191 protein-coding genes, 3 tRNA genes and 2 pseudogenes (1 of these 196 only partly in view) are annotated in these 210731 nt (G+C 72.8%); 76 read left to right on the top strand and 120 right to left on the bottom strand.

What is annotated here, in order from left to right; translation table 11 throughout:
* The first annotated feature begins 847 nt into the window (after positions 1-847).
* A complete protein-coding gene (locus ACGFIR_RS21240; RefSeq protein ID WP_392999354.1) occupies positions 848-1072 on the top strand; it encodes a hypothetical protein in 225 nt (74 codons plus the stop codon).
* A 6-nt stretch (positions 1073-1078) separates the two neighbouring features.
* Here ACGFIR_RS21240 and ACGFIR_RS21235 read toward each other — a convergent pair whose 3' ends face one another.
* The 6 genes from ACGFIR_RS21235 to ACGFIR_RS21210 all read right to left on the bottom strand — a co-directional run bounded on the left by ACGFIR_RS21235 (position 1079) and on the right by ACGFIR_RS21210 (position 6578).
* Positions 1079-1876: a carbon-nitrogen hydrolase family protein gene (locus tag ACGFIR_RS21235; protein ID WP_393146584.1), complete on the bottom strand. Its 798-nt coding sequence runs from the start codon at positions 1874-1876 to the stop codon at positions 1079-1081.
* 142 nt (positions 1877-2018) lie between these two features.
* Positions 2019-3314: an ATP-dependent Clp protease ATP-binding subunit ClpX gene (clpX, locus tag ACGFIR_RS21230; RefSeq protein WP_393146582.1), complete on the bottom strand. Its 1296-nt coding sequence runs from the start codon at positions 3312-3314 to the stop codon at positions 2019-2021.
* Between the two features lie 217 nt (positions 3315-3531).
* Positions 3532-4194: an ATP-dependent Clp protease proteolytic subunit gene (locus tag ACGFIR_RS21225; RefSeq protein ID WP_392999350.1), complete on the bottom strand. Its 663-nt coding sequence runs from the start codon at positions 4192-4194 to the stop codon at positions 3532-3534.
* A gap of 10 nt (positions 4195-4204) precedes the next feature.
* Entirely contained in the window at positions 4205-4846 is a 642-nt protein-coding gene (locus ACGFIR_RS21220) for an ATP-dependent Clp protease proteolytic subunit (protein WP_091628855.1), read from the bottom strand.
* A 169-nt stretch (positions 4847-5015) separates the two neighbouring features.
* Entirely contained in the window at positions 5016-6368 is a 1353-nt protein-coding gene (gene tig, locus ACGFIR_RS21215) for a trigger factor (RefSeq protein ID WP_392999348.1), read from the bottom strand.
* Positions 6369-6504: 136 nt separating this feature from the next.
* Positions 6505-6578: transfer RNA gene (locus ACGFIR_RS21210), tRNA-Pro, on the bottom strand.
* A 191-nt stretch (positions 6579-6769) separates the two neighbouring features.
* Between ACGFIR_RS21210 and ACGFIR_RS21205 the strand changes: the two genes are divergently transcribed.
* From ACGFIR_RS21205 to ACGFIR_RS21190, 4 genes are all read left to right on the top strand, one after another.
* A tRNA-Gly gene (locus tag ACGFIR_RS21205) sits at positions 6770-6843 on the top strand.
* Between the two features lie 370 nt (positions 6844-7213).
* On the top strand, positions 7214-7546 hold the full coding sequence (locus tag ACGFIR_RS21200; RefSeq protein ID WP_392999330.1) for a PadR family transcriptional regulator: 333 nt from the start codon (positions 7214-7216) through the stop codon (positions 7544-7546).
* Positions 7543-8073 carry a hypothetical protein gene (locus ACGFIR_RS21195; RefSeq protein WP_393146580.1) on the top strand — a complete coding sequence of 177 codons (531 nt, stop codon included), beginning with the start codon at positions 7543-7545 and terminating at the stop codon, positions 8071-8073. The genes ACGFIR_RS21200 and ACGFIR_RS21195 overlap by 4 nt, the downstream gene beginning before the upstream one ends.
* Positions 8074-8208: 135 nt before the next feature.
* On the top strand, positions 8209-8709 hold the full coding sequence (locus tag ACGFIR_RS21190) for a hypothetical protein (protein WP_393146578.1): 501 nt from the start codon (positions 8209-8211) through the stop codon (positions 8707-8709).
* Positions 8710-8752: 43 nt separating this feature from the next.
* On the opposite strand, the gene ACGFIR_RS21185 is transcribed toward ACGFIR_RS21190, so the two are convergent.
* Positions 8753-9166 (bottom strand): contact-dependent growth inhibition system immunity protein, encoded by a 414-nt coding sequence (locus tag ACGFIR_RS21185; RefSeq protein ID WP_392999325.1) that lies wholly within the window; start codon positions 9164-9166, stop codon positions 8753-8755.
* Positions 9167-9360: 194 nt separating this feature from the next.
* Here ACGFIR_RS21185 and ACGFIR_RS21180 point away from each other — a divergent pair, with 194 nt between their 5' ends.
* Both ACGFIR_RS21180 and ACGFIR_RS21175 read left to right on the top strand, forming a co-directional pair.
* Positions 9361-9900, top strand: a complete 540-nt coding sequence (locus tag ACGFIR_RS21180; protein ID WP_393146576.1) for an RNA polymerase sigma factor — start codon at positions 9361-9363, stop codon at positions 9898-9900.
* 320 nt (positions 9901-10220) lie between these two features.
* Positions 10221-10736, top strand: coding sequence for a hypothetical protein (locus ACGFIR_RS21175; protein WP_393146574.1), 516 nt, complete (start codon positions 10221-10223; stop codon positions 10734-10736).
* Between the two features lie 93 nt (positions 10737-10829).
* On the opposite strand, the gene ACGFIR_RS21170 is transcribed toward ACGFIR_RS21175, so the two are convergent.
* Positions 10830-11210, bottom strand: coding sequence for a hypothetical protein (locus ACGFIR_RS21170; RefSeq protein ID WP_392999319.1), 381 nt, complete (start codon positions 11208-11210; stop codon positions 10830-10832).
* A 48-nt stretch (positions 11211-11258) separates the two neighbouring features.
* Positions 11259-12539, bottom strand: a complete 1281-nt coding sequence (locus ACGFIR_RS21165; protein ID WP_393146572.1) for a TolB family protein — start codon at positions 12537-12539, stop codon at positions 11259-11261.
* A gap of 96 nt (positions 12540-12635) precedes the next feature.
* Between ACGFIR_RS21165 and ACGFIR_RS21160 the strand changes: the two genes are divergently transcribed.
* The 4 genes from ACGFIR_RS21160 to ACGFIR_RS21145 all read left to right on the top strand — a co-directional run bounded on the left by ACGFIR_RS21160 (position 12636) and on the right by ACGFIR_RS21145 (position 18846).
* Entirely contained in the window at positions 12636-13055 is a 420-nt protein-coding gene (locus ACGFIR_RS21160) for an ASCH domain-containing protein (RefSeq protein WP_393146570.1), read from the top strand.
* A gap of 89 nt (positions 13056-13144) precedes the next feature.
* A complete protein-coding gene (locus tag ACGFIR_RS21155; protein ID WP_393146568.1) occupies positions 13145-16261 on the top strand; it encodes an Hsp70 family protein in 3117 nt (1038 codons plus the stop codon).
* A 118-nt stretch (positions 16262-16379) separates the two neighbouring features.
* Entirely contained in the window at positions 16380-17603 is a 1224-nt protein-coding gene (locus tag ACGFIR_RS21150) for a S8 family peptidase (protein ID WP_393146566.1), read from the top strand.
* A 145-nt stretch (positions 17604-17748) separates the two neighbouring features.
* Positions 17749-18846: an NAD(P)/FAD-dependent oxidoreductase gene (locus tag ACGFIR_RS21145; RefSeq protein ID WP_392999311.1), complete on the top strand. Its 1098-nt coding sequence runs from the start codon at positions 17749-17751 to the stop codon at positions 18844-18846.
* Between the two features lie 257 nt (positions 18847-19103).
* Here ACGFIR_RS21145 and ACGFIR_RS21140 read toward each other — a convergent pair whose 3' ends face one another.
* From ACGFIR_RS21140 to ACGFIR_RS21115, 6 genes are all read right to left on the bottom strand, one after another.
* Positions 19104-20273, bottom strand: a complete 1170-nt coding sequence (locus ACGFIR_RS21140; protein WP_393146564.1) for an MFS transporter — start codon at positions 20271-20273, stop codon at positions 19104-19106.
* A 12-nt stretch (positions 20274-20285) separates the two neighbouring features.
* Complete coding sequence (locus ACGFIR_RS21135; RefSeq protein WP_393146562.1) at positions 20286-21143, bottom strand: family 3 encapsulin nanocompartment shell protein; 858 nt, start codon at positions 21141-21143, stop codon at positions 20286-20288.
* Positions 21140-21877, bottom strand: coding sequence for a hypothetical protein (locus tag ACGFIR_RS21130; RefSeq protein WP_393146560.1), 738 nt, complete (start codon positions 21875-21877; stop codon positions 21140-21142). The genes ACGFIR_RS21135 and ACGFIR_RS21130 overlap by 4 nt, the downstream gene beginning before the upstream one ends.
* Before the next feature lie 58 nt (positions 21878-21935).
* A complete protein-coding gene (locus tag ACGFIR_RS21125; RefSeq protein WP_392999303.1) occupies positions 21936-22925 on the bottom strand; it encodes an aldo/keto reductase in 990 nt (329 codons plus the stop codon).
* Between the two features lie 39 nt (positions 22926-22964).
* A complete protein-coding gene (locus ACGFIR_RS21120) occupies positions 22965-26093 on the bottom strand; it encodes an amino acid adenylation domain-containing protein (protein ID WP_393146558.1) in 3129 nt (1042 codons plus the stop codon).
* A 455-nt stretch (positions 26094-26548) separates the two neighbouring features.
* Entirely contained in the window at positions 26549-27346 is a 798-nt protein-coding gene (locus tag ACGFIR_RS21115; protein WP_392999299.1) for a S1 family peptidase, read from the bottom strand.
* Positions 27347-27525: 179 nt separating this feature from the next.
* Here ACGFIR_RS21115 and ACGFIR_RS21110 point away from each other — a divergent pair, with 179 nt between their 5' ends.
* Positions 27526-27789, top strand: coding sequence for a hypothetical protein (locus tag ACGFIR_RS21110; RefSeq protein WP_393146556.1), 264 nt, complete (start codon positions 27526-27528; stop codon positions 27787-27789).
* A 145-nt stretch (positions 27790-27934) separates the two neighbouring features.
* Here ACGFIR_RS21110 and ACGFIR_RS21105 read toward each other — a convergent pair whose 3' ends face one another.
* On the bottom strand, positions 27935-28480 hold the full coding sequence (locus ACGFIR_RS21105; RefSeq protein WP_392999295.1) for a hypothetical protein: 546 nt from the start codon (positions 28478-28480) through the stop codon (positions 27935-27937).
* 246 nt (positions 28481-28726) lie between these two features.
* On the opposite strand from ACGFIR_RS21105, the gene ACGFIR_RS21100 reads away from it, so the two are divergent.
* Positions 28727-29086 carry a hypothetical protein gene (locus ACGFIR_RS21100; protein WP_392999293.1) on the top strand — a complete coding sequence of 120 codons (360 nt, stop codon included), beginning with the start codon at positions 28727-28729 and terminating at the stop codon, positions 29084-29086.
* A gap of 39 nt (positions 29087-29125) precedes the next feature.
* On the opposite strand, the gene ACGFIR_RS21095 is transcribed toward ACGFIR_RS21100, so the two are convergent.
* From ACGFIR_RS21095 to ACGFIR_RS21080, 4 genes are all read right to left on the bottom strand, one after another.
* Positions 29126-29593, bottom strand: coding sequence for a ribose-5-phosphate isomerase (locus ACGFIR_RS21095; RefSeq protein WP_392999291.1), 468 nt, complete (start codon positions 29591-29593; stop codon positions 29126-29128).
* A 72-nt stretch (positions 29594-29665) separates the two neighbouring features.
* The gene (locus ACGFIR_RS21090) at positions 29666-30865 is read right to left on the bottom strand and encodes a DUF1015 family protein (protein WP_392999289.1); all 1200 of its coding nucleotides are present in this window, start codon (positions 30863-30865) and stop codon (positions 29666-29668) included.
* A 90-nt stretch (positions 30866-30955) separates the two neighbouring features.
* Entirely contained in the window at positions 30956-31405 is a 450-nt protein-coding gene (locus ACGFIR_RS21085) for a hypothetical protein (RefSeq protein ID WP_392999287.1), read from the bottom strand.
* A 333-nt stretch (positions 31406-31738) separates the two neighbouring features.
* Complete coding sequence (locus ACGFIR_RS21080; RefSeq protein WP_392999285.1) at positions 31739-32362, bottom strand: disulfide bond formation protein DsbA; 624 nt, start codon at positions 32360-32362, stop codon at positions 31739-31741.
* A gap of 210 nt (positions 32363-32572) precedes the next feature.
* Between ACGFIR_RS21080 and pepN the strand changes: the two genes are divergently transcribed.
* Entirely contained in the window at positions 32573-35122 is a 2550-nt protein-coding gene (pepN, locus tag ACGFIR_RS21075; protein WP_392999283.1) for an aminopeptidase N, read from the top strand.
* 81 nt (positions 35123-35203) lie between these two features.
* On the opposite strand, the gene ACGFIR_RS21070 is transcribed toward pepN, so the two are convergent.
* The 14 genes from ACGFIR_RS21070 to ACGFIR_RS21005 all read right to left on the bottom strand — a co-directional run bounded on the left by ACGFIR_RS21070 (position 35204) and on the right by ACGFIR_RS21005 (position 48392).
* The gene (locus ACGFIR_RS21070) at positions 35204-35611 is read right to left on the bottom strand and encodes a DUF5130 family protein (protein WP_392999281.1); all 408 of its coding nucleotides are present in this window, start codon (positions 35609-35611) and stop codon (positions 35204-35206) included.
* Complete coding sequence (locus ACGFIR_RS21065) at positions 35598-35885, bottom strand: hypothetical protein (RefSeq protein ID WP_392999476.1); 288 nt, start codon at positions 35883-35885, stop codon at positions 35598-35600. The genes ACGFIR_RS21070 and ACGFIR_RS21065 overlap by 14 nt, the downstream gene beginning before the upstream one ends.
* A gap of 73 nt (positions 35886-35958) precedes the next feature.
* The gene (locus tag ACGFIR_RS21060; RefSeq protein WP_392999279.1) at positions 35959-37422 is read right to left on the bottom strand and encodes an amidase; all 1464 of its coding nucleotides are present in this window, start codon (positions 37420-37422) and stop codon (positions 35959-35961) included.
* Positions 37423-37612: 190 nt separating this feature from the next.
* On the bottom strand, positions 37613-38647 hold the full coding sequence (locus tag ACGFIR_RS21055; RefSeq protein ID WP_392999277.1) for an amidohydrolase family protein: 1035 nt from the start codon (positions 38645-38647) through the stop codon (positions 37613-37615).
* On the bottom strand, positions 38647-39171 hold the full coding sequence (locus ACGFIR_RS21050) for a 3-hydroxyanthranilate 3,4-dioxygenase (protein ID WP_392999275.1): 525 nt from the start codon (positions 39169-39171) through the stop codon (positions 38647-38649). The genes ACGFIR_RS21055 and ACGFIR_RS21050 overlap by 1 nt, the downstream gene beginning before the upstream one ends.
* Positions 39168-39668: a RidA family protein gene (locus ACGFIR_RS21045; protein ID WP_392999273.1), complete on the bottom strand. Its 501-nt coding sequence runs from the start codon at positions 39666-39668 to the stop codon at positions 39168-39170. Before ACGFIR_RS21045 ends, ACGFIR_RS21050 begins: the two co-directional genes overlap by 4 nt.
* Positions 39665-40438 (bottom strand): 2-keto-4-pentenoate hydratase, encoded by a 774-nt coding sequence (locus tag ACGFIR_RS21040; protein WP_392999271.1) that lies wholly within the window; start codon positions 40436-40438, stop codon positions 39665-39667. The genes ACGFIR_RS21045 and ACGFIR_RS21040 overlap by 4 nt, the downstream gene beginning before the upstream one ends.
* Before the next feature lie 55 nt (positions 40439-40493).
* Positions 40494-41570: a 4-hydroxy-2-oxovalerate aldolase gene (gene dmpG, locus ACGFIR_RS21035; RefSeq protein WP_392999269.1), complete on the bottom strand. Its 1077-nt coding sequence runs from the start codon at positions 41568-41570 to the stop codon at positions 40494-40496.
* Positions 41567-42508, bottom strand: coding sequence for an acetaldehyde dehydrogenase (acetylating) (locus ACGFIR_RS21030; protein ID WP_392999267.1), 942 nt, complete (start codon positions 42506-42508; stop codon positions 41567-41569). Before ACGFIR_RS21030 ends, dmpG begins: the two co-directional genes overlap by 4 nt.
* Positions 42505-43299, bottom strand: coding sequence for a 2-keto-4-pentenoate hydratase (locus ACGFIR_RS21025; RefSeq protein WP_392999474.1), 795 nt, complete (start codon positions 43297-43299; stop codon positions 42505-42507). Before ACGFIR_RS21025 ends, ACGFIR_RS21030 begins: the two co-directional genes overlap by 4 nt.
* Positions 43300-43322: 23 nt before the next feature.
* Complete coding sequence (locus ACGFIR_RS21020; RefSeq protein WP_392999472.1) at positions 43323-44804, bottom strand: 2-hydroxymuconic semialdehyde dehydrogenase; 1482 nt, start codon at positions 44802-44804, stop codon at positions 43323-43325.
* 23 nt (positions 44805-44827) lie between these two features.
* Complete coding sequence (locus tag ACGFIR_RS21015; protein ID WP_392999265.1) at positions 44828-46165, bottom strand: FAD-dependent oxidoreductase; 1338 nt, start codon at positions 46163-46165, stop codon at positions 44828-44830.
* Positions 46162-47472 carry a kynureninase gene (gene kynU, locus ACGFIR_RS21010; protein ID WP_392999263.1) on the bottom strand — a complete coding sequence of 437 codons (1311 nt, stop codon included), beginning with the start codon at positions 47470-47472 and terminating at the stop codon, positions 46162-46164. Before kynU ends, ACGFIR_RS21015 begins: the two co-directional genes overlap by 4 nt.
* A 20-nt stretch (positions 47473-47492) precedes the next feature.
* Positions 47493-48392 carry a tryptophan 2,3-dioxygenase gene (locus tag ACGFIR_RS21005; RefSeq protein ID WP_392999261.1) on the bottom strand — a complete coding sequence of 300 codons (900 nt, stop codon included), beginning with the start codon at positions 48390-48392 and terminating at the stop codon, positions 47493-47495.
* Positions 48393-48573: 181 nt separating this feature from the next.
* Between ACGFIR_RS21005 and ACGFIR_RS21000 the strand changes: the two genes are divergently transcribed.
* The 3 genes from ACGFIR_RS21000 to ACGFIR_RS20990 all read left to right on the top strand — a co-directional run bounded on the left by ACGFIR_RS21000 (position 48574) and on the right by ACGFIR_RS20990 (position 50530).
* Complete coding sequence (locus ACGFIR_RS21000) at positions 48574-49029, top strand: Lrp/AsnC family transcriptional regulator (RefSeq protein ID WP_363899516.1); 456 nt, start codon at positions 48574-48576, stop codon at positions 49027-49029.
* Positions 49030-49144: 115 nt separating this feature from the next.
* The gene (locus tag ACGFIR_RS20995) at positions 49145-49666 is read left to right on the top strand and encodes a hypothetical protein (RefSeq protein WP_392999259.1); all 522 of its coding nucleotides are present in this window, start codon (positions 49145-49147) and stop codon (positions 49664-49666) included.
* A gap of 12 nt (positions 49667-49678) precedes the next feature.
* Positions 49679-50530 carry a class F sortase gene (locus tag ACGFIR_RS20990; RefSeq protein ID WP_392999257.1) on the top strand — a complete coding sequence of 284 codons (852 nt, stop codon included), beginning with the start codon at positions 49679-49681 and terminating at the stop codon, positions 50528-50530.
* Between the two features lie 68 nt (positions 50531-50598).
* Here the strand turns inward: ACGFIR_RS20990 and ACGFIR_RS20985 are convergent, their stop codons facing one another.
* Positions 50599-51132: an HNH endonuclease gene (locus ACGFIR_RS20985; RefSeq protein ID WP_334609954.1), complete on the bottom strand. Its 534-nt coding sequence runs from the start codon at positions 51130-51132 to the stop codon at positions 50599-50601.
* A gap of 296 nt (positions 51133-51428) precedes the next feature.
* On the opposite strand from ACGFIR_RS20985, the gene ACGFIR_RS20980 reads away from it, so the two are divergent.
* The 3 genes from ACGFIR_RS20980 to ACGFIR_RS20970 all read left to right on the top strand — a co-directional run bounded on the left by ACGFIR_RS20980 (position 51429) and on the right by ACGFIR_RS20970 (position 54607).
* On the top strand, positions 51429-52478 hold the full coding sequence (locus ACGFIR_RS20980; RefSeq protein ID WP_392999255.1) for a mechanosensitive ion channel family protein: 1050 nt from the start codon (positions 51429-51431) through the stop codon (positions 52476-52478).
* A 229-nt stretch (positions 52479-52707) separates the two neighbouring features.
* Positions 52708-54120 (top strand): MFS transporter, encoded by a 1413-nt coding sequence (locus ACGFIR_RS20975; protein WP_392999254.1) that lies wholly within the window; start codon positions 52708-52710, stop codon positions 54118-54120.
* Between the two features lie 97 nt (positions 54121-54217).
* A complete protein-coding gene (locus tag ACGFIR_RS20970) occupies positions 54218-54607 on the top strand; it encodes a globin (protein WP_392999470.1) in 390 nt (129 codons plus the stop codon).
* A gap of 153 nt (positions 54608-54760) precedes the next feature.
* Here ACGFIR_RS20970 and ACGFIR_RS20965 read toward each other — a convergent pair whose 3' ends face one another.
* The 4 genes from ACGFIR_RS20965 to ettA form a co-directional block, all read right to left on the bottom strand.
* Positions 54761-55348, bottom strand: coding sequence for a YbjN domain-containing protein (locus ACGFIR_RS20965; protein WP_392999252.1), 588 nt, complete (start codon positions 55346-55348; stop codon positions 54761-54763).
* Between the two features lie 149 nt (positions 55349-55497).
* Positions 55498-56202, bottom strand: coding sequence for a hypothetical protein (locus ACGFIR_RS20960; RefSeq protein WP_392999250.1), 705 nt, complete (start codon positions 56200-56202; stop codon positions 55498-55500).
* Positions 56199-56645: an acyl-CoA thioesterase gene (locus ACGFIR_RS20955; RefSeq protein ID WP_392999248.1), complete on the bottom strand. Its 447-nt coding sequence runs from the start codon at positions 56643-56645 to the stop codon at positions 56199-56201. The genes ACGFIR_RS20960 and ACGFIR_RS20955 overlap by 4 nt, the downstream gene beginning before the upstream one ends.
* Before the next feature lie 19 nt (positions 56646-56664).
* Entirely contained in the window at positions 56665-58341 is a 1677-nt protein-coding gene (gene ettA / locus ACGFIR_RS20950) for an energy-dependent translational throttle protein EttA (protein WP_392999246.1), read from the bottom strand.
* A gap of 329 nt (positions 58342-58670) precedes the next feature.
* Between ettA and ACGFIR_RS20945 the strand changes: the two genes are divergently transcribed.
* The gene (locus tag ACGFIR_RS20945; protein WP_392999244.1) at positions 58671-60071 is read left to right on the top strand and encodes a trehalose-6-phosphate synthase; all 1401 of its coding nucleotides are present in this window, start codon (positions 58671-58673) and stop codon (positions 60069-60071) included.
* Between the two features lie 38 nt (positions 60072-60109).
* Positions 60110-62671, top strand: a complete 2562-nt coding sequence (otsB, locus tag ACGFIR_RS20940) for a trehalose-phosphatase (RefSeq protein ID WP_393146638.1) — start codon at positions 60110-60112, stop codon at positions 62669-62671.
* A 149-nt stretch (positions 62672-62820) separates the two neighbouring features.
* On the opposite strand, the gene cobA is transcribed toward otsB, so the two are convergent.
* From cobA to cobC, 3 genes are all read right to left on the bottom strand, one after another.
* On the bottom strand, positions 62821-64095 hold the full coding sequence (cobA, locus tag ACGFIR_RS20935; RefSeq protein WP_393146554.1) for a uroporphyrinogen-III C-methyltransferase: 1275 nt from the start codon (positions 64093-64095) through the stop codon (positions 62821-62823).
* 70 nt (positions 64096-64165) lie between these two features.
* Entirely contained in the window at positions 64166-65281 is a 1116-nt protein-coding gene (gene cobT / locus ACGFIR_RS20930) for a nicotinate-nucleotide--dimethylbenzimidazole phosphoribosyltransferase (RefSeq protein WP_393146636.1), read from the bottom strand.
* Positions 65281-66468, bottom strand: coding sequence for an Rv2231c family pyridoxal phosphate-dependent protein CobC (cobC, locus tag ACGFIR_RS20925; protein ID WP_392999240.1), 1188 nt, complete (start codon positions 66466-66468; stop codon positions 65281-65283). Before cobC ends, cobT begins: the two co-directional genes overlap by 1 nt.
* 121 nt (positions 66469-66589) lie before the next feature.
* Between cobC and ACGFIR_RS20920 the strand changes: the two genes are divergently transcribed.
* Positions 66590-68722: a transglycosylase domain-containing protein gene (locus tag ACGFIR_RS20920; RefSeq protein ID WP_392999238.1), complete on the top strand. Its 2133-nt coding sequence runs from the start codon at positions 66590-66592 to the stop codon at positions 68720-68722.
* Positions 68723-68792: 70 nt separating this feature from the next.
* On the opposite strand, the gene ACGFIR_RS20915 is transcribed toward ACGFIR_RS20920, so the two are convergent.
* Positions 68793-69362: a GNAT family N-acetyltransferase gene (locus tag ACGFIR_RS20915; RefSeq protein ID WP_392999236.1), complete on the bottom strand. Its 570-nt coding sequence runs from the start codon at positions 69360-69362 to the stop codon at positions 68793-68795.
* Entirely contained in the window at positions 69359-70741 is a 1383-nt protein-coding gene (locus ACGFIR_RS20910; RefSeq protein ID WP_392999234.1) for a cobyrinate a,c-diamide synthase, read from the bottom strand. Before ACGFIR_RS20910 ends, ACGFIR_RS20915 begins: the two co-directional genes overlap by 4 nt.
* A 249-nt stretch (positions 70742-70990) precedes the next feature.
* On the opposite strand from ACGFIR_RS20910, the gene ACGFIR_RS20905 reads away from it, so the two are divergent.
* Positions 70991-71812: an SURF1 family protein gene (locus ACGFIR_RS20905; protein ID WP_392999232.1), complete on the top strand. Its 822-nt coding sequence runs from the start codon at positions 70991-70993 to the stop codon at positions 71810-71812.
* 40 nt (positions 71813-71852) lie between these two features.
* Here the strand turns inward: ACGFIR_RS20905 and ACGFIR_RS20900 are convergent, their stop codons facing one another.
* The 4 genes and pseudogenes from ACGFIR_RS20900 to ACGFIR_RS20885 form a co-directional block, all read right to left on the bottom strand.
* The gene (locus ACGFIR_RS20900) at positions 71853-73418 is read right to left on the bottom strand and encodes an ATP-dependent DNA ligase (protein ID WP_392999230.1); all 1566 of its coding nucleotides are present in this window, start codon (positions 73416-73418) and stop codon (positions 71853-71855) included.
* Between the two features lie 79 nt (positions 73419-73497).
* Positions 73498-73704 (bottom strand): hypothetical protein, encoded by a 207-nt coding sequence (locus ACGFIR_RS20895; RefSeq protein ID WP_392999228.1) that lies wholly within the window; start codon positions 73702-73704, stop codon positions 73498-73500.
* 73 nt (positions 73705-73777) lie between these two features.
* Positions 73778-75133: a dipeptidase gene (locus tag ACGFIR_RS20890; protein ID WP_393146634.1), complete on the bottom strand. Its 1356-nt coding sequence runs from the start codon at positions 75131-75133 to the stop codon at positions 73778-73780.
* A pseudogene (locus tag ACGFIR_RS20885) lies at positions 75123-75840 on the bottom strand (uridine kinase); the annotation flags it as partial. The gene ACGFIR_RS20890 and the pseudogene ACGFIR_RS20885, both read right to left, overlap by 11 nt.
* Positions 75841-76009: 169 nt before the next feature.
* Here ACGFIR_RS20885 and ACGFIR_RS20880 point away from each other — a divergent pair.
* A complete protein-coding gene (locus ACGFIR_RS20880; RefSeq protein ID WP_392999462.1) occupies positions 76010-76411 on the top strand; it encodes a rhodanese-like domain-containing protein in 402 nt (133 codons plus the stop codon).
* 101 nt (positions 76412-76512) lie between these two features.
* Here the strand turns inward: ACGFIR_RS20880 and ACGFIR_RS20875 are convergent, their stop codons facing one another.
* The 3 genes from ACGFIR_RS20875 to ACGFIR_RS20865 form a co-directional block, all read right to left on the bottom strand.
* Positions 76513-78057: a cobyric acid synthase gene (locus ACGFIR_RS20875; RefSeq protein ID WP_393146552.1), complete on the bottom strand. Its 1545-nt coding sequence runs from the start codon at positions 78055-78057 to the stop codon at positions 76513-76515.
* Positions 78054-79133 (bottom strand): cobalamin biosynthesis protein, encoded by a 1080-nt coding sequence (locus ACGFIR_RS20870; protein WP_393146550.1) that lies wholly within the window; start codon positions 79131-79133, stop codon positions 78054-78056. Before ACGFIR_RS20870 ends, ACGFIR_RS20875 begins: the two co-directional genes overlap by 4 nt.
* Positions 79134-79308: 175 nt before the next feature.
* Complete coding sequence (locus tag ACGFIR_RS20865; RefSeq protein ID WP_393146548.1) at positions 79309-80112, bottom strand: single-stranded DNA-binding protein; 804 nt, start codon at positions 80110-80112, stop codon at positions 79309-79311.
* A 446-nt stretch (positions 80113-80558) separates the two neighbouring features.
* Here ACGFIR_RS20865 and ACGFIR_RS20860 point away from each other — a divergent pair, with 446 nt between their 5' ends.
* Positions 80559-80975, top strand: coding sequence for an HPF/RaiA family ribosome-associated protein (locus ACGFIR_RS20860; protein WP_393146545.1), 417 nt, complete (start codon positions 80559-80561; stop codon positions 80973-80975).
* 95 nt (positions 80976-81070) lie between these two features.
* Positions 81071-82108 (top strand): alpha/beta hydrolase, encoded by a 1038-nt coding sequence (locus ACGFIR_RS20855; protein ID WP_393146543.1) that lies wholly within the window; start codon positions 81071-81073, stop codon positions 82106-82108.
* A gap of 154 nt (positions 82109-82262) precedes the next feature.
* Here ACGFIR_RS20855 and ACGFIR_RS20850 read toward each other — a convergent pair whose 3' ends face one another.
* A complete protein-coding gene (locus tag ACGFIR_RS20850; protein ID WP_393146541.1) occupies positions 82263-82964 on the bottom strand; it encodes a hypothetical protein in 702 nt (233 codons plus the stop codon).
* 163 nt (positions 82965-83127) lie between these two features.
* Between ACGFIR_RS20850 and ACGFIR_RS20845 the strand changes: the two genes are divergently transcribed.
* The 3 genes from ACGFIR_RS20845 (at position 83128) to ACGFIR_RS20835 (ending at position 85485) form a co-directional block, all read left to right on the top strand.
* Positions 83128-83203 (top strand) — tRNA-Arg (locus ACGFIR_RS20845).
* A 180-nt stretch (positions 83204-83383) separates the two neighbouring features.
* The gene (locus tag ACGFIR_RS20840; RefSeq protein WP_393146539.1) at positions 83384-84178 is read left to right on the top strand and encodes a maleylpyruvate isomerase N-terminal domain-containing protein; all 795 of its coding nucleotides are present in this window, start codon (positions 83384-83386) and stop codon (positions 84176-84178) included.
* A 272-nt stretch (positions 84179-84450) separates the two neighbouring features.
* Entirely contained in the window at positions 84451-85485 is a 1035-nt protein-coding gene (locus ACGFIR_RS20835; protein WP_393146632.1) for an NAD-dependent epimerase/dehydratase family protein, read from the top strand.
* A gap of 74 nt (positions 85486-85559) precedes the next feature.
* Here ACGFIR_RS20835 and ACGFIR_RS20830 read toward each other — a convergent pair whose 3' ends face one another.
* The 3 genes from ACGFIR_RS20830 to ACGFIR_RS20820 all read right to left on the bottom strand — a co-directional run bounded on the left by ACGFIR_RS20830 (position 85560) and on the right by ACGFIR_RS20820 (position 88407).
* A complete protein-coding gene (locus ACGFIR_RS20830; RefSeq protein WP_393146537.1) occupies positions 85560-85730 on the bottom strand; it encodes a hypothetical protein in 171 nt (56 codons plus the stop codon).
* A 30-nt stretch (positions 85731-85760) separates the two neighbouring features.
* Positions 85761-87254, bottom strand: coding sequence for a gamma-glutamylcyclotransferase family protein (locus ACGFIR_RS20825; protein WP_393146535.1), 1494 nt, complete (start codon positions 87252-87254; stop codon positions 85761-85763).
* Between the two features lie 571 nt (positions 87255-87825).
* A complete protein-coding gene (locus ACGFIR_RS20820) occupies positions 87826-88407 on the bottom strand; it encodes a hypothetical protein (RefSeq protein WP_393146532.1) in 582 nt (193 codons plus the stop codon).
* 148 nt (positions 88408-88555) lie between these two features.
* Here ACGFIR_RS20820 and ACGFIR_RS20815 point away from each other — a divergent pair, with 148 nt between their 5' ends.
* From ACGFIR_RS20815 to ACGFIR_RS20795, 5 genes are all read left to right on the top strand, one after another.
* Positions 88556-89449 (top strand): septum formation family protein, encoded by an 894-nt coding sequence (locus ACGFIR_RS20815; RefSeq protein WP_393146530.1) that lies wholly within the window; start codon positions 88556-88558, stop codon positions 89447-89449.
* A 198-nt stretch (positions 89450-89647) separates the two neighbouring features.
* Complete coding sequence (locus tag ACGFIR_RS20810; RefSeq protein WP_393146528.1) at positions 89648-90826, top strand: sensor histidine kinase; 1179 nt, start codon at positions 89648-89650, stop codon at positions 90824-90826.
* Positions 90827-90875: 49 nt separating this feature from the next.
* Complete coding sequence (locus ACGFIR_RS20805) at positions 90876-91991, top strand: hypothetical protein (protein ID WP_393146630.1); 1116 nt, start codon at positions 90876-90878, stop codon at positions 91989-91991.
* Positions 91964-92677 (top strand): response regulator, encoded by a 714-nt coding sequence (locus ACGFIR_RS20800; RefSeq protein WP_392999201.1) that lies wholly within the window; start codon positions 91964-91966, stop codon positions 92675-92677. The genes ACGFIR_RS20805 and ACGFIR_RS20800 overlap by 28 nt, the downstream gene beginning before the upstream one ends.
* A 73-nt stretch (positions 92678-92750) precedes the next feature.
* Entirely contained in the window at positions 92751-93470 is a 720-nt protein-coding gene (locus ACGFIR_RS20795) for a hypothetical protein (RefSeq protein WP_393146628.1), read from the top strand.
* 142 nt (positions 93471-93612) lie between these two features.
* On the opposite strand, the gene ACGFIR_RS20790 is transcribed toward ACGFIR_RS20795, so the two are convergent.
* The 8 genes from ACGFIR_RS20790 to ACGFIR_RS20755 all read right to left on the bottom strand — a co-directional run bounded on the left by ACGFIR_RS20790 (position 93613) and on the right by ACGFIR_RS20755 (position 102146).
* On the bottom strand, positions 93613-94371 hold the full coding sequence (locus ACGFIR_RS20790) for a lysophospholipid acyltransferase family protein (RefSeq protein WP_393146526.1): 759 nt from the start codon (positions 94369-94371) through the stop codon (positions 93613-93615).
* A 165-nt stretch (positions 94372-94536) separates the two neighbouring features.
* On the bottom strand, positions 94537-96597 hold the full coding sequence (locus tag ACGFIR_RS20785; protein WP_393146524.1) for a glycogen debranching N-terminal domain-containing protein: 2061 nt from the start codon (positions 96595-96597) through the stop codon (positions 94537-94539).
* Positions 96597-96983, bottom strand: coding sequence for an SCP2 sterol-binding domain-containing protein (locus ACGFIR_RS20780; protein WP_393146522.1), 387 nt, complete (start codon positions 96981-96983; stop codon positions 96597-96599). Before ACGFIR_RS20780 ends, ACGFIR_RS20785 begins: the two co-directional genes overlap by 1 nt.
* Before the next feature lie 161 nt (positions 96984-97144).
* The gene (locus tag ACGFIR_RS20775; protein ID WP_392999191.1) at positions 97145-97561 is read right to left on the bottom strand and encodes a CBS domain-containing protein; all 417 of its coding nucleotides are present in this window, start codon (positions 97559-97561) and stop codon (positions 97145-97147) included.
* 97 nt (positions 97562-97658) lie between these two features.
* The gene (locus ACGFIR_RS20770; protein WP_393146520.1) at positions 97659-98099 is read right to left on the bottom strand and encodes a PPOX class F420-dependent oxidoreductase; all 441 of its coding nucleotides are present in this window, start codon (positions 98097-98099) and stop codon (positions 97659-97661) included.
* Between the two features lie 123 nt (positions 98100-98222).
* Positions 98223-99248 (bottom strand): aspartate-semialdehyde dehydrogenase, encoded by a 1026-nt coding sequence (locus ACGFIR_RS20765; protein ID WP_392999187.1) that lies wholly within the window; start codon positions 99246-99248, stop codon positions 98223-98225.
* Positions 99249-99507: 259 nt separating this feature from the next.
* Positions 99508-100854 carry a M16 family metallopeptidase gene (locus ACGFIR_RS20760; protein ID WP_392999185.1) on the bottom strand — a complete coding sequence of 449 codons (1347 nt, stop codon included), beginning with the start codon at positions 100852-100854 and terminating at the stop codon, positions 99508-99510.
* Positions 100854-102146: a M16 family metallopeptidase gene (locus ACGFIR_RS20755; RefSeq protein WP_393146518.1), complete on the bottom strand. Its 1293-nt coding sequence runs from the start codon at positions 102144-102146 to the stop codon at positions 100854-100856. Before ACGFIR_RS20755 ends, ACGFIR_RS20760 begins: the two co-directional genes overlap by 1 nt.
* A 90-nt stretch (positions 102147-102236) precedes the next feature.
* Between ACGFIR_RS20755 and ACGFIR_RS20750 the strand changes: the two genes are divergently transcribed.
* Positions 102237-102977 carry a phosphodiesterase gene (locus ACGFIR_RS20750; protein WP_393146516.1) on the top strand — a complete coding sequence of 247 codons (741 nt, stop codon included), beginning with the start codon at positions 102237-102239 and terminating at the stop codon, positions 102975-102977.
* Here the strand turns inward: ACGFIR_RS20750 and ACGFIR_RS20745 are convergent.
* Positions 102944-103159 carry a hypothetical protein gene (locus ACGFIR_RS20745; RefSeq protein WP_393146514.1) on the bottom strand — a complete coding sequence of 72 codons (216 nt, stop codon included), beginning with the start codon at positions 103157-103159 and terminating at the stop codon, positions 102944-102946. The genes ACGFIR_RS20750 and ACGFIR_RS20745 overlap by 34 nt on opposite strands.
* A gap of 318 nt (positions 103160-103477) precedes the next feature.
* Between ACGFIR_RS20745 and ACGFIR_RS20740 the strand changes: the two genes are divergently transcribed.
* From ACGFIR_RS20740 to ACGFIR_RS20730, 3 genes are all read left to right on the top strand, one after another.
* Complete coding sequence (locus tag ACGFIR_RS20740; protein WP_393146626.1) at positions 103478-104575, top strand: 3-deoxy-7-phosphoheptulonate synthase; 1098 nt, start codon at positions 103478-103480, stop codon at positions 104573-104575.
* 377 nt (positions 104576-104952) lie between these two features.
* Positions 104953-105201: a hypothetical protein gene (locus tag ACGFIR_RS20735; protein ID WP_392999456.1), complete on the top strand. Its 249-nt coding sequence runs from the start codon at positions 104953-104955 to the stop codon at positions 105199-105201.
* A 59-nt stretch (positions 105202-105260) separates the two neighbouring features.
* Positions 105261-105470, top strand: coding sequence for a hypothetical protein (locus ACGFIR_RS20730; protein WP_392999177.1), 210 nt, complete (start codon positions 105261-105263; stop codon positions 105468-105470).
* Positions 105471-105620: 150 nt separating this feature from the next.
* On the opposite strand, the gene ACGFIR_RS20725 is transcribed toward ACGFIR_RS20730, so the two are convergent.
* The 3 genes from ACGFIR_RS20725 to ACGFIR_RS20715 are packed head-to-tail and all read right to left on the bottom strand — an operon-like array spanning position 105621 to position 106839.
* Entirely contained in the window at positions 105621-106157 is a 537-nt protein-coding gene (locus ACGFIR_RS20725) for a DUF1360 domain-containing protein (protein ID WP_392999175.1), read from the bottom strand.
* A gap of 35 nt (positions 106158-106192) precedes the next feature.
* Positions 106193-106513: a hypothetical protein gene (locus ACGFIR_RS20720; RefSeq protein WP_392999173.1), complete on the bottom strand. Its 321-nt coding sequence runs from the start codon at positions 106511-106513 to the stop codon at positions 106193-106195.
* Positions 106513-106839 carry a DUF6158 family protein gene (locus ACGFIR_RS20715; protein WP_392999454.1) on the bottom strand — a complete coding sequence of 109 codons (327 nt, stop codon included), beginning with the start codon at positions 106837-106839 and terminating at the stop codon, positions 106513-106515. Before ACGFIR_RS20715 ends, ACGFIR_RS20720 begins: the two co-directional genes overlap by 1 nt.
* A 120-nt stretch (positions 106840-106959) precedes the next feature.
* Here ACGFIR_RS20715 and ACGFIR_RS20710 point away from each other — a divergent pair, with 120 nt between their 5' ends.
* The gene (locus ACGFIR_RS20710; protein ID WP_393146512.1) at positions 106960-107370 is read left to right on the top strand and encodes a hypothetical protein; all 411 of its coding nucleotides are present in this window, start codon (positions 106960-106962) and stop codon (positions 107368-107370) included.
* A 26-nt stretch (positions 107371-107396) separates the two neighbouring features.
* The gene (locus tag ACGFIR_RS20705; protein ID WP_392999169.1) at positions 107397-107726 is read left to right on the top strand and encodes a DUF3817 domain-containing protein; all 330 of its coding nucleotides are present in this window, start codon (positions 107397-107399) and stop codon (positions 107724-107726) included.
* On the opposite strand, the gene ACGFIR_RS20700 is transcribed toward ACGFIR_RS20705, so the two are convergent.
* Complete coding sequence (locus ACGFIR_RS20700) at positions 107723-108238, bottom strand: DUF6232 family protein (RefSeq protein ID WP_392999167.1); 516 nt, start codon at positions 108236-108238, stop codon at positions 107723-107725. The genes ACGFIR_RS20705 and ACGFIR_RS20700 overlap by 4 nt on opposite strands.
* 500 nt (positions 108239-108738) lie before the next feature.
* Here ACGFIR_RS20700 and ACGFIR_RS20695 point away from each other — a divergent pair, with 500 nt between their 5' ends.
* Positions 108739-109713, top strand: coding sequence for an NlpC/P60 family protein (locus ACGFIR_RS20695; RefSeq protein WP_392999166.1), 975 nt, complete (start codon positions 108739-108741; stop codon positions 109711-109713).
* A 72-nt stretch (positions 109714-109785) separates the two neighbouring features.
* Here the strand turns inward: ACGFIR_RS20695 and ACGFIR_RS20690 are convergent, their stop codons facing one another.
* The 4 genes from ACGFIR_RS20690 to ACGFIR_RS20675 all read right to left on the bottom strand — a co-directional run bounded on the left by ACGFIR_RS20690 (position 109786) and on the right by ACGFIR_RS20675 (position 114064).
* On the bottom strand, positions 109786-110775 hold the full coding sequence (locus tag ACGFIR_RS20690) for an RNA polymerase sigma factor RpoD/SigA (RefSeq protein WP_392999164.1): 990 nt from the start codon (positions 110773-110775) through the stop codon (positions 109786-109788).
* A 441-nt stretch (positions 110776-111216) separates the two neighbouring features.
* Positions 111217-112173 carry an N-acetylmuramic acid 6-phosphate etherase gene (gene murQ / locus ACGFIR_RS20685; protein ID WP_392999162.1) on the bottom strand — a complete coding sequence of 319 codons (957 nt, stop codon included), beginning with the start codon at positions 112171-112173 and terminating at the stop codon, positions 111217-111219.
* Positions 112170-113084 carry a MurR/RpiR family transcriptional regulator gene (locus ACGFIR_RS20680; protein WP_392999160.1) on the bottom strand — a complete coding sequence of 305 codons (915 nt, stop codon included), beginning with the start codon at positions 113082-113084 and terminating at the stop codon, positions 112170-112172. Before ACGFIR_RS20680 ends, murQ begins: the two co-directional genes overlap by 4 nt.
* 239 nt (positions 113085-113323) lie before the next feature.
* The gene (locus ACGFIR_RS20675) at positions 113324-114064 is read right to left on the bottom strand and encodes a dTMP kinase (RefSeq protein ID WP_392999158.1); all 741 of its coding nucleotides are present in this window, start codon (positions 114062-114064) and stop codon (positions 113324-113326) included.
* A 102-nt stretch (positions 114065-114166) separates the two neighbouring features.
* Here ACGFIR_RS20675 and ACGFIR_RS20670 point away from each other — a divergent pair, with 102 nt between their 5' ends.
* The 5 genes from ACGFIR_RS20670 (at position 114167) to ACGFIR_RS20650 (ending at position 116642) form a co-directional block, all read left to right on the top strand.
* On the top strand, positions 114167-114805 hold the full coding sequence (locus ACGFIR_RS20670; RefSeq protein WP_392999156.1) for a nucleotidyltransferase: 639 nt from the start codon (positions 114167-114169) through the stop codon (positions 114803-114805).
* A complete protein-coding gene (locus tag ACGFIR_RS20665) occupies positions 114802-115077 on the top strand; it encodes a hypothetical protein (RefSeq protein WP_392999154.1) in 276 nt (91 codons plus the stop codon). The genes ACGFIR_RS20670 and ACGFIR_RS20665 overlap by 4 nt, the downstream gene beginning before the upstream one ends.
* Before the next feature lie 9 nt (positions 115078-115086).
* On the top strand, positions 115087-115863 hold the full coding sequence (locus tag ACGFIR_RS20660) for a metallophosphoesterase (RefSeq protein WP_392999152.1): 777 nt from the start codon (positions 115087-115089) through the stop codon (positions 115861-115863).
* Positions 115854-115997 carry a GPGG-motif small membrane protein gene (locus tag ACGFIR_RS20655; RefSeq protein ID WP_007464364.1) on the top strand — a complete coding sequence of 48 codons (144 nt, stop codon included), beginning with the start codon at positions 115854-115856 and terminating at the stop codon, positions 115995-115997. The genes ACGFIR_RS20660 and ACGFIR_RS20655 overlap by 10 nt, the downstream gene beginning before the upstream one ends.
* 150 nt (positions 115998-116147) lie before the next feature.
* Positions 116148-116642, top strand: a complete 495-nt coding sequence (locus ACGFIR_RS20650) for a TspO/MBR family protein (RefSeq protein WP_392999150.1) — start codon at positions 116148-116150, stop codon at positions 116640-116642.
* A 236-nt stretch (positions 116643-116878) separates the two neighbouring features.
* Here the strand turns inward: ACGFIR_RS20650 and ACGFIR_RS20645 are convergent, their stop codons facing one another.
* Positions 116879-117655: a peptidoglycan DD-metalloendopeptidase family protein gene (locus tag ACGFIR_RS20645; protein ID WP_393146510.1), complete on the bottom strand. Its 777-nt coding sequence runs from the start codon at positions 117653-117655 to the stop codon at positions 116879-116881.
* A gap of 246 nt (positions 117656-117901) precedes the next feature.
* Here ACGFIR_RS20645 and ACGFIR_RS20640 point away from each other — a divergent pair, with 246 nt between their 5' ends.
* The 5 genes from ACGFIR_RS20640 to ACGFIR_RS20620 all read left to right on the top strand — a co-directional run bounded on the left by ACGFIR_RS20640 (position 117902) and on the right by ACGFIR_RS20620 (position 124169).
* Positions 117902-119242 (top strand): ABC transporter substrate-binding protein, encoded by a 1341-nt coding sequence (locus tag ACGFIR_RS20640; RefSeq protein WP_392999146.1) that lies wholly within the window; start codon positions 117902-117904, stop codon positions 119240-119242.
* 68 nt (positions 119243-119310) lie between these two features.
* A complete protein-coding gene (locus tag ACGFIR_RS20635; protein ID WP_392999144.1) occupies positions 119311-120360 on the top strand; it encodes a carbohydrate ABC transporter permease in 1050 nt (349 codons plus the stop codon).
* A gap of 1 nt (position 120361) precedes the next feature.
* Positions 120362-121330, top strand: coding sequence for a carbohydrate ABC transporter permease (locus ACGFIR_RS20630; protein ID WP_392999142.1), 969 nt, complete (start codon positions 120362-120364; stop codon positions 121328-121330).
* A gap of 59 nt (positions 121331-121389) precedes the next feature.
* Complete coding sequence (locus ACGFIR_RS20625; RefSeq protein WP_392999141.1) at positions 121390-122436, top strand: LacI family DNA-binding transcriptional regulator; 1047 nt, start codon at positions 121390-121392, stop codon at positions 122434-122436.
* A 59-nt stretch (positions 122437-122495) separates the two neighbouring features.
* Positions 122496-124169, top strand: a complete 1674-nt coding sequence (locus ACGFIR_RS20620; RefSeq protein ID WP_393146624.1) for an alpha-amylase family glycosyl hydrolase — start codon at positions 122496-122498, stop codon at positions 124167-124169.
* 348 nt (positions 124170-124517) lie between these two features.
* Here ACGFIR_RS20620 and ACGFIR_RS20615 read toward each other — a convergent pair whose 3' ends face one another.
* From ACGFIR_RS20615 to xylA, 5 genes are all read right to left on the bottom strand, one after another.
* Positions 124518-124838 (bottom strand): peptidase inhibitor family I36 protein, encoded by a 321-nt coding sequence (locus ACGFIR_RS20615; protein ID WP_393146622.1) that lies wholly within the window; start codon positions 124836-124838, stop codon positions 124518-124520.
* Between the two features lie 255 nt (positions 124839-125093).
* Entirely contained in the window at positions 125094-126524 is a 1431-nt protein-coding gene (locus tag ACGFIR_RS20610; protein WP_393146508.1) for an MFS transporter, read from the bottom strand.
* A gap of 62 nt (positions 126525-126586) precedes the next feature.
* On the bottom strand, positions 126587-127690 hold the full coding sequence (locus ACGFIR_RS20605) for a DUF5925 domain-containing protein (protein ID WP_392999135.1): 1104 nt from the start codon (positions 127688-127690) through the stop codon (positions 126587-126589).
* Positions 127691-127730: 40 nt separating this feature from the next.
* Complete coding sequence (gene xylB, locus ACGFIR_RS20600) at positions 127731-129182, bottom strand: xylulokinase (protein ID WP_393146506.1); 1452 nt, start codon at positions 129180-129182, stop codon at positions 127731-127733.
* A gap of 12 nt (positions 129183-129194) precedes the next feature.
* Positions 129195-130382 carry a xylose isomerase gene (gene xylA, locus ACGFIR_RS20595; protein ID WP_393146504.1) on the bottom strand — a complete coding sequence of 396 codons (1188 nt, stop codon included), beginning with the start codon at positions 130380-130382 and terminating at the stop codon, positions 129195-129197.
* 74 nt (positions 130383-130456) lie between these two features.
* Here xylA and ACGFIR_RS20590 point away from each other — a divergent pair, with 74 nt between their 5' ends.
* Complete coding sequence (locus tag ACGFIR_RS20590) at positions 130457-131692, top strand: ROK family protein (RefSeq protein ID WP_393146502.1); 1236 nt, start codon at positions 130457-130459, stop codon at positions 131690-131692.
* 127 nt (positions 131693-131819) lie between these two features.
* Positions 131820-133475, top strand: coding sequence for a SpoIIE family protein phosphatase (locus tag ACGFIR_RS20585; RefSeq protein ID WP_393146500.1), 1656 nt, complete (start codon positions 131820-131822; stop codon positions 133473-133475).
* A gap of 6 nt (positions 133476-133481) precedes the next feature.
* Here the strand turns inward: ACGFIR_RS20585 and ACGFIR_RS20580 are convergent, their stop codons facing one another.
* Entirely contained in the window at positions 133482-134054 is a 573-nt protein-coding gene (locus ACGFIR_RS20580) for a MarR family winged helix-turn-helix transcriptional regulator (RefSeq protein WP_393146498.1), read from the bottom strand.
* A 57-nt stretch (positions 134055-134111) separates the two neighbouring features.
* Between ACGFIR_RS20580 and ACGFIR_RS20575 the strand changes: the two genes are divergently transcribed.
* Complete coding sequence (locus ACGFIR_RS20575) at positions 134112-135242, top strand: PP2C family protein-serine/threonine phosphatase (RefSeq protein ID WP_393146496.1); 1131 nt, start codon at positions 134112-134114, stop codon at positions 135240-135242.
* A 3-nt stretch (positions 135243-135245) separates the two neighbouring features.
* On the opposite strand, the gene ACGFIR_RS20570 is transcribed toward ACGFIR_RS20575, so the two are convergent.
* The 7 genes from ACGFIR_RS20570 to ACGFIR_RS20540 form a co-directional block, all read right to left on the bottom strand.
* The gene (locus ACGFIR_RS20570) at positions 135246-136727 is read right to left on the bottom strand and encodes a sugar transferase (RefSeq protein WP_393146494.1); all 1482 of its coding nucleotides are present in this window, start codon (positions 136725-136727) and stop codon (positions 135246-135248) included.
* 213 nt (positions 136728-136940) lie between these two features.
* Positions 136941-138701 carry a substrate-binding domain-containing protein gene (locus tag ACGFIR_RS20565; protein WP_392999119.1) on the bottom strand — a complete coding sequence of 587 codons (1761 nt, stop codon included), beginning with the start codon at positions 138699-138701 and terminating at the stop codon, positions 136941-136943.
* 143 nt (positions 138702-138844) lie between these two features.
* Positions 138845-139864, bottom strand: coding sequence for a lactonase family protein (locus ACGFIR_RS20560; RefSeq protein WP_392999450.1), 1020 nt, complete (start codon positions 139862-139864; stop codon positions 138845-138847).
* Between the two features lie 151 nt (positions 139865-140015).
* Complete coding sequence (locus tag ACGFIR_RS20555; protein WP_392999117.1) at positions 140016-140618, bottom strand: ATP/GTP-binding protein; 603 nt, start codon at positions 140616-140618, stop codon at positions 140016-140018.
* Positions 140599-140988 carry a DUF742 domain-containing protein gene (locus ACGFIR_RS20550; RefSeq protein WP_392999115.1) on the bottom strand — a complete coding sequence of 130 codons (390 nt, stop codon included), beginning with the start codon at positions 140986-140988 and terminating at the stop codon, positions 140599-140601. The genes ACGFIR_RS20555 and ACGFIR_RS20550 overlap by 20 nt, the downstream gene beginning before the upstream one ends.
* Positions 140978-141397: a roadblock/LC7 domain-containing protein gene (locus ACGFIR_RS20545; RefSeq protein WP_392999113.1), complete on the bottom strand. Its 420-nt coding sequence runs from the start codon at positions 141395-141397 to the stop codon at positions 140978-140980. The genes ACGFIR_RS20550 and ACGFIR_RS20545 overlap by 11 nt, the downstream gene beginning before the upstream one ends.
* Positions 141397-144018, bottom strand: coding sequence for a nitrate- and nitrite sensing domain-containing protein (locus ACGFIR_RS20540; RefSeq protein ID WP_393146492.1), 2622 nt, complete (start codon positions 144016-144018; stop codon positions 141397-141399). Before ACGFIR_RS20540 ends, ACGFIR_RS20545 begins: the two co-directional genes overlap by 1 nt.
* 454 nt (positions 144019-144472) lie before the next feature.
* Here ACGFIR_RS20540 and ACGFIR_RS20535 point away from each other — a divergent pair, with 454 nt between their 5' ends.
* The 3 genes from ACGFIR_RS20535 (at position 144473) to ACGFIR_RS20525 (ending at position 146752) form a co-directional block, all read left to right on the top strand.
* A complete protein-coding gene (locus ACGFIR_RS20535; protein WP_392999109.1) occupies positions 144473-145069 on the top strand; it encodes a hypothetical protein in 597 nt (198 codons plus the stop codon).
* A 10-nt stretch (positions 145070-145079) separates the two neighbouring features.
* Complete coding sequence (locus ACGFIR_RS20530; RefSeq protein ID WP_393146490.1) at positions 145080-146087, top strand: hypothetical protein; 1008 nt, start codon at positions 145080-145082, stop codon at positions 146085-146087.
* Positions 146088-146392: 305 nt separating this feature from the next.
* Positions 146393-146752 carry a hypothetical protein gene (locus tag ACGFIR_RS20525; protein ID WP_392999105.1) on the top strand — a complete coding sequence of 120 codons (360 nt, stop codon included), beginning with the start codon at positions 146393-146395 and terminating at the stop codon, positions 146750-146752.
* Between the two features lie 112 nt (positions 146753-146864).
* On the opposite strand, the gene ACGFIR_RS20520 is transcribed toward ACGFIR_RS20525, so the two are convergent.
* Entirely contained in the window at positions 146865-148658 is a 1794-nt protein-coding gene (locus tag ACGFIR_RS20520; protein WP_393146488.1) for a glycoside hydrolase family 6 protein, read from the bottom strand.
* A 563-nt stretch (positions 148659-149221) separates the two neighbouring features.
* On the opposite strand from ACGFIR_RS20520, the gene ACGFIR_RS20515 reads away from it, so the two are divergent.
* Positions 149222-150238, top strand: coding sequence for a hypothetical protein (locus ACGFIR_RS20515; RefSeq protein WP_393146486.1), 1017 nt, complete (start codon positions 149222-149224; stop codon positions 150236-150238).
* Between the two features lies 1 nt (position 150239).
* Positions 150240-150917 carry a class F sortase gene (locus ACGFIR_RS20510; RefSeq protein ID WP_392999448.1) on the top strand — a complete coding sequence of 226 codons (678 nt, stop codon included), beginning with the start codon at positions 150240-150242 and terminating at the stop codon, positions 150915-150917.
* Positions 150918-151003: 86 nt separating this feature from the next.
* On the opposite strand, the gene ACGFIR_RS20505 is transcribed toward ACGFIR_RS20510, so the two are convergent.
* Positions 151004-156073, bottom strand: coding sequence for an NAD-glutamate dehydrogenase (locus ACGFIR_RS20505; protein ID WP_393146484.1), 5070 nt, complete (start codon positions 156071-156073; stop codon positions 151004-151006).
* Between the two features lie 288 nt (positions 156074-156361).
* On the opposite strand from ACGFIR_RS20505, the gene ACGFIR_RS20500 reads away from it, so the two are divergent.
* Complete coding sequence (locus ACGFIR_RS20500; protein WP_393146482.1) at positions 156362-158323, top strand: penicillin-binding transpeptidase domain-containing protein; 1962 nt, start codon at positions 156362-156364, stop codon at positions 158321-158323.
* Positions 158324-159185: 862 nt separating this feature from the next.
* On the opposite strand, the pseudogene ACGFIR_RS20495 reads toward ACGFIR_RS20500, so the two are convergent.
* The 5 genes and pseudogenes from ACGFIR_RS20495 to ACGFIR_RS20475 all read right to left on the bottom strand — a co-directional run.
* Positions 159186-160382: pseudogene (locus tag ACGFIR_RS20495) on the bottom strand (arginase family protein); the annotation flags it as partial.
* A gap of 128 nt (positions 160383-160510) precedes the next feature.
* Positions 160511-161428: a tetratricopeptide repeat protein gene (locus ACGFIR_RS20490; protein WP_392999095.1), complete on the bottom strand. Its 918-nt coding sequence runs from the start codon at positions 161426-161428 to the stop codon at positions 160511-160513.
* 210 nt (positions 161429-161638) lie between these two features.
* On the bottom strand, positions 161639-163327 hold the full coding sequence (locus tag ACGFIR_RS20485; RefSeq protein WP_392999093.1) for a methylmalonyl-CoA mutase: 1689 nt from the start codon (positions 163325-163327) through the stop codon (positions 161639-161641).
* 107 nt (positions 163328-163434) lie between these two features.
* Positions 163435-163848 (bottom strand): Asp23/Gls24 family envelope stress response protein, encoded by a 414-nt coding sequence (locus tag ACGFIR_RS20480; protein WP_392999091.1) that lies wholly within the window; start codon positions 163846-163848, stop codon positions 163435-163437.
* 132 nt (positions 163849-163980) lie between these two features.
* Positions 163981-166110 (bottom strand): ABC transporter permease, encoded by a 2130-nt coding sequence (locus ACGFIR_RS20475; protein ID WP_393146480.1) that lies wholly within the window; start codon positions 166108-166110, stop codon positions 163981-163983.
* A 154-nt stretch (positions 166111-166264) separates the two neighbouring features.
* Between ACGFIR_RS20475 and ACGFIR_RS20470 the strand changes: the two genes are divergently transcribed.
* On the top strand, positions 166265-166909 hold the full coding sequence (locus ACGFIR_RS20470) for a TetR/AcrR family transcriptional regulator (protein ID WP_392999087.1): 645 nt from the start codon (positions 166265-166267) through the stop codon (positions 166907-166909).
* Between the two features lie 13 nt (positions 166910-166922).
* On the opposite strand, the gene meaB is transcribed toward ACGFIR_RS20470, so the two are convergent.
* Together meaB and ACGFIR_RS20460 are read right to left on the bottom strand one after the other, a co-directional pair.
* The gene (gene meaB, locus ACGFIR_RS20465; protein WP_392999446.1) at positions 166923-167858 is read right to left on the bottom strand and encodes a methylmalonyl Co-A mutase-associated GTPase MeaB; all 936 of its coding nucleotides are present in this window, start codon (positions 167856-167858) and stop codon (positions 166923-166925) included.
* 101 nt (positions 167859-167959) lie between these two features.
* Positions 167960-169159, bottom strand: a complete 1200-nt coding sequence (locus ACGFIR_RS20460; RefSeq protein ID WP_392999085.1) for an acetyl-CoA C-acetyltransferase — start codon at positions 169157-169159, stop codon at positions 167960-167962.
* Positions 169160-169220: 61 nt separating this feature from the next.
* Here ACGFIR_RS20460 and mce point away from each other — a divergent pair, with 61 nt between their 5' ends.
* The 5 genes from mce (at position 169221) to ACGFIR_RS20435 (ending at position 176985) form a co-directional block, all read left to right on the top strand.
* Complete coding sequence (gene mce, locus ACGFIR_RS20455; protein WP_392999083.1) at positions 169221-169694, top strand: methylmalonyl-CoA epimerase; 474 nt, start codon at positions 169221-169223, stop codon at positions 169692-169694.
* A gap of 283 nt (positions 169695-169977) precedes the next feature.
* Positions 169978-171333 carry a crotonyl-CoA carboxylase/reductase gene (gene ccrA, locus ACGFIR_RS20450; RefSeq protein WP_393146620.1) on the top strand — a complete coding sequence of 452 codons (1356 nt, stop codon included), beginning with the start codon at positions 169978-169980 and terminating at the stop codon, positions 171331-171333.
* A gap of 312 nt (positions 171334-171645) precedes the next feature.
* The gene (locus tag ACGFIR_RS20445; protein WP_392999081.1) at positions 171646-172896 is read left to right on the top strand and encodes a cell division protein DivIVA; all 1251 of its coding nucleotides are present in this window, start codon (positions 171646-171648) and stop codon (positions 172894-172896) included.
* 175 nt (positions 172897-173071) lie between these two features.
* Positions 173072-175291, top strand: coding sequence for a hypothetical protein (locus ACGFIR_RS20440; protein ID WP_393146478.1), 2220 nt, complete (start codon positions 173072-173074; stop codon positions 175289-175291).
* 398 nt (positions 175292-175689) lie between these two features.
* The gene (locus ACGFIR_RS20435) at positions 175690-176985 is read left to right on the top strand and encodes an AI-2E family transporter (protein ID WP_393146476.1); all 1296 of its coding nucleotides are present in this window, start codon (positions 175690-175692) and stop codon (positions 176983-176985) included.
* Positions 176986-177067: 82 nt separating this feature from the next.
* On the opposite strand, the gene ACGFIR_RS20430 is transcribed toward ACGFIR_RS20435, so the two are convergent.
* The 7 genes from ACGFIR_RS20430 to ACGFIR_RS20400 all read right to left on the bottom strand — a co-directional run bounded on the left by ACGFIR_RS20430 (position 177068) and on the right by ACGFIR_RS20400 (position 183441).
* Positions 177068-177877 (bottom strand): alpha/beta hydrolase, encoded by an 810-nt coding sequence (locus tag ACGFIR_RS20430; RefSeq protein WP_393146474.1) that lies wholly within the window; start codon positions 177875-177877, stop codon positions 177068-177070.
* Between the two features lie 66 nt (positions 177878-177943).
* Positions 177944-178270 (bottom strand): hypothetical protein, encoded by a 327-nt coding sequence (locus ACGFIR_RS20425; RefSeq protein WP_357723595.1) that lies wholly within the window; start codon positions 178268-178270, stop codon positions 177944-177946.
* Positions 178271-178332: 62 nt separating this feature from the next.
* Positions 178333-179382 (bottom strand): hypothetical protein, encoded by a 1050-nt coding sequence (locus ACGFIR_RS20420; protein WP_392999073.1) that lies wholly within the window; start codon positions 179380-179382, stop codon positions 178333-178335.
* The gene (locus tag ACGFIR_RS20415; protein ID WP_392999071.1) at positions 179379-179873 is read right to left on the bottom strand and encodes a SigE family RNA polymerase sigma factor; all 495 of its coding nucleotides are present in this window, start codon (positions 179871-179873) and stop codon (positions 179379-179381) included. Before ACGFIR_RS20415 ends, ACGFIR_RS20420 begins: the two co-directional genes overlap by 4 nt.
* Before the next feature lie 40 nt (positions 179874-179913).
* Positions 179914-181701: a 3-hydroxyacyl-CoA dehydrogenase family protein gene (locus ACGFIR_RS20410; RefSeq protein WP_393146472.1), complete on the bottom strand. Its 1788-nt coding sequence runs from the start codon at positions 181699-181701 to the stop codon at positions 179914-179916.
* A gap of 102 nt (positions 181702-181803) precedes the next feature.
* Positions 181804-182865 (bottom strand): alpha/beta fold hydrolase, encoded by a 1062-nt coding sequence (locus ACGFIR_RS20405; protein ID WP_392999067.1) that lies wholly within the window; start codon positions 182863-182865, stop codon positions 181804-181806.
* A gap of 123 nt (positions 182866-182988) precedes the next feature.
* Complete coding sequence (locus ACGFIR_RS20400; protein WP_392999442.1) at positions 182989-183441, bottom strand: FHA domain-containing protein; 453 nt, start codon at positions 183439-183441, stop codon at positions 182989-182991.
* Between the two features lie 321 nt (positions 183442-183762).
* On the opposite strand from ACGFIR_RS20400, the gene ACGFIR_RS20395 reads away from it, so the two are divergent.
* The gene (locus ACGFIR_RS20395) at positions 183763-185259 is read left to right on the top strand and encodes an aldehyde dehydrogenase family protein (RefSeq protein WP_393146470.1); all 1497 of its coding nucleotides are present in this window, start codon (positions 183763-183765) and stop codon (positions 185257-185259) included.
* A gap of 66 nt (positions 185260-185325) precedes the next feature.
* Here the strand turns inward: ACGFIR_RS20395 and nucS are convergent, their stop codons facing one another.
* Positions 185326-185985, bottom strand: a complete 660-nt coding sequence (gene nucS, locus ACGFIR_RS20390; RefSeq protein WP_392999063.1) for an endonuclease NucS — start codon at positions 185983-185985, stop codon at positions 185326-185328.
* Positions 185986-186056: 71 nt separating this feature from the next.
* Here nucS and ACGFIR_RS20385 point away from each other — a divergent pair, with 71 nt between their 5' ends.
* The 3 genes from ACGFIR_RS20385 (at position 186057) to ACGFIR_RS20375 (ending at position 188351) form a co-directional block, all read left to right on the top strand.
* Positions 186057-186674 (top strand): DUF4126 domain-containing protein, encoded by a 618-nt coding sequence (locus ACGFIR_RS20385; protein WP_393146468.1) that lies wholly within the window; start codon positions 186057-186059, stop codon positions 186672-186674.
* A gap of 416 nt (positions 186675-187090) precedes the next feature.
* Complete coding sequence (locus ACGFIR_RS20380) at positions 187091-187987, top strand: polysaccharide deacetylase family protein (protein ID WP_393146466.1); 897 nt, start codon at positions 187091-187093, stop codon at positions 187985-187987.
* A 61-nt stretch (positions 187988-188048) separates the two neighbouring features.
* Positions 188049-188351, top strand: coding sequence for a DUF1540 domain-containing protein (locus ACGFIR_RS20375; RefSeq protein WP_392999057.1), 303 nt, complete (start codon positions 188049-188051; stop codon positions 188349-188351).
* Between the two features lie 50 nt (positions 188352-188401).
* On the opposite strand, the gene ACGFIR_RS20370 is transcribed toward ACGFIR_RS20375, so the two are convergent.
* Positions 188402-190408 (bottom strand): protein meaA, encoded by a 2007-nt coding sequence (locus ACGFIR_RS20370; protein ID WP_393146464.1) that lies wholly within the window; start codon positions 190406-190408, stop codon positions 188402-188404.
* A gap of 150 nt (positions 190409-190558) precedes the next feature.
* On the opposite strand from ACGFIR_RS20370, the gene ACGFIR_RS20365 reads away from it, so the two are divergent.
* Together ACGFIR_RS20365 and ACGFIR_RS20360 are read left to right on the top strand one after the other, a co-directional pair.
* Positions 190559-191407 (top strand): ABC transporter ATP-binding protein, encoded by an 849-nt coding sequence (locus ACGFIR_RS20365; protein WP_393146462.1) that lies wholly within the window; start codon positions 190559-190561, stop codon positions 191405-191407.
* Entirely contained in the window at positions 191404-192249 is an 846-nt protein-coding gene (locus tag ACGFIR_RS20360; RefSeq protein WP_393146460.1) for an ABC transporter permease, read from the top strand. The genes ACGFIR_RS20365 and ACGFIR_RS20360 overlap by 4 nt, the downstream gene beginning before the upstream one ends.
* 12 nt (positions 192250-192261) lie before the next feature.
* Here ACGFIR_RS20360 and ACGFIR_RS20355 read toward each other — a convergent pair whose 3' ends face one another.
* The 7 genes from ACGFIR_RS20355 to ACGFIR_RS20325 all read right to left on the bottom strand — a co-directional run bounded on the left by ACGFIR_RS20355 (position 192262) and on the right by ACGFIR_RS20325 (position 198244).
* Positions 192262-192777, bottom strand: a complete 516-nt coding sequence (locus ACGFIR_RS20355; RefSeq protein WP_393146458.1) for a flavin reductase family protein — start codon at positions 192775-192777, stop codon at positions 192262-192264.
* 59 nt (positions 192778-192836) lie between these two features.
* Positions 192837-193268, bottom strand: coding sequence for an OsmC family protein (locus tag ACGFIR_RS20350; protein ID WP_393146456.1), 432 nt, complete (start codon positions 193266-193268; stop codon positions 192837-192839).
* Complete coding sequence (locus ACGFIR_RS20345) at positions 193265-194641, bottom strand: NtaA/DmoA family FMN-dependent monooxygenase (protein WP_393146454.1); 1377 nt, start codon at positions 194639-194641, stop codon at positions 193265-193267. Before ACGFIR_RS20345 ends, ACGFIR_RS20350 begins: the two co-directional genes overlap by 4 nt.
* A gap of 11 nt (positions 194642-194652) precedes the next feature.
* Entirely contained in the window at positions 194653-195498 is an 846-nt protein-coding gene (locus ACGFIR_RS20340) for an ABC transporter ATP-binding protein (RefSeq protein WP_393146452.1), read from the bottom strand.
* Positions 195488-196522, bottom strand: a complete 1035-nt coding sequence (locus ACGFIR_RS20335) for an NrtA/SsuA/CpmA family ABC transporter substrate-binding protein (RefSeq protein ID WP_393146450.1) — start codon at positions 196520-196522, stop codon at positions 195488-195490. The genes ACGFIR_RS20340 and ACGFIR_RS20335 overlap by 11 nt, the downstream gene beginning before the upstream one ends.
* A 53-nt stretch (positions 196523-196575) precedes the next feature.
* The gene (locus ACGFIR_RS20330) at positions 196576-197376 is read right to left on the bottom strand and encodes an ABC transporter permease subunit (RefSeq protein ID WP_392999039.1); all 801 of its coding nucleotides are present in this window, start codon (positions 197374-197376) and stop codon (positions 196576-196578) included.
* 289 nt (positions 197377-197665) lie between these two features.
* Entirely contained in the window at positions 197666-198244 is a 579-nt protein-coding gene (locus ACGFIR_RS20325; protein WP_392999037.1) for a TetR/AcrR family transcriptional regulator, read from the bottom strand.
* A 93-nt stretch (positions 198245-198337) separates the two neighbouring features.
* Here ACGFIR_RS20325 and ACGFIR_RS20320 point away from each other — a divergent pair, with 93 nt between their 5' ends.
* Entirely contained in the window at positions 198338-199270 is a 933-nt protein-coding gene (locus ACGFIR_RS20320; RefSeq protein WP_393146448.1) for an SDR family oxidoreductase, read from the top strand.
* A 71-nt stretch (positions 199271-199341) separates the two neighbouring features.
* On the opposite strand, the gene ACGFIR_RS20315 is transcribed toward ACGFIR_RS20320, so the two are convergent.
* On the bottom strand, positions 199342-200295 hold the full coding sequence (locus tag ACGFIR_RS20315; protein WP_393146446.1) for a helix-turn-helix domain-containing protein: 954 nt from the start codon (positions 200293-200295) through the stop codon (positions 199342-199344).
* A 57-nt stretch (positions 200296-200352) separates the two neighbouring features.
* On the opposite strand from ACGFIR_RS20315, the gene ACGFIR_RS20310 reads away from it, so the two are divergent.
* Positions 200353-201537, top strand: a complete 1185-nt coding sequence (locus ACGFIR_RS20310; RefSeq protein WP_393146444.1) for an MFS transporter — start codon at positions 200353-200355, stop codon at positions 201535-201537.
* A 54-nt stretch (positions 201538-201591) separates the two neighbouring features.
* On the opposite strand, the gene ACGFIR_RS20305 is transcribed toward ACGFIR_RS20310, so the two are convergent.
* Together ACGFIR_RS20305 and murA are read right to left on the bottom strand one after the other, a co-directional pair.
* The gene (locus tag ACGFIR_RS20305; protein WP_392999029.1) at positions 201592-202440 is read right to left on the bottom strand and encodes a 3-hydroxyacyl-CoA dehydrogenase family protein; all 849 of its coding nucleotides are present in this window, start codon (positions 202438-202440) and stop codon (positions 201592-201594) included.
* Between the two features lie 151 nt (positions 202441-202591).
* Positions 202592-204034 carry a UDP-N-acetylglucosamine 1-carboxyvinyltransferase gene (gene murA, locus ACGFIR_RS20300; protein ID WP_392999027.1) on the bottom strand — a complete coding sequence of 481 codons (1443 nt, stop codon included), beginning with the start codon at positions 204032-204034 and terminating at the stop codon, positions 202592-202594.
* On the opposite strand from murA, the gene ACGFIR_RS20295 reads away from it, so the two are divergent.
* Positions 204033-204605 carry a cob(I)yrinic acid a,c-diamide adenosyltransferase gene (locus tag ACGFIR_RS20295; protein ID WP_392999025.1) on the top strand — a complete coding sequence of 191 codons (573 nt, stop codon included), beginning with the start codon at positions 204033-204035 and terminating at the stop codon, positions 204603-204605. The two genes, murA and ACGFIR_RS20295, sit on opposite strands and share 2 nt — an antisense overlap.
* Before the next feature lie 248 nt (positions 204606-204853).
* On the opposite strand, the gene ACGFIR_RS20290 is transcribed toward ACGFIR_RS20295, so the two are convergent.
* The 6 genes from ACGFIR_RS20290 to atpA all read right to left on the bottom strand — a co-directional run.
* A complete protein-coding gene (locus tag ACGFIR_RS20290; protein WP_392999023.1) occupies positions 204854-205309 on the bottom strand; it encodes a DUF2550 domain-containing protein in 456 nt (151 codons plus the stop codon).
* 12 nt (positions 205310-205321) lie between these two features.
* Complete coding sequence (locus ACGFIR_RS20285; RefSeq protein WP_392999021.1) at positions 205322-205606, bottom strand: F0F1 ATP synthase subunit epsilon; 285 nt, start codon at positions 205604-205606, stop codon at positions 205322-205324.
* Positions 205607-205695: 89 nt separating this feature from the next.
* Complete coding sequence (locus tag ACGFIR_RS20280; RefSeq protein ID WP_392999019.1) at positions 205696-206838, bottom strand: LCP family protein; 1143 nt, start codon at positions 206836-206838, stop codon at positions 205696-205698.
* A gap of 210 nt (positions 206839-207048) precedes the next feature.
* Positions 207049-208485 (bottom strand): F0F1 ATP synthase subunit beta, encoded by a 1437-nt coding sequence (atpD, locus tag ACGFIR_RS20275; RefSeq protein ID WP_392999017.1) that lies wholly within the window; start codon positions 208483-208485, stop codon positions 207049-207051.
* A complete protein-coding gene (locus ACGFIR_RS20270; RefSeq protein ID WP_392999015.1) occupies positions 208485-209414 on the bottom strand; it encodes a F0F1 ATP synthase subunit gamma in 930 nt (309 codons plus the stop codon). Before ACGFIR_RS20270 ends, atpD begins: the two co-directional genes overlap by 1 nt.
* A 10-nt stretch (positions 209415-209424) precedes the next feature.
* On the bottom strand, positions 209425-210731 hold the 3' portion of the coding sequence (gene atpA / locus ACGFIR_RS20265; protein WP_392999013.1) for a F0F1 ATP synthase subunit alpha. 349 nt of this gene lie beyond the right edge of the window; only the last 1307 of its 1656 coding nucleotides appear in the window; its start codon lies beyond the right edge, outside the window; the stop codon is at positions 209425-209427.

The following is a 210731-nucleotide window of genomic DNA, read 5'->3' as shown; positions in this document are numbered from 1 at the left end:
CCAGCGTTCGTCCTGAGCCAGGATCAAACTCTCCAACAAAAACTTGTCGAACAGTCATCCCGGCAACAAAAAGTGTTGCCAAAGGAATCCAAGACTGACAAACCTGTAAAGGTTCACCAGTCCGGGGTATAAACAATTTGGCACTGGCTTATCAAGCACCCTGTTGAGTTCTCAAAGAACAACCACACACCACTCGGGCGTCCCGCAATCTGGGAACCCGCTTGGGGCAACTCCTCGACCCTACTCGGCTCACTCCCCGTCGTCAACCCACGTTCGAGGTGATCAACGAATTGCGTTCCGATTCCACGATTACGCACGCCGAATCACGGCGGTCGTTGCTGTCGTGGGAAACCGCAGACCGGCCGATCGCCACTCTGTGGCCATCCGCCCGGCTCCTGCCGGCTTCGAAACTCTACCCGGTCGGCCTCGCGATCGCAACCCCATCTTGGGGCGTCCTCGCACCATCCGGATCCTCAGCCTCGCTCGGCGTCTCCGCCACGAGCCTGATGCCCTTGTCAGCCGGTTTGTCCGGCCTTCCGCGTGCAGAGAGAAAGTTACGCGGCCCGCTCCCAGAAGGCAAATCGGCGTTCGTCGCTGTCCGGAGTGGAACTGCCGCCGTCGTCGTGAGACCCCGCCGACGCCCCGTCCGCGCCGCAGCCCCGCTCCCCCAGTCCGCGGCCGGCAGGCTGCCGGGGACCTTGCGCGGCCGCCGTCGCTACGGCGTGACGGCGGCCGCAGAACTGCCGGTCACGCTCACCCTGCGCACCCGCCCCAAGCCCGAGCGGTCGCCCATTCGTGATGAGAACGTGGGGCCCGAAGGCGGCCCAGGCATGCCAGAGTGTCTGTCATGGCTGACCTCCCGCGTACCGAGGTGACCGTGCTCGCCGAGGACGCGCTGACGGGACTCCTGCTGCCGTTCTGGCAGCTGGTCATCGGCGCCTTCGTGGTCTTCGTCGTCCTGGTCTCGGTGACCCGGCTGGCCAAACGGGGGCGGTCCCGGATGACGACGGCGCTGCTGGTCACAGCCGCCGCAATCGCCGGCCTCGCCGTGGTGGGCGTACTGCTGCAGTAGTGCGCGTCAGAGGCGACGGTTCGCCAGGCTGGGCAGCTCGGTGCGGATGGTGCGCAGCCGGTCGAGATCGAGGTCGGCGACGGCCAGCCCCGGGCCGTCGGGCACCTGGGTGAGCACGGTGCCCCACGGGTCGACCACCATGCTGCGCCCGTAGCAGGTCCGGTTCGGCTCGTGGTCGCCGGTCTGCCCCGCCGCGGCGACGAAGCACTGGTTCTCGATCGCCCGCGCGCGCAACAGCACCTCCCAGTGATCCCGCCCGGTGTGGACCATGAAGGCGGCCGGCACCACGAGCAGCTGGGCGCCGCCGTCGACGACGAGCTGCCGGTACAGCTCCGGGAACCGGAGGTCGTAGCAGATCGACAGGCCGACGCGGAGGCCCTCGACGTCGACGACCACCAGCTGGTCGCCCGGGGCCACGGTGGCCGACTCGAGGTAGGAGACCCGGCCGGGGATCTCCACGTCGTACAGGTGGATCTTGCGGTAGCTGGCGGCGAGCGTGCCGGAGCGGTCGAAGACCAGGGAGGTGTTCCAGGTGCGTTCCGGATCTGGCCCGCGCTCGTGGATCGACCCGGCGATCAACCAGATGCCCAGCCGCCGGGCGATGCCGGCGAAGAACTGACCCACCTCGCCGTCGACCGGCTCCGGCTCGGGCAGCCCCGCCGCGGGGCCGAGGTAGTCGACGAACTCCGGCAGGAGCGCCAGGTCCGCGCCGGCTGCCGCCGCGCGTTCCAGCAGGGCTTCCGCAGCCGCGAGGTTCGCCTTCCGGTCTTCGCGGGAGTTGAGCTGGCAGACGGCGACGCGCATGGAGACAGCGTACGGCCGGAGGGGCGGGTGGCGACAGCGCCGAAGTGCGCTCTCGGGATCGCCGGATCCGCCAGCGCCCTCGCCGGCGGGGGCGGACACGACGCCGCGCCCGACCTGAGCGGACGGGCGCGGCGACGGTGGATCAGGCCGACTTCTCCTCGCGGTCCCGCCGGGCGCGGCGACCGGTGAACTCGCGGGGCACGATCGTCGGGTTGACGTTCTCCAGCACCACCTCGCGGGTGATCAGCACCCGGGCGGCGTCGGGGTTGCTCGGCACCTCGTACATCACGGAGAGCAGGACCTCCTCCATGATCGCGCGCAGGCCGCGGGCGCCGGTGCCCCGCAGCATCGCCTGGTCGGCGATCGCCTCCAGTGCCGGCGACTCGAACTCCAGCTCGACGCCGTCGAGCTCGAAGAGGCGCTGGTATTGCCGGACCAGGGCGTTGCGCGGCTCGGTGAGGATGCGCACCAGGGCGGTGCGGTCGAGGCTGCGCACGTTGGTGATCACCGGAAGCCGGCCGATGAACTCGGGGATCAGCCCGAACTTCAGCATGTCCTCCGGCATGACCTGGCTGAAGATGTCGTCGGTCGACCGCTCGGAGACCGACCGGAGCCGGGCGCCGAAGCCGGTGCCGCCGTGACCGGTGCGGGCCTCGATGATCTGATCGAGCCCGGCGAAGGCACCACCGCAGATGAACAGCACGTTGGTGGTGTCGATCTGGATGAACTCCTGGTGGGGGTGCTTACGCCCGCCCTGCGGCGGCACGTTGGCCACCGTGCCTTCCAGCATCTTGAGCAGCGCCTGCTGGACGCCCTCGCCCGAGACGTCCCGCGTGATCGACGGGTTCTCGGACTTGCGGGCGATCTTGTCGACCTCGTCGATGTAGATGATGCCGGTCTCGGCGCGCTTGATGTCGTAGTCGGCGGCCTGGATCAGCTTGAGGAGGATGTTCTCCACGTCCTCGCCGACGTAGCCGGCCTCCGTGAGCGCGGTGGCGTCGGCGATGGCGAACGGAACGTTCAACATCCGGGCCAGGGTCTGCGCCAGGTGGGTCTTGCCGCACCCCGTCGGGCCGAGCAGCAGGATGTTGGACTTGGCCAGCTCGACGGCGTCACTGCCGGAGCCCGGCGCGCCGGCCGCCTCGGCCTGGATCCGCTTGTAGTGGTTGTAGACCGCGACGGCGAGCGCCTTCTTGGCCTGGTCCTGCCCGACGACGTAGGTGTCGAGGAACTGGCAGATCTCCATCGGCTTGGGAAGCTCTTCCCACTTTACCTCGCCGGACTCGGCCAGTTCCTCCTCGATGATCTCGTTGCAGAGATCGATGCACTCGTCGCAGATGTAGACGCCGGGGCCCGCGATGAGCTTCTTGACCTGCTTCTGCGACTTCCCGCAGAACGAGCATTTCAGTAGGTCGCCGCCGTCACCGATCCGTGCCACCTACGTTCTCCCTGCACTCGTCGGCCGGAGACCCGGCCCTCGCCTGCGGACGTGGAAGCGCCCGCCTCGTTTCACCCGCTCGTGCACCCCGCCGGCGTACCGGTGGAGCGGCACAGACCCGACGTTACCCGCTGGCGGAGGTTTCTCCGACCCCCAAATCGGGTGTGTCAGACGGTCGGCCGGGAGCGGACTCCCGGCCGACCGTGACCCGAGCTTTTCAGCTGGCGGCGTTGGCCGCCAGCAGGCCCTTCTTGCGGCTGGTGAGGATGGTGTCCACCAGCCCGTACTCCTTGGACTCCTCGGCCGTCATGATCTTGTCGCGGTCGATGTCCTTGCGGACCTTCTCGACCGGCTGGTTGCAGTGCCGGGAGAGCATCTCCTCGAGCTGCGTCCGCATCCGCAGGATCTCCCGGGCCTGGATCTCGATGTCCGAGCCCTGCCCGTAGCCGCCCTCGGTGGCCGGCTGGTGGATGATGATCCGCGAGTTCGGCAGCGCCATCCGCTTGCCGGGGGTGCCGGCGGCCAGCAGCACGGCGGCGGCGCTCGCCGCCTGGCCCAGGCAGACCGTCTGGATGTCCGGCCGGACGTACTGCATGGTGTCGTAGATCGCCGTCATGGCGGTGAACGAGCCGCCGGGCGAGTTGATGTACATGATGATGTCGCGGTCCGGGTCGGTGCCCTCGAGCGTCAGCAGCTGCGCCATCACGTCGTTGGCCGACGCGTCGTCGACCTGGACGCCGAGGAAGATGATCCGGTCCTCGAAGAGCTTGTTGTAGGGGTTGGACTCCTTCACCCCGTACGACGTGCGCTCGACGAACGACGGCAGGACGTAGCGGTTGTGCACGGCCGCGAACTGGGGCGGCAGGCTCAGGTCGGTCATCGTCAGCTCCTCAGCTCAGGGTCCCGGCGCCATCCGGAACCTGGGCGGCCCCGATGATCACCTTGTCGATGAAGCCGTAGTCCAGGGCCTCCTGGGCGGTGAACCAGCGGTCGCGGTCGGAATCCGCCTCGATCTGCGCCTGGCTCTGGCCGGTGTGGTGCGCGACCCGCTCCTGGAACATCCGCTTGGTGTAGAGCATCTGCTCCGCCTGGATGGCGATGTCGGACGCGGTGCCGCCGAGACCGCCGGAGGGCTGGTGCATCATGATCCGCGCGTGCGGCAGGGCGTAGCGCTTGCCCTTGGTGCCGGCGCACAGCAGCAGCTGACCCATGGACGCCGCCATGCCCATCGCCACGGTCGAGACGTCGTTGTCGATGAACTGCATGGTGTCGTAGATCGCCATGCCGGAGTAGACCGACCCGCCCGGCGAGTTGATCCAGAGGTTGATGTCGCGGTCCGGGTCCTCCGCGGCGAGCAGCAGGAGCTGCGCGCAGATGCGGTTGGCGACCTGGTCGGTCACCTCGCTGCCCAGGAAGATGATGCGCTCCTTGAGCAACCGGTTGTAGACCGAGTCGTCGAGGTTGCCAATGGTGTCGCCACCGCGGGCATCGATCGCCCGGAGCGGCTTCGCTTGGATGTGCATGTCGGTCATGGCAGCCCTTCGCTCTCCGTACCGTCCTACCCGACACTAACCGCTCAGCCAGATCGCAGAGCGTCGGTCCGGGCAGTGTTCGCTATCAGCGCAGCACCGCCGAGGCGTACCCGAAAAGGGAATCGGCCGCCGTCCACCGCAGGCGGCGGACGGCGGCCTCACCCGACGATCAGTGCTCGTGGTCGTGCGCGTGCTCGGCCTCGCTCTCGGCACGCAGCGCGTCGAGGGTGACCTCGTTGCCCGCCGAGTCCTTGATCTTGATGCGCTCCATGACCGAGGCCAGGGCCTTGCCCCGCCGTACGTCACCGAAGACCGCACCGGCCGCGCCCGAGCGGACCAGCTGGTCGTAGTACTGCTGCGGAGCCATCCCGGCGCGCTGGGCCCGGTGCACGATCTCGTGGCCGAACTCGTCGTCGGAGACCTGCACGTCCTCGGCGTCGGCGAGCGTGTCCAGCAGCAGCTGGACCTTGACGCCCTCGGTCGCCGCCTCGGTCAGCTCGGCGTCGATCTGCTCCTCGGTCTTCTCCTCGGCCGCCAGGTATTCCTCCAGGGAGGCGCCGATCCGCTCCAGCTGGTCGACCATGGCCTGCTTGCGGCTCTCGACCTCCTCGCGGACGATGCCCTCCGGCGCCGGCACCTCGGCGGCGGCCACCATCTGCTCCAGCGCCTTGTCGCGGGCGGCGTAGATCTGCTCGACCCGCTTGCCCCGGGTGACCCGCTCGCGCAGGTCGCCGCGCAGCTCCTCGATGGTGTCGAACTCGCTCGCCATCTGGGCGAACTCGTCGTTGAGCTCCGGCAGCTCCTTCTCCTTGACCGTGCGGACGGTCACCGCCACCTCGGCGTCGCGGCCGGCGAAGTCGCCGCCGACGAGCTGGGTGGTGAAGCTGGTGCTCTCGCCGGCGGCCAGGCCGACGACGGCCTCGTCCAGGCCCGGGAGGAGCTGCTTGCTGCCGACCTCGTGGGAGATGTTGCTGGCGGAGCCGCCCGGCACGTCCTCGCCGTCGACGGTCGCGTTCAGGTCGATCTGGACGTAGTCGCCCTCCTGGGCGGCCCGCTCGACGGTCTTCAGGGTGGCGAACCGCTCACGCAGGTTCTTCACCTGCTCGTCGATCTCGCTGTCGTCGATCTGGAGCTCGTCGACGGTCACCTCGATGGTGGCCGGGTCCGGCAGGGTGATCTCCGGGCGGACGTCGACCTCGGCGGTGAAGTTCAGCGAGTCACCGTCGTTGAACTCGGTGATCTCGACCTCGGGGCGGCCGAGCGTCTTCAGGTCGTGCTCGCGCACGGCGGCGAGGATGTTCTGCGGGATGGCCTCCTGCACCGCCTCGTTGAGGACGGTGCCCCGGCCGACCCGCTGGTCGATCACGGCCGCCGGAACCTTGCCCTTGCGGAAGCCGGGCACCTGGACCTGCTGTCCGATCTCCCGGTACGCCTTCCTGAGGCTCGGCTCGAGCTCGACGAACGGCACCTCGATGGCGAGCCGCACGCGCGTCGGGCTCAGAGTCTCGACGGTGCTCTTCACAGGCGTACTCCTTGACGGATCTCGGTTTTAGTCTGGGCGTGATAAGCCCATCGAGTGTAGGTGAGCCGGCCGGACGCACCGGCAGCGGCCGGGCACCGCACGAGGGGCGACCCCGGCGACCGGCCGCGGACGACAGTCGGGGTGGCGGGATTTGAACCCACGGCCCCTCGCTCCCAAAGCGAGTGCGCTACCAAGCTGCGCCACACCCCGTGGCGACGAGCAGTCTATGCGGTCCCTGCCCGCCGGAGGTGCCGGGGCGTCGCCCAACGCGCCGAAGAGGGACCAATCGGACATATGACACCCCGGGAAACCGCTCGCCGCTCCCCCGGGCGGGATACGGCCGCGCGGGGCCGGCGGGTCATTGGGTACGCTGTCGTCGCGCCCACAGCATCAGGGCGCACGCGGGCGTAGCTCAATGGCAGAGCTTCAGTCTTCCAAACTGACGGTGCGAGTTCGATTCTCGTCGCCCGCTCCAGCAACATCCACAGGTCAAGGCCGGCGCCAGCCGGCGGCCGCATCAGCGGCAGTCGATCAAACCGGCCCGGCAACCGGGCTTCCTTCCGGCCGCCTCCTGGAGCGCGCCACTGCGAACCCGCACAAGGTGGCGGTGGCATCGGAGAGCACCTACTGCCAGATGGCGACGGCTACCGGGGCGTCCGGCCGCCATCTCGACCTGCCACGCGTGCTGCTGCAGCGGAGATGGGCGGGCGGTTGCACGCCGCGCCGCCCCCACCAAGGGGCCGCGACGTAACGCTCGACCGGGCCCGCGAGCCGATCGCCAGCCTGCCAGCCGGACCAGGCGTCCCATGTGGACACGGCTTATTTCACCTACTATCGTTAAGGGCGTGCCAGACGGACCCGTACGGGTGACCGGACCCCTTCTTGCCGTCCTGAACGCCCTGCTCGCCGCAGACGACTACGAGCTGCACGGTTGGGCGATCATGAAGGCAACGGGGAAGTCCGGACCCACCATCTACAAGATCCTGGAGCGGCTCGCCGAGTCAGAGTGGGTGACCTCTCGCTGGGACGAGCACACCGAGCCCGGCAAGCCGCGCCGCCGCTACTACCAGCTCACCGGTCACGGCATCGCCAGCGCCCGGCAGCTGATCGCCCAGCGTGAGGCCAAGGCCGCCCCCGCCGCCCAGACCCGCCTCGCCTTCGGGTGGTGCCAGACTTGAGCAAGTGGGAGATGACCCTCGGCATCGTGTTCGGGCTACTTGTCAACGAGATCACTGACGTCTCGCCCTGGCTCGCGAAGAAGCTGGTCCGGTGGTCGGCCTACCGCTGGACCACCGACCCCGAGGCAGCCGAGACGTACTCCGAGGAGTGGGCGGCGATCATCGAGGAGCGGCCGGGGAAGCTGCTCAAGCTTCTGACCGCCTCGAAGTTCGCTCTCGGGGCAGCCGGCCGGGCGGTACCGAGAGCCGTGAGATCCAACTACGTCAAGGCCAGAAACGCGCTTACCCGCTTCACATCAAAGAAGATCCGGAGAAGGCGCGATCCCAGCAGGGACGCCACCGGACGCAGACACGGCGATCTCCACTCGTTCAATGTCATCCTTCCAGGCGGCAGCACCACGACCAGCACCACTACTCACACCGGATTACTGAGGAGCTTTACACTCGTCGATGTATCCGGATATTTGAAGGATGTCGGTCTACTCGAATATCCAGAAGATGAGGAGCGACCCGGACCGCTAGCGTGAAGCTGACAAGACCGCTTGTTCTTCGTACCCTCGGCCGCCCTGCGCTGGCTTCCATGCGGTCCTGCTTGGTCTCCCCGGGTCTGCTGAGCCAACAAGCCGCGCCGGGGAAGACGGTCGTCGCTCTAGGGTTGCGTCGTGACCTACGACATCCACCTCGTACGGCGCAGGGCCGGCCGGACTCTGTCCGAAACGCTCGATGACATCTCGGCGACGTACGACCCGCAGGAGCCGTCGCTCATGGAGCTCGGGGTGAACGAGCGGACCGCGTGGGAGCGGGTGACACGTAGGGCGGCCACAGAGTTGGGGCCGATCACCGTCGAGGAGTACCCGACCACGCTGACCCTGTGGCGCGACGGACCGTCGACCTTCTACCAACTCGACTACGACGGAACGTCAGCAAGCATCGAGATCCCCTACCGGTATCCGGGAGCAGCGGCGTTGCCTGTCGCCGAGGAGGCGTACCGCCTCGCGCGGATCGTCGAGGAGGAGACCGGGTTGGAGGGCTTCGATGCCGAGGTCGGCCAGGACATTCGACAGGGAGATCCGCAGACCGCCGCGATGAAACTGGGTGGGATCTCCCGGTGGGCAGCGGAGAACCTCTCCGCGAACGCCCCGACTGGACCCGAGCATCCGTGACGGAAGGCGCAGTTCCGACGTCCTGAGGGGCCGATAACGGCGGTCATCGGCTGAGGAACCGCGCCATGGCGTCGCGCAGCTGCCGGTTCGGGTCACGCGGCCTGAGATCAGGGGTGGAGAACGGGGCGTTGGCCATGAGCTGGGTCAAAGTCGCTGCCAGGCGTTTTCGTTCGGCTCGGAGATTCGACCACGCGGCGTCGGGCAGCCGCAGCACGTTGATGAGCAGGTCGCCCGGGTAGTAGTCGCCCTCGGCCAGGGGATCCCGCAGCAGGACCTCTACCGCGAGGGGCAGCAGGGCCGACACCCCGATCTGCTGACCGAGCATGATGCGCAGGTCTTCGACCGTGAACTCCCCCACCGGTTTGCGTCGCAGTTCGGTGCAGCGCCGGACGAGCGAGGTGCCGTCCGGGCCGGGGTCCGGCCACACGTCGCGCTCAAGCTGCTCGATGGTCGTCACGGCGGTCAGGGTAGTCAGACCACCCCATCTCGGGGTGACTGCCGCCCATAGCCCAAGATGAACCCACCCCTCTCCCGGGCGGACTTCCACGGCCGTCCGAGATCGTCGGCCATGATCTGCAACAGGCAGGGCCTGGGCGGACATGGTGTGGTGTGACGCAGAGAATGCCGCCGCCGGACGAGGAACTGTGTTCCTTGATCACTGCCGGCGACGAGATGGCCTTCGGCTGGCTCTTCGACCGGCACTCCCGCGCGGTCTACAACCACGCATTCCGCCTGACCGGGTCGTGGACGACGGCTGAGGACGTCACCCAGGCGACCTTCCTGGTCGCGTGGCGCCGCTGCGGTGACGCTCATCTGGTGGACGGCTCGGTGCTGCCATGGCTACTGGTCGTGACCACCAACGGAGCGCGTTCGGAGTGGCGGTCGGCCCGACGATGGCTGGCGTTGTTACGCCGGTTGCCGACAGAACGACAAGCTGACGGTGATCTCGCCGATGACGTCGCCGCACGGCTGGACGATGAGCGGCGCATGCGCGGGGTCCTCGCCGTCGTACGCCGGCTCTCGCCGGCCGAGCGGGAGGCTGTGGCGCTGTGCCTGTGGTCGGGCGTCTCGTACGCCGACGCGGCGGCTGTGCTGGGAATCAGCGAGGTAGCGGTGCGCTCCCGGATCAGTCGTGCCCGTAGCCGCCTGGCCCGTCTGCTGCCCGACGAGATCAAGGAGGGGAAGCGGTGAACGAGATCCCTGAGCTGCCCGCGGAGCGGGACCTGCCCCCGGCTGCGACGCGGAGGATGCGGGCCGACCTCCTCCGTATGGCCCGCCAGCGCCCGGTCCGCCTGCCACGGCTGAGGATCGCCGTGGCCGGAGTCGCCCTGCTGGCCGTAGCCGCAGGCGTGACGGCTGTCTGGCGCGGGTCGGGTGGGCCGGAGGTCCAGGCGCTGGCAATGGGGCCGGGCGAGCTGTCACCGACGCTACGGGACGCGGCCGAGCGATGCCTGACCTGGCACGAGCGGGGACCTGAGCCGGCTGCGGGTAAGGACCCGGTGAGGTTTTCGTTGACCGACCTGGCCGTGGCGACAGAGCGTGGATCCCGCGCACTGGTGCTGTTCATGAACGACGTCGGCTACGCGACGTGTGACGTGCGGGCGGCCGGACCGCGCCGGGAGCCCTCCGGCGGGCTGTCGGCCGATCGCTGGCCGCATGGCGAATGGTTACCCGGCCCCGTGCAGAGACTCCTGCTGACGTCCACCGAGCACGACGGCGGCGACGTCAGCGTCAGCGGCCGGGTCAGCGGACGCGTGAACCGACTGGTGCTCGACCACGGCGACGGCCGTACCACTGCCGCACGTCTCTCCGGCGGGGCGTTCGGCCTGATGACGACGGGTGCCCGGCTGCGGGCCGACGACCGTCCCGAGCTGATCAGCTACGACGACCGGGGAGCAGTGCTCGACAGACGCCCGCTGTTTCAGGCCGAGAACCAGCTCGACCGCTGCTACACCACGCCGTCCGGGGCCCTGATCTACGGCAGATCGGCCACGAACTGCCTGCCAGCCGAAGCGTGGCGGCGGTAGGTGTGGCGACGACGACGAACGCGTCAGGCCGAGATGCGGCCTGACGCGATCTCGGTACGCCGGTGGGGTGCTACCCGGATGCGGTCGGCTCTCTCAGCCGCAGGGAACCGCTTGGCGCAGGGCCACGGCCTGGCTGACCGCGAACGCTCCGACCTCGACGGCCACCGCGGCGACGAGCAGGGTGAAGGCACCGTCCCACGGCGGGACCGCGGCGAACGCGGCGAGCAGCGTGGCCGCGACGACGTTGGCGATGAGCACCACCATCAGCCACGGGCGGAGCCTGGGACGCCGGGCGACGCGGTGGAGCAGGAACGCCCACACGCCGACACCGACCGCGATCGCGATGGTCACCGCCGGGGGTACGGACAGCCGCTCGGACAGCGGATTCACGAAGAGGATCAGCGACAGCGCGGCCACCGCGCAGTAGATCGAGTCGAGCTGCAACGAGAGCCGTCCCGCAGGCCTTGTCCGCATGGCCGAGACGGTACCGCAGCCGTCGCGCGCCGGAGCTGTTCACCTCCGTCACCGTGGTCGGGCATCCGGCGGGTCTGCCGAACCGCCGTGATCACATCCGGCGCGGACTCCCGACGGGTTCCGCCGACGCGCCAGTGCCAGGACGACGAGCAGTGGCGGTACGGCGAGCGCGGCGTACCACCACGGCGGTGCGGCGAACGGGGACGGACGCGGCTCCGGGCCACCGTACGCGGCCCGGGCCAGCAGGTCGCCGGGCACCTCGACGTCGCTGACGCCGCCCGGGGCGGTCAGCAGCACCTGCTCACCGCCGTGGGCGGAGACCGCCGCGAGAACGGTGTGCCGCTTCGCGTGGTCCGCCTCCTGCGACTGGCGCTCCACCACCGGTTCGCCGTTGCGCCAGGCGACCAGCTCCACGGCCGAGCCGCGAACCGGGGTGACGCCGTCGACCGGGCGGCCGGTGGCCGCGTCGAGGTACTCGATCCGCCACGAGCGCCGGAGCAGCTCGGCGGTGTCGACGCACCGGGCGCAGCCGTCGTACGTCAGCAGGGCGATCCGGCGTCCGTCGGGGCTCCAGGCGCCCCGGCCCGCCAGCTGCCGCTGCTCGCCCAGCTCGACCTGCCAACGCACCCCGCCCCCGACGGGGTCGATCACCACCAACCGTTGCCGCTCGGAGGCCTCAGCGGTCGGGTCGGCCCGGCCCGTCACGGCGAGCAGCGACCCGTCGGGGGACCAGGCCGCCCTGCTGTGGCTGGCGAACGTGCCGACCGGGATCACCCGCTCCGCCCCGCTCCAGGGATCGACGGTGAGCAGGTCGTCAGGCTTCGACGGGTCGTCGAGCTGCTGGTTGTCCGGCCCGTACGCGATCACGGTGTCGTCGTTGTCCCTGGTGAACAGGACCTGCCCGCCGTGCGGGGACCAGGCCAACGGGCGCAGGCCCGGCCGGTGCGCGGGCCGTTCGTCGCCCGTCCGCAGGTCGACGAGGCTGCCGGTACCGGGGCGCAGGTACCACCTGCCGTCCGACGAGAGCAGCCCGTGCTGCTCGCCCACGCTGATCGGCAACAGCCGGTAGCCGCCGGCCCGGCCGACCACGACCCCGGTGGACTCGAAGTAACGGGTGTGCGCGGTGAAAAAGAGCACCGAGGCCGGGCCGACCGGGTGCTGCCCCACGGTCGCCTGCCACAGCCACGGATCCCGTACGCGGCTCGGGACGGCCTCGGCGGGAGCCGCGTCGGCCCGCGCGGCGAGCCAGCCGGGCGTCTGCCCGGCGACGATGACGACGGCCGCCGCGGCGATGACGGTTGCGACGGCCGATGCTCGGCGCTTGGGCATGGCTCCATTAGACCGGAGCCGAGCGGGACCGGGGGACGCCGAGGCCGTCGACAAATCCGAGAGCTTCCGAGCGGCTTGTGCGCGTACCCTGCCGGGGTGGAAATTGACGGTCTTCCCACTGCCGAGTTCGCGTTCCCGGGGCCGCTGCGGGACCAACTGGTGAGCGCGATCCTGTCCGGCGCGAAGACCTCCACGTCCGGCCTCGTGCTCAGTTACGAGCGTACGGGCGAGCCGATGCCAGAGGTGGGCGAACGCTCGGCGGTGCTCGACTCGGCGGGCCGGCGGGTCGCGGTGATCGAGGTGACCGAGGTACGCGTGGTCCGGCTCGCCGACGTCGACCTGCGACACGCCCTCGACGAGGGCGAGGGGTACGGGTCGGTGGCGCAGTGGCGGGCCGGGCACGAGACGTTCTGGCACAGCGCGGAGGTACGCGAGGAACTCGGCGATCCGGGCTTCACCGTCGACGACGACACCCCGGTGCTGGTCGAGCGCTTCCGGCTGGTGCACGTCGTCTGATCCGCCGGTCAGGGCGGGATCGGCGCGGATGCGGCTGCTGCGTACGATGCGGGACCGGGCATCCCCTCGTCCCGCGGAGGTAACGGCAGATGGCAGGCCAGCACGAGGGGTACGCCCTCGGCGTCGACCTCGGCACGTCCCACACCGTCGCCGTGCTGCGTCGGCCCGACGGGCACACCCGCCCCCTGCTCGTGGACGGACAGCCGATCATCCCCTCGGGCGTGTACGCCGACGCGGACGGGCTGCTGCACGCCGGCCGGGACGCCCAGCGGCTGGCTCGTACCGACCCGGGCCGGTACGAACCGAACCCGAAGCGGCGCGTCGACGAGCCCACGGTGCTGCTGGGTGATCGCCGGTACCGGCCGGCCGAGCTGCTGGCCGCCACGCTGCACGCGGTGGCCCGGGCGGCCGTAGAGGCGGTCGGGTTCCTGCCCCCGGCGGTGCTCACCTGCCCCGCCACCTGGGACGACGCCCGACGTCAGGTGCTGGCCGACGCGCTCGCGGCGGCCGGCTGGCCGTCGGCGGCCGAACACACGCTCTCCGGTCCCACGCCGCCGGGCACCCGGCTGCTGCGGGAGCCGGTGGCCGCCGCCCGCTACTACACCCAGGTGCTGCGCCGCCCGGTGCCGGTGGGCGGGACGATCGCGGTCTTCGACTTCGGCGCCGGGACGCTGGACGTCGCGGTGCTGCGCAACGAGGGCGCCGATCCGTGGGGCGACTCCGGGTTCACGGTCGTCACGGCGGGCGGCGCCGACGACCTCGGTGGCCTGGACGTGGACGCGGCCCTGCTGGGTCGGCTCGGCGAGCTGGTCGCCGAGGCGCACCCGGCCCGGTGGGCGCGGCTGACCCACCCGGAGTCCGCGACGCAGTGGCGGGAGCGCCACGAACTCTGGGAGAACGTCCGGGGCGCCAAGGAGATGCTGTCGCGGGTCCCCGCCGCCCCGGTGGCCGTACCGGGGGTGGAGGCGGCGGTCACGCTCACCCGGGCCGACCTGGAGCGGGTGGCCGCGCCGCTGCTGGGCCGGGCGGTGGCCGTGACCCGGGAGGTGATCGGCGCGGCCGGTCTCGACCCGCAGCAGCTCTCCGGCCTGTTCCTGGTCGGCGGCGCCACCCGGATGCCGATGGTGGCCCGACTGCTGCACGCCGAGCTGGGCGTCGCCCCGACGGTGCTGGAGCAGCCGGAACTGCCGGTGGCCGAGGGGGCACTGACCGACCTGCCCCTGCCCCGGCGCGCCCGGACCGCCGACGCCTTCGCCGCTCCGGCGCAACACGCCGCCCCGGCGCAACCGGCCGGAGCGGCACCACCCGATCCCGCCGCCCCGACGCAGCCGGCCGGGGCCGCACCACCCGATCCCGCCGCGCCGGCACCGCCCGCCGCGCCGGGCGACGGGGACGGCAACGCGCCGACGGTGCCCGCCGGCCCGACACCCACGCCGACCGCCGTCGCCGGGCCCGAGGGCGTCACGCCGGCCATGCCCGGCGGGCTGACGCCGACCATGGTCGCCGGCCCGCCGACCGCGTCCGCCGCGCCGCCACCGGCCACCCTGTTCGCACCGCCGGGCGCTGTCCCGTCGCAGTCCGCACCGTGGACGCCGGCCGCCGACCCGTCGCCGGGCGCGCCGGCCGGAGGCACCGCGCCCTACGCGCCCCCGGGAGGCACCACGCCGTACGCGTCGCCGTGGGCGCCGGCGGCGGACCCGGCCTCGGGCGTACCGGCCGGAGGCACCGCACCGTACGCGGCGCCGGGCGGGGCCTGGCCCGGCGTACCCGGCTCCGGGATGCCGGTGTCGCCGGCACCCGGCGGCCGGGGCGGACCGGGGCGCCCCCGACGCCGGGCGCTCTGGATCTCGCTGGCCGCCGTCCTCGCGCTCGCCGGCGTGGCGACCGCGGCGGTGCTGTACCTGACCCGGGACCGCTACCCCGCCCTGGAGTTCCGCACCGTCGACCTCGTCGCCCGGGTCCCCGCCGGCACGCAGCGGCCGACGGACATGTTCACGGCGGTCCTCGGCGACCGGGCCTATCTCGGGTATCCGCTCGACGACAGGCGGCTGGAGGTGGTGGCGGTCGACGCCGGCACCGGCGCGGTGAAGTGGCGGAAGCAGACCGGGGTGTCCGCCGAGCGGTGGAAGGGGATCGTCGCGGTCCCCGGCGCGGTCGCGGTCTTCGCCGACGCCATCGGCGACGACAACCCGCGGGACCTCGTGCTGCTCGACGGCGCCTCCGGCGACCAGCGGTGGCGCCGGTCGATCCTGGGCAACGACGACGTGATCTTCGGCGACGGCGTCGCGGTGCAGGTGGACCGCGCCGGGAAGCGGCTGGTCGGGCTGCGCCTCGGCGACGGCGGGGAGGCCTGGACGCTGCCCAGCCCGCGCGACGAGTACGACAACGCCCGGACCCGCGTCCACCGGGTCGGCAACGACAAGGCGCGGGGCGGCCCGGCCTTCCTCGACGGCTCCCCGCGCGATCCCTGGCGCGGGGACGTCAGCCGGATCGTGCAGGTGGGCGCGGACCGGTCCGTGCGGCTGATCGACATGGGCAACGGCCGGGTGCTCCGCAGCCGCGCCGGGGTGGCCGACCACGACGACCTGGTGGTGGCGCACGAGGACCGGCTCTACGTGGCCCGCGACGACGCCGGTTACCAGTTGCTCGCGTACGACCTGACGAGCGACGCCCAGCCGAAGGTGCTGTACACCGCCAGGGACGACAAGCGCCGGCCGGAGGCGCTGGTGCCCTGCGGCGAGCGGCGGGCGTGCCTGCTGGAGGTCGCGGGCGGCGACGACGAGACCGCCGAGGTGGTGGCGGCGACCGAGGAGAAGGTCACCACCTGGAAGGCGCCGGAGGCGGAGGTGCTGGTGCCGCTCGGCGAGCACGTGCTCGCCCGGCGGACGTCCCCGAGGTCGGCCGGCACGCTGTTCGCCCCCGACGGTCGCGCGGTGCTGTCCGACCGGGGCGGGGTGGCGGTCCGGCTCGACGCGGGCAACCTGCTGCTCTTCGCCGACCCGCCCAGCTCGGGCGAGGACGACCGCAGCGTCGCCGGGCTGTCGGTGGGCTCGGGCGAGGTGAGCGAGCTGGGCCAGTTGGAGGACGTCCGCAGCGACACCTGCTCGTGGAACACCAGCGTGGTCGTCTGCGGCGCCGGGAGGGAGCGCGGGGACGCCGGGGCGCAGTCCCCGTACGGCTTCGTGCTCTACCGCTTCGCCGAGTAGCCGACAGACCAGATCCATTTAGATGGATCTATATAGCCGATAGCCTCCTTCCAACGGCCAGGTTGCCCCGCCTCCCGGTCACGAGCCGGCGCGGGGCCGACAGGAGGAGGACCGGCAGATGACACTTCCCCGTACCCGGAGATGGCGGGCCCGCTCGGTGGGCGTACTCGCCGCCGCCGCGCTCGTCGCCGCGATGGGCGTCCCCGCCGCGGCGAGCCCGGCCACCGGCGAGATCCTGCACGCCGGTGCCGCGAACGCCACGACCGACGGATACGTCGTGGTGCTCAAGGCTGAGGCGCTGGGCTCCGCCGGCGACCGGCGGGCCGCCGTCACGACCGCCGCCGGGCGGCTGGCCGACCGCTACGGGGCCACCGTCGACCGCGTCTACGGGCACGCGCTCAACGGATTCGTGGCACACCTGCCCGAGCGCGCGGCCCGCCGGCTCGCCGCCGACCCGGCGGTGGCGTACGTGGAGCGGGACCGCGTGGTCACCCTCGTCGGGCCGGGCGTGCAGCTCAACCCGCCGTCGTGGGGGCTGGACCGGATCGACCAGCGCCACCTGCCGCTCGACGGCCGGTACGCCTACCCGAACACCGCGCACAACGTGCACGCGTACGTCATCGACACGGGCACGCGGAGCACGCACACCGACTTCGGCACCCGGGCCGGCGGCGGCGTCGACCTCGTCGACGGCGGCCCGGCGGACGACTGCAACGGCCACGGCACCCACCTCGCCGGCACCATCGGCGGCACCCGGCACGGGGTGGCCAAGGAGATCCAGCTACGGCCGGTACGGGTGCTCAACTGCGCCGGCAGCGGCACCTTCTCCCAGGTGATCGCGGGCGTCGACTGGGTCACCGCGAACGCGGTGCGCCCGGCGGTGGCGCTGCTGGCCCTCGGCGGCGCCGCCAGCACGGCGCTGGACAACGCGGTTAACCAGTCGATCGCGTCCGGCGTCACCTACGTCGTCACGGCGGGCAGTTCGAACGCCAACGCCTGCAACTACTCCCCCGCGCGGGTGGCGGCGGCGCTGACCGTGGCAGGCACCACCAGCACCGACGCCCGGATGCCGAGCGGGAACTACGGCAGCTGCCTCGACCTGTACGCCCCCGGCGCCACCATCACCTCCACCTGGCACACCGGCGACGCGGCGGTGGCCGTCCTCAGCGGCGGCTCGATGGCCGCCGCGCACGTCGCCGGCTGCGCAGCGCTCGCCCTCTCGACGAATCCGACCTGGAGCCCCGCCCAGGTGGCGGCCTACCTGATCGGCAGGGCGACGACCAGCGTGGTCACCGGGGTGGTCAGCGGCACGGCGAACCGCCTGCTCTACTGCGGCCCCTGACCGCGCAGCCCGACGCCCGACCGCGCGGCCCGACGCACCGGCGGGCCGCGCGGCCCGGCCACGCTCGCGACGCCCCGACGACGACACCGGCATCGGCAGCGGTCGACCCTTGTCCCGGCGGGGCTCGCCGACTACCTTTTGATCGATGATCGACTATCTGGTCATCGGCGGGGGCATCGCGGGCGCCAGTGCCGGACACCACCTCGCCGCGTACGGGACCGTGGTGCTGCTGGAGACGGAACAGGTGCCCGGCCAGCACTCCACCGGCCGGTCGGCCGCCACGTTCTCCGAGTACTACGGCGGACCGGCGGTGCGCGCGCTGACCCGGGCCAGCCGGCGCTTCCTCACCGCGCCGCCGCCCGGATTCAGCGAGCACCCGCTGCTCACCCCGCGCGGCGTACTCACCCTCTGCCCGCCCGGCGGCGAGAAGGCCTTCGAGGCGGCCCTGCACGACGGGGCCGAGGTCGACCCGCCCGCCCGCGAGATCGACGTCGCCGAGCTGCCCCGGCACTGCCCCGTCGTGCGGCCGGAGTGGTGCCTGCGGGCGATGGTGAAACCGGCCGTACGGGACCTCGACGTCGCCGCGCTGCACCAGGGCTACCTGCGGGGCGTCCGGGCGGCCGGGGGGCGGGTCGTGTGCGGCGCCCGGGTCCGCCGGCTGCGGCGCGCCGGCGACGGGTGGCAGGCGACCACGGACGCCGGCGAGTTCACCGCCCGGGTCGTCGTCAACGCGGCCGGCGCCTGGGCCGACGAGGTGGCGACGGCCGCCGGCGTACGACCGATGGGGTTGACGCCGCTGCGGCGCACCGCCTTCCTGGTGGACGCGCCGGCCGGCGTCGCGTCGGCGCACTGGCCGATGGTCGGCGACGTCGACAGCAACTTCTACTTCAAACCGGAGTCGGGACGCCTGCTGGTCTCCCCCTGCGACACCACCCCCGTGCCGCCCGGCGACGCCCGCCCCGACGACCTCGACGTGGCGATCGGCGTCGACCGGGTGCAGGCGGCGACCACGCTGGACATCCGGCGCGTGCACCAGGCCTGGGCCGGGCTGCGGACCGCCGCCCCGGACGACGTGCCCGTGATCGGCCCGGCGCCCGACACGCGGGGCTTCCTCTGGATGGCCGGGCTCGGCGGCTACGGGGTCCAGACCGCGCCCGCGGCGGGCGCCCTGCTCGCCGCGCTGGCGGTCGACGAGACGCCGCCCGTCGACCCCGCGCCCTTCTGCCCCTCCCGCCTCCCCTGACGTCTCGTCGGGCGGTGCCGACCCGGAAGGCCCGGCGGTGCCGACCCGGAAGGCCCGGCGGTGCCGACCCGGAAGGCCCGGGCAACCCGCCCCGGACCGGGAGCGCCGTCCCCCGCCTCGCGGCGCGCCCGACCCCGCCCGGACGGCCCGGGAGCGCCGTCCCCGCCGCCCGGCGTGCCCGATCCCGCCCGGGCGGACCGCCGCCGTGCACGAGGTCGGCGGCGGTCGGAGAGCCGGACGGGATCGGGGGTGGCCGGTCAGCCGGGGTGCTGGTCCACCAGGGAGCGGCGGGGCAGCATCGTCAGCGCCGAGATGGCGGCCGACACCAGCGCCGCCACCAGCATCACCTGGAAGACCGCCGGGTAGCCGGCGACGCTGGCGACCAGGCCGGCCAGCGGAGCCCCGGCGACCAGGCCGATGTCCCAGAACGAGGTGAACGCGCCGAGCGCCGCCCCCTGGTGGGCCGGGTCCGTGCGGTTGATCACCAGCAGGGCCAGCGCCGGGAAGAGCAGCGAGAGCCCGGCGCCGACCACGAGCCCGCCGATGATCGCGACCAGCAGGTTCGGCGCGACCGCGACGAGCAGCAGCCCGACCGCCTCCACCAGGGCCGACCCGACGGCCACCCGGCCGGCGCCGAGCTTGTCTGGCAGCCCGCCCACGAAGAGCCGGACGCCGATATAGGTGAAGCCGAACGCGTTGAACGCGGCGATGCCGTTCTCGACGCCCCGCTCGGCCAGGTGCAGCGCCACGAACGCGGCCAGCGCGGCGTAGCCGAACCCGGCCAGGGAGAGCGCGACGCCCGGCGCCACCGCGCTGCGCGGCAGGATGCCTGCCGGGCCCGCCGCACTCGCCTGCTCCGGCCCGGGCCGGACGGCCACGAGCGCCGCCCCGGCCAGCGCCGCCACGATCGTGAACAGCCACACCGCCGGATAGCCGGAGGTACGCAGCAGCACCGCGCCGAGCAGGGCGCCCAGCGTGATGCCCAGCCACATGTGGATGCCGTACAGGCCGACGACGCGGCCCCGCCGGTCGGCCGGCGCGAGCGCCACCAGCCAGGCCGCGCCGGCGGTGTAGACGGCCGCCTCGCCCACCCCGTGCAGGACCCGGACGCCGACCAGTACGCCGACGTTGCCGGCCACCAGGTAGGCCGCCCCGGCGGCGGCGCACACCACCGCCCCGCCCAGCATCACCGTCCGGTACCCGTGCCGGTCACCGAACCGACCGGCGATGGGCCGGGCGATCACGGCGGAGACCGCGATCGCGGCGATCACCACCCCCACCTCGACCCGGTTGCCGTCCAGCTCGTCGAGCACGTAGAACGGCAGCACGGCCAGGGACGCGCCCACGCCGAGCAGGCACAGGAAGATGGCGGCGAAGAGCGGCACGATGGGCCGGTAGAACGCAAGTTTCCCGCCGGTCGTGGTCATGCGGTGACGCTCCTAGGCCGGTACGACGTGGAAGAAGTGGGTCGGCAGGTGCACGGCCAGGCCCTCGTGGATCTCGGCGCAGACGGCCGGACCGTCCGTGGCGAAGGTGCCCGGCGGCGGGGTGTCGACGCGGATCGCCGAGCGCCCGGCGTCCAGCAGTCGGGCCGCCATCGCGAAGTCGCCCACCACCGCCTCGCCCGGCGCCACCATCCGCGTACGGCTGATCTGGACGCCGTTGCGGGTCAGGTCCGTCAGGAAGGAGCCCTTCCCGAGCAGGTGGGTGTAGTAGTCCCGCGGGTTGACGATCATCGCGTGCGGGGTGGCGCCGGTCTGCTCGATCTCGTCGCAGGCGGCGAGCAGGCCGCTCAGCCAGTCGTGCCGGTACGGCAGCCGCCCGATCTCCGGGTGCCGCAGCAGGCCGCCCTCGCCGATGGTCAGCGCCTGGTTCTCCGCCGTGGCGAGGCGGACCAGCAGCCGGTAGTCGATGAAGACGGCCAGCGCCTCCGGGTCGTCGGCGAGTTCCTCGGGGATGCGTACCCAGGCCCGGATCGGGTGCACGCCGGCCGTGGCGGTGCCGAACCGGAAGGCGGCCTCGCGGCGCAGCCCCGACTCGTGCACCGCGGCGGCCTCCGCCGCCTCGGGCCGGCCCTCGCACCAGAACCGCACCGGGTCCATCCCGACCGACCGCTTGCGGAACAGGTTGCGGACGGTCACCCGGGGCCGTTCCTTGGTCGGCTGGAAGGCGTCCGTGATGGTGTAGTCGAAGCGCACCTCGGCGCCAGCGGGATCATCGGCGTACGCGCGGGCGAACAGCTCGCCGGGCGACAGGGTCGACGACGCGGTCACGGGCGGCGCGGCGGTGGTGGTCATGAGTCCTCTCCGATGCAGATGGCGTGCCGGATCAGCCGCTGGTAGAAGGGCTGGTGGTGGTCGTGGTACGACCGCAGGGTGTCGTTGTTGGCGACGGTCACCTCGAAGGACTTCTCGACCGGAGAGAAGCCCGAGGTGCGTTCGACGTCGAGGTGCCACTTGCGGGTGCGCTGCCACTCGGTGCGCTCCCCCGGCGCCCAGTTCAGCGCCTCCGGCAGGAACGGCAGCCCGACGGCCTCGCACCAGGCCGACACCGTCTCGCCGGGGTTGCGCAGCAGGTCCTCGGCCCGGATCACCACGGGCGGCCGGTGCGCGGTCCGGCGGACCAGGTCGAACAACTCCCACTGGTGCTCGTAGCCGATCTCCGGGCAGGTCACGGTCGGCTTGATCGCGTAGTGCGAGCTGATCGTGCGGGCCGGGTCGCGGACGATGAAGGTGTGCGTGACGTCCGCGATCGCCCCGGGATCGGCGAACAGGTGCTCGTAGCGGTATTCGAGCGTGTCCTTGACGAAGACCGTCCGGTCCCGGCCCAGCTCCCGCAGGTGCGCGACGACCTCGGACGCGTCGGTCACGGTGACGGTGCCGCCGTCGACGGCGGGCAGCTCGACGTGCCCCTCGTCGACGAGGGTGACGAGGGGCTCGTGGACGACGGTGACGTCACCGCGGGCGATCATCATGCGCAGGAACGCGGTGGAGAGCGCCCGGGGATGCGCCCACATGGCGATCACCGGCATGCCGGCCTCCCGTACCGCGTCGTCCGCCGCCCCGGCACGGCCCCGCGGCGGGCCGCGCTCACTGCGACCACGACGTGGGCTTGCGGTCCCACCGGTGGCCGCGCAGCGTCTCCAGCACCCCGGCGTCCAGCGGTACGCCGTCGCTGACGGCCAGGTTGGCGCGGACGTGCTCGACGCGGCGCATGCCGGGGATCACCGTGCTCACCGCCGGGTGGTGCAGGATGAACCGCAGCGCCAGCTCCGGCATGGTCATGCCCGCCGGTACGTCGGCGGCCAGCCGCTCGGCGCGCTCCACGCTGGGCAGCAGGTTCTCCGGCCCGAAGTAGGTGCTGCGCCAGTCCTCCTCCGGCCAGGTGCTGTCAGCGGTCAGCGTGCCGGTCAGCGTCCCCTCGTCGAACGGGACCCGGGCGATGATCGCGATGTCGTCCCGCTGGGCGCGCGGGAACAGCTCGTCCTCCGGCGCCTGGTCGAAGATGTTGTAGATCACCTGCACGACGTCGATCAGGCCGGTGTCGAGGGCGGCGTGGCAGTTCGTCGGCTCCCAGCGGTTGACGCTGATCCCCACCCCGTCGACCACGCCCTCCCGCTTGAGGTCCGCGATCGCCTCCTGCCAGCGGCCGTCGGCGGCCCAGCGGTCCTCCCAGACGTGGAACTGGAGCAGGTCGATCCGGTCCACGCCGAGGTTCTCGAGGCTGCGGTGCGTGTACTCGCGGATGTGCTCGGCCGGGAAGACGTCGTCGAGGGAGTCCTGCGGGCCGGGCGGCCACTCGCGGTTCTTCGGCGGGATCTTCGTGGCCAGGTAGAGCCGGCGGTCCGGGTGCCGGCGCACCAGGCCGCCGAGGAGCTGCTCGCTGACGCCCCGGCCGTAGACCCAGGCGGTGTCGAAGAAGTTGCAGCCCTGTTCCACCGCCTCGTCCAGACAGGCCGGTGCGGTGTCGTAGTCCCAGCCGGTGAAGCCGCCCGGCCCCCCGCCGATGCCCCACATGCCGTACCCGACCTCGCTGACCTGCCAGCCGAGCCGGCCCATCCTGCGGTATCGCAATTCCACTCCCTCATCCGTGCCGGTCACCGCGCCGCGCGCGGCCGGTCACCCTGGTCCCGCCGGCAGCAGCAGCCGGTCGGCGTCCCGGCGCACGTGCTCGCCCAGCCAGGCGCGGTAGGCGCCGACGGACGGCCCGAGCCGGTGGTCGGTGAAGCCCCGCCGCCGTTCCAGCGCGGCGCAGCCGTCGCGCCGGAACAGCCGGGGATTGTCGGTGAGCAGCCTCGCGAAGATCGCGCGCAGCCGCTCCTCGTCGGTGCCCACACCGGGCGGGAAGAGGGCCAGCAGCACGGCGGCGTCGCGGTCGCCCCCGGCCGCCGCGTCGCGCAGCCCCGCCAGGAACCGCGCGCAGCTCACCCGGGGCAGGGCGTCCGCGCCGCCCAGCGGCAGGTCGGTGAAGTCGACGCTCACGGGGTGCAGGACGTTCAGCGTGGCGCCCCACTGGCGCGGGTCGACCACGGTGGCGACGATGCGCCGGGCGGCCCAGTCCACCGGCGTCCAGTCGGAGCGCACGGGCGCGTCGGGGCGCATCCGCAGCCGGTGGCAGGCCGCCAGCAGCAGATGGGTCAGGGCCCGGGGATTGGGGTGCCCGTCGTCGGCCGCGGGCATCACCTCGCCGAGGCGCAGCACCGTGACGGTCGCGCCGCGCCGCCGGGCGTCGTCGAGGTACCGCTCCGCCACCCACTTCGACCGGCTGTAGCCGCTGGTCGGCGGGACGGCGAGGGCCGGGTCGTACGTCTCGGGCAGCGGCTCGGCGTGGCGGGCGGCCTCGCTGTCGAGGACGCCGAGGGTGGAGACGTGGTGCAGCGGCTTCGGTCGGCCCGTCAGGCAGAGCCGGAGCAGCTCGGCGGTGCCGAGGACGTTCGCGGCCCGGTGCGCCCGGTAGTCGAACAAAAAGTTGACCAGCGCCCCGGCGTGCAGCACGAGATCGCAGTCGTGGGCCAGGCGGGCCCAGGCCTCCGGGGTCAGCCCGAGGGCCGGGCTGCCGAGGTCTGCCGCGTACCCGTGCAGGCGCAGGCCGTGGCCGGGCCGCCACAGGCCCCGCTCGGCCAGCGCCCGGACGACGCGGGCGGTGGCCTCGGCGTCGTCGGCCGCGCGGGCCAGGCACAGCACCCGGACGTCGGTGGTGGCGAGCAGTTCGTGGACCAGGCGTGCGCCGACGAAGCCGGTGGCCCCGGTGACCAGGACCGTACGCGGCACGCGGCGCCGACCGACCGGGCGGATGGGCAGGTCGGCCGGGACCACCGCGTCCCGCCGCACTAGGTCGTCCTCGGTCTCGGTGGGGTCGGCCGTGCGCAGTCGCACGGCGAGCGCGCGGGCGAGCCGGGCGGCGTTGCGGTGCGTGAACAGGTCCTGCACGCCGACCCGCAGGCTCTGGTCCGCGCCGAGCGCGGTGACCACGTCGAGGGCCTGGAGCGAGTCGCCCCCGGCGTCGAGGAAGTCGGCGTCCGCGTCGAGGTCGGGCCGGCCGAGGACCGTCCGGAACACCCCCAGCACCCGCTCCGGCAGGGTCCGCGCGTCGGCGGGCACGGCCGGCGGGCGCGACCGCTCGGCGAGCGTACGCTCCAGCCAGCTCTCCAGCGCCCGCCGGTCCACCTTGCCGTTGCCGGTCAGCGGCAGCGCGTCCCGTACGACGACGTGCCGGGGCACGTGGGCGCGGGGCAGCAGCCGGCGCAGGTGCGCGCGCACCTGCGGCTCGGTCACCTCCGCGTCGGCGGCGAGGAAGAGGGCCAGCGACTTGCCCCGTTGCTCGCGGGCCAGCAGGACCTTCGCCTGCCGTACGCCGGGCAGCCGGGTGGCGGCGGCCTCGATCTCACCCGCCTCGATCCGCACGCCGTTGACCTTGAGCTGGTGGTCGCGGCGGCCGGCGAAGTGCAGGCGGCCGTCGGCGGCGATCCGGCCGAGGTCGCCGGTGCGGTAGAGCCGTGGGCCCGGGATGCCGGGCAGCGGGTTGGGCACGAACACCTCGGCCGTCCGGGCCGGGTCGCCGACGTAGCCCTCGCCGAGGCACACGCCGCCGATGACGATCTCGCCGGTCTCGCCGGGCGGCAGGGGCCGCAGCTCGTCGTCCACCACGGCGGCGTGGCAGTTGTCGATGGGCCGGCCGATGGGGATGACGTCGCCGTCGGTACGGGAGACGGTGTGGAAGATCATGCCGATCGACGCCTCGGTCGGGCCGTAGCCGTTGGTGACCGCCACTCCCGGCACCAGCTCGACCAGCCGGTGCACCGCCCACGGGTCGATCTCCTCGCCGCCGACGATCACGTTGCGCAGCGAGGCGACGCCCCGCCGGGCGGCCGGATCCCGGTCCAGGACCGAGACCAGCGCGCCGAGCACGCTCGGCACGAAGTCGGTCATCGTGACGGCCTCGTCGGCGATCGTCCGGACGGTCCGCTCCACGTCGAGGAAGCCGCCCTCGACCGGCACCACCGTGCGACCGCCGGTGGTCAGTGGCCAGAACATCTGCCACACCGAGGAGTCGAAGGTGTGCCGGCTGTTCTGGAGCACCACCTCGGCACCCGTGGCCGCGAAGTGGCGGGTCATGAACACCAGCCGGTTGGCGATCCCGTCGTGCCGGTTCAGCGCGCACTTCGGCGTACCGGTGGTGCCGGAGGTGAAGATGCCGTAGATCAGGTCGGCCGGGCCGAGCGGCACGCCGGGCCGGCGGCGGGTCGGCGTGACGTCGTCGAGGTCCACCGGCAGGCAGGGGACGTCGCCGGTGTCGGGGCGGGGGTCGGCGCCGCGTACCACCGCGAGCCGGGGCCGGATCACCCGCAGCGAGGCGTGCAGCCGGTCCACCGGCCAGCCGGGATCGACGGGTACGAAGGCGGCGCCGAGCTTCATCAGCGCGAGGTCGACGACGGGCAGTTCGAGCCCGTCGGCGAGCAGGACGGGCACCAGGTCGCCCCGGCGGATCCCCCGCGTGGCGAGGGTGGCGGCGACGCCGTTGGCCAGGTCGTCGAGTTCCCGGTAGGTCAGCGAGCGGCCCCGGAACGACACCGCCCGGCGCTGCGGGTGCAGGTCGACGCGCTGTTCGATCATGGCCGGCACCGGCAGGAAGGACCCGTCGTGCTGTGACGCGGCCCCGACGGCCGCCGGAGGCGTGGCGGTGTACCGGTACGTCGTCCCGTCGCAGACGGAAGCCGCCGCCGCGGATCCGGTGTCGCCCGCCGTCATCACGCCTCCTGTCCCCGAGCCCGCCCGGCCAGTGCACCGCAGAAGGGACGAATCCGCACCGACGCACGGCAAGGCAACTTATCGCCCCTGGTCTATGGTCTGGCCGCTGGTGAAGGACACTAGAGGGCTGATCGACGGCAGGGAATATGCAACTTTCTGCTACATCGATTTCCATCGCTCGGGAGTGGCGACCGGGGCCGGCGCCCGCCGGCCACCCGTCGACCATCCGGCGGACAGGCCCCCCACCAGGCGATCCTTCGCGCCCACGGCGGCAGGCGCGCAGATCCGACGCCCGCCACCGGCCGCACGGGCCGGCGGGCGGCGGGGGCGGACGGCCCGACCGCGCCAAGGGGGCGAGCAGGTGCGATGACGGACGGTAGCGGGCGGGGCGACCATGGCGGGCACGCGCGGGGGCCCGGCCGGACGAGCCGGCCGGGCCCCGAGGGTGGTTCGGTTCAGCCGCCGAGGCTCGCCGCCGCGGAGGCGATCGCCGGGGCGAAGGTGCTCACCTGGGTGTAGACGCCGGGGTAGGAGGGGCGGGCGCAGCCGTTGCCCCAGCTCACGATCCCGACCTGGATCCAGGCGTTGCTCGCGTCACGCCGGAACATCGGGCCGCCCGAGTCCCCCTGGCAGGTGTCGATGCCGCCGCTGGCGTAGCCGGCGCAGATCTCCTCGCTCGGGATGATGTCGCCCCCGTAGTACGAGTTGCAGGTGGCGTCGTCGACGAAGGGCACGGTCGCCTTGCGCAGGTAGCGCTGCTGCGCCCCGCCCTCGCGGGTGGCGCCCCAGCCGGCGACCGTGAAGGTGCCGTTGTCGTACGCGGTGCTGGTGGCGATCTTCAGCGTCGGGAGCGTGGTGACCGGCGTGGCCAGCCGGATCAGGGCCCAGTCCTTGCCGTAGCCGTTGTAGCCGGGCGCCCGGTAGACGTAGTTCGAGCGCACCTGGATCCGGCTCGACGACTGGAGGTCCACCACGCCGAGGGTGGCGGTGATGCTGGTGTTCGTACCGGTCGCGCCGACGCAGTGCGCGGCCGTCAGCACCAGGCGCGAACTGTAGAGCGAACCGCCGCAGCCCATCGAGAGCCGGACCATGAAGGGGAACTCGCCCTGCGCGGCCAGCGTCCCGCCCACGACGTACGGGGTGACCTCGGGCGCGGGCCTGGCGGAGGCCGGAACGGCCAGGACGAACGAGCCGGCGGTGACCGCCACCAGCGCGGCGGCCAACCGGCCGACGAGTGTGCGCCAACGGACCATGGGAGCCTCCCGAACCCTCGCGCCGCGCCGAGGCGGCGCACCGGAAACCGATGGCGGGAGCATATGGATAACTGTCGATGAGTGCACATCCCGCGTCGGTCATACCGCCCGACCGGGAGCTGCCGGCGGCACCGGGCGCCGCCCGTTTTGCGCCGGGACGGCCCGGGTACGGCGTGCACATGGACACGAACACGAAGGCACACCTGGTTGGCGGACCCCGCGACGGCAGCACCATCGACACGGGCGGCGACGCCCTCGTGGAGGTGGAACTCGACGGCATGATGCACCGCTACGTCCGCACCACGAAGCAGCACGAGGACGGCACGATCTACAACTACGACGGGATGGTGGCCCCGGACGGCGGGGAGCCCGGCGTCGAGGACCCGCAGGCCCGGGTGGCCTCCCCGAAGGCGGACGCGGAGGGCCACGGCGGGAAGCACTGACCTGCGGATCAGCCCCGGCCGGACACGGATGAACCGCGGCCGGCCGGGTAAGCGGCCGGCGACCTGGTGGAACGACCGAAGGTCGCGAGACCCCGCGACCCGGCGCGCGGGCGGGCGGCGCAGGCCGGCCCGCCCGGGCGTACGGTCAGTTGGTGCTGATCCAGTTCCAGGCCGACATGACCCACTCGGTCTGCTGGAGATAGGCGACCCCGAGACCGGCCAGGAAGACCGCCGTCACCAGGTGCGCGCCCCGCGCGCTGCGCCGGATCCGGCCCAGCTGCCGCTCCAGCACCACCCGGCCGAGCAGCCGGGCCAGCGCGAAGAGACCGGCGGCCACCAGCAGGCTCAGCAGGAAGATCAGGAACGGACCGCCCAGGTTCCCACCGCCCGAGATGGCCCAGATCCCCCAGCAGACGAAGGCGAAGAGCGCGCCGGCCGCACTCCACTCGCCGCCGCGCTTCAACTGCTCGACGTGCCAGCTCAGCGGCCGGCGCGGCGCCGGCCCGTCCGGCCATCCCGTACCCGTCGGCTCGTGCTCGACGACGGGGAACGGCTCCGTGCGCGACGTACGGGACTGGCCGACCGAGGCCACTCCCCGCTGGAACGCGTCGCGCTGCGGCGGCACCCCGACACCGGGCTGCGGCGGCACCTCGACGGTCCGCTCGGCCCACGGCTGCGTCTGGTCGGCCATCTCGTCCCCTCCCCTGGACCGACGGCGACCACCGGCCGCCGTCCGTTCCGAGGGTAGCCAGCCGGCAAACCGGTCGCCGAGGCCGCACCGGGCACGAGCACCGGTCACCAGCCCGAACCGGGCCGGCGGGGCCCGGCGACGGCCGGCGGACGCACTGTCGTGACCGAGGTCACCAGACCCCGGCCAGCCACGCGCCGGCGAGAGCCGCAGCCGGCACCGATCGGCCCGGGGCGGTACGGTCGGCTCATGGGGGACACGGAGCGCCGCCGGCGCCGGCTACGGCACCCGACCGGTGAGACGCGCGGGGCCGAGGGCCCGAACGCGACGACCGCCGGGGTGCACGACGGCCCCGAGCCGCCGCGGGGCCGCCGGAGCGGCCCGGGCGACGAGGGCGACCGCGGCCTGCGTGGTCTCGTCGGCCCCGGCTCCTCCCAGGTGAGCGTGACCGCCGCGATGCGGGCCCGCGACGCCTCCCGCCCCACCGACGAGGACCTGGCCGCGGCCGAGGAACGCGTGGTGCTCATCCGCCGCAACTGGACGCCCCGCGAGGACCTCCCCCGCCGCGCACCGCAGACCCAGGCAGGAAACGGCCCCCCGGGAGCGTGATCCCGCACCGCCCGGCCGCCAGGGCGACCGACAGCGCGGTCAGGGCAGGGCAGGCAGCTGCCGGGTGGCCTCGTAGTCGGCCATCTGGGCGATCCGGCGGGCGTGCCGCTCGTTGCCAGAGAACGGGGTGGTCAGGAACGCCTCGACGATGGCGGTGGCCTCGTCCAGCGTGTGCTGGCGGGCGCCGACCGCGACGACGTTCGCGTCGTTGTGCTCGCGGGCCAGCTGGGCGGTGTCGATGCTCCAGGCGAGGGCCGCCCGGACACCGGCCACCTTGTTCGCGGCGATCTGCTCGCCGTTGCCCGAGCCGCCGATGACCACCCCGAGGCTGCCGGCGTCAGCCACCACCCGGTCACCGGTGTGCAGGCAGAAGGCCGGATAGTCGTCGTCCGGGTCGTAGGCGTGCGGGCCGACGTCGACCACGTCGTGCCCCTCCTTGGTCAGGTGGTTGACCAGGTGCACCTTCAACTCGAAACCGGCGTGGTCGGATCCCAGGTAGACGCGCATACCGCGCAGTCTGTCAGGCGCGCCTCCGGGACGACGCGCGGGCGGCGCCCCGGAGGCGGATTCGTCACACGATCAGCGGGACAGCTCGGCGACCACCAGGCCGCCGCGCGCCTTCGGGGTGAACCACGTGCTCTTGCGCGGCATCTTCTCCCGCGCCAGGTTGACCGCGACGAAGTCGTCCACCGTCACCGGGGCGACGAGCACCGCCAGCTCCGCCCGGCCGGCGTCGACCTCGCCCGTCAGCCAGCTCGCCGGGTAGTCGCCGCCGACATAGGTGATCCGCTTGTCGCCCGGGTCGAGCCCGAGCGCGTCGCGCAGCAGCAGCCGCTCGACCAGGGCGTGGTCCAGGTTCTCCAGCCGGTTGTCGCCGACGTGCGGCAGGGTGACCGCGTACCCCTGCCCGGCGAGACGGAGGTGGACGGTGCCACCGCCCGCCGGGACCTCGACCGGGCCGTCGATCGGGCTGATCTGCGCGCCGGCGGCGCGCAGCCGGGCGAGCAGGTCGTCGGCGCTGGTGGTCAGCTCGCTGACCAGCCGGTTGTAGGGCTGGATCGCCACCGACGCCGGGGTCGTGATCACCGACAGGAAGCGCGGCAGTCCGCCGGTCTGCGCGGCCAGGCTGCGGTGGTTGCCGTCGGCCACGACCAGCTCGCCGCCGCCCGCCAGCGCGGTCAGCTCGTCCTGTTCGGGGCCCGGCCCGAGCAGCCAGATGGCGTGGGTGCGGCCGGCCTGGTCGGTGTCGGTCGCCGCCGGCGCCCCGGCCGCGTCGGTCGCCGCCGCGAGGGCGGCGTGCAGCTCGTCGCCACGCCCGGTCTGCAGCAGGAGTACGGGCGACAGCAGGTGACCCAGCGCCTCGGCGAGGGCGACCCGCTCGCGCACCTTGGCGATGAAGACGTCCTCGTTGCGGATGACCAGACCGGGCTCGTCGGCCCGGGTGGAGATCTGGTTGGTGTCGACCATGGCGAAGAGCCCGTACGCGTGCTCCTCCCCCGGCGCGCTGATCCGGTAGAGGACCACGACCTGCTCAGCCGGGGTGTAGCTGCCGTCGGCCTTCGCCTCGGCCAGGCGGGCCACCGCGTCCGGCAGGGCGTCGAGGAACGACTTCCCCAGGCTCTCCGGCGCCCGGTGCGGCATCTCGATGCCGAGGGCACTGTGCGGGTTCGCCTCGATGATCGCGGTGATCTCCGCGTCGTCGGCGAACTCGTCGTAGTTCTGCGCGCCGGTGCCGCCAGTGGTGATCCAGGCCCGGGCGATCGGATGCACGACCGTCATGTGCGAAGACGCTACCGGCGACGCGGGTCCCGCCGACGCGGGACCCGCGCGGGGTCCACCAGATGAAAGAGCTACCGGGCGGCGCCGGGCTCAGGCGGTGCGGTCGGGCTGTCCCGCCGCCCGGCGGTGCCGACCGCCCGGCGTGGGAGCGCCCGCCGGTCGCCGGCCCGGCGCACCCGGCCCGGCGGGAACGATCCTGCGGGGCCCGGCCGAGGTCGCCGGCACCGGCCGGTGTTCGGCGGGCACCACGGGCCGCTCGGCGGGCACGGGCTGCTCGGCGGGCACGACGGGCCGGTGCTCGGCGGGCACGACGGGCACGACCGGCCGGTGCCCGGCCGGCGGGGTGAGCCGGGAGGTGACCGGCACGCGGGCGACACCGACCACGATCGGCGGGGCGAGCAGGTCCACCATGTGGGCGGGAAGGTCGGGGCGGACCGCCGGCCAGCGGGAGTCGTCGACCGACCAGTACGCCGTGTCCGGGCGCTCGGTCACCCCCTCCCGGGTCGACGGATCGTCACCGGGCACACGGTGCTTGGCCATCGGAACTGCCTCCACGAGCTGCGGGGTGCGGCCCTGCGGGTCGCTGCGGCGGACACCGGGGCCAACGATCCCGCCGCCGTCCCGGTGACGCCCCGCACCCCTCCCCGCCTGGTCCCCGCCCCGCGACGGGCGATGGGTCCACCCGCCGCCGGGCGAGAGGCCCACCGCCGGGCGAGAGGCCCACCGCCGGGCGAGAGGCCCACCGCCGGGCGAAGGGCCACGGCCAGGCAGGGCCACGGCCAGGCAGGGCCGACGGCCGGGCGAGGGCCCACGGCCGGGAAGCCGACGCGGGCCCTCGACCAGAGCGGGGCGGTTCGACCAGAGCGGGGGCGGTCAGTCGAAGATCGGGTCGCGGTCCCGGGAACGCTTCAGCTCGTAGAAGCCCGGGGTCCCGGCGACCAGCAGGACGCCGTCCCAGAGCCGGCCGGCGGCCTCGCCCTTCGGCGCCGGGGTGACCACCGGGCCGAAGAAGGCGACCGTGCCGCCGTCCGGGCCGGGCGCGTGGATCACCGGGGTGCCGACGTCGGTGCCGACCGGACGCATGCCGGCCTCGTGGCTGGCCCGCAGCGCCTTGTCGTGGTCGGTGCCCTCGGCCGCGTCGGCCAGCGCCGGGTCGAGCCCGACCTCGGTCAGCGCGGCCACGAACAGTTCCCGCCCGAGCTTCTCCCGCCCGAGGTGGATCCGGGTGCCCAGCGCGGTGTAGAGCTTGCGTACGGCGTCCTGGCCGTACCGCTCCTCCACCGCGATGCAGACGCGCACCGGGCCCCAGCCGGTCCGCATCAGTTCCTGGTACTGCTCGGGCAGCTCCCGGCCCTCGTTGAGCACCGACAGGCTCATCACGCGGAACCGGACGTCCACGTCCCGAACCCGCTCCACCTCCAGCAGCCAACGGGAGGTGATCCACGCCCACGGGCAGAGAGGGTCGAAGAACATGTCTACGGCGGCACGCTCGCTCACGGCTGGTCCCTTCACGACGGATGCGCCGGCTTCCCGGCGCCTTCTGCGATCCTCACCCCCACGGGCATCGACCGACAGCAGAATGAGAGCGTGACCTCGCCCACCACGGGGTGTTCGTGCATGGAAGACTCGAATCCGGCCGCCACGAACGGCCGATGACGGCGCCAAGAGGCGTGCGGCGAGACGGGATGGAGACGAAAAGTGCCGGGAGTGCGCAACCTGACGCAGGTCGAGGCCACCGAGCGGGCCCGCCTGCTCGACGTGACCGGATACGACATCAGTCTGGACCTCTCGTCCGCCGTACGGGCGGCGGAGGGTCGCACCTTCCGCTCGACCACCGAGGTCCGGTTCCGGTGCGCGCAACCCGGCGCGAGCACCTTCATCGAAGTTGCCGCCGACTCCGTACGGTCCGCGACGCTGAACGGCGCCCCGGTGGACCTGAGCGACTGGTCGGCCGAGAAGGGCCTGACCCTGTCGGGACTGGACAGCGACAACACGCTGGTCGTCGAGGCGGACTTCGCGTACTCGAACAGCGGGCAGGGCCTGCACCGCAGCGTCGACCCGGTCGACGGCGAGACCTACCTCTACAGCCAGTTCGAGACGGCCGACGCCCAGCGGGTCTTCGCCTGCTTCGACCAGCCCGACCTGAAGAGCGTCTACACCTGGCACGCCACCGTCCCGGACCACTGGAAGGTGGTCTCGAACATGCCGGTGGAGCGGGAGGAGGCGGCGGGCGAGGGGCTGAAGACGGTCCACTTCCCCACCTCGGTGCGGATGAGCACCTACATCACCGCTCTCTGCGCGGGGCCGTACCACGAGGTGCGCGACACCCACGACGGCATCGACCTGGGGGCGTTCTGCCGGGCCTCGATGGCGCAGCACCTCGACTCGGACGACCTCTTCCTGGTCACCAAGCAGGGCTTCGACTTCTTCCACGAGCAGTTCGGCGTGCGCTACCCGCTGCCCAAGTACGACCAGCTGTGGGTGCCCGACTTCAACGCCGGCGCGATGGAGAACTTCGGCTGCGTCACGCACGCCGAGGCGCACTACCTCTTCCGCTCCCAGGTGACCGACTACGAGTACGAGCAGCGGGCGAACACGATCCTGCACGAGCTGGCGCACATGTGGTTCGGTGACCTGGTCACCATGCGCTGGTGGAACGACCTGTGGCTGAACGAGTCGTTCGCCGAGTGGGCCAGCCACTGGTGCAACACCCACGCCACCCGCTTCACCGAGGCCTGGACGACCTTCCTGTCGATCCGGAAGAACTGGGGCTACCGTCAGGACCAGCTCTCCTCCACCCACCCGGTCTACTGCGAGATGCCGGACCTGGAGGCCGTCGAGGTCAACTTCGACGGCATCACCTACGCCAAGGGCGCGAGCGTGCTCAAGCAGCTGGTCGCGTACGTGGGTGAGGAGCCGTTCCTGGCCGGGCTGCGGGCCTACTTCGCCAAGCACGCCTGGGGCAACGCCACCTTCGACGACCTGCTCAGCGAGCTGGAGACGGCCTCCGGCCGGGAGCTGCGCAAGTTCGCCGCCCAGTGGCTGGAGACGGCGCAGGTCAACACCCTGCGGCCGGAGCTGACGATCGGCGCGGACGGCAGCTACGAGCAGGTGGTCGTGCTCCAGGAGGCGCCGGCCGGGCACCCGACGCTGCGTACGCACCGGATCGGGGTGGGTCTCTACGACCTGACCGACGGCCGGCTGGTGCGCCGCGAGCGCCACGAGGTCGACGTCACCGGGGAGCGGACCGAGGTGTCCGCGCTGCGCGGCGTGCCCGCCGCCGACGTGCTGCTGCTCAACGACGACGACCTCACCTACACCAAGCTGCGCCTCGACGAGCGGTCGATGGCCACCGTGGTGCAGCACATCGCCGGCTTCGAGTCGTCGCTGGCCCGCGCGCTGTGCTGGACCGCCGCCTGGGACATGACCCGCGACGCGGAGCTGGCCGCCCGCGACTACGTGGCGCTGGTGCTGGCGGGGCTGCCCGCCGAGACCGACATCAACCTGGTCAACGCCGCCCTGCGCCAGACCATCACGACGCTCACCTACTACGCCGACCCGGCGTGGGCGCCGACCGGCTGGGCGCAGCTGGCCCGCACCGCGCGTACGGCGCTGGCGGCGGCGGAGCCGGGCAGCGGATTCCAGCTGACCTGGGCCCGCGCGTACGCCAAGGCGGCCCGCTCGGCCGAGGACCTGGCGACCCTGCGCGGCTGGCTGGCCGGCAACGACGTCCCGGCCGGCCTGTCCATCGACACCGAGCTGCGCTGGGCGCTGCTGGACGCGCTGGTCGCCAACGGCGCGGCCGGGACCGCCGAGATCGAGGCCGAGCTGGCCGGCGACCGGACGTCGAGCGGCGAGCGGGAGGCCGCGTACGCGCACGCGCTGCTGCCGACGGCGGAGAACAAGGCCGCCGTGTGGGCCGAGCTGACGGGCCCGGAGGCGCTGCCGAACTGGCGCAACCGGGCACTGTTGCAGGGCTTCATCCACCCGGCGCAGGACGAGCTGATCGCGCCCTACCGGGAGAAGTACTTCGCCGTGGTGGACCAGGTCTGGGGCAGCCGGGACAGCGAGCCGGCGCAGGAGTTCGTCCAGCTGGCGTACCCGATGTTCCTGGTGGACGACGAGACGGTGGCGGCCACCGACGCGTGGCTGGCCGGCGACGGTCAGCCGGCGTCGCTGCGCCGGCTGGTGGCGGAGGGCCGCGACGGCGTCGTCCGCGCCCTGCGGGCCCGCGAGCGGGACGCCCGCAGCGCCTGACGTAAGCGTCAGCACACGGTGAAGCCCGGTCCGCGTGGCGGACCGGGCTTCACCGTGGTGGTGCGGGTCGTCTCCGGACGGTCAGCCCTTGCCGGCGTGGCTGGCGAGCTGGTCGAGGCCGATGATGATGCCGCCGGTCAGGTCGCCGCCGCCGAACGCCGCCACCATGGAGAGCGCGGCGAGCCGGGCGTAGGTGTCGGGGATGCGCTTGCGGGCGTGCCGCCCGGTGACGATCTCCAGCTGCCGCTGGTTGGGCGACACGGCGATCAGGACCGACTTGTCGGGCTCGGCGAGCTGGCGGTGCAGCCGCTCGGCGTGCTCCCGGATCGGCTCGTCGAGGCCGCCGACGAACACCGAGAAGACCAGGCCGGTGCCCTGGTCGGCCAGGCGCAGGGCCTCGTCGATGCGCAGCAGCTGGCGGGTCGAGAACGGCCCGTCCAGCACCTCGGGCGGGTTACCCGTCCCGGCCTGCTTCTCACCAACGGTCACTTGCGCCTCCGGTTCCACCGGCCGGCGCCTCGATGCCGGCCTGCTCCTGCTTGCGGCTGGTCAGCGCCGGCGCCTGCGCGCCCGCTGCCAGGGCGGTGCCGGCCGAGTCGGCCAGCTGCTCCGGCCGGCCCAGGAACCAGACCGGAGTGAAGTCGAAGGGCCGGCCCGGCCGGTAGCGCCTGGCGCCGCCACCGCCGCCGCCACGGCTACCGGCGTACGCCAGACCGGCGATCACCAGCACCGCGGCCGCCGGGATGCCGACGAAGACCAGCAACGTCTCGGTTACAGACAATCCCAACGCCCCCAGGCGGAAGAAGAGACCTCAAGGATCCGGGTCGGGTGGACGATCATGGCGCCGACCGCCCGACACCGTCGCCATTCACGTTAGCGGAGCCCACGGCCCGCCAGATTGCGGGGTGGCGATCCCATCCGCCACTGGAGTGCTCCAGTTGCGCAGCCGTGGCGATCAACCTCGCGTCGTCGCCGTACCGACCGGTCAGCAGGACCCCCACGGGCAGCCCCTCGGCGGTGACGCCCACCGGCAGGGAGACGGACGGATCACCCGTGACGTTGAACACGGCGCAGTACGGCGAGAAGCGACGTTGCCGGTCGAAGTCCTCGGCCGGGTCGCCGCCTTCGGTGAACCAGCCCAGCGGCGCCTGCGGCGCGGCGAGGGTGGGACAGAGCAGCAGGTCACAGCCGGCGGTACGGCGCACACCGAGGCGTACCTGCGCCTGGAGTTCGCCGAGCGTGGCGGTGAGGGTGCCGGCGGAGATCTCCGCCGCCCGGGCCCGCAGGTGCCGGGTCAGCGGCAGCAGCGCGCTCTCCCGCCCCGGCGGCACGGGCGCGAGCGCCAGCACGTACCAGACGATCTCGAACAGCGGCCACACGGCGGGCCCGAGGGGCGCGGGGACGTCGACCACCTCGTGGCCGGCGGCGGTGAGCAGCGCCGCCGCCCGGTCCACGGCGGCGAGGCAGTCGGGGTGCACCGGCTCGTCGGCGAGCATCGGGGCGGTGAACCGCCCGACGCGCAGCCGCCCCGGGTCGGCCGCCCGGGCCGCGCCGAGCCAGCCGCCGGCGGGCGGGTCGGGCGCCAGGTAGGGCTCGCCGGGCACCGGCCGGGCCAGCACGTCGAGCAGCGCCGCCACGTCGGCGACCGTACGCCCGATCGGGCCGTTGGTGGGCAGGCCGTAGGCGCCGAAGCCGACCGGCCCGCCGGAGACCAGGCCGCGGCTCGGCTTGTAGCCGACCAGGCCGCACAGCGAGGCGGGGATGCGCAGCGAGCCGCCGCCGTCGGAGCCCTGGGCGACCGGCACCAGCCCGGCCGCGACGGCCGCCGCCGCTCCTCCGCTGGAGCCGCCGGCGGTGTACGCCAGGTCCCACGGGTTGCGGGCCGGGGGCGCGACCAGCCCCTCGGAGTAGAGCGAACAGCCCAGCTCCGACGTGGTGGTCTTGCCCAGGCTCACCAGCCCGGCCCGCGCCATGAACCGGACCACGTCGGCGTCCACCGGCGGCACGAAGTCGGCGAACGCCGCCGAGCCGAAGGTGGTGCGCACCCCGGCGGTGAGGGTCAGGTCCTTGATGGCGGTCGGTACGCCGTGCAGGGGGCCGCGCTCGTCGGCGGGTACGGCGTCGGCCGCGCGGGCCGCCACGCGGGCCCGCTCGCTGGTGACCGTGACGAACGCGCCGACGGTGTCGCCGAGCGCGTCGACCCGGGTCAGGTGGTGCTCGACCAGCTCGACGCTGGACAGCTCGCCGCGCGCGATCGCGGCGGCCTGCTCCAGCGCGGTCAGGTCGTGCGGCTCGGCCATCCCCTCATCCTGCCCGCCCGTGTCCCGCTGCGCCGCGCGACACGGCCGGCCGCCGGGCGCGACGCGCCCAGTTCCTCTGCCCGGCCCCCAAGGCTCGACGATCGAGGAGTACCGGGACACCTGCCCGCACTCCTGAGTCCCTCTGCTCCGGAGCCGTCGCGCGCACTGGGGGCCGCGACGGCTCCGGATCTCACCCCTGCCCCGCGGTGCCGAGGAAGCGCAGGGCGTTGCCGCCGAGCAGCAGGTCGCGCTGCTCGGCGCTGAGGAAGTCCGCCTCGCGCACCACCCGGCCGACCGGCCGCTCCCCCAGCGGGTACGGGTAGTCGCTGCCGACGAGCACCCGATCGGCGCCCATCGTGTCGACCAGCAGCCGCAGTGCCGGCGCGGAGAAGACCACCGAGTCCACGCAGAACCGGTCGACGTAGGAGCTGGGCGGGGCGGTGGAGGCACCGCGTACCAGGTCGCCCCGGCGGTGCCAGGCGTTGTCGGCGCGGCCCAGCCAGAACGGGAAGCTGCCGCCGCCGTGCGCGAAGCAGATCCGCAGCGTGTCGGGCACCCGGTCGAAGACGCCGCCGAGGATGAGCGCCAGCACCGACAGGTGCGTCTCGGCGGGCATCCCGGCGAGCCAGCGGGCCATCCACCGGTCCAGCCGGGGGCCGCCCGGCATGTCCCACGGATGCACGAAGACCGGCGCGCCCACCTCGGCGCAGTGCGTCAGGAACTCCACGATGCCGGCGTCGTCCAGGTCGCGGTCGCCGACGTGGTTGCCGATCTCCACCCCGGCGTGCCCGGCCGCGAGGCAGCGGTCCAGTTCGGCGCAGGCCGCCTCCGGGTCCTGCAACGGCACCTGACAGAACGGCACCAGCCGGTCGCCGCCGGCGGCGGTGACTTCCAGGGTCAGGTCGTTGAAGATCCGCGCCACCTTCACCGCCTGGTCGGCGGGACGGTCGTAGCTGAAGAAGACCGGGGTGGGCGAGACGACCTGCACGTCCACGCCGTCGGCGGCCATGTCCCCGAGCCGCGTCGGCGCGTCCCAGCACTCCGCCCCGATCGGGCGGAACTCCGTCTCCCCCACCATGATCATGGCCGCCCGCTCGGAGTCGACGCGCAGCCAGGGCCAACCGGACCCGCCGCACGCCGCGCCGAGGTCCGGCCATCCCTTCGGTACGACGTGCGTGTGCACGTCGACCACCGGAGGCCGCCCCTGCCCGGGCCCGGCAGGCATCAGCCCTTGCCCGGGTGCAGCGCGCCGCAGTTCGCGCAGGTACGCGCGGCCTCGTCGGCGTAGAACGCCGCGAAGACCGGCGGCAGGTCGGCGGCGATGTCCCGGACCTGCAACTCGACCTCGTGCACCTTGTGCCCGCACTCGGTGCAGTACCACTGGAACTTCTCCAGCGTGCCCTCCTCGCGGACCCGCTCCACGACCACGCCGATCGAGCCGGCCTCGGGCCGCTGCGGCGAGTGCGGGGTGTTGCGCGGCAGCATCCACATCTGGCCCTCGCGCACGTGCACCGTACGCGGCCCCTCCGGGAGCATCAGGTTGATGTGCATGTTGCCCTTGACCTGGTAGAAGAACTCCTCGTACGGGTCGACGTGGAAGTCGGTGCGCTGGTTGGGCCCGCCCACCACCATCACGATGAAGTCGTCCCCACCCGGGAACATCTCCTTGTTGCCGACCGGCGGCTTCAGCAGGTGCTGGTTCTCCGCGATCCAGCCGGGGAAGCTGAACGGCTCCGCGATCTCACTCACGACTGACCTCCTGACGGAAGAAGGGCCACGGCCTGGATCTCGATGAGCAGGTGTGGGTGGGGTAGCTGGTGGACGGCGACGGTGGTGCGGGTGGGGCCGGTGGCGTCGAAGTACTCGGCCCAGACCTGGTTGTAGCCGCCGAAGTCGTTCATGTTGACGAGGTAGGTGGTGACCTGGACGAGGTCGGTCAGGTCGGCGCCGACGGTCTTCAGCAGGTCGGCGATGTTGTCGATGACGGCGCGGGTCTGGGCGCGGATGTCGAGGTTGGTGGTGCCGAGCTCGTCGACCTGCACGCCGGCGAAGGTGTTGTCGGGGCGGCGGCTGGAGGTGCCGGAGACGAAGACGAAGCCGCCGGCAACCTTGACGTGGGGAAACGCGCCTCGGGGTACGGCTTTGCCGGCGACGACGTGCGCCTGCGTGCCCGTGCCGTGGCCTGCGCGCGTGTCGGGGCCGGCTGTCGTGCCGTGGTTCGCGGTCGTGTCGTGGTTGGTGGTCATGCTGCTGCTCGCAGGGAAATGGTGCCGAGGTGTTCGACGACGACGCGGACGTGGGCGCCGGGTTTCAGGGGGACGGCGGCGGTGGCGGCACCGGCGAGGAACACCCACCCTTCGCGCAGGCGTACGCCGTGGCGTCCGGCCAGCCGGATGCCCTCGTCCAAGGCGCGGCGGGGGTCGCCGAGGATCGCGGCGGTGGAGCCGACCTGCGCGACCCGTCCGTCGATCTCCAGCAGCACACCCAGGTTGTCCAGGCCGTCGGGCACGGGTGACCAGGCGCCGATGGTGAACGCGGCGGCGGAGGTGTTGTCGGCGATCACATCCGGTAGGGAGAAGCTGAAGTTGGCGTAGCGGGAGTCGATGATCTCGATCGCCGGCGCGACGGCGCGGACGGCGTCGGTGAAGTCCCCGACCGGCTCGCCGGGTTCGGGCAGGCGGTCGAGCAGGAACGCCACCTCCGGCTCGACGCGGGGGTGGATGAACCTGCTCGGGTCGAGGGTGCCGCCGTCGGGAACACGCATGGTGTCGGTGAGGCGGCCCCAGATGACCTCGTCCACGCCGACCTGCGCCATCTTCGCCTTGCTGGTCAGGCCCATCTTCAACCCGACCAGGCGCTCACCCCGGTCGAGGCGACGCTGGATCAACGCGGTCTGCACCGCGTACGCCGCATCCACATCGAGACCGGTCTCGGCGGCCAGTTGTGGGATGGCGGTGGCGGTGTCGGCCGCCACGCCCAACCGCTCGGCGATACCGGCGGTGTCCGGCCCGATCATGGCTTCTCCCTCGTTCGCGACTGCGCGGCTCGCACACCCGGCTCGATCCTCACGCTCACTGTCTCGCGCCCGTCTGCGCGCGACCTTCGGCGAGGTCCAGTGCCACGTCCACGATCATGTCTTCCTGCCCGCCGACCATCCGACGGCGTCCCAACTCGACCAGGATCGACCGCACGTCCACCCCGTACTTGTCCGAGGCGCGTTCGGCATGCCGCAGGAAACTCGAATACACCCCGGCGTAGCCGAGGGACAGGGTTTCCCGGTCGACCTGCACGGGCCGGTCCTGCAACGGGCGCACGATGTCGTCGGCGGCGTCCATCAGGGCGAACACGTCACAACCGTGCTCCCACCCGTGCAACTCCGCCACGGCCACGAACACCTCCAACGGCGCATTCCCGGCCCCGGCGCCCTGCCCGGCCAGCGACGCGTCGACCCGCACGGTGCGCCCATGGCTCGCCTGGTCGCTCACCGCGGCGTCGCCGAGAATCCGGCCGTGCTCGACCGCCACCACGCTGTTGGCGACGCCGAGGGACAGGTTGTGGTGGGCGTGGATACCGATCTGCGTATCCGGTGCCAACACCTGCCGGTACGCGTCCACCCGCTGCGCCACGTCCGACATGAGCAGTCGGCCGCCAGAGTCGGTGACGTAGACACAGTGCGCCCCGTACGACTCCATCAGCTTCGCCTGCCCCGCCAGACCGGCCGGATCGTTCATGTGCGACATCATCAGGAACCCGGACACGTCCATGCCGTTCTCCCGCGCCCACGCGATGTGCTGCGCCGAGATGTCGGCCTCCGTGCAGTGCGTCGCGATCCGCACACTCGTCACGCCCAGGGCCTTCGCCGCCTTCAAGTCGGCGATGGTGCCGATGCCGGGCAGCAGCAGGGTGGTGAGTTTCGCGTTCGTCATCACCTCGGCCGCCGCCGAAATCCAGTCGGCGTCACTGGCCGCACCATGGCCGTAGTTGACACTCGAACCGGCCAGCCCGTCACCGTGGGCGACCTCGATCGCCGCCACCCCGGCCGCATCGAGCGCGGCGGCGATCGTACGGACCTGCTCCACGGTGTACCGGTGAGCCACGGCGTGCATGCCGTCGCGCAACGTCACGTCCTGGATGTACAGATCAGTCACGACAGCACCCCCGAAGCAGCCTCGGAACGCACCGCCACCAGCCGCTCCGCCGTACGCAACGCCGCCGACGTCATGATGTCCAGATTCCCCGCGTACGCCGGCAGGTAATGCCCCGCACCGGAGACCTCCAGGAACACCGACACCTGCAACCCGCTCAGACGCCGCCCCAACGACGGCACATACGCGTCCACGAGGTCGAACTGCACGTCCTGCTTCAGGCGGTAGCCCGGCACGTACTCCTGCACCGCCGCCACCATCTCCGCCACCGACCCGGCGATCGCCGCCCGATCCGCGTCAGCGTCCTCACACAGGCAGTACACCGTGTCGCGCATCAACAACGGCGGATCCGCCGGATTCAACACGATGATCGCCTTACCACGATCAGCGCCACCGACCACCTCGATCGCCCGCGCCGTCGTCTCCGTGAACTCGTCGATGTTCGCCCGCGTCCCCGGCCCCGCCGACCTCGACGCGATCGACGCCACGATCTCCCCGTACACCACCGGCGTAACCCGACCGACGGCCGCGACGATCGGCACCGTCGCCTGCCCACCACACGTCACCATGTTCACGTTCCGCTGATGCAGATGCTCGTCCAGATTCACCGGCGGCACCACATACGGACCGATCGCCGCCGGCGTCAGATCCACCACGAGGCGACCATGCGCCGCCAACACCGCATCGTTACGCCGATGCGCACCCGCCGACGTGGCATCAAACACCAACTCCACCTCGGCGAACTCCGGCATCGCCACGAGACCGTCGACGCCCTCGGCAGTCGTCGCCACACCAAGCCTGCGGGCCCGCGCCAGGCCGTCGGAGGCGGGGTCGATACCCACCATCGCCACCATCCGCAGCGACTCCGACAACCGCAGCACCTTGATCATCAAATCGGTACCGATGTTGCCCGACCCGATCACCGCAACCCCGACGCTCACGACGCCTCCTTCGAGAAGCACGTGCGGACAGAGCCCAGACCGGAGATCCGCGCCTCGTACGCCGCGCCGGGCGTCACCGGCACCATCGGGCCGAGCGCGCCGGACAGCACCACGTCCCCGGCGCGCAGCGGGTCACCCGAGCGGGCCATCGTCTGCGCCAGCCACTGCACCGCGTGCAACGGATTGCCCAGGCACGCCGCCCCTGCGCCGACCGACACAGGCTCCCCGGCCTGTTCGAGGACCATCCCGCACAGCCTCAGGTCCACGTCGGCGAGCCGACGCGGCGTGGTGCCGAGCACGAACAGGCCGCTGGAGGCGTTGTCCGCCACCGTGTCCACGATCGAGATGTCCCACCCCGCCACCCGCGAATCCACGATCTCGATCGCCGGCAACACATGATCCACCGCCCGGATCACATCCGCACTGGTGATCCGCTCATCCGGCAGATCCGCGCCCAACACGAACGCGACCTCCGCCTCCACCCGAGGCTGCAACAGCCGGCCCATCGACACCTCGGCCCCGTCGGGCACCGCCATGTCATCGAGCAGCACACCGAAGTCCGGCTGGAACACGCCGAACGACTCCTGCACCGCCCGCGACGTCAACCCGATCTTCGCGCCCACGCGCCGGTGACCCCGCTGCAACCACTGCCGTGCCTGAAGCTGCTGCACCAGATAGGCCGACGTGACGTCGCCCTCCGGCAACAGCCGCCCCCGCAGCGGCGGACACGGCTTACCGCTCTCCCGCGCCTCGACCAGATCCCTGGCGGCGGCCTCGTAGTCGACGCTCATCTCGGGCTCCTCGCCGCGCTCGCTCATGCCAGGTCCACACAGACGTTGGTCAGTTCCGAATAGAAATCAAGGGAATGCACGCCACCCTCACGCCCGATCCCCGACGCCTTCACCCCACCAAACGGGGTGCGCAGATCACGCAGGAACCACGTGTTCACCCACACGATCCCCGCATCCAACCTCATACCGGCCCGATGCGCCCGACCCACATCCCGCGTCCACACCGCCGCCGCCAACCCGTACTCCGTCCCGTTGGCCAGCGCGAACGCCTCGTCCTCGTCGTCAAAGGGGGCGACGTGCACCACCGGCCCGAAGATCTCCTCACGATTGGTACGCGCATCCGCACCCAACCCCGTCAACACCGTCGGCTGCACATACGCACCACCATCACGCGCATCACCAAACGCAGGCACCCCACCCCCGGCAAGCACCTGCGCCCCCTCACCACGGGCCACGTCGTAGTAGCCGAGGACCTTCTCCCGATGCTGATGCGAAATCAACGGCATGTTCACCGTCGCCTCGTCGGCCGGCCACCCGAACGACAACTCACCAGCCCGCTGCGCCAACCGGGCCGTGAACTCCTCGAACACCGGCCGCTGCACATAAATCCGCTCCGTACAGAGACACACCTGACCACCATTGGTGAAACTCGACCGCACCGAACCCGCCACCGCCGCATCCAGATCCGCATCCGCGAACACCAGACCCGCGTTCTTCCCACCCAACTCGAACGACACCGGCCGCACCCCATCAGCCGCCGCCCGCATGATCGCGCTCCCCGTCGACGACTCACCGGTGAACGTGATCGCGTCGACGTCCGGGTGCCGGGTCAAAAACTCCCCCGCCGAATCCGGACCGAACCCGTGCACCAGATTGAACACACCCTCCGGCACCCCCGCAGCCGCCATCACCTCCGCCAACAACGTCGCCGACGCCGGCGTCTCCTCACTCGGCTTCACCACCACCGCATTACCACAGGCAAGAGCCGGAGCCACCTTCCACGTCAACAGCAGCAACGGCAAATTCCACGGCACAATCACCGCCACCACACCCACCGGCTTACGCACCGCATAATTCAGCGCCCGACCACCCGACGGCGTCACCGTCGTGAACGACTCCGTCGGCGCCGTCGCCACGATCTCCGCAAACGCACGGAAATTCGCCGCACCACGCGGAACATCCAACGTCCGCGCCTGCGAAATCGACTTACCCGTATCCGCCACCTCGGCGGTCACCAGATCATCGAAACGCCGCTCCAACTCATCGGCGACCCGACGCAACACCTCCGCGCGTTCCCGCTCCCCCATCCGACCCCACGGCCCCCGCAACGCGGCCCGCGCCGCCGCGACCGCATCATCCACACAACCCCGATCCGCCTCGACGACCTCGAACACGGGCTCACCCGTCACCGGACTGCGCTTGACGAACCGCCGCCCACCCTCGACGAACTCACCACCGACGAAGTTGCGCAGCAGCGGTGGGCCGTCGGGCGCCGTCCCGGCCATCAGGCGCGGATCCCAGGTCGCGGTCATCGACGCCGCCCTCGGCTGATCGCCAGGCCGACCGCGCCGGCCAGCAGCGCCGCCGCCCCGGCGGCGACCGCCCCGAGCAGGCGGTGCTGCCGGCGGACCCGGCGACGCACCTCGGCGTACGGGGTGGTCGAGAAGGACACCAGCTCGTAGCGGGAGACGTACCGGCCCGGCAGCAGCCGCTCCAGCGTGTGCTCGACCTTGCGGCCGGCCTGGAACAGCGGCGAGGCGACCTTGTCCCGCATCTCCACGAAGTTCGCCAACGCCATCTGCGCGATGGCCTCGGCGTTCTCCTGCCGGCGCTGCTGGAACATCGGCAGCGCCTCCGACCAGTCGTCGGCGCACTCGTCCAGGCAGCGGTCCAGCTCGACCACGTCCTCGAAGGCGCAGTTCGCGCCCTGGCCGTAGAACGGGACGATGGCGTGCGCCGCGTCGCCGAGCAGGCCGACCTTCCCGTACGCCTGCCAGGGCGTGCACCGGACGGTGCCGAGTACGCCCACCGGGTTGTGCTGGTAGTCGTCGACGAGGCCCGGGGCGAGCGGCGGCAGGTCGGGGTAGTGCTCGGCGAAGTGCCGCTCGATCGCCGCCGGGCTGCCCAGCGAGGCGAAGCTGGCGGTGCCGTGGGTGGGCCAGAAGAGCGTGCAGGTGAAGGAGCGGTCCGGGTTCGGCAGCGCGATCATCATCGAGGTGCCGCGCGGCCAGATGTGCAGCGCCTCCGGGTCGAGGGCGAAGTCCCCGCCCAGCGGCGGGATCGTCAGCTCCTTGTAGCCGTAGTCCAGGAAGTCCACGCTCTCGGTCAGCAGCCCGTACGCCAGCAGCTGCCCGCGCACCGCCGAGCCGGCGCCGTCGGTGCCGAGGACGACCGACGCGGTGGCCGCGACCTCGCCCTGCGGGGTCTCGAAGGTCATCTTGCCGCTGGTCGGGTCGAGGCCGACGAGCCGGTGGTCGAAGGCGACCCGCACGCCCGGCAGGCGGGTGGCCGCGTCCAGCAGGGCGTTGTTCAGCGCGCCCCGGCTGATCGAGTTGATCGCCCGGTCGCCGGAGGCGCTGTACGACTGGAACTGCGCCTCCCCGTCCACGGGGTGGATCATCCGGCCGCGCATCGGCAACCCGTCGGCCAGCACCTGCTCGTCGAGGCCGATCCGCCGCAGCGCGTCCAGGCCGCGCTCGGAGAGCGCCAGGTTGATGGACCGTCCCCGCTCCACCCTGCCGGTACGCGGGTCGGGCCGCCGCTCGTAGAGCGCCACCGGGTAGCCGCGCCGGGCCAGGAAGCAGGCCAGCAGGCAGCCGGCCAGGCCCGCGCCGACCACCGCGATCTCGTCTCGTTCCTGCGTCATCGGTTCACCTCCGCCACGGTGGCGGCCAGCGCCTCGGCCACCCGCCAGCAGTCGTGGTACGTGGAATAGAGCGGCACCGGGGCGAACCGGATGATGTCCGGCTCCCGGGCGTCGGCGATCACCCCGTGCTCGTGCCGCAGCCGCTTGGCCAGCCCGGACGCGCTGCCCGCGCCGATGCGCACCGAGAGCTGGCAGCCGCGCCGCTCCGGCTCGCGCGGGGTGACCACGGTCAGCGGCCGGGTCGCGGTGACCTCGTCGAGCAGCCCCGCCAGGTAGCCGGTGAGCCGGATGCTGCGCTCGCGCAGCGCGGGCATCCCGACGGCGTCGAAGAGCTCCAGCGAGGTCCGCACCGGGCCCATCGCGAAGATCGGCGGGTTGGAGATCTGCCAGGCCTCCACGGTGGCCGGCGGCCGGGAGACCGGGGTCATCTCGAAGCGGGTGGCCGCCTCGGTGCTCCACCAGCCCTCGAAGCGGGGCAGGTCGGCGTCGCCGAGGTGCCGCTCGTGCACGAAGACCCCGGCCAGCGCGCCGGGCCCGGAGTTCAGGTACTTGTACGAGCACCAGGCGGCGAAGTCGACGTCCCAGTCGTGCAGCGCGAGCGGGACGTTGCCGGCGGCGTGCGCCAGGTCCCAGCCGACCACGGCCCCCGCCGCCCGGCCGGCGGCGGTGATCGTCGGGATGTCCATCAGTTCGCCGGTGAGGTAGTTGACCCCGCCGAGCAGCAGCAGCGCGACGGTGTGGCCCTCGGCGGCCAGGAAGGCGGTCACGTCCTCGGTGCGCAGGTTGTCCTCGCCCGCCCGCGGTCGTAGCCGGACGACCGTGGCGTCCGGGTCGAGGCCGTGGAAGCGGGCCTGGCTGCGCACGGCGTAGCTGTCGGAGGGGAAGGCGCTGTCCTCGATGACGATCCTGGTGCGTTCCCCGGCCGGCCGGTAGAAGCTGACCATGAGCAGGTGCAGGTTGACCGTCAGGGAGTTCATCACCACGACCTCGGCCGGGGTGGCGCCGACCAGTCGCGCGGCCGGCGCCGTCAGCAGCTCGTGGTACGGCAGCCAGGGGCGCTCGCCCTCCAGGTGGCCCTCGACGGCGAGCCGGCTCCACGACTCGACGTCGGCGAGGAGTTCCTCGCGGGTCGCCCGGGGTTGCAGGCCGAGTGAGTTGCCGGCCAGGTAGGCGGCCTCGGGATACCGGCCGCCGTCGGCCGGCGGCACGTGGAAGAGGTGGCGGTGCCCGGGATCGGCGGCGTCGAGCTGGCGCGCCCCGGTTTCGCCGTCGGCGAGCCCGAACGATTCAGGTGCGGGGGTGTGCATGGGCTTGTCTCGCTCTCGGGTCACATCGCTGTCCGGGCCGACCACAGCTCGGGGAAGACCACCCGGGCCATGCTGCGTTGCAGCCACGCCAGTCCGGCGGAGCCGCCGCTGCCGACCTTGGCGCCCATTGTGCGCTGCACCGCCTTGACGTGGTGCTGCCGCCAGTCGCCGAACTGCTCGGCGACCTCGGTCAACGCCTCGCCCAGCATCCGCAGGTGGTTCTCCGGCCCGGGCTCGGCGTAGATCCGCACCCAGGCCGCCTCCACGGCGGCGTGCGGCTGGTGCTCGGCGGCGAACTCCCGGTCCAGCAGGTCAGCCGGCAGGTCGTGGCCGTGCCGGGCCAGCAGGGCGAGCACGTCGTCCCAGAGGCTCGGGGCCGCCAGGGTGGCGCGCAGCTCGGCGTAGACCTCGGTCTGCCTGCGGAACGGGCGGATCAGCGCCTCGTCGCGGAGGCCGAGCAGGAACTCCAGGTGCCGGTACATGGCCGACTGGAAGCCGGAGCCCTCGCCCAGCAGGTTGCGGAACCGGTTGAAGTCGGCCGGCGTCATCCAGCGCAGCCCCTTCCAGGCCGCGTTCAGCCCCTCCAGGTGCAGCGCGGCGCGGCGCAGCGGGGCCAGCGCGTCCCACACCCGGTCGGCCCGCAGCAGCCGCTGCGCCTCGCGCAGCTCGTGGCAGGTCAGCCCGAAGTACAGCTCCATGATCTGGCTGACCACCAGGAAGGACATCTCGCCGGGGTCGTCGCTCAGTGGCTGCTGCAACCGGTGCAGCGTGCTGGCCTGCACGTACGCGTCGTACGGCACCCGCTCGGTGAACTCCAGCGTCGGTTCACCGCCGTTGCGGGCGGCGCGGGCGGCGCGCTGCCGCGGGGTCGCCGGGCGCACCGCCGCCTTGGCGGGTACCCGCAGCTCCGTCTGCTCCACCGGTGGCCTCCCTCTGTTCTGCGTCACCCGGACGGCCGACGGTCGGCCGTTTTGGGGATGACCGACATGGTCTCTCGGCGGAACCCCCGATTGGAATGCCGGATCAACGGCACACACCCCCTCTGACCTGCGACGCGGAAGGCATGAGTCGGATTCGGGTTTACGGAGGTAAGGTCGCCGCATGGACGACATGGACTGGGCGCTGCTGCGGGAACTGCAGGCCGACGCGCGCCTCTCCTTCAGCGAACTCTCCCGCCGGGTGCACCTGTCGCCGCCGGCCGTGGCCGAGCGGGTACGCCGGCTGGAGGAGTCGGGGGTGATCACCGGCTACCACGCCCACGTCGACCTGACCCGGGCCGGCCGCACCGTGGTCGCGCTGATCCGGATGTCCTGTTACGGGTCGCGGTGCATCCTGCACGACCCGGACGTGGCGGGCTGGCCGGAGATCCTGGAGATCCACCGCATCACCGGCGACGCGTGCAGCATGCTCAAGGTGGCCGCCGGGTCGATCGACGACTTCGAGGCGGTCATCGACCGGCTCGCCCCGTACGGCCAGCCGTCCAGCACGATGGTGCTCTCCACCCCGCTCCAGTGGCAGCCCGTCACCCCGTTGCCCCCGGCCGACCGGCCCCGCTGACGCCCCCGCCGACCGGTCCCGCTGACCGGCCCCCGGGTTTGCCCCCCGGCCAGCGGGAAAGCAGGCCACTGTTGCCCGGGGAGGATTCCGGTGATCGTCACCGGAAGGGGGGATCATGCCGGTACTCACAGCGTTCCAACGTGCCCTGACCAGGGTTCTGACCGTATTGGCGCTGGTCGGGGCGTTCGTCCTGGCGACCGTCGCGCCCGGGTGGGCGGGCGAGAACACCTTCGTCGAGGTGGTGCCCAACAGCGCGCAGGCCGGCACCCGGGTCAGTATCCGGGCCAGTTGCGACAACGCCAACGACCGCCAGGCCGACGTGCACTCCGACGCCTTCGGGCGCGTGATCCTGCGGCCGGACAACGGCTTCCTGACCGGTCAGGTCACCATCCCGGGCAGCAAGGCGCCCGGCGACTACCCGGTGAACCTGCGCTGCGACAACGGCAGGACCGCGACGACCACGCTCACCGTGCTGAACATGGAGCAGCCCAGCAAGGGCCCGGCCACCGGGGGCGGCGGCACCGCCGGCGCGTCGGGCACCGGCTCGATGCTGATGGTCGGGGGCCTCGCGGTGGTGGCGCTGGCCGTGGGCTTCGGCTTCTTCGGCAACCGCCGCCGGACCGGGACCGGTTCCTGACCCGCCGTCGCCATGGCCCGCTTGCGGAGGCGTACCAGGCGAGCTGATCCGGGCCGGGTCCGGGCGGGCACCCGGCGGGCGCTGCGCGCGTCCCGCCGGGCGGCGGCCGCGACCGTCCGCCGGCTGCGACGGGTGGCCGGGGAGGCGGTGTCGGCGAGCGTCGCCACCACGGATCCGGCCGCCGGAACCGTGTCCGCCCGCCCCCGGTACCGCCGGATTCCGGCCGGCCGCCGCCGGCCGTTCTCGGAGCGGGGCCCGGGTCTGCCGGTCCTGGTGATCGGGACGCTGATGGCGCTGATCATCACGATGCTCGGCGTGGAGCGGATCGCCGGTGTGAGCCTGCTGCCGGACCGGTTCCTCGCGGCGCTGCGGCCGGCGCCGAAGGAGTTCCCGGTGCTGCCCGCCAGCCGGCCCGTCGGCATCGCCATCGACCCGATCGACGTCCGGGCGCCCGTGCACGCCGTCGGGATCGCCCCGGACGGCACCATCGGGGTGCCCGACGCCGCCCGCGCCCAGGAGGCCGGCTGGTACGACCAGGGGCCGACCCCGGGTCAGTACGGCCCGTCGGTGATCGTCGGGCACGTCGACACGACCACCGGGCCGGCGGTCTTCCACAAGCTGCGGGACCTGCGCGACGGCGACCGCATCGAGGTCGCCCGGCAGGACCGCTCGGTGGCGGTCTTCGAGGTGGACTCGGTCGAACGGTTCGACAAGGACCAACTGCCGGTCGACGAGGTCTTCGGCGACTTCAGCCGGCCCCGGCTGCGCCTGATCACCTGCGGCGGGCGCTGGGTGGGCGGCGAGACCGGGTACGCCGACAACGTGGTGGTCTTCGCGTCCCTGGTCCGGGCACGCACGGCCTGACCGGCCGCCGGGCGCCGGTGTCGCCGGGCGGCCGTGCCGCCTACCGCGGTCGGCGGGCGGGGCGACGGTCAGGCGGCCTCGGGCTCGCGCAGGTCCAGCCAGTCGGCCCAGCGGGGATCCGGCGCGCGGTGGCCGAGCACCCGCCAGGCGGTGCCCCTCGGGGCCGCCGGCAGCGCGTGCAACCGCCAGCCCAGCTCGGCCGGCGTCTTGTCGCCTTTGGTGTGGTTGCACCGGGCGCAGGCGGCGACGACGTTCTCCCAGGCGTGCCGGCCGCCCCGGCTACGGGGGAAGACGTGGTCGATGGTCTCGGCGGGGCCCCGGCAGTAGGCGCACCGCCAGCCGTCCCGGGCGAAGATGGCGCGACGGGAGAGGCCGACGTGCGTGCGGTAGGGCACCCGTACGAAGCGGGTGAGCCGGACGACCGACGGCACCGGCAGCGCGTCGCGGGCGCTGTGCAGGATGCCGTCGCCGTCGGCGACGCAGACCGCCTTGGCGGAGAGCACGAGAATGGCGGCACGACGCACCGACACGACGCACAGCGGCTCGTAGGTGGCATTGAGGACCAGCGCACCGGAGCCCACCGTGGGTCGTATGTCAGGCATCGCGTTCACCCTCCCGGTTCAGCGGCTCCTACTCACCACCGCCGACCGGGAACGGGCACAGCGACCCACCACGGCCGACGCCGGCCGGATCACCGACGTCCGTGCGCCCATCGTCCCTGATCGGCCCCCGGATTGCACGTACTAATCCGGGGTCCCTCCGGATGCGTTTCCGGCACGTGTCAGGATGGCCGGTTCACCCGCGCCCGCTGGCGCCCCTGTCCGGGAGGGTGCCGGGCCGGGTCACGCCGCGGAGGGTCGGCGCGATCCCGCCCCGCCGGGTGCGGTACGAAGACACCGTGACCGATGTCAGCCTGACGCCCGCCCTGCCCGCCGTCGAGGCGCCGGACCCGGCCCCGTCGCCGACCTGCCTGGACGACGCCCTGTGCAAGAGCGTCTACGACATGACCGGATCGGTGTGGTTCGCCGAGGGCAGCTACTGGATCCTGCTGAAGCCGCTGCGCATCGTGCTGATCCTGCTGCTGGCCGTCGCCGCCCGGTGGCTGGTGCACCGGACGATCCGCCGGCTGGTGCGCACCACCACCGACGCGGGCGTGCCGACCATGCTGCGCCCGCTGCGCGAGCGGATCCCCACCGCCGCCGTCGAGCCCGGCGAGTTCGTCCCCGAGCGACGCAGGCAGCGGGCCGAGGCGATCGGCTCGGTGCTGCGCAGCCTGAGCACCGCGTTCATCTTCGGCATCGCGCTGCTGATGATCCTCAAGGAGTTCAGCTTCGACCTGGCCCCGCTGCTGGCCAGCGCCGGCATCGCGGGGGTGGCCCTCGGCTTCGGCGCGCAGAGCCTGGTCAAGGACCTGATCGCGGGCCTGTTCATGCTGATCGAGGACCAGTACGGCGTGGGCGACACCGTGGACCTCGGCGAGGCGACCGGCGTGGTGGAGGCGGTCGGGCTGCGGGTCACCACCGTCCGCGACGGGCGGGGCGTGCTCTGGTACATCCGCAACGGCGAGATCGTCCGGGTGGGTAACAAGAGCCAGGGCTGGGCCCTGGTGGTGGTCGACCTGCCGATCGGCTTCGCCGGCACCGAGGAGGCCACGGCCGTGCTACGGACCGCCGCCGCCTCGGTGGCGATGGACCCCGAACTCGCTCCGGAGATCGTCGAGGCGCCGGAGGTGCTGGGCGTCGAGCAGATGACGGTCGACGGCGCGGTCATCCGTACGGTGGTCAAGACGACCGCGGACGGGCAGTTCGCCGTCGGCCGGGAACTGCGTCGCCGGCTCGCCGAGGCGTTGGAGAACTCCGGCATCACCGCGAAGATCGCCGCCGCCCGGCTCTACCCCGGCATAGCGATGCACACTCCCGGCGAGACCGGGCAGGGCGGCGCCACCTGAGGCACCCCGACGCCGGGCGGTGGGGGTCGCGAGCCGGGCGGCCCCTCGGGTATCGTCCGTTCGTTCAGTCGGGGATGCGACGATCAACCCCTTCGCCCTAGCCAGTCGTCGGACGATCGGGCAAAATCCGGTGCACGCGCTCCCCCGGAGCGTGATCACGTCCTCGCTGATCCGTAGATCTGACGACGGTTCCCGGGCCGTCCATCACGAGTGGCCCGCCCAGGGAACGATGGAGGCGACGGTGCCTGACGAGCGACCACCCCCGGAAGGGCCCGCAACCTTCCGCGAGGTGTTCGTCAACCGCGAGTACGGCGCCGTATTCACGGCGAGCGCCCTCTCCTGGATCGGCGACTACATCGCCAAGGCGGCGGTCACCCTGCTGGTCTACGAGGAGACCCGGTCCGTCGCGCTCTCCGCCGCCGCCTTCGCGGTGAGCTACCTGCCCTGGCTCGTCGGCGGTCCCCTGCTCGCCACGCTCGCGGAGCGGCACCGCTACCGGCAGGTCATGGTCGTCTGCGACCTCGTCCGGATGCTGCTGATGGTGTGCATCGCCATCCCGGGCATGCCCGTCGCGGCGGTCCTGGCGCTGCTCTTCGCCACCACGCTGGCCAATCCACCGAGCCAGGCCGCCAAGTCGGCGCTGATCCCCCTGATCCTCACCGGGGACCGCCTGGTGGTCGGGCTGTCCATGATCAGCAGCGTCGGCCAGGCCGCCCAGGTCGTCGGCTACCTGGCGGGCGCGGCCATCGCGGCGTTCAACCCGACCACCGCGCTCCTGGTGAACGCGGCGACCTTCGCCCTGTCGGCCGCGCTGGTCCGCTTCGGCGTGGCCGACCGACCGACGGCGATGACCGCCGCGCACCGCAGCCACCTGCTGCGGGAGACCGCGCAGGGGTTCCAGATCGTGTTCGGCACCCCGGTGCTACGGGCCATCGCCGTGCTGGTCTTCGCCGCCATGCTCTTCTCCGTGGTGCCGGAGGGCCTCGCCGCCGCGTGGGCCAGCGAGCACGCCGGCCGGCTGGACGCGGGTGCCGCCCAGGCCATCATCATGGCGGCGAATCCCGTCGGCTTCATCCTCGGCGGCCTGATCGTGAGCCGGGCGTTCGGGCCGGACCGCAGGCTGAGCCTGATGCGGCCGCTGGCGGTGCTCTCCCCGCTGGCCCTGGTGCCGGCCCTGCTCGACCCGCCACCACTGGTGGTGGCGCTGCTCGCCGCCGCCTGCGGGTTCGCCGTCGCCGGCATGCTGCCAGTGGCCAACGGGCTCTTCGTCCGGGCCCTGCCCGACGGCTACCGGGCCCGCGCCTTCGGCGTGATGGCGACCGGCGTCCAGGTCATCCAGGGCCTGGCCGTCCTCATCACCGGGCTGCTGGCCGAGCGATACTCCATCCCGCTCGTGGTGGGGGTGTGGAGCGCCGTCGGGGTGCTGCTGATGACGCTCGCCGCCGTGCGCTGGCCGAACCGGTCGACGATCGACGCGACCATCGACGCCGCGCAGCGGGCGAGCGCGGCCACCCTGCGGCAGTCTGGCGAGGCGGCCGGGACGGGAGACGCGCCGGGGCTGGTCGGGGAGGAGTCCCCGGGCCAGCCGGTGGGCCGCTGGGCGGTCGCCCCGGCGAGGCGGGACAGCAGCGGCACACGGTGACCCGACCCACAGCCGACACCCCCCGATCGCTCCGGGCCGCACCTGGCAGGATGGAACGGTGAATGCCGCAGGTGAGTCCGACCGTCCCGAGGCGTCGATGACCCTCTTCGAAGCGGTCGGCGGCGAGCCCACCTTCCGCAGGCTCGTGGACGAGTTCTACGCCGGTGTCGCCGCCGACCCGCTGCTGCGTCCCATGTATCCGGAGGAGGACCTGGGCCCGGCCGCGGACCGGCTGACCCTGTTCCTCATGCAGTACTGGGGCGGCCCCAACACGTACTCGGCGCAGCGGGGGCACCCCCGGCTGCGGATGCGGCACGCGCCGTACCGGATCGGCGCCGCCGAGCGGGACGCGTGGCTGCTGCACATGCGCCGCGCCGTCGACCGGCTCGACCTGCCGCCGGAGATCGCCACCGCGCTCTGGGACTACCTGGAGCGGGCCGCCTACTTCATGGTCAACGCGATGGAGGATCCGGCGGGACCGGCCTGACCCGGGCACCGGATGCATGGCGGGAGCGGCGGTCCGCTTCGGACGGTGCCGGATGCCGGCCGCGTTGCCGAGATTCACGCTGATGGCACAGCCGGGCGGGAGCCCGGCGGTACGCGTCGGACCGGGTCCGCCGCCCGCCGGGCGTCTGGCGGCTCAGAGCAGGGCGCCCTCGTCGTGCAGCCAGTCCACGAAGCTCGTGGCGACGGCCGCGCCACAGTCGAGCATCTCGACCAGGAGCGCGTCGTGCGCGCCGGCGCTGAACGGCACCTGCAACTCCGCGTAGATCGGCAGCTGGCCGCGCTCGGTCGGGTCGCCGACGTAGGCCTTGCAGAAGCGGCGGGTGTGGTTCCACTCGTTGACCACCCGGTAGGCGCGGTCGGCCCAGTCCGGCGGCACCGTCGCGTGTGGACGGGCGCGCATGACCAGGATCTCGTCCTCCGGCCCCTCCAGGGTGACCAGCACGGCGTGCCGCTCCCACATGGCCAGCAGGTTGCCGTCACCGTCGGCCAGGTAGCGCACGTCGAGCATGTCGAGTGCGTCGCAGACGCGGGGCAGGGTGACCGGCTCGACCGTGGCGGGCATGTCCGCGATCACGGCTCGCTCCGGCGGTGGGCAGTCGTCTCCCGGTTGACGGGGGGTCGGTGGTCCGACCCGGACGGTGCTCTCCACTGTGACCCCGCTCCGACTTTCCGGGTCGCCGCCGCCGTTGGCGGGACCGGGGCGCCATGACCACCACGGCATCGCTCGCGCACCTCACTCCCCAGCGGATCCAGCCGCCTACGGTGCGTTGGATCCGAGGATGGACGGTACCCGGACAGCCGGGTTGAGGCACCCCCCTAACGGCAGCACCAGGACAGAAGAATGACCACGGGTCATCCGAACGGATGAACTCAGACAGGCCGCACGACGAGATTCGTGGCCGTCTGCGACCAGATCGCTCCGTACGGTCCCACCAGACCGACCCATCGGCCCACCGTTCGCACCTGAACGTCGCCCCCGCCGTCCGTCCCGGTGAACCCCTTACCGGACCCCAGGAAGCCCATCCGGACCAACCCCTGAACCATCCGCTGGGTCACCTCCACCGGCTCGCCGGGCGGGTCGTCCGGGGTGACCACCACCGGCACGTGGTCGAGCAGCGCGTCACGCAGCGCCCGCTGCCCGACCGCGCGCCCGCCGACACCGTGGGCGCTGGCGTCGCGCAGGGCTCCCGCCGCCGCCGCCGCGACCCGCCGCAGCTCGCCGGCGGGCAGCGTCTCCACCCGGCGACTGGCCGCGGGCGGCAGCGGCCACCGCCAGCGCTCGTCCCGCCGCGTCGGCAGTGCCGCCCCACCCGTCGACAGCTCGGTCAGCAACTCGGCGCCCGACACCGTGGCGTCGCCCGGGCCGTCGCCGGCCACCGTGCGGACGACCAGCACGCCCCACGGCAGGCGCCCCCAGAGGGCCGTACGGCCCCTCGCGCCGGTCGATCGGAGTCGGACCGGCGCGCCGGGGTCCAGTCGCACGAGGCGGGCCAGGAAGGCCCCCGCGTCGGCCGCGTCGGCTATCCCGTGCCCGCCGGCGGCCCGTGCCGGGGGGACCGGCCCGTCGGTCGTCACGCCGCCGGTCCCTGCGGCGCGTACGTCAGCAGGAACGTCCGCTCCTCCGGGGTGATCCGCCGGGGCCGCTGCCGGGTCAAGTCGAACGGCACCAGCACCGAACGGGCGCGGCTGGCCAGGACGTCGCCGTCGAAGAGTTCGTAGGCGACCGTGAAGGAGGCGCCCCGGATCTCCTCCACCCACAGCTCGATGCGCACCGTGGGAGCGGCCTCCGCCGTGGCCCGGCCGAGGGCGTACTCGACCGGGCGCAGGTAGTCGATCTCGTGCCGGCTGATCACGACCCCGTCGGCGAACGAGCCCACCCCCCACGCCCGGCCGCCGGCGAACATCAACGCCACCCGCGCCTCCTCGTAGAGGGTGAGGAAGCGCGAGTTGTTGACGTGGCCGTACGCGTCCAGGTCGGACCACCGCAGGGTGCAGTGGTAGACGAAACGATCACTCATGATCGGCAGCGTTCCGCTGCTAGTCGCGGGTCAGCTTGCGGTAGGTCACCCGGTGCGGGCGGGCCGCCTCCGCGCCGAGCCGGTCGACCTTGTTCTTCTCGTACGCCTCGAAGTTGCCCTCGAACCAGAACCACTTGGCCGGGTTCTCGTCGTCGCCCTCCCAGGCCAGGATGTGCGTGGCGACCCGGTCCAGGAACATCCGGTCGTGTGAGATGACCACGGCGCAGCCGGGGAACTCCAGCAGCGCGTTCTCCAGGCTGGAGAGCGTCTCCACGTCCAGGTCGTTGGTGGGCTCGTCGAGCAGGATCACGTTGCCGCCGATCTTCAGCGTCAGCGCGAGGTTGAGCCGGTTGCGCTCGCCGCCGGAGAGCACCTTGGTCGGCTTCTGCTGGTCCGGGCCCTTGAACCCGAACGCCGCGATGTACGCCCGCGACGGCATCTCGACCTTGCCGACCATCAGGTGGTCCAGCCCGTCGGAGACGACCTCCCAGACCGTCTTGTCCCCGGCCAGGCCCTGCCGGTTCTGGTCGACGTACGACAGCGAGACGGTCTCGCCGACCTTGACCTCGCCGCTCGTCGGCTGCTCCAGCCCGACGATGGTCTTGAACAGGGTGGTCTTGCCGACGCCGTTCGGGCCGATGATGCCGACGATGCCGTTGCGCGGCAGCGAGAAGGACAGGTTGTCGATCAGCACCCGGTCGCCGAAGCCCTTGGTCAGGTTGTGCGCCTCGATGACCGTGTTGCCCAGGCGCGGGCCCGGCGGGATCTGGATCTCCTCGAAGTCCAGCTTGCGGGTCTTCTCCGCCTCGGTGGCCATCTCCTCGTAGCGGTCGAGGCGGGCCTTGGACTTGGTCTGCCGCGCCTTGGCGTTGGAGCGGACCCACTCCAGTTCCTCGGTGAGGCGCTTCTTCATCTTGGCGTCGCGGCGGCCCTCGACGGCCAGCCGGGCGGCCTTCTTCTCCAGGTAGGTGGAGTAGTTGCCCTCGTAGCCGACGGCCCGGCCGCGGTCCAGCTCCAGGATCCAGCCGGCCACGTTGTCGAGGAAGTACCGGTCGTGGGTGATCGCCATGACGGTGCCGGCGTACTTGGCCAGGTGCTGCTCCAGCCAGGAGACGCTCTCCGCGTCCAGGTGGTTGGTGGGCTCGTCGAGCAGCAGCAGGTCGGGGGCCTCCAGCAGCAGCTTGCACAGCGCCACCCGGCGGCGCTCACCGCCGGAGAGCTGGGTGACGTCGGCGTCCGGCGGCGGGCAGCGCAGCGCGTCCATCGCCAGTTCGAGCTTGGAGTCGATGTCCCACGCGTCGGCGTGGTCCAGCTCCTCCTGGAGCTTGCCCATCTCCTCCATCAGCTCGTCGGAGTAGTCGGTGGCCATCTGCTCGGCGATCTTGTTGAACCGCTCCAGTTTGGCCTTGGTCTCGGCGACCGCCTCCTCGACGTTGCCGAGCACGGTCTTGGCATCGTTGAGCGGCGGCTCCTGGGCGAGCAGGCCGACGGTGTAGCCGGGCATCAGCCGGGCCTCGCCGTTGCTCGGCCGGTCCAGGCCTGCCATGATCTTGAGGAGGCTGGACTTGCCGGCGCCGTTCGGGCCGACCACACCGATCTTGGCCCCCGGCAGGAAGCTCAGCGTCACGTTGTCGAGCACGACCTTGTCGCCGTGCGCCTTGCGCGCCTTTTCCAGGACGTAGATGTACTGGGCCACGGTGCGGGCTACCTCCGTAGGTTGCGGCTGGGTCGGCGGGCGCGGGCGCGGGCTGCGATCTCCGCCCGCCGCCGCCGGCCGGTGGCCGGCCGCACGCACGCCATCCTCAATCCTGACAGGTACGCGGCGCCGCGCCCACATCACCCCGCCCCGACGCACCGGACGCGACCTGCCACCCCTGCTTCCCGACAGGGGTATCGACAAGATCACGTAAGGGGTTGGACCATCGTGGGAAGGGTAGGTGACTCCGGCACGGGGCCCCAGAAGCCGCAGCTACGCTCAGTACGCTCATTCGCGGTTGACCCGTCAGCACCCGGAGGTGGCCGAACGTGACCGTCCGCAGCTCCTTTGTCGTAGTGGCGAACCGGCTACCGGTCGACGAGGTGAGCACCCCCGAGGGACGGCAGTGGCGTCGCAGCCCCGGAGGGCTGGTGACCGCACTGCACCCCGTCCTCGCCGAGCACCAGGGCACCTGGGTCGGCTGGGCCGGCGGCACCGGCGCCGCCCCCGAGCCCTTCGACCTGGAGGGCATCCGGCTGCACCCGGTGCCGTTGAGCGCCGAGGAGCTGGAGCGCTACTACGAGGGCCAGTCCAACGCGACCATCTGGCCGCTCTACCACGACGCGGTGGAGACGCCGGCCTACAAGCGCCGCTGGCGCGAGGCGTACCGCCTGGTCAACGCCCGCTTCGCGGAGGCCGCGGCGGAGGTCGCGGCCGAGGGCGCGACGGTCTGGGTGCAGGACTACCAGCTCCAGCTCGTCCCGGCGATGTTGCGCGAGCTGCGGCCCGACCTGCGGATCGGCTTCTTCCTGCACATCCCGTTCCCGCCCATCGAGCTGTTCATGCAGATGCCGTTCCGCACCGAGATCCTGCGCGGCCTGCTCGGCGCCGACCTGGTCGGGTTCCAGCAGCGGCTCGCCGCGCAGAACTTCGTCCGGCTGGCCCGGCACCTGCTGGGGCTGCGCTACGAGGGGCAGATGATCCAGGTCGACGGCCGCCAGGTGAAGGCCGGCGCGTTCCCGATCTCCATCGACACGAAGGAGATGGAGCGGCTGGCCGCCGATCCGGCGATCCAGGCGCGGGCGAAGGAGATCCGCGAGGAGCTGGGCAACCCGAAGACGATCATCCTGGGCGTCGACCGGCTCGACTACACCAAGGGCATCGAGTTGCGGCTGAAGGCCTTCCGCGAGTTGCTGGCTGACGGAAAGTTGACAGTTCCCGACGCGGTTATGGTGCAGGTCGCCACGCCCAGCCGCGAGCGGGTGGAGCACTACCAGGCGCTTCGCGTCAAGGTGGAGCGGGAAGTTGGTCGGATTAATGGCGAATTCGGCAGGGTCGGCGTGCCGGCGGTGCATTATCTGCATCAGTCGTACAGTCGCACTGAACTCGCCGCGATGTACGCCGCCGCCGACGTGATGATGGTGACCCCGCTGCGAGACGGAATGAACCTGGTAGCAAAGGAGTACGTCGCATCGCGCGCCGACCAGGGCGGTGCGCTCGTGCTCAGCGAGTTCGCCGGCGCCGCCACCGAGCTGCGCCAGGCGTTCCTGTGTAACCCGCACGACCCTGACGCGGTCAAGGACGCCCTGCTGAGGGCCGTGCACGTCGAGAAGCCGGAGGCCCGCCGCAGAATGCGGACAATGCAGCGCCATCTACGCACCCACGACGTGGGGCACTGGGCGAAGTCCTTCCTCACCGAACTCGGTGTGCCTCAAGCGGAGGTCGAGTGAACGCCGCCAGCGAGATCGTCACCCCGGCGGCCGGCACCATGGACCCGGAGCTGCGCGCCGCCATCGGCCGCATCGCCCGGGTACCGCAGCTCCTGATCGCCTGCGACTACGACGGCACCCTGGCGCCGATCGTCGAGGACCCGAGCAAGGCCGTGCCGCTGCCGGAGTCGGTGGCGGCCGTACGCGCCCTGGCCGCCCTGCCCCAGACCACCGTGGCGGTGGTCTCCGGACGGGCCCTGCGCGACCTCGCCGCGCTCTCCCGGCTGCCCAGCGAGGTCCACCTGGTCGGCAGCCACGGCTCCGAGTTCGACATCGGCTTCGTCGAGCGGCTCTCCCCCGAACTGATTGCGGTACGCACCCGGCTGCGCGACACCCTGCGCGAGATCGCCTCGGCCCACCCGGGCATCCGGCTGGAGCGCAAGCCGGCGAGCGTCGCGGTGCACACCCGCGGGGTCGCCCCCGAGGTCGCGGCGGCGGCCGTCGAGGCGGTCCGCAGCGGCCCCGCCACCTGGGACGGCGTCACGGTCACCCAGGGCAAGGAGGTCATCGAGCTGTCGGTCGTCGCCACGCACAAGGGCACGGCCGTCGACCAGCTGCGCACCCAGCTCTCCGCCAGCGCGGTGCTCTTCATCGGCGACGACGTCACCGACGAGAACGCCTTCGGCAACCTGCACGGGCCGGACGTCGGCATCAAGATCGGTCCCGGCGACACCAAGGCCGGCTACCGGGTCGCCGAGCCGATCGAGGCCGCCCGCGCCCTCGGCCTGCTGCTGGAGACCCGCCGGCACTGGCTCTTCGGCGAGCGGGCGGTGCCCATCGAGCGCCACTCGATGCTGGCCAACGGGCGCACGGTCGCCCTGCTCACCCCCGAGGCCAAGGTCACCTGGCTCTGCCACCCCAAGCCCGACTCGGCGGCGATCTTCGCCGACCTGGTCGGCGGCAGCCCGGCCGGGCACTTCAGCGTGGCGCCGGAGCGCGGGGGCATCCCGCTCGGCCAGCGCTACCGCTCCGGCACGATGACCGTCGAGACCCGCTGGTCGGGGCTGACCGTCACCGACTGGCTGGACAAGCCGGCCAAGGAGACCACGCCCGACGGCCCGGCCGTCGTGACCGGCGACTCGACCCTGGTGCGGGTGCTCACCGGCTCGGGCCGGGCCCGGCTGGAGTTCGCGCCCCGGCCCGAGTTCGGCCAGGTGGCCGTGCAGTTGCAGCCCGTCGGCGACGGCCTGCTGGTGCTCGGCTCCAACGAACCGGTCGCGCTCTACTCCCCCGGCGTCGAGTGGCAGGTCACCAACGACGGCGGCTACGAGACGGCCAAGGCGGTCGTCGACCTCTCCGCCGCCGGCGGGCAGGTCGTCCTGGAGCTGCGCTTCAGCACGCACAGCCTGGAACACCACCGGCTGCCGGTGCACGAGCGGCAGGCCCTCGCCGAGCAGCCGTGGAAGGACTGGGTCGCCACCCTGCGGCTGCCCAGCACCGCCCGCGACCTGGTGGTCCGCAGCGCGCTGACCCTGCGCGGCCTCTGCCACGAGGCCACCGGCTCCATCCTGGCCGCCGCGACCACCTCGCTGCCGGAGGAGCTGGGCGGCGTCCGCAACTGGGACTACCGCTACTGCTGGCTGCGGGACGCGGCGATGACCGCGCGGTCGCTGGTCGACCTGGGCTCGATCGAGGAGGCCGAGGCGCTGCTGCGCTGGGTCGACGGGTGCATCGAGCGCACCGGCGGGCACCCGGAGCGGCTGCACCCGCTCTACACGGTGGACGGCTACGAGTTGGGCGCCGAGGCGGTCATCGACACCCTGCCCGGCTACGCCGGCTCCCGGCCCGTCCGGGTCGGCAACCTCGCCAACCACCAGCTCCAGCTCGACGTGTTCGGCCCCATCGCGGACCTGATCGCGGCCGTGGCCGACGCCCGCGGCTCCGTACGCGAGGACGAGTGGCGGGTGCTCGACAACATGGTCGAGGCGGTCCGCCGCCGCTGGCACGAGCCCGACCACGGCATCTGGGAGGCCCGCCTCCCCCCGCGGCACCACATCTTCTCCAAGGTGATGTGCTGGATGACCGTCGACCGGGCGCTGCACGTCGTACGCCAGCACGGCGGCGAGGACCGGCCGGAGTGGGTGGAGCTGCGCGACCGCATCGGCGCCAACGTGCTGGAGTACGGCTGGCACGAGACCGTCGAGGCCTACAGCGTGGCGTACGGGGACGAGGACATGGACGCCTCGTCGCTGTGGATCGGGCTGTCCGGCCTGCTCCCCGGCGACGACCCGCGCTTCCTCTCCACGGTGCTGCGGATCGAGGCGGACCTGCGCAGCGGCCCGGTCGTCTACCGCTACCACTGGGACGACGGCCTGCCCGGGCGCGAGGGCGGCTTCCACATCTGCACGGCGTGGCTCATCGAGGCGTACCTGCGCACCGGGCGGCGTACCGACGCCGAGGAGCTGTTCGCGCAGATGGTGGACACCGCCGGCCCGACCGGCCTGCTGCCCGAGCAGTACGACCCGCTGGCCGAGCGCGGGCTGGGCAACCACCCGCAGGCCTACAGCCACCTGGGTCTGATCCGCTGCGCCCTGCTGCTGGACAACATGCTCAAGCAGTGACCTGACCAGCGAGAGCGGCGGCTGGAGACTCCCCCGAGTCTCCGGCCGCCGTCGTTCATTGCACGAGATCAGACCCCAACCCGGATGAATCCGGGCCCGTCTCACGAGCGACGCCACCGGGATTTCCGGGGAGCCCGCTCGCGGAGGGATCAAGCCTGACCGCCCGGAGCGAGCGGGCTCCCCGGAAATCCCTCAAGCCCAGCCCCGGCAAGCGCGTCGACCACATCCCCCAGCACCACCACCGCGGGCGGGCGCAGCCCGGCGGCGACCACGTCGGCGGCCACCGCGCCGAGCGTGGAGCGCAGCACCCGCTGCGCCCCGGTCGTCGCCTCCTGCACCACGGCGGCCGGCGTCTCCCCCGGCTTGCCGTGCGCGAGCAGCGTCGCGGTGATCGCCGCGAGGTTCTTCAGCCCCATCAGCACGACCAGCGTGCCGCGCAGCCCGGCCAGCGCGTCCCAGCGGACCAGGGAGGCCGGCGAGTCGGGCGCGACGTGCCCGGAGACGACCGTGAACTCGTGGGCCACCCCCCGGTGGGTGACCGGGATGCCCGCCACGGCCGGAGCCGCGATCGAGCTGGTCACGCCGGGCACCACGGTCACCGGCACGCCCGCCGCCGCGCAGGCCAGCAGTTCCTCGCCGCCCCGGCCGAAGACGTACGGGTCGCCGCCCTTGAGCCGGACCACGAACCTCCCCGCCAGGGCCCGGTCCACGAGGATCCGGTTGATCTCCTCCTGCGCGCGGGACGGACCGTACGGGATCTTGGAGGCGTCCACGAGCTCGACGTCGGCGCGCAGCTCGTCGAGGAGCAGGCCGGGCACGAGCCGGTCGGCCACCACCACGTCCGCCTCGGTGAGCAGCCGCCAGCCCTTGACGGTGATCAGTTCCGGGTCGCCCGGCCCGGCCCCCACCAGCGCGACCCGCCCGCCCTTCGGGGAAGGAGGGGTCCCTTCCCCTGCCGCGGGCATGCCCTGCCTGACGTCCAGCAGGGCGCGGACCGCGTCGCGGACGGCCATCGCCCGGCGCGGGTCGCCCCCGCCGAGCACCGCCACGGTCACCGGCCCGTGCCGCGTCACCGCCGGCGTCCAGGCGGTGGCGGCGGCGCGGTCGTCGGCGCGTACGCAGAAGATGCGGCGCTCGGCGGCGGCGGCGCTGATTGACGCGGCGGCGACCGGGTCGTCGACCGCGACCTGGACCAGCCACGCGCCGTCCAGGTCGTCGGGGGCGAACCGGCGCGGCGCCCAGTGCAGCCGACCGGCGTCGGCGTGCGCGCGCAGCGCGGGGGTCAGCTCCGGCGCGACGAGGAGGACCTGCGCGCCGGCGTCGAGCAGGGCCGGTACCCGCCGGGTGGCCACCGCTCCCCCGCCCACCACGACCACCCGTCGGCCGGCGAGCCGCAGGCCGAGCGGGTACGGGTTGCCACTCACGCCGCCACCCCGCGCCGCGTCCCGGCAGCGGTCCGCGCCGCCACGTCACCGGGCCGGCGGGTTGGTCCACTCACTTCTCCGCCACCCCCGCCGAGTCGAAGGTGGCGACCTCGTGCAGCACCCGGACCGCCCCGGTGACCACCGGCAGCGCGAGCAGCGCGCCGGTGCCCTCGCCCAGGCGCAGCCCGAGGTCGATCAGCGGCTCCAGGCCCAGCCGGCGCAGCGCGACGGTGGCGCCCGGCTCGGCGGAGCGGTGCCCGGCCACCATGGCGGCCACGGCGTGCGGCGCGAGGGCCGCCGCGGCGAGCGCCGCGGAGACCGCGATCACCCCGTCCAGCAGCACCGGCGTCCGGCGGGCGGCGGCGCCCAGGACCAGCCCGGCCAGCGCGGCGTGCTCCAGGCCGCCGACGGCCGCCAGCACGCCCAGCGGATCGGCGGGGTCGGGGGCGTGCCGGCGCAGCGCGGCCCGCACGACGGCCACCTTGCGGGCGTACGTCGGGTCGTCGACCCCGGTGCCCCGGCCGGTCGTCTGCGCCGGGTCGATGCCGGTGAACGCGGCGATCAGGGCGGCGGCCGGGGTGGTGTTGCCGATGCCCATGTCGCCGGTGAGCAGGATGCCCGCACCGGCGTCGACCAGTTCGTCGGCCACCCGGATGCCGGTCTCGACGGCCGCGCGGGCCTCGTCGCGGGTCAGCGCGGCGGTCACCGCCAGGTCCCGGGTGCCGGGGCGGACGTTCGCCGCCACCAGCCGGGGCGCCGCCCCGGTGGCCGGGGCGCCGGCGGCCTCCGTGCCCGCCGGTCCGACGGCGGCCGGAGCATCGGCGACCGGGAGCGGGGTGGCCACGCCGACGTCGACCACGGTGACCGAGGCACCGGCCTGCCGGGCGAACGCGTTGACCACCGCGCCGCCGGCCAGGAAGTTGCCGATCATCTGCGCGGTGACCTCCTGCGGCCAGGGCGTCACCCCCTGGGCGTGCACGCCGTGGTCACCGGCGAAGATCGCGACGGCGGCCGGCTCGGGCAGCGGCGGCGGGCAGTGCCCCGCCAGGCCGGCGAGGCGTACGGAGAGTTCCTCCAGGGCACCGAGCGAGCCGGCGGGCTTGGTGAGCCGCCCCTGCAACTCGCGGGCGGCGGCCATCGCCGACTCGTCCGGCGGTCGGATCGCCGCGATCGTGGTCTCCAGCATCATGCCTCCAGGATCTCCGCCAGTACCTCGGTGAACGCGTCGGTGGTGGCCGGGTCACGCACGGCGACGCGCAGCCAGTCCGGGCCGAGACCGGGGAACGTGTCGCCCCGGCGCACCGCCCAGCCGCGCCGCCGCAGGGCGAGCCGCACGTCGGCGGCCCCGGGCAGCCGCACCAGCACGAACGCGCTGGCGGGGCGGCCGGCGACGCGTACGCCGGGCAGGGCGGACAGGCGGGCGACCAGGTGGTCGCGGTCGGCGGCGAGCCGGGCGGCGATGGCGCGCTCGGCCTCGACCGCGACGGGCGTGGCGCAGGCCGACGCGGCGGCCAGGGCCGGGGTCGAGACGGCCCAGAGCGGCTGTGCGGCGGCCAGCCGCTCCAGCAGCGCGGGCTCGCCGAGCAGGTAGCCGATCCGCAGGCCGGCCAGCCCCCAGGTCTTGGTGAGGCTGCGGACCACCAGCAGGCCGGGCAGGTCCCGCCGGGCGGCCAGCGACTCCGGTTCGCCGGTCACGCCGGGGGTCGCGGTGGTGTCGGCGAACGCCTCGTCGACCACCAGCACCCGGCCCGGTCGGGCCAGGGCGGCCAGGTCGGCGGCGGGGTGCAGCACCGACGTCGGGTTGGTCGGGTTGCCGATCATCACGAGGTCGGCGTCGGCGGGCACCCGGGCCGGGTCGAGCCGGAAGTCGTCGTCCGCGTCGAGCAGCACCCGCTCCACCTGGTGCCCGGCGGCCCGCAGCGCCGCCTCGGGCTCGGTGAACTGCGGGTGCACCACCACCGGTCGGCGTACGCCGGTCAGCGCCCGGGCGAGCAGCACGAATCCCTCGGCCGCGCCGGCGGTCAGCAGCACCTCGGCCGGCGGGCGGCCGTGCCGGGCCGCGACGGCGGCCCGCGCCGGCCCCGGATCGGGGTACGCGGCGAGGTCGCCGAGCGCGGCCGTGATCGGATCGGCCAGCCAGTCCGGCATCGGGTCGCGCCGCACGTTGACCGCGAGGTCGACCAGTCCCGGCCCCACCTCGGCGTCACCGTGGTGGCCGAGGTCGGGCCCGAGCCCGGGTCCGGAGTCGGCTCCCGCCTCGGCTTCGGCCGCGGCCTCGGCTTCGGCTTCGGCTACCGCTTCGGATCCGGGGTCGGATCCCGCCTCGGCGTCGGCTTCGGCGTCGGGAAGGGTCTGGGTCGGCTGACCACGCATGTCCGCGATCCTGCCGGGAAGGTCGCGCCCGGGACAGCCGATCCCGGCGTGGGCCGCATCACCACACGGGCGTTTATGAATATTTCTCAGGTACGAATCGGAAATGTCATAACTTGAGCGTGTGAGCAACCGACCCCTTGCTGCCGCTGGTCGTCTCGTTCCTCTCCTCCGCGCCGGACTGATCGCCGGAATCGTGGTCGCCGCCGTGGCGTACCCGGTGGCCGCCGCCACCGGTCTCGGCGCCAAGGTCACGGCGCACGCCATGGAACACAAGACCAAGATCCTCACCACCGCGCTGCCGGCCGAGACGTCGTACGTCTACGCGCCGGACGGCAAGACGGTGCTGACGATGTTCTACGAGGAGTACCGGCAGTACACGAAGCTGGCCGACATCTCGCCGAACATGCAGCAGGCCATCGTCGCCGCCGAGGACAACCGCTTCTACCAGCACCGGGGCGTCGACCCGAAGGGCGTCGCCCGCGCCTTCGTGGCGAACGCCCGCTCCAGCGGCGTCTCCCAGGGCGCCTCGACCCTCACCATGCAGTACGTGCGGATGGCGCTGCGGGACAGCGCGCGGACACCGAAGGAGGTGCAGGAGGCCACCCAGCAGACCAGCCTGCGCAAGGTCAAGGAGATGCGGATGGCGATGGACCTGGAGAAGGAGCTGAGCAAGGACCAGATCCTGGAGCGCTACCTCAACTCCGCGTACTTCGGGCACCGCGCGTACGGCATCTACGCGGCCAGCGAGATCTTCTTCTCCAAGGCCCCCAAGGACCTCAGCCCCGTCGAGGCGGCCACCCTCGCCGGCCTGGTCAAGTCCCCCTCCGAGTACGACCCGGCGAGTTCCGACCAGAAGGACGCCACCGGCCGGCGCAACTACGTGCTGGACCGGATGGCCCAGCTCGGCTACCTCTCGCCGGACGCCGTCGCGCAGGTGAAGACCGAGCCGATCCGGCTGAAGCTGAGCTACCCGCCGAACGACTGCGCCTCGGTGCCGGAGAAGTGGAACAGCTGGGGCTTCGCCTGCGACTACCTGAAGAACTGGTGGAGCGCGCAGCCCGCGTTCGGCGAGAACCGGCTGGAGCGGATGGACAAGCTGCGCCGGGGCGGCTACCGGATCGTGCTGAGCCTGGACCCGAAGATCCAGGAGGCGGCGGAGAGGAACGTCGGCAGCAAGGAGAGCACCGGCAGCCCGTTCGCCAACGGCATCGTGGTCTCCGAGCCGGGCACCGGGCGGGTCAAGGCGATGGCGGTCAACCGGACGTACTCGCTGGACCTGAGCGAGAACGGGCAGAGCTCCAACCCCGAGGCCGGCCCGAACGTCAAGGCGAACTACCCGAACACCGTGGCGCCCCTGCTCGGCGGCGGCGACCTGCCCGGCTACCAGGCCGGCTCGACGTTCAAGATGTTCCCGATGCTGGCCGCCCTGAACGCGGGCCTGCCCCTGTCCACCTCGTTCAACGCCCCGTACCGGTACCGCTCCGAGGTCTACGACGGCTGGTCGCCGTCCAACGCCAGCGGCGCGATGAGCGGCAACCAGACCATGTGGTCCGGCTTCGGCAAGTCCGTGAACACGTACTTCGTGTGGCTGGAGGAGCAGATCGGCGCGGACAAGGCGGTCCGCCTCGCCGAGCAGCTCGGGCTGCGCTGGCGTACCGACGTCGACCGGGAGCACGCCTCCCCGGCGAAGGCGAACAAGTGGGGCGCGTTCACCCTCGGCGTCTCCGACGCCACACCGCTGGAGATGGCCAACGCGTACGCCGCCATCGCCGCGGACGGCCGCTACTGCGAGGCGATCCCGGTGCAGGCGATCTACGACCGGGACGGCAGGCCGACCACCTGGAAGACCGCCTCCGGGATCGAACGCGAGGTCGCCAAGCCCCGCTGCCGACAGGTGGTGAACGCCGACGCCGCCCGCGCCGCCACCGACGCCGCGCGCTGCCCGACCGGCGACACCCCGGCCCGTGGCGGCTGCGGCGGCTGGTCGACCGCGGACAGCGTGCGGGGCACCGTCGGCCGCCCGGTCGCGGGCAAGACGGGCACCACCGACAGCACCCGGTCCGCCTGGTTCGTCGGCTACACCCCGGAGCTGGCGGCGGCGAGCTTCATCTCCGACCCGGACAACCCGTTCAACGCCGTCGGCGACGGCCAGTCACAGATCCCGATCAGCGCGGTGGCGGAGACCCTGCGCGACGCCCTCAAGGGCCAGCCCACCCGCCAGTTCACCCCGCCCTCGGACCGCATCGTCGGCTGACCCCGGCCGTGCCGGGTCGGACGGCAGCCCTCGTCGGCCGCGGGTGGTCAGGGCCGGATGGCGGACGGCGTCAGCGCAGGTCGGCGTGGACGAGGGACCAGACCTCCAGGTCCACCCGGCCGCCCCGGACGAAGCCGGCGTTGCGCAGCAGCCCCTCGTAGCTGAAGCCGGCCTTCTCGGCGACCCGACGGGAGGCCAGGTTGCCGGGGGCGACCCGCAGCTCGACGCGCTGGAAGCCGTGTTCGAGGATCAGCGCGATGGCGAGCGCGTCCACCGCCTCGACCGCCAGGCCGAACCCCCGGGCGTGCGCCGCCATCGCGTACGAGACCTCGGTGCACCGGGCGCCCCAGTCGGTGCGCCGGGTCCACAGGCAGCCCACCACCCGGTCGTCCTCCCGGCGTACCACCGCGTAGTGGTCGCCGTCGCCGCTGTCGCGCCGCTGCCGGGCCAGGTCGGTGCACCAGGCGAGCCCGTCGATCTGACCGGAGCGGTCGGCCAGCGGCAGCCACCGCTGGGTCTGCCGGTCGCCGAAGACCTCGTCGGCCGCCGCCGCGTCGGCCCCGGTCAGCGCGCGTACCTCGGTGCGGGGCGTGGAGACCGTCAGCGCCGGGAAGCGACGGACCGCCACCTGACCGATCATGCGGGCACCCCGTCGGGCCGGACGGTCGCGGGATCGGCCGCCGCCGCGTCCACGAGGCGGGCCGCCAGCTGCGGGTACGCCGCCCAGTGCAGGGTCAGCTGCGAGGCGTGCACGCCCCGCCAGACGAAGCCCTCGGGCGCCCCGCCCTCCCAGCTCCACGCCGGCCGGGCCCCGGCGCGCGGGGTCAGCACGCCGTGGTGCTCCTTGTGCCCGGCCACCACCGTGCCCGCCGGCCCCACGAGGCTGCCCGTGAGCGCGGTCGCCTCCCGGTAGCCCACCACCAGGCCCTCGCGGCGCGTCCCCACCGCGTCGAGGACGCCGCACATCGGCAGCCCGTCCAGCTCCCGGGCCAGCCAGAGCAGCCCCGTCCCCTCGGCGACGACGGGCCGCCCGGTGCGGGCCAGCTCGGCGACCGCGATGCAGAGCCGGCGGTTGGCGGAAAGCTGCCCGGCGTACGACTCGGGCAGTGCGCCGCCGACGACCAGCCCACCGGTGCCGGCGGGCAGCGCCTCGTCGTGCAGCGGGTCGACCGTCACCACCTCCGCGCCGGCCGCCCGGAGCAGCTCGACGGTCTCGGCGTGGCTGTAGCTGCCGCCCGGCGCCCCGGCGACCGCGACGACGGGACGCGGCCCGGTGATCTCCCGCCCGGCCTCCGGCACCCAGGGCGGGGCGGGCAACGGTGGGACGGAACGGGCCAGGCCCAGCAGCCGGTCCAGCTCGACGGTGGCGGCGACCGCCTCGCCGAGCCGGCGGACCGCGCGGGTGGCCTCGTCGGTGCCGGCGAGCGCGGGCACCGCCCCGTACCGGCGCGGGGGCAGCACGGACGGCAGGTCCTGCCGGCGCAGCGCGCCGTAGACCGGCACGCCGATGTCGTCGAGCGCCTCGCGGAGCAGTTCCTCGTGCCGGGCGGACGCCACCCGGTTGAGGATCACGCCGCCGAGCCAGAGCTGCTCGTCGTACGACCGGAAGCCGTGCACCAGGGCGGCCACCGACTGCCCCGTCGCGGCGACGTCGACCACCAGCACGACCGGGCTGCGCAGCCCGATGGCCACGGCGGCCGTCGACTCGCTCTCGGGGCGGCCGGTGAGGCTGTCGTACAGGCCCATGCTGCCCTGCACCACGGCGAGCCCGGCCCCGGCCGCGCCGTGGCCGAACAGCGGGGCGATCCGGTCGGCGCCGACCAGCCGGGGATCGAGGTTCCTGCCGGGGCGACCGGCGGCCAGCCCGAGGTACGCGGTGTCGACGCGGTCGGCTCCGACCTTGAATCCGGCGACGTCGACGCCCCGCCCGGCGAACGCGGCGAGCAGCCCGATCGCCACCGCGTTCTTGCCGTGGCCGGAGGACGGCGCGCTGAGCACCAGGCGCGGCACGACGGTCATCATCGACTCCCTGCGGGGCGGCGGGGGGACCTGCGGCGGGCCGAGCGCGCGGTCCGCCCGCGTGACGATAGCCCAACGGGCCGACGGGTGGCCGCCGCCGAGCGGCCCGAGCGGGCGGTGTCGGGGCCACCAGCCTGCGGCCCGGCCGGCGGACCGGGACACCGCCCGGTGGGCGCGTCGGCACCGCGTCCGGGCGCGGAAGGGGGCTGTCGCAGCGAGTGCCTCCCGTCACAGGGGTAGCCTCGTGGCGTGTACCGGTTCCTGCTGACGCCGCGCTGGCTGGGCATCTTCGCGCTGACCCTGGTCGCCGCGGCGGTGATGGTGATGCTCGGCAACTGGCAGCTGGACCGCTACCACGGCCGCACGGAGATCAACGAGCGGATCGACGCCGGCCTGCGGATGGACCCGGTGCCGCTGCGGGACGTGCTGCCCGCCCCGGGCGGCGGCAGCGGCACGGCGGGCCCCGCCCCCGCCGCCGAGAAGGCCTGGACCAGGGTCACCGTGACCGGCCGCTACGACCCGGCGAACGTGGTCCTGGTCCGGGGACGCTCGGTTGACCGCACGGTCGGCTTCGAGGTGGTCACTCCGCTCGTGCTGGCCGACGGCACGGCCGTGCTGGTGGACCGGGGTTGGATCCCGCCGGCCCGGGGCGGCGACGCGACCGTCCAGCCCGACGTGCCGCCCGCCCCACCCGGCGAGGTCACCGTGACGGGGCGGGTACACCTGAGCGAGAGCGGCTCCGTCGCCGTGACCCGGCGGGACGGCAAGCTGGAGACCCGGCGGATCGGCGTGCCCCGGCTGGCGAGCGAGCTGCCGTATCCGGTGCACGGGGCGTACCTGCTGTTGGACGAGCAGACCCCGGCGGCCGACCCGGTCTTCAAGGACGTGCCGGTCGGATACACCAACAACTGGCAGAACTTCGGCTACGTCGTGCAGTGGTGGATCTTCGCGGCGATGACCCTCTTCGGCTACGGCTGGGTGGCCCGCCGGGAGGCCCGCCGGCTGGCGGGGGTGGGGCCGAAGCAGCCCGTCGACCGGGCCGCCGAGCCCGCGCCACAGGGCGCCGCCTGACCGTCCCGCGAACCGCCGTCGGCAGGCCCCGCCCGACCGCTCAGTCGGCGACGCGGCCGGCGTGGATGGCGCGTACGGCGTCGATGGTGTCGGCCTCCGCCGCCGTCTTGTCGTCGCGGTAGCGCAGCACCCGGGCGAAGCGCAGCGCCATCCCACCCGGATAGCGGGTGCTGGTCTGCACCCCGTCGAACGCGATCTCGACCACCTGCTCGGGGCGCACCCGCACCTCCCAGTCGCCGTGCTCGACGGCGAGGCCGAGGAAGCGCTCGGTCTGCCAGCGCAGCATCTCGTCGGTGAGGCCCTTGAACGTCTTGCCGAGCATGACGAAGTCGCCCGTGCGGGGGTCGCGGGCGCCGAGGTGCAGGTTGGACAGCCAGCCCTGGCGCCGGCCGCTGCCCCACTCCACCGCGATCACCACCAGGTCGAGGGTGTGCCGGGGCTTCACCTTCACCCAGGCGGCGCCCCGCCGGCCGGCGTCGTAGGGGGCGTCGGGCGCCTTCACGACGACCCCCTCCTGGCCCGCGTCGACGGCGGCGGCGAACGCCTCGCCGGCCCGCTCGGGGCTGTCGACCTCCATCCGGCCGACCAGCAGCGAGGCGTCGACGGCGGCGTCGAGCGCGGCCCAGCGCTCCCGGCCGGGCCGGTCGACCAGGTCGTCTCCGTCGAGGTGCAGCAGGTCGAAGAAGTACGGCGTCAGCACCGTCTCACCGGCGGCCGCGGCGGCCCGCCCGGCCGGGGACGCCGTGGCGCGCCGCGCCGCCCGGCTCGACGTCTGCTGGAAGGGCAGGGGCCGGCCCGTCTGGTCGAGCCCGATCGCCTCCCCGTCGAGCACCAGCTCGCGCGCGGGCAGCGCGCGCACGGCGGCGACCACCTCCGGCAGGCGGGCGGTGATGTCGTCTAGGCTGCGGCTGAACACGGCGATGTCGTCGCCGGAGCGGTGGACCTGGATCCGGATGCCGTCGAGCTTCACGTCGACCACGGCGGGGGTGCCGGTGGCGGCGAGGGCCTCGTCGACCGAGGGCGCGCTCTGGGCCAGCATCGGCGCGAGCGGGCGGCCGACCTGGAGGCCGAACGCGGCCAGCGCCGCCGCGCCCCCGTCGAGCGCGGCGACCGCGACCGCGCGCAGGTCGCCCGCAAGCAGCAGCGCCCGGCGTACGGCGGAGACCGGCACCTCAGCGGCCCGCGCCACGGCGTCGGCGAGCAGCCCCGCCTGCGCGCCCTGGCGCAGCTCACCGCTGAACAGGCCGGTCAGTAGCCGCTGCTCCTCGGCCGTGGCGGCGGAGTAGAGGGCGCCCAGCAGCGTCCGGCGGCGGGCCTGCGAACCCGGCCCGTGCACGGCGGCGATCTCGTCGATGGCGGCGTCGACGGCGGCCACGGTCAGGGTCGGCTCTGCGGCGGGCGGCGGCAGGTCACGCAGGCTCGCCCAGCCCACGCCGGTCTGCCGCTGGCGCAGCTCGCCGGCCAGCCAGCCGGCGCCCGCCGGCACCTCGGACGGGTCGAGCGCCCGCAACGCGGTGGCGAGCAGCTCCACCTTGGCCCGCCGGGCCCGGGTGGCGCCGACGGCTGCGGAGGTGGCTGCCAGGTCGAGGAACCGCACGGTCTCCATCCTGCCAGCCACTCCCGACACCACCCCGGACATTGCCGTGCCCGGGCGCCGGAAAACCCTGGTGGTCAGGGCTGGCGGGTCAGGCCGAGACGGGCTCCTCGATGCGCAGCCCGCGGGCGCGGATCTCCTCGGCGACCCGGGAGAGGGCCGTGTCGAGCGCGACCAGCACGGCGGACAGATCGCCGAGCTGCTCCTTGAGCGTGTCCTCGGGCCAGGCGGAGACGTCGACGTCCCCCAGTGCGCTGACGGCGGCCTCGAGCCGACCCATCACCTCATTCGTACGCATGTTCGAAAGGCTATAACAACGCCGCGTCCGACACACCGCAAACTCCCCCATTGACCAGGAAGTTACGGTTCCGTCACCGCACGGCGTCGACGCCCGCCTCGGCGACGTTCCTGAGCAGCAGCGCCTCGGCCAGGCAGACCCGGGCGAACTCCCCGAGGTGCAGGCTCTCGTTCGGGCCGTGCGCCCGGGCGTGCGGGTCCTCCACGCCGGTCACCAGGATCGCCGCACCCGGGAACATCTCCTGGAAGGTGGCGATGAACGGGATCGAACCGCCGATGCCGAGGTCCACCGGCTCGGTGCCGTCCCAGGCGGTCCGGAACGCCGACCTGGCCGCGTCGAACATCGGCCCCGACGCGTCGATGACGCACGGGTCACCGTCGTGTTCGAAGACGACGTTGACCTGCGCGCCCCACGGGGCGTGCTTGTCGAGGTGGGCGCAGAGGGCCGCGTACGCCCGCTTCGGGTCGTCGCCCGGCGCCAGCCGTACGCTCAGCTTGGCCCTGGCCGCCGGCACCAGCGCGTTCGGCGCCACGGCGGTGGCCGGGGCGTCGATGCCGAGCACCGCCAGGGAGGGCTTGGTCCAGAGCCGGTCGGTGATCTGCCCGGTGCCGATCAGGCTGACGCCCTCGGCCACCCCGGCCTCGGCGCGGAACCGCTCCTCCGGGTAGTCGACGCTCGCGCCCTCCCGGGTGAGCAGCCCCTCGACGGCGACGTCCCCGGCCTCGGTGTGCAGGCTGGCCAGCAACCGCGCCAGGGCGGTCAGCGCGTCCGGCACGGGTCCGCCGTACACGCCGCTGTGCACGGGGTGGTCGAGGGTGCGTACCTCGACGAAGCAGTTGACGATGCCGCGCAGGCAGGTCGTCAGCGCCGGTACGCCGATGTCCCAGTTGGTGGAGTCGGCGATCACGATGACGTCCGAGGCGATCTCGTCGCGGTGCTCGGCGAGCAGCCGCTCCAGCGAGTCGGAGCCGTACTCCTCCTCGCCCTCGATGAAGAGCACCACGCCGACCGGCAGCGCGTCACCGTACGCGCGCAGCGCCGCCACGTGCGCCATGATGCCGGCCTTGTCGTCGGCGGCGCCCCGGCCGTAGAGCCGGCCGTCCCGCTCCACCGGCTCGAACGGGTCCGACTCCCACAGCGTCAGGTCGCCGACCGGCTGGACGTCGTGGTGGGCGTAGAGCAGCACCGTCGGCGCACCGGGCGGGGCCGCCCTCTTGCCGATGACCGCCGGCTGGCCACCCGAGCGCACGATCTCGACGTCGAGACCGCAGCCGCGCAGCAGCTCGGCCACGGCCTCGGCGGAGCGCTCCACGTGCGAGTGGTCGAAGCCCTCGAACGCGATGCCGGGGATGCGGACGAGGTGCTCCAGGTCGGCGCGTACCCCGGGCAACTCCCGCTCGACGGCGGCCCGGACCTCGGACTCGGACATGATCGGTGTGGTCATGACCGGCATCGTATGCCGGCCTTACCGACCCCACCGCCCGAGCCCGTCGCCGGCACGCTCGGTGACGCTCAGCGGCGACGCACGTAGTAGCGCTCGGCGTCGTGCGGCAGGCCCGGGGCGCCGTCGACCACCAGGTCCGCCCGCGCCTCGGTGCCGTCGGCGGCGAAGTGCGCCCGCTCCCCGAGGTGCCAGCGGCGCAGCTCCGGCAGGATGCCCGGGCCGTCGCGCTCCAGGGCCCGGGCCAGCCGCAACGGCCCCGGGGCGGTGACGAAGACGGCCAGGCTGAGCTCCGCGGCGACGGCCGCCCGCGCCGCGCTCACCCCCTCCACGACGAGCACGGGCGCGACCGGGACCGGCACCGGGCGCGGCAGGAAGGCCCGCCGGACCCAGCTGTACCGGCGGTACGCCCCCGGCCGCCCGGCGCGCAGCGGCCCGAGCACCCACTCCTCCAGCCGGGGCCAGAAGGTGAGCTGGTCGTCCCAGCCGTCGAGCAGGTCGTCGGTGTGCACCACCGGCACCGGGCCGCCGCCGGGCCGGGCGGCGAGGGCGTCCGCGAGCCGCGCCGCGAACGCGCTCTTGCCCGCGCCGCTCGGCCCGTCCACCGCCACCAGCCGGGTCCGTCCCAACCGCGCCGGCCCGGCGAGCACCCGCCGGGCCAGCCGGTCGTACGCCTCGACCACCGCCACCACCACGGGCCGACGGTAACCAGGCGGCGTCCCCGGCCACCGCCCCGGGCCGGAGTCGGCGGCGGACGTTTCCGATCGGGGGTCGCCCGAACGAGCGGTCGTCGGGTGGGCCCGGGGCGTTCGTCGGGCACGGCCCGGCACCGGACGCGATGATCTGCTGGTGTCCCACAGCGTGATGAGTCCGGGCGTAGACGCCCTCCTGGAACAGGCCCGCGTCGGGGTACGCCGGCTGACGCCGCAGCAGACCGTCGAGGCGGTCCGTACCGGGGCGTTGCTGGTCGACACCCGCACCGACGTGCAGCGACGGGAGCAGGGCGACCTGCCCGGCGCCATCGTGATCGACCGGACCGTGCTGGAGTGGCGGCTCGACCCGGCCAGCGCGTGGCGGATCCCCGAGGCCACGGGGTACGACCAACGGATCGTGGTGGTGTGCCGCCAGGGCTACAGCTCCAGCCTCGCCGTGGCGAGCCTGCGGGCGCTCGGCCTGCACCGTGCGACCGACATGATCGGTGGCGTGCAGGCCTGGCGCGAGGCGGGGCTGCCCATGTCCGACCGCCCCGCCGACGTCCGCCTCTGACCCGTCCCGCTCCCGCCGACCGACCTGCGCTGGCCGCTCCCGGCCCCCGGTCGGGCGTGGTAGCGCGGCGACTCAAGGGTGGGCCGTGGCGGGTGACCGGTTCAGGGATGCTCCGGGGCGCCCGGTGGGATGAACGGAAGGGTGGCCGGCGGGCCGGACTCGACGAGGCGCCAGAGCGCGTCGGTGTCGAGGTGCTCCTCGACCAGGTCGCCGAGCAGGTCCAGGGTGCGCTCGCGGGCCGCGGCGAACGCGGTGTCGGGGGCCACCGTGAAGCCGGTCCGGCCGGCGAGCCGGGCCGCCTCGGTCAGGAACCGGCGGCGGAACTCGTCGGACTCGAAGGCGCCGTGCCAGTGGGTGCCGTGCACGGCACCGGCCACGGCTCCCTCGCCGCTGCCGTCCGCGCAGGTCAGCAACGGGGTCAGCGCCGGGTCGGCGTGGGAGACGTACCCGTGGTGAATCTCGTAGCCGCGGACCGGGACGCCGCCGTCGGCGGCGCCGGTCGACTGGCGGACGGTCTTGCGCGGGTCGAAGGTGACCTCGATCGGCAGCAGGCCCAGCCCCGCCACGCTCCCCTGCCGGCTCTCCACCGGGTCGTGGATCGCCCGGGCCAGCATCTGGAAGCCGCCGCAGATGCCGAGCAGCGGCTTGCCCGCCGAGGCGTGCGCCAGGACGGCGTCGGCCAGGCCGGTCTGCCGCAGCCAGGCCAGGTCGGCCACGGTCGACTTCGAGCCGGGCAGTACGACCAGGTCGGCGGCGGCCAACTCGGCGGGCTCGACGGTCAGCCGGACCCGTACGCCCGGCTCGGTGGCGAGCGCCTCGACGTCGGTGGCGTTGCTGATCCGGGGCAGCCGGACCACGGCCACGTCCAGCCAGTCGGTGCCGCGTGGGGCGGCCGGTCGACCGAGCACCCGGCCGTACGCGAGCGAGTCCTCCGCGTCGAGCCAGAGGTCGAGCGCCCAGGGCAGCACCCCGTACGTCGGGCGGCCGGTGACCTGGCGCAGCATGTCCAGCCCCGGCCGCAGGAGCCCGGGGTCGCCCCGGAACTTGTTGATCACGAAGCCGGCGATCAGCGCCTGGTCGGCCGGGTCGAGCAGGGCGAGCGTGCCGAACATCGAGGCGAAGACCCCGCCCCGGTCGATGTCGCCGACCACGATCGTGGGCAGGTTCGCGTGCCGGGCCAGCCCCATGTTCACGTAGTCGCCGGCCCGCAGGTTGATCTCCGCCGGGCTGCCGGCCCCCTCACAGATCACGACGTCGTACGCGGCCCGCAACTCGGCGAGCGCCGCGTACGCGGTCCCGGCGAGCCGGGGACGCAGCTCGCGGAAGTTGCCCGCCGTGACCGTGTCGACCGCCTCGCCGAGCAGCACCACCTGGCTGGCCAGGTCGCTGCCGGGCTTGAGCAGCACCGGATTGAACCGCAGGTCGGGGGCGAGGCCGCAGGCGGCGGCCTGCATCGCCTGCGCCCGCCCGATCTCGCCGCCCCGGCCGTCGAGGCCGACGACGACGGCGGAGTTGTTGGACATGTTCTGCGCCTTGAACGGCGCCACCTTCACACCCCGGCGGTGCAGCCAGCGGCAGATGCCGGCGGTGAGGACGCTCTTGCCGGCGTCGGAGGTGGTGCCGGCGACCAGCAGGCCACCGCTCACCGGCCGTTTCCCCGCCCCGCCCCGGCCGCGACCGCTGGGTGCACCGCCCGGCGACCGAGGGCGCTCGCCCGCACCGCCCGGCGACCGAAGGCGCTCGCGTTGATCGCCCGGCGGCCGAGGGTGCTCGCCAGCCGGCCGAGGGTCAGCGGGTACGCGGCGGCCAGCCCGAGCGCGGCCAGCCCGACCGCGCCCGAGATGCGGGCGGCCCGCTTCAGGTGCCGTGCCTCGGGTCGGGGACCGTCGCCGAGGAACGGGCGCACCTCGGAGCGCCCGAAGTAGACGTTGCGCCCGCCCAGCCGTACGCCGAGGGCGCCGGCCATGGCCGCCTCGCACTGCCCGGCGTTCGGGCTGGGATGGTCGTTGCGGTCCCGGCGCCACACGTGCAGCGCCCGTTCCCGGTCGCCGTGGGCCACCGGCGCGACCGCGACGGTGAGCAGGCCCGTCAGCCGGGCGGGCACCAGGTTGAGCAGGTCGTCGAGGCGGGCGGCGGGGGTGCCGAACCGGGCGTACCGCGGCGAGCGGTGGCCCACCATCGCGTCGAGGGTGTTCGCCGCGCGGTACCCGAGCAGGCCGGGCAGCCCCGCGACGGCGCCCCACAGCAGCGGGGCGACGACCGCGTCCGAGGTGTTCTCGGCGACCGACTCCACGGTGGCGCGGGCCAACTCGGGCTCGTCGAGCAGGGACGGGTCCCGGCCGCAGAGGTGACCGAGCCGCTGCCGGGCGGCCGGGAGGTCGCCGGCGCGCAGCGCACGCCCCAGCACGTTGGCCTCGTGCCGCAGCGTGCGCCCGCCGAGCACCGTCCAGGTGCCGGCGGCGACCAGGGCCGCCCGGGCCACCGGCCGGCGGCGGGTGGCGAGCGTGGCGGCCACCCCGAGCAGCACCGGCGCGCCGACCGCCAGCGCCGTGAACGCCGCTCCGGCACGCCGGTTCGGGCGGTACGCCCGCCGTTCCAGGGCCCCTACGGCACGGCCGAAGCCGGCCACGGGGTGGTACCGGCGGGGGTCACCGAGGAGCGCGTCGAGGGCGTAGCCCGCGACCAGTCCCGCCACGTTCGCCACCGGCGTCACCTGCCGCACCCGACACCACCTCCGGCCGGCCAGCCTAACCGAGCGTCCACCCGTCCCGGCCGGGTGAGCGCCGCGCGCGGCCAGGACCGAGGCTCGCGCAGCGGCTGCCGCCGGGCGACACGCGGGGTGACGACGGATCCGCCAGCGCCACCCCGCCCCCGTCGTGTCGCCCGGGCGCGGGCGGTCACGCGGGCTGCGGCAACCGCCCCCGGCCACGGCGGCCACGGCCGGTCGGGGACACGCCCGCCTCGGACTCCTCGGAACCCTCGGCCGACGGGCCCGGCTCCCCCGCCGGCACGTCGCGCCGACCGTCCTGGGCGGCCGGCGCGTCCTCGGCCGGGTCGGTCGCCGGCGTCCCGCCGGACCGCGGCTCCGGACCGTCGGGCTCCTCACCGTGGGGCTCGTCCGCCGGGTCGTCGAAGGGGTCGAGCGAGCCGTCGAGGGCGGTGTCGGCCGGCTGGCCGCGTCCGGCGGCGAACGCGCCGAAGTCGGGCTCGAAGTCGTCGTCGAGCGGCCGGCGGTCCGGCAGGACGGGGGCCTCCTCGTCGGGCACCGGCTCGGTCGCCTCACCGTGCACCCGGTGCTCGGCCTCCGCGTCCTCGACGGTGCTGGTCGTCATCGTCGGCCGGTTGCGCTGGAACCGGCTGCGGCCCCGGGACAGGTCGTGGCCGACGGCGACCGCCTCCAACTCGTAGAGGGAGCGGTGGTTGCCGGCGTCGTCGGTCCAGTCGCGGGTGTAGAGCCGGCCGCAGACCACCACCGGGTCGCCGACCATCACCGAGGCGGCCACCCCCTCGGCGAGCTTGCGCCAGCAGTTGACGCGTACGCGCAGGCTGTTGCCGTCGACCCAGCGCCCGCTGTCGCGGTCGAGCCGGCGGGCGGTCGAGGCGACCTTGAAGTTGGCCACCAGGGTGCTGCTCTGGGTGGTACGACGCCACTCCGGCGCGGTCAGCACGTTGCCAACCACGGTGACGTAGGTGTCGAACATCGTCCCTCCAGGGGGAGATCGGGCTTGCCATCGCGAGTCGACTCGGTGCCGAGCCTGTGCCCTCGGGGGCGGGCGCCGCCATCGGTGCGCGCCGGCCTGTGGACAACCGGACCGGCTGTGGACAAGACCCTGATCAAGGTCCCGGTGTGCTAAGGCGTGCGTCGATGTCCCTGGTCGGCCTGCGACAGGGCCAGCTCGACCGAGGACTTCGGCACACGTCTTAGGGCCGGGTGGCCCTGGGGAGCCGGCACGATCGGCTCGACGATGGTGGTGCCGGCGGCGCCCGCGGCGCCGGCGGCGGGCGGGGCCACGGGTCACGTTCCGGACGGGGTACGGCGGGGTATGGATTCGATCAACCGCACCGCCGACAGCACGACGAACGAGAGGTCAGCGATCATGAAGATGACCAGCACCGCAGCCGCCATCGTCTCCGGCGAGGTGCGGCGATGAGCGCCGTCACCAACCCGGCCACCGTGGCGGAGTGCCTGCGGGTCGGCGCGGGGTTCTCGCAGGGTGACCGGAACTGGATCGCGGAGCAGTTCGGCACGCTCGACTCCCGGCTGGCCGGGTTCCACGCCGACGCCACCGAGCTGGAGGTGTCGGTCAAGGACCGGGAGGCCAGGGGCCAGAAGGTCACCCTGGAGTGCTGGATCGCCGGCCGCCAGAAGATCGTGACCACCTCCACCGAGGAGGACCTGCACGCGGCCCTCAACGACGTCCGCGACGACCTGCGGCGGCGGCTCAACGACGCGAAGACCAGGCAGGAGCCGAGGCACAACAAGCACCTGCGCGACGTGCCCGCGCCGGCCGCCGAGGTCGAGCCCGACACCGACTCGGCCCGCGCCGAGTCCGAGACCGTCTGACGCGTACGCCAGGCTCCGTCCGCCGGGTGCGGGCGGGCGGGGCCGGGCGCACCCGGGGCTACCACCGGGTAGCTTCCCGGCGTACCGTCGCTGGGGTGGAACCGGACGTGCTGGGCCCGCCGTACGAGCGGCAGACGATCGACCTGGGCACCGACGACGAGGGACCGGTGGTCGCCACCCTGGTCCGTCGCCGGGCCGACCGCCCGACCAGGCGGGCCGTGCTCTACACGCACGGCTTCACCGACTACTTCTTCCAGGGCCACCTAGGCGACTTCTTCGCCGAGCGGGGATGGGACTTCTACGCCCTCGACCTGCGCAAGTACGGCCGCAGCCTGCTGCCCCACCAGACGCCGAACTTCTGCCGCGACCTGAGCGACTACTTCCCGGAGCTGGACGCCGCCGCGCGGATCATCCGCGAGGACGACGGGCACGACACGCTGCTCGCGATGGGCCACTCCACCGGCGGGCTGATCCTGCCGCTCTGGGCGCACGCCCGCCGCGACGCCGGGATCCTCGACGGCCTCTTCCTGAACAGCCCCTTCTTCGACATCAACGCCCCCTGGCTGGTACGCCGTCCCCTGGCCGCCGCCGTCGGTCGGCTGGGCCGACGCGCGCCGCGCCGGGTCCTGCCGTTCGGGCTCGGCACCGTGTACGGCCAGAGCCTGCACGCGGAACACCGGGGCGAGTGGAACTACGACCTGACCTGGAAGCCGCTCGCCGGGTTCCCCGTCCGGGCCGGCTGGCTGAACGCCATCCGCACCGCCCAGCGGCAGCTCCGCGCCGGCCTGGACATCCAGGTGCCGGTGCTGCTCGCCTGCTCGACGCGCTCGTTCAAGGGCACGAAGTGGCACGACTCGGCGGCCCTCGCCGACGCCGTCCTGGACGTCGAACACATGGTCCGCTGGGCGCCCCGCCTCGGCCGGCACGTCACCCTGGCCCGCTTCGACGGCGGGATGCACGACCTCACGCTCTCCGGTCCCGCCGTACGCGAAAAGGTCTTCCAGGAAGTCGGACGCTGGGCCGACGCGTTCTTCGACGCCGGGCCGACGGTCCGGACCGGGGAGCGGCCGCCGGCGAGCCGGCAGCCGGCGGACGAGGCCGACCCGGCGGAGGCCCCCGCCCACGGCGGCTGAGCGCCGCCCGCCCGCTCTGTTACTGCCGCCGCCTCACCACGGACCGCCGCCCTCACCACGCGTCGACGGCCTCACGATGGGCCGCCGGCCTCGCGAGCGGCCGGGTTCACGGGCAGCCTGGTCCAAGGGCAGTCGGGTTCGCGGGCGGCCGGGCTCACGGCGCGTCGACGGCCTCGCGGATGCGGTCGAAGGTGGCGAGCGGGTGGCCGCCGTCGCGCGCCGGCAGCACCAGGCCCAGGCAGCACAGCCCCGGCTCGCCGTCGCCGCCGGCCTGCACGCCGAAGACCGGCGCGCCGACGTAGCCCGCCGGCAGCTCCGCCATCAGCCGGACGCCGTCGCCCACGCGCGCCACCCGCTCGATCGCCACCTCCAGCGGCCGGGCACCGCCCGCGCCGACGCCGTGGGCGAGCACGATCGCCGAGCCCGGCTCCGCGCCGATCCGGCCGATCGCGTCCCGGTCGGCCGCGATCGCGTCCGGCACCTGCTGGGTACGCCATTGCCAGCCCTCCCCTGCGGCGTGCTCGTGCAGGCCGGCGGTGGGCATGACGGCGAGGCCCAGATCCTCGTGGTGCCGCCACCCCTCGGCGAGGTCGGGCAGGACGATCGCCTCGGCGGCCACCCCGGCCGGCTCGGTCACGCTCGCCCGCAGCCCGATCTCCCCCGCCCCGGTGTGGGTGAGCGCGTCGGCCGTGAGCAGGTGTTCCCGCCCCCGCCCGGTGAAGAGGAACGCGGTGCCCTCACACCGGTCGCCGTCTCCGGCCCCGTCGTCGGTCCGGCGGAGGGGCAGGATCGCACGGCCGAGGAGCTGGCACAGCTCGTAGGCGACGTCGTTCTCGGTGTCCGGGTCCAGCAGCACCACCCGAGGGTACGACCCGCGCGTCCCGGGCCGCGCCGACGGCAGAACCGGGGTGACCAACACCGGGGACGCATGCGACCCTGGTCGGCGACGTGGAACGCGGCACCCGTTCCACCGGTCACCCGGTGGCCGGCGGTACCCTTCTCGCGCGACACGCACGCGCGCGCCCGTAGCTCAGCGGATAGAGCAGGGGACTTCTAATCCCAAGGCCGCAGGTTCGAATCCTGCCGGGCGCACCACTCACACCGCAGGCCAGCGGCTTCCCGCTCCCGGTCGAGACGATCACCACGGTCCCTTCCCCGTACAGCCAAGCCTGCCTGCGAGGGCCTACACTGCCCGACAATCAGTGCCGGTGCGGCTGCCGCGTCGGCTGCGAAAATCGCTGTCCGGTAGTCGAAGCACACTGGTAGACAGCCGGAGTGCAAAAAACTTTGACGTTCACTGATCACCTGCGGCTGATTGACGAACGGTCGACCGCTTTCCGCGCCGCGGTCGCTGCGGCGCCCAGCCTCGACGTGCCGGTGCCGAGCTGCCCGGAGTGGATGCTGTTCGATCTCGTGCAGCACCTGGGCATGGGCCGCCGCAGGGCGGCCGCCATCGTCGCCGCCGGGCCGGCCGACGCTCCCCCGGAGAAGTCCGCTTGGGACGACGGCACGGGTGCGCCTCGGGAACGCGAGGCTCTCCTGGCCTGGTGGACCGAGTCCGTCGAGCGACTGACGAGCGCGCTGCGTGAGGCCGGCCCGGACCGCGGTTGTTGGACGTTCTGGGGTGACTCGCAGTCACCGGAAACCTCCGGTACATGGGCTCGGCGCCAGGTGCCCGAGATCGCGGTGCACACCTACGATGTCCAACTCACCGTGGGGACCCCGGAGCCGCTACCAGTCGAGGCCGCCCTCGACGGTTTCGACGACTGCCAGTTCACCCTCTGCTCAACGGACGTCGCCTGGCCGCACGAACCCGCCGTCGTCGATTACTACGCCACCGAGGGCCACTCTTGGCGCCTTCGGCTGTCCCGCGACGGCGCATGGGCCGCCCGCCTCGGCGCGCCGGCTGCCAGCGAGGACCCGAACCCGGTCACGGTCGACGCCTCCGCCCGGGGCACGGCCAGTGACCTGGTCCTGTTCTTCTACGGCCGCATACCGTTGGATTCGCTGAAGTTCGAAGGTGACCGTCGTATCTTCGATCAGCTCGCAGCCTGGGACCCGTCCGCGTAAACACTTTGGATGAAGTCATTAGCCGCAAGGTCGGCGGCATCTCCGAGGAGGGCCGGGGTTCGGGGCAGAGCCCCGAGGTCTTCCGATCGTGTCGTCCCTCAGCGTGGCCGGCCGGCCCGACCGATGCCGGCCGGAGGTCGCCAGCAGGCCGGGGCCGGGCCGACGCGGCCCGCTTGCGGGCCGCCTTGACTCAATCTCGTGACCGACTCGGCAACTGGCTGCCGACGTCCTCCGCCGATCGGGCGATCACCCCTGCTCGGCATGATGGACGTATGCGTTTGCTAGTGCTCGGCGGAACATGGTTCGTTGGCCACGCGATCGTCACGGCCGCCATCGATGCTGGCTGGGAGGTCACCACGTTCAACCGGGGCACCTCCGACCCCTTCCTAGAGGCTGTACGGCCAATCCGAGGTGATCGAACCCGTCCGGAGGACATCGCTACCCTCGCCGCTGCCGGCCCTTGGGATGCCGTGGTCGACACCTCGGAATACGTGCCGAGGAACACCCTCGACGTGGCTCGCACACTCGCTTCCGTCGCCGGCCGCTACGTCTTCATGTCCACGGTCAGCGTCTACCGGGACTGGCCGCTGAAGCCGCTCAGCGAGCACTCCGAGGTGCTTTACTGCCCGCCGGACGCCGGCCCGGACTACGGCACCGACACAGAGGATGGGCCAACCCAGTACGGCTACCAGAAGTCCGGCTGTGAAGCAGCGGCCCTCGCCGCGTTCGGAGCGAATCGGACCACGCTCCTACGCCCGGGTGTCGTGCTCGGCCCGCGTGAGTACGTCGGCCGCCTGCCGTGGTGGCTGCGCCGGGTGGCTGCGGGTGGAGACGTCCTCGCCCCCGGCTCCCCCGACCGCACCATTCAGCCGGTCGACGTGCGCGACCTGGCCACATTCGCACTCCACACCATCACCGAAGGTTCCTCGGGCGCGTTCAACGTTTGCGCCCCGGTGGGCGGCGTCACCTTCGGCGAGCTACTGGCGGACTGCGCCCACGCAACCCGGGGCGATGCTTCCTTCGACTGGGTGCCCGATGAGGTGTTGGTCAGTCAGGGCGTCCGGCAGTGGTCCGAGCTGCCTCTCTGGCGCACGTTCGACGGCGTGTGGCGCGTCGACACGGCCAGGGCGCAGGCTGCCGGCCTGCGCTGCCGGCCGCTCTCCCTGACCGTCCGCGACACCTGGCGGTGGGTGGTGGAGAGCGGCGAGGTCAGCAGCCACGACCGGGCCGCCGAAATCGGCATCAGCCCGGAGAGGGAAGCGCAGGTGTCGGCCGCCTGGCGGCAGTCAGGCGAGCGGGCACGCTGAGGTTTGCGACAGCGAGACCGAGATGCGCTCTGCGAGCCGGCGCGCGTCCGCGTCGCGGTCCCACGGCGATTGGCTCAGCAGGCGCTCAATCCGCGACAGCCGTCGCCGACATCGTCGCTACCGACCGCGCGATGCTCGACCACGCCGCCACCGGCACCCAATGGGCACCACTGATCCCGCTCGGCGACCGCCGGCACCTCCCCGGAGGCCGCCCGCTCGTGCGCGTTGCGCCACAGATTCGACACTCGCATCGACGATGCTGCTGGGCCCTACGTCTAGCTGGTCAGCGGAGGGTCGCGATCTGCCGTGGTGGATTCCGGAGCTGTCGAGAACGTCAGAGTCTCGATCCGGCCGTAGAACTTCGGAGTTGTTCTCTCGTACAGGTTCCCGCTGTCCGGAAAGAGCGCTGCGAACCCTTCCTTGACCGAGCGGAGGTAGCCGGTCGAAAGCACCGCGGTGTTGTTTGCGCGGGCACGGACAAGCCGCTGCTGAGCTTCCTCGGTGGGAATGTAGGTGAAGACAGTGTCGGTGGGGTTCAACTCAGGGCCGCGCACCAGTCCCGTGACGTTGATGCGCTTGTAGTCTCGCTCGCGATTGTCGACCAGCGCCAGGTCGCGCACAGATATTCGATACAGAGCCCCGGGACATTCCTCACCGTCTTTGGGCACGAGGCCCAGGCTCGCGATCGTGCCCTCGAAGACGTCGCCGCTCTCGCCCCGCCAGACACGTTCGGGCTGATCCTTGGGGTCGGAGCCGGTGTTCCAACTTCGCGCCCAACCGCTGAGGAAGCCCACTGATGGGCCACAAGCTTCAGGCAGCGTCGGGAGAGTCTTCAGCATCGAGTCTCGACTGACCATGGATCCATAGACAAATACCACCAATTCCGCGTTACCTTCGAAGTTGTCCCAACCGAGCCAGTCTTTTGGCGCTTCGCCCTCTACTGCGTCGATCCACTGGGGCTGCCCCGCCAGGACCTCGTCACCCAGGTAGCGCTTGACGCTGACGAAACTCTCACCTGAGTCCAAGACCACGCCCGACACGATGGCGATGATTTCGAGATTCTCTTTGCTCACATCGTGACCGTCAATATCGAAGACGCCGTCGACGACAGATGCTGTGGCAGTGCGCCGGCGGGAGAAGGGAACCCGCACCGAGCACGGAAATCCTGACGCGCTGTACGGTATGCGCGACTCTTCAGCCAACTCGCCGCCGTACCGAACTCTCAATGGGCGGTTCACGATCGATCTCGGGTTGGCGCCCGTCAGAGCGATGCGCGCGTAGACGCGCACGCACAGATCCCCCAACTCGGAACTCGTGCCCGGGTAGAACCGGATCGTCAGCAGCGCACCATAGACGGGGTCGTCCTCCAATGAGGCCTTCTTACGCCACTTGATGGGATCATGGCGAAGGAGCTTGAAGACGAACGAGCCAAGCAGGAGAAGCGGCAGCAGCACTCCGAGAACCGTAATGACACCCGCGACGACGTAATATGCTGCCGGCTGGCCGTCCTCGCGCAGCAACTCCCCCAATCCCCACAAGGCCTCGAACGTCAGCCGCAATCCGCGCGAATACTCCCACCTGGGCCGGTGCAGCAGGGAAAGCGCCACCGCACCAAGCATCGCCGACGCGACCGACAGCGTCACGTACGATCCGACGATGACGAGCAGCGAGGCCTTTCCGAGGCGCAGGGAGAGGGGCGTTCCCAGCCTGGGATGATAGGTCCGCCCGGTGACTCTTCGCGCCAACCGCGTCAGCGTGGGACTCGACATCGCCACACGATCCCCCTGCAATGAAGTCGCTCCGGGACACTGGGCAAACCAGCGCCGGCGTCTCGAAGGTTGACCCAACGGCGGCCTTCGCCGTTTCGACGGCCGAGCCTCCAGTCAATTCCGCGGTAGCTCCAGAAGCGGTACCGCCAACGCGCTCCATACAACCGTGACCACGGCCTACACCTTTGCAGCTGAGCAAGTAACCGTCAACCAAGGCAGCTTGGGGCGGGTATAAGTCAATTTGTCGTCTGACAAGAAGGGGCAAACTGCGATTCACGAGCGACGGTGTGAGGCGGCGTCGCGACCTGGTGGATGAGTCAATTACGCGACTGCCGAACGACCTGGTGTCTGCTTCCGCCAGCCGGATGACTCGCAGGCGCACGTCGAACGGCTCGCCGTTGAAGGTGAAGATCTGCTCGAGATACCGGATCCAGGCTGCGGAGAATCCGACCGGCCCGCCGCCGACGACGCGACGGCGGTCTACTGCCGCTTCCCGGCGCGGACCGATCAACAGTAAAGAGTGCTCCGGTGCCCACGACGCGAGGCGGGCCGGGGCGCCCAGAGGAGAGGATCAGCGGAGTCGGACGTCGAGGGTCGGGAAGTCGTACCAGGCCAGTTCGAAGGACGTGCCGGTCTCCGCGGCCACCGGGAAGACGGCCCAACTATCCACCCGCTGGCCCGGGGCGATGCTGAAGGACTCGCCGGGCCGGGTCGTGGTGCACCAGGTGGACTCGGGACGCACGCTCCGGCCGTCCGACAGGACGATCTCCGAGGAGGTCCGGTCGACCTCGACGGTCGGGCAGCTCACCGGCCACGCCACCGACGTGCCGTTGCGGTACGCGAGGTTCAGCCGCAGCCTGCCGTCGGTGCTCTCCGCGCTGACCAGGGTGACGGTCAGGCCCGACTGGCTGTACATCAACTGATCGAGCCGGTACGTCCGGCCCGCGGGCTGCTCCTTCGTCGGCGACGGGCCGGTCTCCGCGGAGCCCGTCGAAGGGCCGCCGGTAGCGCCCGTGGTGGCGGCGTCCCCGCCCGAGGAGGTGGAGTCGGATGCGCCCCGGTCGGCCAGGTACCAGCCGCCGAGGGTGCCGACGACGGCGAGACACGCCGTCGCCACGACGACGGCAAGCAGGCCCACGTACCTCTTCTGCACGGTTGCTCCCGGCTCGGTGCGGCGGCGATGGCGTGAAGGTAGCACCGCCGTCCAAGGTCGGCTGTGCGGTGCCCGCGTCGCCGGGTGACCGGGCAGGCGCCCGGTGCCTTATGCTGCGCCGGTTGTCACGGGGGACGGGGAGGACCACATGCGACGGTGGTGGGGCGTCACGGCTTCGGCGGCGCTGGTAGCGGCGGCGGTGAGCGGTTGCGGCACGCCGGCCGGCACGGACGGGGACCTGACCGACGACTGGCGGCCGGTGGCCGAGGCCCGCCAGTTCGTGCCGCAGGCCGGCGAGTGCCACGTCATCGCCGAGCCGACCGCCTACCTGACCAGCCACCAGCCGGTGGACTGCGCCAAGGCGCACCTGGTCGAGACGTTCCACGTCGGCACGTTCACCGGCGACCTGGCCGCCCGCCCGATCCCGCCCCGCGTCGGGTCGGCGGCGATGCGGTCCGCGTTCGCCGAATGCGACGCCAAGGCCAAGGAGTTCGTCGGCGGCGAGTGGCGCGACGCCCGGCTGTCGGTGCAGGTGGCACCCACGTCGCCGGCGGGCTGGACGGGCGGCAGCCGGTGGTACCGGTGCGATCTCTTCGAGCTCGACCCGGTAAGCGGCGCCAACGGCGACAACGACTTGGCCGTCAACCGGGCGGGCAGCCTGCGTGGCGTGCTGAAGGCGGCCACCCCGCTGCGGTACGGCTGCGCCGAGGAGGACGAGTGGTCGAACCTGCTGGCGGTCCCGTGCACCAAGGTGCACCGCTTCGAGTACGTGGGCGTCTGGACCGCGCCCGACGTCTCCTACGAGGACGCGACGAAGGACGAGAAGGCCGTCCACGCGAAGTGCCGGCCGGTCATCGCCCGCTACGCGAAGGTGCCGGTCGACGGGATGCTCCGCTACCGCACGGGCAGCACGTACCGGTTCCCGTCGGAGCAGGCGTGGGCGCGCGGCGACCGGGGTGTGCGCTGCTGGTACTGGTCCAGCGGCAAGAAGCTGACCCGGTCGATCGCGGGCGGCGGGACGAAGGTCCTCCCGATCAACTGACCGGGCGCCCGCAGGGGCAGCGCGGGCAGGTCAGCGTGCCGTGAGCGGTCCGGTGCCCGCACCGGGAAGCGCTGACCGACCGACGACACGGCACGCACCGAGGGTGATCGCGGGCGGATGCTCGTGCTATTCTCCGGCGTCGATCCCCCGTTTTGGCCCGGATCGGGTCGTTGTCGCAGAAGGACGCCTCTTTTCCCGATGCCGGCCGTTACCGCCCCGACCACGTCGCCGACCACGCTGGACACTCCGGCCGGTGGCGCGTTCACCCTCATCTTCGCCCGCCTGCCGGCGCTGCTGCGACTGGCCTGCGGCCTGATCGGCGCGGTCGTCGCCCTGTCGGTGCGTACCCCGCCCGTCGAGCCGGCGCTGCTGGTCCCGGCCGTCGCGGCCCTGACCGCCTGGTCGGTCTGGTACGCGTTCCGCGCGCTGCGACACGGCATCGGCCGTCCGATGGTGCTCGGCGACGTGGCGCTGACCGCCGCCGCGTGCCTGGCGATGCCGGTGCTGGTGGCCCCGGAGGTGCTGCCCGGCGAGGTGAGCTGGATCGCGGTGCTCGCCAGCACCACGGTCCTCAACGCGCAGGCCAACGCCCCGGTCCGCTGGTCGTTACCGGCGGGACTGCTGGTGACAGCGGCCTACGCGGCCGGCGCGCACGCCGCCGGTCAGCCCGACGAGGCCACCGCGCACGCGGCGACGCTGCTGGTGCAGACGGCCTGCGGTGCGGTGATCACCGCCATCATGCGGCGGCGGATCGGTCGGGCCGACGACGCCTTCGTCGCGCACCAGCGGCTCACCCGCGAGTCGCTGGTCGCCCGGACCGCGCGGGACGCGGAGCGGCGGCAGAACCGGGATCTGCACGACACGGTGCTGGCCACCCTGACGATGATCGGGCTGGGCGCGGTCGCCGGCCCGTCCGCCGCGCTGCGCGAACGGTGCGCCGCCGACCTGCGTACCCTCACCGCGCTGGCCGACGCGCGGTCCGCCCCCGAGGAGGGGCCGGTGCCCCTGGACGAGCGGCTGCGGGCGGTGCTCGCCCGGCTGCCCGAACTGCCGGTCACCGTCAAGCTGGCGCCGTGCGTCGTGCCGGCGCCGGTCGCGGAGGCGCTCGCCGAGAGCACGTACGCCGCGCTGTCCAACGTGGTCCGGCACGCGCCGGGCGCGTCCGCCACGCTGCGGCTGGCCCGGGTCGCCGACACCGTCGTGGTGGAGCTGGTCGACGACGGTCCGGGTTTCGACCCGGCCGCCGTCCCCGCGCACCGGTACGGACTACGCGAGTCGGTACGCGGCCGGATGTCCACGGTGGGCGGGCGCGCGGAGATCGAATCGTGCCCCGGTGCCGGTACCCGGATCCGGTTGGAGTGGCCCGGTGTCGACTGAGACGACGGCGCCACCCGCCACGGCGGTGCCGGCAGCGCGTACGCCGGAGATGGGCCGGCCCTCGGCGGACCCGGCGGCGGCCGTGGCCGACGCCTCCGACCGCGGCGCCCGCATCGTCGCCGTGGTCATCGCGCTGGCCTGGCACGCGGCGATCGCGCTGCCCGCGGCGCTGGCGGCCCGGGCCGAGTTCGCCGCGCCGGAGGTGGTTCTCGCCGGCTGGCTGCTCGTGGCGGCGGTCGGGGCGCTGGCCGGCTACCGGCTGCTGCGCGGCGCGCCCCTGCCCGCCTGGCCGCTGGCCGCGCTGCTGCTGGTGGTCGACGCGGTGGTGTTCGCGGCGGCCGGTGAGCGGCAGCTCTTCGCCGCCGCGAACTGGGTCTGGGGCACCCTCGGCTGGTTCTTCGTCATGGTGCTCTGGGGGCGGCGGACGTCCGGGCTGATCGCGACGCTGGGCGTGCACGCGCTGATCGCGCTGGCCGGGGTGCTCGGCCACGGCGCGACCGCCCCCGCCGACCTGGCCCGGTACGCCATGTCCGTCTACGCCACGTCGACCCTTCAGGTGGCGGTCTTCGTGGGCGGCACGGCGATCGCGAGGCTGGCCCGGCAGCGGGCCGACGCGGCGGCGGCAGCGCACGCGGCGGAAGCCGAACGGGACGCCGCCGAACGGGCCCGGCAGGAGCGTCGCGCCCGCCTGACGCTGGTCAGCGGTGCCGCCGAGCAGGTGCTCGCGGAGCTGGCCGACGGTCGGGCCGACCCGGCCGACCCGGCCGTGCAGCGGCGGGCCGTGCTGGCCGCCGCCCGGCTGCGCCGGCTCATCGCCGAGTCCGACGACGTGCCCGACCCGCTGCTGCACGAGCTGCGGGCCGCCGCCGACCTGGCGGAACGCAACGGGCTGCCGATCGACCTGGTGACGATCGGCGACCCGCCGCCGCTGCCGGTGCAGGTACGCCGCCGGTTGGCCGACCCGCTCACCGCGCTGTTGGCCGACGCCCGCGGCTGGGCCCGGATGACCGTGGTCGCCCGGGCCGACGAGGTGGTGGTCAGCCTGGTCACGCCCGACCGGGCCGGTCCCGACACCGCCGGGCCGCCAGGCGACGACGGGCGGGTGGAGTACCTCTACGAGCGGGACGGGGAGATCAGATGGGCGCAGACCCGGTGGCGGGCGTGACCGGCGGCCGACCCGTTGGCGTGGCGATCGTCGACGACCATCCGGTCGTCATCGAGGGGGTCCGCGTCTGGCTGGCCGCCGAGCCCCGGCTGCGGGTGCTGGCGACCGGCGACGACCCCGACGCGGTGCTGCGGGCCGCCCCCGACGCCGACGTGGTCCTGCTCGACCTGCGGCTGCACGGACGGATGGCGCTGGACAAGCTCGCCGAGCTGAGTACGGCCGGCCGGCGGGTGGTGGTCTACTCGGAGCACACCGACCCCCCGACGATGCTCGCCGCCCTGGACGCCGGGGCGGTCGCGTTCCTGGCCAAGCACGAGGGGCGGGAGCACTGCGTGGCCACCGTGCTGGCCGCCGCCAGCGACCGCCCGTACGTGCCGCCGGCGCTCGCGGGTGCCATCGCGGGTGACCCCCGCCCGGACCGACCCGCCCTGTCCGACAAGGAACGCGAGGCACTGCTGCTGTGGTTCCAGTCGATGTCGAAGGCGTCGGTGGCCCGCCGGATGCGGATCAGCGAGCACACGGTCAAGCAGTACGTCGACCGGGCGCGCATCAAATACACCCGAGCGGGGCGTCCGGCCGCCACGAAGGCGGCGTTGCTCGCCCGGGCGATCGAGGACGGCCTAGTCCGGCCGGAGGAGATCGGCATCTACCGGTCACAGGCTTCCTACGACCGGCCGACCCCCTAACGGGCGTCATGACACCCGGTCGTGGGTCGGCAACGCTCGTGGTGAGATGGCGTCGGCACCGGAGGTCATGACGATGCACGATGACGCGGCCCCCTTCTTCATCGCCCCGCACCGCTTCGACGCGGACGACGACGTGGCCCCGGCGCTCGACCGGCGGCACGAGTTGATCGTCGAGGGCGGCGAGCGGGTGCTCGCCCGGCACCGGCTGCACGCGTCGGGGCACCTGCTCGGTCCGACCGAGGCGCGGCGGCGGTGGACGCTGCCCGAGCCGGTGGCGGTCACCGTCACCGACCGGCGGATCGCGTACGTCGGCGGCGCGCCCCAGCTCACCCTGGTCGACGGGGCCGGCGGCGCGCGACACCGCCGGGGGGTCCGGCTGCCGGGCCTGGTCAGCGGCCAGATCCGCTGGCAGTGGCCGTCCCGGCTGGAGCTGCTGACGGCGGGGTCCGGGGAGCACGCCCACCTGCTGGTGGTGTGCGACGCGCTGCGCACCATCCAGCAGCCGGCCCTCGGCCTCACCGGTCCCGCCGAGGAGGTCGTCGCGCTGGCCCGGCGGGTGCGCCGCGCGGTGGCCGCGTTCCGGCTGACCCACCCCGAGCTGGTGGACCTGTCACCGCCGGAGCGGGACGTACTGGCGCTGCGGGCCGGGGCCGGACCGGGTGCCGGCGAGAGCCGGATCACCCTGCCCGGGTCGCTGCCGGTCGAGTTCCACTCCCGGGACGACTACTACCGGGGGCACTCCGACCGGGATTGGCGCGGGCCGGCGGCCGGCGCGGCGTCCGGGCACCGGTGAGGCCGCCGACGGTCGTAGGTGGGGCTCCGACCCCGGGCGCCAGTCGGCAGGCCGTGGTGAGGTCGCCGGTGGTCGAGTGCCCTCTGACCGCGCACCTGGCGGACGGCAGGCCGCCGGTGGTCGAGGGGCGCAGGCCGCCGGCTCAGGCGTCCGGGTCCACCGCGGCGGCCCGGCGGCGGACCTCCAGATCGACGGCCTCCTCCAGGGTCGGCGCGGTGCCGCCGAGGTGCCTGGGGAGCCACCAGGTGTCGTCGGGGCCGGCGGGCGCGTCCGGGTACTCCCGCTGGGCCCGGTCCACCAGTGCGCTCAGGCGCGTCTTCAGGTCGGCCGTCATGGCGTTGGCGTCCGGGTAGTCGGCCGGGGCCATCGGCTCGCCGATGAGGATGGTGATCGGGATGTGCCGGCGGGTGAGGGTACGCGGACGGCCCTTGGTCCAGAGCCGCTGCGTGCCCCAGATCGCCACCGGCAGCACCGGCACCCCGGCCTCGGACGCCATCCGGGTGGTGCCGCTCTTCAGTTCCTTGACCGTGAACGACCGGCTGATCGTGGCCTCGGGGAAGACGCCGACCACCTCGCCGCGCTTGAGGGCGCTGACCGCCGTCGCGTACGACCCCGCGCCGGCCCGCCGGTCCACGGGGATGTGCCGCATGCCGCGCATCAGCGGGCCGGACACCTTGTGTGTGAAGACGGACTTCTTGGCCATGAACCGCACCAGCCGCTTCGACCCGTGCGCGCCCAGGCCGCAGAAGATGAAGTCGAGGTAGCTGACGTGGTTGCTGGCCAGAACCGCCCCGCCCGTACGCGGCACGTGGTGGGCACCCTCGATCGTGATCTTCAGGTCGAGGACCCGGAACATCGTCTTGGCAGCGGCGATCACGGGCGGGTACACGAGTTCCGGCATGGCGCGAACTTACCCTGCCCACCTGGGAGTCACGCCATGGCGGCCCCGTGTCCACCTGCCCTTCGACACAACGGCCGGGCGGCGACGGGCGGCGCCGATCGGACCGCGCGGCACGCCGGCTGGTCCGCCGGTGCCGGCCCTGGCGGAGGCCGGCACCGGCGTGGCTCAGTCGCCGAGCCGGTGCAGGTCGAGGCGGCCCCGGGCGAACGCGTCCACGCGCCCCCACCGCCCCGGGATGTCCAGCACCTCGATCCGGCCCATGCCGATCGGCAACCGGGGCTCCACCGCGAGGTGCCCCTCGTGCGGTTCCAGGCCGAGCATCGTCCGCAGCAGCAGCAACGGTGTGCCGGTCGACCAGGCCTGCGGGCTGCACGCCGTCGGGTACTCCACCGGGAACTTGGTCAGCTCACGGGGGTAGCCCCCGAACGCCTCCGGCAGCCGGCCCTCGAAGTAGGTGGCCGCGTCGAGGATGCCGTTGGCGATGACGGCCGCCTCCTCGGCGAAGCCGTACCGGCGCAGGCCCCAGGCGATGAACGAGTTGTCGAACGGCCAGATCGTGCCGTTGTGGTAGCCGATCGGGTTGTAGCGCACCTCGCCCTCGGCCAGCGTGCGTACCCCCCAGCCGGTGAAGAGCCGGGGCCCGACCAGGTGCTCGGCGATCCTCTCGGCCCGGTCGTCGTCGACGATGCCGCTCCAGAGCAGGTGGCCGATGTTGGAGCTCAACACGTCGCACTGGCGGCCGTCCGGGTCGAGGGCCAGGGCGTAGTACTCGCCGTCGGACACCCAGAAGTCCCGGTTGAACCGCTCCTTGAGGGCCGCCGCCTCCCGCTCCAACCGGTCGGCGAACTCCGGGTCGGCCCAGAACTCGCGGGCCAGCCGGGCGGCCCGCAGCTTCGCGTCGTACGCGTACCCCTGCACCTCGCAGGTCGCCCGGGGAAACGGCGGCAGCTTGCCGTCGCGGTAGGAGATGGAGTCCCAGGAGTCCTTCCAGCACTGGTTCTCCAGGCCGGTGTCGGTGTTGCGCCGCTCGTACCAGATGTAGCCGGTGCCGACCAGGTCGGCGTAGTCGTCGATCCACCGCAGCGCGGCCCGGCACTCCCGCTCCAGCTCCCTGACCAGCTCGACGTCGCCGCTCCACCTCTCGTACTCGTCGAGCAGCACCAGGAACAGCGGCGTCGCGTCCACCGACCCGTAGTAGGGCGAGTGCGGCTGTTCCTCGAAGGCGGCGGTCTCGCCGTAGCGCATCTCGTGCAGGATGCGGCCCGGGTCCTCGTCCCGGAAGTCGTCGAAGCGGGTGCCCTGCATCGCGGCCAGGATCCGCAGCGTGGTCTTCGACAGCTCGGGCGTGAACGGCAGCGTCTGCAGGCAGGTCAGGATGCTGTCCCGGCCGAACATGGTCATGAACCAGGGCAGGCCGGCGGCCGGCAACGTCGCCCCACCGAGGGAGAGCGGCGAGAAGCGCAGCGCCGCCAGGTCGACCAGGCTGCGTCGGTACGTCGCGGCCACCCGGTCGTGCTGGCTGTTGACCTTGGGGGCCTTCTTGATCCACTCCTCCAGGTCGTGCTGGAGGGCCTGCCGCTCCGCGCCGTGCGCCCCCACGCCGATCCGCAGGTCCCGGCCACCCGCGCCGAGCGCGAGGGTCTCGACCTTGATCTCGGTTTCCCACTGCTCGTTCGGTTCCAGGTGGATCGAGTACGCGAAGCCCTTGCGGTCGTAGCGCGGCGCCTGGGACGAGGAGATCAGCGTCTCCCGGGTGTAGTTGCCCCGCCGGTAGCCCAGCCGCAGCCGGTCGGGCTCGACCTCCGTGTAGATCTCGCCCTTCTTGTTGAGGATCTCGTCCTTGACCTGGAACAGGTCGGCGAAGTCGGACGCGGCGTCCATCCTGATCTCCAGGTCGACCGGCTTCTCGTCGTGGTTGAGGATGGTGAGCGTCTCGCGGAAGCTGCCCCCCACCGCCCGCTCCCGGATGATCGACAACTTGGCGTCGATGTAGTGCGTCGCCAACCCCGGCACCAGGAAGAACCTTGCCTCGTAGTACTGGAGGTCGTCGTACGAGAGCGGGTTGAGCCGTTCCCCGTTGACCGTCAGCACCCAGGTGGACAGGAACCGGGTGTCGAGTGCGAAGAACCCGGTCGGCTCGCTCGGCGTCGCCTCGATGTCGCCGGTGTCCTCCGACACCACGAAGGTGCTGCCGTCCAGGATCCGGATCGTGTTGCTCTGCCCCATCACTGCACCTCCCGCTCTGCCCGCATGCGCCGGTAGGGGCTGTTTGGGCCACGGGCGTCCGGGTGGCTGGGGAAGAGCCGCTCCACCTGGAGCAGCAACCGGAGGTCCCCCGTCACCGTGACGTCGCCGCGCAGCATCGCCGCCACCCCGCCCTCGCGGCCGGCGGCGATGTCCTCGAAGAGCGCGGGGCTGACGCCGACAACCGTGTCGGCCTCCCGGTCGTCCTGGCTCACCCGCACCCGGCCCCGGTCGATGCGCAACAGCCAGTGCGTCGTCTGGGCCCCCTCGTGCAGGTCCAGGCGCAGGCTTCCGGAGGACTTCGCCAGCAGGGGTTCGTACTCCCGCCGGTCGAGGTCCTCGAGGAACCTCGTCGTCGCGTCCGCCATCGGGTCTTCTCCTCCCCCGTCGGGCAATGTCCCTGGCACGGGGTCCCCGTCCGGTGCCGGGCCAACCTCGCCCGGACCGGGTGAGTCGCCTGCCCGTCGGGATGGCCCTGCGCAGCGGCGCGCCGGCTCCCACCCGGGGAGCCGGCGCGCCGAGGCGTACGTCAGTTGTTCGGTTCGTCGGCGCTGATGTCCGCGAGCACCGACTGCGGCTCCCGCTCCACCGCGAGGTCACCCATCGAGACCAGGCCGACCAGCCGCCCGTCGTCGATGACCGGCAGCCGGCGGACGGCGTACGTGCGCATCAGGTCGGCGGCGGCGACCGCGTCGTCGTACTGGCTCACCGTGATCACGTCCTTGCTGGTGACCGCGTTGAGCGGGGTCGAGTTCGGGTCCATGTTCTCCGCCACGCCCCGCACCGTGATGTCCCGGTCCGTCACGATGCCGATCACATCGTCACCGTTGGTCACCACCACGTCGCCGATGGCGCTGTCGCGCATCTCCCGGGCGGCGGCGATCAGCGTCTCGTTGCCGTCCATCGTCACCAACCGGGTCGTCATGAACTCTCCGACCGTTGTCATGGTGCTCCCCTCTCGGTGTCGGCACCGCCGTCTACCCGCCGACCGGGACGGGGTAACGCGCGGCGCCCCGGGGCCGGAGCCGCGTCGGCGGGGCTGGTCAGGCGCGCGGCGGGACGCCGTAGAGGCGTTCGACGTGCAGCCGGAGCACGAGACGTCCCTCGGCGACCATCGCCCGCCGGTAGTCGGCCCAGTCCGGGTGCTCCCCCTGGATCGCCCGGTAGAGGTCGACCAGCTCCGTCACGGTCGCGTCCTTCGGGTCGGCGGCCACCGGCGTCAGCTCGGCGCGCGCCTCCGCGACCGCGTACGCCCAGCCGTCGCCGCTGCTGACGTGGAAGGAGGCGCGCGGGTCCCGGCGCAGGTTGGCGGTCTTGGCCCGGCCGTCGGTCACCGAGACGCGGATCAGGGCCGAGGCGCTGTCGAAGGCGTAGATCACGGTGGACAGCTGCGGGCGTCCGTCGCGCCGGAGCGTCGCCAGCACCCCCATCCGGTGGCCGGCGATCAGCTCCGTCAACGTCCGCTGGGTCTCGTCGTCCGCCACGGCAAACCTCCCGCTCGACCGGTCACGGCGTACCCATCGAACCACGGCGCACGCCCGGCCGTGCCGTACGCCGAACGCGCCGGGGCCCCGCCGAAGCCGGCGGGGCCCCGCGGAGCACGTCGGTCAGCGGCGCTCGGCGGCGACCAGCTCGGCGAGCTGCACCGCGTTGAGCGCGGCGCCCTTGCGCAGGTTGTCGTTGGAGCAGAACAGGGCGAGGCCGTGCTCGACGGTCTCGTCGGCGCGGATCCGGCCGACGTAGGTCGGGTCCTGGCCGGCGGCCTGCAACGGGGTCGGCACGTCGGCGAGCGCCACGCCGGGGGCGCCGTCGAGCAGCTCGCGGGCCCGCTGCGGGGTGATCGGGCGGGCGAACCGGGCGTTGATCTGGAGCGAGTGGCCGGTGAACACGGGCACCCGGACGCAGGTGCCGGAGACGCGCAGCCCGGGGATCTCCAGGATGCGGCGGCTCTCGTTGCGCAGCTTCTGCTCCTCGTCGGTCTCGAAGCTGCCGTCGTCGACGATCGAGCCGGCGAGCGGGAGCACGTTGAACGCGATCGGCCGGGCGAACGAGCGGGGGGCCGGGAACTCCACGGCCGCACCGTCGAAGGCGAGGCCGGTGGCGTGCTCGGCGACCTTGCGGACCTGCTCGTCGAGTTCGGCGACACCGGCGAGGCCTGCGCCGGAGACCGCCTGGTACGTCGAGACGACCAGGCTGACCAGCTCCGCCTCGGCGTGCAGCGGGCGCAGCACGGGCATCGCGGCCATCGTCGTGCAGTTCGGGTTGGCGATGATCCCCTTGGGGCGTACGGCGGCGGCGTGCGGGTTGACCTCGGCGACGACCAGCGGCACCTCGGGGTCCATGCGGAACGCCGACGAGTTGTCGATGACGACGGCGCCCGCGGCGGCGACCCGGGGCGCGAGCTCCTTCGCGGTGCCCTTGCCGGCGGAGAAGAGCGCGATGTCGAGCCCGGAGTAGTCGGCGGTGGCCGCGTCCTCCACGGTCACCTCGCCGTCGCGCCAGGGCAGGGTGCGCCCGGCCGACCGCGCCGAGGCGAACAACCGCACCTGCTCCGCCGGGAACTCCCGCTCCGCCAGCACCTGCCGCATCACGCCACCGACCTGGCCGGTGGCCCCCACAATGCCGATCCTCATGCCCGCGAGGCTACCCAGCCCGGCGGCCCGACCGGGAACGCTTTCCCACCGACCGGGGCCGGCGGCGGCCCCGCCGGGGCGTCGCGGCGGTCACGGCGGAACGGCCACGGGACGGAACGACACCGTCACGAGGGCCGGTGGCACGAAAGGATCGTCAGCCGGCGGGGCGGACCGCCGCAGCATCCACGCCGACCGTCCCGGTGCGGGACGCGGCGCCGGCCCGGGGCGGCGCGACCCAAGTCACACCGCCCCGGCCCGGTCAGGAGGCGGGTTCGACCAGTTCGCCGAGGCCGGTGGCGACGAGTTCGTCGCGGATCGCCGCCGCGTCGCCCTCCACCACGAGGGTGAGCTCCTCCGGGCGCAGGTGCGTGGCCGCCGCCGCGGAGACCTGGGCCACGTCGGCGGCGAGCAGCGACTCCCGCAGCCGGGCGTGGTAGTCGTCCGGCAGGTCGTGCACGACCAGGGTGGTCAGCGCGGAGGCGATCGCCCGGGGGCTCTGCAGCTCGACCGAGAGCTGCCCGGCCCGCCAGGAACGCGCGACCTCCAGCTCCTCCTCGGTCACCCCGGTCTGCCGGGTACGGGTGATCTCGCCGACCGCCTCGACGATGGCCGGCGCGGTGACGGCCGTCTGCACCCCGGAGCTGACCAGGAACCGACCGAACCGGCGGGACGAGGCGAAGTCGCCCCGGATGCCGTACGTGTAGCCGTGCACCTCACGGATCAGGTGGTTGAGCCGGGAGGTGAACGCCCCGCCGAGCACCGTGCCGGCGAGCGTCATCGGCACGTGGTCGGGGTGGGCCCGGTGCGGTGACGGGTGACCCAGCCGCAGCGTGGACTGCACCGATCCGGGCCGGTCCACCAGGATGAACCGCCGGCCGGGGCGGGCCGGCACCTCGATCGGGCCGCCCCGGTCGACCGGCCCGCCGCCGGTGCCGGCGAACGCCGCCGCCCCGAGCGCGTCCAGGTCCAACCGGTCCAGGTCACCCGCGACGATCAGCGTGCCGGGGCGGATGAACCACTCGGAGTGGAAGACCGTGACGTCCTCGACGTCCAGCGCCGCCACCGACTCCGGGTCGCCGTACATGGGGCGGCCCCACCGGCTCCCGGCGCCGAACAGGTCGGCACGCAGCGCCGCGTCGGCCCGGGGGCCCGGGTTGGCCCAGTCCATCCGCAGCGCGGTCGCCTCGTCGTCGCGGACCCGCCGCACGTCGTCCGGGTCCAGCTTCGGGGTACGCACCGCCTCGGCGAGCAGCTCCACGGCGGCACTCAGCCGCTCCACCGGCACCTGCACGCTGACCTGGAAGGAGTCCCAGTCCAGCCCGATCACCAGCTCGGTGCCGAGCCCCTCGATGGCCAGCGCGTACGCCGTCGCGTCGCGCTGCGCCGTCCCCTCCTCCAGGGCCTTGGCGAGCACCGCGCCGAGCCCCTCCTTGCCGAGCGGCTCGCGGCCGGCGCCCGCGTCGAGCAGCAGCAGCGCCACGGCCAGGTTCTGCCCGGGCAGGTGCGCGGCGACCACCTGACCACCGGCCACCGTGCGGCGGACCACCTGCGGGAACCGGTACGGGCGGGCGGCACCCGGCCCGGGACGGTCAGCGATCAGCGTCATCAGGGCTTCTCCTCGGGCAGGTAGGTCAGGGTCACCCGGTCGGCGGCGGCGAGCACCTCGGCGGCGGTCTCGGCGATCTGCTCGGCGGTCACCGCCAGCCAGGCCGGCAGCCGTTCCCCGGCCTTCGCCGGGTCGCCGAACTGCGTGGCGTAGCGCCCGAGCGTGTCCGCCCGGCCGTCCACCGTCGACATCTGCCGCCACCACGACGTGCTGAGCAGGGCCTTGGCCCGGTCCAGTTCGGCGGCGGTGACCGGGACGGTGGCCAGCTCGTCGACCACCTCGGCCAGCCCGGCGGCCAGCCGTTCGGCGCTCACCCCGGGGCGGGCCGTGGCGGTGGCGATCAGCGGCGCGGGGGCGTGCGCCAGGTCCACCCCGTACGCCCCGACGAGGTCGGGCTGGGCGATCCGCTCCCCGTCGGCGAGGCGCTGGTAGAGGCGGCTGCCCCGGCCGCTGCCCAGCACGGTGGCGAGCACCGTCGTCACGTCGTAGCCGGGGCTGCCGAACGGGTGGGTACGGTGCGCGACGTAGACGCGTGGCGCCGGCACGTCGGCGGTGACCGTCTCCAGCGCGGGCCCGCCGGTACGCGGCACGTCGCGGCCGTCCGGGGCGGGCGGGATCTCCGCCCGGGGCGGGATCGCGCCGAAGTACTTGTCGGCCAGCGCGAACACCTCGGCGGCCGAGGCGTCGCCCACCACGGTGAGCACCGCGTTGTTGGGCGCGTAGTACGTCTGGTGGAACGCCTGGAAGGTGGCCAGGTCGGCGGCGTTGAGATCGGCCATCGACCCGATCGTGGCGTGGTGGTAGGGGTGCCCGGGCGGGTAGAGCAGCGGCAGCAGCCGCAGCCAGGAGTCCCCGTAGGGCACATTCTCGTAGCGCTGGCGCCGCTCGTTCTTGACCACGTCCCGCTGGTTGTCCAGCGTCTCCTGGGTCAGCGCGGGCACCAGGCCGCCCATCCGGTCGGCCTCCAGCCAGAGCGCCAGCTCCAGGTGCTCGGCGGGGACGGTCTCGAAGTAGTTGGTGCGGTCCGGGTTGGTGGTGGCGTTGAGCGAGCCGCCCGAGCCCTGCACCAGCTTCATGTGCTCGGTCTTCGCCACGTTGACCGAGCCCTCGAACATCAGGTGCTCGAAGAGGTGGGCGAAGCCCGTCTGCCCCTCGGGTTCGTGCCGGGAGCCGACGTCGTACCAGAGGTTCACGGCGACCGCCGGGGCGGTGCGGTCCTCACTCACCACCACGCGCAGGCCGTTGTCCAGTCGGGTGGTCTCGATGGGCCAGGGGTAACCGCTGTCGGGCATGGCCACGACGCTATCCGATCAGCTGCACGGAAAGGGGACGCGCCGCACACGGCGAGGCATCGACCGGGGACGGGCGGGTACCGGGGAAGCATGCCGCCTGCCTCCGCCGTGACCGACCGGGCCGCCGTCGTGGTCGAGCGCGCGACCGCCGCCCTGACCCGGCTGCGCCGGGCCCGCCTGCTGCACCCGGCGGGTCGCTCGTTCGCGGGCGAGGTCGTCGTCTGGGGTACGCCGGGACCGCCGACTGGGGTGCCGACGCTGGACGATCCGGGGCGCTACCCGGCCGCCGTCCGGCTCTCCCGGGGCGTACCGACCCCGGACGGCTGGCCGGACGTGCTGGGGCTGGCGGTACGGCTGTACCGGGAGGCCGGACGGCCGTTCGACCTGCTGGTCAGCTCCAGTGGGGCAGCGCCGCTGCTGCGGAACCTGCCACTGCCCCGGCGACGCGTCGCGGGGACGTACAGCACGATCATGCCGTTGCGCGCGGGCCGGCGGCGGCTCTTCCTGGCGGCACTGGCCGACCCGGACTCCCCCGACCTGGGGCGCAGCCTCGCCGAGGTGGCGGACGCCGCCCGGGCGGACGCGCCGCGCCTGGTGCTCGCGGTCGCGTCCGCCGTCGGGCCGTGGCGGCCGTTCGGCCAGGTCGAACTCGGCGCCCAGCTCAGTGCCCGGGAGGACGCGGCGCTGGCCTTCGACCCGGTCGGCAACCTGCCGCCGGGGCTGCGGGCGCTCGGCCCGATCGCCTGGCTGCGGGCGCGGACCTACCGGGGCTCGCAACGGGCCCGGGGCGCCGTGGCTCAGTCGGGGGGTTCGACGGGGGTCACGGTCTGATCGGAGGTGCGCTGCTCCAGCACGGTGTCCGGGGCGGCGTTGCGGTCCTCCTCCCGGATGTCGGACTCGGCGAGGATCGCCTCCGCCTGGGCGTGGGGGTCGTCGCTGCCCACCGCCGCCTCCTCGGGCAGCAGGTGCGCGCGGGACTCCACCCGTTCCTGGTCGCTCGGTTCGTCAGTCATGGCCGCACACATACCCCGCCGGCACGCCCGGCACGCCGCATGATCGCGACCGGTGCGGCGGTAGGTCCGCCGCGGTCCCGGCCGCCGCCCGCCCCGTCGGCGACACCGGCGTGGAACTTCCCGGGCCGTCGGGTAGGCTGGGCGGCGTGACGCGTTCGTATCGATGGTTTAGGGAGCCGGCTCGCACGCCGGTGACTTCACCATGATCTGACGTCACCACTTTCGAGCCGGCCGGGCAGGAGCTTTCGTTCCTGCCCTTTTGCGTACGAGCAGCCGGCTCGACCCGGGCACCGGCCCCGGGGCACGGTCGGCGGAAGGATTCCCACCGTGACGACCCCGGAGACCGATCGGGTCAGCGATCAGCGGATCGACCGCGTCGTGCCGCTGACCACCCCGGCCCTGCTGCACCACGAACTGCCCCTCGACGACGCGCTCGCCTCGGCCGTGCTGGCCGGGCGACGCGCCGTCGGCCGGGTGCTGGACGGCGCCGACGACCGCCTGCTGGTGGTGGTCGGCCCGTGCTCGGTGCACGACCCGGCCGCCGCCCTGGAGTACGCCCACCTGCTCCGCGCCGCCGCCGCCCGGGTGGCCGACGACCTGCTGGTGGTGATGCGGGTCTACTTCGAGAAGCCGCGCTCGACCGTGGGCTGGAAGGGCCTGATCAACGACCCCGGGCTGGACGGTTCGGGCGACGTCAACACCGGTCTGCGCACCGCCCGCGCGCTCCTGCTGGACGTGCTGCGCCTCGGGCTCCCGGTCGGTTGCGAGTTCCTCGACCCGATCACTCCGCAGTACATCGCCGACACGGTGGCGTGGGGTGCGATCGGCGCCCGCACGGTGGAGAGCCAGGTGCACCGGCAGCTCGCCTCGGGCCTGTCGATGCCGATCGGCATGAAGAACCGCCCGGACGGCAGCATCGGCACCGCCGTGGACGCGATCCGGGCCGCCGGCGTACCCCACGTCTTCCCCGGCATCGACGTCTCGGGCACGCCGGCGATCCTGCACACCAGGGGGAACGCCGACGGGCACCTGGTGCTGCGCGGCGGTGGTGGACGGCCCAACTACGACGCCGAGTCGGTCGCCGGCGCGCTGGGGCTGCTGCGGGCGGCCAACCTGCCCGAGCGCGTGGTGATCGACGCGAGCCACGCCAACAGCGGCAAGGACCACCGCAACCAGCCGAGGGTGGCCGCGGACGTGGCCGCCCAGCTCGACGCCGGCCAGCGCGGCATCGTCGGGATCATGCTGGAGAGCTTCCTGCTCCCCGGCCGGCAGGACCTCGACCCGACCCGCGAGCTGACGTACGGCCAGTCGGTCACCGACGCCTGCATCGGCTGGGACACCACGGAGGAGGTCCTCAACCACCTGGCCGCCGCCGTCCGCACCCGCCGCCGTACCCCCGCCCCCACCCCCGCCTGAGCCCGCATCCGGGGGCGGGCCCGGGTGCGACGGGAGAGACAGTGCCGCCCCCGGGCCCTGAGGCTCGGGGGCGGCACCGGTGTCGGTGTGCAGGTCGCCTCTCGGCGAGTGGCGCGACGCGGCTCCAGCCGGACGGTATTCCGCGAAGGCGATTTAGGTGAGGCCCGGGGACACTGGACACACCGACACCTCAGTCAACGGGCGACCCGCCGCCGGTGTTCCGCCCTCCGCCATGACCACCGTCACAACTCGGCGGCTCCGCGCCGACACGGGCATGGGCGGCGCCGAGTTGGACGGGCACGGACGACGGCGCCGAGCTGCGCGGGTACGGACGGCGCCGGAGCGCGGTGACGTTTGACCGATTCGGACGCGGGTAGCTGACCGTCGTGACCGACGACGCACCCGTGACGGACGCGCCCGTGATCGAGGAGCCGGACACCCGGCCCCTCGACGAACTGCTCGATGATCTCTATCGCGGCCAGGAGCGGATCAGTCAGGCGGACATCTACCGCCGGGCCGTCGCCGCGGAACTGCCCGCGCAGCTCCTCACCCGCATCGCCGCCCTGCCGGAGGGCGAGTACGCCGTGGACGAGGTGGCCGACCTGCTCGGCGGTTCGGTCACCTGACGCCGGCGGCACGGACGGCCTCCCGCACCGGAGGCCGACGAGGCAGTGAGGAGAGCGAGATGTCCCACCACGAGGAAGAGCACGAGAAACTGCCGGCGCTCGGTCAACCCCCCGAGGGCCGGGACACCCTGCCGGAGCCGGACTTCGCCAACGAGCACGACCGCACGGCGGTCGACCGGGACGTGATCACCGGCGCGGACGCCGACGAGCGCGAGCCGGAGGCCTCCCGCGGCTGGGCCGGCGAGGACCACGGCACGACCCCGACCTGATCCCCCGCCGGGGCGAGGCGGGGCCCGACCCCCTCCCCCGCGGCGGAGGGCCCGACCCGATCCCCGCCCGCGCGGCGGAACGAGGAACGGCAGGACGACGACACGACGAAGGGGCCGGCGCGCAGCCGGCCCCTTCGTCCTACCGCTTTCTCAGTCCTCGTCGTGGCCGCCGCCCTCGGCGGCCTGCTGGGCCACCGCGTACGCCATCTGGAGGAAGTCCGAGGCGGCCACGGCGGTCAGCGCGGTCGCCACCAGGCGGGTCAGCCGGGGGGCGAGCACCAGCCCGCCCGTGAGCCCGGTGGCGACCCAGACGGCGAGGCAGAACGGGCAGCTCAACAGCTCGCCGATGGCGTGCCGGGCGGAGCTGCCCTGGTCCCGGACCTGCTCCATCACCTCGCCGCTGCCGATCGGCTTGTCGTACCGCGTGAACGGCGCCCGCAGCGGGCTGGTCACCGCGTCCTTCGACAGCAGCCGGCTCAGCTTGTGGGTGGCGATGCCGAGCAGCACCACGTCGGCCGGGCTGGGCCGGTCGGGCACCTGCCGGCCGGTGACCTTGACCAGACCGGCGATGCCGGCGGTCACCCCGGCGTAGGTTCCCATCGCCGCCAGGTAGCCGCCCAGCGGCCGGTGTTCGTGCGGCGCGTACGCCTGGCGCAGTCGCGCCACCTTGTCCTTCAGGGCGGTCACCCGGTCTCCTCGGTCTTCTCGGTCGGATCCCGGCCTCAGCCGGCCTGCAGGTTGTCGGCGACCTCCCGGGCGAGGCTGTCCAGCGCCTCGTCGGCCAGCCGCTCGGCGTCCGGTCCGCCGGTCAGGTCGAGCCGCATCCGGGCGCCACCCGCCTGGGCGGGGTCGACCCGGAGCTCGGCGGACCAGTCCTCGGCGGCGCTCCACCGGGCCCGCAGCTCCTCCACGCTGACCTCCTCCGCCGGGCTGCCGTCGCCCCGCAGCGGCTCGGGCAGCCACGCCGACGCCCGGGCGGGGTCCGTGGCGGTGTTGAACACCACCTCCGGTGGCGCGGACATCCCGCGCTCGGCGTACGCCATCACACGTCCCGCAGCCGGCTCGGGTCGACCTCGCGACCGGGGTGCCGGGCGAGGTACTCGGTCTCCAGCTCGGCGGTGCGTCGCAGGTGGGTGGCGAGCGCGGAGTCCGCGGCGTGGCGGAGGGTGTCCAGCCGGGTGCGGTGCAGGCTGTGCATCTCCCGGATCAGGTCCTCGTCGGCCAGCTCGGCGGGATCGACGCCGGGCAGCTCGCCGTCGATCGGATCCGCCTCGCCGGAGGCCCTGTCGTGGACATGGTCGCCGTCCCACTCGGGCATCCGTTGCTCCGGGCTGCCGAAGTCGTCCTGCCGTACCGATCCCGTCATGATCGACCCCCTGCTCTGGTTTGGGCTCGCGTCTAGACGGATGCCCACACGGGGTGGCACCAAACCCGGCCGCGCTACGACGCCGCGTCGGAGACCGCCGCCGCCCCCGGTACTCTCGATGCCATGAAGCGGCTCTGGACCCCGGCGTGGATCGCGCGCCACGTGGCCATGGTCGTGCTGGTCAGCGGTTTCCTGGGCCTGGGCTGGTGGCAGTTCAGCCGGGCTGCCGCCGGCAACTCGATCAGCTGGGGCTACGCGGTCGAGTGGCCGATCTTCGCGGGTTTCGTGGTCTTCGTCTGGTGGCGTGAGGTCCGGCACACGCTGCGGGGGCCGGCCGCCGCGCCCGGGGAGGCGTCGCCCTCCGCCGGCACGCCGGCCGACGCGACCCGCCCGGTCGTACGCCGACCCGTCCGGGTCGCCCGCGCGTCCGCGGCTGCCGACGGCGGCGAGGACGGCGACCTGACCGCCTACAACCACTACCTGCAATGGCTGAACGACAACCCGGGCGCGAAACCCGGTGACTACCCCGGCTGAGGCCGGGCGCGAAAGGACGGACGACGGTGGGCGCAGCCCTGACCCGGTACCGAGTCATCGCCTGGATCGTCGGCGTGGCGCTGATCCTGCTGGTCGTGATCGGCATGCCGATGAAGTACGGCTTCGACGAACCGATCCTGGTGGAGACCGTGGGGCAGGCCCACGGCTTCCTCTACATGCTCTACCTGGTGGCCGCCTTCGACCTGTCGCGCCGGGCCGGTTGGCCGCTCAAGCGCATGGTCCTGGTGATGCTGGCCGGCACGGTGCCGTTCGTCTCCTTCTTCGCCGAGCGCCGGGTCAGCTCCTGGGTCGGCGCCGAGCAGCCCGAGCGGGCCCCGGAGCCGGTCGCCGGCTAGCGGTTGGGCCGCCACGGCTCGGTCGAGGCGAGCGGGTCCTCCCAGCCGCCGTAGCGGTTCATCTCCCGGGCCCGGCGCAGGGCCCGGGAGACCTGCCCGAACTGCCGCTCGTCGTCGCTGCTGAACAGCAGCACCCGCTCCCCGCCCCGCCGGCCCCACAGCTCGTACGCGGGCGGTCGCCACCGGTCCCCGACCAGCGCGACCACCACCGGCAGCAGGAACACCAGACCCAGGACGAGGTACGCGCCCGCGGTGAGTCGTTGCAGCCCGCCCGTGAAGCCGAGCAGGAGGCCGACGCCGCCGATCATGGCGCCGGTGACCAGGGCGGCCCGCACCGCGACGCGGTCGTGCGGGCCACGGCCGGTCTGCAGGTGGGTCAGCTCGGTGACCCACCAACTGTTGCGCCCGACGGTGAACCGGTCGACCGTGACGATGATCCCGGGGCGGGCGTAGAGGAGGGTGGTTGCCTGCGCGGTCGTCCGCGCCTGTCGGGTGGCGCCTTGAGGGTGCACGTTCTACCTCCCGCGGCTGGTGCCGGGTCGGCTCCCGTCGACGGTCTCGCATCGGTGCCGGTCGACGGGATTCCCGGCTGCGCGCTTCATTGTGTGGCGCACGTGCCAGCTCGGACGGTGATTTCGGCTCGTGTCCGGCCCGCACCGCCGGTCGGTCCGGTGGTTGCGGCCACCGTGTCGGTCTTGTCGGTTATGGCGGAACACGTTCCGAAGTCATGTGCCGACAACGACGAATGGAATGGATCGCCCGATTGCCGACATCAGCCGCTCCGGACCGTGTCGGGCCGGGAGAAGTCGATCACGAACGGGGGTGGTTAGTGATCAACAAATTTCGTCCCTCGGCCAACATTCGACCCTGCTTCAACTGACACAACTCCTGCCCCGGGGTTAGGTTGTCCGAGCCGGCCCGGTCGATCGCCGTCCACCCGGACAGCACCGGCCCGGTGTCGCCGAGGGCCTCAGCAGCCCACGGTGGCCGGTGGGAGAGGAGCGTTCCGCTCTTGTCGTCCCTCAGTAACACGCTGCGCGCCCTGGCGATCGCCATGGTGTCCGCCACGCTGCTCGCACCGGCGGTACCCGCCCGGGCCGAACCGTCCCCCGCCGAGCTGACCCGGCGGATCGAGAACTCCTCCGCCCAGCTGGAACACGTCGTCGAGGCTTACAACAAGCTCCGGGAGGAGATCAAGGCCAACCAGGCCGCCGTGGCGCGGGTGCAGAGCCGCATCGGCCCGCTGGAGCAGGAGACCGAGCGGAGCCGGGCCGACGTCGGCGAGATGGCGGTGACCGCGTACAAGACCGGCAGCAACCTGACCACCGTGGACGCGCTGCTGCGTCCCGGCGGCGCCGACACCCTGCTGGACCGGCTCGAGGTGCTCGACCAGCTCACCCGGCAGCGGCAGGCGACGATCTCGAACTTCACCGGCAACCAGCGCCGGCTGCTCGACGAGAAGACCCGGCTGGAGGTCACGCTGGGCCGGCAGGCGGTCCAGGCCCGCGAGATGACCGCCGCGAAGAAGCGGATCGAACGCGACCTGGCCGAGCTCTACGAGCTGCGCCGGCAGGCGTACGGGCGGGCCACGGAGAAGCCGACGGCCCGGCCCGACAGCGCGAAGCAGGCGCCCTCGGTCTCCGGCCAGGCCGGCGTCGCGGTGCGGTACGCGTACGGCGCGCTCGGCAAGCCGTACCGCTGGGGCGCCGACGGGCCGAACGGCTACGACTGCTCGGGGCTGACCTCGGCGGCCTGGCGGGCGGCCGGCAAGTCGCTGCCGCACAACACCCGGATGCAGTGGAGCGCGGTCGCCCACATCAGCCGCAGCGAGCTGCGCCCCGGCGACCTCGTCTTCTACAGCGGCCTCGGGCACGTTGGCCTCTACGTCGGCGGCGGTCAGGTCATCGACGCGCCGAGCGCCGGGCGCAACGTACTCAAACGGGGCATGAACCTGATGCCCATCCAGGGCTACGGCCGGGTGCGCTGAGCGCACCCGAAACGGCGAACGGCCGGCGTCCCCCTATCGGACGCCGGCCGTTCGCCGTTGTTCCTACCCTGCTCAGGCCGCCTGGAGCCCTTCGGCCCGGGCCAGCTCGCGGAGCCGGCCGAGCGCCTGGATCTCCAGCTGCCGGATCCGCTCGCGGGACAGCGAGAACCGCGAGGCCACCTCGGTGAGCGAGTGCTCCCGGCCGTCCTCGAGGCCGTAGCGGGCCCGCATGATGCCGGCCGAACGGTCGTCGAGGTGGTTGAGCAGCCCCTCGATCCGCTGCCGCTCCAGCCCGGTCAGGACGATCTCCTCCGGCGACGGCGCATCGCTGTCGGCGACCAGGTCACCGAGGTTGGTGTCGCCGTCGTCGCCCACCGGGGTGTCCAGCGAGACGGTGTCCTGCGACCAGCGGACCAGCTCGTTGACCCGCTCGACGGTCACGCCAAGGGCCGCCGCGACCTGCTCCGGCTCCGGGTCGCTGCCCAGCTCACGGGTGAGCTGCCGAGCCACGTTGCGCATCCGGTTGACGTCCTCCACCAGGTGCACCGGCAGTCGCACGGTGCGCTCCTGCTGGGCGATCGCCCGGCTGATCGCCTGGCGGATCCACCAGGTCGCGTAGGTGGAGAACTTGTAGCCGCGCACGTAGTCGAACTTCTCGACCGCCCGCACCAGGCCGGTGTTGCCCTCCTGGATCAGGTCCAGCATGGGCATGCCCGAGCGGACGTAGCGGCGGGCGATCGACACGACCAGTCGCAGGTTGGCCCGGATGAACAGGTCCTTGGCCCGCTCGCCCTCGGCGACCAACCGCTCCAGGTCTTCCCGGTCGACACCGGCGGGGACGCGATCCTCACCGAGCAGGTGCTCGGCGTAGAGGCCGGCCTCGATCGCCTTGGAGAGGTCGACCTCCCTGGCGGCGTCCAGCAGTGGCGTCCGGGAGATCTCGTGAAGGTAGACACCGACCAGGTCGCGCTCCTCGGCAACCTCGTCGGTTCGCATGCCGATGTTCTTGTCCACGTTGCCCACGGTCCCCTCGCTCGCGCCGGTTGCCCGGTTCCTTGCCATCCCCACGTCCATCAGCCCTCCCCCGTAACTCCCGCTGTGCCCACCGGTGCTGACACCTACACAACAGTTGAGACGCGTCGGGGATTCCATGTCGTGAGTCGAAACTGTCACGAATGCCTGACAATCCGCTGAGAGCGCGGTCCATGTTTGCTGTCAGCACCCCATGTGGCGGCTCTCCGATGGGCACCACACCTGGGCGGCGGATCGATGTCTCGCCGTCCCCCGCACCATGGCAGCACCGCCAGGGCGCGGGCCACAGCGACCCGGGTCACCGTCAGGCTGCGATCCTGGTCACTGCCAGGACACGCATCGGCGCGCCGGGTGGTTCATCCATGCCCGTGGTAATACCCCACCCCTCGGTGAACAATCCGGGCGGCGGATCCGTGCCGGACGTGACGGGGATCGCAGGGGTGGGGAGCGGCGGTACGAGCGAAGGTCAGCTCAGGAGGCGAGCAGGGCCAGGGCGCCGCGTACCTGGTCGGCGGAGCGGGCCAGGGCCGCCCGCGCGGCGGACACCTCCACGCCGGAGACGAGCGAAACCAGCGCCACCTTCATGTCGCCGTCGGTCTCGACGAGGGCCCGCCGGCAGATCTCCTCCGAGCAGCCGGTGGCCTCGATCAGGATCGAGATCATCCGGCCCCGGAGCTTGGCGTTGGTGGCGACCATATCGATCATGAGGTTCGAGTAGACCCGACCCAGTCGGACCATCACGGCCGTGGAGAACGTGTTCAGCACCAGCTTCTGCGCGGTGCCCGCCTTCATCCGGGTCGACCCGGTGACGACCTCCGGTCCGGTGTCCACCCCGATGAAGACGTCCACCGACCCGGCGGCCTCCGCCTCCGGGTTGGCACAGAGCAGCACGGTCGAGGCGCCCTTCGCCCGCGACGCGGCGAGCGCCCCCAGGACGTACGGTGTGCGTCCGCTGGCGGCGAGTCCCACCACCAGGTCCCCGGCCCGTACGCATTCGGCGGCCTCGGCCGCGCCGCCCCGGTCGTCGTCCTCGGCGTCCTCGACCGCCCGCCACATGGCCTCCGACCCGCCCGCGATGTGGGCGCAGAACCAGTGCCGCGGCGAGTTGAAGGTGGGCGCGAGCTCGGCGGCGTCGAGCACGCCGAGTCGGCCGGAGGTGCCGGCGCCGAAGTAGTGCACGCGGTGCCCGCCGCGCAGGGCGGTCACCGCCAGGTCCACCGTCGCCGCGATCTCGTCGAGGACGGCCGCGACGGCGCCGGGCACCCGCCGGTCCGCTTCGTTGATCACCGTGAGCACGTCCCGGGTCGACATGAGGTCGAGGTCCACGCTCAGCGGATTGCGTCGCTCCGTCGGCGCACCGACCCGGATGACCGGCTGAGCCGCCACCGGGGCCGTCGCCTCGTGGGGTTCCACCGCGCCCGCCGTCATGCCCGCCTCCGTCCCGGGCCGACCCGGTGCGACCGGACCGCCTCGGCTGTCGCTTCGAGTGCCTTCCTGGCCCGGGACCGGTTGCGCGCGGCCACCCCGACGAAGAGGCAGTCGACGACCGTGAGCTGGGCCAGCCGGCTCGCCATCGCCCCGGAGCGGTAGGTGGTCTCGCGGGCGGCGGTGGTGAGCACGAAGTCGGCGACCTCGGTGATCGGCGACCGGGGGAAGTTGGTGAGCGCCACCGTGGCCGCCCCGCGCGCCCGCGCCTGCTCCAGCACCTCGATCACGTCGGAGGTGGTGCCGGTGTGCGAGATCCCGACCGCGACGTCGCCCCGCCCGAGCAAAGCGGCCGACGTCAGCGCCGTGTGCACGTCGGGGAAGTAGAAGGCGGTACGGCCGATGCGGTGCAGCTTCTGCTGGAAGTCCGAGGCGACGAAACCGCTGGCGCCCGCCCCGTAGACGTCGATCCGGCCGGCGCCCGCGATAGCGTCGACGACCTGCTCGCAGATCGCCGGGTCGAGCTGCTCGGCCGTCTCCTCGACGGCCCGCGCGTCGTTGAAGGCGATGGTGGCGATGATCTGGGCGAGATCGGCCCCGGGCGGGATGTCACCGCCGACGACCCGGGCGTCCGGCGGCTCGACGCGGCGGGCGGCCTCGGCGGCGAGCCGGATCCGCAGCTGCGGGTAGCCGTCCATGCCGACGGACCGGCAGAAGCGGATGACGGTCGCCTCGGATGTCTCGGCGGCGGTGGCGAGATCGGTGATGGTCCGACGCGCGGCGTCGGCCGGGTCGGCGACCACCAGCCGGGCGACCCGCTGCTCGGCCGGCGACAACGACGGGAGCAGGCCGCTGATGTGGACGATCAGCCCACCCTGCTCGTGACTCGCAGAAATCTTCGGACTCTTCGCCACGGATGAAACTTACTTTCACCAGGCCTGAGCGTCAACCATGACTCCCCGTATTGAGGAAAGTACCGCCCGCCCGGATGTGCCGTTCCACCCGACGGTGCCATTCCCACGGACTGGCGTCACCCCCGCGGGCCAGCGCGGAAGCGCCGGGCACCCCTGTCGATCCGTCCACCCCCGGGCGGACGGTGACGTCGCGCCCCGGCGTACCGCGCCGCCGGCCTGCGCGCCCGCACGCGGCCGGCTCAGCCGGTCAGCCGTCCGATCGCGACGGGTGCCGCGCCCGGCGGTTCGGGCACGACGGCGGGTCTCTCCTCGGGTCCGCCGGCCGGCCGGCCGTCCCGGTCGTCGGCGGGGGTCAGCCAGCCGGCCATGTGTGCCTGGATCCGTCGGGAGACCTCCTCCGGCGGGTGCCCGGCGTCGACCACCACGAAGGTCGGGTACTCCGGCAGGGCGCGGTACGCGGCGTCCGCGGCGGTCAGGTAGCGCATGCTCTCGTGGTCCGTGCCGCGCTGCTCGATCCGCCGGTACGCCTCGGCGGGATCGACCGTCAGCAGGAAGGTCACCTGCGGGCGCGGGAACATCCGGTAGCCGGCCCGGGCCAGCCGCTCCCAGCGTTGCCCCCCGTGCGCGCGGATGCTCGCGTACTGGCAGGCGGAGTAGCGGTCCATCACCGCGACCCGGCCGGTGGCGAGGCAGCTGAGCAGGGCGAGGGCGATCGCCAGCCAGCGGAGCACGGACTCCACCGCCAGCATCCCGCCGCGCCCGACGAGCCGCTGGGCGTCGGGGCGGCCGAGACGGTGCGCGAGGCGGCCCAGCCAGCGCCGCCCGCCGGCGTTGCGGTGGTAGGTGGCCGGGTGGCCGGCCGCGGTGAGCGCGTCGGCGAGCCGGTGCGCCTGGGTGGTCTTGCCCGAGCCGTCGATGCCGATCAGAGCGACGGCGCGCAATCGGGCCCTGCCGCGCCGCGCCCCTCGTGATCTGGACACTCTGCACAGGTTATCCGACCCGCGCTCGCGCGCTCGGAAAGTATGTGCCGTTTGATCCAGGTTGGTACGGCTCGCGCTTCCTGCCAGGTGTGGTCCGACGGGATGCCGGGTACCGGAGTCGGATCAGCCGCCCACCACCTTCGACGGGAGACGCCAATGGCAGAGCGCGGGGACGAGAGCCTGGTGCACACGCTGAAGAAGGTCGCCGCCGTGCTCAAGCAGGAAGAGATTCCCTTCGCGCTCGGAGGCAGCTTCGCGGTGTACGCCCACGGCGGTCACTCCAGCGACCACGACGTGGACTTCCTGATCCGGGAGGTCGACGTGGATCGGGCCCTGGAGGCGTTGGTCGCGGCGGGGTTCACCGCCGAGCGGCCGCCCGAGGACTGGCTGGTCAAGGTCTTCGACGACGGCCGCATGGTGGACCTGATCCACCGGCCGATCGAGACGCCGGTGACGGAGGAGACGTTCGCCGACACGGTCGTACGGCCCGTCGACGCGATCCACATGCCGGTGCTCTCGGCCAGCCAGCTCATGGTGCACAAACTGCTGAGCTTCTCGCAGCACTACTGCGACTTCGCCCGGGGGCTGCCGCTGGCCCGCTCCCTGCGCGAGCAGATCGACTGGGAACGGGTACGCAAGGAGACGCAGCACTCGCCGTACGCGGAGGCGTTCCTGGTGCTGCTGGACCGGCTGGAGGTGGTGCCGCACTCCGGCACCGGCGAGGGAGAGGGGACACCGTGACCGAGCAACGCGACGTCGCCACCGGACCGCCCGACGAGTACGTCGAGGCGGAGATCCACCGCCTGCTCGCCGAGGACCCGGACGTGGCCGAGCAGGGGATCACCGTGGTCCGCCGGGAGCGCGGCCTCGTGCTCTACGGCGAGGTCGAGAGCCCGCACCGGCGGGAGGAGATCCTGCGCCGGGTGGCCGAACGCTTCCCCGACGTGCCGGTCACCAGCGACATCGGGGTGATCCGCGCGCAGGCGCCCACGGAGATCGAGCAACTGCCCTGAGGAGGTTCCATGGTGATCCGGATCGCCGCCGTGGGCGACGTGCATCTGGACGAGGACGTGGTCGGGCGGTTCCGGCCGGCACTGGACGAGCTGCCCGAGCACGCCGACGTGCTGTTGCTCGCCGGCGACCTGACCCGGCACGGGACCGAGGCGGAGGCCCGCTGCGTGGCCACCGAGTTCGGCGGGCTGGGCGTGCCGGTGGTGACGGTGCTGGGCAACCACGACCACCAGTGCGACCAGGTGCCGCAGGTGGTCAAGGTGCTCGAGGACGCCGGGATCCGGGTGCTGGAGGGCGACGGCGTGGTGCTGGACTGCGCCGGCCGCCGGCTGGGCGTGGCCGGGGTGAAGGGCTTCGGCGGAGGGTTCGCGGGCCGCTGCGCCAGCGACTTCGGCGAGCCGGAGATGAAGGCGTTCGTCCGGACCACCACCGAGAGCGCGGACGCTCTCGCCGCCGCCCTGCGAGGGCTGGACTGCGACGTGCTGGTCGCGCTCACCCACTACTCGCCGGTGCCGGACACGCTCGCCGGTGAGCCGCTGGAGATCTACCCGTTCCTGGGCTCGTACCAGCTGGGTCAGGCGATCGACTCGGCACCGACAGCCCTGGCCCTGCACGGGCACGCGCACGCCGGCAGCGAGCGAGGCACCACGCCCGGCGGGGTCCGCGTACGCAACGTCGCCCACCCCGTCATCAAGCAGGCGTACAGCGTCTTCCACCTGGGCGAGCACCTTGATCAGGCACAGGTTTCCCGCGTCGGCGGGTCGGGTATCCAGCAAACATGGAGCTGATTCTCTGGATTCTCGCAGTCGTACTTGTGGTCGCCGGCATCCTCGCGCTGTTCCGGCGGCAGATCCTCTGGGGCATCGTCCTCATCGTGGTGGGCCTGCTCGTCGGGCCGGGTGGTGTGAGCATCTTCAATTGACGTGGCGGCTACAGGCCGCCGCACAGGGACCCACCGGGGTCGTCGCGACCGGAACTCCGTCCTCCCGACGGGAGCTTTCCGGCCTCGACGACCCCGGTGTCATGTTCGTCCGGAGGTTTACCGCCCGCCCTCGGCGGAGACATCCCGACCATGGAGATCTCTCGCAGCGCTGAACGGGCAGGCGGTGCCCGGCAGTGGTGGGCGCTGCTGGGCTTCGGGGCCGCGGTGTTCGTCGCCGCGGCGATCGGCGGGCTCGGCGTGCGGGGCACCACGGCCGAGTACGCGAGCCTCGAACAGCCCGCCTGGGCCCCGCCGTCCTGGCTCTTCGGACCGGTCTGGAGCCTGCTCTACGCGATGATCGCGGTGGCCGGCTGGCTGGTCTGGCGGCGGGTCGGCTTCGGCCCGGCCCTCTGGGCGTGGATCGTCCAGTTGGTGCTCAACGCGATCTGGACCCCGCTCTTCTTCGGCGCGGGCCGCTACGGGCTCGCGTTCGTCGAGATCCTGCTGATGTGGGTGGCGATCGGCGTGACGGTCGCTCTCTTCCGCAGGGTCTCCCGCCCGGCCACGCTACTGATGCTGCCCTACTGGGCCTGGGTCACCTTCGCCGCCGCCCTGAACTTCGCCATCTGGCGCCTGAACACCTGAGCCGCCTTGGCGGCCGGGCTAGTGCCGGAAGGGCCCGACGGCCCGCGCGGCGGACCGGCCGACAGCGCGCGGCGGACCGGCCGAACAGGCAGCCTGCGCCGGCCGGAGCGGCCTCGGCGGCGGCGCCACCTCGGCGACGATCGACCGGATCGCGCGGGTCGGCGGCGATGTCCGGTCGGCGGCGGCAGGCACGACGACGCGGGGCCCCGGCGCTGCCGGAGCCCCGCGTCGCTCACTCAGCAGCGGGGAACGCCGGAGATGTAGCCGTCGGAGCCGGTGTAGACGTACGCGTCGGAGACGAAGCGTCCGGCGCCGATCTTGTCCCAGATGGTGCTGGTGCCGTAGGTGCCGGTGACGCTGGTGCCGCTGGTCTGGCACTGGATGGTCACCCGGGCGCCGTCGGCGATGGTGCCGACGGAGCTGTAGCCGGTGCCGGGGCCGGAGCGCACGGTCAGCGCGACCCCGCTGGTGGTGTTGATCGTGCCGGAGCCGGTGCTGCTGGCGCAGCCGTTGTCGCTGCTGTAGTTCTTCGTGCCCCAGTAGAGGGCGAGCGCACCGTTGAACCGCACCTGGATGTCGGCGCCGTTGAGCCGCTGCTCGTAGTGCAGGTGCGGACCTGTGGAGCCACCGGTGCTGCCGACCCAGCCGATCACCTTGCCGTAGCCGACGCTCTGGCCCACGGAGACGTTGAAGCCGTTGAGGTGGGCGTAGTAGGTGTGGTAGCCGCCCGCGTGGCTGATCCGGACGTACTTTCCGTAGCTGGTGCCGCCGAGATCGGTGACCCGGTCGACGGTGCCCGGGGCGCTCGCCACCACCGGGTCGCCAAGGTCGTCCGTGCGGTTGAAGTCCACCGCGTACGCCGGGCTGTGGGCCGACCGGGTCTGGCCGGACCAGCTCTGCCCGCACGGGAACGGCACCTTGAACGTGGGGGCGGCCATCGCCGGGGCCGCCGGGACCAGCACGCCCGCGGCGAGCAGACCGGCCGCCAGCAGGCCCAACCAACGCTTAGCCATCCAGCACCTCCTATGTTGAAATCTTTCGATTACTTGGCCTCAGGGTGTCAGAAAATGACATCGATGGGAAGAGGTCGAATTCCCGTGTGGGAGCGCGCCCAATAGGGGGTCTGCGGTTTCCGGATTGTTACTCGCTCGTGTCCGGATAGGGGTGGACCAGCCCACATGCAAGCGCTTACATGTGGTGACGCCCATCGGACCGGCGCGGGTTCGATCCCTGACGCGCCGGCAAGGAAGGAGAACGGCATGGCGTTTGCCAGATCACGCCAGGCTTTCGCGATCGCCGGCGTACTGGGGCTGGCGCTGAGCGCCACGGCCTGCGGCACCGGTGACGACAAGAAGAGTGGCTCCGCGGGCTCCGCGGAGTGCGCCGCATACGAGAAGTACGGCGACAACGACGGCAAGAAGGTCACGATCTACTCGTCGATCCGGGACGTCGAGGCCGACCGCCTCGCGGAGTCCTGGAAGCAGTTCGAGGACTGCACCGGCATCAAGATCGACCACGAGGGCAGCGCCGAGTTCGAGGCGCAGCTCGGTGTCCGGGTCGACGGCGGCAACGCCCCCGACCTCGCGTTCATCCCGCAGCCGGGTCTGGTCAAGCGCTTCGTCGACTCGGGCAAGCTCAAGCCGGTCGGCGCCGACACCAAGAAGATGGCCGAGGAGAACTACCCGGCCGACTGGCTGAAGTACAGCACCGTCAACGGCCAGCTCTACGGCGCCCCGCTCGGCTCCAACGTGAAGTCCTTCGTGTGGTACTCGCCGAAGACCTTCAAGGAGAAGGGCTGGACGGTCCCGACCAGCTGGGACGAGCTGATCAAGCTCAGCGACCAGATCGCGGGCACCGGCGCCAAGCCGTGGTGCGCCGGCATCGAGTCCGGTGACGCCACCGGCTGGCCGGCCACGGACTGGATCGAGGACGTGCTGCTGCGGACGCAGACCCCCGAGGTCTACGACCAGTGGACGAGCCACGGCATCCCGTTCAACGACCCGAAGGTCGCCGAGGCCGTCGACAAGGCCGGCACCATCCTGAAGAACGAGAAGTACATGAACGGCGGATACGGCGGCGTGAAGAGCATCGCCACCACCGCCTTCGGCGAGGCCGGCCTGCCGATCACCACGGGCAAGTGCGCGCTGCACCGCCAGGCGTCCTTCTACGCCAACCAGTGGCCGAAGGGCACCAAGGTGGCCGAGGACGGCGACGTCTTCGCGTTCTACTTCCCGGCGATCGACGCCAGCAAGGGCAAGCCGGTGCTGGGTGGCGGCGAGTTCGTCGCGGCCTTCAACGACCGCCCCGAGGTCCAGGCTGTGCAGACGTACCTCGCCTCGGGCGAGTACGCCAACAGCCGCGCCAAGATCGGTGACTGGGTGTCGGCCAACAACAAGCTCGACCTGGCCAACGTCGCCAACCCGATCGACAAGCTCTCCGTCCAGATCCTCCAGGACAAGTCCACCGTCTTCCGCTTCGACGGCTCGGACCTGATGCCGGCGGCCGTCGGCGCGGGCACGTTCTGGAAGGGCATGGTCGACTGGATCAACGGCAAGGACACCAAGACGGTGCTCGACGGCATCGAGGGCAGCTGGAAGTGATCTGAACCGGTGGGCCGGTCCGCGCACGCGGGCCGGCCCACCGGCTGATCAGAGACCTGGGAGGGTCGATGGAGTTCGACTTCGCTGAGGAACAGCCGAAGTTCCTCATGCTGATGTACGGGCTGATCGCTTTCGTCGCGGTGGTGGGCGGTCTGCTCCTGCTCCTCGACGTGGTGCCGGCCTGGTTCGCCCGCCGCCGGGAGGAGCAGATCGTTGCCGCCTCCGCCAGCGGCGCCCCGCTCCCCCGCCGGCGTAAGCCGCGCGAGGGCATGTTCGCGCTCTTCTTCCTGTTGCCGACGCTGCTGCTGCTCACCATCGGGCTGGTGGTCCCGGCCATCCGCACCACGATGCTGTCGTTCATGGACGCGAACAGCAACGACTGGGTTGGGCTGCGCAACTACGGCTGGATGTTCTCCGAGGACTCCATCGTCCGGGTGTTGATCAACACTCTGGTCTGGGTGCTCCTCGTCCCGCTGGTGGCCACCTCGTTCGGCCTGCTCTACGCCGTGATGGTGGACAAGGCCCGGTTCGAGGCGGTGGCCAAGTCACTGATCTTCCTGCCGATGGCGATCTCCTTCGTCGGCGCCAGCATCATCTGGAAGTTCGTCTACGCCTACCGGAGTGAGGACCAGGAGCAGATCGGCCTGCTCAACCAGATCGTGGTCAGCCTCGGCGGCGAGCCGAAGCAGTGGCTGCTGGAGTCACCGCTGAACACGCTGCTGCTGATCGTGATCATGGTCTGGATCCAGGCCGGTTTCGCGATGGTGGTGCTCTCCGCCGCGATCAAGGCGATCCCCGCCGACATCGTGGAGGCGGCGCGGCTCGACGGGGTCACCCCGTGGCAGATGTTCTGGCAGATCACCATGCCGAGCATCCGGCCGGCGCTGATCGTGGTCGTGGTGACGCTGTCGATCGCCACCCTCAAGGTCTTCGACATCGTCCGCACGTCGACCAACGGCAACTACGACACCAGCGTCATCGCCAACGAGATGTACAACCAGGCGTTCCGGTACGGCGAGAACGGGCAGGGCTCGGCGCTGGCGGTCTTCCTGTTCGTCCTGGTGATCCCGATCGTGATCTACCAGATCCGCAACCTCCGTCAGCAGCGGGAGGGCTGAGATGACCACCGCAACGCCCACCGTCGCCGCCGGCACCCAGAAGACCGCCGGCCGTGGCACCAGCGCCGCCGGGCGCGTCCGCAAGCGGCTGAACAGCCGTACCGCGACCCTCGTGTCGATCGTCATCGCGGTGCTCTGGACCATCCCCACCTTCGGCCTGCTCATCTCCTCCGTCCGGCCGGAGGACGAGATCAAGACCAGCGGGTGGTGGACCTTCTTCACCAACCCGTCGTTCACGCTGGAGAACTACCAGGAGGTGCTCTTCGGGAGCTCCTCGTCGTCGCCGCAGCTCGCCAGCTACTTCATCAACTCGCTGGCGATCACCATCCCGTCGGTGCTCTTCCCGCTCGCCTTCGCGGCCCTGGCCGCGTACGCGCTCGCCTGGATCAACTTCCGGGGGCGGGACTGGATGTACATCGCGATCTTCGCGTTGCAGATCGTGCCGCTCCAGATGGCCCTGGTGCCGCTGCTGAAGTTCTTCTCCACCGGCGTCACCGTCGCCGGGGTCACCCTCATGCCGGCCTGGGACCTGGTCGACGAACAGAAGTTCGCACAGGTGTGGTTCGCCCACACCTGCTTCGCGCTGCCGTTCGCCGTCTTCCTGCTGCACAACTTCATCTCGCAGCTCCCGGGTGACCTGATGGAGGCCGCCCGCGTCGACGGGGCCACCCACCCGAAGATCTTCCGCTCCATCGTGCTGCCGCTGATCACCCCGGCGCTGGCCGCGTTCGGCATCTTCCAGTTCCTCTGGGTCTGGAACGACCTGCTGGTCGCGCTGATCTTCGCCGGTGGCGGCAACGAGACCGCCCCGCTCACCGTCCGGCTGGCCGAACTGGCCGGCACCCGGGGCAACGAGTGGCAGCGGCTCACGGCTGGCGCGTTCATCTCGATCGTCGTACCGCTGATCGTCTTCCTGTCCCTCCAGCGCTACTTCGTGCGCGGCCTGCTCGCCGGCAGCGTCAAGGGCTGAGGTCTCTCCGCCGCCGCCGGGTCCCCGGCGGCGGCGGAGCGGGGCGGAGCGGGGGGTACGTGACGAGAATCGATGATGTCGCACGCCTGGCCGGGGTCTCCACCGCCACCGTGTCCCGGGCGTTGCGGGGGCTGCCGACGGTCTCGGCCGCGACCCGCCGCCGGGTGCTCGCGGCGGCCGAGCAGCTGGAGTACGCCGTCTCGCCGAGCGCCTCGCGGCTGGCCGGCGGGCGCACCGGCACCGTGGCCGTCGTCGTCCCGCGCATCACCCGGTGGTTCTTCGGCACCGTCGTCGAGGCGGTCGAGGACGTCCTCCAGCAGGCGGGCTACGACCTGCTGCTCTACAACCTCGGCGGGCGGGAGCAGATCCGTCAGCGGGTGCTACGCACCGCCAACCTGCACAAGCGCGTCGACGCGATCATGCTGGCCGCCACGCCACTGCGCCCCGCCGACCTGACCGCCCTGACGAAGCTGAAGCTGCCCGGGGTGACCATCAGCTCCGGCACGGTGGTGCCCGGCTGGCCCTGCGTACGCATCGACGACGTGGGTGTCGCGCGGACCGCCACCCGGCACCTGCTCGACCTGGGCCACCGGCGGATCGCCCACATCTCCGGCGACCCGGACGACGAGTTGGCCTACACCACCCACCTCGACCGGCGGCGCGGCTACCAGGAGGCGCTGTGCGACGCCGGGATCACCCCGGACCCCCACCTCGACGTGGAGTCGCAGTTCACCATCAGCGGCGGTACGCGGGCCACCGAGGAGCTGCTGCGGCGCGGCGACCCGCCGACGGCGATCTTCGCGGCCTGCGACGAGATGGCGATGGGGGCGATGACGGCGCTGCGCGACGCCGGCCTGCGGGTGCCGCAGGACGTCAGCGTGATCGGCGTCGACGACCACGACCTGGCCAGCGTGCTCGGGCTGAGCACGATCGCCCAGCCCGCGGCGGAGCAGGGTCGGCTCGCCGCGCGGATCCTGCTCGACCCGCTGGAGCCCGGCGTCCGCAGGCAGCGGAGCGGCCCCCAGCTCGACCCGCCGGGGTCGCCGGTGATCCTGCCCACTCGGCTGATCGTGCGTGAATCGACCGCGGCGCCCCGGGCACACTAACGGGAAACGGCGACGCCCGGCCGTATCCGACCGTCCGGCTCGACACACGGGAGAAGGCCCTGAACAGCAACCCGACGCACCAGGACACGCCCGTCGCCCCGGCCACCGGTTGGTGGACCAGGGCCACCATCTACCAGGTCTATCCGCGCTCCTTCGCCGACTCCGACGGCGACGGCATCGGCGACCTGCCCGGCATCACCGCCCGCCTGGACCACCTCGTGGAACTGGGCGTGGACGCGCTCTGGCTGTCGCCGTTCTATCCGTCGCCGCAGGCCGACGCCGGGTATGACGTGGCCGACTACCGGGACGTGGACCCGCTCTTCGGCACCCTCGCCGACGCTGACCGGTTGATCGCCGAGGCGCACTCGCGCGGGCTGCGGGTCATCGTCGACCTCGTGCCCAACCACACGTCGTCGGCACACCGGTGGTTCACCGCGGCGCTCGCCGCCGACCCCGGCAGCCCGGAGCGCTCGCGCTACATCTTCCGGGACGGGTCGGGCCCCGACGGCGCGCAGGCGCCGAACGACTGGACGAGCGTCTTCGGCGGGCCGGCCTGGACCCGCGTCACCGAGGCCGACGGCCGCCCCGGCCAGTGGTACCTGCACCTGTTCGACTCCGGCCAGCCCGACCTGAACTGGGACAACCCCGAGGTCCGGGAGGAGTTCCTGGACGTGCTGCGGTTCTGGCTGGACCGCGGCGTCGACGGCTTCCGCGTCGACGTGGCGCACGGCCTGATCAAGCAGGCCGATCTGGCCGACTGGCGGGAGCCGCAGGAGATCCTCTCCGGCCAGGAGGTCGACAAGCCGCGCCCGCCGATGTGGGACCAGGACGGCGTGCACGAGATCTACCGGGACTGGCGGCGGCTGCTGGACGGCTACCCGGACGAACGGATCCTGGTCGCCGAGGCGTGGGTCGAGCCGGCCGAGCGCCTGGCCCGCTACGTCCGCCCCGACGAGATGCACCAGGCGTTCAACTTCGAGTACCTGCTCGCCGCGTGGACCGCGCCGGCCCAGTACGCGGTGATCACCCGCTCGCTGGAGGCCACCGACACCGTGGGCGCCCCGACCACCTGGGTGCTCTCCAACCACGACGTGGTCCGGCACGCCTCCCGGCTGGGTCTGCCGATCGGCGGCCGGCGGCCCAACGGCATCGGCATCGGCGACCCGCAGCCCGACGCCGCACTCGGCCTGCGCCGGGCCCGGGCGGCCACCCTGCTGATGCTCGCCCTGCCCGGCTCGGCCTACCTCTTCCAGGGCGAGGAGCTGGGCCTGCCCGAGCACACCACGATGCCCGACGAGGCCCGGCAGGACCCGACCTGGCGGCGCAGCGGGCACACCGAACGGGGCCGGGACGGCTGCCGGGTGCCGATCCCGTGGGAGGCCGACGCCCCCTCGTACGGCTTCGGGCCGACCGACGCGAGCTGGCTGCCGCAGCCGTCGAGCTGGGCGGAGTACGCCCTGGACCGGCAGCGGGACGCGCCCGGCTCGACGTACGAGCTGTACCGGACGGCGTTGCGGCTGCGCCGCGAGCACCGGCTCGGTGAGGGCACGCTGAAGTGGCTCGCCTCCGGCGACGAGGTGCTCTCGTTCCGCAACGGTGGGCTGACCGTGCTGACCAACTTCGGCGCCGCCGCCGTGCCGCTGCCCGCCGGCGGCGAGCTGGCGCTGACCAGCGCGCCGCTGACCGAGGACGGTACGGTGCCCACCGACGTCACGGTCTGGATCCGCGGCTGAGGTGCACTGAGGGGTCTGGTGACCGGAACCGGGAAACCGGAGATCGCACCGCCGACGGTCACCCGGCCCCGGGCCACCGCGACCGGCCGGCCGTGCCCCCGTGTCCGGTGCCGTGAAAGTGCCGTGAAAGGACGGTGCGGCGGCGCGCCCGCGCTCACTCGCCGGACGCGCCGCCGCACCGTCCTCTGCCTGGCGCGTTGCCGCGTATCGTCGACGCATCGAGGCTCGGCAAACCGCCGATCCCGCCTGGCTCAGGCGCGACAGCGTCCGCGACGTCCACCCGCCCCGGCCACGTGACCTGATTCGAGCATCGGGACAGCGACGCACTCCATGCCCCGGAAGAGTGGATCAGGCCGGGGGAGCGGGAAGAACGAGCGACTTGTAGCTGTATCCCGTGAAACTCATACTCGAAACCGACGTGTAAGGTTCGACAGTTCGCGTCTTGAAGCCATCGATTCGGCAGTTGGTCAATTCGTAGACGACGATACTGCGGGATGAGTTGTTGACTATGGATCGGATCGCGCCAGGCAGGTAACACACCCCCGCGTTCCCCCCGGAGGTGGCCTCGGTGCCAGTGAAGTTCGCCCCGCTGTAGGTGCAGACGTTAGAGGTGCAGCTGGCGGCGCTGGCCGCAGTCGGCTGCAGAATTCCGATCGAAAGACCGACCATTGCGGTTGCGGCTATGGCGGAGACACGCTTTCCGACAGTCATCAATTTCTCCCCGTTCGACTGAGCCGTATGCCCAGCAACAGTAGTACCCGCCCGACCCGGGCGCAAGATTGACATTCGACAATGAGGCCCAGTCTGTTCGAGTGCCCTTCGTATGACAGGCCCAATGTCGGACCGTCGGACGACACGGCATCTGAGCCGAGGCGCGAAGAACGCGGCGGACCTGCGAACCGAACCAGACGGACCGCCAGCGGTTCACTCCGTCAGGCGTTCGGCGCGGACGGCCAGCAGATCGCGGACGGCGGTGATGTCGCCCGGCGAGGTCCGCGAGGCGAGCCAGTACATGACGCCCGTCGGGATGAAGAAGAGTTGGAAGGCGGCCAGCCCGACGGCGTAGTTCAGCGGCGGCGGGAAGGCCGCCCGCAGGCCGTGGAAGGCCACCCCGACCAGCCCGTTGCCGGCCGCGCGGCCGACGCCGTTGACCAGGTTTCCCAGGCTGTAGACGGTGCCCCGGTGCTCGGGCGGGTTGACGTCGGCGATCAGGGCGAACCAGTTCGGCGAGTTGGCCGAGGTGAGCGCCAGCGCCACCACCGCCGTGAGCAGGCTCAGCCCGACCGTCGGCTCGGTGAACACGCTGACCAGCACCGCCCGGACTACCGCCCCCGCCCCGGCGCCGTCGGGCACGTCGATGCGTACCGGCACGAAGAAGAGGACCAGGTAGAACGGCAGCGCCGCGAGGATGCCCACCGCCGCGACCAGCGCCCGGCCCCGGGGCGTACGGCGTTGCAGCGCGTCGCCGACCAGCCCGCCGATGATGGAGAGCACCCCGCCGAGCTGGAACAGGGTGGCGAAGACGCTGCCCACGACCACGGCGGTGGCGGCGGAGTAGCCCTGGTCCTCGGCCCGCTCGGCGAAGAGCACCGGCAGCCAGACCAGTGACCCGAAGGCCGCCTGGGCGGTGAGGCCCTGGAGGATCAGCCAGCGGTTCGTACGGCGGCCCAGGATCCTTGGCAGATCCTCCCGGCTGATCCGGTAGTCGTACTCCGCGCCCTCGGCCAGCGCGCCCGCCAGCTCCGGCTCGCTCTGCCCGCGCCGGATGTCGTAGGTGAACAGGTAGGCGCCGGTCGCCGCCAGGCCGACCACGGTCAGCAGCAGGAACGGCCGCCGCCAGTCGGTGGCCCCGAGCAGCCCGCCCACCAGCGTGCCGGCCAGCGTGCCGACGCCCTGGGACAGCCCCCAGAAGCTCATCACCAGCCCCCGGCGGCGGGGCGAGATCAGGTCGGTGACGACCGAGAACCCGACGGAGCCGACCGCGCCCAGCCCGACCGCCGCCACGATCTGCGCCGCCAGGAAGGTGGGATAGTTCGCCGCCAGCGCGCTGCCGCCCGTACCGAGCGCCCAGATCAGGGTGCCGACCATCAGCAGCGGCTTGCGGTTCGTGCGGTCGCCGACGTACGCCCAGCCGACGGCGGCCACCGCGCTGGCCAGGAAGCTCACGGCGGTGACCAGGCCGAGCAGCCGCTGCGGCACCTCGAAGGCGTCGGAGATGGGCCCGTACAGCGGGGGCACCAGACCGATCGCGACGTTGTCCAGCGAGGCGAGCAGCACGAAGACCACGACGCTGTAGAGCCGGTGCGCCCGCGTCCCGCCCCGGGCCCGCGCCGGCCCACCCCTGGTCAAGGTCATGTGCGGCAGCCAACCAGGGTCAGGTCACGGGCGGGTGACGACGCGCGGGCGCGCCGGGCCGCTCAGAGATAGCCGCCGATCACCGGCGCGGCGGCGGGCGCGGCCGGCGTGCCCGCCCGCAGCGCGTACAGCTCGGCGAGGGTGGCGCCCTGTGGTGGCACCCCCGCCGCCGTGCCCAGCCATCCGGTCGCCTCCTCGTACGACAGCGCGCCCACCTCGATGCGCGCCAGGCAGCGCCCCGGGCGGACCACCGCCGGGTGCAGCCGGGACAGGTCCTCGTTCGTGGTGATCGCGACGAGTACGTCGCGCCCCTGCCCGAGCAGCCCGTCGGTGAGGTTGAGCAGCCGGGACAGGGCCTGGCCGGCGGCCTGCTTCGCCTCGCCCCGGATCAGCTCGTCGCAGTCCTCCAGGATGAGCAGCCGCCACCGTCGGCCCGTCCCCGGCTCGCCGTCCTCGTCGCCGACCGCCACCTCGGACAGGTACGCCGTGTCGGCGAAGAGCACGTCCGGGTCGAGCACGGCGTCGACCTGGCACCAGTCACGCCACTGCCGGGCCAGCGCGCGCAGTGCCGTGGTCTTCCCCGTTCCGGGTGCCCCGTGCAGCAGCACCAGCCGGCCGGCGAGGCGCTCCGGGGTGGTCGCCATCAGCTCGTCGAGCGCGTCGCGGGCGGCGGCGGCGTAGTTCGGCCGGATCTCCGCCCACTCCGGCGCGGCGATGGCGCGCACGTCGCGCTGGCTGCCCCGGCGGGGGTTCTGGTGCCAGAAGCCGATCCGGCCGGCGCCCGGGTCCTCCTGCTCGGCGGCGCCGTCGACGATCCGGTCGAGGGCCGACTGACCCACCTCCTCGGAGACCGCCGTGACCGTCACCTCGGCGCCGCGCCCCTTCCAGGTGACCACCCGGGCCGTCCAGCCGTCACCGGCCAGCAGCCGGGAGCGCTGCCGGTTCTCCACCGCCGTACGCAGCAGCCGCCCGTCGGGGACGGTCAGTGGCGCGTCGGGACGCACCCGGGAGAGCCGGACGGTGTGCGACCACGGGTGCCGGCCGGTGACGAAGTCCGCGAGGACCAACGCGTCGATGACGTCGCAGGGGGTGTCCGCGTCGTCGTACTGGAGCATCGAGGGAATGCCGGTGCCGGGCGCCTCGTCCATTTCGGGGGTGGTTCGCATCCGTCGATGATCGCGAGCCCGGTCCAGCCCGTACAGTCGTTTACCCGACGGCCGGGTTGAGCCGGTCGAGGAAGTGCGCGCGGGCGGCGGCGTACCGCTCCCGGATGGCGGGGACGGGGGTGTCCGCGTACTCCTCCGTGCCGGCCACGGACCAGGCGGGGGGCGCCGCGCCGCCCAGGGCGACCCAGGCGGCCTGGCGGGCGGCGCCGTCGGCGACGTACTCGCCGGGGGGCGGGACGACCACCGGCACGCCGAGGACCTGCGGCGCGATCCTGCGCACCGCCGCCGAGCGGGCGCCCCCGCCCACCAGGATCACCCGACGCACCGTCGCGCCCTGGGCGGTGAGCGCGTCGAGGCCGTCGGCGAGGGCGCAGAGCAGCCCTTCGACGGCGGCGCGCGCCAGGTGGGCCGCCGTCGAGGTGCGCAGGGTCAGCCCGTGCACGGCCCCGGACGCCAGCGGCCGGTCGGGCGTCCGCTCGCCCTCCAGGTAGGGCACCATGACCAGCCCGTCCGCGCCGGCGGGGGCGGAGAGCGCCAGGCCGGCCAACTCGTCCAGGTCGACCCGCAGCATCGACGCGGCGGCGTCGAGCACCCGGGCCGCGTTGAGCGTGCAGACCAGGGGCAGGAAGCGGCCGGTGGCGTCGGCGAACCCGGCGACGGCGCCGCTCGGGTCGGCGGCGGGGGCGTCGGCGACGCTGAACACGGTGCCGGAGGTGCCGATCGAGACGACCACGTCGCCCGGGACCGCGCCGACGCCGAGCGCGGCGGCGGCGTTGTCGCCGGTGCCCGGGCCGAGCGCCGCCCCGCCGGCCGGCAGGCCCGGGAGGGCGTCGGCGCGTACGGCCCCGGCCGGCTCCGCCGGGCCGAGCACCGTGGGCACGTGCGGCCGCCGCCCGAACGCCTGCTCCAGCAGGTCGAGCCGGTAGTCGCCGGTGGCCGGGGACCAGTAGCCGGTGCCGCTGGCGTCACCCCGGTCGGTGCGCAGCGCCGCCAGGCCCGGCGCGCCGGCCAGCCGCCAGGTCAGCCAGTCGTGCGGCAGGCAGACCGCCGCGACCCGCGCCGCGCGCTCCGGCTCGTGGCGGGCCAGCCAGCGCAACTTCGTGGCGGTGAAGCTGGCCACCGGCACGCTGCCCACCGCGTCCGCCCAGAACCGGCGCCCGGCCTCCCCGCCGCCGGCCTCCGCGACCAGCTCGGCGGCGGCCCCGGCGGAACGGGTGTCGTTCCACAGCAGCGCCGGCCGGACCACTCCGCCCTTGTCGTCGAGGCACACCATGCCGTGCTGCTGCCCGGCGACGGAGACCGCCGCCACGTCGGCCAGCCCGCCGGCGGCGTCGACCGCCGCGCCCAGCGCGGACCACCACGCCGCCGGGTCGACCTCGGTGCCGTCCGGGTGCGGCGCCCGCCCCTGCCGGAGCAGGGCGCCGGTCTCGGCGTCCCGGACGACGACCTTGCAGGACTGGGTCGAGGAGTCGACCCCCGCGACGATCGGCATCGCCGGCGGCCCTCAGCGGGCGCCGAGCAGGTGCTCGACGGCGAGCTGGTTGAGCCGGACGAAGCCGAAGCCCTTCGCGGCGGCCCCGGCGACGTCGAACTCCTCGAACGCGGACCGGTCCGCGACCAGCTCCGCGTAGCCCTCCCCCGGCGCGAGCGTCGGGGTGCCGAGGTCGGCGACCCGGCTCGCGGCCAGCGCCTCGGCGACCTCCGGGTCCGCCCGGAACGCTGCCGCGCGCTCCTTCAGCAGGAGGTAGGTGCGCATGTTCGCCGCCGCCGACGCCCAGACGCCGCTCATGTCCTCGGTGCGCGAGGGCTTGTAGTCGAAGTGCCGGGGACCGTCGTAGGCGGGCCCGCCGCCGGGGCCGCCGTGCTCCAGCAGGTCGACCAGGGCGAACGCGTTCAGCAGGTCGCCGTGGCCGAAGACGAGGTCCTGGTCGTACTTGACGCCGCGCTGCCCGTTGAGGTCGATGTGGAACAGCTTGCCCTGCCAGAGCGCCTGGGCGATGCCGTGGGCGAAGTTCAGGCCGGCCATCTGCTCGTGGCCCACCTCCGGGTTGAGCCCGACCAGCTCGGGACGGGCCAGGGTGGAGATGAAGGCCAGGGCGTGCCCGACGGTGGGCAGGAGGATGTCGCCGCGCGGCTCGTTCGGCTTCGGTTCGAGGGCGAAGCGCAGGTCGTAGCCGGAGTCGACGACGTACTGGCAGAGCAGGTCGACGGCCTCCCGGTAGCGGTCCAGCGCGGCCCGGACGTCCTTGGCGAGGTCGTACTCGGCGCCCTCCCGGCCGCCCCACATCACGAAGGTGCGCGCGCCGAGTTCGGCGGCGAGGTCGATGTTGCGCAGCACCTTGCGCAGCGCGTACCGCCGGACGTCGCGGTCGTTGCTGGTGAAGCCGCCGTCCTTGAAGACGGGGTGGGTGAAGAGGTTGGTGGTCACCATCGGGACCACCAGGCCCGTCTCGTCGAGCGCCTTGCGGAAGCGGGCCACGTGCTGGTCGCGGGTGGCGGCGTCCGCGCCGAAGGGCACGAGGTCGTCGTCGTGCAACGTGATCCCGTACGCGCCCAGCTCCGCGAGCCGGTGCACCGTCTCGACCGGGTCCAGGTCGGCGCGGGTGGCGTCGCCGAACGGGTCGCGGCCCGGCCAGCCCACCGTCCAGAGGCCGAAGGAGAACTTGTCGGCGGGGGTGGGACGGGGTGCCATGGCAGACCTCCGGGTGTCGTCCGCTATTTGTTCAGTGGTTGAATTATTTGGTCGACCTGTGACAGTGTCAAGGGGTGACCCGACCCGACGCCCCGACGGCGGTACGGCAGGGCAGCCTGCGCGAGTGGAACCTCGCCGTGGTGCTCGGCCGGATCGCCGCCGCCGACCGCCCGCCCTCGCGGGCCGAACTGGCCGCCGGCACCGGCCTCACCCGGGCCACCGTCTCGGCCGTCGTGGAGGACCTGCTCGCCGGCCGTCTGGTGGCCGAGGCGGAGCCCACCCCCCGCACCGGCGCGGGGCGGCCCTCGCGGGGCCTGGTGCTCGCCACCGACGGCCCGGCGGGGCTCGGCCTGGAGGTCAACGTCGACTACCTGGCGGCCTGCGTGGTGGACCTCGCCGGCCAGGTCCGCCACCACCGGGTGCACCGCGCCGACCTGCGGCCCCTCTCCCCCGCCCAGGCGCTCGCCCGGCTGGCCAACCTGGCCGCCGACGCCCGCGCCGAGGCCACCCGCGAAGGGCTCACGCTGGCCGGCGCGGCCCTCGCGGTCCCCGGCCTGGTCGGCGACGCGGGCCTGGTCCGGCTCGCGCCCAACCTCGGCTGGCGCGACGTGCCCGTACCCGCGCTGCTCGGCCGGGCTGCGCCGCTGACCGCCCACGTCGACGGCGTACCGCCGCTGGTGGTCGACAACGAGGCCAACCTCGCCGCGCTGGGCGAGCTGCACGCCGGGCCCGGTGACCGGGCCAGCTTCCTGCACATCTCCGGGGAGGTCGGCATCGGCGCCGGGATCGTGCTCGACGGGTCGCTGTTCCGGGGCACGCGCGGCTGGAGCGGCGAGATCGGTCACATCACGATCCGGCCCGACGGCCCGCCCTGCCGGTGCGGTGGCCGGGGCTGCCTGGAGACGTACGCCGGGCAGGAGGCGGTCCTCGCGGCGGCCGGGCTCGGCGGCGCGGACCTCCCGGCGGACACCGCGACGACCCGGCTGGCCGAGCTGGCCGGGGCCGGCGACCCGGCCGCGCTGCGGGCCCTGGCCGAGGCCGGGACCGCCCTGGGCGTCGCCGTCGCCGGCGTGGTCAACCTGCTGGACCTGGACACCGTGGTACTCGGCGGCGGATACGCCCCGCTGGCGCCGTGGCTGTGCCCGCCGGTGCTCGCCGAGGTCTCCCGGCGGGTGCTCACCGCGGCCTGGTCACCGGTCACCGTCCGCCCGGCGACCCTCGGCGCCGCCGCCGCGGCCGTCGGCGGGGCCGGTTCGGTGGTCCGCCGGATCCTGGACCAGCCGACCGGCTGGCTGGCCCGCCCGGCCTGAGTCCCCGTTCCTCCGATGGCGGCGCGGCTCCGCCTCGGTACGCTTGCCCTCAGGCAACGACCAGATCCGAGGAGTGCACGACCACCATGCGCACAGGTCGACAGACCGGGGCGCCCGGCGAGCGGCGGTGACCACCGCCTCCCGGGACGGTGTCAAGGACCCCACCGACGGCGGGCGTTCCGGCCGCTCCCCCGACGCCGCGCGACCGGTCGACTCCGGGCTCGCCCGGGAGGTGCTCGACGGGCTCACCGAAGCGGTGGTGATGGTGGATCGGGCCGGGTCGGTCACGCTGGTCAACGCGACGGCCAGGGCGCTCCTCCCCGAGGCCGCGCCCGGCACGGACCTGCACGCCTGTGCGGTGCCGGCCGTGGCCCGGGCGGTGGCGTCGGGAGCGGACAGCTTCGCCGCCGAGCACGGTGGCCGCCGGCTGCACGGCGTACGGCGCGACCTCACCGACGGGCGGCACGCCTGGTACGTGCGGGACGTCACCGATGAGCACGCGCGCGTCGAGGCGCTACAGGTCGAGCGCTCCCGGACGGCGTTCCTCGCCGAGGCCGGCAGCCGTCTCGGGCGCTCCCTCCAGCGCGAGCAGACGCTGCGGACTGCCACGATGATGCCCGTGCCCTACCTCGCCGACCTGGCCATGGTGGTCCACCTGCCGCCTGCGCCGACGGAGGGCCAGCCGCACTGGATCCGCTACGACGGAAGCGACCCCGCCCCGGTGACCGGGCTCGCGCCCTGGTCGCTGACCGGCTCGCTGCCGGGGCTGGCCGAGGCGCTGGCCGGCCACCCGGCGACCCCGTCCCCGTGGCCGGACGGGGAGGCGGCCGACCTGGCCGCCGTGCTCCCGCCCGGGTTCGGCCCACCCGGCACCGTGCTGGCCTGTCCCATGCCGGGGGCGGGGCGCGCCACCGGCGCCCTCGTGCTGGTCCGCCGCGTCGGACGGGCCGACTTCGCCCGCCACGACATCGAACTGGCCCGGGAGTTCGCCGCCCGCGCGGGCGCCGCCCTCGGCGCCGCCGAACTCTACGGCGAGCAGGTCCACCTCGCCCGGGTGCTGCAGAACAGCCTGCTCCCGCCCGACCTGCCGGCCGTGCCGGGCGCCGTCCTCGCGGGCGGCTACCGGGCGGCCGGGGACGGGCTGCGCATCGGCGGCGACTTCTACGACGTGTTCCCCGTCCCGGGCGGCGCGATCTTCGCCCTCGGCGACGTGGCCGGCAAGGGCGTCGGCGCGGCCGTCCTCACCGGACGGGTCCGCCAGTCCCTGCGGACCCTGCGCCTGGTCGAGCAGCGGCCGCTGGAGTTGATGGGGCTGCTCAACCACGCGCTCTTCGACGCACCGGACGCGGCCCGCCGCAGCCAGTTCACCACCCTGCTGCTCGGCACCCTCGACGCCGAGCCCGACGGCGGGGTCACCGTCCGGATCGCCGGCGGCGGCCACCCGTCCCCGCTGCGGATCCACGCCGACGGCGGGGTCACCCCGGTCGCGGTCGGAGGGATGCCGGTGGGCGCGCTCGCCGCCGCCCGGTTCGCCGAGGTGGAACTCCGCCTCGCCCCCGGCGAACTGCTGTTCGCGTACACCGACGGGGTCGTCGAGGCGCGGGGCGGCCCCGACGGCCAGGAGATGTTCGGCGAGGAACGGCTGCACGCGGCGCTGGCCTCGGCCGCCGGGTCGACCCCGGCCGCGCTGGTGGACCGGCTCCTCGATCTCGTCGACAAGTGGCTCGGCGGGCAGATCCAGGACGACATCGCGATGCTGGTCGTCGCGGCGGCCCCCGCCTGACCGGGGTCAGGCCGTCCGGGCCACCTGCGGCCCGTTTCCCGGCCGGTCCTGCGTCGGCAGGCCGACCGGAGGGTCCTGCGGCCGGCCCGGCCACGGATCGTCCGCCTCGACCGACTGCACGGAGGCGTTGCGGTGGCGTGCCGCCTCGTCGAACTCCCGCATGCCCCGCAGCAGGGCCTGCCGCCCCTCGGGGGTCATGTCGGCGAGGATCGCCGCGAGCTGCTGGCGCCGGTCGTCCCGCAGCTCGGTGAGGAGCCGGCGGGCCTCCGGGGTGAGGTGCAGCGAGATCTCCCGCCGGTCGAACCGGCCGGGCTCGCGCTCCAGCATGCCGGCGGCCACCAGGCGGTCACAGAGCCGGCTGGCGGAGGAGAGGAGCATGTCCAGCCCGGTGGCCAGGCGGCGGAGGTTGATGCCGTCGTGCTGCTCGACCAGCATGATGGCACGCAACTGCGCGCCGGAGACCCGACTGGTCGTCCGCTCCCGCGCGGCCTCCCAGACCGTCAGCAGGGCATCGGCCACCGCGTCGAACTCGACCGCCATACTCGTCTCGGGTCCGTACGGACCGTGTACTTCCGCCATGGTGCGCCCGAGACTACTCCGAATCCGCTGGTCTGGGCTCATGCAGAAGGAGCGATGATGAGCGAACCGGTCAACCGGGTACGGCGTGTCCTCAACGAGGCGCCCGCCGACCTCCTGCTGGACCGGATCGCCGACGTCCTGGCCGCCGGCTACGGCACGACCCGGGTGGAGCTGCTCCTGGTCGACTACCGGTTGGCGGCGCTGCTGCCGCTCGTCGGCGAGGAGCCCGTCACCGGGCCGGGGCACCCCGCCTGGCGGTGCTTCGACCACCAGACCCCGATCGTCGCGGCCGGCACCGGCTACCTGCCGGTGTCCATGCGCGGGGATCGCCGGGGCGTCCTGGTCGTGGAGCCCGCGCCGACCGGGCAGGCCGCGCTCGACGAGCTGACGCAGATCGCCACCGCGCTCGCCCACGAGATCGCCGCGGTCACCGGCGGCACCGACGTCTACCGCTGCGCGCACCGCAGCAGGCGGCTCACCCTCGCCGCCGAGATGCAGTGGGAGATGCTCCCGGGCCGCAGCCGCACCCGCCCGTCGTTCAGCCTCGCCGGGCAGCTCGAACCGGCGTACGCGGTGCGGGGCGACAGCTTCGACTGGTCCGACGACGGCAGCCGGGTCTGGCTGTCGACCATCAACGGCACGGGCGAGGGGGTGGCCGCCGCGATGCTCACCTCGCTCGCCACCCACGCGCTGCGCAACGCCCGCCGCTCCGGCCTCGGCCTCGCCGACCAGGCCGCCCTCGCCGACCAGGCGGTCTACGACCTGCACCGGGGCGGTCAGCACCTCGCGACGCTGCTGATGGAGCTGGACCTGCGCTCTGGGGTGCTCACCGTGGTCGACGCCGGGTCGCCCCGCCTGATGCTGCTGCGCGGCGGGAACGTCCAGGAGCTGCCGCTGGAGGCGCAGTTCCCCCTCGGCATGTTCGAGGCCACCGACTACCGGGAGCAGCGCTTCGAGCTGTGCCGCGACGATCGGCTCTTCGTGGTCAGCGACGGCGTCATCGACGCCACCGGGCATAACGTGCGGTACGGCGAGACCGCGCTGGAGCGTTTCCTGCGCCGGACCGGGCCGATGGAGCCGCTGGAGGCCGTCCGCGCGCTGATCGGCGACCTGCGCGCGTTCGTGGCCGCCGACCTGATCGACGACGCGGTGGTGGTGTGCCTGGACTGGACCGGCCCGCAGGACTGAGGCTCAGTACGCCCCGCGGCTGTTGACCACCGCGCCGAAGGTCTTCCAGAGGATCGTCAGGTCGGCCGCGAGCGACCAGTTCTCCACGTAGTAGAGGTCGAGCCGGATGCCGTCCTCCCAGCTCAGGTCGGATCGACCGCTGACCTGCCAGAGGCCGGTCATGCCGGGCTTGACCAGCAGCCGGCGGGCCACGTCGCCGTCGTAGCGGGCCACCTCGGAGGGCAGCGGCGGGCGCGGGCCGACCAGGCTCATGTGCCCGAGCAGGACGTTGACCAGCTGCGGCAGCTCGTCCAGCGACCACTTGCGCAGCAGCCGCCCGACCCGGGTCACCCGCGGGTCGTCGCGCATCTTGAACATCAGGCCGTCGGTCTCGTTGCGGGCGGCCAGCGCGGCCAGCAGGGCGTCCGCGTTGACCACCATGGTGCGGAACTTGTAGACGCCGAACTCCCGCCCGCCCTGCCCGACCCGGGTCTGCCGGAACAGCACCGGTCCCCGGCTGTCGATCTTGATGGCCAGCGCGATGACGGCCAGCAGCGGCAGCAGCAGCGTCAGCGCCACCGAGGAGACGGCCCGGTCGACGAAGCCCTTGACCAGCTTGCGGGCCCCACGGAACTCCGGCGCCTCGACGTGGATCAGCGGCAGGCCGGCGACCGGACGGGTGTGGATGCGCGGGCCGGCGACGTCGGTCAACGCGGGGGCCACCACCAGGTCGATACCGGTGCCCTCCAACTGCCAGCCCAGCCGGCGCAGCCGGGTGGCGGTCAACTCGCCGGAGGCGGTCACCGCGACGGTGTCCGCACCGATGGCCGTGGCCGCCTCGGGGATGCCGCGGAACGATCCGACCACGGGCACGTCGCCCAGCCGCTGCGCGACCGGGGCCAGCAACGCGTCGGGGATGCAGGCGCCGACGACCTGGTAGCCCGCGTACGGCTCGCGGCGCAGCGTGTGCACCAGCTCCAGCACGTGGGCCGTGTCGCCGACCACCAGCACCTTGCGCGACCAGCCGGCGCCCTCGGACCGCGCCCGGTGCAGGCGCTTGCGGGCGGCGAACCGCGCCACCTCCAGGCCGAGCGTGCCGACGGCGAAGGAGATGCCGAGGAATCCCCGGGAGACACCGACGTCCGCGATGTAGCCGGCGATCGCGACGCCACCGGCGAGGCGCAGGCTGGCGGTGCTGACCCGCCGGTACTCGTCGGCGCCGTAACCGAGGACGCGGTCGTCGTAGCAGCGCAGCACCCGCAGCGAGACCAGCCAGGCGAGGACCAGCCCGGGGGCGACCAGGACGTAGGGGATCTTCGAGCCGCCGGGGATCTCGTCGCCGAACCGGGCGACGTAGCCGACGAGCACGGCGACCGTCAGGACGGTGGTGTCCAGCACCACCAGCGAGCGGACGTAGGCCCGCTCACGGGTGCGGGCCGGCCCTGGTCGTGGTTCGTCCGGTTTCGACGACGTGCTGGCGGGAGTCAACAGCGTCGCTGAGGTCACCGGCCCTCCCCACTTCGGTCGCCGACGGCCCGAGGGCCGAGCCCGATGCGCGGGCCCGGCGCAGGGGCACCAGGACATCCTGCCCCGGCAACCGCGCTCGACGATCGCTTCGGACGCATTGCCGTCACTACTTTCCCCGAGGAACCCCTTTCGGGGAAAGGGTCCACGGCAACCGGTCCCGTCCGCGGGTCCCGCCCCGCGCTGTGTCGCGGCTCAGGCGGGGGCCTTGCGCAGCGCGATCGCCTTCAGGAAGATGTCGCCGATCTTGGTCGGGTCCTCGGTGACGAAGGCCCCGCCGCCGGTGACGTCGGTGATCGACTTCAACTCGGCCTTGCTCACGTCGCTGCCGATACCGATGATCACGACCTGCACCGGCCGCTCCGGGTCCTTGATCTTGTTGAGCTCGCCCAGCAGCTTCTGTTGCGTGATGCCGTCGGCGTCCTCGTTCTTGCCGTCGGTGAACAGCACGATCGAGTTGACCCGGCCGGGCTCCCAGTTGTCCTGCACCTGCTGGTACGCCGCCAGCACCGTGTCGTAGAGGCCGGTGTTGCCGGTCGAGGAGCGGATCGAGGCCAGCGACTGCTCCAGCTTGCCGCGCTGACGGGACAACGGCCCGATGGCGACCAGTTCCCGGTGGTCACGGTTGCCCACCAACTGCGTGGAGAACGTCCAGAGCCCGATCGACCAGGAGTCGTCGAAGAGGTTCAGCCCCCGCCGGGCCGCCTCGACGGTGACCTGCTGCCGGGTCGCGTTGCCGGCGTTGGCCACCTTCTCCTTCATCGAGCCGGAGACGTCGATGACGGCGAGCATCCGCCCCGACTGGGTGGCGATCGACCAACTGGAGACGGCCCGGTCCATGGACTGCGGGTCCAGCCCACCCGTGGCCGAGCCACCGCCGTTGGCCGGCGGGGCCGGTGCGCCGCCGGCCGGGCTGGGCGCGCCCTGCGGTGCGTCGAAGCCCGCGCCCCAGTTGCCGTCGGGCGCACGCAGCGACTGGCCCGCCAGCCGGTCGCGGAAGTCGTCGGTGGTCAACACCTCGTAGAGCACCCGCGCCGCCGACGCCTTGGCCGGTTCGATGCCGGGCAGCACCGCGTACGGGTAGTCCAACGGCGCGGGCGCCGGCTCCAGGTAGAGCGCGGCCAGCGGCACCGGCGGCTTCTTGCTGTTGTACTGGATGACGTCTTCTTCGGAGAGCGCCGCCGCGCCCAGGCTGCTCGCGATCGTCGTGGGATCCGAGGCCGTGGGGAACCGGGCGAGCAGGTCGGGCCGCAGCGCCGAGCGGTCGGTGGCGAGCGCCCGCAGCGCGGCGACCTTCTCCTGTTCGGCGTCGGGGCCGCCGGAGGCGCTGGCAGCGGCCGTCAGGGAGAGCAGGCCGGACAGGCCGGCGGCGTCGCGGGTCGGCTCGACGATCCCGGTGCGCAACGGCTTGTCGCTCTGCACCTGCTGTAGGAGCTGGGTCCAGCTGAACTGCTTCTGCGGCCAGCCCAGGCGCGTGGCGATCGGCTCCGGCATCGCCACGACGACCGGGCTGCGCGCGATGGACGCTCCGTTACCCGGGTCGAAGGCGGTGGCGCCACCGGTCTTGAGCCGCAGCAACCAGGTGCTGGAGTCGGGCACCCAGACGTCCGGGCTGACCGACGTGCCGCTGGCCTGGCCCACGCCGGCCAGGGTGACCCCGTGCTTGGCGGCGACTGTCGCGGCCACGTCGACCGGATCGGACGCCGTGACGTTCACCGCGATGCAGGTGCCGCCCACCGCGGCGCCGTCCTTCACCCACTGCGCGGCGGCGTCGTCGACGGCCGGGGCGAGTTCGGCCGCGACCGCGACGGAGAGCTCGATCCGCCCCGAGCAGTCGGGTTGCGCCAGCTGCTGGTAGCCGAACCAGCCGCCGGCCGTGACGACGAGTACACCCACGGCGGCGGCTGCGGTGGCTGCGTGGTGATTCGTACGCATGCGATGGCGGCCTGCTGACACGCTGACCATCTTGCGGACCCTTCGGGACGACTGCCACGGGCCGTTCGGACGAAAGTTACTCAGGAGAAACAGTTGAGCGTCAAATTGCTACACAGCGTGACGGAGCTGCCTCTTTGAGTTGACGCCGGGGCCGACGCGCCTGGTCAGGGCAGCACGCAGGTGGGGCTCGGGACCGCCACGGGCTCCCCCACCGGAGCCGGTACGCCGGTGGCCGCGTCCACCCGGAAGACCCGCACCATGTCGGCCCGCTCGTCGGCGACGTAGAGGTGCTCCCCGGCCAGGGCGAAGTGCCGCGGCCACTCCCCGCCCGTGTCCACCTCGGCGACCAGTTCCGGCAGCTCACCCGCGAGAGCGAAGACCGCGACGGTGCCCACCCCCCGGTTGGCGACGTAGAGGTGACGCCCGTCCGGACCGACCACGATCTCCGACGGCTGGACGTGCCCCGTCCGGTCGCTGGCCTCGACCCGGCCCCGCTGGTGCAGCGCACCGTCGCCCGTCAGCTCGTACGCGGTGACCGATCCGTCCAGCTCCCCCGCCACCCAGCAGCGCCGCCCGTCGGGATGCCGCGCCAGGTGCCGGGGCCCGGTGCCGGCGGCCGTACGCACGCGGGGCCCCCGGGGCACCAGCCGGCCGGAGGCGGGGTCCAGGTCGTAGCGGTAGATCGAGTCGGTGCCCAGGTCGACGGCGAGCAGCGGGCCACGCCCGGGGTCGGGATTCACCATGTGGGCGTGCGCGCGCTCCTGGCGCTCCGGGTCCGGCCCGTGCCCCTCGTGCGTCACCAGGTCGCTGCGCTCGGCGGGCACCCCGTCGGCGTCGAGCGGGAACACGGTCACGCTGCCGCCGCCGTAGTTGGCCACGACGAGGTGGCCGCCGTCCGGGACGACCGCCAGGTGACAGGGCTCCGCGCCCCCGGTGGGCCGGGTGCCGAGCGGGGTCAGGTCACCGTCGGCGCCGACGGTGAAGGCGCTGACCTGCCCGTCGGGCAGCTCGTTCACGGCGTACAGCACGGGCAGCCGCGGGTGCCGGGCGAGGAACGAGGGCGAGGGGGTGACCGCGGCGGTGCCGAGGGGGGTCAGCGCGCCGGAGGCGGGGTCCCGCCGCGCCGCGATGATGCCGGTGCCCCGGCCCCCGCTGTGCGCCGTGTAACCGCCGATGTGGACCATCTCGTCCCGACCTGTCACCGGATCCGCCCTCCGCCGATTGTTCCGCCGATCCCCACAGCCTTTCCCGCTCGGCTGCCCGCTTAGCCCCGAAAATCCCGCCGAATCGCGGCGGCGCGCCGCAGGACGCCCCGCCGCGACCGCCGCCGCCGGGTCAGGCCGCCGGCACCGGCTCGCCACGCTGCCGGGCCACGTGCTCCACCAGCGCGATCAGCACCTCCTTGCCGGACTGCCGCTCCCGCGCGTCGCAGAGCACCAGCGGCACGTCGGGGTCGAGGTCCAGCGCCTGGCGTACGGACTCCAGGCTGAACTTGCGGGCACCGTCGAAGCAGTTCACCCCCACCACGAACGGCACGCCCCGCTGCTCGAAGTAGTCGATCGACGGGAAGCAGTCGGCCAGCCGGCGGGTGTCGGCGAGCACCACCGCGCCGAGCGCCCCGAACGCCAGCTCGTCCCAGAGGAACCAGAACCGGTCCTGGCCCGGGGTGCCGAAGAGGTAGACCTGGAGGTCGTCGTTGATCGTGATCCGGCCGAAGTCCATGGCCACCGTCGTGGTGGACTTCGCCTCGACGCCGGAGAGGTCGTCGGTGCCGATGCCGGCGCCGGTCAGCACCTCCTCGGTCTGTAACGGCCGGACCTCGCTGAGCGCGCTCACCAGCGTCGTCTTGCCGGCGCCGAAGCCCCCGGCGATCAGGATCTTGAGCGCGAGCGGGATCCGGGAGCCGGATCCGTTTCGGTCATAGCGCACGGAGTCCATTGACCACCGCCTTGAGGATGTCGTCATCGGGCAGGTACGCGGCGGAGGTCGGCTGGTGCACCGCGACCAGCCCGCGCGCCAGCAGGTCGCCGAGGAGTACGCGGACCACGCCCACCGCGAGGTCGAGGTCGGCCGCGAGCTCCGCGACGGGGACCGGCCGGGCGGCCAGCTCCACCAGGCGCCGGTGCTCGGGGTGCAGGTCGGGGTGCACGGCCGGATCGGCTGCCCCCTCGGCCAGCACGTACGCGACCAGGTCGAAGCCGTCCGCGGCGGAGCGGACCCGGCCGCCGGTCAGGGTGTAGGGCCGCACGACCGGACCGGCGTCGTCGTCCAGCCACTCGTGCTGCGGCCCGGGCGACTCAGCCCGCATCGGCGGCTCCCGCCGTCGACCGGGACGGGGCGCTCAGGGTCTCCCCGACCCGGGTGACCAGCATCGCCATCTCGTACGCCACCAGGCCGATGTCCGCGTCCGCGTCGCTGACCACGGCCAGGCAGGCACCCTGCCCGGCGGCGGTGACGAAGAGGTACGCGGACTCCATCTCCACCACGGTCTGCCGGACCGCCCCGCCGGCCACCTGCCGGCTCGCGCCCCGGGCGAGGCTGGAGAAGCCGGACGCCAGCGCGGCCAGGTGCTCGGCGTCGGCACGGTCCACACCGGCGGAGGAGCCGATCAGCAGCCCGTCCGCCGAGAGCACCACCGCCTGTCGGGCGGGGGGCACCCGTTCCACCAGTTCGTCGAGCAACCAGTCGAGATCGGCGCTCTGCCTCGTCGGATGCATCAGGCGTCCCTCTCAGTCGCGGTCATCGGTTCGGGGGTCGCCGGCCGCTCGGCCGGCATCGGAGTCGGGTCTTCGCGCGGCCGGCCCGGCCGGTCGGCGCCGACGGCGGCCTGCCCGGGGACGGAGCCCCGGTCCTCGGCGGCGGCCCGTTCCGACGCACCACCGCCCGCCGTCGACGCGGCAGGGGTGCCTCGGTCCCGGAAGGCTGCCCGTTCCGACGCACCACCGCCGGCCGTCGACGTGGTGGGGGTGTCTTGGTTCTGGGCCGTCCCGCCGGCCGCCGCGCGGCCACGGGCGGTGCCGGCCTGTAGGGCGGACATGGCCCGGCGCGCCTCCTCCGGGCTGCGCGGGGCGGGACTCTCGATCACCGGTTGCCGCAGCGTCGGGCCGTCCAGCGCGGACGGCCGCCCCGGGCCGTCGCCGGCGGACGGCCGCCTCCCGGGCGTGTCCGCCGGCGGTCGCCGGCGCACCCGGCGGGGCAGCCCGTCGATCTCCCCGACGATCTCGACCGGGGCCGGACCGCCGGGAGCCGCGTCGCCGGAAGCCACCCCGTTCTGGACCGGGCCCGCCGAGGGCCGGCCGGGCTGGGCCAGCCGAGCGGAGGCCGCAGCCGTGGCGGGTCCGGCGGTACGGGCCGGGCGGGGCAGCGTACCGAGCCGGCTCGCCCGGGCCAGCCGCCGCTCCTCGGGCGTATCGACGGGACGGCGCGCCACCGGCGGGCCGCCGGCCGAGGGCAGGGCCGGCTCGTCGGTGACCAGGTCGGCGGGGATCAGCACGACGGCGGTCAGCCCGCCGCCGTCGGACGGGCGCAGCCGCACCCGGACGCCGTGCCGGGCGGCGAGGCGGGCCACCACGAAGTGCCCGAGGCGGGCGGTCTCGGTCGGCTCGAAGTCGGGCGAGCGGGACAGCCGCCGGTTCGTCTCCTCCAGCGCGGCGGCGGACATGCCCAGCCCCCGGTCGGTGATCTCCACCGCGTAGCCGTTCGCCACGTGCTGCCCGGAGACCTCCACCCGGGTCTGCGGCGGCGAGAACGCGGTGGCGTTCTCGATCAGCTCGGCGAGCAGGTGGATCACGTCGCCGACGGCCCGCCCCAGCACGCCGGCCGGTGTCACGGCCGTGATGTCGACCCGGTCGTACGACTCGACCTCGGAGATCGCGCCCCGGACGAGGTCGACCGTCGCGACCGGGTTGCGCCAGCCCCGCCCGGGAGCCGCCCCGGCCAGGATGACGAGGTCCTCGGCGTGCCGCCGCAGCCGGGTGGCGAGGTGGTCCACGCGGAACAGCTCCGCCAGTTCGTCCGGGTCCTCCGTGTGCCGTTCCATGCGGTCGAGCAGGGCGAGCTGCCGGTGCACCAGCCCCTGGCTGCGCCGGGCGATGTTGAGGAACACCTCGTTGAGCCCGCGGCGCAGGGTGACCTCGTCGACGGCCGACTGGACCGCGGTGCGCTGCACCTCCGTGAACGCCCGCGCCACCTGGCCGATCTCGTCGCTGCCGTACTCCAGCGGGGGCGCCTCCCGGGCGACGTCGACCTGCTCGCCCCGGCGCAGCCGGGCCACCACCTCGGGCAGCCGGCGCTCGGCGGTCTCCAGCGCCGCGGTGCGTACGCCGGAGAGCCGGTGCGCGAGGTGGCGACCGACCCGCAGCGCCACGAGGACCGACACCACGACGGCGGCCAGTCCCAGCAGCCCGGCGGCGCCCAGCCGGATCAGGATGCGTACGGCCGACGGCACCGAACGCTCGGCGAGCCCGTCGGCCTGCGCCAGTTCGAAGTCCCGCATCGTCTGCTGTGCCGTCTGGTAGCTCTCCTGCCAGGCGGCCGGGTCCACGGCCGGGCGAATAATGGACCCGGTCACCAGCCTGTCCTGCATCGCCCGCAACCGGCCGAAGGCCTCCCCCTCGGTCATCCGCTGGAACGCGGCGCGCTCGGCGTCGGGCAGGTCGGCGACCGCCGTCTCGGCGAGGAAGCGCTGGTTGCCGATGGTCTGCACCAGTTGGAGATGCTCGCCGTCGGCGTACCGGCCGGCCGTGAACGCCCCGGCGAGCAGGGCGTCGGTCTGCCCGAGCAGCTCCCGGGACCGGCCGAGCGCGGTGACGGCCAGCGCCTGCCGGTTGAGGTCCCGGTCGGGCAGGTTGGCCATCGCGGAGAACGCCTGGAAGGCCGAGTTGATCATGCCACTGTAGAGGCCGATCGCGCCGGCCCGGTCCACCGCCCGCCGGTCGATGAAGCCCCGTCCCGCGGGCAGCGCGTCCAGTGCCGTGGCCAACTGGTCGAGCCGGGCGTCGAGGATGTCGTCGGCGGCGTCGCGCAGCTCCTCCCCGCCGATCCGGCGGCGCAGCTCGGCGATCGCCCGGTCGGTCCGCTGCCGCTGCTCGGCGAGCCCCGCGGCGGCGCCGTCGCCGGCCAGCTGGACCACCGAGAGCCGGCGTTCCCGTTGCAGCTCGGCCACCACCGTCTCACCTGGACGGCCGAGGTCGTAGAGGAGGGTCCGGGCGGCGAGCAGGTCCAGGGCGGGGCCGAAGGTGAGCGTGGTGGCGAAGATCCAGAGCGCCAGCAGCGCGGTCACCGGCACGACGACCAATGCGGTCAGCTTCGAGCGGATCGGCCAGTCGCGGGTGTTCAATCAGACCTCGCCCGGAAGGTGTGGCTGCGGGGGCGCCGGCGCCGGCCGGGCAGCGTCACGAACGGACGGTCCGGCCCGTGTGCGGGGCAGGTCCGGCGGACGCCTTGGGCAGGATACGTAATCCTCGCCCGTTGCACTACCGTCCGTCGCGTCGGGCGTACCGGCCGAGTGTCCACCCCCGACGAACGCCCCGTCGGACGCCGCCGGAGCCTTCACACGGGTGCCGGTCAGGCGGTCCCGACGCCGGTCGGACGTCCCGGCGGCCCGGTCGGGCGGTCCGGCCAGCTCGCGGTGGCGCCGCCTCGCCGACCTGGAATGGGTCAAGTCTCGGGCCCCGCGGGTGACCGGTCATGGCACGCGGGAGACGGCGGGCACCGGGGCCGTCAGGAAAGTTCCCCGGAACGGGATTGGCGATCAGTCAGGGGAGGGAATACCACCTGACGAAGGAGGAGCCATGTCGCCCACGCAGGTAATAGTCATAATTCTCGTCGTGCTGGTGATCGCGGCCGTGGCCGTGGTCGCCCGGTCGTACGCCCGCCGCCGCGCGCTGCGGTCGCGGTTCGGGCCCGAGTACGACCGAGCCGTCGCCGAGCAGGACAGCCGGACCGTCGCCGAGCGGGAGCTGCGGGAGCGGGAACGTCGGCACTCGGAACTCGCCCTCACCCCCCTCGCCCCCGAATCCCGGGCCCGGTACGCCGCCGCGTGGGAGGAGCTCCAGGTCCGCTTCGTCGACTCGCCCGCCGAGACCGTGGGCGAAGCGGACGAACTGGTCACCCGTCTCATCGCGGAACGCGGCTACCCCACCGGCGAGTTCTCCGACCAGGTCGCCCACCTCTCCGTCGAGCACGCCCGCACGCTCGGCCACTACCGCGACGCCCACGAGATCCACCTGCGCAACTCCCGGGGCGAGGCGAGCACGGAGGAGCTCCGCCAGGCCGTCGTGCACTACCGCGCCCTCTTCGCCGACCTGCTCGGCGAGGAGCCCGTCGCCGCCCGACCGTCCGAGCAGCGCAACCCGGACAGCCAGCACGATGACGCCACGAGCCGCTAGGAGGATGACGATGCGCCAGGAAGAGCAGCGGGTCGACAACGAGCACCCCGAGGCCGTCCGCTCCGAGCCGGTGCCGGTGCCCCCTCCGGGCGACCGGGCGGGCCGGACCGACGTACCCGAGGACGCCCTCGACGACCGGGGCACCTTCGACGACCCGGCGGTGGCCGGCGACGACGGCCGGAGCACGGACGAGCTGTCGGGCGGCCGGGGTGCCGGCAGGGTCCGGTCGGACGACCGCGACACCGACGACCGGGTCGGGTCCCGCTCGGACGACCGGGACGCCGACCGCGACCGGACCGAGTTCCACGAGCCGGGCCCGGTGCCGACCGCCTTCGGCGCCACCAGCGTCGGCGGCGCGGTCGCCGCGTCGGCGCTGGCCAGCCCCCTGCCGGAGGACGAGCCCGACCCGCGTACGGAGTCGACGGCCCAGCCGGGCGACGGCGCCGTACGGGGCCCCCGGGAGGGCCGCCGGGCGGACCCGACCGCCGAGTTCGACCGTTCCGTCGGGCTCGGTGAGGCACGTTCCGACGACCGGCAGGCCCGCCGGGACGACGACACTGAGGTGTCCCCGGAGACCGGCGACGGCCGCCCCGTGCTGACCGACCGCATCGACGACGCGGCCGGGTACGGCAGCCCCGCGCCCGCCATGGTCGACCCGGACGCCGCGCAGGCGCCGGCGGGGCCCGCGGGCAGCGGGGACCTGGGGGCGGCCGGGACCGACCGGCCGGCGGGCGCCACGGTGGCCGCCGAGCCGGCCAGCCTCTTCGACCCCGCCACGGCCCAGGGCTTCCGGGACCGCTGGCGGGACGTCCAGCTGCGCTTCGTGGACGATCCCCGCGCGGCGGCCGGGGAGGCCCAGTCACTGGTCGACGAGGCCATCCAGGCGCTCTCCTCGGCGCTGTCGGCGCAGAAGAACAAGCTGGGCGGCTGGCAGGACGCCGGTTCGACCGACACCGAGCAGCTGCGGATGGCCGTACGCCACTACCGCGACTTCCTGGACCGGGTGCTCGGGCGCTGAGCCCGCTCCCACGAGGCGCCCCCGGCCGCCGGTCGGGGGCGCTTCCGCGTCCGGATTCGGCCCCTCCCGACCACGAGTGCGCGGCTCTGCCGGTGACGCCCATCGACCCGGCGGTCCCGCGCCGGCTGGCGGGCGATCCGGTCGAAACCGCCGCAGACCTCCGCGGCGACGCGATCCGGCCCGCACCGCCCGAGACCGCCGCGACGAGGATCGCTGAGCCGTACCGGCTGCGCCCGGCATGGGCACCGCCGCTCCGGGTACCCGAGCAGGATCAGGAGAGCACCTGGTGACGGGAGGGCAGCGACATGACGGACCGTGACCGTGACCGGCCGCTGGAGGAGAGCCCGGAGATGTCCGCGGCGGCCGAGGACGACACCGGCATCCCGCAGCTGATGACCGGGGGCGGCCCCGATCGCGACACTCCGTCGTTCACCGGGCCCGACGACGAGCCGCTGATCGGCGACCCGTACGCCGCCGGCACCGGCGCGACGGGCACCGGCACGGGCGCGGCCCCGGACGACATCCGCACCGGGGCCGAGCAGCCCTGGGAGCCGGAGGACCTGGTGGCGGCCCGGGGGCAGGATCCCACGCCGGACAACGTCGAGCGGGCCCGCCGGGACCTGGCCGAGTTGGGCCGCGCGGCGATCGAGAAGACGGTGCCCTGACCCGCGTACGCGAGGGGGCCCCCGGCCCGACCGTCGGACGGTCGGACCGGGGGCCCGGGGAACCTGCCGCTGGAGCGCCTCACCTACTGCCAGCGGCGGGTGGGCGCCGGTGTCAGGAGAGCGGCGGGTACGCGTTCTGCATGAGCTGCGCGAACTGCGCGGGGAACCACGCGCCCGAGATCGGGGCGTCCGCCAGGGCACCGCTCATGTTGTTGCCGTTGCGGGCGTTGCCGGTGTAGGTCGGGTCGCACATCCGGTCGAAGCCCTTGCCCTCGTTGTTCGGGATCTCCTTGCTGGAGCCGTCCGACTCGCCCGGGGGCTTCACCCAGACGTAGGCGTCGATGCCGGGCTCCGGCGCGGCCTTCGGGCGCTCGCCCAGGCCGGCCCCGGCCTGGTTGCACCAGTTGCCGGTGTGGAACCGACGGTCGACCCGGCCACCGTCGACGTACGTGTCCACGTTGGTCGTCGCGCCCGGGCCGGTGGGTCGGGCCGTGCCGCCCCAGCCGTTGCGGGAGGTGTCGATCAGCATGCCGATGTTCGAGTCGAAGCCCTTGGACACCAGCTCGTTGCGGAACGCCTGAGCGAACGAGAGCTCGTCCACGTAGAAGTTCCAGTCGACCCACTTCGACTGCCGCACCGTGGTGCCGTTGACGTTGTCGGTGACCTTGAAGTGCGGCTCACGCAGCGCCGAGTAGTTGGCGGTGTTGACGATGAAGCCGTGCACGTTGTTCACCGTGCTACCCGAGGCGACGGCGGCGTCCTTGAGGATCTGCGCGGTCGGGCTGAAGTTGCTGTCCCAGCCGATCCAGCCGTGGTGCGCGGCGTCGATGTAGTTGTAGACGTTGCCGATCGCGCCCAGCTTCGCCAGGGCGTAGCCGACGCCGTTGACGTAGGCGCCGTTGGCCTTCACCGTGTCGCACATGACCGTGCCGCCGGGGTTGCCGGAGGTGTTGGTCACCAGGTTCGGCAGCGAGTCGATCTCGATGATGTTGACGATCCGCAGGCTCGCGTACTTCGGGTCGCCCTGGATCGCGGCGATCGGGTCGATGTACTCGGCCTTGTAGCGCGGCAACTCGTCGGCCTGCAGCTCACCGTTGGACGCCAGCGCCGAGCAGTCGCGGCCGGGCAGGTTGTAGATGACGAACTGGATGTAGTTCGCCCCCTGCTCGAGCGCCTTGTTCAGGTGGTCCCGCACGCCCATGGCGCCGTTGGAGCTGCTGTCCGGGGTGCCGTTGATGGCGGCGATCCGGTCGATCCAGACGGCGGTCGGGTTGTTCGACACCCGGCTGCCGCCCGAGACCGACTCGGCCTTGGCCTTCCACTCCGGGTTCACGTACCCCTTGGCGTTCAGGTACGGGTTGTCGACCCGCTGCCCGGGCGGCGGCGTGGTCGGCGGCGGGGTGGTCGGCGGCGGCGTCGTGGGCGGCGGCGTCGTCGGCGGGGTGGTGGTGGGCGGCGGGGTGGTGGGGTTGGGGTTGCCGCCGTTGCAGGTCACGCCGTTGAGCGTGAACGAGGTGGGCTTCGGGTTGCTGCCGCTCCAGGCGCCGTTGAAGCCGATGCTCACCGTGGCGCCGCTGGCCACCGTGCCGTTGTAGGACTCGTTCTGCGCGGTGACGTTCCGACCGCTCTGGGACCAGCGGGCCGACCAGCCCTGCTGCACCCGCTGGTTGCCGTCCGGGAAGGTGAAGCCAAGCGTCCAGCCGTTGAGGGCGTCGCCGATGTTCTTGATGTTGACGGTGGCGGTGAAACCGCCCTGCCAGTCGCTGGTCGTGTATGACACGTCGCACTGCGTCGCGGCGTGCGCCATGGTGACCGGCAGGGTCACCAGTCCGCCCGCGACCAGAGCGCCCGCGCCGCCGAGCGCGAGGGCCCGGCGGGGGCCGGACAGCCTTCTCCACACATTCATGCCACTGATCTCCTTGGGCGAGACCGGATCCGCGAGCGGCCCGGCGTTACGGCCCGATGGGCGTCCGGGTGGACGTCCGCCGGTGCCACGGGTTCTTTCGGGGGTGCCCGACCCGGACGGGCGTTCGGTGGTGGTCCGACCGGCGCGACGGCCGGCCGGGAGGCGGGAGGTCGTCCGGCGGACCGGTGCCCTCGACTCCTACCTGCGCGGTGTGGCTCCCCGAACCGCGTGCAGCGATTCTTGCATGGGAGCGCTTCCATGGCAATGCCTCGATGTGACGCCGGGGGCGGGCGGGGGCTCCGGTGCCAGCGGGGCTACCGGGACGGGACGAGCCGGTCCGCCGCGCCACGGGCCACCCAGGCGGCCTAGGGAGGCCGCGAGGGCGGAGACCGCCTACCCAGGCCAGAAAAGCCGCTAAAGCGGCGTAGTACTTCTACCGCGCTTACTTCGCCGAAGCGCCAAAACACGAATCTTCCCCTTCATAACTCATGAAACGGTCTAACGTCGTCGGTAGCTCGGTTGTCGCCGAGCCCAGAACAAACAGGGATGGAGTGACGCAGGTCATGGCAAACAAGATGCTGGGGAAGGTCGTTGCGGGAGCCGCTCTCGGCGGCGCTTCCCTGCTCGTGTTCACGCCGGGAATCGCGTTCGCGGACGGCCACGACGACGGGGGCAAGGTCTACGCCAAGCCGCACGTCGTCAAGGCGGGCGACACGGTCAAGCTGATCGAGGTCTGCTCGGAGCGGCAGGAGCACGCCTTCGTGTGGTCGAAGGTGACCGGCAAGGTCAACCTCAAGCCGGCCGAGGGCCGCGGCGACTGGCGTGGCGGGGAGGAGGGCTCCCGCGACCACGACAAGGGCAAGGAGCACGAGGACAAGGGCCGCGACCACGACAAGGGCAAGGACCACGAAGACAAGGGCCGCGACCACGACAAGGGCAAGGACCACGAAGACAAGGGCCGCGACCACGACAAGGGCAAGGACGAGGCCCCCAAGCCGCAGCCGTCGACGACCGGCGAGGGTGGCGGCGCCGCCGACGCCGGCGCCGAGGGCGAGCGCGACTGGAAGGGCTACGAGCACGGCCAGGACGCCGAGGGCGACCGCGGCGACAAGGACGGCAAGGGCGACCGTGAGGCCCGCGAGGACAAGTACGGCTCGGACGAGTCCGGCCGCGAGGACCGCAAGGAGCACGACAAGTACGGCTCGGACGAGTACGCCCGCGAGGGCCGCGAGGACCACGACAAGTACGGCTCGGACGAGTACGACCGCAAGGGCCACGACAGCGGCTGGTCCGAGGAGGAGTCCGAGGACAAGGGCTGGGAGCACAAGCGGGACTTCGTCTACTACGGCGAGGCCGAGGTGTCCGAGGACGCCAAGCCGGGCCGCTACGAGCTCAAGGGCTCGTGCGGCGAGGGTGAGCTCGTCGTGCTGCCGCGTGGCGGCGTCGACGGTGGTGACGGTGGCCTCGCCGCCGGCACCGACCGGGGCCTGGCCGCCGGTGGGGCGAGCCTGATCGGCGCCGCCGCCCTGGGCGGCCTCGTGCTGATGCGCCGGCGTCGGACCGATGAGTCCTTCGTCTGACCTGACGGCGACACGGGCCGGCGGCCGTCACGGGAGACCGTGGCGCGCCGCCGGCGCGGCCGTCGTCGTCCTGGTCGCCATGGTCGGCGCCGGCCTGATCGGCGCCTCGCTCCAGACCGCGTCCGCGCCCCGGCCCCCGCAGCCCCTGGCCGCGCCCGCCAGCACCGGGGCGGACTCCGCCCCCGACGTCGACCCCGACGTCGCCGCCGGCACGGGTCTGGCCCGCTCCGCCCCCACCACGATCACCATCCCCCGGATCGGGGTCGACGCCTCGATCATGTCGCTCGGCACCAACCCGGACGGCACGGTCCAGGTGCCCCCGCTCGAGCAGGCGCAACTGGCCGGCTGGTACGAGCCGGGGCCGAGCCCGGGTGAGATCGGCAACGCGGTCATCGTGGGGCACGTCGACTCGGCCAAGATGGGGCCGGCGGTCTTCTTCTCCCTCGGCGCCCTGCAACCGGGCGACACCATCACCGTCACCCGGGAGGACGGCCAGCAGGCCACCTTCACCGTCGAGTCGGTCAAGGCGTACCCGAAGACGGAGTTCCCGACCGAGCAGGTCTACGGTCCCAGCGACCGGCCCGGCCTGCGGGTGGTCACCTGCGGCGGAATCTTCGACCCGGCCGCCGGCAGCTACCCGGACAACGTGGTCGTCTTCGCCTCCATGCCGGCGGTCTGAGCCGTCGACCGCACGGAAGCCACCGGACGACGCGACGCGGTCCGGCCGGTCGGAACACCGACCCGCCGGACCGCGTGCCGTACGCGTCAGGCGGCGGCGGAGGTCCGCACCAGGGTGCGGATCTGGCGCAGCAGCACCGACAGGGCGGCGAGGTCCGCCCGGGACTCGTCGAACTCCCCCATCGCCCGCTCGGCGCGGTGGATGGAGGTCGCGTTCGACTGCTCCCACTGGAGCACCCGCTCCTGCGGCGACAGGCTGCCGGGGGTGGAGTCGAGGACCTCCACGGTCAGCGCGGCCAGCGCGGCGTACAGGTCGTAGCGCAGCGCCATCCGGGCCAGCGTCTGCCAGCGGTCCTCACGCGGCAGCAGGGAGATCTTCGACAGCAGCGAGTCGACCCGGAACCGGTCGGAGAGCACGAAGTAGACCGAGGCCACCTCGCCGACGTCCCGCCCGCTGCCCGCCGCCGTCTCCACGACGTCGAGCAGGCCGAAGCTGTACATCAACCGGGTCGCCTGCTCGGCCAGGTCGCGCGGCAGCCCCCGCTCGGTGAGCGAGTCGATGTGCGCCGCGAGGGACTCCCGCTCGCTGCCGTGGAAGCGCTCCTCAAGATGGGGCAGGAGCTGGGCCACGCCGTCGCGCAGTCGGGCGATCTCCGCCGGCACGTCGATCGGCGAACGGCGGTTGGTCACCAGCCACCGCACCGCCCGGTCGAGCAGGCGCCGGGTGTCCAGGTAGACGCTGGTCTGCAACTCGGGGTCGACCTTGTTGTCCAGGGCCTCCACCGCGTCCCACAGCGCGTGCAGCCCGAACACCTCGCGGACCACCACGTACGCCCGGATGACGTCCGCCGCCGGGGCGGCCGTCTCCTCGACCACCCGGAAGACGAACGAGATGCCGCCCCGGTTGACCGCCTCGTTGACCAGCACCGTCGTCACGATGTCCCGGCGCAGCCGGTGCTGGCCCATCCGGTCGGCGAACCGCTCGCGCATCGGCGTCGGGAAGTAGTTGACCAGGACGTCGGTCGTCCACTCCTCGTCCGCGAGCCCCTCGGCCAGGATCTCCGTCTCAAGAACGATCTTGACGTACGCGAGCAGCACCGCGAACTCCGGCGCGGTCAGCCCCGACTCGGTGCGCACCGCCAGCTCGTCGTCCGGCGGCAGCGCCTCCAGGGACCGGTCCAGCGCCCCGGACCGCTCCAGATCGGTGATCATCCGCCGGTGCACCGGCAGCAGCGAGGCGGCCTGTGCCTGCGAGTTGTTGATCGCCCGGGCCTGGTCGTAGTTGTCCCGCAGCACCAGCTCGGCGACCTCGTCGGTCATCTCCGCGAGCAACTCGTCCCGCTCGGGCAGGTCCAGGACCCCGTCGGCGACCGCCGTGTTCAGCAGGATCTTGATGTTCACCTCGTGGTCGGAGCAGTCCACCCCGGCCGCGTTGTCGATGAAGTCCGTGTAGATCCGCCCGCCGGTCTGGGCGTACTCGATGCGGCCGTGCTGGGTCCAGCCCAGGTTGCCGCCCTCGCCGGCCACCCGGCAGCGCAGGTTCCGGCCGTCGACCCGGATCGCGTCGTTGGACTTGTCGCCCACCTCCGCGTTGGTCTGGCTGGAGGCCTTCACGTAGGTGCCGATGCCACCGTTCCAGAACAGGTCGACCGGCGCGGTCAGGATCGCCTTCATCAGCTCCTGCGGGGAGAGCTGCTCGGTGCCGGCGTCCAGGCCGAGCCGCTCGCGGACCTGCGGCGAGATCGGCACCGACTTGGCCCCACGCGGGTACACCCCGCCGCCGGCCGAGATCAGCTTCCGGTCGTAGTCCTCCCACGACGAGCGGGGCAGCTCGAACAGCCGCTTCCGCTCGGCGTACGAGGTGGCGGCGTCCGGGTCCGGGTCGAGGAAGATGTGCCGGTGGTCGAACGCGGCCACCAGCCGGATGTGCTCCGACAGCAGCATCCCGTTGCCGAACACGTCGCCGGACATGTCGCCGACGCCGACCACCGTGAAGTCCTGGGTCTGCGTGTCGTGGCCCATCTCGCGGAAGTGCCGCTTCACCGACTCCCAGGCGCCCCGGGCGGTGATGCCCATCTTCTTGTGGTCGTAGCCGGCGGAGCCGCCCGAGGCGAACGCGTCGCCGAGCCAGAAGTTGTGCGCCGTGGAGATCTCGTTGGCGATGTCGGAGAACGTCGCCGTGCCCTTGTCGGCCGCGACCACCATGTACGGGTCGTCGCCGTCGTGGCGGACCACGTCCTCCGGCGGCACGATCTCGCCGCTGACGATGTTGTCCGTGACGTCCAGCAGCGCCGAGATGAACTCCTTGTAGCAGGCGACCGCCTCGTCGCGGTCCCCCGGCTTCTGCTTGAGCACGAAGCCGCCCTTGGCGCCGACCGGCACGATGACGGCGTTCTTCACCATCTGCGCCTTGACCAGGCCGAGCACCTCGGTACGGAAGTCCTCGCGGCGGTCCGACCAGCGCAGCCCGCCCCGGGCCACCGGCCCGAACCGCAGGTGCACGCCCTCGAAGCGCGGCGAGTAGACGAAGATCTCGAACTTCGGCCGCGGCGCCGGCAGGTCCGGGATCGACTGCGGGTCCAGCTTGAGCGCCACGTACGACTTCGGCCGCCCGTCGGCGCGCTTCTGGTAGAAGCTGGTGCGCAGGGTGGCCTGGATCATCGTCAGGTAGGCGCGCAGGATCCGGTCCTGGTCGAGGCTGGCGACGTCGTCCAGCGCGGTCCGGATGTCGGCCACCAGGTCGTCGCTGCGCTGCTGCCGCTGGTCGTGGCCGTCCACGCCGGGCGCGAACCGCACCTCGAACAGCTCCACCAGCAGGGTGGCGATCTTCGGGTACGCGATGAAGGTCTGCTCCATGTACTCCTGGGAGAAGACCGTGCCGGCCTGGCGCAGGTACTTGGCGTACGCGCGCAGCACCACCACCTGCCGCCAGGTCAGACCGGCGCGCAGTACCAGCTCGTTGAAGCCGTCCACCTCGGCCTCGCCCCGCCACGACGCCGCGAACGCGTTCTCCACGTGCGGGCGCACCTCGGCCAGGTCCTGGTGCCCCTCGGGCAGCCGCAGCCCGAAGTCGTAGAGGTAGACCCGGCCGTCGATCCGGTCCACCTCGTGCGGGTGCTCGTCGACCACCTTCACGCCGAGCGAGTGCAGCACCGGCAGCACGGCGGAGAGCATCATCGGCTCGCCGTAGCGGTAGACCTTGAAGCGGACGTCCATCGCCTCGTCGACGTCCGGCCCCCGGCCGCCACCACGCGCCGCGAGCTGCTTGCGGAACAGGTGCATCTCCAGCTGGCCGGGCTCCTCCAGCAGCTCCAGCTTCGCCAGGTCCTTCATCGCCTCGTACGGCGTGTGGCCGTCCTTGTAGCCCTCGGGGAAGGCGTCGGCGTACCGGGTGAACAGGTGCTTGGCCTGCTCGTCGCCGAGCTTGCGCTCCAGCACCAGCCGGTAGTCGTCGTCCCACAGCCGGGTGGCGTCGGCCAGCTCCTCGGCGAGCAGGTCGGCGTCGATGTCGCCCGGGACCTTCGTGGGGTCGGTCCGGACGATGAAGTGCACCCGGGCGAGCATCGACTCGGTGACCCGGGTCGTGTAGTCGACCCCGACACCGTTCAGCTCGCGCAGCAGGATCTCCTGCATCCGCAGCCGGTTCTGCGTGGTGAACCGGTCCCGGGGCAGGTAGATCAGGCAGGAGATGAACCGCCCGTACGCGTCGCGGCGCAGGAACACCCGCAGCTGCCGGCGGCCGGCCATCCGCAGCACGCCGATCACCGCGTGGTAGAGGTCCTCGGTCTTGATCTGGAACAGCTCGTCGCGCGGGTAGGTCTCCAGGATCTGGAGCAGATCCTTGCCGGAGTGGCTGCGCTGGCTCAGGCCGGAGCGGTCCAGCACCTCGGCCACCTTGCGGCGGACCACCGGCAGCTCCTGCACGCTGGTCCGGTACGCGGCCGTGGAGAACAGGCCCAGGAACCGCCGCTCGCCGACCACCTCACCGGCCTCGTCGAAGACCTTGAAGCCGATGTAGTCGAGGTAGGCGGAGCGGTGCACGGTGGCCCGCGAGTTCGCCTTCGTGATGATCAGCAGGCGCTTCTCGGCGACCCGGTCGTGCGCCTCGGGCGTCATCGACGACAGCGGCCGGCCGTCCGGGGAGTCCTGGCGCAGGATGCCCAGCCCGGTGCCGAGCACCGCCTCCAGCGCCTGGCCGCCGCGCTCGCCGTCCGCCGGCTCGGCGGCGTCGACCAGCCGGTACTCCCGGTAGCCCAGGAAGGTGAAGTGGTCGTGGGCGAGCCAGCGGAGCAGCTCCACCGAGTCCGTGATGTCCTTCTCCGGCACCGGCGGGCGATTGTCCGAAGTCCGCGCGGCGGCCAGCTCGTCGGCGAGGGCGAGGGCACGCTGGCGCATCTTCGGCCAGTCCTCCACCGCCTCCCGCACGTCGGTGAGCACCCGCTGGAGTTCCCGGCACAGCTTGTCCCGCTCGGCGGCGTCGCGTATCGGGTCGACCTCGATGTGCATCCAGCTCTCGACCAGGTCGCCGGCGATGGCGTCGTCGGGCTCGACGTCGGCGGAGACCTCGACCAGCCGGCCCAGCGGCTCGCGCCGGACCACCACCAGCGGGTGGACGAGCAGGTGCACGTCCAGGTGGTGCGCGTTGAGCAGGGCCGTTACCGAGTCGACCAGGAACGGCATGTCGTCGGTGACGATCTCGATGACCGTGTGGTGCTGGTCGGCGTCGGGCTCGTGGATGCGCAGCTTCAGCTCGCCCGGCACCCGCTGCTGGGCGAGGTCGCGGTGCGCGCGGGCCGCCTCGAGCATCTCCTCGGCGGTGAAGCCGATCAGCTCCTCGTCCGGCGCGAACCGCCAGAAACGGCCGACCAGGGTCGCCGCGTCGTGGTCGTCGCCGGCCAGCGCGACCGCCTGGGCGACCAGCCGCTCCACGTTGGGAACGGGCTCGTCGAGCTCGTTGTCCTCCACGTCGTCGGCCAGCGCGCCAGCGGGCAGGCCCAGATCATAGAGGGTGTCAATACTCGAACCGGTCATCCCGGTCACTCCTGTGTCGAGCCGGCCGAAGCCGTCCCCGTCGGTCGCCGAATCGAAGCTGTCGTCCCGGCTGGTGTCATCCTGCCGGAGGTCGGGTCCCGGTTTGATCGCCGGACGCCGGTCCATCGGTGCCACTCCCCTCGACCCACCACGTCGTGGGTCACTCTGCCGCCCAGCCTAGGCCCTGCGGTTCCGCCCCTTGCTCGGCGGACCACAGTGCGGACACTCGGATCCGGACTTCGTCCTTTCACCCGTTGCGGGTACGAGGTTGGCCGGTTCGGGAGTACCCCGCCTCCAGTCGTTCATCACCCCGCCCGGCCCCTCTTTCCGCACGTCCCGGTGCGGGGGGACGGTGCGAACGACGCCGCCGTACTAGCGTGCAGGGCAGTTTTCCGAGATCGGAGATCCGCTCCCATGCGCCTGCCGTACCCCCGCCGTACCCGCCCCAACCCGCTCCGCGCGCCGCTGGCGCTGCTCACCGCGACCGCGCTCGCGGCCGGCGCCCTCGCCGCGTGCTCGGACGGTGACGGACCGGAGCGCGATGTCGACGCCTTCCTGGCCGGCTGGCGCTCGGGTGACCTCCAGGCAGTCGGCTTCGTCGACCCGACGGGCGCGAAGGTGCCGGCGGCCGACGTCGTCCGCGAACTCAAGGAGCTCTCCGGCGAGCTGGTCGCGACGCCGCCCACGCTGACCCGCCGGGGCGAGGTGAAGGTGACCAAGGACGTCGCGACCGCGGTGGTCCGGATCGACTGGGCCCTTCCGGGCGAGACCCGCTGGGCGTACGAGCGACCGGTGCGGCTCACCCGCGGCGGCGACGAGTGGCGGGTGATCTGGGAGCCGCAGCTGGTGCAGGAGCAGCTCACCCGGGGCGACCGGCTCGGGCTGCGCCGCGACGCCGCCACCCGGGCCGCGGTGCTCGACGACGCCGGCCGGCCGATCGTGGCACCCCGCCCCGTGGTGCGGGTGGGGCTCCAACCGGGGGAGGTCAGCGACCTCCCGGGCCTGACCCGGAAGCTCGACGCGGCCTTCCGGGCGGTCCGGCCCGCGATCAACCCGCCCGTGGACCTCTCCGACCTGCCCAAGCGGCTCGCCGACGCGGATCCGGGGGCGTTCGTCGAGGTGGTGACCCTGCGGGAGGAGGCCTACCGGCAGATCAAGTCGCGTATCTACGACCTGCCGGGCACGAAGTTCCAGAGCGACAAGCTCGACCTGGCCCCCACCCGCGAGTTCGCCCGGGCGCTGCTCGGCTCCGTGGACCCGGCCCAGGCCGACGACCTCGCCAAGCACCCCGACCGCTACGAGGCCGGCGACCTCGTCGGCCACGGGGGTCTCCAGGGCCGCCACGACGAGCGGCTCCGTGGCGTCCCCGGGCTGACGGTGGTCATCGAGCGGCCCGGCCCGGACGGCACGCTGGTGCCCACCGGCACCGAGGTGTTCCGCAGCGACCCGAAGCCGGGGCAACCGGTCAAGACCACGCTCGACGTGGCCACCCAGAACGCGGCCGACACCGCCCTGCGCGGCGAGAAGCGCCGGGCGGCCCTGGTGGCGGTACGGATCAGCGACGGCGCGGTGATCGCGGCGGCCAACGGTCCCGGCGCGGCCGGCGAGAACCTGGCCTTCACCGCCCAGGTCCCGCCGGGCTCCACCTTCAAGATGGTCAGCGCGCTCGGCCTGCTCGACCGGGGCGCGGTGACGCCGGAGGCGACGGTGGACTGCCCGAAGACGTTCGTTGTCGACGGCAGGCCGTTCAAGAACTCCGACAACTTCGAGCTGGGCGCGGTGCCGTTCCGCACCGACTTCGCCAGGTCGTGCAACACGGCCTTCGCGGCGCTGGCGCCGAAGCTCGGCCCCGACGGGTTGGCCGTGACGGGCCGCTCCCTCGGGCTGGAGGGTCAGTGGGACGTCGGCCTGGACGCCTTCACCGGCAAGGTCTCGGCGAACGGCGGCGCGACCGAACAGGCCGCCGCCGCCATCGGCCAGGGCACCACCCTGGTCAGCCCCCTCGCGATGGCGTCGGCCACCGCGGCGGTCGCCCGGGGGCGCTTCGAGCAGCCGAAGCTGGTGCTCGATCCGGCCCCGGCCCAGCCCGCCGCCCCCGGCCCGCAGCTCAAGCCGGATTCGGTCGAGGCGGTACGGGCGATGATGCGCGAGGTGGTCACGGCCGGCACCGGCGCCGCGCTGCGGGACGCGCCGGGCGCACCCGTGCACGGCAAGACGGGCACCGCCGAGTACGACGACAACCCGGCGCACACCCACGCCTGGTTCGTCGGCTGGCAGGGCGACATCGCGTTCGCGGTCTTCGTGGAGAAGGGTGGCGCCAGCACCGCCACGGCCGTCCCCGCCGCCGAACGCTTCCTGCGCGCCCTCCCCCGCTGACCAGCCCACCGGCTCTCCGGGTCCCGTGGGCCCGGAAACCGGTGGGCCCGGAGTCCCGTGGGCCCAGCCGCCCCCTCCGCGATGGGTTCCGGGGTCCGGAAGCCGGCCGAACGCTCTCCGCCAGCCGCCGCGCCACCCGATCGACGCCGCCGACCAGGTCGACCAGCGGCGCCACCGGTCCGCACGGCGGTGTCGAGCTGCCCCTACAGACGGGGCACCCGCTGGCCCGATCGTGCTGGTCACCGGGGCGGCCCGGGGCATCGGACGCGTCTCGGGCGGCGCACCGGTGGAACCTCACGGGTGTCAACACCCGTCGGTGACACCCATGAGGTTCCACCGATGGCCCCAGGCACCGCCGGGCGATGGTCGCGCGGGGCGTGGACGGCTTCCTCCAAGGGCGGCAGCAGGGTGACCTCCGGCGTTTGCCTCGCCGATCGGACGTGGGGAGGCACCCGTTCCTCGGCGAACCCGGCGGCGAACCCGGCTCGACATGCTCGATCGAATGGGCGCACAGATGGGGCAGCTCGACAGGGCGACCTACGACTCCCCGGCACCTGGCACCGCCGGTTGCCCGAGGCGCCCGATCTTCCGCTCGCAGCCGGCCCGCGCCGCGACGACCGCGGTCCGAGCGGTTCCGGACCCGCAGCGGCGGCGGTGAAGCCGGGCCGCGTCCACGGCGGGGTGCCGGCGGTCAGGCGATACCGGCGGTGGACGGCGAGGTGCCGTCCTCGGGCAGCGGGTCCTCCGGCTCGACCGCTCCGAGCGCTCCCATCGGCCCGGAGGACGCCCCGAGCGACCCCACCGGCCCCGACGCCCCGACAGCTCCGAGCAGCGCCACCGGCCCGGACGCCCCGACAGCTCCGGGCGACGCCGGCGAAAGGTCCTCGGCGCCGCCCGGGACGCGGTCGTCGCCGCCGCGCTCCGGAACGGGCACGGAAACGAAGACGGGTGCGGAGTCGCTCGGAGGCATGATCCCGCCCTCTGGACGAGAGTCGCTCCGCCGCGCGGAGGGCACGGACGAGCCGGCAGACGAGGGGCTGGTGGCGGCCACAGACGACGTGGAACCGGTCGAGCGGGCGGAGGCGGAGGGACCGGCCGAGCGGGCGGAGGCCGGGCCCGGGAGCAGCCGGGGCGGCGACGCCGCCGGCGCGGAGACCGGGCGGAGACCGGCCACCACGGTGTTGACGATCTCGGCCGCGTACGCGCCGTCGGGGTCGTAGTCGGGGTCGAAGACGGTCAGCTCGACGCCGAGGCAGTGCGGGGTGTCGACCAGCCCGGCGAGCAGGATCTCCAGCTCGGCGAAGGCGATCCCGCCCGGGTCGGGGGCGTCGACGGCCGGCATCACGGCCGGGTCCAGCACGTCCACGTCGACGTGCACCCAGTAGCCGGCGCAGTCGGCGAGCTGCTCGTGCGCCCACTGCGCCGTACGCGCGGCCCCCTCGGCGCGTAGCGCCGGCACCGGCCGGGTGGTGATCCCGGCGGCCTGGAGGTCCAGGCGGTACTCGTCCTGCGCCCGGATGCCGAGCACCACCACGTCGATGTCCCGGAAGTACGGCCGGCGTCCCTCGATCGCGGCCAGGTCGGCCTGCCCCCGCCCGGTGACCAGGGCGAGGTCCTCACCCGCCGCCGCCCCCACGTAGGAGGCGTTACCGGGGTGCCGGAAGTCGGAGTGGCCGTCGACGAAGACCAACCCGATGCGCCCACCGACCGCCTCGCCGAGCCGGTGCATGGCCAACGCCGAACCGAGCAGGATCGAGCAGTCACCGCCGAGCACCAGCGGGAACTCGCCGCGGTCGATGATGGCGCCGATCCGCTCCGCCAGCGCCACCGAGTAGTCGGCGATCTCCCGGGCGTGGCAGACGCCGTCGCCCGGTCGCCAGTCGCCCGGGTCGTAGCGGGGCGCGGTGAGGCAGCCCGCGTCTCGGGCCCGCAGCCGGGCGAGCAACCCCTGGTCGCGCAGCGCGCCCGGGGCCTTCCCGCAGCCGGGGACCGAGGTGGACGTGGGTGGGCGCAGGCCGAGGTTGCTGGGCGCGTCGAGGACGGCGATCCGGCGCATCATGGGCTCCCGTCCTCGAAACGTCGGGCGGGCCGGCCGAAACGCCGGCCCGCGCTGGCGTGCTGTTCAGAAAAGGACTTACTCAGAAACAGGCTTGCTCAGAAACAGGGCGTGCTCAGGAACAGGCTTGCTCAGAACAGGGCGCTGGCCAGGGCCCGGCGCGCCGAGGCGACCGCGGGATCCTCCGGCCCGGCGACCGTGAAGAGGCCGACCAGGTGCTGGCGTACCTTCTCCCGCTCCTCACCGGCGGTGCGGCGGACCAGGCCGACCAGGCGGGCGTACGCCGCTTCGGCCTGACCGCTGAGCACCTCGATGTCGGCGGCCAGGAGCTGGGCCTCGACGTCGTCGGGGTTCGCCTGGGCGGCGGCGATCGCCGCGCCCGGGTCGGCCCCGGCCACCCGGCGGGCGAGCCCGACCTGGGCGAGGCCCGCCTCCGCCGCGGCGTCCGCCGGCGACTCGGCGAGGATCTTGCGGTACGCCTCCTCGGCCGCGTCGAGGTCACCGCTCATCAGGGCGTCGTCGGCCTCGTCGAGGCGCGGGTCCTCCGGCTCGGCGACGCTCACGCCACCGGCCTTGAGCACCGCCTGGATCCACTGCCGCAGCTGCGCCTCGGGCACCACGCCGGAGAAGGCGTCGATCGGCTGGCCGCCGACCACGGCGTAGACCATCGGGATGCCCTGCACCCGGAACATCTGGGCGATCCGGGGGTTGGCGTCCACGTCGACCTTGGCGAGCACCCAGGCGCCGCCGCCCTCCGCGGCCAGCCGCTCCAGCACGGGGCTCAGCTGCTTGCACGGCTCGCACCACTCGGCCCAGAAGTCCACGATCACCGGTGTGCTGAGCGAGCGCTCGAGAACCTCGGACTGGAATGTCGCCTCGCTCACGTCGATGACGGCGACGCCGCCACCGGCGGCGCCGGGCAGTTCGGCGGAGGGGGCGGGCTGGGCCGTGGGGGCGGGGCGGGCAGGGGCCTGTGCGGGGGTGCGCAGCGCGCTGAGGTCGACCGCGCCGCGGGTGAAGATCGACGAGGTGATCCGTGGGTCGCTCATGGTTACCTAGTCTCGCACGCGACCCGCCGAACTCAGATCAACCGCGACGGCGACAGTTGCGACTGTCACGGCTGCTCCGGCCCTTCGCGGGCCCCTGCCCCACCCGCCGCCCGGCAGCGCGCGACACGACGCCGCAACGCCCCCGGCGCACTCCGATTCACGCGGAGTGCGCCGGGGGCGCGAAGGGCAGGATCAGCGGGTCGGGAAGGGTCAGAAACGGGCGGGTTCGCGGTAGACGCCCCACTCGGCGCGCAGGGCGTCGCAGATCTCCCCGAGGGTGGCCTCCGCGCGGACGGCGTCCAGCATGGCCGGGATCATGTTGCCGTCGGTACGGCCGACCGCGACCATCCGCTCGATCGCGTCCCGCACGGCGGCCTCGTCGCGGCCGGCCTTGCGCTCGGCGAGCACCCGGCGCTGCTCCAGCTCCACCTCGTGCGAGATGCGCAGGATCTCCAGGTCCTTGGCGACCGTGCCGGTGTGGCAGTTGACGCCGACGATCTTCTTGTCGCCCTTCTCCAGCGCCTGCTGGTAGACGAAGGCGGACTCGGCGATGTGGCCGGTGAACCAGCCGTCCTCGATGCCGCGCAGGATGCCCGAGGTCATCGGCCCGATCCGGTGCGGTCCCTCGCCGCCGAGCTGGCGGATCCGGGCGAAGATCTCCTCCGCCTCGGCCTCGATCTTGTCGGTGAGCGCCTCGACGTACCAGGATCCGCCCAGCGGGTCCGCCACGTTGGTCACCCCGGTCTCCTCCATCAGCACCTGCTGGGTACGCAGGGCGATCTCGGCGGACTCGTCGGTGGGCAGCGCCAGGGTCTCGTCCAGGGCGTTGGTGTGCAGCGAGTTGGTGCCACCCAGCACCGCCGCGAGCGCCTCCACGGCCGTACGCACCACGTTGTTGACCGGCTGCTGGGCGGTCAGCGACACCCCGGCGGTCTGCGTGTGGAACCGCAGCCAGAGCGCCTTCTCGCTGGTCGCGCCGTAGACGTCGCGCAGCCAGCGGGCCCAGATCCGGCGGGCGGCCCGGAACTTGGCGATCTCCTCGAAGAAGTCGACGTGCGAGTCGAAGAAGAAGCTCAGGCCGGGCGCGAAGACGTTGACGTCCAACCCCCGGGATAGCCCCAGCTCGACGTAGCCGAAGCCGTCGGCGAGGGTGTACGCCAGCTCCTGCGCGGCGGTCGAGCCGGCCTCGCGGATGTGGTAGCCGGAGACCGAGAGCGGCTTGTAGCGCGGGATCTCCCGGGCGCAGTACTCCATCAGGTCGCCGATCAGACGCAGGTGCGGCTCCGGGTCGAAGAGCCACTCCTTCTGCGCGATGTACTCCTTGAAGATGTCCGTCTGGAGCGTGCCGTCCAGCGTGGACAGGTCGGCGCCCTGCCGCTCGGCGGCCACCAGGTACATGCAGAACACCGGCACCGCCGGCCCGGAGATGGTCATCGAGGTGGTGACGCCGGCCAGGTCGATGCCGTCGAAGAGCGTCTCCATGTCGGCGGCGCTGTCGATGGCGACGCCGCAGTGCCCGACCTCGCCGAGCGCCTGCGGGTCGTCGGAGTCCCGGCCCATCAGTGTCGGCATGTCGAAGGCGACGGAGAGACCGCCGCCGCCGGCGCCCAGGATCATCTTGTAGCGCTCGTTGGTCTGCTGGGCGTTGCCGAAACCGGCGAACTGCCGGATCGTCCAGGTCCGCCCCCGGTAGCCGGTCGGGTGCAGGCCCCGGGTGTACGGGTACTCGCCCGGCCAGCCGATCCGGTCGAAGCCCGGGTAGGCGACCCCCTCCGGCGGCCCGTAGACCGGCTCGACGGGCATCCCGGAGAGCGTGGTGAAGTCGGCGTCCCGCTTGCGCGCGGCGTCGTAGCGGGCCTGCCAGCGTGCCCGTCCGGCAGCGATCTCGTCGGCGTTCATCGCAGGGCTCCTCCTCGAGTCCTCGACTGCACTGCGAGTGTAGAGCCCAGACCTGAACGATCGCTAAGTATGTTCGTACCGGCAGGTAACTCCGGTCGCCGGACGCCTCACGCCACCGGTGCGGCACCACCGCCCAGGGCCACGTCGTCGACCCTGATGTTGATCTCGTCGACCCGCAGCCCGTACGCCTCGACGGCCTCCGTCACCTGCGCCCGGACCTCGGCGGTCACCTGCGGCACCGGGCGGCCGGCCTCGATCACGATGACCAGGTTGACCACCGCCGCGCCGTTCGTGACGTGGGCCGAGCAGCCGCGCCGCGCGTCCCCGACCTGGTCGAGCCCGACCTTGTCGAGCACCGCGTTGAAGAACCGGGCCACGTCCCCGCCGAGTTCGACCACCCCGGGTACGGAACGGGCGGCGGCGACCGCGATCTTCTCCACCACCTCGTCGGACACGTGCGTGCTCCCGCCCGCCACCGCGCCCGGCGTCACCGACAGCTCCTGCGTCGCCTCGTCAGCCATCGTCTCCCCACTCCGCCGCGCACCGCCCCACGCCGACCGTGCGGCGGTGCGAGCGTACTAGGCCAGGGCCGTCCGCAGTGGACGGGTGGTCGCCGCGCGACGGCGTCTCCGCACCGTCGCGCGGCGACCGGCTCAGCGGGCTCCCACCGGCTCCAGCTCGCCGATCCCGTCCGCTCCACCGGGCGTGCCCGGTGCCGACTGCGGCCGGTTCCCGCCGGCCGACTTCTCCCGGCGCCCGAGCCACCGGTCCACGACCAGGTTGAGCAGCAGGCCCGCCGTCGCCCAGACCGCGACGACCGCCAGGTTCCGCCCGACTCCCACGCCGTCGAAGTAGACCAGCGACCGGGCCGTGTCCACCGCGGCGGGCAGCGGCAGGATGTCCTGGAGGGGCCGGAAGAACTCCGGCACCAGGTAGACCGACAGGCCACCCCCGGAGGCCGGCACACCGGCCATCATCAACACCACCATCATCGGGATGATCGCGCCGAGGCCCCATGCCCGGGTGAACACCCCGGTCGCCAGCGACACGGCGAAGATGGTGGCCGCGCCGAAGCTGATCATCTCCAGCGCGTGCCCGTCGACCGCGCCGATGAGTACGTCGAACAGCAGCCACAGCCAGACGGACATGCCGACCGCCCAGCCGCCGAGGATCGGCAGGAACTGGCGCAGTCGCCGCAGGTGCGGCGCCCCGCCCCGGAGCACGGCCATCATCAGGAACCCGGACATGATCCACGACATGCCGACGTACAGGCTGTTGCTGCCCATCGTGTCGGTGCTGCTGAGCTCCGCCACGTCGGTCAGCGCCAGCGGCAGCTGCTGCCCGGCGGCCACCTGCCGGAACATCGTCTGCACCATCGTGTGCTGGCTGAACCCGGCGGCCGACGACGAGTACAGGGTGGCCGCGCCACCGGGTTCCGACGGCAGCACGTACGCGGCGACCAGGTCCCGCGCGCGGATCTTCTCCGTCGCCTCGTCCACCGACGCGGCCACCGAGATGTCGGCGACGCCGTCCAGCCCGGCCCGCAGACCCGCCGCGGCCCGCTCGGCCTGCTGAGGATCGGCGGCGACCACCGCGACCGGGATGTCGTGCGGCTCCGGCTTGTGCATCGAGAAGCTCATCAGGCCGACCACGACGACCAGGATGGTCAGCGGGAACGCGGCGACCGTCGCGTACCGGAACCACTTGGACCGCAGCGGACCGCCGGCCAACGCGGGCAGCGGCGTCTCCGGGCCGTCGACCTCAGGTGCCTGCGGGACGGCGACACCGCGGCGCTCCATCAGCAGGCTGAGCAGCAGGGCGGCGACGACCCAACCGGCCAGCGTCAGCAGGTGACCGCCGAGGCCGCGGCCGTCGAAGTAGAGGGCCGACCGGAGCGCCTCGCCGGCCGCCGGCAGGGGCAGCACGCCGTGCAGGAACTGGAAGAACGCGGGCATCGTGTCGGTCGGCAGCGCCAGGTTCGACGCCGGCATGCCGAACACGACGTAGAGCAGCATCCCGAGCAGGACCGCCAGCGGCCCCATCACCTTGGTGAAGAACAGCTGGGCCAGACCGACGGCGCCGGTCGCGAGCATGCCGACACCGAGGAACGTGAGGTAGTGGTCGTCGACCGCACCCACGACCGGGCCGAGGATCAGCCAGATGACGGTACTGGTCACCGCCGACCAGCCGGCGACCAGCGGGACGAACCGCCGCAGGCGCAGCAGGTGGGGCGCGGCCATCAGGAGCAGGCTCAGCGGCACGTAGCCGGCGAGCATCATCCCCATCCCGGCGAACAGGACCGCGATGCCGGCCCGGTCCTCCTCGGGCAGGGGCGCGACCTCCTCGATCGTGGTCGTCCACTCCTGCTGCACCGCGACCGGGGCCAGGATCTGCTGGGCGGTGGCGGCCCGGGAGGCACCGGCCGCCGTCGCGGTGAAGATCGTCGCCGAGGTCGAGTCGGTGGCCGGCGGCTGGAGCGCGGCGCTGATCTCCCGGTCGCGCAGCAGCTCCATCGCGTCGTCCCGGGACCCGACCAACCGGGCCTTCGCGGGCTCGCCGGGCGCGGCGTTCAGCGCCTCGACGATCGCCTGCGCCTGCGCGCCGCTGCCGACCACCGCCACCGGCATCTGCCGCGGCTGCGGCGAGTGCATGGTCGCCATGTAGGTCGCGAACATCATCGTGACCATGAGGAACGGCATGACGAAGAGGGCGACCGAGCGGATGATCCGCTCCTTGCGTTCCGCGGCGTTCGGCTCGGCGGATCCCGGGTCGATCGAGGGCACAGGCATGCTCCTGGGTTCTCGGTGGGGCGTGGCGGTACGCCGACGTAAGTCACGTGACTTACAGAGTGTAGGCCGCCCGGGTCACGGCATCCGAACCGCCTAGGTTTGACCCACGCCACATCACCACCCGGACCCCGCGAGGAGAGGCCAGTTCATGGCACGGTCAGAGGCCGCCCGCACCGCCCTGCTCGACACCGCCGAACGGTTGTTCGCCGAGTCGGGCATCGCGCAGGTGTCCGACCGCAAGGTGGCCGAGGTGGCGGGGAACACCAACCATTCCGCGGTGCGCTACTACTTCGGCGGTCGCGAGGGACTGTTGCGCGCCCTGATCGCCCGGCACATGGACGCCCTCGAGCGGGCGCACTGGGCGCGGTCCGACCGCGCCGACTCGGTGCTCGGCGACGTACGCAGCCTCGTGCTGCCGGCCATGGCGGTGCTGGCGGACCTGCCCCGGCCGAGCTGGCGGGCCCGTTTCCTCGGCCAGGCCCTGCACGACCCCACCATGCGTGCCCTGACGCGTGAGGCGTTCGAGTCCGCCCCCGGCGTCCTGCGGATCCGCGATTCGCTGGCGTCCCGCCTGGCGCACCTCGACCCGGGAGTGGTGGCCGGCCGGGCGGCCCTGATCGCCCGCATCGTCACGACGGCGGCGGCCGAGGTCGAGGCCCGGGCCGAACGGGACGGTCAGGACCCCCGCTGGCCGGTGGTCGGCGACTTCCTCGCCGATGCCATCGCCGGCATGCTGTCGGCACCGGTCAGCCGGCCCGCGACCGCCAACCCGCTGACGGACGCGGGCCCGTAGCCCGGGAACTCCGTCAGGAGGCGATCTGGGCGAGCAACTCGTCGGCCGCCGCGTACGGGTCCAGGGAGCCCTCGGCCACCTTCGCGGCGAGCGCCGGCAGCTCCGTACCGTCACGCAGGGAGCCGATCCGGGCGCGGAGCGCGCCCAGCGCGATCGCCTCGATCTCGGCGGCGGCCCGCGCCTCCTGGCGGCGGCGCAGCTCGCCGTGCTCGACCAGCCAGCCGCGGTGCTTGTCGATGGCGGCGGCGATGTCGTCGATCCCCTCGCCCCGCGCGGCGATCGCGCGGACCACCTGCGGCCGCCACTCGCCCGGGCCGCGCTCGCCGAGGGCGATCATGCCCTGGATGTCGCGGTAGGTGGCGTCGGCGCCGTCCCGGTCTGCCTTGTTGACCACGAAGACGTCCGCGATCTCCAGGATGCCGGCCTTGACCGCCTGGATCGCGTCGCCCATGCCCGGGGCGAGCAGCACCAGCGTGGTGTCGGCCAGCGAGGCGACCTCCACCTCGGCCTGCCCGACGCCCACGGTCTCCACCAGCACCACGTCGCAGCCGGCCCCCTCCAGCACGCGCACCGCCTGCGGCGTGGCCGCCGACAGCCCGCCGAGGTGGCCCCGGCTGGACATCGACCGGATGTAGACGCCCGGATCGGTGGCGTGGTCCTGCATCCGGACCCGGTCGCCGAGGATCGCCCCGCCGGTGAACGGGCTGGACGGGTCGATGGCGAGCACGCCCACCCGGTGACCGCGGGCGCGCAGCGCCCGGACCAGCTCGTTGGTCGTGGTCGACTTGCCCACCCCGGGCGAGCCGGTCAACCCGACCACCTGGGCCTGACCGGCGTACGGCGCGAGGGCCGCCGCGATCCGCGGCAGCGTCTCGTCGCCCGACTCGACCAGGGTGATCAGCCGGGCGACAGCGCGGGGATCGCCCGCGCGGGCCCGCTCGACCAGCATCGGCACGTCCCGGCTGCGGCGCACCGGGGGTGCGCCCGCCGCCGGGACGTCGTCGACGATCTCGCTCACTGTGCTGCCTCTACGGGTCGGTCGGCCGGCGGTCAGTGACCGCTCTCGCCGGGGGCCGGGACGTGGATGATCAGAGCGTCGCCCTGGCCGCCGCCGCCACAGAGCGCGGCCGCGCCCGTGCCGCCGCCCCGGCGCTTGAGCTCCAGCGCGAGGGTCAGCACCAGCCGGGCGCCGGACATGCCGATCGGGTGGCCCAGCGCGATCGCCCCGCCGTTGACGTTGACCTTGTCCGGGCTGACCCCGAGGTCACGGGTGGACTGGATGCCGACCTGGGCGAACGCCTCGTTGATCTCGACGAGGTCCAGGTCCTCGATGCCGAGCCCGCCCTTCTTGAGCGCGTGCTGGATCGCGTTGGACGGCTGCGAGTGCAGGGAGTTGTCCGGCCCCGCGACGTTGCCGTGCGCGCCGACCTCGGCCAGCCAGGTCAGCCCCAGCTCCTTGGCCTTGGCCTTGCTCATGACGACCACCGCGGCGGCGCCGTCGGAGATCGGCGAGGCACTGCCGGCGGTGATGGTGCCGTCCTTGGCGAACGCCGGGCGCAGCTTCGCCAGCGACTCGACGGTGGTGTCCGGGCGGATCCCCTCGTCCTCGCTGATCACCAGCGGGTCGCCCTTGCGCTGCGGGATGACCACCGGGGTGATCTCGTCGGCGAAGTAGCCGTTCTTCTGCGCGGCGGCGGCCCGCTGGTGGCTGGCCGCGGCGAACGCGTCCTGCTCCTCGCGGGTGATCCCGTGCCGCCCGTTGTGCCGCTCGGTGGACTCCCCCATCGCGCAGCTGTCCCAGCTGTCGGTGAGCCCGTCGAGCGCCATGTGGTCCTTGACCACCACGTCGCCGTACTTGTAACCGCCGCGCTGGCCGAGCAGCAGGTGGGGGGCGTTGGTCATCGACTCCATGCCGCCGGCGACGACGATGTCGAACTCGCCGGCGCGGATCAGCTGGTCGGCCAGGGCGATCGCGTCCAGGCCGGAGAGGCAGACCTTGTTGACGGTCAGCGCCGGTACGGACATCGGGATGCCCGCCTCGACCGCCGCCTGACGGGCCGGGATCTGCCCGGCGCCGGCCTGGAGCACCTGCCCCATGATCACGTATTGGACCTGCTCGGGGGCGACGCCGGCCCGCTCGAGCGCCGCCTTGATCGCGATGCCGCCGAGCCTGGTCGCGGGGAGGTCCTTGAGGTTGCCCAGCAGTCGCCCCATCGGGGTCCGCGCGCCGCTGACGATCACCGAAGCCATGCCTGCCTCCGAGGGGGTGCCGACCTGTACGCCTGAACGATTGTTCGGTCAGACTAGCGCCATGGCTGAGAACTCCCCCGTCGAGACCGCTGCCGACTACGTCACAGACATCGGTCTTCGCCGCATCGACCACGTCGGGATCGCCGTGGCCGACCTGGACGCCGCTATCGACTTCTACCAGCGCACCTTCGGGATGCGCTGCGTGCACACCGAGGTGAACGAGGAGCAGGGCGTCCGCGAGGCGATGCTGGCCGTCGGCCCGGACGCCGAGGGTGGCTGCGTGCAGCTGCTCGCCCCGCTGACGCCGGAGTCGACCATCGCCAAGTTCCTCGACAAGAAGGGAGCGGGCGTGCAGCAGGTGGCGTACACCGTGGCGGACATCGACGCCGCCTGCGCGAAGCTGCGCGAACGGGGCGTGAAGCTGCTCTACGACACCCCCAGGCGCGGCACCGCCAACTCGCGGGTCAACTTCGTCCACCCGAAGGACGCCGGCGGGGTGCTGGTCGAACTCGTCGAGCCCGCCGCCGCGCACTGATCCACCTTCCGGCCCCCGTCACCTGGGCGGGGGCCGGGTCGACGAACCCCACCGAGCGCGCCGCTGCGTGGTTCGACCGCCGCCCGGGCACCTCCGCGCATCGGCCAATGCAGTTTTTCACAGAGGACTTCCGGCTTTAGCTACCGTTCAGTAACGTCCCGCCCACAGGAGCGCGGCCGGCCCGGATGTGTCGGATGCCGACATGGCGGCCGACCGCACCGACGCCGACGATGGCAGCACCCAGGCCCGCGTGGGCGGGGTGCGGACGAACGGGAGGTCGACGTTGCAGGACATCCTCGAAGCGATCATGGCGGCGGAGGGATCCGACCAACCGGAGCGCGAACTCGCCGGAATCGCCGGCCTGCCGGTACCCGAGTCGTACCGGGGCGTGGTGGTGCGTGCCGACGAGACCCGGATGTTCGACGGACTGGCCACCCGGGACAAGGACCCGCGCAAGGCGCTGCACGTGCAGGAGGTGCCGACGCCGGAGCTGGGACCGGGCGAGGCGCTGGTCGCCGTGATGGCCAGCGCCATCAACTACAACACGGTGTGGACCAGCATCTTCGAGCCGCTGCCGACCTTCAAGTTCCTCCAGCGCTACGGCCGGCTCTCGGAGCTGACCAAGCGGCACGACCTGCCGTACCACGTGGTGGGCTCGGACGCCGCGGGCGTGGTGCTGCGCACCGGGCCCGGCGTGACGAAGTGGAAGGCCGGCGACGAGGTGGTCGCGCACTGCCTGTCGGTGGAGCTGGAGGACGCGGCCGGGCACGACGACACGATGCTCGACCCGCAGCAGCGGATCTGGGGCTTCGAGACCAACTTCGGCGGCCTCGCCGAGCTGGCCATCGTCAAGGCCAACCAGCTGATGCCCAAGCCGCGCCACCTGAGCTGGGAGGAGGCGGCCAGCCCGGGGCTGGTCAACTCGACGGCGTACCGGCAGCTCGTGTCGCACCACGGGGCGAACATGAAGCAGGGCGACGTGGTGCTGATCTGGGGCGCCTCCGGCGGCCTGGGCGGCTACGCCACCCAGATGGCGCTCAACGGCGGCGCGATCCCGGTCTGCGTGGTCTCCTCGCCGGAGAAGGCGGAGCTGTGCCGGAAGATGGGCGCCGAGCTGGTCATCGACCGCACGACCGAGGGCTTCCGGTTCTGGAAGGACGAGCAGACCCAGGACCAGGACGAGTGGCGCCGCTTCGGCGAGCGGATCCGCGAGCTGACCGGCGGCGACGACCCGGACATCGTCTTCGAGCACCCCGGCCGGGAGACCTTCGGCGCCAGCGTCTTCGTCGCCAAGAAGGGCGGCACGATCGTCACCTGCGCCTCCACCAGCGGCTACCAGCACCAGTACGACAACCGCTACCTCTGGATGCACCTCAAGCGGATCGTCGGCAGCCACTTCGCCAACTACCGCGAGGCGTGGGAGGCCAACCGGCTGGTGGCGCTGGGCAGGATCCACCCCACGGTGTCGAAGACCTACGCGCTGGAGCAGACCGGCCAGGCCGCGTACGAGGTGCACCGCAACGCGCACCAGGGCAAGGTCGGCGTCCGCTGCCTCGCCCCGACGGACGGCCTCGGCGTACGCGACCGCGACCTCCGCTCCCGGCACGAGGACGCGATCAACCGGTTCCGCGGCCACTGACCCGACGGGTGAGGCGTCGTCGACCATTGCGGTGAACGGCGATTGCCTTTCCGCCGGAGGCGCCGGACGCTCATTCGAGTGACCCGGACCATGGCGAGACAAAGGGCCGCGGGGCGCTCCCGCGGCCCTTTTCCATGTCACGCTCCGTGCCGTCTTCCCTGTCACGCTCCGTGCCGTCCGACCCGCCCGGGACCTGCCAAGATCGGCGATCTGTCCGACCGTACGTGTGGCCGCAGTTGACCATGTAAAGAGGACACGAAAGCTCCGTACCGCTCTTGCGAAGCACCCTGGGGGGTCTGCGAGTATGTCCCAATGCCCCAGCAGTCCTCCCCTCTTGCGTTCTTCGATAACGCGAACTCGCAGCCCGATTTCACCGTTGGCCTGCGCGGCTACAACACCCACCAGGTCGATGACTTCATCGGCCGGATGACGGCCGCGCTGACCCAGTCCGAGCAGGCCCGCGCCGAGGCCGAGCAGCGGATGAACGACGCCCAGCGACGGCTCCGCCAGGCCGAGCAGCGCATGAGCGCGCTGGAGCAGAAGCTCGCCGACACCAACAAGCAGCTCGAGGAGAACAGCCGGCCCACCCTCTCGGGCCTCGGCACCCGCGTCGAGCAGATCCTCCGGTTGGCCGAGGAGCAGGCCAACGACCACCGCAACGAGGCCAAGCGGGAGTCGGAGGGCATCCTGTCCGCCGCGCGCCTGGAGGCACGCGAGATCACCGACAAGGCGCGCGCCGAGGCCGCGGCCATGAAGGCCAACGCCGAGCGGGAGGCGGGCAGCGTCCGCACCGCCGCCGAGCGCGAGGCCGCCGAGGTCCGCGTCCAGGCCCGCCGCGAGGCCGACACGCTGCGCGCCGACGCCGACCGGGAGACCAAGCAGCTGCGCACGGTGACCGCCCACGAGGTCGCCGAGCTGAAGTCCACCGTCGAGCGCGAGGTCGCCACCCTGCGGGCCACCGCCGAGCGGGAGATCACCCAGCAGCGCGCGAAGGCCGCCCGCGAGGCCGAGGAGAAGCGCGCCGAGGCGACCAAGCTGCTCACCGACGCCCGCGACAAGCGCGACAAGGACCTCCAGGCCCTGGAGTTGCAGCTCGCCGAGCGCCGGGAGAAGGCCGAGCGCGAGGAGTCCGAGCGGCACGCCGCGCAGGTCGCCCAGACCCAGAAGCTGGTCAGCGAGGCCGAGCAGCGCGCCCACGCCGCCCAGGAGCGGGCCAAGGAGATCGAGCAGCGCGCCGAGGCCCGCCGGGTCGAGTCCGAGCGCACCGCCAACGAGACGGTCGACAAGGCCAAGGCGCTCGCCGACAAGACGCTCACCGAGGCGAAGGCGGAGGCGAAGCGCCTGCTCACCGAGGCGCGCACCGAGGCCGAGCTGACCACCCAGGCGGCCCGCCGCGAGGTCGAGGACCTCACCCGGCAGAAGGACGCCGTCACGTCGCAGCTCGGTCAGATGCTCTCCGGCCTCGCCGGCATCGTGCCGGGCGTACCGGCCGCGCAGGCCAAGCCGGAGGCGAAGAAGGCCGACAGCGCCGACGAGCGGGTGACCGCGGAGACCTCCAACTGACCCAACCGCACGGGGCATGATCCGCGGCGCGGGGTGACACCGGGTGACCGGTGCGCCCCGCGCCGTATACGTTTGTTCTCCACGCAAATTGCCCGCGCGCGCCGGTAGTGAAGTAGCTCCTATCCGGGGCGTCCGTATCGCCCCAGCCGGACTGGTTGCGTGTGAGGATGGGGGTATGTCGCACGGCGAGGAACTGTTCGCTCTCGGCGGAGACGTGACCACGGAGCCCAGCTTCGAGTCCGCTCTGCGGGGGTACGAGAAACGACAGGTCGATCGGTACGTCGCTCGCGCGGAGCACGAGATAGCGGCCCTCGCGGCCGAACGGGAACAGGCCTACACACAGATCCACAAGCTGGCCGGCCAGGTCGAGGTGCTCCAGCGCGACCTCGCCCAGGCGCGCAAGTCGTCCGGGGCGCTGGAGAACGTCTCCTACCGGCACCTCGGCCCGCGGGTGGAGCAGATCCTCACCCTCGCCGAGGAGCAGGCCGACGCGATCCTGGCCTCCGCCAACGAGGAGATCGAGACCCGCCGGGCCGCCGCCGAGCACATCGTCGACGAGGCCCGCGAGCAGGCCGCCACCGCCCTCAAGGACTTCGAGATCGCGCTGGCCGCCCGCCGTACGGAGGAGGAGCGGCACAGCGCGGCGCGCAGGGCCGAGGCGGACGCCGCCGTCCGGACGGCGCAGGAGGAGGCCGCCCGGCTCCGCAAGGCCGCCCAGGAGGCGCTGGCGAAGGCCCAGCAGGAGGCCACCCAGCTGCGGGACGCGGCGAAGGAGATCCACCACCGGGCCCAGCAGGAGGCGACCAAGCTGCGCGAGGCGGCCAAGGAGGCGCACGCCAAGGCCCAGCAGGAGGCCACCCAGCTGCGCGAGGCGGCCAAGGAGGTGCACGCCAAGGCCCAGCAGGAGGCCAAGCGCCTGGTCGACCAGGCCACCGAGGCGGGCCGGGCCACCCACGCCAAGGCCCAGCGCGACGCCAAGCAGATCATCGACGACGCCGCCGGCGCCGGCCGGGCGACCCGCGAGAAGGCCCGCCAGGAGGCGGAGCGGCTCACCACCCAGGCGGCCGAGACCGCCAAGCGCAACCGCGCCGAGACCGAGGCGTACGTGCAGCGGATGCGCAGCGAGACCGAGGCGTACGTGCAGCACTCGCGGGCCCAGACGCAGCAGGAACTGGGTGCCTGGCGGGCCGGCGTGGAGCAGGAGGTCAACAGCCGGCGCGAAGCCGCGGACCGCGAGCTGACCCAGCGCCGCGCGGCGGCCGAGCAGGAGTTCACCACGCGCCGCGACGAGCTGGAGAAGACGTACAAGACGCGGCTCACCGAGTTGGACGAGCAGCACACGAGCCGGCGCGACGAGCTGGAGTCGGAGTTCGAGGCGCGCCGCACCACGCTGGAGACGGAGTACACCGCCCGCAGGAACGAGATCGAGCAGGGTGCCGCCGCGATCCGCCAGGCCGCCGAGCAGGACGCCCTGACCATGCGCCAGCGGGCCGAGGAGGAGGCCACGACGCTGCTCAGCCGGGCCGAGTCGGAGGCGGCCGAGAAGCGCCGCAAGGCCGACGAGCACGTGGCGACGTCGCGCCGGCAGTTCGAGGAGTACGCGGCCACGACCCAGCAGCACCTCGCCACCACCCAGCAGCACCTCGCCGCCACGCAGCAGGAGGCCGCCGCCGGCCGTCAGCAGCTCGCCCAGGTCATGCTGGAGATCGCCCAGGCCCAGCAGCAGCTGGCCGACCTGCGGCAGGAGACCTGGCAGGCTCGCCAGGAGTCCGACGAGCTCCAGCGACAGGTGGCGGAGCTGCGGCTGGGGATGGTCGGCGCGACCGACCGGCCGGGTGGCACGGACGGCGTCGCCGCCCCGGTGGTGGCGGGCGGGAAGCCGGCCACCGCGAACGGCGGTAAGCCCCGCCCCGACGCCGGCAAGGCTCCGGCCGACAAGGTCCCGGCGGGCGTGGGCACTGCCGACGAGAAGGCAGGCACGCCGGACAAGGCCCCGGTGGGCGCGAACGCGGCCCCGACCGGCGCGGGCGACAAGGCCCCGGCCGGCGCGGGTGTCGGGGCGAGCGGGGAGGGCGCGTCCGCTCCGGGTGGGAAGCCTGCCGGCGGCAAGGTCGAGCCCGAGGACGCCGGGCAGCCGGCCAAGGGCCGCATCGAGCCGGCCGACGCCGGGCAGCCGGCCAACGGCAAGGTCGCCAGCGTGACCACGGTCGACGGGGGTACGGCCAGCGCGGGCGTGGACGGCGAGCCGACCGTGGCGGCGGTGCCCGGCGAGGCGGGGCGGGGCGCGACCCCGACGAAGATCACCAGCACCGGCGAGAACGGCAAGCGCCCGGCGAAGCCGACCACCGACGAGCGCAGCGCCAAGCCGAGCAAGGTCGTCGTCGAGAAGGACTGACCCCGACCAGCCCCTCCGCCCGACGACCCGGATCGTCGGGCGGATCTTGGTAGGAACCGGCCCCTGGAGGGGCCCGTTCCTGCCAGAGGTCTCAAGACTCGGGCCTGCCCCCGCCCCCGGCGGGGTGGGCGGCAAGGCCCGGCTGGTCGGGCAGGCGGGTCGGTCGGACTGCGGGGTCGGCCGGGCTGCGTCGGGTCGGCCGGGCTGCGTCGGGTCGGCCGGGCTGCGTCGGGTCGGTCGAGCTGCGTCGGGTCGGTCGAGCTGCGTCGGGTCGGTCGAGCTGCGTCGGGTCGGCCGGACCGCGTGATCGGCCGGGCTGGCGGCGTACGCTCCCGGGTGAGGTCCGCCCGACGCGTACCGGGTCGGGGCCTCGGCGGGAATCGATCAGGGGAGGTCCGATGGCAGACGACGGACCGAAGGCGTCGAGCGGTGGCGGGGAGCCCGGCAGCGCATCGGGACCGGGCGACGGGAGCCGGAAGCCCGAGCACGCCGGCGCGCCCCGGCACGCCGACCGGGCCGGCACGACGGACCACGACGACCAGGCCACGGGCACGAGAAACCACGACGACCAGGGCACGGGCACCACGGACCACGGCGGTACAGCCACGGGCACCGCGGGCCTCGACGAGCCGGCGGCGACCGTGTCGAGCCGGTTCGGTACGCCGGGACGGCCGCTGAAGCGCAGCAGCTTCCTGGTCGGCTTCACCGGCGCGGCCGGGGTGCTGCTCGCGTACGCGTTCTATCTGGGCCTGCGCAACGCGGCCGGGATCCTGGTCCTGGTGGTCATCGCGCTCTTCCTCGCCGTCGGCCTGCACCCCGCCGTGGTGCGGCTGCGCTCCTGGGGGCTGCCGCACGGGCTCGCCGTGGCGGTGGTCGCGCTGACGGTCGTGCTGCTGCTCTGCGGTGGCGTGTTCGCCCTGGTGCCGCCGATCGTGACGCAGAGCGGGCAGTTCATCGAGCAGTTGCCGAGCTACCTGGAGGCGTTGCGCCGCAACGAGACGGTGAACGACCTGGTGGTGCGGTACGACCTGATGGAGCGCTTGCAGAGCGCCGCGAACGCGGACACGATCGGCCAGGCCCTCGGCGGGGTGCTCGGCGGGGCCCAGCTGGTGTTCGGCACGGCCTTCCGGGCGCTGACCGTGCTGGTGCTGACCATCTACTTCCTGGCCTACTTCGACCGGCTCCGCGAGCTGGGCTACTCGCTGGTGCCCCGCTCGCGCCGGGAGCGGGTGCGGCTCATCGGGGACGAGATCCTGACCAAGGTGGGCGCGTACATGGTCGGCGCGCTCACCATCGCGGTGCTGGCCGGGATCTCCACGTACGTCTTCGCGTTGATCGTCGGGCTGCCGTACCCGTTCGCGCTGGCCGTGGTGGTGGCGGTGACGGACCTGATCCCGCAGATCGGCGCGACCCTGGGCGCCGTGATCGTCAGCCTGGTCGGCTTCGCCACCGACCTGCCGATCGGCATCGCCTGCGCGGTGTTCTTCCTGATCTACCAGCAGGTGGAGAACTACCTGATCTACCCCAAGATCATGCGCCGGTCGGTGTCGGTCAACGAGGTGGCCGCCCTGGTGGCCGCCCTGCTCGGGGTCTCCCTGCTGGGCGTGGTGGGCGCGCTGATCGCGATCCCGGCGGTGGCCGCGCTCCAGCTCATCCTGCGGGAGGTCGTCCTGCCCCGGCAGGACTCCCGCTGACGCGGGTCGGCCCAGCCGGACGAGCCGAGGGCCGGGACGGACGATCCGGGTCGGCGCGAGGGGCGCGCGGCGGCAGGGTGGATCAGCCGGCCTGGCCGGCGGGCGGGCCGGGCACCGGACGGTCCGCGAAGGAGGCCACCGTGCGGTCGGCGTACGCGCTGACGTCGCCGGTCTCCATCGGGCCGTCCCAGGTGGTCGGCAGCGGCACGGCGGCGGCCGGGTTGACCCGGCGGACCACCTCGTCCAGCACGGTCTCGGCGTCGCCGACCCAGAGGTGCTTCGCCCCGGGCACCCCGACCACCTCGGCCTGCGGCACCGCCGCGAAGCGCTCCCGGGCCTCGTCGGGACGCAGGTAGTCGTCGAACTCGGGCACCAGCGCGGTCAGCGGCTTGCCGGACTCCGCCCAGTGTTCCAGGTCGGCCGGGGCGGAGAAGCGCAGCGGCGGGGAGAGCAGGATCGCCCCGGCGACGGCCGGGTCGCAGCCGTACTTCAGGGTCAGGTCGGTGCCGAACGACCAGCCCAGCAGCCAGACGTTCGGCAGCTCGTGGAACTCGGCGTACTCGATGGCGGCGGCGACGTCGAACCGCTCCCCGACCGCGTTGTCGAAGGCTCCTTCGCTGGTGCCGCGCAGGCTGCTGGTCCCCCGGGTGTTGAAGCGGAGCACCGCCAGGTCGGCCAGGGCCGGCAGCCGCCACGCCGCCTTGCGGAACACGTGGCTGTCCATCATCCCGCCGTGCGTCGGCAGCGGGTGCAGGCAGACGAGGGTGCCCACCGGCGCACGGTCCAGCGGACGGGCCAGCTCGCCGACCAGCCGCAGATCGTCCGCGGTGTGCAGCTCGATGTCCTCGCGGTGCCCGGGCAGGATGGAGGACGCGCGGATCGGTGTGCTCACCCCACCAGTCTCGCCGGTGCCGCCGGAAACCGCCGGGCGGGGCGGAAACAGCGTGATCCAGATCGCTCAGCCGTAGCGGGGAGCGCCCCGGCCGCGCTGCACGACCGGCCCGCGCCGGTCCCGGGCCCGCCAGCACCCGCTGTGCCAGTGCCGCCGGTCGGTCAGGTCGCCCCGCCCGTCCGCCGGCCAGGCCACGAGGTGCGCCACGCCGGGCCGGATCTCCTGGTCGCAGCCCGGACAGCGGTACGTCTTGGTGGAGGCGCCGCCGCTGATGCCGCGTACCTGCCAGTCGCCGTCGCGCCACTGCTGCACGGAGGCGACGCCCTGACGGACCCGGTCGGAGTCGAGGTGCGCGGCGTCATCGCGGCGGGGTCGGTTGCGACGGGGGCTCACGCTTGCCAAGCGTACGGGCCGACGGCCGGACCGGCCCGGGGGCGGGCCGGCCCGGGCACTGGTCAGTCCCAGGTCTGCGGGTCACCGGGATCGGCGGCGACCTGCGCCCCGCCCAGCAGGACGGCCGCGTCCGCCTCCGTGAAGCCCCCACGCGACCAGCTGAAGTCGACGATCAGGTGGGCCTTCGGGATGCCGAGCAGCTCCAACTGGTCGCCCTGGGGATAGAGGTAGGCGGCCCGGCCCCCGATCGTCCGGTTGCCCGCCGTACGACCGGTGACCATCGAGCGCGCGTAGTAGAACGTGACACTCGTCTGCGTCTCGCCGGGCCCGTACACCACCAGCGACAGGTGCAACGTGGCGGGGAAGGACCCCGCGTCGGCGGTGCACTGGTCCAGCCGGGCGCCGGCGGGCAGCGTGGTGAGCCGCAGCGGCGCGCCGCAGCGGCGCGCCTCACCCCACCGGAGGGCACCGACCGCCACCTCGATCTCCTCGGCGGTCGAGGCGGACACGGCGGCCCGGGCGTACAGGCCGGGGGCCGGTTGCCAGAGCCGGACCCAGACGGAGGTGCCGCCCTTTCGGTGCGGGCGGTCGGCGCCGTCGAAGGCGGTCTCCGGCGTCATCCCGGTGATCGGCACCGGCAGCCCTTCGATCGCGTGCCCTCGCAGCGCGGCGGCGGAACGGGCCAGCGCGACGTTGACCGGCCGGCCACCGCCGACGTCGACGCGGACGCTCTCCACGCCGAACCCGACGTACCAGCCCAGGTAGCGGGCGCGGGCCGGGTCGACTCCGAAGTGCAGCACCTGCGGATCCGTGCCGACCAGGTCGGGCCGGGCGGCGGCGCCGGGGACGTCGTCCAGCCGGGGCGGTGCGGCGGTGGCGACGGTCGGCGCGGCGGTGTCCGGTGGGCGTACCCGCTCCGGCAGGCCGGTGCCGGTGGCGACGGTGAGGCCGAGCACCGCCGCCAGTCCCAGCGCGGTGCCCCCGCCGATCCGGCGACGGCGGCGGCGGGCCCTCCCCCGGGCGACGGCACGCGCGGTGAGCCGGTCGGTGTCGACCGTTCCCTCGGCGCGTTCCCGCAGCGTCCGTACGATTCGTTCGTCGAGGTCGGTCACGGCCGGCTCCCGTTGGTCGTCGGGATGCCGCAGCGTTCCCGGAGATGGGCGAGCGCCCGCATGGCGTGGGTGCGGACGGTGACCGGCGAGCAGCCGAGGATCTGGGCGATCGTCGCGTCGTCGAGGTCCTCGTAGTAACGCAGCACGAGCACCGCCCGCTGGCGGGTCGGCAGGGCGAGGACGAGCCGCCACATCGCGTCCCGGTCGGCCGTCTCGCCGCCGAGGTCGCCGTGCTGCGGTCGTTCCGCGAAGTCGGCGGTGGCCAGCTCGCGGTTCGTTCGCCGTCGCCACCACGAGTTGTTGGCGTTGATCAGCATCCGGCGCACGTACACGTCCGGCCGGTCCACTCTGGCGATCCGCCGCCAGTGCACGTACGCGCGGGCCAGGACGTCCTGGGTGAGGTCCTCGGCCCGATGCTCGTCGCCCGTCAGCAGCCGGGCCAGCCGCACCAGGGCGGGGCCTCGGCTGCTGACGTACTCCTCAAAGGTCACACCATGCAGACGCCGTCACCGGCTTGCGGCGTTGACCCGGTCAGCGACGGGTGTGGTCGCGGAAGCCGCGGCCGCTCTTGCGGCCCAGGTAGCCGGCCGTGACGAGGTGCTCCAGCAGCGGCGCGGGCGCGAAACCCGGCTCGCGCAGCTCCAGGTAGAGCTCCCGCTGGATGGCCAGCGAGACGTCCAGGCCGACCACGTCGAGCAGCTCGAACGGGCCCATCGGGTAGCCGCAGCCGAGCTTCATCGCGTGGTCGATGTCGTCGGCGGTGGAGTAGCTCGCCTCCAGCATCTTCACCGCGTCGTTGAGGTACGGGAAGAGCAGCGCGTTGACGATGAAGCCGGACCGGTCGCCGCAGACCACGCCCGTCTTGCCCAGCGCGGTGCAGACCGCGCGGGCGGTGGCGGTGGTCTCCGCCGAGGTGCGGATGGTCTCCACGACCTCGACCAGCGGCATGAGCGGCGCCGGGTTGAAGAAGTGCAGCCCGATCACGTCGGCGGGCCGCTGGGTGGCCATGGCCACGTCGATCACCGGCAGCGAGGAGGTGGTGGTGGCGAGCACGACGCCCGGCTTGCAGATCTCGTCGAGGCTGGCGAAGAGGGCCTTCTTGACGCTCAACTCCTCGACCACGGCCTCGACGACGAGGTCGACGTCCGCGAGGTGCTCCAGGGTGGCCGACCAGTTGATCCGACCGAGCGCCGCGTCCCGGTCGGCCTCGCTGAGCTTGCCGCGTACGACGCCCTTGTTGAGCGAGGTCTTGACCACCTCGAAGACCTTGGCGGACTTCTCCGCGCCCCGGGTCACCGAGACGACCTCGTAGCCGGCCTTGGCGAAGACCTCGATGATGCCGGTGGCCATCGTCCCGGAGCCGACGATGCCCACCTTCGCGATGGCGCGGGCGTCGCCGAGCGCCGACTCCGCCGTCACCGGCGTCTGCTCGTCGGGTACGACGACCGGGGAACCCGGCCGCTCGTAGGTGTAGAAGCCCCGACCGGACTTGCGGCCGAGCAGCCCGGCGGTGACCATCTGCTTGATCAGCGGCACCGGGGCGTGCCGGCGGTCCCGCCCGCCGCGCCGGTACATGGTGTCGAGGATCTCGTACGCGGTGTCCAGGCCGATCAGGTCCATCAGCGCCAGCGGGCCCATCGGCAGGCCGCAGCCGAGCTTCATGGCCGCGTCGATGTCCTCACGCGTGGCGTAGTGCGACTCGAACATCCCGACGGCGTGGTTGAGGTAGCCGAAGAGCAGCGCGTTGGCGATGAACCCGGCCCGGTCGCTGATGGTGACGTCGACCTTGCCCAGCCGCTTGCAGAGCGCCTCCACGTCGGCGACCACGTCGGTCGAGGTGACCACCGTCCGGACCACCTCGACCAGCTTCATGACCGGGGCGGGGTTGAAGAAGTGGATGCCGATGACCTGGTTGGGCCGGGTGGTGGCGACGGAGATCTCGGTGACGCTCAGCGACGACGTGTTGGTGGCCAGGATCGCCTCGGGCTTGCAGACCCGGTCCAGCTCGGCGAAGATCCGCTGCTTGAGGTCCAGGTGCTCGGGCACCGCCTCGACGACCAGGTCCACCGAGTGCAGCGCGTCCAGCCCGACGGCGAACTGTACGCGGCCCAGCAGCGCGTCCCGGTCGGCCTCGGCGAGCTTGCCCTTGGCCACGGCCCGGTCCGTCGACCCGGTGAGGATGGCCCGGCCGCGTTCCAGCGCGCCCTCGGAGACCTCCACCGCCACGACGTCGACCCCGTTGCGCGCGAAGACCTCGACGATGCCGGCACCCATGGTGCCCAGGCCCACAACGCCCACGCTGCTGAAATCGCGCGCCACGACCAGCCTCCTCAAAGCTCGCACGGCCGCGTGAACGACCCTTAAGTTTATGCGCGCGAGTCTGCCACGTGACGCTGGGTTGTCGAGACGCCGTGGGAAATTTCACGAGCCCTGCGGGGCGGCCAGCCTCAGCAGCTCGGCGACGAACTCGGCCGGCTGCTCCAGGTGCGGGCTGTGCCCGCAGCCGGGCAGCGGCACCTCGCGGTACGTCCCGCCGGCCGCCGCGTAACGCTCCAGCACCGCCCGGGTCTGCGCCACCATGGGCTGCGCCGGACAGGCCGCCTCCCCCGGCCAGCCCGGCAGTACGCCCAGCGCGCCCAGGTGGGCCAGGTCCATCATCGCGGTGTCCGAGACGATCAGGTCGGCGTCCCCGTGGATCCAGGTGATCGGCGGCTTGTCGGCCACGGCGACGAGTTCGTCGGCGACCCGGAAGTACGCCGGCGAGAGGGCGTTGAGCACGCCGCGCCGGCCGGGGGCGGTGCCGGGCCAGTTCGGCGAGGTGACCGCCGTGCCGGGGTAGTTGTCGTCGCCGGTCGCGGTGGAGAGCAGGCTGTCCAGCAGCAGTTCCTCGTCGTCACCGAGCGACGCCGGGTCCGCCACGTAGGTGGCCCGCAGCACGGCGCGTGGGCTGGTCTGGGCGTCCGCGCTCCGGTCGCCGGCGGCCAGCCGCTTGACGAAGTCCCGGTTGGCGGTGCCGCCGCCGGTGCCGGCGAAGTCGGGCGTCGTCGGTGTCCCCGTCACGTCCCGGGTGCCGCCGTAGCCGTACGGCGAGACCGGCGCGGCGAGCAGCAGCGCGCCCACCCGGTCGGGGTGGTCGACGAGCAGCCGCATGGCCACCCCGCCCCCGAGGGAGTGGCCGACCACCACCGGCCGGGCGCCGGGCGCGAAGAGGGACGGGTCGTCGAGCAACGCGGCGACGTCGTCGGCGAAGTCGCTCAGCCCGCGGGTCGCGTCCACCGGGGCGGTGTCGGTGAGCCCGTAGCCGCGCAGGTCGGGCGCCACCACCCGGAGGGTGGCCGGCAGCCGTCGTACCAGCGGCTCCCAGAAGGCCGCCGACGAACAGTTGCCGTGGATCAGCAGTACGGGAGCGCCGTCCGGCGGCCCGGCCAGCCGCACCGCCTGGGTGATTCCGTTCGCCGACACCAGCCGCTGTCCGGTCTCCATCCGCCGGATGTTGCCATCACGACGCCCGACGGTCCATGGGCCGGCCCGCCACTTCCCGTCACCGGTGGGTGTGGGGCCGGACGCCGGCCGGCGAGGGGTGGGCCGGCGTCGGCCGACCGCCGGTCAGGACGGGGCGGACCGCACCGCCGGAACCGCCGCCAGCGGCGGCCCGACGGCCGGTGCGGCCGGGATCGCCACGGGCGACGCCGGACCGACGGCCGGTACGGGCGGGGTCGCGATCGGCAACGGCAGGGTCGGGCGACGGTCCCGGCGCGGCGCGGCGAAGGAGAAGCCCACCGGGTCGGTACGCGCCACACCCGGGTCGAAGACGCGCAGCTCGGTGCGGCCGAGCCGGATCACGTCCCCGTCGGCCAGCCGCTCCACGCCGGTGATGCGCCGGTCGTTCAGCCAGGTGCCGTTGGTGGAGCCCAGATCCGCCAGGGTCGCCCCCTCGCCCGTCAGCCAGACCTCGGCGTGCCGGCGGCTCAGGTGGGCGTCGTGCACCACGATGTCGGCCGTCGGCGCCCGACCGATGACTTGCCGTTCAGGGCTCACCCGGACGCTCAGCCCTCGCATCGACCCGCCGGCCACCGTCAACAACGGTCTCAGTTCCGGATGTTCCTCCATCGGACAGTCCGCCTCCACCCCACACGGTCACCCGTGCGTCAGCCTGCCATCAGGCGGTAGTCGCCCTCCACCGCCGCGTGGTCACCTCCGCGTCCCCGGCCGGACACCTGACGTTCGGCGGTTCGGCGCGCAGCGGTGCAAGAATCATCACAAGTCCGGCCGTCGGCCGTCCACCCCGTCCCGGTCCCGCCCGGTCCCGCCCGGGTCCGACGGGCGGGACCTGCCTCCGCGGCCCTACCGGTGAGTAATCTTCGGGTCTAGAATTCCGCCATGACGGCTGTGCATGCCCCGGGTACCCCGGTCATCGAGGACGATCGGCTGGTCTCCACGAGCCCGGCGACCGGCGCGGAGGTCGGACGCCTGCCCGTCGCCACCGCCGAGGACGTCGAACGGGCCGTCGAACGGGCCCGCGCCGCCGGCGAGTGGTGGGCCGGGCTCGGCTTCGGCGGGCGCAGGGAGCGGCTGCTGCGCTGGCGCACCCTGCTCGCCAAGCGGATCGAGGAGATCGCCGAGCTGGTGCACGCCGAGGGCGGCAAGCCGGTCGCCGACGCCGTCGTCGAGCTGGTCACCGCCGTCGAGCACGTCGACTGGGCGGCCCGCAACGCCCGCCGGGTGCTGGGCCCCCGCCGGGTGCGCTCGCGGCTCGTCCTGGCCGAGTTCTCCGCCCACCTCGAATACCAGCCGTACGGCGTCGTCGGGGTGATCGGCCCGTGGAACTACCCCGTCTTCACGCCGATCGGCTCGGCCGCGTACGCGCTGGCGGCGGGGAACGCCGTGGTGCTGAAGCCCAGCGAGTACACGCCCGTCGTCGGCCAGTGGCTGGTCGACACGTTCGCCGAGGTGGTGCCGGAGCAGCCGGTGTTCACCGCCGTGCACGGGCTCGGCGACGTGGGGGCGGCGCTCTGCCGCTCGGGCGTGGGCAAGGTGGCCTTCACCGGCTCGTCGGCGACCGCCCGGAAGGTGATGGCGGCCTGCGCCGAGTCGCTGACGCCGGTGCTGCTGGAGGCCGGCGGCAAGGACGCGATGATCGTCGACGCCGACGCCGATCTGGACGCCGCCGCCGAGGCCTGCGTCTGGGGGGCGCTGACCAACGCCGGCCAGACCTGCATCGGCATCGAGCGCGTCTACGCGGTCGAGCCGGTCTTCGACGCCTTCGTCGGCAAGGTGGTCGAGCGGGCCGGCCGGCTGACCGTCGGCCCGGACGACGCGGACATCGGCCCCATCACCATGCCGAGCCAGCTCGACGTGATCCGCCGGCACATCGACGACGCGCTGTCCCGGGGCGGCCAGGCGGTGCTCGGCGGCGCGGACGCGGTGCAGCCCCCGTACGTGCGGCCGACCGTGCTGGTGGACGTCCCCGAGGACTCCGCCGCCGTACGCGAGGAGACCTTCGGCCCGACCCTGACCATCAACCGGGTCCGCGACGCCGACGAGGCCGTCGCCCGGGCCAACGCCCTGTCGTACGGCCTGGGGGGTTCGGTCTTCGGCCGGCGGCACGCCGTGGCGATCGCCCGGCGGCTGCGCTCGGGCATGGCGTCGGTCAACTCGGCGCTGACCTTCGCCGGCATGTCCACCCTGCCCTTCGGCGGCGTCGGCGACTCCGGCTTCGGGCGCATCCACGGCGAGGACGGCCTGCGGGAGTTCAGCCGCGCCAAGGCGATCACCCGGCGGCGGGCCCGGTCGCTGCTGCCCTCGACGACCTTCGAGCGCACGCCGGCCGACGTCGCCCGGCTCGTGAAGGCCATCAAGATCATGTACGGCAGGTGACGGCCCGGACGCACTCCTTTGCGGGCGCCCGGCGCGGGAGCGCCCGTGGCACGGGCCGGCGGCGCCTCAGAAAAGGGTGAGTTCGTCGCGCTCGATGCCGCGCAGCCTGTCGTAGTTCACGACCACGCAGCGGATGCCCCGGTCCGTGGCGAGTACGCGGGCCTGCGGCTTGATCTCCTGCGCGGCGAAGACCCCGGCCACCGGGGCCAGCAGCGGATCGCGGTTGAGCAGCTCCAGGTAGCGGGTGAGCTGCTCGACGCCGTCGATCTCGCCCCGGCGCTTGACCTCGACGGCGACGGTGCCCGACGCGGCGTCGCGGCAGAGCAGGTCCACCGGGCCGATGGCCGTCATGTACTCCCGGCGGATCAGCGTGAAGCCCTCGCCGAGGGTCTCCGGGTTGGCCGCCAGCAGTTCCTGGAGGTGCGCCTCCACGCCGTCCTTGCGCAGACCCGGGTCGACGCCCAGCTCGTACGACGTGTCCTGGAAGATCTCCTCCAGGGTGATCCGCAGCTCCTCGCCCGCCTTGTTGACGACCCGCCAGACGCCGGGGGCCTCCTCCAACCGGCAGGGCGGGCTCATCCAGTTCAGCGGCTTGTACGCCCGGTCGTCGGCATGGATCGACACCGACCCGTCCGCCTTCACCATGAGCAACCGGGTGGCCGGCGGCAGGTGGGCCGAGAGCCGTCCGACGTAGTCCACCGAGCACTTCGCAATGACCAACCGCACCCGACGAGGGTAGCCGAGACCCCGGCCCACGCCAGCGAGCGGCACTGGCGTGCCGGTGCGATGCTGAGACGGTGCTCGAAGTTCTCACCGGTACGGGTCTCGCCGCCTCGGCGGGGCTGAACGCGTACGTTCCCCTGCTCACCATGGGACTGCTGGCCCGCTACACCAGCGTGATCGACCTGCCCGGCGGGTGGCAGTGGCTGGGCAACGGCTGGGTGATCGCCATCCTGGCCGTCCTGCTGGTGGTCGAGATCGTCGCCGACAAGGTCCCGGTGGTCGACCACGTCAACGACGTCGTACAGACCGTGGTCCGGCCGACCGCCGGCGGCCTGGCGTTCGGCGCCGGCTCCTCGTCGGAGACCGTGACGGTGAGCGACCCGGGCAGTTTCTTCTCGTCCAACCAGTGGGTCCCCGTGGTGAGCGGGGTGCTGATCGCCCTCGGCGTGCACGTGCTGAAGGCCGCCGCCCGACCGGTCATCAACGCGACCACGGCCGGCATCGGTGCGCCGGTGGCCAGCACCGCCGAGGACGCCACCAGCGTGGCCATGTCGGTGGTGGCGATCCTGCTGCCGGTGCTGGTGCTGGCGTTCCTGCTCGGGCTGGTCGTCTTCCTCTTCTGGTTCCTGCGCCGCCGCTCCGACCGCCGCCGGGAACGTCAGGCGGCGCGGGCCGCCGGCTTCCGCGTCTGACCGGCGTACGCCCGCCGACCCGGCGTTACCCCCCCCCGCCGACCTGGCGGCGTGCCTACCTGGGCGGCGTGCCGAACCCCTGCCGGGGGTGCCATCATTCCGGGGCCCGGGCCGCCGGCCCGTCGCTCACTCGACGGGGTGGACCCTGCTCGGCCGTACGCAAGTAACGACCCCGCCCCAGCCACGATTCCGCCCCCACGATGCGGCCGGCCACACCCGCAAACCGGACAACTAGACCGTAATTGGCCGCCGTGCCCATTCAGGAACATCCGGCTCATCCGTGATCAGGACGCCATGGACCTCAAGACTGCCGGGTAAGGCCCATGGCGTCCTGATCACGTGGCCAGCACCCCTCGCCTTGGACCCGTGCCGCCCGCCACGGAGACCGTGGTTCGGGCGGCTGACATCATCTTTCGGTGCACGTGAAGATCCCCCGCGTTCCGCTCGTCGCGACGCTCATCGCCGTGGCCGCCGCCGCAGCGCTCCTCGCCGCCCCTGCCCCGCTGCGCGACCCGGCCAACGCCGGCATCGCGCGCATCGCGGCGACGGGCAGATCTCCGCAGCCTGCGGCCACCCCGGCACCGACCGCCACAGCGGCCGCGCCCGGCGGGACGGTGCCCGGGGCGACCCCGCCCGGCACCAGACCGCCCGTCGTCGACCACGGGCCGCGTACGGGGAACAAGGTCGCGCTCACCTTCGACGCCGACATGACGGACGCGATGCGCTACCAGCTGCGCAGCGGCGCGGTGCGGTCGTACGCGAACCTGAAGATCATCGACCTGCTGGAGCGGGAACGGGTGCCGGCCACCTTCTTCCTCACCGGCAAGTGGGTCGAGCAGTACCCGGACGTGACCCGCCGACTCGCCGCGAACCCGCGCTTCGAGCTGGCCAACCACACGTACGGGCACCTGGCCTTCACCGCGGACTGCTACGGCCTGCCCCGCATCGCGGAGCGGGAGATGACCGCCGACGTGGCCAGGACGTTCGACGTGATGGCCGCGTACGGGGGGCGGCAGACCCGGTACTTCCGCTTTCCGGGGCTGTGCCACGACCGGAAGGCCCTCGCCGCGCTGGCCCCGCTGGGCCTGACCGTGGTGGACGGTGACGTGGTCAGCGGCGACCCGTTCGCGAAGTCCTGGCGGCCGGTGGTACGCGCGTCGCTGGCCGGGGTACGTCCCGGATCGGTGATCGTCCTGCACGTGACGGAGGCGAACGCCCCGATGACGGACGAGGCCCTGCCGCACATCCTGGCCGGCTTGGCCGAGCGTGGCCTCGAGCCGGCCCCGCTGTCGGAGGTGCTCGGACTGGGCTGAACCAGTCCCGACAAAGCCCGCAAAAGCCTAAAATCGGGGCAAGACTCTATGGGAGGTCACCATGACCGCAGCAGTGGAGATGCCCCGCGTCCAGGAATGTGTCGTGGCGGCGTGCTCGTACAACCACACCAACGACTGCCACGCCTTCGCCATCACCATCGGCAGCCCGGACCACGCGCACTGCCACACCTTCGTGGAGATGCCGGCGGTCCGTGGCGGGGTGGACGGCGGCATGACCGCCCAGGTCGGCGCCTGTCAGCGCGCGGACTGCCAGCACAACGAGCAGCTGGAGTGCCGCGCGCCGGGGATCAAGGTCGGCCCCGACAACGACATGGCCGACTGCATGACCTACGTCAGCCGCTGACCGACCCGAAGCGGAGCAAGGGGTCCCTCGCCGACGGGGACCCCTTGCTGTCAGCCCAGGCCGTTGGCGTCGCGCACCACGGTGACCAGCTCGTCGATGATGCCGGTCAGGGCGAAGTCCTTGGGCGTGAAGACGCGGGCCACCCCGGCGGCACGCAGTTGCGCCGCGTCGTCGGCCGGGATGATCCCGCCGACCACCACGGGCAGGTCCGCCCGCCCGGCGGCGCGCAGGCCGTCCAGCACCGCCGGCACCGCCGCCAGGTGCGAGCCGGAGAGCACCGAGAGGCCGACCAGGTCCACGTCCTCCTCGACGGCGGCGGCGACGATCTGTCCGGCGGTCAGTCGGATGCCCTGGTAGACCACCTCGAATCCGGCGTCGCGGGCGCGTACCGCGATCTGCTCCGCGCCGTTGGAGTGCCCGTCGAGGCCGGGCTTGCCGACGAGCAGCCGCAGCCGGCCGCTGCCCAGCTCGCGGGCGGTGGCCGCGACGCGCTGCCGGACGGCGGCCAGGGTGGCGTCCCCGCCGACGCCGGCGGCGCCGGTCAGACCGGTGGGCGCCCGGTACTCGCCGAAGACCTGGCGCAGCGCGCCGGCCCACTCGCCGGTGGTCACCCCGACCCGCACGCACTCCAGCGTCGCCGGCATCAGGTTCGTCGTGGTCGCGGCGTCCGCGCGCAGCCGGGCCAGCGCGGCGTCGACCGCCGCGTCGTCCCGCCCGGTCCGCCACCGGCGTACGGCCTCAGTGGCCGCCGCCTCGACGGCCGGGTCGACCTGCTCGACCGACCCGGCTCCGGCGGCGGTCAGCGGCGACGACTCGGTCTCGGTGAACCTGTTGACGCCGACCACCACGTCGGCCCCGGACTCGATCCGGCGACGCCGCTCGGCCAGCGAGGCGACCAGCGCGTTCTTGAGGTAGCCGGTCTCGACGGCGGCGACCACGCCGCCCATCTCCAGCACCTTCTCCAGCTCGACCCGGGCCCCGGTGACGATCTCCTCGACCAGCGCGGTCATCACGTGCGAGCCCTCGAACAGGTCCGGGTACTCCAGCAGGTCCGACTCGTACGCGAGCACCTGCTGCATGCGCAGCGACCACTGCTGGTCCCACGGCCGGGGCAGGCCGAGCGCCTCGTTCCAGGCGGGCAGCTGCACGGCGCGGGCGCGGGCGTCCCGGGAGAGGGTCACGCCGAGCATCTCCAGCACGATGCGCTGGATGTTGTTCTCCGGCTGCGCCTCGGTCAGGCCCAGCGAGTTGACCTGTACGCCGTAGCGGAACCGGCGCTGCTTCGGGTTCTCCACCCCGTAGCGCTCGCGGGTGATCTCGTCCCAGAGCGCCCCGAAGGCGCGCATCTTGGCGATCTCCTCGACGAAGCGCACCCCGGCGTTGACGAAGAAGGAGACCCGCTGCACGACGTCGCCCATCCGCTCGGCGGGCACCTGCCCGGAGTCGCGGACCGCGTCGAGCACCGCGACGGCGGTGGAGAGCGCGAAGCCGACCTCCTGCACCGGCGTCGCGCCGGCCTCCTGGAGGTGGTACGAGCAGATGTTCACCGGGTTCCAGCGCGGCATCTCGCGCAGCGTGTACGCGACGACGTCGGCGGTCAGCCGCAGCGACGCCGCCGGCGGGAAGATGTACGTCCCCCGGGACAGGTACTCCTTGATGATGTCGTTCTGCGTGGTGCCCGCGCAGCGGGACAGCTCGGCCCCCTGCTCGGCGCCGACCGTGCCGTAGAGGGCGAGCAGCCACATGGCCGGGGCGTTGATGGTCATGGACGTGTTCATCTCGGCCAGCGGGATGCCGTCGAAGAGGGCCCGCATGTCGCCGAGGTGCGCCACCGGGACGCCCACCCGGCCCACCTCACCGGCGGCGAGCTCGTGGTCGGGGTCGTAGCCGGTCTGCGTGGGCAGATCGAAGGCGACCGACAGCCCGGTCTGCCCCTTCGCCAGGTTGCGGCGGAAGAGCGCGTTCGTCGCGGCGGCCGAGCTGTGCCCGGCGTACGTGCGCATCACCCAGGGGCGGTCGCGCTCGGGCAGCCGGCCGGGGAGAGCCTTCTCGTCCATGGCCGGAGTCTAAGTTACCGTTCAGTCACCGAGGTTGTGGAAAACCACACAGCTCCATGGAGCGGAAACCCGGGTGCGAAGCACCCGACATGGCGGCGACCGCCACACCCCGCCCGGTCGGCCGCCGCGAGCAGGTCGCACACTTGACGCATGCATGACGAGCTGGCGATCTCCGTACGGGGGCTGCGCAAGGCGTACGGCGGGAACGTCGCCGTGGCGGGCGTGGATCTCGACGTCCACCGTGGCGAGGTCTTCGCCCTCCTCGGCCCCAACGGCGCCGGCAAGACCACCACCGTGGAGATCCTGGAGGGCTACCGGCGGCGCGACGCCGGCGACGTCGACGTCCTCGGCAGCGACCCGGCCCGTCCGGCCGCCGACTGGCGCTCCCGGGTGGGCATCGTGCTCCAGGGCACGGGCGAGTTCGACGAGCTGACGGTCGCCGAGGTGGTGCGCCACTTCGCCGGCTTCTACGCCGACGCCGACGACCCGGACAAGGTCATCGAGCGCGTCGGGCTGGCCGGCAAGGCGAAGGCGCGTACGCACACCCTCTCCGGCGGGCAGAAGCGCCGGCTCGACGTGGCCCTCGGCATCGTCGGCCGCCCCGAGCTGCTCTTCCTCGACGAGCCGACCACCGGCTTCGACCCGGAGGCGCGCCGGGAGTTCTGGGAGCTGATCCGGGACCTGGCCGCCGCCGGCACCACCATCGTGCTCACCACCCACTACCTCGACGAGGCCGAGTCCCTCGCCGACCGGGTCGGCGTGATCGCGGGCGGCGTCGTGGTCGAGGTGTCCACGCCCGACCAGCTCGGCAACCGGCGGGAGGCCCTGGCGACGGTCTCCTGGCGTACGCCGGAGGGGGTGCTGGAGACGGCGGAGAGCGCGACGCCGACGGCGCTCGTGGCGGAGCTGGCCGCGCGTTTCGGCGGTGAGGTCCCGGGCCTGACGGTGACCCGGCCGACCCTGGAGGACATCTACCTGCGGATGATCGGACACCGATGACCACCACGATGAAGCCGGCCGCGCCGGCCAGCACGGCAGCCGCCCGGCGGCCCGGTCCGGTCGGCCTCAGCCTGCGGCAGAGCCGGCTGGAGATCACCCAGTTCCTGCGCAGCCGGGAGTCCGTCGTCTTCACGATGGGTTTCCCGGTCATCATGATCCTGATCTTCGCGGCGATCTTCAGTGACGAGATCGCCCCCGGGGTCAGCTACACCCAGTACTTCATCACCGGCATGATCGCCACCGGCCTGATGACGGTGAGCTTCCAGAACCTCGGCGTCTGGATCCCGATCGAGCGCGACCGGGGGGTGCTCAAGCGCTACCGGGGCACGCCGATGCCGAAGTGGGTCTGGTTCGCCGGCAAGGTGATCATGGTGGTGGCGATCGGCGTCGCCGAGACCGTGCTGCTGCTCGCCGTGTCGGTGGCGCTGTTCGACCTGGAGCTGCCCGGCACCGCCGCGAAGTGGCTGACGTTCGGCTGGGTGTCGGTGCTCGGCATCACCGCCTGCACGCTGTGCGGCATCGCCATCTCGTCGCTGGCCCGCACCGCCCGCAGCGGCTCGGCGGTGGTCACCCCGGTCGCGCTGGTGCTCCAGTTCATCTCCGGGGTGTTCTTCGTCTTCACCGAGCTGCCGACGTGGATGCAGCAGGTGGCGGCGCTCTTCCCGCTGAAGTGGATGTGCCAGGGCCTGCGCTCGGTCTTCCTGCCGGAGGCCTTCGGCGCCCGTGAGCCGGGCGGCTCGTTCGAGCTGGACCGGGTCGCCCTGGTGCTCGTCGCGTGGTGCGTGATCGGCCTGGTGCTCTGCCTGACCACGTTCCGCTGGACCACCAAGCGCGACGGCTGAGTTCGTGCCCCGTCAAGGGGTGGGGCCGCCATCCGGGGGCAGGGCGGCGTACCGGCCCATGTGGTAGAGCAGCGGGGCGCCCTCGCCGTGCCGGCCGGCCAGCGGCTCGGCCAGCACGATCGCGTGGTCCCCGGCGAGCACCCGCTCGGTGACCCGGCACAGCAGCCAGGCGACCGGCCCGTGCAGCAGCGGCACCCCGTACGGGCCGTACTGCCAGCCGGGGCACGCGGCGAAGCGGTCGATGCCCCTGGTGGCGAACGTCCGCGCCACGTCCTGCTGGTCGGCGCCGAGCAGGTGCACCGCCACGTGCTCGGCGCCGGCGACGGTCGGCCAACTCGACGACCACCGGTCCAGGCAGAACGACACCAGCGGTGGACGCAGCGAGACCGACGTGAACGAGGTGGCGGTGAACCCCACCGCCGGGGTGCCCGGGGCGGTGACCACCGCGACGGACGCGGCCTGCCGGCGCAACAGGGCACGGAACGTGTCCGGGTCGACCGGCTGGGCCGGCTCGGCGGTGACGGTCATGGGTTCCTCCTGGTCGGGGTACGACGTGCCCGGCCCCCCGTCGGGCGATCCCCTGGGGATCAATCGCCCACCTGGACCTCGATGCTGATCGGTGCTCCACCGCGCACCAGGGTGTTGTAGATCGGGCAGCGGGCCGTGAAGTCGTCGACGTAGCGCCGGCTCTGCTCCTCGGGCGTGTCGGCGAACCTGAAGGACAGCTCGATGCGTTCGAAGCGGGTGCTGTCGTCCGCGTCGACCAGGTACGACGCGCCGACCTTGAGTCGCGGGTACGGCAACTCCCACTCGACCGACCGCGCCGCGATGAGGTTCAGCGCGCATCCCGCGAGGCTGGCCAGGAAGTACGCCGCCGTGCCCGGGTGCTCGACGTGCTCCACCAGCTTGCCGTTGTCGATGGTGAACGCCACGTCAGCGTCGGCGACGAAGCGCCCCACCACCTCGGTCGACCGCAGCGTCAGCACGCACGGCTGCCGGTCGGTTGCGACCGTGGTCACGCCGCACCGCCGTCCTCGGCGACCGCCGCGCGTTCGGCCAGCCGGTTCGGCGCGGGCTTGAGTCCGAGGTGTTCACGCAGCGTCGACGTCGTGTACTCGGTCCGGAAGACGCCCCGACGCTGGAGTTCCGGCACCACCAGGTCGACGAAGTCCGCCGCCGGTCCGGGCCAGTAGGGCTGGCAGATCGCCAGGCCGTCGAACGCCCCGTCCCGGAAGTTGGACTCGACGAAGTCGGCGAGTTGTTTCGCGTCCCCCACGATCGCCGGCTGCGACTGGGGATTGTTGCCCATGTAGTGGGTCAGGTCCTCCAGGGTGATGTCCTCGTCGTCGAAGCTCGCGACCGCGTTGTCGATGATCCATGCCTTCTCGGGGATGAGCGTACGGTCGATCGCGGCCAGCACCCGGTCCGCTCCCGTACGGCCGGCGAGGTCGATCCCGAGCTGCTCGGACAGCACCTGCGGTACGAAGACGTTGGTGTTCAGGTCCTGCACCGCGCGGAACCTGGCGTGCGCGTCCCGCGCGCTCTCGGCGACGTAGGGGGTGATCCCCGCGATGAGCAGGTGGTCGTCGGCGTCCCGTCCGTGCCGGACGACGCGGGACTTGATGTCGGCGTAGTACGCCTTGTTCCACTCGGCGTGCCGCCACTGGATGAACCGCATCTCGGTGTACTTGGCGGCGTACTCGAGTGAGCGCTCGGAGTATCCGGGGTGCATGAAGGGAACGTGTCCCTGTGGCGGCCGGGGGAAGTTCAGCGGGCCCCGGATCGAGAAGTGCTTACCGGTGTGGTCGATCCGCCGCGCCTTGCTGACGTCGTGGTAGACGGCCTGCTCCTTGTCCGCGACGAGCCAGCCGTCCTCCCAGCTGTCCCACAGGTCCCGCAGCACGTCGGTGAACTCCTCGACCCGGTCGTACCGGTCCTCGTTGTCCAGGTGCCGCTCCCGTCCGAAGTTGTAGGCCGCCGAGAGGTCCGACCCGGTGACAATGTTGAGACCGAGCCGCCCACGCGAGAGGTGGTCGAGGGTCGCGGTGACGCGGGCGATGTGGAACGGATCGTTGTACGTCGAGTTGAAGGTCACCACGAGGCCGACCTTCTCGCTGAATGCCGCCGCGTAGGCCATCAGGGCGAAGCCCTCGACGGCGAAGAGGTGGTCGTGCGACACCTGGACGCTCTTGCCGGTGTACGCGAAGTTGCCCCGGTGGGCGGAGCTGGTCAGCGAGTTGCCGACGAAGAAGAAGTCCAACTTGCCGCGCTCGGCGAGCTGCACGCTCTCGGCGACCAGCGTCGGGTCGGTGTAGCCGTCCGCCCTGACCTCCGGCAGCCGCCAGGCGCTGGAGTGGCGTCCGATCCCGCTGTAGACAAGACCGAGTCTCACATGCTCGTGGGTCATTTCGGGGCGTGCCTTTCTGCGGGCGACGGTGGGGACACCCGGCGTCCGCCGGACGGGACGTTTCCGGGGATGTCGGGGCGTTGCGTGTCGGGTTCGGGTGGCTCGGCGGGCACCGCCGCGCGGGACTTCCTGCGCAAGCTGCCCTGCCGTTCGACACCCAGCCAGCCGAGCAGTTCGGCCCGGTGGGCGAGTAGTTCCGGCCCCGGGACCAGGCCGTCGGCGTCCCTGGCGACCGCGAGCGAACGGGCGATCCGCCCCTCCCGCAGCACGAGGATCCGGTCGGCCAGCGCCACCGCCTCGTCGACGTCGTGCGTCACCAGCACCACGGTCGCCGCGTGCCGTTCCCAGAGCCTGACGACGAGTTGGTGCATGGAGATGCGGGTGAGGGCGTCGAGCGCGCCGAACGGCTCGTCGAACAGCATGAGCCGGGGCTCCCGGACCAGGGCACGGGCCAGGGCGACCCGCTGGGCCTCCCCGCCCGACAGGGTCAACGGCCAGGCGTGACTCTTGTCGGCGAGCCCGACCTCGGCGAGCGCGTCGAGCCCCGCTCCGGTCGAGGCGCCGGGCAGGCCCACGGTCACGTTGTCGAGCACGCTGAGCCACGGGAACAGCCGCGGCTCCTGGAAGACGACCGCCACCTGGTCCGGCACCGAGACCCGACCGGCGTCCGGCTCGTCCAGTCCGGCGAGCAGGCGCAGGAGGGTGGACTTCCCGGAACCGGACCGGCCGAGGAGGGCGACGATCTCGCCCTCCCCGACGGTCAGGTCCAGTCCGTCGAGAACACGCTGGTCGCCGAACGCGCGAGAGACGTTGCTGGCCAGTTCGAGCATGTCAGTCGCCAAGGGTCGTGACGTCCACGTAGTTCTTGGAGAGATCGGGGACGCTCTTGCGGAACCCGAAACGTACGGTCTGCTCGCCGACCTCCTTGATCTGCGCCAGGACCTCGTTGTTGATCGCGACCAGCTCTCCGGGGTCGAAGCCCACCACGACGTCGACGAGTGCGGCCGGTTGCCCGTCCGCCAGTCGTGCCTTCTTCTCCACCTCACGGTCGGTGCGGATCTGGGTCGCCTGGTTGGCGAGTCCCTCGAACACGGCCTTGACGGTGGCGGGATGCGCGTCGAGGAACGCCCGGGTGACGACGAACAGGCTCCAGTTGCGCGCCCCCGTCCGCGCGTTGGTCGTCAGCACCGTGGTGTCCTTGACCAGTTGGGCCGACGCCAGGAAGTTGTCCCAGGTGGCGAGGGCGTCCACATCGCCACTGGCGAGTGCGGAGACGCCGTCGGCGGGATTGGCGATGTAGACGACCTTGACGGCGTCGGCCTTGAGGCCGGCCGACTCCAACGCGGCGAGCAGCACGTACTCGCCCGTCGAACCGGGGGTGCTCACCGCGACCCGCTTCCCGGCGAGATCGGCGACGGTCGAGATGCCGGCCTTGTTGCGGACGACGATTCCCTGGTTGTCGCCCTTGTTGCGGACCAGGGCGAAGGCCACCAGGCTCGACGCGGAGTCCGCCTCGTTGAAGAAGGTCGCCACCGAGTTCGAGGTGAAGTCGATCCGACCGGCCTTGGCCGCCTCGGATGCCTCGACCGGTGCGAGCGGCCCGTTCCACTGCACGGACCCGCCGATCTTCTTGAGGGCGTCCGACACGGCGTTGCTGTCCTCGGCGAGAGTCCACAGGTTGGTGCCGCCGAAGTACCCGACCCGGGCGACGGCCGGATCGGTCGGGCCTCCCGGCGAGGAGGAGGCACCCGTGGAGGTGGCCGAGGAGGCCGGGTCACCGGCGCAGGCGGTCAGGGCGAGGGCCGCAGCGAGCACGAGGCCGCTGAGCGCGCGACGACGAATACGGGGGCGGGGTGGATTTCTCATGTCACGTTTCCTTTGTTGGCGCGCTTGCCCGGACCGATCCGTCCGGTGGGGGGCTAGACACCGCGGTGGGCTTGTCGCCACCGGAAGACCCGGCGCTCGAGCAGCGCCACGAGCGCGTCGGTGACCAGTCCCAACGCGGCGTACAGGACGACACAGAGGACGACCACGTCACCCTGCCCGTACTGGCGTGCGTTGGTCAGGAGGAAGCCGATGCCGCTCACCGCGTTGAGACTCTCGGCGATCACGAGCACCGCCCAGGTGATGCCGAGCGCGTACCGGATCCCGATGAATACCGAAGGCAGGGCTCCGCGTAGGAGCACCCGCGTGGAGAGCTGGTACGCGGTCAGGCCGTAGACCCTGCCGGCCTCGACCAGTTTGCGGTCCACGTTCCGGATGCCGCCGAAGGTGTTGAAGTAGACCGGGACCGCCGTGGCCAGCACCACGAGCAGCACCTTGGTCTGCTCGCCGATGCCGACCCAGAGAATGAGCAGGGGAAGCATGGCCGTGAACGGGACGGCCCGCACGATCTGGACCGGCTTGTCGAGCACGAACTCGGCCCAGCGGGCGAACCCGGCGAGCAGGCCCAGCAGCGTCCCGGCCGCGATGCCGATGCCGGCCCCGAGCAGCCCCCGGGTGACCGTGACCCCGATGGAGGGCCACAGCAGACCTGTCTCGGCCAGTTCCGTCGCGGCACCGGCGACGTCGGTCGGGGACGGAAGGAACTGGGCCGACACCGAACCCGTCGCCGTGGTCACGGTCCAGATCGCGACGATCGCGAGCACGCTCAGCCAGGGCGCGAGACGCATCCCCAGCCGCAGCCACGAGATGCCCGAGTGAGCGGCGGTGGAACTCATCACAACCTTCCGTCCGGACACGCGGCCGACTGCCGCTGACGCCGCAGACCATCCACTAAATCCCACAAACTAGATCGGTTAGGTAGGGATATTAGCCAGGGGTCGGTTCCCCGGGATAGCCGTAGCCGATGTGACTGGCGCAACATCGCAGGTCAGAGGCTTGCCGGCCGGATCGGCGGCAGCTCCGACCGGGCAGTTAACTGATTCGAGGGTCAGCGATAGCGGGCCGTGTTCCCCGATGCCGGCCGCTCAGCGCGGCGGCGCGTCGCTCAGCGCGGCGGCGCGTCGCTCAGCGCGGCGGCGCGTCGCGTTCGAGAGTCGCCAGGAAGCTGTCGGCCGCGGCCTGGACGCGGTCGCGGTCGCCGGTGGCCAGCAGATCGAGCAGCAGCCCGCGGATCGTCGCGATCACCAGGGTGGCCCTGCGCGTCGCCGCCGCCACGTCGGCGTCCGACCCTTGTGCGTCGACCAGGGCGCTCATCCAGTCGGCCACGACGCGCTCGAGGAACTCCGCGAACTGTCGCGGCGCCTGCAGGGCGCGTCCGTAGACCGCGAAGAACAGCCTGAACTCCGCCGACTGCCGCGGATCGGAGGCGCGGGCCCAGACCGCGCGCGCGGCCGCAGCCAGGTCGGGCTGGTCGCCGACCGCATCGCTCGTGGCCGCGAAAGCGCGCTCCCGCAGCCGACCGAGGATGGCTTCGAGCATCTGCTCCTTGGTGCCGAAGTGATGCACCAGCGTGGTGGTCGACACCCCGAGGGCGCGGGCCACCGGCCGCCACGACAGCTCGGCGAACCCGTGCCGTATCGCGTAGTCCACTGCGGCGTCGAGCAGGTCGGCCCGCCGCTGGTGATTGACCGGCCGTCCCGTCATCGCCGCCTCGCGATCCCTCTCGTCTTGCGATTCCTAGAACGATCGTACTACGGTTGTTTCTAGCACGATCGTTCTAGGATCTGGGAGGTCCCCATGCACGTGTTCGTCACCGGTGCGTCGGGCTGGGTCGGCCGAGGGCTCGTCCCCGAGCTGATCGCCGCCGGCCACAAGGTCACCGGGCTGGCCCGTTCGGACGCGGCGGCTGAGTCCCTGCGGGCGATGGGAGCCGAGGCCCGTCCGGGATCGCTCGACGACCTCGACGACCTGCGCGACGCGGCCGCCGGCTCCGACGGCGTCGTCCACCTCGCGTTCAAGCACGACCTGTTCTTCGCCGGCGACTCCGCCGGCGCCACCGACGCCGATCGCGGGGCGGTCGAGGCCTTCGGCGAGGCCCTCGCCGGCACCGGCAAGCCGTTCGTCATGGCCTCCGGCATGCTCGGCGTACTCGGGCTGCCCTCCGGTGTCGTCGCCACCGAACGCGACGGGCTGGCCCCGGACGCCGGCAGCACGGGCCCGGTCAGCGGCGCCGGCGGCCGGATGGCGAACGCCCGCCGGGCCCTCGCCCTCGCCGAGCACGGGATCCGCTCCTCGATCGTGCGGCTCCCACCCGCCACCCACGGCAGGGGCGACAACGGCTTCACCGCCACCGCGATCGGCTTCGCCCGCCAGAAGGGCGCCGCCGCGTACGTCGGCGAGGGCGGCAACCGCTGGCCCGCCGTCCACCGCGACGACGCCGCGCGGCTGTTCCGCCTCGCGGTCGAGTCCGCGCCGGCCGGGTCCGTGCTGCACGCGGTCGACGACGAGGGCGTGCCGATCCGTACGGTCGCCGAGGTCCTCGCCGCGCGTCTGGCCGTCCCGGCGGTCTCCGTCAGCCCTGAGGAAGCTGGCGACTACGTCGGCTGGCTCGGCGATCTCTGGGCAGTCGACGGGCCCGCCTCGGCACAGATCACCCGCGACCTTCTCGGGTGGCGGCCTGCTGGCCCCGGACTGATCGCGGACCTCCAACAGGGCCACTACTTCACCTGAGCCCACCGAGTGGACCAGGCGCGACAGCCGCACGGGCGGCCCTTTCGCCACCGGTGGGCGGGCGGCCCGGCTCAGCCGCCGGCGACGAGCGCGACCCCGAGCGGCGTACGCCAGTAGAGCACCTCGCGCCCGGACCGCCGCTTGCCGACGGCGCCCGCGTCCAGCAGCACCCGCAGGTGGTCGCTCACCGTCCCGAGGGACAGCCCGGTCACCACCACGAGCTGCGAGGTGCTCAGCGGCGTGTCCAGCCTGGCCAGGATGTTGGCCCGGTTCGCGCCGATCAGCCTGGCGAGCCCGTCGGAGGCCGGTGACGTGGGATCGACCAGGACCCCCCGCACCGGATACACCATCCCGAACCGGACCGGCCTGTCCCAGACCACCCAGCCACGACGGCAGTGCGCCGGAAGGAAGACAAGTTGCTCGGCCTCGTCCAGCGACAGCGGCGGCTCCGGGTAGTCGTTGACCTGGAGACGGCCGTCGCCCAGCCAGCGCATGTTGCGGTTGAGGTCGGCGAACACCGCGGCCCAGCCGCCCGTGCTCAACGCGGCGGTGCGGGCCACGATGTCCGCCCGCAGCCGGCGTTCCCGCTTCGGCCACTCCGGCTCGACGGTGTGCGTCCAGACCCAGTCGAGCAGCTCCACCACCTGACCGGCGAGACCGTCCGCCCGCAACTCGGCGGAGAGCGGCTCCGGGCGGGTGGCGCGCAGGTCGGCCCGGATCCGCTCGTCGGACAGCCGCCCGACGGCCGCCAGCTCCGCCGCGAACGTCGGCTCCGGCCCGGCGGGCGCGACGGTGGGGAAGTCCGCGGTCCACCGGGGATGGAACGACGCGGGCAGCAGCGCCCGGATGACCGGTCGACCGGCCAGCATCCGTCGGAACGCCTCGACGTGCCGTGCTCGCCAGGCCCGCTGCCACGGGGTACGCGGGTCGTGCAGCGCGCGCAGCGCGGCGATCGTGTCGACCATCGGCGAGACCGTGAAGCGGCTGCGCGCGAGTAGATCCGACGGCACCTGCCAGACGCCCACGTTTCGCCTCCGGACGTAACTCTACGAGATCCGCCCGGTGCCCTCGACGATGGCGCCGTGAAGACGTACGCGGATCTGTTCGCGGTCCGGGAGTTCCGCAACCTGTTCCTGGCGAACTGCGCGGGGATCGCGGCGCACACGACGTCGGCGCTGGCGCTGGGCGCGCTGACCTACGCGTCGACCGGCTCGGCGCTGCTCACCGCGCTGAGCATGTTCGGCGCGCCACTCGCCGGCGTGCTCGGCAGCCTGACGTTGCTGTCGGCCGCGGACAGCCTGCCGCCCCGCCGGGCGCTGACCCTCGCCGCCCTGGTGGTCGCCGCCGGCACGGCGTTGCAGGCCGTGCCCGGCCTGCCGCTGTGGGCCCGGTTCGCGATCATCTTCGTCGGCGCGTACGTCGGCTCGATCACCGGCGGGGCCCGGTGGGCGCTGCTCACCGACATCCTGCCGACCGACGCCTACGTGCTGGGCAGGTCCACGATGAACACGAGCGTCGGCGCGATGCAGATCGCCGGGTTCGGACTGGCCGGCGTCGTGCTGGTCTGGCTGAACCCGTACGAGGTGTTCCTGCTCTCGACGGTGCTGCGGGTGGTGGCGGCGGCGGTCGGGTGGTTCGGGATCTCGGAGCGCCCGGCGCGGGCCACCGCCCGGATGACGGTCGGGCGCACCCTGCGGGTGAACCGGGAACTGTGGACGGATCCCGGTCGTCGCTCGCTCCTGCTCAACCTGTGGGTGCCGGGCGGACTGGTCGTCGGTTGCGAGGCGCTCTTCGTGCCGTACGCCGGGGATCGGGCCGGCTTCCTCTACGCCGCCGCGGCCCTCGGCATGCTGGCCGGCGACATCGGGGTGGGACGGTTCCTGCCGCCGGACTGGCGGGACCGGCTGGTCCCCGCCCTCCGGCTGCTGCTCGCCCTGCCGTACCTGGTCTTCGCGCTGTCGCCGGCGCTGCCGCTGGCCATGCTCGTCGCGGTCGTCGCCTCGGTGGGCTTCGCCGCCGGGCTGCCGTTGCAGGAGCGGCTGATCGCCCACTCGCCCACCGAGATCCGGGGCCAGGTGCTCGGCCTGCACCACAACGGAATGCTGGCCACGCAGGCGCTGTGTGCCGTGCTCGCCGGCACGGTCGCGGACCTGGTCCCGGCGAGCTGGGCCGTCGCGCTGCTCGCCGCGGCGTCGCTGGTGGCCACGCTCGTGCTCACCGCCGGGCTGCGACGGACCGCCCCCGCGCTGGCGGAGGCGGTCCGCTGAGCGGCCGGGGACGTCGCCCCGGCTGTGTCGACCGTGGCGCCGCCGACCCGCCCGTCAGTACGTGTAGAAGCCCTTGCCGCTCTTGCGGCCCAGGTCGCCCGCGGTGACCATGCGCTGGAGCAGCTCCGGCGGGAAGAACTTCTCGTCCGCCGTGTCGGTGTAGATGTTCTTCGAGGCGTGCAGCAGCACGTCCACGCCGGTCAGGTCCGTGGTGGCCAGCGGGCCCATGGCGTGGCCGAAGCCGAGGCGGCAGGCGGTGTCCAGGTCCTCGGCCGACACCACGCCCGACTCGACGAGCTTGACCGCCTCGACGACCAGGGCGGAGATCAGCCGGGTGGTGACGAAGCCCGCGATGTCGCGGTTGACCACCACGACGGTCTTGCCGATGCCCTCGGCGAACGCCTTCACCGTCGCCAGGGTCTCGTCGCTGGTCTTGTAGCCGCGTACCAGCTCGCAGAGCTTCATCATCGGCACCGGCGAGAAGAAGTGGGTGCCGACGACCGCCTCCGGGCGCTCGGTCACCGCGGCGATCTGCGTCACCGGGATGGCCGAGGTGTTGGTCGCGAGCACCGCGTCGGCCTTGCAGATCTTGTCGAGCGCGCGGAACACCTCGTGCTTGATCTCCAGCCGTTCGAAGACCGCCTCGACCACGATGTCCGCGTCGGCCGCCGCCTCCAGGTCGGTGGTCGGGGTGATCCGGGCGAGGGTCGCCTCGACCTCGGACGCCTCGATCTTCCCCTTCTCGGCGAACTTCGCCAGCGACTTCCGGATGCCGTCCACGCCCCGCCCGGTGGCCGCGTCGTCCAGGTCCCGCAGCGTCACCTGCCAGCCCGCCTGCGCCGCCACCTGGGCGATACCCGAGCCCATCAGCCCGGCCCCGACGACCGCGAGTCGACCCGCCATCTGCTTCTCCCTCGCCTGATTGAGTGTCTGCCAGCACCCTAGTCGGCGAGCCTGAACGGATGCTAAGGCGTGTCGGCGATGTGGCGGCCGCGTCCGGCCTGGCCCCGCGAGCGGGAGCGGGCCGCGCTGGCGCCTACCGACGCGGGCAGGCTCAGATGGTCAGGTCCGGCTCCTCCGGCGCGGTCCCCCGCTCCACCTCGACCCCGAGCGCGCGCAGGTCGGACGCGAAGTCCGGATAGCCCCGGTCCACGTGGTGCACGTGGGAGACCTCCGTGACCCCCTCGGCGCAGAGCCCGGCGATGATCAGCCCGGCCCCGGCCCGGATGTCGGTGGCGCGCACGGGCGCACCCGAGAGCACCTCCCGGCCGCGGACCACCGCGTGGTGGCCGTCGGTCTTGATGTCCGCGCCCAGCCGCATCATCTCGTTGGCGAACATGAACCGGCCGTCGAAGATGTTCTCGGTGATCAGGGAGGCCCCGTCGCTGACCGCGGCCAGCCCGATCGCCATCGGCAGCAGGTCGGTGGCGAACCCGGGGTACGGCAGCGTGACGACGTCCACCGCCTTCGGCCGGTCGTCCATCCGGATCCGGAACGCGTCGCCCCGGGTCTCCACCAGGCCACCGGCGGAGACCAGCTTGTCGAGCGCGACCTCCAGGAAGGCCGGCTCCACCCCGGTCACGGTGACGTCCCCTTGCGTCATCGCCGCGCCGAACGCCCAGGTGCCCGCCACGATCCGGTCCCCCACCGTGGCGTGCCGCACCGGCCGCAGCCCCGGCACCCCCTCGATGTGCAGGGTGGAGGTGCCGGCGCCGGAGATCCGGGCCCCCATCTGGTTCAGCATCGTGCAGATGTCGACGATCTCCGGCTCCCGCGCGGCGTTGTCGATGAGGCTCGGCCCCCGGGCCAGCACCGCCGCCATGACGAGGTTCTCCGTCGCCCCAACGCTGGGGAAGTCGAGCACGATCTCCGCGCCGTGCAGCCCGTGCGGCGCCGACGCGATGACGAACCCGTGCTCGCCGGAGATCTCGGCGCCCATCCGGGTCAGGCCGGAGACGTGCATGTCCAGGCCCCGCGAGCCGATGGCGTCCCCGCCCGGGTGGGCCACCCGCACGTAGCCCTGGCGGGCCAGCAGCGGGCCCAGCACGCAGATCGAGGCGCGCAGCCGGCGTACGAGGTCGTAGTCCGCCTCGGTGCCGGGCCGCTCGGGCACGTCGATGACGACCGACCGGGAGCGGGCCACCCCGTCGTACGCGACCATCGGGTCGACCGGCTCGTCGGCGTCGAAGTGGACGCCGCAGCCGAGCCGGCGGAGCACCTCGCCCATGATGGCGATGTCGGTGATCCGCGGCACATTGGTGATCACACTGCGGCCCGGGGCGAGCAGCGCGGCGGCCATCAGCTTCAGCGCCGAGTTCTTGGCGCCGACGACGTGCACCGTGCCGGCCAGGCGCGCGGCACCGCGCACCCGGATGACGTCGAGTTCGTCGACCGCCGGATCAGCGGCGTCGCCGGGCCCCACCCCGGCCGGTCGGACGGCGGCGCCGCCCGGGCGCTCCGGGATCGTCAGGTCCGCTATCCGTAGGCTGTGCGTCATGGCCGTCCACCTCACGCGCATCTACACAAGGGCCGGCGACGCCGGCATGACCAGGCTGAGCAACAACGAGCAGGTACCGAAGACCGATCCGCGCATCTCCGCGTACGCGGACGTCGACGAGTGCAACGCCGCGATCGGCGTGGCGCTCGCCCTGGGGCAGCTCGACGACGAGCTGCGGGCCGTCCTGGCGTCGATCCAGAACGACATGTTCGACGTGGGAGCCGACCTGTCCACGCCGGTCGAGCCCGATCCGGAGTACCCGCCGCTGCGGGTCACCGAGGCGTACGTCGAGCGCCTGGAGGGCTGGTGCGACGAGTACAACGCACGCCTGAGCAAGCTCGACTCCTTCATCCTCCCCGGCGGCACCGCGGGTGCGGCGCTGCTACACGTGGCGCGGACGGTCGCCCGGCGCGCCGAGCGGGCGGCGTGGGCCCTGGTCGCGCACGACCCGGATCGGACCAGCTCGCTCCCGGCAAAGTATCTCAACCGGCTCTCCGATTTGCTCTTTATCCTGTCAAGAACGGCAAATCCGGACGGAGATGTGCTATGGGTGCCGGGCGGCAAGCGCTGACCACCCACGGTTGACGGAACTGGTCGCGTCGCCACGCCGGCAGTCGATCCGACCTCTGCGGCGTGCGCGGCGCTCCAGTACACCGGCGGCAGCCCGTAGACCACTGACGGTGGAAGGTGCGGTGGGAGTGCGCCGGATCGCGGGCAGTGCGACGGCAGGGGTCTCCGGGCAGCCCGCCCGCGGAGGAACCAGGCCTGACCGCCCGGAGCGGGTGGGCTCCGGCGGAAACCCTCAAGGACGAGGGGACGTCAGGCGGCGGGCCAGTCCTGGGAGGCCAGACGCGGCGAGACCGCCCCCGGAGGGGCGGCCTCGAGCCAGGAGAGGAATCCGGTGACCGTGGAACGGGCCATGGCGATCTCCACCGGAGCGTGCCCGCTCGTACAGCGGAGGATGACCCAGTCGGCGGGCATCGAGAGGCGTTCCTGCCCCTCGGGGAGCCGCCGCCGCTCGACGGCGAGCGCCTTGCGGGAGAGCACCCGGGTGGGGCGGATGGCGAAGCTGACCAGCCGGTACCAGCGGAGTTCGTCGCCGACGAAGCGGCCGAAGCCGGGAGACCAGCCGCGGCCGTCGAGAATCGTGGAGGTCCGGACGGTGAGCCGGATGATGCCACCGCTACGGGTGACGACGGCCCGCCGCACGATGAGGATCAACAGCGCGCCGAGGATGACGGCGACGCCGATTCCGATCCCCTCGACGATCTCCATCGGCGCTTCGGCTCAGCGGCTCTGCGCGGCGGAGACCGGGGTGGCGCTCTCGGCCAGGACGGTGACGCCCTCGTCGGTCACCGACAGGAAGCCGCCGGCCACCTCGTAGGAGACCTGCTCGCCGCCGGGAAGCTTGATGCGCACCTGGCCGGGCTCGGCAAGCTGGCCGAGCAGGGGCGCGTGCCCCGCCAGCACACCCAGCTCGCCCTCGGTCGTACGGGCGACGACCATCTCGGCCTCGCCGGACCAGACCTTCTCCTCGACGGCTACGAGCTCGACGTGAAGCTGCTTTGCCACGCTGTCTCCTTGCTGCGGCGGCGGATTGTCGAAAGTCTAGTCGTGCCTCCGACCAGCCCCCAACGCGGGTGGCGAGACCTGCGCCACGGCTACTTCGACTTGTTCTGGAAGTCAGGATGCTCCACCAGGAACGCGTCGAGCTGCCCCTTGCTCAGTGCGGCGAAGAAGTCGTCCACGGCGGGCTCGAACTTCTCGCCCCGGTACTGGCCGTTCTCGATGACCGAGCCGCCCGGCAGTTTGATCATCTGGATCGTCTCCGGGCGGATGTCCTTCAGCGCCAGGCCGAAGTCGACCACGCCGTGGCCCCGGCCGCTGAAGATCAGCGACTCGCCGGCCGCGCGCAGCACCCGGTCCAGCTTGACCGGGTTGGTCACCACGTCGGCGCTCAGCGCCTGACCCGCCATGGCCTTGACGAACTGCTGCTGGTGCCGCTGCCGCCCGTAGTCGCCGTCGGGAACCCCGTTCTTCGGGTAGCGCTGGCGGACGTAGTCGAGCGCCTGCCAGCCGCTGAGGTGCTGGTTGCCCTTCTTGTAGACCGCCTGCGGGCCGACGTAGCCCTCGCCGTTCGGGTTCGGCTTGCGGTGCTTGCCGTCCGGCTCGCGGTGCTCGGAGCGCACCTCGCGCTCGATGTACATGTCGACGCCGCCCATCGCGTCGACGATCTTCTTGAAGCCGTTGAAGTTGATGATGGCGCCGGCGTCGAAGCGCGTGATGCCGGTGACGTTCTGCACCGTCGTCGCCAGCAGCTCGAAGCCGCGGGCCGCGTCCGGATTGGCGCCGGGCACCCGGCTGCCGTACGACATCGCCGCGTTGAGCCGGTCGGTGCCGCCGTTGAACTCCGCGCGGCTGAACTTGGGGATCTCCACGATGAGGTCACGCGGCATGGAGAAGAGGTAGGCGCGGTCCATCTCCGCCGGCACGTGCAGCACCATGACCGAGTCGGCCAGCGGCGGCATCTCCGGATTGCGCGGGTCGATGCCCACCAGCAGGATGTTGAGCGGGCCCTTGATGTCGCTCTTGCGCTCCTTGGCCCCGGCCGCCTGGTCGCCGAAGAGGTCGGCCTTGCCGACGGCGCCCTCGTAGCGGGCCATCAGCGCCTCGGCTCCGACCAGCACCGCGCCGCTGAGCAGCATCAGGACGGCACCGAAGACGGTGCAGACCCGGGCCCAGCGCGGCACACCCGACCACCTGGACGGCTTGGCGCCGCCCTTGTCGGCCTTACCCACGATCATCTCCGTTCGTCACGCCCACGATCAGGAGACGGGCGCATGCAGCCGGTTCGTTGCGATCGGCGCCCACGTGGTGCGTGGGCGGATCGACGTTACCTCGCGTACGGCATGATCGCCGAGTACGCCGATCGGGTCGGCGGCGATCAAGACATCCGAAGACGGGCAAAAGGCCGCCCCGGTAACCCGGGGCGGCCTTTCGTCAGGACCGACAGGTCAGCTCTTCATGAGCTCGGCTGCCTTGCGCTCCAGGTCCTCCAGACCACCGCACATGAAGAAGGCCTGCTCGGGGAAGTGGTCGTACTCACCCTCGCTGATCTTCTTGAAGGCCTCGATGGTCTCCTGGATCGGCACCGTCGAGCCCGGCACGCCGGTGAACTGCTCCGCCGCGTAGGTGTTCTGCGACAGGAAGCGCTCGATCCGCCGCGCGCGCTGCACGGTGATCTTGTCTTCCTCGGAGAGCTCCTCGATACCGAGGATGGCGATGATGTCCTGCAGGTCCTTGTACTTCTGCAGGATCCGCTTCACCTCGGTCGCCACCGCGAAGTGCTCGGCGCCGACGAACTCCGGGGCGAGGATCCGGGACGAGGACGCCAGCGGGTCCACGGCCGGGTAGATGCCCTTGTCGGAGATCGAACGCTCCAGGTTGGTGGTCGCGTCGAGGTGGGCGAACGTGGTGGCCGGAGCGGGGTCGGTGTAGTCGTCCGCCGGCACGTAGATCGCCTGCATCGAGGTGATGGCCTGGCCCCGGACGGAGGTGATCCGCTCCTGGAGCTCGCCCATCTCGTCGGCCAGGGTCGGCTGGTAGCCCACCGCGCTCGGCATCCGGCCGAGCAGGGTGGAGACCTCCGAACCGGCCTGGGTGAAGCGGAAGATGTTGTCGATGAAGAGCAGCACCTCCTGCTTCTTCACGTCGCGGAAGTACTCCGCCATCGTCAGCGCGGAGAGGGCGACCCGCAGGCGGGTGCCCGGCGGCTCGTCCATCTGGCCGTAGACCAGCGCGGTCTTGTCGATGACGCCCGACTCGGTCATCTCGGCGATGAGGTCGTTGCCCTCGCGGGTGCGCTCACCCACGCCGGCGAAGACCGAGGTACCACCGAAGTTCCGGGCCACACGGGTGATCATCTCCTGGATGAGCACCGTCTTGCCCACGCCGGCACCGCCGAACAGGCCGATCTTGCCGCCCTTGACGTACGGGGCGAGCAGGTCGATGACCTTGATGCCGGTCTCCAGCATCTCGGTCTTCGGCTCCAGGTCCGCGAAGGCCGGGGCCTTGCGGTGGATGCCCCAGTGGTCGTCGGGCTGGAGCGTCTCGCCCTCGGTGAGGTTGAGGCACTCGCCGATCGCGTTGAACACGTGGCCCTTGACCGTGTCGCCCACCGGAACGGTGATCGGCGAGCCGGAGTCGCGCACCTCGGTGCCGCGAACCAGGCCGTCGGTCGGCTGCATCGAGATGGCGCGGACCATGTTGTCGCCCAGGTGCTGGGCGACCTCGAGGGTCAGCGTCTTCTCGCCGCCCGAGAGCGTCACGTTGACGTGCAGGGCGTTGAACAGGGCCGGCATGACGTCGCGCGGGAACTCGGCGTCGACGACCGGGCCGATGACCCGGACCACGCGACCCGTGGCCGTCTTGGTCTCTACTGGGGCAGTCATCACACTTCACTTCCCGACGCGGCCAGCGCGTTCGCGCCGCCGACGATCTCGCTGATCTCCTGGGTGATCCCGGCCTGGCGGGCCGAGTTCATCTCACGCGTGTACTTCTCGATCATCTCTTCGGCGTTGTCGGTGGCGCTCTTCATCGCCCGCCGACGGGCCGCCGACTCGCTCGCCGCCGACTCCAGCAACGCCGCGTAGATCCGCGTGTTGATGTACTTCGGCAGCAGCGCGTCGAGCAGCGCCTCCGCGTCCGGCTCGAAGTCGTACGCCGGCAGTGCGCCCTCGGACCGGGGCCGGTCCTCCACCTGCATCGGGCCGATGACCTTGGTGACCGGGGTCTGGGTCATCAGGGAGTGGAACTCGGTGTAGACGATGTGCAGCTCGTCCACCCCGAGCACCCCGTCCGCCCCGGCGCCGCCGTCGACGTCGTCCGCACCGGCGGTGAACGCCTTGATCAGCGTCTCGCCCACCGCGCGGGCGTCGGCGAAGGTCGGCTGCTCCGAGAACCCGGTCCAGTTGGCCTCGATCGGCCGGTCGCGGAACCGGAAGAACCCGACGCCCTTGCGCCCGATGACGTAGAGCACCGGCTCCTTGCCGTCGGCCCGCAGCCGGGCGATCAGCGACTCGGCCATCTTGATGGCGTTGGAGCTGTAACCACCGGCCAGGCCGCGGTCGGAGGTGACCAGCAGGACGCCCGCCCGCCGCACCCGCGGACGCGGGGTGAGCAGCGGGTGGTCGATCTGCGCGTTGGACGCCAGCGCCGTGAGCACACCGGTGACAGCCTGGGCGTACGGCAGGGACGCCTCCACCCGGGCCTGGGCCTTGGCGATCCGGCTCGTCGCCACGAGCTCCATCGCCTTGGTGATCTTCTTCATCCCCTTCGCCGAGCGGATCCGTTGACGAAGAACGCGTACCTGGGCCGCCATGAATCAGCCCTTACTGGTTCTCGGCCGGGCCGGCGCTGGCGCCGTCACGGAAGCGGGTCACCGTCTCGCGGCTCTCCTCGCCCTCCAGCGGCGCGGCCGGGGCCTCGTTGATCCGCCGCTCGTCCTCCTTGCCGAGGAAGACCTGCTTGAAGTCGGCGATGGCGGCGTCGAGCGAGCCGATGATGTCGTCGTTCCACTGGTGGTCGGCGATGCTGGCCAGCACACCCTCGTGCTTGTGACGCAGGTACTGGAGGAACTCCGACTCGAAGCGGCGGATCTCCCCGACCGGGACGTCGTCCAGCTTGCCCTCGGTGCCGGCCCAGACCGAGACGACCTGCTCCTGCACCGGGTACGGCGAGTAGTTCGGCTGCTTGAGCAGCTCGACCAGGCGCGAACCGCGGTCCAGCTGGGCGCGGGAGGCCTTGTCCAGGTCGGAGGCGAAGGCGGCGAACGCCTCCAGCTCGCGGTACTGGGCCAGGTTGAGCCGCAGCGAACCGGCGACCTTCTTCATCGGCTTCACCTGCGCCGCGCCACCGACCCGGGAGACCGAGGTGCCGACGTTGATGGCCGGCCGGACGCCCTGGTTGAACAGGTCGGTCTCGAGGAAGATCTGGCCGTCGGTGATGGAGATGACGTTGGTCGGGATGAAGGCCGAGATGTCGTTGGCCTTCGTCTCGATGATCGGCAGGCCGGTCATCGAGCCGCCGCCCATCTCGTCGGAGAGCTTCGCGCAGCGCTCCAGCAGGCGGGAGTGCAGGTAGAAGACGTCACCCGGGTACGCCTCGCGGCCCGGCGGGCGACGCAGCAGCAGGGACACGGCGCGGTACGCCTCGGCCTGCTTGCTCAGGTCGTCGAAGACGATCAGGACGTGCTTGCCGCCGTACATCCAGTGCTGTCCGATGGACGAGCCGGTGTAGGGGGCGAGGTACTTGAAGCCCGCCGGGTCGGAGGCCGGGGAGGCGACGATGGTGGTGTACTCCATCGCGCCCGCCTCCTCCAGGATGCCCTTGATCGAGGCGATCGTGGAGGCCTTCTGGCCGATGGCGACGTAGATGCAGCGGACCTGCTTCTTCGGGTCGCCGGAGCGCCAGTTGTCCCGCTGGTTGAGGATGGTGTCCAGCGCGACGGTGGTCTTGCCGGTCTTCCGGTCGCCGATGATCAGCTGACGCTGGCCGCGGCCGATCGGGGTCATGGCGTCGACGGCCTTGATACCGGTCTGCAGCGGCTCGTCGACGGACTGCCGGGCCATCACGTTCGGGGCCTGGAGCTCCAGCTCGCGGAAGCCCTCGTTGGCGATGTCGCCGAGCCCGTCGATCG

It is taken from the genome of Micromonospora sp. NPDC049051 (assembly GCF_043197575.1).
Classification (GTDB): Bacteria; Actinomycetota; Actinomycetes; order Mycobacteriales; family Micromonosporaceae; genus Micromonospora.
This window is presented reverse-complemented; position numbering and strand designations above follow the sequence as displayed.

Excerpts from the sequence above, each read along its gene's own strand:
- ACGFIR_RS20690 (WP_392999164.1), bottom strand. The coding sequence starts at position 110,775 with ATGGCAAGGAACCGGGCAACCGGCGCGAGCGAGGGGACCGTGGGCAAC.
- ACGFIR_RS20795 (WP_393146628.1), top strand. The coding sequence starts at position 92,751 with ATGCACGATGACGCGGCCCCCTTCTTCATCGCCCCGCACCGCTTCGAC.
- ACGFIR_RS20730 (WP_392999177.1), top strand. The coding sequence starts at position 105,261 with ATGTCCCACCACGAGGAAGAGCACGAGAAACTGCCGGCGCTCGGTCAA.
- ACGFIR_RS21150 (WP_393146566.1), top strand. The coding sequence starts at position 16,380 with ATGACACTTCCCCGTACCCGGAGATGGCGGGCCCGCTCGGTGGGCGTA.
- kynU (WP_392999263.1), bottom strand. The coding sequence starts at position 47,472 with ATGCACACCCCCGCACCTGAATCGTTCGGGCTCGCCGACGGCGAAACC.
- ACGFIR_RS20745 (WP_393146514.1), bottom strand. The coding sequence starts at position 103,159 with ATGACTGACGAACCGAGCGACCAGGAACGGGTGGAGTCCCGCGCGCAC.
- ACGFIR_RS20975 (WP_392999254.1), top strand. The coding sequence starts at position 52,708 with ATGGAGGCGACGGTGCCTGACGAGCGACCACCCCCGGAAGGGCCCGCA.
- ACGFIR_RS20440 (WP_393146478.1), top strand. The coding sequence starts at position 173,072 with ATGTCGCACGGCGAGGAACTGTTCGCTCTCGGCGGAGACGTGACCACG.
- ACGFIR_RS20500 (WP_393146482.1), top strand. The coding sequence starts at position 156,362 with ATGCGCCTGCCGTACCCCCGCCGTACCCGCCCCAACCCGCTCCGCGCG.
- ACGFIR_RS20470 (WP_392999087.1), top strand. The coding sequence starts at position 166,265 with ATGGCACGGTCAGAGGCCGCCCGCACCGCCCTGCTCGACACCGCCGAA.
- mce (WP_392999083.1), top strand. The coding sequence starts at position 169,221 with ATGGCTGAGAACTCCCCCGTCGAGACCGCTGCCGACTACGTCACAGAC.
- ACGFIR_RS20995 (WP_392999259.1), top strand. The coding sequence starts at position 49,145 with ATGCCGGTACTCACAGCGTTCCAACGTGCCCTGACCAGGGTTCTGACC.
- ACGFIR_RS20895 (WP_392999228.1), bottom strand. The coding sequence starts at position 73,704 with ATGCGTACGAATGAGGTGATGGGTCGGCTCGAGGCCGCCGTCAGCGCA.
- ACGFIR_RS20835 (WP_393146632.1), top strand. The coding sequence starts at position 84,451 with ATGCGTTTGCTAGTGCTCGGCGGAACATGGTTCGTTGGCCACGCGATC.
- ACGFIR_RS21105 (WP_392999295.1), bottom strand. The coding sequence starts at position 28,480 with ATGGCCGACCAGACGCAGCCGTGGGCCGAGCGGACCGTCGAGGTGCCG.
- ACGFIR_RS20295 (WP_392999025.1), top strand. The coding sequence starts at position 204,033 with ATGGCCGTCCACCTCACGCGCATCTACACAAGGGCCGGCGACGCCGGC.
- cobT (WP_393146636.1), bottom strand. The coding sequence starts at position 65,281 with ATGCTGGAGACCACGATCGCGGCGATCCGACCGCCGGACGAGTCGGCG.
- ACGFIR_RS20865 (WP_393146548.1), bottom strand. The coding sequence starts at position 80,112 with ATGTTCGACACCTACGTCACCGTGGTTGGCAACGTGCTGACCGCGCCG.
- ACGFIR_RS21225 (WP_392999350.1), bottom strand. The coding sequence starts at position 4,194 with ATGACCGACCTGAGCCTGCCGCCCCAGTTCGCGGCCGTGCACAACCGC.
- ACGFIR_RS21085 (WP_392999287.1), bottom strand. The coding sequence starts at position 31,405 with ATGGCCAAGCACCGTGTGCCCGGTGACGATCCGTCGACCCGGGAGGGG.
- ACGFIR_RS20650 (WP_392999150.1), top strand. The coding sequence starts at position 116,148 with ATGGAGATCTCTCGCAGCGCTGAACGGGCAGGCGGTGCCCGGCAGTGG.
- ACGFIR_RS21170 (WP_392999319.1), bottom strand. The coding sequence starts at position 11,210 with ATGCGGACAAGGCCTGCGGGACGGCTCTCGTTGCAGCTCGACTCGATC.
- ACGFIR_RS20400 (WP_392999442.1), bottom strand. The coding sequence starts at position 183,441 with ATGCGAGGGCTGAGCGTCCGGGTGAGCCCTGAACGGCAAGTCATCGGT.
- ACGFIR_RS20335 (WP_393146450.1), bottom strand. The coding sequence starts at position 196,522 with ATGAGAAATCCACCCCGCCCCCGTATTCGTCGTCGCGCGCTCAGCGGC.
- ACGFIR_RS20555 (WP_392999117.1), bottom strand. The coding sequence starts at position 140,618 with ATGGACTCCGTGCGCTATGACCGAAACGGATCCGGCTCCCGGATCCCG.
- ACGFIR_RS20525 (WP_392999105.1), top strand. The coding sequence starts at position 146,393 with ATGACGGACCGTGACCGTGACCGGCCGCTGGAGGAGAGCCCGGAGATG.
- ACGFIR_RS20615 (WP_393146622.1), bottom strand. The coding sequence starts at position 124,838 with ATGGTCGGTCTTTCGATCGGAATTCTGCAGCCGACTGCGGCCAGCGCC.
- meaB (WP_392999446.1), bottom strand. The coding sequence starts at position 167,858 with ATGCTGGTCGAGCGGGCCCGCGCGGGCGATCCCCGCGCTGTCGCCCGG.
- ACGFIR_RS20435 (WP_393146476.1), top strand. The coding sequence starts at position 175,690 with ATGGCAGACGACGGACCGAAGGCGTCGAGCGGTGGCGGGGAGCCCGGC.
- ACGFIR_RS21140 (WP_393146564.1), bottom strand. The coding sequence starts at position 20,273 with ATGACCACGACCGGCGGGAAACTTGCGTTCTACCGGCCCATCGTGCCG.
- ACGFIR_RS21120 (WP_393146558.1), bottom strand. The coding sequence starts at position 26,093 with ATGACGGCGGGCGACACCGGATCCGCGGCGGCGGCTTCCGTCTGCGAC.
- ACGFIR_RS20760 (WP_392999185.1), bottom strand. The coding sequence starts at position 100,854 with ATGACGCTGATCGCTGACCGTCCCGGGCCGGGTGCCGCCCGCCCGTAC.
- murA (WP_392999027.1), bottom strand. The coding sequence starts at position 204,034 with ATGACGCACAGCCTACGGATAGCGGACCTGACGATCCCGGAGCGCCCG.
- ACGFIR_RS20280 (WP_392999019.1), bottom strand. The coding sequence starts at position 206,838 with ATGATCGTGGGTAAGGCCGACAAGGGCGGCGCCAAGCCGTCCAGGTGG.
- ACGFIR_RS20900 (WP_392999230.1), bottom strand. The coding sequence starts at position 73,418 with ATGGAGACCGTGCGGTTCCTCGACCTGGCAGCCACCTCCGCAGCCGTC.
- ACGFIR_RS20480 (WP_392999091.1), bottom strand. The coding sequence starts at position 163,848 with ATGGCTGACGAGGCGACGCAGGAGCTGTCGGTGACGCCGGGCGCGGTG.
- ACGFIR_RS21235 (WP_393146584.1), bottom strand. The coding sequence starts at position 1,876 with ATGCGCGTCGCCGTCTGCCAGCTCAACTCCCGCGAAGACCGGAAGGCG.
- ACGFIR_RS20355 (WP_393146458.1), bottom strand. The coding sequence starts at position 192,777 with ATGACCGTCACCGCCGAGCCGGCCCAGCCGGTCGACCCGGACACGTTC.
- ACGFIR_RS20550 (WP_392999115.1), bottom strand. The coding sequence starts at position 140,988 with ATGCGGGCTGAGTCGCCCGGGCCGCAGCACGAGTGGCTGGACGACGAC.
- ACGFIR_RS20580 (WP_393146498.1), bottom strand. The coding sequence starts at position 134,054 with ATGGCGGAAGTACACGGTCCGTACGGACCCGAGACGAGTATGGCGGTC.
- ACGFIR_RS20785 (WP_393146524.1), bottom strand. The coding sequence starts at position 96,597 with ATGGGGCAGAGCAACACGATCCGGATCCTGGACGGCAGCACCTTCGTG.
- ACGFIR_RS21025 (WP_392999474.1), bottom strand. The coding sequence starts at position 43,299 with ATGAGCGTCGACTACGAGGCCGCCGCCAGGGATCTGGTCGAGGCGCGG.
- ACGFIR_RS20890 (WP_393146634.1), bottom strand. The coding sequence starts at position 75,133 with ATGTCCGAGTCCGAGGTCCGGGCCGCCGTCGAGCGGGAGTTGCCCGGG.
- ACGFIR_RS21060 (WP_392999279.1), bottom strand. The coding sequence starts at position 37,422 with ATGGCCGAGCCGCACGACCTGACCGCGCTGGAGCAGGCCGCCGCGATC.
- ACGFIR_RS21135 (WP_393146562.1), bottom strand. The coding sequence starts at position 21,143 with ATGACCACCACCGCCGCGCCGCCCGTGACCGCGTCGTCGACCCTGTCG.
- ACGFIR_RS20460 (WP_392999085.1), bottom strand. The coding sequence starts at position 169,159 with ATGGCTTCGGTGATCGTCAGCGGCGCGCGGACCCCGATGGGGCGACTG.
- ACGFIR_RS21090 (WP_392999289.1), bottom strand. The coding sequence starts at position 30,865 with ATGACGGTCGTGCATCCGATCGCCCGGGCCTGGATCACCACTGGCGGC.
- ACGFIR_RS20720 (WP_392999173.1), bottom strand. The coding sequence starts at position 106,513 with ATGGCGTACGCCGAGCGCGGGATGTCCGCGCCACCGGAGGTGGTGTTC.
- ACGFIR_RS20405 (WP_392999067.1), bottom strand. The coding sequence starts at position 182,865 with ATGGAGACCGGACAGCGGCTGGTGTCGGCGAACGGAATCACCCAGGCG.
- ACGFIR_RS20860 (WP_393146545.1), top strand. The coding sequence starts at position 80,559 with ATGAGCGCCGTCACCAACCCGGCCACCGTGGCGGAGTGCCTGCGGGTC.
- ACGFIR_RS20485 (WP_392999093.1), bottom strand. The coding sequence starts at position 163,327 with ATGAACGCCGACGAGATCGCTGCCGGACGGGCACGCTGGCAGGCCCGC.
- ACGFIR_RS20635 (WP_392999144.1), top strand. The coding sequence starts at position 119,311 with ATGGAGTTCGACTTCGCTGAGGAACAGCCGAAGTTCCTCATGCTGATG.
- ACGFIR_RS20545 (WP_392999113.1), bottom strand. The coding sequence starts at position 141,397 with ATGCATCCGACGAGGCAGAGCGCCGATCTCGACTGGTTGCTCGACGAA.
- ACGFIR_RS20270 (WP_392999015.1), bottom strand. The coding sequence starts at position 209,414 with ATGGCGGCCCAGGTACGCGTTCTTCGTCAACGGATCCGCTCGGCGAAG.
- ACGFIR_RS20445 (WP_392999081.1), top strand. The coding sequence starts at position 171,646 with ATGCCCCAGCAGTCCTCCCCTCTTGCGTTCTTCGATAACGCGAACTCG.
- ACGFIR_RS20490 (WP_392999095.1), bottom strand. The coding sequence starts at position 161,428 with ATGAGCGACCCACGGATCACCTCGTCGATCTTCACCCGCGGCGCGGTC.
- ACGFIR_RS20655 (WP_007464364.1), top strand. The coding sequence starts at position 115,854 with ATGGAGCTGATTCTCTGGATTCTCGCAGTCGTACTTGTGGTCGCCGGC.
- ACGFIR_RS20360 (WP_393146460.1), top strand. The coding sequence starts at position 191,404 with ATGACCACCACGATGAAGCCGGCCGCGCCGGCCAGCACGGCAGCCGCC.
- ACGFIR_RS21130 (WP_393146560.1), bottom strand. The coding sequence starts at position 21,877 with ATGCCGGTGATCGCCATGTGGGCGCATCCCCGGGCGCTCTCCACCGCG.
- ACGFIR_RS21015 (WP_392999265.1), bottom strand. The coding sequence starts at position 46,165 with ATGACGCAGGAACGAGACGAGATCGCGGTGGTCGGCGCGGGCCTGGCC.
- atpD (WP_392999017.1), bottom strand. The coding sequence starts at position 208,485 with ATGACTGCCCCAGTAGAGACCAAGACGGCCACGGGTCGCGTGGTCCGG.
- ACGFIR_RS20755 (WP_393146518.1), bottom strand. The coding sequence starts at position 102,146 with ATGCCCGACAGCGGTTACCCCTGGCCCATCGAGACCACCCGACTGGAC.
- xylA (WP_393146504.1), bottom strand. The coding sequence starts at position 130,382 with ATGGCACCCCGTCCCACCCCCGCCGACAAGTTCTCCTTCGGCCTCTGG.
- ACGFIR_RS20765 (WP_392999187.1), bottom strand. The coding sequence starts at position 99,248 with ATGAGGATCGGCATTGTGGGGGCCACCGGCCAGGTCGGTGGCGTGATG.
- ACGFIR_RS20660 (WP_392999152.1), top strand. The coding sequence starts at position 115,087 with ATGGTGATCCGGATCGCCGCCGTGGGCGACGTGCATCTGGACGAGGAC.
- ACGFIR_RS20515 (WP_393146486.1), top strand. The coding sequence starts at position 149,222 with ATGGCAAACAAGATGCTGGGGAAGGTCGTTGCGGGAGCCGCTCTCGGC.
- ACGFIR_RS21040 (WP_392999271.1), bottom strand. The coding sequence starts at position 40,438 with ATGATCGGGCCGGACACCGCCGGTATCGCCGAGCGGTTGGGCGTGGCG.
- ACGFIR_RS21095 (WP_392999291.1), bottom strand. The coding sequence starts at position 29,593 with ATGCGCGTCTACCTGGGATCCGACCACGCCGGTTTCGAGTTGAAGGTG.
- ACGFIR_RS21110 (WP_393146556.1), top strand. The coding sequence starts at position 27,526 with ATGGACACGAACACGAAGGCACACCTGGTTGGCGGACCCCGCGACGGC.
- ACGFIR_RS21165 (WP_393146572.1), bottom strand. The coding sequence starts at position 12,539 with ATGCCCAAGCGCCGAGCATCGGCCGTCGCAACCGTCATCGCCGCGGCG.
- ACGFIR_RS20375 (WP_392999057.1), top strand. The coding sequence starts at position 188,049 with ATGACCGCAGCAGTGGAGATGCCCCGCGTCCAGGAATGTGTCGTGGCG.
- otsB (WP_393146638.1), top strand. The coding sequence starts at position 60,110 with ATGGACCCGGAGCTGCGCGCCGCCATCGGCCGCATCGCCCGGGTACCG.
- ACGFIR_RS20605 (WP_392999135.1), bottom strand. The coding sequence starts at position 127,690 with ATGCGAACCACCCCCGAAATGGACGAGGCGCCCGGCACCGGCATTCCC.
- xylB (WP_393146506.1), bottom strand. The coding sequence starts at position 129,182 with ATGCCGATCGTCGCGGGGGTCGACTCCTCGACCCAGTCCTGCAAGGTC.
- ACGFIR_RS20970 (WP_392999470.1), top strand. The coding sequence starts at position 54,218 with ATGACCCTCTTCGAAGCGGTCGGCGGCGAGCCCACCTTCCGCAGGCTC.
- ACGFIR_RS20610 (WP_393146508.1), bottom strand. The coding sequence starts at position 126,524 with ATGACCTTGACCAGGGGTGGGCCGGCGCGGGCCCGGGGCGGGACGCGG.
- ACGFIR_RS20535 (WP_392999109.1), top strand. The coding sequence starts at position 144,473 with ATGTCGCCCACGCAGGTAATAGTCATAATTCTCGTCGTGCTGGTGATC.
- ACGFIR_RS20750 (WP_393146516.1), top strand. The coding sequence starts at position 102,237 with ATGCCGCCTGCCTCCGCCGTGACCGACCGGGCCGCCGTCGTGGTCGAG.
- ACGFIR_RS20915 (WP_392999236.1), bottom strand. The coding sequence starts at position 69,362 with ATGATCGGTCAGGTGGCGGTCCGTCGCTTCCCGGCGCTGACGGTCTCC.
- ACGFIR_RS20910 (WP_392999234.1), bottom strand. The coding sequence starts at position 70,741 with ATGACCGTCGTGCCGCGCCTGGTGCTCAGCGCGCCGTCCTCCGGCCAC.
- ACGFIR_RS20810 (WP_393146528.1), top strand. The coding sequence starts at position 89,648 with ATGCCGGCCGTTACCGCCCCGACCACGTCGCCGACCACGCTGGACACT.
- ACGFIR_RS21055 (WP_392999277.1), bottom strand. The coding sequence starts at position 38,647 with ATGCCTGCCGGGCCCGGGCAGGGGCGGCCTCCGGTGGTCGACGTGCAC.
- ACGFIR_RS20790 (WP_393146526.1), bottom strand. The coding sequence starts at position 94,371 with ATGCCGGAACTCGTGTACCCGCCCGTGATCGCCGCTGCCAAGACGATG.
- ACGFIR_RS21000 (WP_363899516.1), top strand. The coding sequence starts at position 48,574 with ATGGACGACATGGACTGGGCGCTGCTGCGGGAACTGCAGGCCGACGCG.
- ACGFIR_RS20670 (WP_392999156.1), top strand. The coding sequence starts at position 114,167 with ATGCCGGGTACCGGAGTCGGATCAGCCGCCCACCACCTTCGACGGGAG.
- ACGFIR_RS20530 (WP_393146490.1), top strand. The coding sequence starts at position 145,080 with ATGCGCCAGGAAGAGCAGCGGGTCGACAACGAGCACCCCGAGGCCGTC.
- ACGFIR_RS20290 (WP_392999023.1), bottom strand. The coding sequence starts at position 205,309 with ATGGAGATCGTCGAGGGGATCGGAATCGGCGTCGCCGTCATCCTCGGC.
- ACGFIR_RS20560 (WP_392999450.1), bottom strand. The coding sequence starts at position 139,864 with ATGGTCCACATCGGCGGTTACACGGCGCACAGCGGGGGCCGGGGCACC.
- ACGFIR_RS20880 (WP_392999462.1), top strand. The coding sequence starts at position 76,010 with ATGAGTCCGGGCGTAGACGCCCTCCTGGAACAGGCCCGCGTCGGGGTA.
- ACGFIR_RS20370 (WP_393146464.1), bottom strand. The coding sequence starts at position 190,408 with ATGGACGAGAAGGCTCTCCCCGGCCGGCTGCCCGAGCGCGACCGCCCC.
- ACGFIR_RS20800 (WP_392999201.1), top strand. The coding sequence starts at position 91,964 with ATGGGCGCAGACCCGGTGGCGGGCGTGACCGGCGGCCGACCCGTTGGC.
- ACGFIR_RS20325 (WP_392999037.1), bottom strand. The coding sequence starts at position 198,244 with ATGACGGGACGGCCGGTCAATCACCAGCGGCGGGCCGACCTGCTCGAC.
- ACGFIR_RS21145 (WP_392999311.1), top strand. The coding sequence starts at position 17,749 with ATGATCGACTATCTGGTCATCGGCGGGGGCATCGCGGGCGCCAGTGCC.
- ACGFIR_RS20630 (WP_392999142.1), top strand. The coding sequence starts at position 120,362 with ATGACCACCGCAACGCCCACCGTCGCCGCCGGCACCCAGAAGACCGCC.
- ACGFIR_RS20645 (WP_393146510.1), bottom strand. The coding sequence starts at position 117,655 with ATGGCTAAGCGTTGGTTGGGCCTGCTGGCGGCCGGTCTGCTCGCCGCG.
- ACGFIR_RS20775 (WP_392999191.1), bottom strand. The coding sequence starts at position 97,561 with ATGACAACGGTCGGAGAGTTCATGACGACCCGGTTGGTGACGATGGAC.
- ACGFIR_RS20710 (WP_393146512.1), top strand. The coding sequence starts at position 106,960 with ATGAAGCGGCTCTGGACCCCGGCGTGGATCGCGCGCCACGTGGCCATG.
- ACGFIR_RS20825 (WP_393146535.1), bottom strand. The coding sequence starts at position 87,254 with ATGTCGAGTCCCACGCTGACGCGGTTGGCGCGAAGAGTCACCGGGCGG.
- ACGFIR_RS20985 (WP_334609954.1), bottom strand. The coding sequence starts at position 51,132 with ATGCCTGACATACGACCCACGGTGGGCTCCGGTGCGCTGGTCCTCAAT.
- ACGFIR_RS20805 (WP_393146630.1), top strand. The coding sequence starts at position 90,876 with ATGGGCCGGCCCTCGGCGGACCCGGCGGCGGCCGTGGCCGACGCCTCC.
- ACGFIR_RS20965 (WP_392999252.1), bottom strand. The coding sequence starts at position 55,348 with ATGCCGTGGTGGTCATGGCGCCCCGGTCCCGCCAACGGCGGCGGCGAC.
- ACGFIR_RS20990 (WP_392999257.1), top strand. The coding sequence starts at position 49,679 with ATGGCCCGCTTGCGGAGGCGTACCAGGCGAGCTGATCCGGGCCGGGTC.
- ACGFIR_RS21045 (WP_392999273.1), bottom strand. The coding sequence starts at position 39,668 with ATGACCACCAACCACGACACGACCGCGAACCACGGCACGACAGCCGGC.
- ACGFIR_RS21220 (WP_091628855.1), bottom strand. The coding sequence starts at position 4,846 with ATGACCGACATGCACATCCAAGCGAAGCCGCTCCGGGCGATCGATGCC.
- ACGFIR_RS20365 (WP_393146462.1), top strand. The coding sequence starts at position 190,559 with ATGCATGACGAGCTGGCGATCTCCGTACGGGGGCTGCGCAAGGCGTAC.
- ACGFIR_RS20330 (WP_392999039.1), bottom strand. The coding sequence starts at position 197,376 with ATGAGTTCCACCGCCGCTCACTCGGGCATCTCGTGGCTGCGGCTGGGG.
- ACGFIR_RS21115 (WP_392999299.1), bottom strand. The coding sequence starts at position 27,346 with ATGGTCCGTTGGCGCACACTCGTCGGCCGGTTGGCCGCCGCGCTGGTG.
- ACGFIR_RS21020 (WP_392999472.1), bottom strand. The coding sequence starts at position 44,804 with ATGGCCGGGACGGCGCCCGACGGCCCACCGCTGCTGCGCAACTTCGTC.
- ACGFIR_RS20505 (WP_393146484.1), bottom strand. The coding sequence starts at position 156,073 with ATGGACCGGCGTCCGGCGATCAAACCGGGACCCGACCTCCGGCAGGAT.
- ACGFIR_RS20575 (WP_393146496.1), top strand. The coding sequence starts at position 134,112 with ATGAGCGAACCGGTCAACCGGGTACGGCGTGTCCTCAACGAGGCGCCC.
- ACGFIR_RS21100 (WP_392999293.1), top strand. The coding sequence starts at position 28,727 with ATGGGGGACACGGAGCGCCGCCGGCGCCGGCTACGGCACCCGACCGGT.
- cobC (WP_392999240.1), bottom strand. The coding sequence starts at position 66,468 with ATGCGTGGTCAGCCGACCCAGACCCTTCCCGACGCCGAAGCCGACGCC.
- ACGFIR_RS20305 (WP_392999029.1), bottom strand. The coding sequence starts at position 202,440 with ATGGCGGGTCGACTCGCGGTCGTCGGGGCCGGGCTGATGGGCTCGGGT.
- ACGFIR_RS20520 (WP_393146488.1), bottom strand. The coding sequence starts at position 148,658 with ATGAATGTGTGGAGAAGGCTGTCCGGCCCCCGCCGGGCCCTCGCGCTC.
- ACGFIR_RS21240 (WP_392999354.1), top strand. The coding sequence starts at position 848 with ATGGCTGACCTCCCGCGTACCGAGGTGACCGTGCTCGCCGAGGACGCG.
- ACGFIR_RS20320 (WP_393146448.1), top strand. The coding sequence starts at position 198,338 with ATGCACGTGTTCGTCACCGGTGCGTCGGGCTGGGTCGGCCGAGGGCTC.
- ACGFIR_RS20640 (WP_392999146.1), top strand. The coding sequence starts at position 117,902 with ATGGCGTTTGCCAGATCACGCCAGGCTTTCGCGATCGCCGGCGTACTG.
- ACGFIR_RS21155 (WP_393146568.1), top strand. The coding sequence starts at position 13,145 with ATGGCAGGCCAGCACGAGGGGTACGCCCTCGGCGTCGACCTCGGCACG.
- murQ (WP_392999162.1), bottom strand. The coding sequence starts at position 112,173 with ATGACGGCGGGCGCGGTGGAACCCCACGAGGCGACGGCCCCGGTGGCG.
- ACGFIR_RS20815 (WP_393146530.1), top strand. The coding sequence starts at position 88,556 with ATGCGACGGTGGTGGGGCGTCACGGCTTCGGCGGCGCTGGTAGCGGCG.
- ACGFIR_RS20395 (WP_393146470.1), top strand. The coding sequence starts at position 183,763 with ATGACGGCTGTGCATGCCCCGGGTACCCCGGTCATCGAGGACGATCGG.
- ACGFIR_RS20955 (WP_392999248.1), bottom strand. The coding sequence starts at position 56,645 with ATGAGTGATCGTTTCGTCTACCACTGCACCCTGCGGTGGTCCGACCTG.
- ACGFIR_RS20780 (WP_393146522.1), bottom strand. The coding sequence starts at position 96,983 with ATGGCGGACGCGACGACGAGGTTCCTCGAGGACCTCGACCGGCGGGAG.